Annotated in this window: 198 protein-coding genes, 1 tRNA gene and 10 pseudogenes (2 of these 209 running past the window's edge); 96 read left to right on the forward strand and 113 right to left on the reverse strand. The window is 68.4% G+C overall.

What is annotated here, in order from left to right; genetic code table 11:
* Positions 1-32, forward strand: the 3' end of a protein-coding gene (locus AC1RRV_RS20410) for a GFA family protein (protein ID WP_492861486.1). The gene continues 388 nt to the left of window position 1, outside the view; 32 of the gene's 420 nt are visible here — the last part of the coding sequence; the start codon falls outside the window, past its left edge; it ends in the stop codon at positions 30-32.
* A gap of 237 nt (positions 33-269) precedes the next feature.
* On the opposite strand, the gene AC1RRV_RS20415 is transcribed toward AC1RRV_RS20410, so the two are convergent.
* The 3 genes from AC1RRV_RS20415 to AC1RRV_RS20425 form a co-directional block, all read right to left on the reverse strand.
* Entirely contained in the window at positions 270-1343 is a 1074-nt protein-coding gene (locus AC1RRV_RS20415) for a lipase family protein (RefSeq protein WP_492861487.1), read from the reverse strand.
* A gap of 205 nt (positions 1344-1548) precedes the next feature.
* Entirely contained in the window at positions 1549-4128 is a 2580-nt protein-coding gene (gene clpB / locus AC1RRV_RS20420) for an ATP-dependent chaperone ClpB (RefSeq protein WP_492861488.1), read from the reverse strand.
* Between the two features lie 105 nt (positions 4129-4233).
* Entirely contained in the window at positions 4234-4992 is a 759-nt protein-coding gene (locus AC1RRV_RS20425) for a M48 family metallopeptidase (protein WP_492861489.1), read from the reverse strand.
* A 226-nt stretch (positions 4993-5218) separates the two neighbouring features.
* Here AC1RRV_RS20425 and AC1RRV_RS20430 point away from each other — a divergent pair, with 226 nt between their 5' ends.
* Positions 5219-5746: a hypothetical protein gene (locus tag AC1RRV_RS20430; protein WP_492861490.1), complete on the forward strand. Its 528-nt coding sequence runs from the start codon at positions 5219-5221 to the stop codon at positions 5744-5746.
* 4 nt (positions 5747-5750) lie between these two features.
* Here the strand turns inward: AC1RRV_RS20430 and AC1RRV_RS20435 are convergent, their stop codons facing one another.
* From AC1RRV_RS20435 to prmC, 6 genes and pseudogenes are all read right to left on the reverse strand, one after another.
* Positions 5751-6089 (reverse strand): response regulator, encoded by a 339-nt coding sequence (locus tag AC1RRV_RS20435; protein WP_492861675.1) that lies wholly within the window; start codon positions 6087-6089, stop codon positions 5751-5753.
* Positions 6090-6102: 13 nt separating this feature from the next.
* Positions 6103-7164, reverse strand: a complete 1062-nt coding sequence (locus AC1RRV_RS20440; protein ID WP_492861491.1) for a sensor histidine kinase — start codon at positions 7162-7164, stop codon at positions 6103-6105.
* A gap of 113 nt (positions 7165-7277) precedes the next feature.
* Positions 7278-8096 carry a sialate O-acetylesterase gene (locus AC1RRV_RS20445; RefSeq protein WP_492861492.1) on the reverse strand — a complete coding sequence of 273 codons (819 nt, stop codon included), beginning with the start codon at positions 8094-8096 and terminating at the stop codon, positions 7278-7280.
* A 123-nt stretch (positions 8097-8219) separates the two neighbouring features.
* Positions 8220-9392, reverse strand: a complete 1173-nt coding sequence (locus AC1RRV_RS20450) for a DUF4167 domain-containing protein (RefSeq protein WP_492861493.1) — start codon at positions 9390-9392, stop codon at positions 8220-8222.
* Positions 9389-9559 (reverse strand): annotated as a pseudogene (locus AC1RRV_RS20455) (hypothetical protein); the annotation flags it as partial. The gene AC1RRV_RS20450 and the pseudogene AC1RRV_RS20455, both read right to left, overlap by 4 nt.
* 74 nt (positions 9560-9633) lie before the next feature.
* Positions 9634-10503: a peptide chain release factor N(5)-glutamine methyltransferase gene (prmC, locus tag AC1RRV_RS20460; RefSeq protein ID WP_492861494.1), complete on the reverse strand. Its 870-nt coding sequence runs from the start codon at positions 10501-10503 to the stop codon at positions 9634-9636.
* A 73-nt stretch (positions 10504-10576) separates the two neighbouring features.
* Between prmC and AC1RRV_RS20465 the strand changes: the two genes are divergently transcribed.
* Positions 10577-10843 (forward strand): type II toxin-antitoxin system ParD family antitoxin, encoded by a 267-nt coding sequence (locus AC1RRV_RS20465; RefSeq protein ID WP_492861495.1) that lies wholly within the window; start codon positions 10577-10579, stop codon positions 10841-10843.
* Positions 10840-11130 (forward strand): type II toxin-antitoxin system RelE/ParE family toxin, encoded by a 291-nt coding sequence (locus tag AC1RRV_RS20470; protein ID WP_492861496.1) that lies wholly within the window; start codon positions 10840-10842, stop codon positions 11128-11130. Before AC1RRV_RS20465 ends, AC1RRV_RS20470 begins: the two co-directional genes overlap by 4 nt.
* A 4-nt stretch (positions 11131-11134) precedes the next feature.
* Here AC1RRV_RS20470 and AC1RRV_RS20475 read toward each other — a convergent pair whose 3' ends face one another.
* Positions 11135-11896 (reverse strand): MOSC domain-containing protein, encoded by a 762-nt coding sequence (locus AC1RRV_RS20475; RefSeq protein WP_492861497.1) that lies wholly within the window; start codon positions 11894-11896, stop codon positions 11135-11137.
* A 92-nt stretch (positions 11897-11988) separates the two neighbouring features.
* On the opposite strand from AC1RRV_RS20475, the gene AC1RRV_RS20480 reads away from it, so the two are divergent.
* From AC1RRV_RS20480 to AC1RRV_RS20495, 4 genes are all read left to right on the forward strand, one after another.
* Complete coding sequence (locus AC1RRV_RS20480; RefSeq protein ID WP_492861498.1) at positions 11989-13209, forward strand: YihY/virulence factor BrkB family protein; 1221 nt, start codon at positions 11989-11991, stop codon at positions 13207-13209.
* Positions 13210-13295: 86 nt separating this feature from the next.
* Entirely contained in the window at positions 13296-13838 is a 543-nt protein-coding gene (locus AC1RRV_RS20485; protein WP_492861499.1) for a GNAT family N-acetyltransferase, read from the forward strand.
* A gap of 44 nt (positions 13839-13882) precedes the next feature.
* Complete coding sequence (locus tag AC1RRV_RS20490; protein WP_492861500.1) at positions 13883-14431, forward strand: AAA family ATPase; 549 nt, start codon at positions 13883-13885, stop codon at positions 14429-14431.
* Positions 14432-14665: 234 nt separating this feature from the next.
* Complete coding sequence (locus AC1RRV_RS20495; RefSeq protein WP_492861501.1) at positions 14666-15433, forward strand: DUF3108 domain-containing protein; 768 nt, start codon at positions 14666-14668, stop codon at positions 15431-15433.
* 4 nt (positions 15434-15437) lie between these two features.
* On the opposite strand, the gene AC1RRV_RS20500 is transcribed toward AC1RRV_RS20495, so the two are convergent.
* Positions 15438-16820: an aminotransferase-like domain-containing protein gene (locus AC1RRV_RS20500; protein ID WP_492861502.1), complete on the reverse strand. Its 1383-nt coding sequence runs from the start codon at positions 16818-16820 to the stop codon at positions 15438-15440.
* A 107-nt stretch (positions 16821-16927) separates the two neighbouring features.
* Between AC1RRV_RS20500 and AC1RRV_RS20505 the strand changes: the two genes are divergently transcribed.
* The 3 genes and pseudogenes from AC1RRV_RS20505 (at position 16928) to AC1RRV_RS20515 (ending at position 18258) form a co-directional block, all read left to right on the forward strand.
* A complete protein-coding gene (locus tag AC1RRV_RS20505; protein WP_492861503.1) occupies positions 16928-17599 on the forward strand; it encodes a LysE family translocator in 672 nt (223 codons plus the stop codon).
* Between the two features lie 15 nt (positions 17600-17614).
* Positions 17615-17707, forward strand: a pseudogene (locus tag AC1RRV_RS20510) (hypothetical protein); the annotation flags it as partial.
* A 77-nt stretch (positions 17708-17784) separates the two neighbouring features.
* A complete protein-coding gene (locus AC1RRV_RS20515) occupies positions 17785-18258 on the forward strand; it encodes a molybdopterin-dependent oxidoreductase (protein ID WP_492861504.1) in 474 nt (157 codons plus the stop codon).
* A 9-nt stretch (positions 18259-18267) separates the two neighbouring features.
* Here AC1RRV_RS20515 and AC1RRV_RS20520 read toward each other — a convergent pair whose 3' ends face one another.
* Complete coding sequence (locus AC1RRV_RS20520; protein ID WP_492861505.1) at positions 18268-18801, reverse strand: DUF1993 domain-containing protein; 534 nt, start codon at positions 18799-18801, stop codon at positions 18268-18270.
* A 96-nt stretch (positions 18802-18897) separates the two neighbouring features.
* Positions 18898-21105 (reverse strand): putative bifunctional diguanylate cyclase/phosphodiesterase, encoded by a 2208-nt coding sequence (locus tag AC1RRV_RS20525; RefSeq protein ID WP_492861506.1) that lies wholly within the window; start codon positions 21103-21105, stop codon positions 18898-18900.
* Between the two features lie 180 nt (positions 21106-21285).
* Here AC1RRV_RS20525 and prfA point away from each other — a divergent pair, with 180 nt between their 5' ends.
* Positions 21286-22356, forward strand: a complete 1071-nt coding sequence (prfA, locus tag AC1RRV_RS20530) for a peptide chain release factor 1 (protein WP_492861507.1) — start codon at positions 21286-21288, stop codon at positions 22354-22356.
* Positions 22356-23120: a pseudouridine synthase gene (locus tag AC1RRV_RS20535; protein WP_492861508.1), complete on the forward strand. Its 765-nt coding sequence runs from the start codon at positions 22356-22358 to the stop codon at positions 23118-23120. Before prfA ends, AC1RRV_RS20535 begins: the two co-directional genes overlap by 1 nt.
* Here the strand turns inward: AC1RRV_RS20535 and AC1RRV_RS20540 are convergent.
* Positions 23117-26647 (reverse strand): DUF2339 domain-containing protein, encoded by a 3531-nt coding sequence (locus AC1RRV_RS20540; RefSeq protein WP_492861509.1) that lies wholly within the window; start codon positions 26645-26647, stop codon positions 23117-23119. The genes AC1RRV_RS20535 and AC1RRV_RS20540 overlap by 4 nt on opposite strands.
* A gap of 187 nt (positions 26648-26834) precedes the next feature.
* Between AC1RRV_RS20540 and AC1RRV_RS20545 the strand changes: the two genes are divergently transcribed.
* Positions 26835-27989, forward strand: a complete 1155-nt coding sequence (locus tag AC1RRV_RS20545; protein WP_492861510.1) for an alpha/beta hydrolase — start codon at positions 26835-26837, stop codon at positions 27987-27989.
* Here AC1RRV_RS20545 and AC1RRV_RS20550 read toward each other — a convergent pair.
* The 7 genes from AC1RRV_RS20550 to AC1RRV_RS20580 form a co-directional block, all read right to left on the reverse strand.
* The gene (locus AC1RRV_RS20550) at positions 27986-28675 is read right to left on the reverse strand and encodes a LamG-like jellyroll fold domain-containing protein (protein ID WP_492861511.1); all 690 of its coding nucleotides are present in this window, start codon (positions 28673-28675) and stop codon (positions 27986-27988) included. The genes AC1RRV_RS20545 and AC1RRV_RS20550 overlap by 4 nt on opposite strands.
* A 2-nt stretch (positions 28676-28677) precedes the next feature.
* Positions 28678-29838: a YncE family protein gene (locus AC1RRV_RS20555; protein WP_492861512.1), complete on the reverse strand. Its 1161-nt coding sequence runs from the start codon at positions 29836-29838 to the stop codon at positions 28678-28680.
* Between the two features lie 120 nt (positions 29839-29958).
* Positions 29959-32778, reverse strand: a complete 2820-nt coding sequence (locus AC1RRV_RS20560) for a TonB-dependent receptor (protein ID WP_492861513.1) — start codon at positions 32776-32778, stop codon at positions 29959-29961.
* A 192-nt stretch (positions 32779-32970) separates the two neighbouring features.
* A complete protein-coding gene (locus tag AC1RRV_RS20565; RefSeq protein ID WP_492861514.1) occupies positions 32971-33177 on the reverse strand; it encodes a hypothetical protein in 207 nt (68 codons plus the stop codon).
* 32 nt (positions 33178-33209) lie between these two features.
* A complete protein-coding gene (locus AC1RRV_RS20570) occupies positions 33210-36956 on the reverse strand; it encodes a LamG-like jellyroll fold domain-containing protein (protein WP_492861515.1) in 3747 nt (1248 codons plus the stop codon).
* A gap of 43 nt (positions 36957-36999) precedes the next feature.
* Entirely contained in the window at positions 37000-38271 is a 1272-nt protein-coding gene (gene dctA / locus AC1RRV_RS20575; protein ID WP_492861676.1) for a C4-dicarboxylate transporter DctA, read from the reverse strand.
* A 60-nt stretch (positions 38272-38331) separates the two neighbouring features.
* The gene (locus AC1RRV_RS20580; RefSeq protein ID WP_492861516.1) at positions 38332-39519 is read right to left on the reverse strand and encodes a mandelate racemase/muconate lactonizing enzyme family protein; all 1188 of its coding nucleotides are present in this window, start codon (positions 39517-39519) and stop codon (positions 38332-38334) included.
* 94 nt (positions 39520-39613) lie between these two features.
* On the opposite strand from AC1RRV_RS20580, the gene AC1RRV_RS20585 reads away from it, so the two are divergent.
* Positions 39614-40561, forward strand: a complete 948-nt coding sequence (locus tag AC1RRV_RS20585; protein WP_492861517.1) for a LysR family transcriptional regulator — start codon at positions 39614-39616, stop codon at positions 40559-40561.
* 64 nt (positions 40562-40625) lie between these two features.
* On the opposite strand, the gene AC1RRV_RS20590 is transcribed toward AC1RRV_RS20585, so the two are convergent.
* The 9 genes from AC1RRV_RS20590 to AC1RRV_RS20630 form a co-directional block, all read right to left on the reverse strand.
* Complete coding sequence (locus AC1RRV_RS20590; protein WP_492861518.1) at positions 40626-41996, reverse strand: glycoside hydrolase family 28 protein; 1371 nt, start codon at positions 41994-41996, stop codon at positions 40626-40628.
* Between the two features lie 118 nt (positions 41997-42114).
* Positions 42115-42561: a MaoC family dehydratase gene (locus AC1RRV_RS20595; protein ID WP_492861519.1), complete on the reverse strand. Its 447-nt coding sequence runs from the start codon at positions 42559-42561 to the stop codon at positions 42115-42117.
* Between the two features lie 67 nt (positions 42562-42628).
* On the reverse strand, positions 42629-43768 hold the full coding sequence (ispG, locus tag AC1RRV_RS20600) for a flavodoxin-dependent (E)-4-hydroxy-3-methylbut-2-enyl-diphosphate synthase (RefSeq protein ID WP_492861520.1): 1140 nt from the start codon (positions 43766-43768) through the stop codon (positions 42629-42631).
* A gap of 78 nt (positions 43769-43846) precedes the next feature.
* A complete protein-coding gene (locus tag AC1RRV_RS20605) occupies positions 43847-44932 on the reverse strand; it encodes a helix-turn-helix domain-containing protein (RefSeq protein ID WP_492861521.1) in 1086 nt (361 codons plus the stop codon).
* A gap of 158 nt (positions 44933-45090) precedes the next feature.
* On the reverse strand, positions 45091-47355 hold the full coding sequence (gene ptsP, locus AC1RRV_RS20610) for a phosphoenolpyruvate--protein phosphotransferase (protein WP_492861522.1): 2265 nt from the start codon (positions 47353-47355) through the stop codon (positions 45091-45093).
* 257 nt (positions 47356-47612) lie between these two features.
* Positions 47613-48056 carry a YMGG-like glycine zipper-containing protein gene (locus AC1RRV_RS20615; RefSeq protein ID WP_492861523.1) on the reverse strand — a complete coding sequence of 148 codons (444 nt, stop codon included), beginning with the start codon at positions 48054-48056 and terminating at the stop codon, positions 47613-47615.
* Positions 48057-48197: 141 nt separating this feature from the next.
* Positions 48198-49145: a DMT family transporter gene (locus AC1RRV_RS20620; RefSeq protein WP_492861524.1), complete on the reverse strand. Its 948-nt coding sequence runs from the start codon at positions 49143-49145 to the stop codon at positions 48198-48200.
* 90 nt (positions 49146-49235) lie between these two features.
* A complete protein-coding gene (locus AC1RRV_RS20625) occupies positions 49236-49700 on the reverse strand; it encodes a hypothetical protein (protein WP_492861525.1) in 465 nt (154 codons plus the stop codon).
* 84 nt (positions 49701-49784) lie between these two features.
* Positions 49785-51032, reverse strand: a complete 1248-nt coding sequence (locus tag AC1RRV_RS20630; RefSeq protein ID WP_492861526.1) for an aspartate kinase — start codon at positions 51030-51032, stop codon at positions 49785-49787.
* 167 nt (positions 51033-51199) lie between these two features.
* On the opposite strand from AC1RRV_RS20630, the gene ubiG reads away from it, so the two are divergent.
* From ubiG to AC1RRV_RS20650, 4 genes are all read left to right on the forward strand, one after another.
* Positions 51200-51952 (forward strand): bifunctional 2-polyprenyl-6-hydroxyphenol methylase/3-demethylubiquinol 3-O-methyltransferase UbiG, encoded by a 753-nt coding sequence (gene ubiG, locus AC1RRV_RS20635; protein WP_492861527.1) that lies wholly within the window; start codon positions 51200-51202, stop codon positions 51950-51952.
* Between the two features lie 37 nt (positions 51953-51989).
* Complete coding sequence (locus tag AC1RRV_RS20640; protein ID WP_492861528.1) at positions 51990-52376, forward strand: hypothetical protein; 387 nt, start codon at positions 51990-51992, stop codon at positions 52374-52376.
* A gap of 116 nt (positions 52377-52492) precedes the next feature.
* The gene (locus AC1RRV_RS20645) at positions 52493-53500 is read left to right on the forward strand and encodes a YMGG-like glycine zipper-containing protein (protein WP_492861529.1); all 1008 of its coding nucleotides are present in this window, start codon (positions 52493-52495) and stop codon (positions 53498-53500) included.
* A gap of 116 nt (positions 53501-53616) precedes the next feature.
* Positions 53617-53916: a glycine zipper 2TM domain-containing protein gene (locus AC1RRV_RS20650; RefSeq protein WP_492861530.1), complete on the forward strand. Its 300-nt coding sequence runs from the start codon at positions 53617-53619 to the stop codon at positions 53914-53916.
* Positions 53917-53981: 65 nt separating this feature from the next.
* On the opposite strand, the gene AC1RRV_RS20655 is transcribed toward AC1RRV_RS20650, so the two are convergent.
* The 6 genes from AC1RRV_RS20655 to AC1RRV_RS20680 all read right to left on the reverse strand — a co-directional run bounded on the left by AC1RRV_RS20655 (position 53982) and on the right by AC1RRV_RS20680 (position 57407).
* Complete coding sequence (locus tag AC1RRV_RS20655; protein WP_492861531.1) at positions 53982-54473, reverse strand: SRPBCC family protein; 492 nt, start codon at positions 54471-54473, stop codon at positions 53982-53984.
* A complete protein-coding gene (locus tag AC1RRV_RS20660) occupies positions 54454-54816 on the reverse strand; it encodes an ArsR/SmtB family transcription factor (protein WP_492861532.1) in 363 nt (120 codons plus the stop codon). Before AC1RRV_RS20660 ends, AC1RRV_RS20655 begins: the two co-directional genes overlap by 20 nt.
* Before the next feature lie 229 nt (positions 54817-55045).
* On the reverse strand, positions 55046-55480 hold the full coding sequence (locus tag AC1RRV_RS20665) for a DUF1178 family protein (RefSeq protein WP_492861533.1): 435 nt from the start codon (positions 55478-55480) through the stop codon (positions 55046-55048).
* 19 nt (positions 55481-55499) lie between these two features.
* The gene (locus tag AC1RRV_RS20670) at positions 55500-56333 is read right to left on the reverse strand and encodes a carbon-nitrogen hydrolase family protein (RefSeq protein ID WP_492861534.1); all 834 of its coding nucleotides are present in this window, start codon (positions 56331-56333) and stop codon (positions 55500-55502) included.
* Positions 56330-56584, reverse strand: coding sequence for a glutaredoxin 3 (gene grxC, locus AC1RRV_RS20675; RefSeq protein WP_492861535.1), 255 nt, complete (start codon positions 56582-56584; stop codon positions 56330-56332). Before grxC ends, AC1RRV_RS20670 begins: the two co-directional genes overlap by 4 nt.
* Before the next feature lie 25 nt (positions 56585-56609).
* Positions 56610-57407 carry a ComF family protein gene (locus AC1RRV_RS20680; protein ID WP_492861536.1) on the reverse strand — a complete coding sequence of 266 codons (798 nt, stop codon included), beginning with the start codon at positions 57405-57407 and terminating at the stop codon, positions 56610-56612.
* On the opposite strand from AC1RRV_RS20680, the gene AC1RRV_RS20685 reads away from it, so the two are divergent.
* The gene (locus tag AC1RRV_RS20685; protein ID WP_492861537.1) at positions 57406-58317 is read left to right on the forward strand and encodes a methyltransferase domain-containing protein; all 912 of its coding nucleotides are present in this window, start codon (positions 57406-57408) and stop codon (positions 58315-58317) included. The genes AC1RRV_RS20680 and AC1RRV_RS20685 overlap by 2 nt on opposite strands.
* Positions 58318-58319: 2 nt before the next feature.
* Here AC1RRV_RS20685 and AC1RRV_RS20690 read toward each other — a convergent pair whose 3' ends face one another.
* Both AC1RRV_RS20690 and mutT read right to left on the reverse strand, forming a co-directional pair.
* Complete coding sequence (locus AC1RRV_RS20690) at positions 58320-58493, reverse strand: Flp family type IVb pilin (RefSeq protein WP_492861538.1); 174 nt, start codon at positions 58491-58493, stop codon at positions 58320-58322.
* Complete coding sequence (gene mutT / locus AC1RRV_RS20695) at positions 58472-58876, reverse strand: 8-oxo-dGTP diphosphatase MutT (RefSeq protein ID WP_492861539.1); 405 nt, start codon at positions 58874-58876, stop codon at positions 58472-58474. Before mutT ends, AC1RRV_RS20690 begins: the two co-directional genes overlap by 22 nt.
* A gap of 100 nt (positions 58877-58976) precedes the next feature.
* Between mutT and AC1RRV_RS20700 the strand changes: the two genes are divergently transcribed.
* Positions 58977-59420 carry a nuclear transport factor 2 family protein gene (locus AC1RRV_RS20700; RefSeq protein ID WP_492861540.1) on the forward strand — a complete coding sequence of 148 codons (444 nt, stop codon included), beginning with the start codon at positions 58977-58979 and terminating at the stop codon, positions 59418-59420.
* Between the two features lie 9 nt (positions 59421-59429).
* Here the strand turns inward: AC1RRV_RS20700 and AC1RRV_RS20705 are convergent.
* Positions 59430-59542, reverse strand: a pseudogene (locus tag AC1RRV_RS20705) (hypothetical protein); the annotation flags it as partial.
* Between the two features lie 245 nt (positions 59543-59787).
* Here AC1RRV_RS20705 and AC1RRV_RS20710 point away from each other — a divergent pair.
* Together AC1RRV_RS20710 and AC1RRV_RS20715 are read left to right on the forward strand one after the other, a co-directional pair.
* The gene (locus AC1RRV_RS20710) at positions 59788-61206 is read left to right on the forward strand and encodes a DEAD/DEAH box helicase (RefSeq protein WP_492861541.1); all 1419 of its coding nucleotides are present in this window, start codon (positions 59788-59790) and stop codon (positions 61204-61206) included.
* A gap of 212 nt (positions 61207-61418) precedes the next feature.
* Positions 61419-63626, forward strand: a complete 2208-nt coding sequence (locus AC1RRV_RS20715; protein ID WP_492861542.1) for a PAS domain-containing protein — start codon at positions 61419-61421, stop codon at positions 63624-63626.
* 6 nt (positions 63627-63632) lie between these two features.
* On the opposite strand, the gene AC1RRV_RS20720 is transcribed toward AC1RRV_RS20715, so the two are convergent.
* Positions 63633-65195, reverse strand: coding sequence for a hypothetical protein (locus AC1RRV_RS20720; RefSeq protein WP_492861543.1), 1563 nt, complete (start codon positions 65193-65195; stop codon positions 63633-63635).
* Complete coding sequence (locus tag AC1RRV_RS20725; RefSeq protein ID WP_492861677.1) at positions 65195-65974, reverse strand: ABC transporter ATP-binding protein; 780 nt, start codon at positions 65972-65974, stop codon at positions 65195-65197. The genes AC1RRV_RS20720 and AC1RRV_RS20725 overlap by 1 nt, the downstream gene beginning before the upstream one ends.
* Positions 65975-66099: 125 nt before the next feature.
* Here AC1RRV_RS20725 and AC1RRV_RS20730 point away from each other — a divergent pair, with 125 nt between their 5' ends.
* Positions 66100-66534: a DUF6491 family protein gene (locus AC1RRV_RS20730; protein WP_492861544.1), complete on the forward strand. Its 435-nt coding sequence runs from the start codon at positions 66100-66102 to the stop codon at positions 66532-66534.
* Positions 66535-66545: 11 nt separating this feature from the next.
* Here the strand turns inward: AC1RRV_RS20730 and AC1RRV_RS20735 are convergent, their stop codons facing one another.
* From AC1RRV_RS20735 to AC1RRV_RS20760, 6 genes and pseudogenes are all read right to left on the reverse strand, one after another.
* Positions 66546-67334 carry a transglutaminase-like domain-containing protein gene (locus AC1RRV_RS20735; protein ID WP_492861545.1) on the reverse strand — a complete coding sequence of 263 codons (789 nt, stop codon included), beginning with the start codon at positions 67332-67334 and terminating at the stop codon, positions 66546-66548.
* A 97-nt stretch (positions 67335-67431) separates the two neighbouring features.
* Positions 67432-67956, reverse strand: a complete 525-nt coding sequence (locus tag AC1RRV_RS20740) for a hypothetical protein (RefSeq protein ID WP_492861546.1) — start codon at positions 67954-67956, stop codon at positions 67432-67434.
* Positions 67957-68040: 84 nt separating this feature from the next.
* Positions 68041-68523 (reverse strand): hypothetical protein, encoded by a 483-nt coding sequence (locus AC1RRV_RS20745; protein ID WP_492861547.1) that lies wholly within the window; start codon positions 68521-68523, stop codon positions 68041-68043.
* A gap of 93 nt (positions 68524-68616) precedes the next feature.
* Positions 68617-68691: pseudogene (locus tag AC1RRV_RS20750) on the reverse strand (hypothetical protein); the annotation flags it as partial.
* Positions 68692-68720: 29 nt separating this feature from the next.
* Positions 68721-69932 (reverse strand): bifunctional glutamate N-acetyltransferase/amino-acid acetyltransferase ArgJ, encoded by a 1212-nt coding sequence (gene argJ / locus AC1RRV_RS20755; protein ID WP_492861678.1) that lies wholly within the window; start codon positions 69930-69932, stop codon positions 68721-68723.
* A gap of 261 nt (positions 69933-70193) precedes the next feature.
* Positions 70194-71189, reverse strand: a complete 996-nt coding sequence (locus tag AC1RRV_RS20760) for a peptidylprolyl isomerase (protein ID WP_492861548.1) — start codon at positions 71187-71189, stop codon at positions 70194-70196.
* A gap of 201 nt (positions 71190-71390) precedes the next feature.
* Between AC1RRV_RS20760 and secA the strand changes: the two genes are divergently transcribed.
* The 3 genes from secA to AC1RRV_RS20775 all read left to right on the forward strand — a co-directional run bounded on the left by secA (position 71391) and on the right by AC1RRV_RS20775 (position 75566).
* Complete coding sequence (gene secA / locus AC1RRV_RS20765) at positions 71391-74156, forward strand: preprotein translocase subunit SecA (protein ID WP_492861549.1); 2766 nt, start codon at positions 71391-71393, stop codon at positions 74154-74156.
* Positions 74157-74234: 78 nt separating this feature from the next.
* Positions 74235-75050, forward strand: coding sequence for a DUF6597 domain-containing transcriptional factor (locus AC1RRV_RS20770; RefSeq protein WP_492861550.1), 816 nt, complete (start codon positions 74235-74237; stop codon positions 75048-75050).
* A gap of 75 nt (positions 75051-75125) precedes the next feature.
* The gene (locus AC1RRV_RS20775) at positions 75126-75566 is read left to right on the forward strand and encodes a DUF6265 family protein (RefSeq protein ID WP_492861551.1); all 441 of its coding nucleotides are present in this window, start codon (positions 75126-75128) and stop codon (positions 75564-75566) included.
* Here the strand turns inward: AC1RRV_RS20775 and AC1RRV_RS20780 are convergent.
* Complete coding sequence (locus tag AC1RRV_RS20780) at positions 75556-76911, reverse strand: MFS transporter (protein WP_492861679.1); 1356 nt, start codon at positions 76909-76911, stop codon at positions 75556-75558. The two genes, AC1RRV_RS20775 and AC1RRV_RS20780, sit on opposite strands and share 11 nt — an antisense overlap.
* Before the next feature lie 85 nt (positions 76912-76996).
* On the opposite strand from AC1RRV_RS20780, the gene AC1RRV_RS20785 reads away from it, so the two are divergent.
* Entirely contained in the window at positions 76997-77701 is a 705-nt protein-coding gene (locus tag AC1RRV_RS20785) for an ArsR/SmtB family transcription factor (RefSeq protein WP_492861552.1), read from the forward strand.
* A 75-nt stretch (positions 77702-77776) separates the two neighbouring features.
* On the opposite strand, the gene AC1RRV_RS20790 is transcribed toward AC1RRV_RS20785, so the two are convergent.
* Positions 77777-78832 (reverse strand): DUF2855 family protein, encoded by a 1056-nt coding sequence (locus AC1RRV_RS20790; RefSeq protein ID WP_492861553.1) that lies wholly within the window; start codon positions 78830-78832, stop codon positions 77777-77779.
* Positions 78833-78974: 142 nt separating this feature from the next.
* On the reverse strand, positions 78975-80360 hold the full coding sequence (locus AC1RRV_RS20795) for a carotenoid oxygenase family protein (protein ID WP_492861554.1): 1386 nt from the start codon (positions 80358-80360) through the stop codon (positions 78975-78977).
* A gap of 135 nt (positions 80361-80495) precedes the next feature.
* On the opposite strand from AC1RRV_RS20795, the gene AC1RRV_RS20800 reads away from it, so the two are divergent.
* The 5 genes from AC1RRV_RS20800 to AC1RRV_RS20820 all read left to right on the forward strand — a co-directional run bounded on the left by AC1RRV_RS20800 (position 80496) and on the right by AC1RRV_RS20820 (position 84984).
* The gene (locus AC1RRV_RS20800; RefSeq protein ID WP_492861555.1) at positions 80496-81101 is read left to right on the forward strand and encodes a TetR/AcrR family transcriptional regulator; all 606 of its coding nucleotides are present in this window, start codon (positions 80496-80498) and stop codon (positions 81099-81101) included.
* Positions 81102-81347: 246 nt separating this feature from the next.
* Complete coding sequence (locus tag AC1RRV_RS20805) at positions 81348-82244, forward strand: EamA family transporter (RefSeq protein ID WP_492861556.1); 897 nt, start codon at positions 81348-81350, stop codon at positions 82242-82244.
* A 134-nt stretch (positions 82245-82378) separates the two neighbouring features.
* The gene (locus tag AC1RRV_RS20810) at positions 82379-83518 is read left to right on the forward strand and encodes an epoxide hydrolase family protein (protein ID WP_492861557.1); all 1140 of its coding nucleotides are present in this window, start codon (positions 82379-82381) and stop codon (positions 83516-83518) included.
* A gap of 22 nt (positions 83519-83540) precedes the next feature.
* Positions 83541-83948, forward strand: a complete 408-nt coding sequence (locus AC1RRV_RS20815) for a GFA family protein (RefSeq protein WP_492861558.1) — start codon at positions 83541-83543, stop codon at positions 83946-83948.
* Positions 83949-83955: 7 nt separating this feature from the next.
* On the forward strand, positions 83956-84984 hold the full coding sequence (locus AC1RRV_RS20820) for a threonine aldolase family protein (RefSeq protein ID WP_492861559.1): 1029 nt from the start codon (positions 83956-83958) through the stop codon (positions 84982-84984).
* Here AC1RRV_RS20820 and AC1RRV_RS20825 read toward each other — a convergent pair.
* The 4 genes from AC1RRV_RS20825 to AC1RRV_RS20840 all read right to left on the reverse strand — a co-directional run bounded on the left by AC1RRV_RS20825 (position 84981) and on the right by AC1RRV_RS20840 (position 88607).
* Positions 84981-86855 (reverse strand): putative bifunctional diguanylate cyclase/phosphodiesterase, encoded by a 1875-nt coding sequence (locus AC1RRV_RS20825; protein WP_492861560.1) that lies wholly within the window; start codon positions 86853-86855, stop codon positions 84981-84983. The genes AC1RRV_RS20820 and AC1RRV_RS20825 overlap by 4 nt on opposite strands.
* Before the next feature lie 159 nt (positions 86856-87014).
* Complete coding sequence (locus tag AC1RRV_RS20830) at positions 87015-87650, reverse strand: carboxymuconolactone decarboxylase family protein (protein WP_492861561.1); 636 nt, start codon at positions 87648-87650, stop codon at positions 87015-87017.
* On the reverse strand, positions 87650-88174 hold the full coding sequence (locus tag AC1RRV_RS20835; protein WP_492861562.1) for a VOC family protein: 525 nt from the start codon (positions 88172-88174) through the stop codon (positions 87650-87652). Before AC1RRV_RS20835 ends, AC1RRV_RS20830 begins: the two co-directional genes overlap by 1 nt.
* A gap of 67 nt (positions 88175-88241) precedes the next feature.
* A complete protein-coding gene (locus tag AC1RRV_RS20840; protein ID WP_492861563.1) occupies positions 88242-88607 on the reverse strand; it encodes a phage holin family protein in 366 nt (121 codons plus the stop codon).
* Positions 88608-88715: 108 nt separating this feature from the next.
* Here AC1RRV_RS20840 and AC1RRV_RS20845 point away from each other — a divergent pair, with 108 nt between their 5' ends.
* The 4 genes from AC1RRV_RS20845 (at position 88716) to AC1RRV_RS20860 (ending at position 93110) form a co-directional block, all read left to right on the forward strand.
* On the forward strand, positions 88716-88820 hold the full coding sequence (locus tag AC1RRV_RS20845) for a hypothetical protein (RefSeq protein ID WP_492861564.1): 105 nt from the start codon (positions 88716-88718) through the stop codon (positions 88818-88820).
* 6 nt (positions 88821-88826) lie between these two features.
* Complete coding sequence (rpoH, locus tag AC1RRV_RS20850; protein WP_492861565.1) at positions 88827-89714, forward strand: RNA polymerase sigma factor RpoH; 888 nt, start codon at positions 88827-88829, stop codon at positions 89712-89714.
* Positions 89715-89955: 241 nt separating this feature from the next.
* Entirely contained in the window at positions 89956-90681 is a 726-nt protein-coding gene (locus AC1RRV_RS20855; protein ID WP_492861566.1) for an alpha/beta fold hydrolase, read from the forward strand.
* A gap of 128 nt (positions 90682-90809) precedes the next feature.
* Positions 90810-93110 carry a TonB-dependent receptor plug domain-containing protein gene (locus AC1RRV_RS20860; protein ID WP_492861567.1) on the forward strand — a complete coding sequence of 767 codons (2301 nt, stop codon included), beginning with the start codon at positions 90810-90812 and terminating at the stop codon, positions 93108-93110.
* An 86-nt stretch (positions 93111-93196) separates the two neighbouring features.
* Here the strand turns inward: AC1RRV_RS20860 and AC1RRV_RS20865 are convergent, their stop codons facing one another.
* Together AC1RRV_RS20865 and AC1RRV_RS20870 are read right to left on the reverse strand one after the other, a co-directional pair.
* Positions 93197-93997, reverse strand: a complete 801-nt coding sequence (locus AC1RRV_RS20865; RefSeq protein WP_492861568.1) for a response regulator — start codon at positions 93995-93997, stop codon at positions 93197-93199.
* Positions 93998-94096: 99 nt separating this feature from the next.
* Positions 94097-95188 (reverse strand): hypothetical protein, encoded by a 1092-nt coding sequence (locus tag AC1RRV_RS20870; protein ID WP_492861680.1) that lies wholly within the window; start codon positions 95186-95188, stop codon positions 94097-94099.
* A 250-nt stretch (positions 95189-95438) separates the two neighbouring features.
* Between AC1RRV_RS20870 and AC1RRV_RS20875 the strand changes: the two genes are divergently transcribed.
* Positions 95439-97157, forward strand: coding sequence for a S41 family peptidase (locus AC1RRV_RS20875; RefSeq protein ID WP_492861569.1), 1719 nt, complete (start codon positions 95439-95441; stop codon positions 97155-97157).
* On the opposite strand, the gene AC1RRV_RS20880 is transcribed toward AC1RRV_RS20875, so the two are convergent.
* The 3 genes from AC1RRV_RS20880 to AC1RRV_RS20890 all read right to left on the reverse strand — a co-directional run bounded on the left by AC1RRV_RS20880 (position 97154) and on the right by AC1RRV_RS20890 (position 101040).
* Complete coding sequence (locus AC1RRV_RS20880) at positions 97154-98872, reverse strand: ATP-binding protein (RefSeq protein ID WP_492861570.1); 1719 nt, start codon at positions 98870-98872, stop codon at positions 97154-97156. The genes AC1RRV_RS20875 and AC1RRV_RS20880 overlap by 4 nt on opposite strands.
* Before the next feature lie 149 nt (positions 98873-99021).
* A complete protein-coding gene (locus AC1RRV_RS20885) occupies positions 99022-100308 on the reverse strand; it encodes an adenylosuccinate synthase (RefSeq protein ID WP_492861571.1) in 1287 nt (428 codons plus the stop codon).
* A gap of 123 nt (positions 100309-100431) precedes the next feature.
* Entirely contained in the window at positions 100432-101040 is a 609-nt protein-coding gene (locus AC1RRV_RS20890; protein WP_492861572.1) for an acyloxyacyl hydrolase, read from the reverse strand.
* A gap of 146 nt (positions 101041-101186) precedes the next feature.
* On the opposite strand from AC1RRV_RS20890, the gene AC1RRV_RS20895 reads away from it, so the two are divergent.
* The 8 genes and pseudogenes from AC1RRV_RS20895 to AC1RRV_RS20930 all read left to right on the forward strand — a co-directional run bounded on the left by AC1RRV_RS20895 (position 101187) and on the right by AC1RRV_RS20930 (position 108158).
* On the forward strand, positions 101187-102164 hold the full coding sequence (locus tag AC1RRV_RS20895; RefSeq protein WP_492861573.1) for a threonine ammonia-lyase: 978 nt from the start codon (positions 101187-101189) through the stop codon (positions 102162-102164).
* An 18-nt stretch (positions 102165-102182) separates the two neighbouring features.
* Positions 102183-102261: pseudogene (locus AC1RRV_RS20900) on the forward strand (hypothetical protein); the annotation flags it as partial.
* A 12-nt stretch (positions 102262-102273) separates the two neighbouring features.
* A complete protein-coding gene (locus tag AC1RRV_RS20905) occupies positions 102274-103500 on the forward strand; it encodes an alanine racemase (protein WP_492861574.1) in 1227 nt (408 codons plus the stop codon).
* Between the two features lie 122 nt (positions 103501-103622).
* The gene (locus tag AC1RRV_RS20910) at positions 103623-105278 is read left to right on the forward strand and encodes a M28 family metallopeptidase (RefSeq protein ID WP_492861575.1); all 1656 of its coding nucleotides are present in this window, start codon (positions 103623-103625) and stop codon (positions 105276-105278) included.
* 89 nt (positions 105279-105367) lie between these two features.
* Entirely contained in the window at positions 105368-106756 is a 1389-nt protein-coding gene (locus AC1RRV_RS20915; protein WP_492861576.1) for an L-serine ammonia-lyase, read from the forward strand.
* A 1-nt stretch (position 106757) separates the two neighbouring features.
* Positions 106758-106946 (forward strand): hypothetical protein, encoded by a 189-nt coding sequence (locus AC1RRV_RS20920; protein ID WP_492861577.1) that lies wholly within the window; start codon positions 106758-106760, stop codon positions 106944-106946.
* Between the two features lie 27 nt (positions 106947-106973).
* Positions 106974-107339 carry a VOC family protein gene (locus AC1RRV_RS20925; RefSeq protein ID WP_492861578.1) on the forward strand — a complete coding sequence of 122 codons (366 nt, stop codon included), beginning with the start codon at positions 106974-106976 and terminating at the stop codon, positions 107337-107339.
* 60 nt (positions 107340-107399) lie between these two features.
* Positions 107400-108158 (forward strand): DUF72 domain-containing protein, encoded by a 759-nt coding sequence (locus AC1RRV_RS20930; RefSeq protein ID WP_492861579.1) that lies wholly within the window; start codon positions 107400-107402, stop codon positions 108156-108158.
* A 126-nt stretch (positions 108159-108284) separates the two neighbouring features.
* Here AC1RRV_RS20930 and AC1RRV_RS20935 read toward each other — a convergent pair whose 3' ends face one another.
* Together AC1RRV_RS20935 and AC1RRV_RS20940 are read right to left on the reverse strand one after the other, a co-directional pair.
* Positions 108285-109085: a DUF1295 domain-containing protein gene (locus tag AC1RRV_RS20935; protein WP_492861580.1), complete on the reverse strand. Its 801-nt coding sequence runs from the start codon at positions 109083-109085 to the stop codon at positions 108285-108287.
* A gap of 155 nt (positions 109086-109240) precedes the next feature.
* Positions 109241-110464, reverse strand: coding sequence for an acetyl-CoA acetyltransferase (locus AC1RRV_RS20940; protein WP_492861581.1), 1224 nt, complete (start codon positions 110462-110464; stop codon positions 109241-109243).
* A 109-nt stretch (positions 110465-110573) separates the two neighbouring features.
* Here AC1RRV_RS20940 and AC1RRV_RS20945 point away from each other — a divergent pair, with 109 nt between their 5' ends.
* Positions 110574-111524, forward strand: a complete 951-nt coding sequence (locus AC1RRV_RS20945; RefSeq protein WP_492861582.1) for a winged helix-turn-helix transcriptional regulator — start codon at positions 110574-110576, stop codon at positions 111522-111524.
* A gap of 114 nt (positions 111525-111638) precedes the next feature.
* Here AC1RRV_RS20945 and AC1RRV_RS20950 read toward each other — a convergent pair whose 3' ends face one another.
* Positions 111639-112640 carry a dipeptide epimerase gene (locus tag AC1RRV_RS20950; protein WP_492861583.1) on the reverse strand — a complete coding sequence of 334 codons (1002 nt, stop codon included), beginning with the start codon at positions 112638-112640 and terminating at the stop codon, positions 111639-111641.
* Positions 112641-112683: 43 nt separating this feature from the next.
* A complete protein-coding gene (gene didA / locus AC1RRV_RS20955; protein ID WP_492861584.1) occupies positions 112684-112905 on the reverse strand; it encodes a DNA damage-induced SOS-independent cell division inhibitor A in 222 nt (73 codons plus the stop codon).
* 130 nt (positions 112906-113035) lie between these two features.
* On the opposite strand from didA, the gene AC1RRV_RS20960 reads away from it, so the two are divergent.
* The gene (locus AC1RRV_RS20960) at positions 113036-113344 is read left to right on the forward strand and encodes a polyhydroxyalkanoic acid system family protein (protein ID WP_492861585.1); all 309 of its coding nucleotides are present in this window, start codon (positions 113036-113038) and stop codon (positions 113342-113344) included.
* A 1-nt stretch (position 113345) separates the two neighbouring features.
* Here the strand turns inward: AC1RRV_RS20960 and AC1RRV_RS20965 are convergent, their stop codons facing one another.
* Positions 113346-114206 (reverse strand): sigma-70 family RNA polymerase sigma factor, encoded by an 861-nt coding sequence (locus tag AC1RRV_RS20965; protein ID WP_492861586.1) that lies wholly within the window; start codon positions 114204-114206, stop codon positions 113346-113348.
* Between the two features lie 105 nt (positions 114207-114311).
* On the opposite strand from AC1RRV_RS20965, the gene AC1RRV_RS20970 reads away from it, so the two are divergent.
* Complete coding sequence (locus AC1RRV_RS20970) at positions 114312-114770, forward strand: carboxymuconolactone decarboxylase family protein (protein WP_492861587.1); 459 nt, start codon at positions 114312-114314, stop codon at positions 114768-114770.
* Positions 114771-114967: 197 nt separating this feature from the next.
* On the opposite strand, the gene AC1RRV_RS20975 is transcribed toward AC1RRV_RS20970, so the two are convergent.
* Positions 114968-115378, reverse strand: a complete 411-nt coding sequence (locus tag AC1RRV_RS20975; RefSeq protein ID WP_492861588.1) for a DUF983 domain-containing protein — start codon at positions 115376-115378, stop codon at positions 114968-114970.
* A gap of 50 nt (positions 115379-115428) precedes the next feature.
* Here AC1RRV_RS20975 and AC1RRV_RS20980 point away from each other — a divergent pair, with 50 nt between their 5' ends.
* The gene (locus tag AC1RRV_RS20980; RefSeq protein ID WP_492861589.1) at positions 115429-116793 is read left to right on the forward strand and encodes an aminotransferase-like domain-containing protein; all 1365 of its coding nucleotides are present in this window, start codon (positions 115429-115431) and stop codon (positions 116791-116793) included.
* Here AC1RRV_RS20980 and AC1RRV_RS20985 read toward each other — a convergent pair.
* Positions 116790-116993 (reverse strand): hypothetical protein, encoded by a 204-nt coding sequence (locus tag AC1RRV_RS20985; protein WP_492861590.1) that lies wholly within the window; start codon positions 116991-116993, stop codon positions 116790-116792. The genes AC1RRV_RS20980 and AC1RRV_RS20985 overlap by 4 nt on opposite strands.
* A 50-nt stretch (positions 116994-117043) precedes the next feature.
* The gene (locus AC1RRV_RS20990) at positions 117044-117676 is read right to left on the reverse strand and encodes a TetR/AcrR family transcriptional regulator (protein ID WP_492861681.1); all 633 of its coding nucleotides are present in this window, start codon (positions 117674-117676) and stop codon (positions 117044-117046) included.
* Positions 117677-117767: 91 nt separating this feature from the next.
* Between AC1RRV_RS20990 and AC1RRV_RS20995 the strand changes: the two genes are divergently transcribed.
* The 5 genes from AC1RRV_RS20995 to AC1RRV_RS21015 all read left to right on the forward strand — a co-directional run bounded on the left by AC1RRV_RS20995 (position 117768) and on the right by AC1RRV_RS21015 (position 125469).
* Positions 117768-118856: an efflux RND transporter periplasmic adaptor subunit gene (locus AC1RRV_RS20995; protein ID WP_492861591.1), complete on the forward strand. Its 1089-nt coding sequence runs from the start codon at positions 117768-117770 to the stop codon at positions 118854-118856.
* Positions 118857-118859: 3 nt separating this feature from the next.
* Entirely contained in the window at positions 118860-121928 is a 3069-nt protein-coding gene (locus AC1RRV_RS21000) for an efflux RND transporter permease subunit (RefSeq protein WP_492861592.1), read from the forward strand.
* Positions 121929-122114: 186 nt separating this feature from the next.
* Positions 122115-123746: a phytoene desaturase family protein gene (locus AC1RRV_RS21005; RefSeq protein ID WP_492861593.1), complete on the forward strand. Its 1632-nt coding sequence runs from the start codon at positions 122115-122117 to the stop codon at positions 123744-123746.
* Positions 123743-124882, forward strand: coding sequence for an aromatic ring-hydroxylating oxygenase subunit alpha (locus tag AC1RRV_RS21010; RefSeq protein ID WP_492861594.1), 1140 nt, complete (start codon positions 123743-123745; stop codon positions 124880-124882). Before AC1RRV_RS21005 ends, AC1RRV_RS21010 begins: the two co-directional genes overlap by 4 nt.
* Positions 124879-125469, forward strand: coding sequence for a TetR/AcrR family transcriptional regulator (locus AC1RRV_RS21015; protein WP_492861595.1), 591 nt, complete (start codon positions 124879-124881; stop codon positions 125467-125469). Before AC1RRV_RS21010 ends, AC1RRV_RS21015 begins: the two co-directional genes overlap by 4 nt.
* Before the next feature lie 199 nt (positions 125470-125668).
* On the opposite strand, the gene AC1RRV_RS21020 is transcribed toward AC1RRV_RS21015, so the two are convergent.
* From AC1RRV_RS21020 to AC1RRV_RS21040, 5 genes are all read right to left on the reverse strand, one after another.
* The gene (locus AC1RRV_RS21020; RefSeq protein WP_492861596.1) at positions 125669-126958 is read right to left on the reverse strand and encodes a Xaa-Pro dipeptidase; all 1290 of its coding nucleotides are present in this window, start codon (positions 126956-126958) and stop codon (positions 125669-125671) included.
* Complete coding sequence (locus tag AC1RRV_RS21025) at positions 126955-128277, reverse strand: amino acid permease (RefSeq protein ID WP_492861597.1); 1323 nt, start codon at positions 128275-128277, stop codon at positions 126955-126957. The genes AC1RRV_RS21020 and AC1RRV_RS21025 overlap by 4 nt, the downstream gene beginning before the upstream one ends.
* Before the next feature lie 67 nt (positions 128278-128344).
* Positions 128345-130714 carry a TonB-dependent receptor gene (locus tag AC1RRV_RS21030; protein ID WP_492861598.1) on the reverse strand — a complete coding sequence of 790 codons (2370 nt, stop codon included), beginning with the start codon at positions 130712-130714 and terminating at the stop codon, positions 128345-128347.
* 132 nt (positions 130715-130846) lie between these two features.
* Positions 130847-132868 carry a tetratricopeptide repeat-containing sulfotransferase family protein gene (locus AC1RRV_RS21035; protein WP_492861682.1) on the reverse strand — a complete coding sequence of 674 codons (2022 nt, stop codon included), beginning with the start codon at positions 132866-132868 and terminating at the stop codon, positions 130847-130849.
* Between the two features lie 188 nt (positions 132869-133056).
* Entirely contained in the window at positions 133057-133704 is a 648-nt protein-coding gene (locus AC1RRV_RS21040) for an SRPBCC family protein (RefSeq protein WP_492861599.1), read from the reverse strand.
* A 107-nt stretch (positions 133705-133811) separates the two neighbouring features.
* On the opposite strand from AC1RRV_RS21040, the gene AC1RRV_RS21045 reads away from it, so the two are divergent.
* The gene (locus AC1RRV_RS21045) at positions 133812-134417 is read left to right on the forward strand and encodes a TetR/AcrR family transcriptional regulator (RefSeq protein WP_492861600.1); all 606 of its coding nucleotides are present in this window, start codon (positions 133812-133814) and stop codon (positions 134415-134417) included.
* Between the two features lie 134 nt (positions 134418-134551).
* Here the strand turns inward: AC1RRV_RS21045 and AC1RRV_RS21050 are convergent, their stop codons facing one another.
* The 3 genes from AC1RRV_RS21050 to AC1RRV_RS21060 are packed head-to-tail and all read right to left on the reverse strand — an operon-like array spanning position 134552 to position 138613.
* A complete protein-coding gene (locus AC1RRV_RS21050) occupies positions 134552-135823 on the reverse strand; it encodes an NAD(P)/FAD-dependent oxidoreductase (RefSeq protein WP_492861601.1) in 1272 nt (423 codons plus the stop codon).
* Positions 135816-137213 carry a glutamine synthetase family protein gene (locus AC1RRV_RS21055; RefSeq protein ID WP_492861602.1) on the reverse strand — a complete coding sequence of 466 codons (1398 nt, stop codon included), beginning with the start codon at positions 137211-137213 and terminating at the stop codon, positions 135816-135818. The genes AC1RRV_RS21050 and AC1RRV_RS21055 overlap by 8 nt, the downstream gene beginning before the upstream one ends.
* Positions 137210-138613 (reverse strand): aspartate aminotransferase family protein, encoded by a 1404-nt coding sequence (locus AC1RRV_RS21060; RefSeq protein WP_492861603.1) that lies wholly within the window; start codon positions 138611-138613, stop codon positions 137210-137212. Before AC1RRV_RS21060 ends, AC1RRV_RS21055 begins: the two co-directional genes overlap by 4 nt.
* A gap of 90 nt (positions 138614-138703) precedes the next feature.
* Between AC1RRV_RS21060 and AC1RRV_RS21065 the strand changes: the two are divergent.
* Positions 138704-138815 (forward strand): annotated as a pseudogene (locus tag AC1RRV_RS21065) (hypothetical protein); the annotation flags it as partial.
* Positions 138816-138831: 16 nt separating this feature from the next.
* Here the strand turns inward: AC1RRV_RS21065 and AC1RRV_RS21070 are convergent.
* The 10 genes and pseudogenes from AC1RRV_RS21070 to AC1RRV_RS21115 form a co-directional block, all read right to left on the reverse strand.
* Complete coding sequence (locus AC1RRV_RS21070) at positions 138832-139950, reverse strand: ABC transporter ATP-binding protein (RefSeq protein ID WP_492861604.1); 1119 nt, start codon at positions 139948-139950, stop codon at positions 138832-138834.
* On the reverse strand, positions 139947-140819 hold the full coding sequence (locus AC1RRV_RS21075) for an ABC transporter permease (protein WP_492861605.1): 873 nt from the start codon (positions 140817-140819) through the stop codon (positions 139947-139949). Before AC1RRV_RS21075 ends, AC1RRV_RS21070 begins: the two co-directional genes overlap by 4 nt.
* Positions 140816-141736 carry an ABC transporter permease gene (locus AC1RRV_RS21080; protein WP_492861683.1) on the reverse strand — a complete coding sequence of 307 codons (921 nt, stop codon included), beginning with the start codon at positions 141734-141736 and terminating at the stop codon, positions 140816-140818. Before AC1RRV_RS21080 ends, AC1RRV_RS21075 begins: the two co-directional genes overlap by 4 nt.
* Positions 141724-141851: pseudogene (locus AC1RRV_RS21085) on the reverse strand (hypothetical protein); the annotation flags it as partial. The pseudogene AC1RRV_RS21085 and the gene AC1RRV_RS21080, both read right to left, overlap by 13 nt.
* A gap of 3 nt (positions 141852-141854) precedes the next feature.
* Positions 141855-142946, reverse strand: coding sequence for an ABC transporter substrate-binding protein (locus AC1RRV_RS21090; RefSeq protein WP_492861606.1), 1092 nt, complete (start codon positions 142944-142946; stop codon positions 141855-141857).
* A 46-nt stretch (positions 142947-142992) separates the two neighbouring features.
* Positions 142993-144372 carry a glutamine synthetase family protein gene (locus AC1RRV_RS21095; protein ID WP_492861607.1) on the reverse strand — a complete coding sequence of 460 codons (1380 nt, stop codon included), beginning with the start codon at positions 144370-144372 and terminating at the stop codon, positions 142993-142995.
* Positions 144369-145736, reverse strand: a complete 1368-nt coding sequence (locus AC1RRV_RS21100; RefSeq protein ID WP_492861608.1) for an aspartate aminotransferase family protein — start codon at positions 145734-145736, stop codon at positions 144369-144371. Before AC1RRV_RS21100 ends, AC1RRV_RS21095 begins: the two co-directional genes overlap by 4 nt.
* Positions 145733-147175: an NAD-dependent succinate-semialdehyde dehydrogenase gene (locus AC1RRV_RS21105; RefSeq protein ID WP_492861609.1), complete on the reverse strand. Its 1443-nt coding sequence runs from the start codon at positions 147173-147175 to the stop codon at positions 145733-145735. Before AC1RRV_RS21105 ends, AC1RRV_RS21100 begins: the two co-directional genes overlap by 4 nt.
* Before the next feature lie 7 nt (positions 147176-147182).
* Positions 147183-148682: an aldehyde dehydrogenase gene (locus AC1RRV_RS21110; RefSeq protein ID WP_492861684.1), complete on the reverse strand. Its 1500-nt coding sequence runs from the start codon at positions 148680-148682 to the stop codon at positions 147183-147185.
* Between the two features lie 55 nt (positions 148683-148737).
* Positions 148738-149421: a GntR family transcriptional regulator gene (locus AC1RRV_RS21115; RefSeq protein WP_492861610.1), complete on the reverse strand. Its 684-nt coding sequence runs from the start codon at positions 149419-149421 to the stop codon at positions 148738-148740.
* A gap of 66 nt (positions 149422-149487) precedes the next feature.
* On the opposite strand from AC1RRV_RS21115, the gene aptA reads away from it, so the two are divergent.
* Together aptA and AC1RRV_RS21125 are read left to right on the forward strand one after the other, a co-directional pair.
* Positions 149488-150816 carry an omega-aminotransferase AptA gene (aptA, locus tag AC1RRV_RS21120; RefSeq protein ID WP_492861611.1) on the forward strand — a complete coding sequence of 443 codons (1329 nt, stop codon included), beginning with the start codon at positions 149488-149490 and terminating at the stop codon, positions 150814-150816.
* Positions 150817-150934: 118 nt separating this feature from the next.
* Positions 150935-151288, forward strand: coding sequence for a PilZ domain-containing protein (locus AC1RRV_RS21125; RefSeq protein ID WP_492861612.1), 354 nt, complete (start codon positions 150935-150937; stop codon positions 151286-151288).
* A 28-nt stretch (positions 151289-151316) separates the two neighbouring features.
* Here AC1RRV_RS21125 and AC1RRV_RS21130 read toward each other — a convergent pair whose 3' ends face one another.
* The 3 genes from AC1RRV_RS21130 to AC1RRV_RS21140 all read right to left on the reverse strand — a co-directional run bounded on the left by AC1RRV_RS21130 (position 151317) and on the right by AC1RRV_RS21140 (position 154669).
* Positions 151317-152279: a glucokinase gene (locus tag AC1RRV_RS21130; RefSeq protein WP_492861613.1), complete on the reverse strand. Its 963-nt coding sequence runs from the start codon at positions 152277-152279 to the stop codon at positions 151317-151319.
* A gap of 93 nt (positions 152280-152372) precedes the next feature.
* Positions 152373-154325 (reverse strand): TOL_0244 family TonB-dependent receptor, encoded by a 1953-nt coding sequence (locus tag AC1RRV_RS21135; protein ID WP_492861614.1) that lies wholly within the window; start codon positions 154323-154325, stop codon positions 152373-152375.
* A 158-nt stretch (positions 154326-154483) separates the two neighbouring features.
* Positions 154484-154669, reverse strand: coding sequence for a coiled-coil domain-containing protein (locus AC1RRV_RS21140; protein ID WP_492861615.1), 186 nt, complete (start codon positions 154667-154669; stop codon positions 154484-154486).
* Between the two features lie 756 nt (positions 154670-155425).
* On the opposite strand from AC1RRV_RS21140, the gene AC1RRV_RS21145 reads away from it, so the two are divergent.
* The 3 genes and pseudogenes from AC1RRV_RS21145 (at position 155426) to AC1RRV_RS21155 (ending at position 157577) form a co-directional block, all read left to right on the forward strand.
* Positions 155426-155551: a hypothetical protein gene (locus AC1RRV_RS21145; protein ID WP_492861616.1), complete on the forward strand. Its 126-nt coding sequence runs from the start codon at positions 155426-155428 to the stop codon at positions 155549-155551.
* 29 nt (positions 155552-155580) lie between these two features.
* Positions 155581-156471 (forward strand): annotated as a pseudogene (locus AC1RRV_RS21150) (beta-1,6-N-acetylglucosaminyltransferase); the annotation flags it as partial.
* 2 nt (positions 156472-156473) lie between these two features.
* On the forward strand, positions 156474-157577 hold the full coding sequence (locus AC1RRV_RS21155; protein WP_492861617.1) for a sensor histidine kinase: 1104 nt from the start codon (positions 156474-156476) through the stop codon (positions 157575-157577).
* Between the two features lie 8 nt (positions 157578-157585).
* On the opposite strand, the gene AC1RRV_RS21160 is transcribed toward AC1RRV_RS21155, so the two are convergent.
* Together AC1RRV_RS21160 and AC1RRV_RS21165 are read right to left on the reverse strand one after the other, a co-directional pair.
* Positions 157586-158548: a bifunctional helix-turn-helix transcriptional regulator/GNAT family N-acetyltransferase gene (locus AC1RRV_RS21160; RefSeq protein WP_492861618.1), complete on the reverse strand. Its 963-nt coding sequence runs from the start codon at positions 158546-158548 to the stop codon at positions 157586-157588.
* Positions 158549-158624: 76 nt separating this feature from the next.
* Entirely contained in the window at positions 158625-159110 is a 486-nt protein-coding gene (locus tag AC1RRV_RS21165) for an FAD-dependent oxidoreductase (RefSeq protein WP_492861619.1), read from the reverse strand.
* A 138-nt stretch (positions 159111-159248) separates the two neighbouring features.
* Between AC1RRV_RS21165 and AC1RRV_RS21170 the strand changes: the two genes are divergently transcribed.
* The 7 genes from AC1RRV_RS21170 (at position 159249) to AC1RRV_RS21200 (ending at position 166480) form a co-directional block, all read left to right on the forward strand.
* Entirely contained in the window at positions 159249-159632 is a 384-nt protein-coding gene (locus AC1RRV_RS21170; protein WP_492861620.1) for a BlaI/MecI/CopY family transcriptional regulator, read from the forward strand.
* Complete coding sequence (locus AC1RRV_RS21175; RefSeq protein WP_492861621.1) at positions 159632-161347, forward strand: M56 family metallopeptidase; 1716 nt, start codon at positions 159632-159634, stop codon at positions 161345-161347. The genes AC1RRV_RS21170 and AC1RRV_RS21175 overlap by 1 nt, the downstream gene beginning before the upstream one ends.
* A gap of 22 nt (positions 161348-161369) precedes the next feature.
* The gene (locus AC1RRV_RS21180) at positions 161370-162710 is read left to right on the forward strand and encodes a M56 family metallopeptidase (protein ID WP_492861622.1); all 1341 of its coding nucleotides are present in this window, start codon (positions 161370-161372) and stop codon (positions 162708-162710) included.
* 112 nt (positions 162711-162822) lie between these two features.
* Positions 162823-164181 carry a pectate lyase gene (locus tag AC1RRV_RS21185; RefSeq protein ID WP_492861623.1) on the forward strand — a complete coding sequence of 453 codons (1359 nt, stop codon included), beginning with the start codon at positions 162823-162825 and terminating at the stop codon, positions 164179-164181.
* Between the two features lie 166 nt (positions 164182-164347).
* Positions 164348-165466, forward strand: coding sequence for a chorismate synthase (gene aroC, locus AC1RRV_RS21190; protein WP_492861624.1), 1119 nt, complete (start codon positions 164348-164350; stop codon positions 165464-165466).
* 180 nt (positions 165467-165646) lie between these two features.
* On the forward strand, positions 165647-166189 hold the full coding sequence (locus tag AC1RRV_RS21195; RefSeq protein WP_492861625.1) for a response regulator: 543 nt from the start codon (positions 165647-165649) through the stop codon (positions 166187-166189).
* Between the two features lie 48 nt (positions 166190-166237).
* A complete protein-coding gene (locus AC1RRV_RS21200; RefSeq protein WP_492861626.1) occupies positions 166238-166480 on the forward strand; it encodes a hypothetical protein in 243 nt (80 codons plus the stop codon).
* A 125-nt stretch (positions 166481-166605) separates the two neighbouring features.
* On the opposite strand, the gene AC1RRV_RS21205 is transcribed toward AC1RRV_RS21200, so the two are convergent.
* The 3 genes from AC1RRV_RS21205 to queC form a co-directional block, all read right to left on the reverse strand.
* On the reverse strand, positions 166606-166971 hold the full coding sequence (locus AC1RRV_RS21205) for a 6-pyruvoyl trahydropterin synthase family protein (RefSeq protein ID WP_477067525.1): 366 nt from the start codon (positions 166969-166971) through the stop codon (positions 166606-166608).
* Positions 166972-167044: 73 nt separating this feature from the next.
* A complete protein-coding gene (gene queE / locus AC1RRV_RS21210; RefSeq protein WP_492861627.1) occupies positions 167045-167677 on the reverse strand; it encodes a 7-carboxy-7-deazaguanine synthase in 633 nt (210 codons plus the stop codon).
* The gene (gene queC / locus AC1RRV_RS21215; RefSeq protein ID WP_492861628.1) at positions 167674-168405 is read right to left on the reverse strand and encodes a 7-cyano-7-deazaguanine synthase QueC; all 732 of its coding nucleotides are present in this window, start codon (positions 168403-168405) and stop codon (positions 167674-167676) included. Before queC ends, queE begins: the two co-directional genes overlap by 4 nt.
* Before the next feature lie 481 nt (positions 168406-168886).
* Here queC and AC1RRV_RS21220 point away from each other — a divergent pair, with 481 nt between their 5' ends.
* From AC1RRV_RS21220 to AC1RRV_RS21230, 3 genes are all read left to right on the forward strand, one after another.
* Positions 168887-171709: a TonB-dependent receptor gene (locus tag AC1RRV_RS21220; protein ID WP_492861629.1), complete on the forward strand. Its 2823-nt coding sequence runs from the start codon at positions 168887-168889 to the stop codon at positions 171707-171709.
* A 186-nt stretch (positions 171710-171895) separates the two neighbouring features.
* Entirely contained in the window at positions 171896-173428 is a 1533-nt protein-coding gene (locus AC1RRV_RS21225) for a response regulator (RefSeq protein WP_492861630.1), read from the forward strand.
* 343 nt (positions 173429-173771) lie between these two features.
* Positions 173772-174500 carry a helix-turn-helix transcriptional regulator gene (locus AC1RRV_RS21230; protein WP_492861631.1) on the forward strand — a complete coding sequence of 243 codons (729 nt, stop codon included), beginning with the start codon at positions 173772-173774 and terminating at the stop codon, positions 174498-174500.
* A gap of 3 nt (positions 174501-174503) precedes the next feature.
* Here AC1RRV_RS21230 and AC1RRV_RS21235 read toward each other — a convergent pair whose 3' ends face one another.
* Entirely contained in the window at positions 174504-174818 is a 315-nt protein-coding gene (locus AC1RRV_RS21235) for an Mpo1-like protein (RefSeq protein WP_492861632.1), read from the reverse strand.
* 159 nt (positions 174819-174977) lie between these two features.
* On the opposite strand from AC1RRV_RS21235, the gene AC1RRV_RS21240 reads away from it, so the two are divergent.
* Both AC1RRV_RS21240 and AC1RRV_RS21245 read left to right on the forward strand, forming a co-directional pair.
* Positions 174978-175808 (forward strand): acyl-homoserine-lactone synthase, encoded by an 831-nt coding sequence (locus AC1RRV_RS21240; protein WP_492861633.1) that lies wholly within the window; start codon positions 174978-174980, stop codon positions 175806-175808.
* Between the two features lie 254 nt (positions 175809-176062).
* A complete protein-coding gene (locus AC1RRV_RS21245) occupies positions 176063-176497 on the forward strand; it encodes a helix-turn-helix domain-containing protein (protein ID WP_492861634.1) in 435 nt (144 codons plus the stop codon).
* 177 nt (positions 176498-176674) lie between these two features.
* On the opposite strand, the gene AC1RRV_RS21250 is transcribed toward AC1RRV_RS21245, so the two are convergent.
* Positions 176675-177028 (reverse strand): PilZ domain-containing protein, encoded by a 354-nt coding sequence (locus AC1RRV_RS21250; protein ID WP_492861635.1) that lies wholly within the window; start codon positions 177026-177028, stop codon positions 176675-176677.
* A gap of 217 nt (positions 177029-177245) precedes the next feature.
* Between AC1RRV_RS21250 and AC1RRV_RS21255 the strand changes: the two genes are divergently transcribed.
* Complete coding sequence (locus AC1RRV_RS21255) at positions 177246-178223, forward strand: glucokinase (protein WP_492861636.1); 978 nt, start codon at positions 177246-177248, stop codon at positions 178221-178223.
* 150 nt (positions 178224-178373) lie between these two features.
* On the opposite strand, the gene AC1RRV_RS21260 is transcribed toward AC1RRV_RS21255, so the two are convergent.
* The gene (locus AC1RRV_RS21260) at positions 178374-179579 is read right to left on the reverse strand and encodes a methionine gamma-lyase (RefSeq protein WP_492861637.1); all 1206 of its coding nucleotides are present in this window, start codon (positions 179577-179579) and stop codon (positions 178374-178376) included.
* A 120-nt stretch (positions 179580-179699) separates the two neighbouring features.
* On the opposite strand from AC1RRV_RS21260, the gene AC1RRV_RS21265 reads away from it, so the two are divergent.
* The 4 genes from AC1RRV_RS21265 to AC1RRV_RS21280 all read left to right on the forward strand — a co-directional run bounded on the left by AC1RRV_RS21265 (position 179700) and on the right by AC1RRV_RS21280 (position 184521).
* On the forward strand, positions 179700-180158 hold the full coding sequence (locus AC1RRV_RS21265; protein ID WP_492861638.1) for an Lrp/AsnC family transcriptional regulator: 459 nt from the start codon (positions 179700-179702) through the stop codon (positions 180156-180158).
* A 69-nt stretch (positions 180159-180227) separates the two neighbouring features.
* Positions 180228-181649, forward strand: coding sequence for a sensor histidine kinase (locus AC1RRV_RS21270; RefSeq protein ID WP_492861639.1), 1422 nt, complete (start codon positions 180228-180230; stop codon positions 181647-181649).
* 174 nt (positions 181650-181823) lie between these two features.
* Entirely contained in the window at positions 181824-183224 is a 1401-nt protein-coding gene (locus AC1RRV_RS21275) for a glycoside hydrolase family 47 protein (RefSeq protein ID WP_492861640.1), read from the forward strand.
* 313 nt (positions 183225-183537) lie between these two features.
* Positions 183538-184521 carry a glycerophosphodiester phosphodiesterase family protein gene (locus tag AC1RRV_RS21280; protein ID WP_492861641.1) on the forward strand — a complete coding sequence of 328 codons (984 nt, stop codon included), beginning with the start codon at positions 183538-183540 and terminating at the stop codon, positions 184519-184521.
* Here the strand turns inward: AC1RRV_RS21280 and AC1RRV_RS21285 are convergent.
* The gene (locus tag AC1RRV_RS21285) at positions 184457-184915 is read right to left on the reverse strand and encodes a hypothetical protein (protein WP_492861642.1); all 459 of its coding nucleotides are present in this window, start codon (positions 184913-184915) and stop codon (positions 184457-184459) included. The genes AC1RRV_RS21280 and AC1RRV_RS21285 overlap by 65 nt on opposite strands.
* A gap of 154 nt (positions 184916-185069) precedes the next feature.
* Between AC1RRV_RS21285 and AC1RRV_RS21290 the strand changes: the two genes are divergently transcribed.
* Together AC1RRV_RS21290 and AC1RRV_RS21295 are read left to right on the forward strand one after the other, a co-directional pair.
* Positions 185070-185351, forward strand: a complete 282-nt coding sequence (locus tag AC1RRV_RS21290) for a BrnT family toxin (RefSeq protein WP_492861643.1) — start codon at positions 185070-185072, stop codon at positions 185349-185351.
* Positions 185302-185583, forward strand: coding sequence for a BrnA antitoxin family protein (locus AC1RRV_RS21295; protein WP_492861644.1), 282 nt, complete (start codon positions 185302-185304; stop codon positions 185581-185583). The genes AC1RRV_RS21290 and AC1RRV_RS21295 overlap by 50 nt, the downstream gene beginning before the upstream one ends.
* A gap of 40 nt (positions 185584-185623) precedes the next feature.
* On the opposite strand, the gene AC1RRV_RS21300 is transcribed toward AC1RRV_RS21295, so the two are convergent.
* The 5 genes from AC1RRV_RS21300 to AC1RRV_RS21320 form a co-directional block, all read right to left on the reverse strand.
* Positions 185624-185700 (reverse strand) — tRNA-Met (locus tag AC1RRV_RS21300).
* Positions 185701-185753: 53 nt separating this feature from the next.
* Complete coding sequence (locus AC1RRV_RS21305; protein WP_492861645.1) at positions 185754-186797, reverse strand: glycosyltransferase; 1044 nt, start codon at positions 186795-186797, stop codon at positions 185754-185756.
* 204 nt (positions 186798-187001) lie between these two features.
* Complete coding sequence (locus AC1RRV_RS21310) at positions 187002-190193, reverse strand: S41 family peptidase (protein WP_492861646.1); 3192 nt, start codon at positions 190191-190193, stop codon at positions 187002-187004.
* Positions 190194-190375: 182 nt separating this feature from the next.
* Positions 190376-191491, reverse strand: a complete 1116-nt coding sequence (locus tag AC1RRV_RS21315; protein WP_492861647.1) for an NAD(P)/FAD-dependent oxidoreductase — start codon at positions 191489-191491, stop codon at positions 190376-190378.
* A complete protein-coding gene (locus tag AC1RRV_RS21320) occupies positions 191488-191790 on the reverse strand; it encodes a hypothetical protein (RefSeq protein ID WP_492861648.1) in 303 nt (100 codons plus the stop codon). The genes AC1RRV_RS21315 and AC1RRV_RS21320 overlap by 4 nt, the downstream gene beginning before the upstream one ends.
* A gap of 134 nt (positions 191791-191924) precedes the next feature.
* Between AC1RRV_RS21320 and AC1RRV_RS21325 the strand changes: the two genes are divergently transcribed.
* The gene (locus AC1RRV_RS21325; protein ID WP_492861649.1) at positions 191925-193124 is read left to right on the forward strand and encodes a DUF418 domain-containing protein; all 1200 of its coding nucleotides are present in this window, start codon (positions 191925-191927) and stop codon (positions 193122-193124) included.
* Between the two features lie 153 nt (positions 193125-193277).
* Here the strand turns inward: AC1RRV_RS21325 and AC1RRV_RS21330 are convergent, their stop codons facing one another.
* Complete coding sequence (locus tag AC1RRV_RS21330; protein ID WP_492861650.1) at positions 193278-196721, reverse strand: indolepyruvate ferredoxin oxidoreductase family protein; 3444 nt, start codon at positions 196719-196721, stop codon at positions 193278-193280.
* Between the two features lie 142 nt (positions 196722-196863).
* Between AC1RRV_RS21330 and AC1RRV_RS21335 the strand changes: the two genes are divergently transcribed.
* Together AC1RRV_RS21335 and AC1RRV_RS21340 are read left to right on the forward strand one after the other, a co-directional pair.
* Complete coding sequence (locus AC1RRV_RS21335) at positions 196864-197361, forward strand: Lrp/AsnC family transcriptional regulator (RefSeq protein WP_062096149.1); 498 nt, start codon at positions 196864-196866, stop codon at positions 197359-197361.
* Positions 197362-197392: 31 nt separating this feature from the next.
* Positions 197393-198628 carry an SMP-30/gluconolactonase/LRE family protein gene (locus tag AC1RRV_RS21340; RefSeq protein WP_492861651.1) on the forward strand — a complete coding sequence of 412 codons (1236 nt, stop codon included), beginning with the start codon at positions 197393-197395 and terminating at the stop codon, positions 198626-198628.
* Here AC1RRV_RS21340 and AC1RRV_RS21345 read toward each other — a convergent pair.
* Positions 198618-199079: a hypothetical protein gene (locus AC1RRV_RS21345; RefSeq protein ID WP_492861652.1), complete on the reverse strand. Its 462-nt coding sequence runs from the start codon at positions 199077-199079 to the stop codon at positions 198618-198620. The genes AC1RRV_RS21340 and AC1RRV_RS21345 overlap by 11 nt on opposite strands.
* Positions 199080-199201: 122 nt before the next feature.
* On the opposite strand from AC1RRV_RS21345, the gene AC1RRV_RS21350 reads away from it, so the two are divergent.
* Together AC1RRV_RS21350 and AC1RRV_RS21355 are read left to right on the forward strand one after the other, a co-directional pair.
* On the forward strand, positions 199202-200098 hold the full coding sequence (locus AC1RRV_RS21350; protein WP_492861653.1) for a pirin family protein: 897 nt from the start codon (positions 199202-199204) through the stop codon (positions 200096-200098).
* 82 nt (positions 200099-200180) lie between these two features.
* On the forward strand, positions 200181-200480 hold the full coding sequence (locus tag AC1RRV_RS21355) for a hypothetical protein (protein ID WP_492861654.1): 300 nt from the start codon (positions 200181-200183) through the stop codon (positions 200478-200480).
* Between the two features lie 157 nt (positions 200481-200637).
* Here the strand turns inward: AC1RRV_RS21355 and AC1RRV_RS21360 are convergent, their stop codons facing one another.
* Positions 200638-201783: an acyl-CoA dehydrogenase family protein gene (locus tag AC1RRV_RS21360; RefSeq protein ID WP_492861655.1), complete on the reverse strand. Its 1146-nt coding sequence runs from the start codon at positions 201781-201783 to the stop codon at positions 200638-200640.
* 170 nt (positions 201784-201953) lie between these two features.
* Between AC1RRV_RS21360 and AC1RRV_RS21365 the strand changes: the two genes are divergently transcribed.
* Positions 201954-202658 (forward strand): winged helix-turn-helix transcriptional regulator, encoded by a 705-nt coding sequence (locus AC1RRV_RS21365; RefSeq protein ID WP_492861656.1) that lies wholly within the window; start codon positions 201954-201956, stop codon positions 202656-202658.
* 57 nt (positions 202659-202715) lie between these two features.
* Positions 202716-203738 carry an adenosine deaminase gene (locus AC1RRV_RS21370; RefSeq protein ID WP_492861657.1) on the forward strand — a complete coding sequence of 341 codons (1023 nt, stop codon included), beginning with the start codon at positions 202716-202718 and terminating at the stop codon, positions 203736-203738.
* Between the two features lie 17 nt (positions 203739-203755).
* On the opposite strand, the gene AC1RRV_RS21375 is transcribed toward AC1RRV_RS21370, so the two are convergent.
* The 3 genes from AC1RRV_RS21375 to AC1RRV_RS21385 form a co-directional block, all read right to left on the reverse strand.
* Complete coding sequence (locus AC1RRV_RS21375; RefSeq protein WP_492861658.1) at positions 203756-204256, reverse strand: DUF2199 domain-containing protein; 501 nt, start codon at positions 204254-204256, stop codon at positions 203756-203758.
* A 47-nt stretch (positions 204257-204303) separates the two neighbouring features.
* On the reverse strand, positions 204304-205308 hold the full coding sequence (locus AC1RRV_RS21380; RefSeq protein WP_492861659.1) for a DegT/DnrJ/EryC1/StrS family aminotransferase: 1005 nt from the start codon (positions 205306-205308) through the stop codon (positions 204304-204306).
* Positions 205309-205427: 119 nt separating this feature from the next.
* Entirely contained in the window at positions 205428-206981 is a 1554-nt protein-coding gene (locus AC1RRV_RS21385) for a class I adenylate-forming enzyme family protein (protein ID WP_492861660.1), read from the reverse strand.
* 8 nt (positions 206982-206989) lie between these two features.
* Here AC1RRV_RS21385 and AC1RRV_RS21390 point away from each other — a divergent pair.
* Positions 206990-207148, forward strand: a pseudogene (locus AC1RRV_RS21390) (hypothetical protein); the annotation flags it as partial.
* Here AC1RRV_RS21390 and AC1RRV_RS21395 read toward each other — a convergent pair.
* Together AC1RRV_RS21395 and AC1RRV_RS21400 are read right to left on the reverse strand one after the other, a co-directional pair.
* Positions 207145-209235, reverse strand: coding sequence for a 3-hydroxyacyl-CoA dehydrogenase NAD-binding domain-containing protein (locus AC1RRV_RS21395; protein ID WP_492861661.1), 2091 nt, complete (start codon positions 209233-209235; stop codon positions 207145-207147). The pseudogene AC1RRV_RS21390 and the gene AC1RRV_RS21395 sit on opposite strands and share 4 nt — an antisense overlap.
* Before the next feature lie 538 nt (positions 209236-209773).
* Positions 209774-211000, reverse strand: a complete 1227-nt coding sequence (locus AC1RRV_RS21400) for a serine hydrolase domain-containing protein (RefSeq protein ID WP_492861662.1) — start codon at positions 210998-211000, stop codon at positions 209774-209776.
* A 123-nt stretch (positions 211001-211123) separates the two neighbouring features.
* Here AC1RRV_RS21400 and AC1RRV_RS21405 point away from each other — a divergent pair, with 123 nt between their 5' ends.
* The gene (locus AC1RRV_RS21405) at positions 211124-213067 is read left to right on the forward strand and encodes a hybrid sensor histidine kinase/response regulator (protein WP_492861663.1); all 1944 of its coding nucleotides are present in this window, start codon (positions 211124-211126) and stop codon (positions 213065-213067) included.
* On the opposite strand, the gene AC1RRV_RS21410 is transcribed toward AC1RRV_RS21405, so the two are convergent.
* Positions 213064-214245: a Yip1 family protein gene (locus AC1RRV_RS21410; RefSeq protein ID WP_492861664.1), complete on the reverse strand. Its 1182-nt coding sequence runs from the start codon at positions 214243-214245 to the stop codon at positions 213064-213066. The genes AC1RRV_RS21405 and AC1RRV_RS21410 overlap by 4 nt on opposite strands.
* Before the next feature lie 291 nt (positions 214246-214536).
* On the opposite strand from AC1RRV_RS21410, the gene AC1RRV_RS21415 reads away from it, so the two are divergent.
* The 3 genes from AC1RRV_RS21415 to AC1RRV_RS21425 all read left to right on the forward strand — a co-directional run bounded on the left by AC1RRV_RS21415 (position 214537) and on the right by AC1RRV_RS21425 (position 217887).
* Entirely contained in the window at positions 214537-215763 is a 1227-nt protein-coding gene (locus AC1RRV_RS21415) for a TetR/AcrR family transcriptional regulator (protein ID WP_492861665.1), read from the forward strand.
* A gap of 90 nt (positions 215764-215853) precedes the next feature.
* Positions 215854-216969, forward strand: coding sequence for a hypothetical protein (locus tag AC1RRV_RS21420; protein ID WP_492861666.1), 1116 nt, complete (start codon positions 215854-215856; stop codon positions 216967-216969).
* A 144-nt stretch (positions 216970-217113) separates the two neighbouring features.
* Entirely contained in the window at positions 217114-217887 is a 774-nt protein-coding gene (locus AC1RRV_RS21425; protein ID WP_492861667.1) for an HAD-IIB family hydrolase, read from the forward strand.
* A gap of 104 nt (positions 217888-217991) precedes the next feature.
* Here the strand turns inward: AC1RRV_RS21425 and AC1RRV_RS21430 are convergent, their stop codons facing one another.
* Both AC1RRV_RS21430 and AC1RRV_RS21435 read right to left on the reverse strand, forming a co-directional pair.
* Positions 217992-218675: an FABP family protein gene (locus tag AC1RRV_RS21430; RefSeq protein ID WP_492861668.1), complete on the reverse strand. Its 684-nt coding sequence runs from the start codon at positions 218673-218675 to the stop codon at positions 217992-217994.
* A 136-nt stretch (positions 218676-218811) separates the two neighbouring features.
* Positions 218812-222213: pseudogene (locus tag AC1RRV_RS21435) on the reverse strand (TonB-dependent receptor).
* A 148-nt stretch (positions 222214-222361) separates the two neighbouring features.
* Here AC1RRV_RS21435 and AC1RRV_RS21440 point away from each other — a divergent pair.
* The 3 genes in view from AC1RRV_RS21440 to AC1RRV_RS21450 are tightly spaced (each overlapping or abutting the next) and all read left to right on the forward strand, a layout consistent with a single transcriptional unit that may run on beyond the window.
* The gene (locus tag AC1RRV_RS21440; RefSeq protein WP_492861669.1) at positions 222362-223873 is read left to right on the forward strand and encodes an efflux transporter outer membrane subunit; all 1512 of its coding nucleotides are present in this window, start codon (positions 222362-222364) and stop codon (positions 223871-223873) included.
* Positions 223870-224946, forward strand: a complete 1077-nt coding sequence (locus AC1RRV_RS21445; protein ID WP_492861670.1) for an efflux RND transporter periplasmic adaptor subunit — start codon at positions 223870-223872, stop codon at positions 224944-224946. Before AC1RRV_RS21440 ends, AC1RRV_RS21445 begins: the two co-directional genes overlap by 4 nt.
* On the forward strand, positions 224946-226484 hold the 5' portion of the coding sequence (locus AC1RRV_RS21450) for an efflux RND transporter permease subunit (protein ID WP_492861671.1). The gene runs 1593 nt beyond the window's last position; the window shows 1539 of its 3132 coding nt (coding positions 1-1539); it begins with the start codon at positions 224946-224948; the stop codon falls past the right edge of the window. Before AC1RRV_RS21445 ends, AC1RRV_RS21450 begins: the two co-directional genes overlap by 1 nt.

The raw sequence follows: 226484 nt of genomic DNA on the forward strand, positions 1-226484 counted from the left end.
GCGCGCGGCGGTTCGAGAGGATGCCGGGCTAGGCCAGATCGACATTCAGCCTACGAGCAGCCCAAACGCCTAATCCACAGCCTTCCTGGGCCTTGTGCCCAGGACCCATGCTTGCGGCCAATTCGGAACGTTCCGGACCGGCGCGACTGAAGGACCGTAAGCTCGGCCCAAAAGCAGCTGAACCTGAACGATGGGTCCTGGGCACAAGGCCCAGGAAGACGGGAGCTTTATTTCTGGCGCGAATGTCGATCCGCCCTAGGGCGGCGAGCCTAGGTCTTCCGCTTGGCCGGCGCCTTGCGCGCCTTGGGCTTGGCGGCGGTCTTCGGCGCGGCCGCCGCTGGAACCACGGGCTCGCACGGCGGCTCGGCGGCCGGCGGCGACAGCGGCGTGGTCGGGGGCTCGGGCGGCAGACCGCCAGCCTTCCAGCCGGGCGCGCGCAGGTTCGCGGCCTTGATCAGTTTCTCGCGATAACGGCCGATCATGTGGTCGTCGATCAGCGGGAACTTGCGGGTCAAGGCCCACCACAGCCCGAACACCAGGAACCGGAAGACCAACAAGGCCGGCATGCGCTCGTGGCGCTTCGGGCTGCCGCCCTTGCGGCCCAATACGCGCACGTCGCCGCCATGCGCGAAGCCCAGCCAGGGCGGCGGCACCGACGGCACGATGTCGCGAGCGTTGACCAGGCGATAGTGCGGGCATTTCACTTCGATATCGAACCGCTTCTGGCCCACGCGCGGCGAGCCGAAGGTGTAGCAGGCCGCCAGGATGTCCCGCTCGAAGGCGGCCGAGGCGATCTGGGCCAAGGCCCCGCCCAGCGAGTGACCCGTGATGTAGAGGCCCTTGTTCTGAGGAACCTTGGTGTCGAGATCCGCCCGGATCTCCGCCTCCACCTTCTGGAAGGCCTCCAGGAAGCCCTTGTGGACACAGACCGAGCCCGCCGCCTGGTGCAGGGGCGTGAGCTTGGAGCCGAGATTGACCGCCCAGTCCTTGCCGTCCTGGGTCCCGCGAAAGGCCAACACCGTCATCTGGTCGCTGGAGGCTAGGTAGGCCTGGGTGCCGATCGGCGTGTCGTAGACGTTGATCAGGGTGAAGGCGCCGCTGTGCAGGCGGGCGTCCATCAAGGCTCGCCCCGCGCCGGTCTGGTCCTCGAAATTGTCGTAGGCGATGCCGCACAGCGACGCCATCAGCGCGCAGGTTCGGTCGGAATAGGCGGCCCGCCAGGTCGGCGCGGCCGCGACCATCTCCGGCGTGATCGGACTGAGCAACTGCGCCAGTTCGCGGGCCCGCGCCTTGACGCTTTCGAACTCGGCTTCCAGCGCCGGCACCGTGGCATGAACGCTCATTTCAGCCCCCCGACTCCGCGAACGCGCGAAACATCTCATGGTTGTTTTTCACGCTAGCACCACTGCCTACCGAGTCAAATCCGGGTCCTTCTCAGCCTGGGTTCTGGCGCGTTGTCGGGGCCCCGGATGACGCGCGAGCAAACGAAAATCGCCGCGACAGGCAGTCGGGCCCATCGCGGCGATTCCGGTCTTCACGCGAGCGCTGTTACTGCAGCGTCGCCTTGCCGAACGACAGCTGACCGTCCTCGACGCCGACGGCGATGACGCCGCCGTCCTCGATCTCGCCGGCCAGCAGCTTGCGGGCGATCGGGTCGATCAGCTCCTTCTGGATCACGCGCTTCAAGGGGCGCGCGCCGTAGACCGGATCGTAGCCCTTGTCGGCGAGCCAGTGCAGGGCCTCGGCGTCGATCGACAGCGTCATGCGACGGTCGGTCAGCAGCTTTTCGACACGCTGCAGCTGGATGCGAACGATGTCGCCCATGTGCGCGCGCGACAGACGCTTGAACAGGATGATCTCGTCGATCCGGTTGAGGAACTCGGGGCGGAAGTGGCCGCGCACCATGTTCATCACCATCGGCCGGACGGCTTCCACGTCTTCACCTTCTTCCTGGTTGGCCAGGAATTCGGCGCCGAGATTGCTGGTCATGATGATCAGCGTGTTGCGGAAATCGACCGTGCGGCCCTGGCCGTCGGTCAGACGACCGTCGTCCAACACCTGCAGCAGCACATTGAAGACGTCGGGGTGGGCCTTCTCGATCTCGTCGAACAGCACGACCTGATAGGGCCGACGACGCACGGCTTCCGTCAGCGCCCCGCCCTCGTCGTAGCCGACATAGCCGGGAGGCGCGCCGATCAGGCGGCTGACCGAGTGCTTCTCCATGTACTCGGACATGTCCATCCGGGTGATGGCGTGCTCGTCGGCGAAAAGGAACTCGGCCAGGCTCTTGGTCAGCTCGGTCTTGCCCACGCCCGTCGGGCCCAGGAACAGGAACGAGCCGATCGGCTTGGACGGATCGTGCAGGCCCGCGCGGGCCCGGCGAACGGCGTCGGACACGGCTTCCAGCGCCTCGTCCTGGCCGACCACGCGACCGCGCAGCTGGTCTTCCATCTTGAGCAGCTTCTCGCGCTCGCCTTCCAGCATCTTCTCGACCGGCACCCCGGTCCAGCGGCTGACCACGGCGGCGATCTGCTCGGCGTCGACGACTTCCGGCGTCAGGGCGTCGCTTTCGCCTTCCTTGGCTTCCTCAAGGCGGCGCTCCAGGGCCGGGATCTCGCCATACTGGATCTGGCCGGCGCGAGCGAAGTCACCGGCGCGCTGGGCGTTGGCGAGATCGGCGCGCAGGCGGTCGAGGGCTTCACGGGCCTGAGCCGCGCCGCCGACCTTCTCCTTTTCGGCCTTCCAGCGAGCGGTCATCTCGTCGCTGCGGAACTGCAGATCGTCGATTTCCGTCTCGAGGTTTTCCAGGCGCTGCCTGGAGGCCGCGTCGGTCTCCTTCGAGAGAGCCTCGCGCTCGATCTTCAGCTGCACCAGACGGCGGTCGATCTCGTCCAGCTCTTCAGGCTTGGAGTCGATCGCCATGCGCACGCGGCTGGAGGCCTCGTCCATCAGGTCGATCGCCTTGTCCGGCAGGAAACGGTCGGCGATGTAGCGGTTGCTGAGGGTGGCGGCCGCGACCAGGGCCGAGTCCGAGATGCGCACCCCGTGGTGGACCTCGTACTTCTCCTTCAGGCCGCGCAGGATCGAGACGGTGTCCTCGACCGTGGGCTCGCCGACGAACACCGGCTGGAAGCGACGGGCCAGGGCCGCGTCCTTCTCGACGTGCTTGCGGTACTCGTCCAGCGTGGTGGCGCCGACGCAGTGCAGTTCACCGCGCGCCAGGGCGGGCTTGAGCAGGTTGGAGGCGTCCATCGCCCCGTCGGCCTTACCGGCGCCGACCAAGGTGTGCATCTCGTCGATAAACAGGATGATCGAGCCTTCGGCGGCGGTCACCTCGCCGAGCACGGCCTTCAGACGCTCCTCGAACTCGCCGCGATATTTCGCGCCGGCGATCAGGCTGCCCATGTCCAGTGACAGCAGCTTCTTGTCCTTCAGGCTCTCGGGCACGTCGCCGTTGACGATGCGCAGGGCCAGGCCCTCGACGATGGCGGTCTTGCCGACGCCGGGCTCGCCGATCAGCACGGGGTTATTCTTGGTGCGGCGCGACAGGACCTGGATCGTGCGGCGGATTTCCTCGTCGCGGCCGATCACCGGATCCAGCTTGCCGTCGCGGGCCGCCTGGGTCAGGTCGCGGGCATAGCGCTTGAGCGCCTCATAGCCTTCCTCGGCGTTGGCGCTATCGGCGGTGCGGCCTTTGCGGATGGCCTCGGCGGCCGTCTCCAGGGCTTTGGGGGTGACCCCGGCCTCCTTGAACAGCTTGGCCGCTTCCGCACCTTCCTTGGCGATGGCGATCAGCAGGCGCTCGGTCGTGACGAAGGCGTCGCCCGCCGCCTTGGCGGACTTCTCGGCCTCGGCGAACACGCGGGCCGTGTCGGGTTTCATGTAGAGCTGGCCGCCGGCACCCTCGACGCGCGGGGTCTTGGCCAACAGGGTCTCGACGCCGCCCTCCAGGGTGTCGGCGCGGCCGCCGGCGCTCTGGATCAGGGCGCGGCCAAGGCCGTCCTTCTCCTCGAGCAGGACCTTCAGGATGTGTTCGGGGGCGAACTGTTGGTGGCCCCGCGCGAGCGCCAGGCTCTGGGCCGACTGGACCGCCTGCTTGGCGCGGTCCGAATAGAGATCGATATTCATAGGTCTAAACTGTCCCCTTCCTAGGCGGATCTGGGTCGGCCGCCTCCGATGAGCACGACCGGTCCCGTTGGGGCATGTAGGTGTGGCGCGTTAGTCACACAAGTTTCACCAGCCCTTGGCGGTGAGATAACGCTCCAACTCCTGAATTCGCACCGCGTCCGACGGGTGGGTGGAGCCCATCTGACCGCCCGAACTGCCCCCCGCCTGGGTCTGCATGTTGCGCCACAGGGCCACGGCCTCGCGCGGCTGGTACCCGGCGCGCTGCATGAAGTCGACGCCCAGCTTGTCCGCCTCCAGCTCCTGCTTGCGCGAGAACGGCAGCAGCACCCCGAACTTGGCCGCGTCGTTGCCGTGATCCTTCAGCAGCTTGCCGAAATCGGTGCTTCCCGCCGCCGCGCCGGCAATGCCCAGAAGGATCTTCGAGGTCGTCTCCTGCGAGGCGCGCTCGGCCGCGTGGTGGGCCACCACGTGGCCGGCCTCGTGACCGATGACGGCGGCAAGCTGGTCGTCGTTCTCGACCAGGGTCAGCAGGCCCACGGTCACACCGACGTGGCCGCCGGGCAGCACGAAGGCGTTGGGCGCCTCGTCCAGGAACACCGCATAGTCCCAGGGCCGGCCCGACAGGCCGGCGGCGGTGATCACCCGCTGGCCGACCGCCTGGACCCGCGCATTCTTGCGCGGCTCCTTAGAGACGTAGGCCGTGCGCAGGGTGTCTGCCCAGGCCTTCTCGCCCTGGGCTGCCAGGTTGTCGTCATTGACGATCAGCAGCTGATCGCGGCCGAGGTCGGCATTGTAGGCGCAGCCGCCCAGCGCGGCGGCGGCGGCGAGCAAAAGCGGAAGCGTGAAGCGGCGCAGGGCGATCATGGGGCTCGGCGAACAGTGTTTCGAATTCGACATAGCCTTATCGGCGGCGGGCGAGGCCGACGCAACCTGTGGAGCTTGGCCTTACCCATTTGTCATCCGCTGCTCGCGGAGCGCTTGAAGCTATCGCCTCTTTGTCGCGCCATGAACGGCGTTCATCGCTTCGAACTGTCGTCGATCGATGCGCCGTGGCCAAGTTTGGTCGCGTAAGGCTTTCACCGAGGATCCGATGCTTCTGCTTTCCTTGACCATCGCGGCGGTGATCGCTGAAACGGCGCCGCCCACATCGACCGATCTACCGGCGGCGATAGCGGGCTACTTCGTCGGTGACTGGAACGGGCGCGGCGCCTTCGCGAGTGGCAAGCCGCTGGAGTCGCACTTCGCGTTCAAGCCCATTCTGGACGGCAAGGTGCTGGAGGTCCGACACGAGGAAGCGCCGCCGGCCACCTTCTCCTATGCCGGTCTAATGACGGTGGACGCCGCCACCGGACAAGTGGCGCTGCTGCTGACGCCGAACCGAGGCGGCGGCCGGCTGATGCGCGGCTCCGGCTGGCAGGGCGATCGCCTGGTGTTCGAAAGCGGTCCAGCGTTGCGCGCGGCCTTCGCCCTGGAACGGATCACCTTCGTTCGCCTGGAAGCCTGCCGGTTCGAGGCGACCTACGAGATGAGCAAGGACGGCTCGACCTGGCGGTTGGGCGACAAGCAGACCTTCGCCAAGCAGTCCGACGCCTGCGCGTCAGCGGCGGCGCCGAGCTAGGTCCCTAGCCGTCCACCAGCCGCTCGATGACCCGCGCCATCTGTCGAGGGTCGATAGGCTTGGAGAGGATCGGCACGTCGCGCAGGTCGGCGCGGACGCCCTGGTCGCCATAGCCCGTGACGAAGGCGAACGGCACGCCGCGCTCGCGCAGGATCTCGGCCGTCCGGAAGGAGGTTTCGCCGTCGCCGAGGTTCACGTCCAGAAGGGCGAAATCGAACACCTCTGCTTCGGCGGCCAACACCGCTTCGCGCGCCGAGGAGGCCGGCCCCACGACCGTGTGTCCCAGGTCGCTTAAAAGGTCCTCGACCAGCATGGCCACGAACAGCTCGTCCTCGACGACCAGGACCCGTAGCGGATCAGGCCGCGCCTCGGATGAAACGGTTCGACTCGCCGGTCTTGCCGAGCTCGGCGTCGATCTCGCAGACGACACCGGCCGGCGGATATTCGAGGCGGACCTCACCCCCGAGTTCGCGAGCGAGGCCGCCGGTGATGAGACGGGTGCCGAAGCCCTGGCGCGTCGGAGTCGAGACAGGTGGCCCATCGATTTCTTCCCACGTCATGCGCAGCCGCTCGCTGGCGTCCGCCTTGGTTCGTCGCCAGACCAGCCGCACCTGGCCTTCCTCGTTGGACAACGCCCCGTACTTGGCCGCGTTGGTCATCAGTTCGTGCAGGGCCATGGAGAGCGCCAGGGTCGCCTTCGGAGCCAGGCGCACGGGAGGGCCATCCAGGGTGAACCTCGCGGTCTCGCCATGGGCGGACACCACCGCGGAAACGATGTCGGCGAGTTCGGCCCCGTCCCAGCTCTCGCGGGTCAGGATGTCGTGGCCACGCGCCAGGGCCAGCAGGCGGGTCGTCAGGGACTCGCGGGCGTCGCCCAGGTCCACCGCGTTGCGCAGGGTCTGCCCCGCCACCGACTGCACCGTGGCCAGGGTGTTCTTCACCCGGTGATTCAGCTCGTTGATCATCAGCCGTTGCAGCTCTTCCGCCCGCTTGCGCTGGGTGACGTCGCGCATCACGCCGGTGAAGTAGCGGCGCCCGCCGTCGCGCCACTCGGCGATCGATAGCTCCAGTGGAAAGGTCGTCCCGTCCTGGCGCCGGCCGCTGACCTCGCGGCCGATGCCGATGATCCGCCGCTCGCCCGTGTCGCGATAGCGCCCGAGATAGCCATCGTGCTCGCCGTGGTACGGCTCGGGCATCAGCATGTGGATATTGTGGCCGACCACGTCGTCCGTGGCGTAACCGAACAGCCGCTCGGCGGCGGGGTTGAAGGCCTCGATCCGCCCCTGCTCGTCGATCACGACGATGGCGTCGACTGCGGTGTCGACGATGGCACGGTAGCGCGCTTCGACAACGGCGGCGTTGGCCGCCTCTTCCTTCTCCTGAGATAGGCCATCAGGAGGCTCACGCTCTCCAGTCATCGGCGACTCCCCCGTCGAGAACCCGACACTATCGCCGAAGTTGGTGCGTCGCTATAGCTTCACGCAAACAGTGTTCGCCGAGCCTAGATGCCGGCTGTTTCGCGAGCGAAGGTTCAGCGGCAGCCTTTCCCGCGCAGCCCTTCCATGGCTTGCGCCAAGCGGCTCCCGAGGGCCCGCTGGGCGGCGGTGGTCAGGTGGAGGTCGTCGGGCTTCTTCGGCAGGCCCCGGGCCGAAACCATCGCCACGCAATCCGGCAAAGGCCCGGCCTGGACCGCCTGGATAGCCGCCCACGAGGGATAGGTCTTGGGCGCGCTGATCTCGGGCGAAGGCATGTCGGCCAGTTGGACGATCACGATGGGCAGGCGCTTGGCGTGCAGGTCTTCGCGCCAACGCCCAACCAGGATCTCGAACGAAGCCTTCCAGCCCTCGGCGGAGCCTTCGCGGCCCGCGTCGGTCTCGCCCTGGTACCAGAGTATTCCCTTCACCCTCCCAGCCACCTTGGCGCGCGCCAGACACGAACCGTAGAGGGTGTCGCGCGCCCCACCAGGCTTCCACTGGCCGATCGACGAGCCGCCCTTGGCGCAGGGGACCAGGAGGATGGGCCTGTGGCGCTGCGCGCGCAGGGCGCGAGCGAAGAACAGGCCGGGGCCCACGGCGGCCAGGCCGGCGTCGCTCGACACCGGATCGACCTGTCCAGCCGCGTCGTCCAGGGGGTCCAGGGCTGGTCGGACCTTCTCGTCGTTACCGTAGAGCTGAATGGCGCGATCGGCGGCGCGTTCCTCGTCCTCAAGCTCCGACAGGAGCCCTCGTCCGGACATGTTTGACTGCCCGGCCAGCAGATATACGTCCGGTCTGGCGAGAGCGACTTGCCGCGCGTGGACAGGCGACGCCGTCGCCAGGATCACAAGCGCCGCCAAACCCGTCAGACGCACCGATGATCTCCCATCCGAAACCCTTCCGGCGAGCCTAGCCGTTCCAGCTTCAGCGAAGAAGGCGCAACGAAAAAGGGAGCCGCTTTCACGGCTCCCTTTCGGTGTTCGTCGCTGATCGAAGGATCAGGCCTCTTCGGATTCCGGGCTGGCCGGAGCGCCTTCACCAGCTTCGAAGCTGCGCGGCGCGCGGCGACGACGGGGCTTTTTCACGTCCTCGCCAGTCTCGGCTTCCGGAGCCGGTGTCACCGCGGCAGGCGCGGCTTCGACGGCGCGCGGGGTCTTGCGGCCCAGGAAGGCCGGGGCCTCACTGACGGCGCCGTCCTGGCCACGCAGCATCGGCGAGCTCTCAGCCGGGGCTTGGGCGGTCAGCGGCGAGGCTTCCGGCTCGATCACCGCCAGCGGATCGCGGTCGCCGCGCGGCTGCCAGTCACGGTCGCGATTGCGATCGCGATCACGGCCACGGCGGCGGCCTTCGCGGCCCTCGCCCTCGGCTTGCGGCTGGCTCTCGCCCTCGGCGGCGGCCGGCCGATCGTCACGGGGGCGATCGTCACGGGGACGCTCATCACGCGGGCGATCGTCGCGGTCGCGGAAGCGGTCTTCACGCGGACGGTCGTCCCGGGGGCGGTCGTCACGGGGCCGGTCATCACGGGGACGGTCGTCGCGCGGGCGATCATCCCGGGGCCGGTCATCACGGGGGCGGTCGTCACGCGGCCGGTCATCCCGGGGGCGATCATCGCGCCAGCGGTCGCGGCGGCCTTCGCCCTCACGGGGACGATCGTCGCGATTGCGGTCACGGTCGCGACCTTCGCGATTGTCGAAGTTGCGATCGCGGTCGCGGTTGCGATCCCGGTCACGGCTCTCGAAACGGTCACGGCGTTGCTCGCCGCCTTCACCGCCGTCGCCGCCGTCGCCCTGGCCTTCGCCCTGGGCCGGCGCCTCGGGAGCTTCGACCTCTTCGGGCGGCTCGGCCTCGAAGTCGATCTCGTAGGCGGCGTAGACGTCCTTGCCGAGGATGTCGGACACCGGACGATTCGGCTGGATGGCGCGCAGGACGCGGAAATAGTGCTCGGCGTGCTGCAGATAGTTCTCGGCCAACACGCGGTCGCCGGACGACGTCGCGTCGCGCGCCAGCTGCTGGTACTTTTCGTAGACGCTCTGGGCCGCGCCGCGGACCTTCACGCCCTCGGGGCCGTTCGAGTCGAACGCACGGTTAGCGTTGTGCTGCTGAGGCTTGCCGCCGCTGCCACCGCGATTGTTGCGGCCGCGCTGGCGCTTCATGCCTTTGAAATCTCTCATGTTCTCTTCTGAACCTGTCCGGAGGTCAGTCTGGCGCTGGCGCGTCCGGCCTTGCTGGTCTCTGAGCGGGTCGAACCCTTGGGTTTCAGAGACACTGGTTTCCGTAGAGCCCCCGCCCTGCTTTCGGGCGCGGCGACCGGCGGACCGGGCGCGCCTGCCAGGGGAGCATCGCCGACGTCATAAAACGCCTGCTTTTCCCGTCACCTGGCGATCTGGAAGGGGACATGACTCGTCTAACGGTTCACGCCCCGGTTTCCAAGGGATTTTTCACCCCGGTGACAACTCGGTCGTGGGTCGACAGGTCTTTGACTGTCCTGACCTGCTGGGCGCCCGCCTCGCGGAACAGCGCCTCGACGTCCTTGGACTGGTCGTAGCCGATCTCCACGGCGAACATGCCGGCCGGCTTCAGCACCCGGAGGATCTCCGGCGCCAGCATCCGATAGGCGTCCAGGCCGTCGGCGCCGCCGTCCAGGGCCAGGCGCGGTTCGTGATCGCGAACCTCGGGCTCCAGGGTGTCGATGACGGCGGTCGGGATGTAGGGAGGGTTCGACACGACGAGGTCGAAGCTCGCGTCGCCCAGGCCCGCCGTCCAGTCGCCGTGCAGGAAGGCGGCGCGATTGTTGAGGTCCAGGCTGGCGGCATTGTCGCGGGCCACGGCCAGGGCCTCGTCGGATGCGTCGACGCCCAGGCCCTTGGCCGCCGGACGCTCGGCCAGCACCGCCAGCAGGATCGTGCCCGAGCCGACGCCCAGGTCCAGCATCGAAAAGCCCATGCCCTCCGGGAAGGCCTTCAGCACCTCGTCGACGATGACCTCGGTCTCGGGACGCGGGGTCAGGACGTTCTTGTTCACCTGCAGCAGGATCTTCCAGAACCCCTTGCGGCCGATGATGTGGCTGACCGGCTCGCGGCGGGCGCGGCGGCTCAGATAGTCCTCGAGGGTGGCTTCCTGCTCGGCCGACAGTTCGCGGTACGGATCGGTGACGATCTCGGTGCGGGTGACATTGGCGGCCACCTCCAGCATCAGGCGCGCGTCGATGGCGGGCTGATCGATGCCGGCGTCCTTCAGACGCTCCTTGGCGGCGGTCCAGGCTTTGACGAGGGTCAGGGTCATGGGCGGGGGTTTAGCGCTTTGGATTGGGAGAGGCGAGATTGAAGATGGTACCAGTTTTTGGTATCGTGACGACATGGCTAGCAAGAACACTTCCGTCAGCCTGGGTGAGCATTTCCAGGCTTTCATCGATACGCAAGTCGCCGACGGCCGCTACGGCTCGGCGAGCGAAGTCGTGCGGGCGGGGCTCCGCCTTTTGGAAAGCCACGAGGCCAAGCTCACCGCCTTACGAGCAGCGCTAAAGGCGGGTGAAGAGAGCGGCTTCATCGAAGACTTCGACTTTGACGCGTTCATTGAAGAAAGGCTGCGCGAGTCCCAACCGCAAGGATTCCACGAGGAATGAAGGCTTACCGCCTCTCGTCTCTCGCCAGGCTCGATCTCATCGAAATCTGGAACTACTCGCGTGGCCAATGGGGCAACATCCGCGCCGAGGCCTACCTCCGAAGCATCCAATCCACTGTCGAAATGATCGCCGAGTGTCCTGACGTCGGCTGGACTGACGAAGCGATAGGCGAAGGCTACCGCCGTCGCGCCATCGGATCGCACGTCATTTTCTACCGCATGGATGAGGGCGTGGAGATCGTCCGCGTTCTCCATCAAAGCATGGACGCGAAATCTCGCCTGAGCTGACGGCTCAGCTCACCGACACCCCATCCCCCTCCCCGACCTCACCACCTTCGGTGACGTTCAGGTAGATGCCGCACAGCATGTGGCCGTAGTAGTCGAACAGCGCCTTCACCAGGTCGACGTCCCGCTCGGCGGTCGTCGGGTCGACGTGGGTGGCGGCGCAGCGGACGATGGGCTTGAGGACTTCGGCGGTCGCGCCGCCCACGGCCAGGGTCTTGCCGGTCATGTCGTTCTCGGCCCAGGCGGGCCAGCCCTCGACATAGAGATTGGCGCGGAAGCGCAGCGGATCCAGGGTCATGCCCAGGCGGTCGCCCAGGTCGCGCACGCTGGCCAGGTTGACGATCGAGACATAGCCCGAGCGGCTGTCCATGAACCGGTGGGCGCCCGGCCCCTCGATCACCTTCAGTGGGCCGGAGATCTCCTCGCCGAGCAGGTCGGCCAGCCAGGCCTCGAACCCCGCGCGGCCGGCGCCGGTCCGCAGGTCGCCGGCGAAGTCGGGGCGCCCCGCGGCGTTGGCGCTGAACACACCGGACACCTCGTCATAGGCCGTGCGGGCCTTGGCGACGGCCGGGATCTTGGCCAGCACCGTGAACTTCATCTTCGAGATATGGCCCGGCGCCTCAGGGTCGAAGCCGCTGGGTCCATCCTCGACGGCATAGAGCCGATCGCAGGGGAAGCACGCTCCCGCCTCCAGCGTGGCGGCGGTCAGCCGCTCGGGCGTGAAGCCCTTCACGGGGTGGCGGTAAATCGAAGTGATCCGGGCGTCCATGGCCCGGAAGATCGGGTCCGACTCGGGCTATGGCAAGGCTTCGAAGGAACACAGCGGGGCCGTCCGGGTTTTGGAGGGCTGGAGGGCGTACCATGGCCGACGCTTCGCCGCGTCCGATCCTGTCTTGGCTGAAGTCGCGTCCGTATCACCTGGCGCCCTGGATCGTGCTGCTGGCCATCGCGCCGCTGGCCTTTCCGAAGAAGCCCGAGACCCTCGCCGAGGAGCCCATCGCCGACCCGCCGGGCCTGTCGGAGGATCGGGCGATGCCGCCGGCCGACTTCGACCAGGCCGAGCCGCGCCGGGGCCGGGCCGCCCGCCATCCAGGCCACATCCCGCTGCTGGGCTGGCGCGACATCCTCTGGCGCACCTGGCGCGAGATCACCGTCGACCGCCTGCCGGCCGTGGCCGGCGGCGTGACCTTCTACACCCTGCTGGCCCTGATCCCGGCCATCGGCGCCTTCGTGTCGCTGTACGGCCTGTTCGCCGACGTACGCACCGTGGAGGCGCAACTTCGCGGCATGCAGGGGGTCTTTCCCGCCAGCGTCATCCAGATCGTCGGCGAGCAGATGCTGCGCCTGGCCACCCAGGGCGAGGGCAAGCTGGGCGTGGCCTTCGCCTTCAGCCTGCTGCTGTCGATCTGGAGCGCCAACGCCAGCATGCGGGCGCTCTTCGACGGACTGAACGTGGCCTATGACGAGGACGAGAAGCGCCACCTGGTGCCGCGCACCCTGCTCAGCTACCTCTTCACCTTCTGCGCCCTGCTTTACGCCGCCGTCGCGTCCGGCGTGCTGATCGCCACGCCTCTCCTCCTGGAGGCCGCGCGCCTGTCGGCGCTGGACGCGGTCCTGGCGCCGATCCGCTGGTTGCTCGTGCTGGCCATGACCGCCGTCGCCTTCGCCGTGCTCTACCGCTTCGCTCCCAGCCGATCCCAGGCGCGCTGGCGCTGGGTATGGATCGGGGCGGCCGCCGCCTCGGCCGGATGGCTGGTCGGGTCGCTGGGCTTCTCGGTCTACGTCAACCGCATCGCCCACTACGACGCCACCTATGGCCCGCTGGGCGCGGTGATCGCCTTCATGGTCTGGGTGTGGTTCTCGATCATGGCCATACTCGTCGGGGCCGAGCTGAACGCCGAGATCGAGCACCAGACCGCCGTCGACTCCACCACCGGTCCCGAACAGCCGATGGGCGCGCGCGGCGCGGCCATGGCCGACACGGTGGGCCTGGCCTTCCATCCCTGGGAAATGATCAAGCGCGAGGCCGGCGGCGTACGCCGGATGGCCGGCGGGGCCTGGAAGAAGGTGCGGCGACGCTAGACATTGTTCGGCTTGACGGCCGGAATCGGCTTGTTGCGGCCCCGGGCAGTTCCTAGCTTCCGCCTTCGCTTGCTCAAGGACCGCCGATGCCGCTGCTCACCCTCTACAAGGACCACGAACTGGCCGACATCGCCGAGCTGGTGAACTCGGCCTATCGCGGCGAGCTGGCGACCAAGGGCTGGACCAGCGAGAGCTACCTGCTGGGCGGCCAGCGCACCGACGAGGCGACCCTGCGCGCCGACCTCGAGGCCAAGCCGGGCTCGACCATCCTGACCTTTCGGGACGAGAACTGGGAAAAGCCCTATGTCTGCGCCTGGCTCGAGCCGGCCCCCTCCTCCCAACACGGGGACGACGCCTGGTACGTCGGCATGGTCACTGTCTCGCCCCTGCGCCAGGACGGCGGCCTGGGCCGCGCCATGCTCGAAACCTGCGAGAACTACGCCAAGGCGCGGGGCGGCAAGCGCATCCGGATGACCGTCATCTCGGTGCGGGACACCCTGATCGCCTGGTACGAACGCCGCGGCTACCGCCTGACCGGCGAGACCCAGCCCTTCCCCTATGGCGACGAACGCTTCGGCGAGCCGCAGCGGGACGACCTGCAGTTCGTGATCCTGGAAAAGGCGCTCTAGGGGCGCTACGCTTCGGGACACGCCGACTTCGGCGAGGATCCCCCATGCATCGCTACATCCTGACCGGCGCCCCGGGCGGGGGCAAAACCGTGCTGTTGCGCGCCCTGGAGCGCGCCGGCCACGCCGTGGTCGAGGAGGCCGCGACCGATGTCATCGCCTTGGCTCAAGCCGAGGGTGTGACCGAGCCGTGGACCGATCCAGCCTTCATCGACGCGATTGTCACCTTGCAGACGCAGCGCGAGGCGCGGGCCGCCGGCGAAGTCGTGTTCTTCGACCGTTCGCCGGTCTGCGCCCTGGCCTTGGCGCGATTCCTGGGTCACCCGGTGTCGGCGACGTTGCGGGCCGAGCTCGACCGGATCGCGGCGGAGCAGGTCTATCAGCGACGGGTGCTCCTGGTGCGAGGCTTGGGGTTTGTCACGCCGACAGCGGCGCGGCGGATCGGGTTGGAGGAGGCTTTTGCCTTCGAGCGCGTGCATGAGGCGGCGTATGCGGAACTGGGGTTCGAGCTGGTTTCGGTCGAGCCGGGAACGGTGAGTGAGCGGGTTCGCAAGGTGCTGGCGATGATCGAGCAAACCCAAATCACGCCTTCCTAGGCCTTGCGCCTAGGACCCATGCATCCGCTCGCTCGATGACGCCGGGCGAACGACCACGCTGGCGGAGCGCTTCGGCCACGTCGAGCCCAGCCGAAGCATGGGCCCTAGGCACAAGGCCTAGGGAGGCGGGGATTTTGCATGTGTTCGGCGAACGCCCCCGCATTACCGAAGCTTAAGTAGCTCCAGGCCGCGCTCTGTCCTCACATGCCGCCGTTCTCTGTTCAGGGGCTTTCCATGTCGCTTACCCTCCGCGCGACCGTCGGCGTCGCGCTCGCCTGCTCGGTCGCCACCACCGCCTGGGCGGCCGTCACGCCCGTGCCCGTCGGCCAGCCGCTGGCGCGGTTCGACAAGATCAAACCGGCCACCCATCGCTATCTTCGCTACAAGCAAGTCGGCGACACCCTCCAGCCGATGGACCTCTGGACCCGCGAGATCCGCATCGAGCCCGACAAGGCCGGGGTGAAGCGCCTGCACATCGTCCAGCACTGGGACGGGGCGACGCCGGGAGCGGTCAAGCAGCTGGACAGCTGGTTCGAGCTCGGCGCCTTCCGGCCCCTCACCCACATCCGCCGCACCACCAAGGACGGCCAGACCAAGGTCGAGGGCTTCGAGTTCAAGCCGGACCGGATCGTCGGCCTGAAGGACCTGCCGGACAACGCCCAGGCCGCCTACGACGTGGCCTCGCCGCAGCCGACCTTCAATTTCGAGACGGACATGGAGTTCCTCCAGGCCCTGCCGCTGGCCAACGGCTACGAGGCCCAGATCGTCTTCCATCACCCGGGCGGCGGCGCGCCCGCGCCCTATCTGTTCAAGGTGACAGGCAGCGAGGTCCTGACCAGCTCGGCCGGCGGCAAGGTCGACTGCTGGGTCGTGACCACCGACTACAATCACCCCGAATGGAAGCCGGCGACCTTCTGGCTGGCCAAGGACAGCCAGGTGGTGATCAAGGTGGTCTCGCCCGCGCCCGACGGGTCGGTGTGGGTCAAGACGCTGATCTGGTGACGGCCTAGATCACCGCCCGCGACCGTTCGCCGACCTCGTTGGACAGCGCCCCGGCCACGATCTCGAGGCCGCGCCGTAGCGCCGCCCGGTCGGTCGTGGCGCCAAGGCAGACGCGCACGCCGCTCTCATGCCCGGCCTCGACCACGGGAGCGGAGGGCGCGGTGACCTCGGCCCCGCCGCGCAGGGCCCGGCCGGCCAGGCGCTCGGCTTCCAGCTCGCTCATCGGCAGCCAGACGTGGGGCGCGATGTCGGAGTATGGCGTCTCGATCGACGGGCCGAGGATGTCCCGGGCCATGGTCAGGCGGAAGCGGGCTTCGTCGCGGGTCTCGGCCAGGATGGCGTCGGCCGAACCGTCCTCGATCCACTGGGTGGCGATCAGGCCGCCAAAGGCCGGCGGGGCGTAGGTGACCACACGCACCGCATCCAGCACGCGCTCGAAGGCCTCGGCCGCCGGGGCGACCAGGAAGCCGGCGCGCAGGCCCGGCGCCAGGGTCTTGGAGACGCCCGAGACGTGGAAGGTCCGCTCCGGGGCCAGCATGGCGAACGGCGGCGGCGCGTCCTGCGCATAGGCGCCGTAGATGTCGTCCTCGACGATGGTCAGGTCGTGCTTGCGGGCGATGGCGACAATGGCCTCGCGGCGCGCGCGGCTCATGATCCGGCCCGTGGGATTCTGCAGGGTCGGCAGCACCGCCAGCACCCGCGCGCCGGTGGTGATGATGGCCTCCTCCAGGGCGTCGGGGCGCAGGCCCTCGGCGTCCATCGGCAGGCCCCGGATCTTCCAGCCATTGTGCGGCGCCAGGGCCTTGAGGCCGTGATAGGCCAGGGCCTCGGTCAGCAGCACATCGCCCGGCCGCATGACCGTGCCCAGCGCGAGGGACAGCCCCTGCTGGGCGCCGGCGCAGCAGATCAGCCGGCGCCAGTCGACCGCCTCGTAGCTGCTGGTCCGCGCCAGCCAGGCCGCGCCCGCGCGCCGCTGGGCCTCGTGTCCGGCCACCGGAGAATAGGCCAGGTGCTCGGCCAGGTCCGCGCGCTTGCGCAGCCGGGCCAGGGCCTCGGCGATCCGCGAAGCGGCCGAGGCGGCCGGCGCGATGTTCTGGGCCAGGTTGATCGGTCCCTCGCGCTCGTAAGGACGGTGCTCGGCCGGCGCGTTGACGAAGCTGCCGCGACCGACATGGGCGCTGACCAGCCCCGCCTTCTCGGCCTCGACATAGGCCCGCGTCACCGTGCCCAGCCCCACGCCGAGGCGATAGGCCAGGTCCCGCTGCGGCGGCAGACGCACCCCGGCGGCCAGCGCGCCCGAGGCGATATCGGCGCGCAGCACGGCCACCAGCCGCTCGTACAGCGGCGCCTCACCCGTCGGAATGGTCGGGGTCCAGCCCGTGACCATCAAGTGTCTCCTTTATTGTCATCATAACAATATGCAATTTGACTCACGATACAATGGAAATCATCACGGTGACATTCCACCCCTGATGGGCTCTCAAGGAGGCCGTGATGACCCCCGAACTGCTGCTCGCCTTCGTCCTGTTCGCCTTCGCGACGGCCGGTACGCCCGGCCCAAACAACATGATGCTGCTCGCATCGGGCGCGAACTTCGGCTTCCGCCGCACGGTGATGCACATCCTGGGCATCAGCAGCGGCCTGGGCTTCATGGTGCTGGCGATGGGCCTGGGGCTGGGCGGCGTGTTCAAGGCCTATCCGGTGCTGCACGAGATCCTGCGCTGGGTCGGCGCGGCCTACATGCTGTGGCTGGCTTGGAAGATCGCCGGCTCCAGCTCGGTCAGCGACAAGGACCTGGGCAAGCCGATGACCTATCTGCAGGCCGCGGCCTTCCAGTGGGTCAATCCCAAGGCCTGGGCCATGGCCCTGGGCGCGGTGACCACCTACGCCCCCGAGGGCGGTTCCTGGCTGGTGATCCCGTTGCTGGCCGGGACCTTCATGCTGGTGGGCGCGCCGTGCAGCGCCGCCTGGGCGGGCTTCGGCCAGGGCCTGCGGCCGTTCCTGGACCGGCCGGCGGTGCTGCGGACGTTCAACGTCACCATGGCCGTGCTGCTGGTGGCGTCGCTGTACCCGTTGGTCTTCGAGCGCAAGCCGACCCCCGCCGACGCCTTGCTCGACGTGGCGGCCAACTCGCCGACCCTGCCTGCGTTCAAGTCGCGGGGGTGAGGCGAAACGACAACGCGCAAATCAGCTTGTCATCCCGGCCGTAGCGCAGCGGAGAGCCGGGACCCAGGGGCCGGCGCAGTGCGGTTGCCCCTGGGTCCCGGGTCGGCTTCGCCGCCCGGGATGACAAGGGGTTTGCGTGTTGAGGGTGGTTGCCTCAGGCTCGGGCGAACCTTCGAGGATCATTCATGCGCCTGCTGCTCGCCCTCGCCCTCACCTTCGCCGTCTGCACCGGCGCGGCGGCCCAGGACCTCAAGGTCACCGTGGCCGGCCGTGACACCGTGGTGCTGACGCCCAAGGACCTGGCCGCCCTGCCTCGCGCCAAGGCGACGATCACGGTGAAGGGCGCCAGCGTCGTCTACGAGGGCGTCCGGCTCGACGCGGTCCTGGCCCAGGCCGGGGTGGTGCATGGCGAGCGCCTGATGGGCCGCTATCTGAACCAGGTGGTCATCGCCCGCGCCGCCGACGGCTTCGCCAGCATCCTGTCCCTGGCCGAGACCGACCCGGTCTATCGCGCCAATCCTGTCGTGGTCGCCGACACCGTGGGCGGCCACAAGCTGGATGAGCGCGAGGGACCATATCGCCTGGTCATCGACGGCGACCTGCGCCCCTCGCGGTCGCCTCGACAGCTGGTGGCCATCGAGGTCAAGCCGGCGTTCTGACCTGGCGCCTTAAGCCGCCGCCTTCACCCGTTCCGGGCCGATGCCCAGGAAGTCGCGCTTGCCCACCGGCACGCCCTTGTGGCGCAGGATGTCGTAGGCCGTCACGACGTGGAACTGGAAGTTCGGGATCACGAACTCCAGCAGGTATTCCAGGCCGGTGAAGCCGAGTTTGATCTCCGGACCGGCGGGCACCACGATCTCGCGGGTCCCCGCGCCCTCAAACGCCGAGGCCGGGACGCTCTCGACATAGGCCAGGGTGCGGGCGACGCGGTCCTGCAGTTGCGCCAGGGTCGTCTCGTCGTCGGCCATGGCGGGCGCCTCGCCGCCGGTCAGGCGGGCGACCGCGCCCTTGGCGGTGTCAGAAGCGCGCTGGATCTGGCCGGCCAGCGGCAGCATGTCCTCGACCAGACGCGCCTGGACGAAAGCGTCCGGATCGGTCCCCGTGGCCTCGGCGTGGGCCTTGGCCTTGTCGAGCAGGGCCGACAGCGTCTTGAGGCCGCGCGTGACCGAGGTCACGGCGAGGTGCTGGATGGAGACGGACATGGGCGGATCCTTGCTGGGCCCGGCCCCTCCGGCCGCGCTGCATAACGAGTTAGACACGCCGATGAGCGTTTTCAATAACTACCTATGCGAAATACTTCAGGCGTCGACCGTCAGTCGCACCCGCCCGCCGCCGGCCACCAGGGCGTCGATCGCCTCGGGCGAGACCGGGGCGCTGAACAGGAAGCCTTGCGCCTGGGCGCAGCCGATCTCCTTCAGCTGCTCGCGCTGGGCGTTGGTCTCGACGCCCTCGGCGATCACCGACAGGTGCAGAGCCTTGGCCAGGCGGACGATAGCCGCGACCACCGCGCCGGCCTCCTTGTCCTCGCCCAGCGGGGTGATGAAGCTGCGGTCGATCTTGATCTTGTCGATCGGATAACGCCGCAGATAGCTCAGCGAGCTGTAGCCGGTGCCGAAGTCGTCGAGGGCCAGGGAGAAACCCATCTCGCGCAGGCGCTCGATGGCCCGGTGGGTGGTCTCGTCGTCGCCCAGCAGCGCGCCCTCGGTGATCTCCAGCTCGATGCGCTCGGCGTGGGCGCCGGTCTCGTGCAGCAAGACCGCGACCTGATCGGGGAAATCGGCCTGCTTCATCTGCAGGGCCGAGACGTTGACGGCGACCTTCAGATTCTTCCAGCGATGGCTGTCGGTGAAGGCGCGGCGCATGACCAGGCGGCCCAGCTCGTCGATCAGGCCGCAGTCCTCGGCCAGGGGCACGAAGGCGGCCGGCGAGATCGGGCCTTTGGTCGGATGGGTCCAGCGGGCCAGGGCCTCGACACCGACCACCTTGCCGACCGCATCGACCTGCGGCTGGTAGGCCAGATGCACGCCGCCGTCGGCCAGGGCGCCGCGGAGATCGGCCTCCAGACCGCGACGCGCCTTCAACGCCGCGTCCATCTCGGCCTCGAAGAAGCAATAGCGGCCCCGGCCCTCTTCCTTGGCGCGGTACATGGCCACGTCCGCGCGGCGGGCGGCCTCGACCGCGCCGACGTGAGCCTCGGCCTGATCGATCAGCGCGACGCCGATGGAGCCGCCGACGAACACCTTGCCGCACGACAGCTCGACCGGCGCGCCCAGGGCCGCGACCAGGCGCTCGGCCAGGGCCGCCGCGCCGTTCGGGTCGAGGTCGAGGGCCACCACGGCGAATTCGTCGCCGCCCAATCGCGCCACCGTCTCGCCGACCCGGCACAAGCCGGACAGGCGCGCGGCCATGGCCTGGATCAGCTCGTCCCCGGCCGCGTGGCCGTGGGTGTCGTTGACCGCCTTGAAGCGGTCGAGGTCGAGGGCCAGCACCGCCATCGCCCCTCGACGGCGCGACAGGCCGTCGATCGCCTGGCGTAGACGCTCCTCGAACAGCACCCGGTTTGGCAGGCCGGTCAGGGCGTCGTGCAGGGCCATGTGCTTGGCGCGCGCCTCGCTGGCGATCAGGCCCTCGGCGATCTTGCGGCTGCGGCCAGCGAAGACCACGACGGCGGCGGCCAGGGCGCCAACCACCAGCAGGATCGGCAGCACGGCCTTGCGCAACAGGCGCTGACCGGGATGGGGCGGCTCCCAGTCCAGGGTCGCGATCGTGCGCCCCTTCAGGTTCTTCAGCGCCACGTGGGCGTCGCCGGGCTGGCCGCTGGCGTCACCGCGATGCAGGTGCACGCCCGCCAGGAGGAAGCGGCTGGAGAAGGCCTCCAGGAACGGGGCGTCGATCTTCAAGGCGGTGATCACCACCGGCGCGCGGTCGTGACGGATGACCGCCTTGCCGAAATCAGGCTGCACCAGGCTGGCGGTGACCAGAAAGGCCTCGCCGTCCATCTCCTCGATCGTGCTCAGCTGCAGCGGCCGCGAGACGAGGCCCCCGTCGGCGCGCGGGCCGGTAATCGGAGACCGTTCGGCCTCGGCTGTCCGCAGCTTGGCCAGCAGCGCCGCGAAGACCGGCGCGTGGCGGTCATAGTAGGCGGTCGACATCGTCCGGCCGACCTGCTCGCTGAACACGGGGCGATCGGCGCGGTCGACGACGAAGATCAGGTCGAAACCGGCCTGGCCCAACAGATAGGCGCCGATGTTCTCGCGCGCCCAGTCAGGGTCGAAACGATTGTCCAGGTGCTCGACCGCGTCGTCCCAGCCGACCTGGGGCGAGACGATCCGTTCGATGTCGGCGGTCTTGGCCTGGACCCCGCGCTGGACCAGGGCCTGCTCGTGCAGCAGGGCGTCGCGATCGACCCGGGCGGCTGTCATGAACAGCACGGCCACGAGGACGCCGACGGTGAGCAGCGCCATGCCCGCCAGCGGCGCGGAGAGGCGGGTCTCGAGACGCTTCATGTTCGCGGAAAGGCCCAGTGTGGCTCGCAGGAGGCGGGCACCCTATGCGCGCAATGGCTAAGCCGTAGCTAACGGTGAAGGTTGACGAACCGCGAACACCGGTTTCGCCCTTTCCATTCCCTTCCCCCCCGAAAAGCACTAGAGAGACCGGCCCATCCTCTCAGCCTTGCGATCCCTCCCTTGCGACTGCCCCAGGCCCGCCTCGACCAGGTTCTCGACCGCTTCCGCGAAGTGGAGGCGCGCATGGGCGCGGCCACCGACGGGAGCGAGATCGTCAAGCTCTCCAAGGAGCACGCCGAGCTGCGCCCCGTTGCCGAGGCCGTAGAGCGCCTGGCCAAGCTGAGCGCCGAGCGCGTCGAGCTGGACGTCATGGCCGCCGATCCCGAGATGGCCGACATGGTCAAGGACGAGATCCAGGCCCTGGACGAGAAGCTGCCGGTCCTCGAGCACGACCTCGCCTTGATGCTGGCTCCCAAGGACAAGGACGAGAACGCCTCGGCCATCCTCGAAGTCCGCGCCGGCACCGGCGGCGACGAGGCGGCCCTGTTCGCCGGCGACCTCTTCCGCATGTACCAGCGCTACGCCACGCTGCAGGGCTGGCGCGTCGAGATCGACAGCATCTCGGAAGGCGAGATGGGCGGCTTCAAGGAAATCGTCGCCTCGATCACTGGCGACGGCGTGTTCGGCCGGCTGAAGTTCGAGAGCGGCGTGCACCGGGTGCAGCGCGTGCCGGCCACCGAAGCCCAAGGCCGCATCCACACCTCGGCCGCCACCGTCGCCGTCCTGCCCGAGGCCGAAGACGTCGAGATCGACATCAAGGAAAGCGACCTGCGGATCGACACCTACCGCTCGTCGGGCGCGGGCGGTCAGCACGTCAACAAGACCGACTCCGCCGTGCGCATCACCCACTTGCCGACCGGCGTGGTGGTGACCTCCTCGGAAAAGTCGCAGCACCAGAACCGCGCCCGGGCCATGAAGAATCTGAAGGCGCGCCTCTACGACATGCAGCGGGAGGCCCTGGACAGCGCCCGCTCCGAGGCCCGCAAGAGCCAGGTCGGCAGCGGCGACCGCTCGGAGCGCATCCGCACCTACAACTTCCCGCAGGGCCGGGTGACCGACCACCGGATCAACCTGACCCTCTACAATCTGTCGCGGATCATCGAGGGCGACAGCCTGGACGACGTGATCAATCCGCTGATCGCCGAGGATCAGGCCGAGCGCCTGGCCAGCCTCGAAGAAAGCTTCAACTAGTGGCTTGGACCCGGACCTACGACGAGGACGAGCCCCAGCGGGTCAACAAGTGGCTGGCCCAAAGCGGCGTCTGCTCGCGCCGCGAAGCCGAAGCCCTGATCTCCGAAGGTCTGGTCTCGATCGACGGCGAGGTCGTGGAAGACGTCGGGCGCAAGATCCTGCCGGGCCAGACCCTGGTGCTGGCCGACCGAGGGACCGCCCTGCTGGACGCGGCCTTCACCTACATGATCCACAAGCCGGTCGGCATCGTCTCGGCCCAGCCCGATCCCGGCCAGATCCCGGCCGCGCGCCTCCTGACCCGCCAGAACATCTGGGGCGGCGTCCCCGCGCCCATCCCGCAGTCGGGCGACCTGCTGCCGCCGATCGGGCGTCTCGACAAGGACTCGCGCGGCCTGCTGCTGCTGTCGCGCGACGGCGTCGTGGCCAAGGCCGTGATCGGCCCGCAGTCGGACCTCGAAAAGGAATACCGCGTCGCCGTGATGGGCGAGCTGACCGAGGAAAAGCTCGAACTCCTGCGCTTCGGCCTGGAGCTGGACGGCCGCGAGCTGCGCCCGGCCGAGGTCGAGGTCATCTCGGACCAGCGCCTGCGCATCGTCCTGCGCGAAGGCCGCAACCGCCAGATCCGCCGGATGTGCGAATTGGTCGAGCTGAAGGTCGTTGACCTGTTCCGCGTCCGCATCGGCCCGCTGACCCTGGGCGAGATGCCCGAGGGCCGCTGGCGCCCGCTGACCGGCGAAGAGCGCGCGGCGCTGATCGCCGGCTAGGCTTCCTCCTCCGGCGCCGGCTTGTGGCGGGCGTTCAGGCGTCGGGCCAGCAGGGCTCCGCCGAGGAACAGCGCGCCGACGGCCAGGAACGAGGCCGCCCGGGTCACGCCTTCCAGCCGGGCCAGGTCGAAGAACACCAGCTTGGCGGCCGTGAACAGCAGCGCCGCCAGGCCGCACCAGCGCAGGACGATGTCCTTGCGCGCCGCGCCCAGGCCCAGGACCACCAGGCCGAACACCGCCCACAGGGCCGAGAAGGTCCAGGTCTCCAGGCCCTCGCCGCGCGTGGCCATGCTCATCGCCCCGCCGTGGAAGGCGTAGCGGATCACCAGGGTCAGCAGGACGAACAGGGTCCCGACCGCCGCCGCCAGCGCCGCGCGGTCAAACCGGCTGTCGGCGCGCCGCAGGCTGACCATGGCCGCCGCGCCGCCGGCATAGAGGGCCAGCAGCAGGACCGCCGAGCCCACCGGCGCCAACGGTTGGGGGAAGGGTCCCCACCACGGGCTTGAGCGCACGCCGAACACCAGCGCGGCGACGATCAGCGCCAGCCAGCCGACCACCGGCGCGGCCCGGACCAACCAGCCGGCGCTGGGCCGGTCGACCAGGCGCGGCGACATCAGCTGGCGCGCGGCGACCAGGGCTAGGATGGCGTAGGCCGCGCCTTCGGCCCGACCGATCACGCCGATCGAGAGCGCGGGACCGTGGAAGGCCCAGCGGATCAGGTGCGCCGCCAGCGACAGGGCCAGGGCCACCGCCACGACCAGGGCCGCGCGGCCCACGGTGGCTTCCTTGCGGCTGACGCCCCAGGCCAGGGCGATCGCCACGGCCTGAAGGCCAAACAACATCGCGCCGCTCGCCAGGGTCAGGGGTTGGGCGAACGCGCCCCACCACGGACTGGCCAGCAGGCCGAAGAGCAGGGCCGCGACGCCCAGGGCGATCCAGCCGACCATCGGCGCCGTCGCCCGTAGTCGCGCCGCCTGGGGCGAGGCCATGCCCAGGCGGGGCTCGACCAGAGCGCGGGCGGTGAGCATCAGCAGCACCGCGTCGGCCGCCAATTCCAACTGCCCGAGCGACGCATGGGCCATGTCCGCACCATGCAGCAGGTGGCGCAAGGCCAGCAGCGCCCACAGCACGGCGAACACCGGCGCGGCCATGATCCAGCCCTGGGTCCAGCCGTCATCGGCCGGCTTGCGACGCCAGGCGATCGCGACCAGCAGACCGACCGGCGCCAGATACGAGAGGATCAAGGTGTTGAGCACCGGCGGTCCAACCGGCGGCTCGCCCATGCCCCACCAGGGGTTCCAGACCAGGCCCTGCAGCACCAGGCCGTGGACCACGCCCACGCTGACCACGATGATCGTGCGCCAGCGGGTGATCGGCCCGTCGTCCTCGCGCTGGCGCAGCACCAGCAGCAGGCCGGCGCTCAGCAGCAGCACGGTGCGCAGCGAGGCCTCGAACAGGCCGTCCTCGACCCGATGATCGCCACCGGCCAGCACCACGTGCAGCCCGACGAACAGGCCCAGCAAGGCGACCAGCAGCGCGGCCACGCGCTGAGCCTCGGCCTCGTTGCGGGTCGTCTCGCCACCGCCCTTCCAGATCAGCTGCGCGGCGGCGACCAGCAGGAGCGCCGTCGCGGCGCTGACGCCGGCCATGATCGGCAGGGACAGGCGCCCGTCCAGGGCCGCGCCGACGAACTCTGGGCGCAGCATGGCGGCGAAGGCCACCAGGCCGCCGGCGACGCTGGCTGGCGCCAGGCCGCGCCAGGTCAGGCGCGACGACGCGGCGCCCAGGGCCAGGGCGGCCAGGGCGAAGGCGGCGGGCTCGAAGCGCGGGTCGGTGGCGGCGTGAATCGACAGGAAGGCCAGTTCGGCGGCGGCGGCGAGCCACAGCGCCAGGCCCCGGTCGGTCGAGGCCTGCTCGACCTTGCGCGCGATCAGGGGCGCCAGGCCGAACATCGCGGCGGCCAGCACGGCGGCGGGGGCCCAGCCGAAGTCGACGTGCGCCGCCCTGAGCAGCGGCCAGGTCAAGGTCGCCAGGACGGCGACGCCGATCCCGCCGATGGCCAGCATCCGGGTCCGATCGACAGCCGGCAGGCGCAGGGCGGCCCACAGGGCGGCGGCGGGGATCATGCCGGTCAGGGCGTAGAGCCAGGGCAACTGCCCGGGGAAGGTCGACCACCGCGCCATCAGCGCCATGACCAGCAACTGGCAAGCGATCGCCATGCCCACGGGCGCGGCGAACAGCGGCGGCCGAACCATGTCGCGCGTCGCCATGACCGCGCCCAGGACCACCAGCAGGCCGGACAGGGCGGCCGCGTAGGGCAGATGGTCGGCCGTGCTGAATCCGGCGAACCACAGGCCGAACGAAGCCAGACAGGTGATGACCAGAGCCGAGGCGGGCAGGCCTTGGAAGTCTCGCCCCGCCGGATCGGCCGCGTCGTCGAGGCGGAACCGGCCTCGCCACAGCGTCGCGGCGAAGGGGCCGACGGCCGCGAGGGCCTGGATGATCATCGCCGAGAGGACATGGTGTTCGACCAGCGGCGCGGCGCTGAGCAGCAACAGGCCGACGGTCGTCGCCCCGCCCGCCCTGCCCCATCGGCGCGCGGCGGCGATCGAAAAGCCCGTCACGCCGATCAGCACGGTATAGGCCGTCAAGGCGACTGGCGACCAGTCGGCCAGGCCCGTGAAGCTGGGCGTGAGAACGGCTCCGACCAGAGCCACCAGGGCCAGGGGCTCGCCATGGCGCAATGAGAGTCCCAACAGCCCCAGGGAAATGGCGGCGGCCAGGACGGCGGCCACGCCCAGCGGGATCAGGTCATAGAGGCCATGGGCGGCGCAGACCGCGCCGTACAAGGTGACCGCGCCGGCCCCCGCCGAGACGGCCGCCGCCAGCAGGTGACGGCCCCCGGCGATCGACGGCTTCTGGCGCAGGATCCACTCGCTGGCCGCCACCATCAGCGCGCCGAGGATCACCGCCATGGCGATCCGGAATTCGGGAATGAACAGGCCGCGCTGGGCGGCGTAGCCCACCAGCAGCAAGCCGCCCAAGGCCAGCCCGCCGCCGCCGATCCAGGCCAGGCCGTTCTCGGACAGCCAGGTCGAGATCGACTCGCGGGTGATCGTCGGCGCGGGGCGCGGCGGCGGAGCGGGGCGCGGACGCGGCGCCTCGCGGGGCTCGGGAGCCGGGGCGAAGACGCGCTCGGGGTCCGGCGCGCGCGCGGCGGCCACGGGTTCCGCGGGCGGCGAAACGGGCCAGGCCGGGACGAAGGTTTTCGACGGTTTGACCGGCGGAGGCACGACGGGCGCCACGGGCGTGACGGGCGGCGGTTCAGGCGCGGGCGGCTTGGCCTGTATGGGCTGGGCGACAGGATCCGGGGTCGGCGCGGGATCCGGCCGGCGCGCCACGACGCCGAGGCCCCCGGTCAGCCGGTTCACGTCATCGGCGGCGTCCAGGCGACGCTCCAGGCTCTTGATCGTCCGACCTTGCCGGTAGACCCAGACGCCCAGCGCCAGGATGAACAGCCATTCCATGTCGCACGCCCCACTCGGCGGCTCGACGCCGCGTTCCTCCTCGTATCACCGCGCAGTCGTCTACGAAACCTTAAGGCGAGTAGCCCGGCGCAACGCAGGTGCTGGCCGCCACCCTAGTGCAGGGCGCGCATGGCGTGTGTCGAATTTGGCATTGGCCGACGGTGGTCCGGCGCGATCACATGGACGCATGAGGACCTTCCAGCATCTCCTGCTCGCGCTCTTCCTGGCCTTCGCGCCAGCCGCCATGGCGCGCGAGGGTTCTCCCCCGAAAAGTCAGGCGAGCGCCGACGTCGGAAGCTTCTTCGTCGGCGGGAAATATGTCCGCGACGGCCAGGCGATGAGCGGCCAGTCGCACGTGTTGTTTGTCCGCCCCCGCGAGCCGCGCCACGCCCTGCCGCTGATCTTCATTCCCGGCGCGGGCCAGACCGTGACCAATTTCCTGTCGACGCCGGACGGTCGCCCCGGATGGGCCTCGGTCTTCGCCGACGCCGGGTGGATGGTCTATCTGATGGATCAGCCTGGGCGCGGCGCCTCCGGCTATGATCGCGACACCTACGGCCCGGCGGCGCGGCAGACGCCGCTGTTCCTGCAGCAGCGTTTCACCGCCACCCAAGACTTCGCGCCCTCGCCGGGGCAGCCGCGTGGCTGGCCACAGGCGCGCCTGCACGACGGCTGGCCGGGCAGCGGCAAGCCTGGCGATCCGATCTTCGACCAGTTCTACGCCTCACAGGTCGAAAGCGCCGGCGGCGCGGTCTCGGCCGGTCTGGTCGCCGAGGCCGGTGCGGCCCTGCTGGACAGGATCGGTCCGGCGATCGTCGTCACCCATTCCCAGTCCGGCGCGTTCGGCTGGGCGATCGGCGAGGCGCGGCCGGCCCTGGTCAAGGCGATCGTCGCCGTCGAGCCCAGCGGACCGCCGTTCTTCGGCGCGCCGCCGCCTTGGGGCGACGCGGATCCGGACAAGCTGGCGCGGCCGTTCGGCCTGACCACGACGCCGCTGGCCTACGACCCGCCGCTGGCTTCGGCCGCCGAGCTGGAGAAACGGCAGGAGGCCGCGCCCGCCGGACCCGACCTCGTCCGGTGCTGGCTGCAGCCCGAACCGGCCCGCAAGCTGGTGAACCTCTCGCGCTTTCCGGTCCTGGTGCTGGTTTCCGAGGCCTCGTATCACGCCGGCTACGACCACTGCACCGTGCGCTACCTGCGCCAGGCGGGGGTCCAGACCGACTTCACCCGCCTGGAAGACGTGGGCCTGCGCGGCGGCGGTCACATGGTCATGCTCGAGAAGCATTCGACCGAAGTCGCCAGGCTGATCGCCCGCTGGCTGAAGACCCGAAAGCTAGACTAGCGCGCCGAGAGCATGGCCTCGGGCGCCAGCGCCGCGTGGGTGAAGCGCGCGGCGCGCACCGCGCCCTTGAAGTAATCGACGCGGTTCATCCGCGCCCCGACCGACGCCTTGCCCGGGCCCTGGGGCTTGAAGGCGATCTCGGCCTCGCCCTGCAGGACGCCGTCGACGTAGCAACGGTACATCTTGCCGTCATAGGTCTGGGCCACCGCATACCAACGCCCGACCGGGAAGACCTTCTCCGGAAAGATCAGGGTGTGCTTGTAGCCGGGACCGGTGACGAAGGCGTCCAGCCACCAGGTGTCATCCTTCACCCGCACCTCGAACAGGAAACGGGTGTTCAGCGGCGGGCCGTCCGTAGGGGCGAGCGGGTCCTCGGCCAGGTGGAACCAGCGCTGGGCGAAGGCGCCGCCGTCCGGGCGGAACAGGGCCTCGAAGGTGAACTGCTCGGCGCCGGCCAAGGGGTGCTGATCGATCTCGAGGCGGTCGTCGACGCCGTCGAACCGCACCGCCTTGCCGTAGGGGCTGTCGACCAGCGTCGGGTCGCCCTCGACGTGGGTCGAGACGCCGCCGATGTCGGTCAGGCGATCGAAGGTCCAGGTCGTCGACTTGGGCTTGGCGAGGGCGGGCGTCGCGACCAGCGCCGCGCTGGCGGCGATCACCGCGCGTCGGTTCCAGAGGTCGTTCATGATCAGGGCTCCGCGGTCCGGATCGCCGCCGGTCCGGCCGGCAGGGCGATCGAGGTCTTGAGTTTCAGCCTTCGCCCGTCGAAGGCGAAGACGTCGAGGCGCCGCTCGACCATGCACTGGACTAGCAGAGTCTTGCCGTCCTTGGACCAGGCGATCCCCTGCCCCCAGGCGCCCGTCCGGGCCTCGGTGACCTTGACCAGCTTGCCGGGCGCGTCGATCCGCCAGACCTGCACCAGGCCCTGCCTGGAATAGCGCGGCGACTTGGCGCCGGCGTTGGAGCCATCGTTGACATTGACCACCACCCAGCGGCCGTCGGGCGACATCTTCAGGCCCTCCGGCGTCAGGCCGACCGAGACGACGTCGACGACGCGCGGGAAATCCTCGGAGACCAGGTCGATCAGGCTGACCGTGTCGATGTCCTTGCCGCCACCGCCGATATTGCCGACCACCGCGAACCGGCGCGGGCCGACCGTATCGATCTGATAGGGCCGCAGGCCCGGCGCCAGGGTGCGGGGATCAACGGTCACCGTCGTTCCGTCGATGTGCAGCACCGAGATCCGATGGTCGCCGTCGCGGCTGACCAGGGCGCGGCGTCCGCCGTCGAAGAAGACCGGCTCGGCCGGGGCGGACTTCTCGTCGCCGATGCGGACCGTTCCGGCGGCCGTGACCGTCAGGCCCGCGATGGTGAAGACCGAGACCGTGCCCTCGGCGCGATTGGCGACAAGGGCCAGCTTGCCGTCGGGACTGATCGAGACGCCCGAGGCGCCCTGCCCGGCCCGCAGGGTGGCGATCACCCGAGGCGGGCCGCCCTTCAGCGCGATGACCGTAACCTGGTCGTCGGCGGTCTGGCCGCCGGGTCCGGTGGGCGAGAGCTTGCGGGCCGCCGTGACCAGGGCGATCGACTCGTCGGGCGCCACCGCCACGCTGGCCGGCGGGCCGATGACGCTGGTCGGGGCTTCGACCGAACCCAGCAGGCGGGGCGGCGAGGCCGAGAGATCGATCAGCGAAACCGTGTCGGCCAGGGGCTTGGCCGGAACCACCTGCGCCCCGTCGTCCAGCACCTGCTTGCCGTCATTGGCCGAGACGGCGATCTGCGCCCGGCTCAGGCCAGGCGAGATCAGCAGGGCGACGGCGACGACGGCGGTGAGAACTCGAGAACGCATCGTGGCGACTATTTCACAAAAGTGCGCCAGGCGCGCGGACGCCGGGAGGAGTGGTGGCGTCCGCGCGCCTGGCTACCGTTCGCCCCCGGGAGGACAGTGGCGACCGGCGTCATGCCCAGGCTAGAAGGTGTACCGCAGGCCCAGGATGAACTCGCGTCCGGTGTGGTGGTAGAACGAGGACCGGTCGGCGACGCTGTCGTTGAACTGGTCCTGGTACTCGTCGGTCAGGTTCACCCCTTCGAGCGACAGCTTGAACTGCTTGTTCAGGGTGTACTGGATCGAGGCGTCGACGTTCAGCGTCTCCTTGGTGCCGTCGGCGTTGGTGCCGGCTTCCGAACCCGGGATGCGGGTCAGGTAGTTGTCACGATAGGCCGCCGAGACGCGGGCGCTCCACTTGCTGTCTTCGTAATAGACCGTGGCGTTGTACGAGCTGCGCGACAGGCCGGTCAGGTCGCCGGTGGCGATCACCGCGCCGGCGCCGTTCAGGTACTGGATCTCGGACTTCACGCCCGTGTAGTTCAGCAGCACGCCGGTGTTCTTCAGCAGGCCCGGCAGGAAGTTGAACGGCTGCTGGTAGTTGACCTCGAAGCCCTTCAGCGTGCCGCCAGGGGTGTTGACGGGGGTGCTGAACTGCCATTGGGCCGAGGGGCTGCAGCCGTTGGTCGTGCCGCAGGCGGCCAGGGCCACGCTGTCGGGCAGGCCGAACGGATTGCCGGTGAAGGTGGTGTTGGTCTGCAGCGTCTGGACCAGGCTGTTGATGTCCTTCTGGAACAGCGCCAGCGACAGCAGGGCCGACTTCTTGAAATACCATTCGAACGACAGGTCGTAGGCCTTGGCGCGGAACGGGTCGAGGTTGGGGTTGCCGGCGTTGACCGAGCGGCCCGCGCCCGAGACGCTGATGGTCGCGCCGGGGGTCAGGCTGCCCAGGTCCGGACGCGCCATCACCTTGGCCGCGCCGAAGCGGATCAGGAAGTTCTCGCGCGGCTCCAGCACCATGTTCAGCGACGGCAGGGTGTCGTGGTACTTGCGCTCGGCCGAGATCGCCAGCGGCGCGCCCGAGACGTAGGTGTAGCCGGTCGACGACTGCTCGGTCTCGACGTAGCGGACCCCGACGTTGCCGCGGAACGGCCAGGCGCCGATCTCGGTGCTCCAGTCGGCCTGGACGTAGCCGCCGGTGTCCTTCTCGCGGACGCCGCGGTTGTTGCCGAGCGCCGGCTCCTTGCCCAGCTTGAACGTGCCGCCATTGGCGGTCTGGTCGTAGAGGCTGAGGACCGACTTGGCCTTGGAGACGTCCGGGATCAGGCTCTTGAAGCCGGCGAAATTGACCACCTGGCCGTAGGAACCGCGATCGAGCGCGGCCAACGCCGCCGGCACGGTCGGTTCCAGGTTGGTGCTGGTGCCGTTCGAGCGACGCAGCTCCGTGGTCTCGAAGTCATACTTCTTGAGCGACGCGCCGGCCGACAGCTTGAACATGCCGACGTTGTCCCACGAGCCGTCCAGCGAGACGACGTCGTAGGTGTTGACCGCCGACTGCGGGCGGATGCGGATCTGGGTCAGCACCCAGGCCGACGGGTCGGTCAGCTTGGCGCTGCCGTAGCCGATCACCGGCAGGCGGCCGCTGGTGTAGTCGTACGAATAGCCCTGGATGTTGAACTGGTCGAACTGGACCGTGGTCTGGACCGGGTTCTGGTGGTCCGACTTCGAATGTCCGACCAGGGCTTCAACCTGGATGTCGTCGGTGAACTGGTGTTTCCCCGAGAAGCCGATCTGGGTGAACTTGGTGTCCAGTTCGTCGAAGCGGTCCTCGACCCGCAGGTCGACATTGTTGAACACGCCCTTGGTCATGGTGTTCGTGCTGTCGATCGTCGCCGAGACCACCTGGGTCTGGGCGATGCCGCACGAGGTGGCGACATTGGCGGCCGTACAGGCGCCGCCGACGCTGAAGGACGGCGCCTCCAGATACTGCTCCTCGCGGGTGCCCTTGAAGTCGGCATAGAGGACATCGAGGCTCAGCTCGGTGCGGTCGGTCGGGGCGTATTGCAGCGACAGGGTGCCGCCCAGGCGCTTCTGGTCATCCTTGTAGATGTCGAAGCGCGGGAAGCGGGGGTGGAAGGCGGCGTTGTTGGTCGCCTGGGCCGGGTTGACCGTGGTCGGCAGGCCGGCGGCGTTGGGGATGGCGTCAAAGCCCGGCGCGAAGGCGTTGCCGGTCGCCCAGCGGACGGTCGAGGAGCCTTCGTCCAGCAGCTTGCGGCGCGAATAGGCCACCGACAGCAGGGCCCCGAACTTGCCGTCACCCCAGGTGTTGGAGACCATGAAGGCGCCGCGCGGGTTCTTGGATTCCGCCAGGTCGTTGTAGCCAAGCTGGACCGAGCCGGCCATCTTGAAGCCGCCGTAGTCGAAGGGCCGCGCCGTGCGCAGGTCGACCGTCGCGCCCAGCGAGCCTTCCTCGATGCCGGCCTCGGCGGTCTTGCGCACCGTGATCGCGTTGAAGAGGTCCGAGGCGAAGACGTTGAAGTCGAACGAGCGGCCGCGGTTGGTGCCGCCCGAGGCGTCGGCGCCGCCGGCCGTGGTCAGGGCTTCCATGCCGTTGATGCGCACGCGGGTGAACTGGGGACCCAGGCCGCGCACCGAGATCTGACGGCCTTCGCCGCCATCACGGGCCAGGGCGACGCCGGGAATGCGCTGGATGGATTCGGAGAGGTTCAGGTCGGGGAACTTGCCGATATCCTCGGCGAGGATGGAGTCGACGGCCGCCGCCTCCGTGCGCTTGACGTTCAGGGCCTTGTCCAGGCTGGACCGGAAGCCGGTGACGACCACTTCGGTCACCGAGTTGTCCTCTTGGGGCGCGGCCTGCTGAGCCGATGCGGCCCCCACGAGACCGAAGCTGACAGCCGCCGCCGAGACGCTGGCCAGCCACAGCTGGCGTTCCTTGGTACGCATATTCCCTCCCCTGTCGGGCCTGACCAAATTTGATCTTGTTCTTGTCGGACGCCGTTGACGCCCGGCGCCGAGCGGCGGCCGAGCGTGGCGTCTGGTCAGGAAGACTAGGGTCGGGTCGCCGACGCGGGCCAATGCCGTGTTGGAACGCGGTTATGCTGGTTCGGCATGAGCGTGTGGCGGTGGTGAAATACTCTAGGCCGCCACGCGCGAGACCAGTCGGTCGTAGCGCTCCAGGATGCGGTCCAACGTCGTGCGCTTGACCGGCCTGCCGTCGCGCAGCTTGTTCCAGGTGGTCTCGCTGATGGCGTAGCAGTTGAACAGCTGCTCGCGCGTCACGGCGGGCAGCCGCGCGCGCAGGCATTGGAAGATGTCTCGGGAAACGGTGACGGTCTCGGCCATGGATACTGCGGACGCCCCGAAGGGCGCCCCTCTTACGGTTGGGCGGTAACGCGGTTGTTGAGTTGGGTGATCTCAGGGCCGTCGGCCTTCAGCCGGACGCGGTAGCCGGCCTTCCACTCGCCCTTGAGGCGGACGGTCGCGGTCTTGGGCTTCAGGTCGAGCGGCGCGGCCAAGGCCGGAACGGCGACGCGGGCCAGCTCCCTGCCCTGCCCGTCCTCAAGGATCACCACGCTGGCCGGCGCGGGCTGGGCCCCGAGGCTGTGGACGGTGACGTCGATCCCGCCGCCCTTGCGCGGCTTGACGTCGTCGACGCCGACCCCGAGGTCGAACCGCTGCGACGGGGGCGCGGCGGCCGCCGCCAGGGTGAAGTCCCAGGTCGTGGTCTTACCCGGCGCGAAGGTCAGGTCGACACCGGTCGTGCGCTCCAGGGCGACCTCGGCCGCCGGATCGCCGACGCCATCGACGGCGCGGACGACCTTCCATTGTCCGGCCGAGATGTCCCAGCCGGTCATCACCGCGTGCAGCGGCTTGTCCGTCAGATTGAAGGCCGTGACCTTGAAGCTCTTCTCGCCGGTCCCGGTGACCAGGAGGCCGACATCCTCGGCCGCCGTCGGCGTGTCGAAGCGCCAGCTGACGAGATGGCCGGGGAACATCTGATTGCGGCGCAGGGCCATGCCGCCCAGGCGCGTGCGTTGCAGGGTGTCGCTGAACAGCTCGACCCGGTCCGACCACCAGTGGGCGTCGGTGACCATCCACATGCGCTGCTCGGCCGTGGCGATCTCGGCCGAATAGACCTTCTCGAGATACTTGGTGTCTCCGCTGGTCTTCCAGGCCTGGTAGAGCGTGTAGGGGTCGTCGACCCCGGCGTCCGCCTCGGCCTTGAGCTTGGCGCCCCAGCTGTCGCGCAGGCCCAGCTTGTCGACGACGTCGGTGTTCAGCTCGTCCAGGTCGGCCAGACGGCCGCGCGCCATCTCGCCCTTCAGCGGCAGCAGGTACTTGTCGTCGCCCGTCCAGCGCCAGGCGGCCCAGAACAGCTGGGCGGCGGCGACGTTGCCGCGCGCGCCGGCCGCCAGTTGGCCCCGCGACTCGCCGGTGGCCGCGTGGATGTCCTCCGGATAGCTCCAGGTCCCGTCGGGGTTCTGCTTGCCGTGCGCCATGTGGCCGTCGGCGAGATCGACGATCAGCTTGCGCATCGTCGGGTCGCCGTTGAAGTCGGCCAGCACCATGCCCGGATGCAGCAGCAGGTACGAATAGGGATGCGACCAGCCCCACGGCCCGTCGCGCGACACGTCGGTGGCCGAGAAGAACCGACTGATCACGTGCGTGTGGCCGTCCTCGGCCTTGCGCATGACGGTCGGATAGGCCCGGGCGGTTTCCATCAACCGCTCGACGACCTTGGGGTCGCCATAGCCGGTGTACATGGCCTCGGCCTTGGCGTTGATCCCCTCCTCGTACGAGTGCAACTCGTCGGTCTTGATCTTGCTCAGCCCGCCCGGAAGCATGTCGTTCTTGTAGGCGGCGTCGACGAGGGCGTTCAGCGAGGCGGTGACCTTGTCCGGGATCTCGCCCATCAGGGCCAGGGGCGGCCACTGTTGGGTCAGGTCGTCGTCGTCCGAAATGCCGCCGCCGAAGTCGCCATACGAGACCTGGCGCTTGTCGATCCACCATTCGATGAACTTGCGGACCCGCTTGAGGTCCTCGGTCTGCAGGAACGCCCAGGCCGGCACGCCGGCCGGTGGGGTCGGGACCGTGACCGGCGCGTTCGGCTGCTCGGGATTGAGCTCGGCCCACATCTCGCGGCCGTGCCGGTTCTTGGGATCGACGCGCAGCAGGTCCGACAGCTCGAGGTCCAGCCGCGCATAGCGGGACAGGCGCTTGGAGACGTCGTGCTCCTCGACCAGGAAGGCCAGGTTGTCGCGCGCCTGGGCCAAGCGGTCGGTGACGTGCTCGGCCTTGGCCGCGTCGGCGGGCTTGAACTTCAGGCGCACGGCCATGCCGTCCAGCTGGCGGGCGTCGAAATCGGCGCCGGCCCCGGCGATGGTCAGCAGCAGGCTCTTGCCCGGCATGATCAGCCGATCACGGGTGTCGAGGAACACCGTCCGCGCCTCACCCGGCTTGACCGAGACATTGACGTCCAGCAGGTCGCGGCCCGGCCACAGCGGGTCCTTGACCTTGATGTTCAGCGGGAAGAGGCCGCCGGCCAGCGGCTGGACCGTCAGAGCAGGAATATCGATGGCCACGCCGTCGAGGCCGGCGTCCATGCCCTGCCAGCCGTATTGGAACTTGCCGACCGGCCCGGCGGCGCGGGTCTGGCGGAAGTCGGCCGGGATCAGGATGTGGGCGATCGGCAGGGACGGACCGGTCTCGCTCTTCGGGCGCGGCCCGCTGGGCGCGCGAGCCGGCAGGGCCGCGACCATGGTCCGCTCACCGGCGGCGAAGCGGCCCTTCACGAAGGTGGTCAGCTCGTCCAGCGAGGGATAGGTCGCCACATCGGCGTCGACCTTGACCCGATAGCTCAGCGTCGTCTCGTCCGGCTCTGTCCCGGCCGCGACGTAGTAGGCGCCCAGCTCCTGGATCGGTGTTTCCTGGACCAGGTTCTCGAAGGTCAGTTGGCCGCCGGTGCGGGTCGCGAACTGATTGAGCGTGCGCAGCTCGCCTTGCGGGCGCTTGAGCGCCAGCTTGTCCGGCCCGGTCAGGGTCCCATAGGCCGCGCCCTGGACCTCCAGCCGGTTCCACGGCTCGCTGGGCAAGGTGAAAGTGATCGCCTTGCCGCCCTCGGCATAGACGTTCCAGTCGGGCAGCTCGAAATAGTCGTGACGGCCCGGCAGCTTGGAGCGGTTGTAGACGCCTGGCCAGGTGGTCTCGGCGATGCCGTCCGAGCCTGCGGTCATGAGCTGCTTGAGATCGAACTGCTCGGTGAACTCGACCTTGCGGATCTTCGTCGCGGCGTCGGCCAGGTAGGGCGGCGGATCGGCCGGGCGGTTCCAGCCGTAGCGATAGAGCCAGGCCTTCATGTCCGGCGCCGGCGCGGCGCTGACGGGGTCCTTGCCTGCGGCGAGGCCCGCGACATCGGCGTCGTTCAGGGCATGGTCGTAGATGCGGATGTCGTCGACATCGCCGCCGCGGATGAACTGGTAGGCGCTCTGCACCTGATGCGGCGAGACCACCCGGCTGTGCGGTCCGAACTGGTCGAGGCCGGCGTCCAGCGCCGCCGTCTGCGCCTTGGCGGCGACCGGCTTGCCGTCGATATAGAGCGCGATGCCCTTGGCTTCGTCCCAGGTGAAGCTCACCAGCACCCATTGGTCGGGCTTGGGCGCGGCCTGGGTGGTGGAGACCCGTACGCGGGCCAGGTTGTCGTCGGTGACGAAGGCGTCGAAGCCCTTGCCATTCCAGTCGATCCTCAGCCAGGCCATGTCCCAGCTGGTGTGGTCGGCGTAGCCTACCCGGAACAGCGGGAATGGCGTCGTCCCCACCGGCTCGCGCGCCCGCCAGTAGAAGCTCAGCGTGCCCCGCTGGGCGTAGATATTGCCCGGCGCCATCCAGCTCAGCACCTGCTCGCCCGAGGCCTCGATATAGGCGCCGTGGGCGGGGTCCGTCTTGATCTTGACCTTGTCGGCGAAGTTCGGGGTCGCCTCGCCGGCCGCGACGTCCGCCTTGAGGCCCTTGTCGCCGGTGAGGTGGAACAACAGGCCGTCGGCCTTGCCGATCGTCGGCGAGGCCCAGATCGCGGCGGACGCCAGCAGCACGGCCCGCAGGGCCTTCTCGGATCGACGAACCACGGCGCTGTTCCTTTTCACTGGGTAAGCTTGCACTGAGGAGGGGTCACGCGCTGGGCGCCCCCTTGGCCAGGGTCGCGCGGGCCTGGTCCATGTCCAGGGCCCCGTCCCACTTGGCGATCGCCACGGTGGCGACGCCGTTGCCGATCAGGTTGGTGACCGCCCGCGCCTCGTTGAGGAAACGGTCGACGCCGAGCAGCAGCACGAGACCGCTGACCGGCACGGCGTGCAGGGTCGATAGCGTCGCCGCCAGGGTGATGAACCCCGCGCCCGCGACACCCGCCGAACCCTTCGAGGTCAGCAGCAGCACGGCCAGGATCACCAGCTGATCGACGATCGACAGGTGGGTGTTGGTGGCCTGGGCCACGAACACCGTGGCCAGGGTCAGGTAGATGCAGGTGCCGTCGGCGTTGAAGGTGTAGCCCGACGGCAGGACGAGCCCGACGACCGGCTTGGCGCAGCCCAGGTCCTCCAGCTTCTTCATCATCCGAGGCAGCACCGCCTCGGTCGAGCAGGTGCCGAGAACGACGAAGATCTCCTCGCGGATGAAGCCCAGGAACCGCCAGAACGACAGGCCGGTCGAGCGCATGACCAGGCCTAGCACGATGATCACGAAGGCCGCCGAGGTGACGTACAGCGCCACCAGCAGCCGTCCCAGAGACCACAGGGTGTCGACCCCGTACTTGCCGATCGTGAAGGCGATCCCCGCCCCCGCGCCCAGCGGCGCCAGGCGCATGACCATGCCGACGATCTTGAAGATCGCCTCCATGAACAGGTCGATGAAGTCGACCAGCGGTTTGGCGCGCTCGCCCATCTGGCTGACCGCCGCCCCCATCAGCACCGCCAGCAGGATCACCTGCAGCATCGCGCCCTTGGCGAAGGCGTCGACGAAGGTGGTGGGGATGATGCCCAGCAGGAACGGGATGACGCCCTGCTCCTTGGCGGCCTCGGTGAAGCTGGCCAACGCCTTGCCGTCCAGGTTGGAGGCGTCGATGTTCAGCCCCGCCCCGGGCTTCATGACGTTGACGACGATCAGGCCGATGACCAGGGCGATGGTCGACAGCACCTCGAAATAGATCAGCGCCTTGACCCCGATCCGGCCGACCTCCTTGAGGTCGCCCATACGGGCCATGCCGACCACCACGGTCCCGAAGATGATCGGGGCCAGCAGCATCTTGATCAGCTTGATGAAGCCGTCGGCGACGGGCTTCAGGGCCTCGCCGACATGAGGCAGCAGCACGCCGATCGCGGCCCCGATGACGATGCCGATCAGGACCTGGACGTAGATCTGAGACAGCAGGCGCTTGAAACTGAAGATAGCCGTTCCCCCTCCGAGACGCCCGGCCGTAACCGCCGGGTCGCCTGGTAACAATGTTCGTCAGGCCGCCCGGTGGGCGACGTCTTCCGTTAGCGTCCGCATCAGGGCGTAGAGCTCCGACTTGGCCTCGAACCCGACGCCCGGAACGTCCGGCAGGCCGACATAGCTGTCCTCGACCCGGATACCATCGGCGAAACCGCCGAACGGCTTGAAGACGTCGGGGTAGGACTCGTTGCCGCCCAGGTGCAGGCCGGCGGCGATGTTCAGCGACATCTGGTGGCCGCCGTGCGGCACGATCCGGCGCGACGACCAGCCGTTCTGCTCCAGCGTCTCCAGCGTACGCAAGTACTCGACGAGGCCATACGACAGGGCGCAGTCGAACTGCAGGTAGTCGCGGTCCGGCCGCATGCCGCCGTGGCGCAGCAGGTTGCGGGCGTCCTGGTGCGAGAACAGGTTCTCGCCGGTCGCCATCGGCAGTTCGTAGTGCTTCGAGAGCTCGGCCTGCAGGGCGTAGTCCAGCGGATCGCCGACTTCTTCGTACCAGAACAGATTGTAGGGCTTCAGGGCCTCGGCATAGGCCAGGCCGGTCTCGAGATCGAAGCGGCCATTGGCGTCCACCGCTAGGTTCTGGCCATCGCCGACGATCTCCAGCACCGACTCGATGCGGCGCAGGTCGACGTCCAGCGGCGCGCCGCCGATCTTCATCTTCACGACCTTGTAGCCGCGATCGCGATAGCTGCGCATCTCGGCCTGCAGCTGGGCGTCGTCCTTGCCCGGATAGTAGTAGCCGCCGGCGGCGTAGACCCAGACGCGGTCATCGGCCTGGCCGCCCCGATAGCGGTCGGCGAGCAGGCGATAGAGAGGCTTCTCGGCGATCTTGGCGACGGCGTCCCAGATGGCCATGTCGATCGTACCGACCGCCACCGAGCGCTCGCCGTGACCGCCCGGTTTCTCGTTCGTCATCAGGGTGTTCCAGATGGCGAAGGGATCGAGGTTGTCGTTCTTCTCGTCGATCAGGCTCTCGGGCTTGGCCTCGGCCAGTCGCGGCAGGAACCGTTCCCGCATCAGCGCGCCCTGGCCATACCGGCCATTGGAATTGAAGCCGTAGCCGATGACCGGCTTGCCGTCGCGCACGACATCGGTAATGACGGCGACCACCGAACAGGTCATCTTCGAGAAGTCGATATAGGCGTTGGCGATCGGCGAGGCGATTGAGACGGTCTTCTCGCGGATGTCTAGAATTCGCACGGGGTTCTCCAGTTGGCGGACGAACCCTAGGCTGGCGGTCCCGCGACGGGCCAATGCCGTTCTCGAAGCTCGCTATGCGTAACAGGCATTATCGATGGAATTGATCTGGCTCGAAGACTTCGCGGCGCTCGCCGAGACCGGCAATTTCTCGCGCGCCGCCGAAAACCGCAACGTCACCCAGCCCGCCTTCAGCCGTCGCATCCGCGCGCTGGAGGACTGGATCGGCGCGCCGCTGTTCGACCGGACCGCCAGCGGCGTGGCCCTGACCGTCGCCGGCCAGCAGTTCCGTGGCGGGGCCGACGAGCTGATCCGGCGCATCATCCAGCTGCGCCGCGAAGCGCGCGAGGCCGGCGGCAAGGAGGCCGCGACCCTGCGCTTCGCCGCGACCCACGCCCTGTCCTACACCTTCTTTCCGCAGTGGATGCGGCTGCTGGAAGCCCGCGCGCCGCTGGGGCCGGTGCGGCTGATCTCCGACAGCATGCAGGCCTGCGAGGAGCTGATGCTGCATGGCCAGGCCCAGTTCCTGCTGTGCCACCACCATGCCGCCGCGCCGGGGCGCTTCGGCTCGCAGTTCCGCTCGGTCGTGGTGGGCCGGGACGCGCTCGTCCCGTTCTGCGCGCCCGACGAGGCCGGCGCCCCGCGCTGGATCCTGGCGGAGGCTGACGCCGACATCCCCTATCTGGGCTACAGCGCCGAGTCGGGCCTGGGCCGGATCCTGGAATCCCAGCGTTTCGTCGACCGCGCCTCCGGGTTGCGGGAGGTGTTCTCGGCCCGCCTGGCCGCCAGCCTGATGCCGATGGCCCGCGACGGGCGCGGCGTGGCCTGGCTGCCGGCGACCTTGGCCGAACTTGAGGTCGCCGAGGGTCGGCTGGTCCGCGCCGGCGGTCCCGAATGGGAGGTCTCGGTCGACATCCGCGTCTTCCGCCCCGCAGCGCGCCAGAGCCTGGCGGCCGAGGCGTTCTGGTCCGAGCTGGGCGTGTTCAAGGGCGCCGACGAGGGCCCCACGGGCGGCGCCAACGAAGATCACGCGGCGAACGCCTAGAGACGCTCATTTTTCTCGTCCCGGGTCGGCCTGCGGCCGCCCGGGATGACGAGGGATTTGTGCTTTAGCGCGCCGCCTTGATCACGCCGCCCGCCTCGGGGCGGATCGGCGTCTTGTCGGCGCTGTGGATCGTCACGCCCTGGGTCGAGACCTCGGCGTTGCGCACCAGCAGGCCGCGCTTGGCCTCGATCTTGATGTTCTTCAGCGTGATGCCGATCGCCTTTTCGGGCAGGCCGACGATGATGCCGGCCAGGTCCGCGCCTGTGGCGGTGACGCCGTCGACGACGATGCCCGACATGTCCGGCGTCTTGTCGTGTACGAACGGCTGGGCCGGATCGGTCGGGCCCGGCCAGATCTGGTTGCCCAGCAGGAAGCCGCCCGGCTGCAGCTGCTTCTCGGCCGACTTCAGGTCCAGCGGGCGATAGGCGTAGTAGCTGGTGAAGACCAGCGGGGTCTCGACGTCCTTCATGGTGTTGTTCTTGAACACCACGTCCCGGACCGTGCCGCCCTTGCCGCGCATCGACTTGATGCGCAGGCCGTACATCGAACCCTCGAAGGTGTTGTTCTCGACCCGCACGCGCTGGACGCCGCCGCTGGTGCCGCTGCCGATGCAGATGCCGCGCCCCTCCAGGATGGTGTTGTTGGCGATCAGGATGTCGGACGACACGCCGTCGGGATAGCGATCGTCGGGACCGTTCGACTTGATGGCAACGGTGTCGTCGCCGACGCTGATGATGTTGTTGGTGATGGCGATGTGGCGGCTGTTCATCGGATCGATCGCGTCGGTGTTCGGCGCGTGGGCCGGCGCGGTGATCCGCACGTGGTCGATCGTGATGTAGTCGCTGTTGTTGATCACCAGATGGAACGACGGCGAGTTCTCGAACCGCAGCCCCTCGAAGCGCACGTTCTTGCTCTTGTTGACCCAGACCAGGCGCGGACGGTCGTCCTTCTGCTGCTGGCGGGCCTGGCCGTCGGTGGCGAAGTCGGGGATCGAGCGCCAGATCGCCCGGATCCGCTCCCACCAGACCTGGCCCTGGCCGTCGACCAGCCCCTCGCCCACGATGGCGACGTTCTCGGCCCCGTCGACATTGATCACGCCGATGCGCTCGCCCTGCGGGAACAGGCTGGCGTCCGTGCCGGCCAGGACCTCGGCGCCTTTCTGGATCTCGAGGCGGATGTTCGACTTCAGCCAGATCGGGCCGATCAGATACTCGCCGCGCGTCACCCGCACCGTGCCGCCGCCGGCCTTGGCGCAATCGTCCACGGCGCTCTGGAAGGCCACGGTGTCGAACCAGATCCGCGTGCCGCCCGCGCCGTGATCGCGCACGTCGCAGATCTTGGCGGGGAAGCTGTTGGTCGACTGGGCGCTCGCGACGCCACTTGAAAGCGCCATCCCAACCAGGGCGGCGCCCGCCACCATCCAAACACGGTTCATTCCAGACCCTCTCCAAAACACGCGGGAGAGTAAGCCGGGCGGGCGGTCATCTCCCATGCCGATTTCGGGACGGGCAATGCCGATCGCGCATCGCGACGGTTGGAAGGTCGACCCTTGGCTAGACTTTCCGGCGACGCCGGGGCACGCGGACGACGGCCTCGCCGTCCATGATCAGGTCCTCGCCGACATAGCCTTCGCACTTCAGCGTCACCCGCGCGCTGACCTCGTCGATCGCCGCCACGGTGACGCGCGCCGTCACGACGTCGTCGATGCGGACGGGCCGGTGGAAGGCCAGGGTCTGGGACAGGTAGATCGCGCCCGCGCCCGGCAGGATGGTGCCGACCACCGCCGAGCCGAACGAAGCCGACAGCAGGCCATGGGCGATCCGGCCGCGATAGGCGGTCTTGGACGCGAAGGCCTCGTCCATGTGCACGGGGTTGAAGTCGTCCGAGGCTTCGGCGAACTGGCCGATGCGCGCTTCGGTGACGGTGACGTGCTTTTCGGCGACCATCCCGACGGAGAGTTCTTCGAGGATGTAGCCGCCCGAGGCGTGTGGTCCGATCATGACGCGGCGTTAGCGGTCACTGGGCCCGAAGGCCAGCGAAAACGTACGGGGACGGAGCTTGTCGCCCCTACTCCGCCGCCACCGGCGTGGCGTCCTTGGCGGCCTGGAGCTCGGCGGCCTTCTTCTCGACCAGCTCGACGATGTGGTCGATCATGCCGTCGTTGGACTGCTTGTGGTCGGGCTTTCCGGCCATATAGACCATGCCCGCCCCGGCCCCGCCGCCGGTGAAGCCGATATCGGTCATCAGGGCCTCGCCCGGGCCGTTGACCACGCAGCCGATGATCGACAGCGACATCGGGGTCGAGATGTGGGCCAGCCGCTCTTCCAGGGCCTCCACGGTCTTGATGACATTGAAGCCCTGCCGCGCGCACGACGGGCAGGCGATGATGTTGACGCCCCGGTGGCGCAGGCCCAGCGACTTGAGGATATCGAAGCCGACCTTGATCTCCTCGACCGGATCGGCCGCGAGCGAGACCCGGATGGTGTCGCCGATGCCGGCCCACAGCATCGAGCCCATGCCGATGGCCGACTTCACCGTACCGGTGCGCAGGGCCCCGGCCTCGGTGACGCCCAGATGCAGCGGGCAGTCGATGGCCTCGGCCAGCTGGTAGTAGGCGGCGACGGTCATGAACGGGTCGGACGCCTTCACCGAGATCTTGAACTCGTGGAAGTCGTGGTCCTGGAGGATGCGGGCGTGGTTCAGAGCGCTCTCGACCATCGCCTCGGGGCAGGGCTCGCCGTACTTCTCCAGCAGTTCGCGTTCCAACGAGCCGGCGTTGACGCCGATCCGCATCGAGCAGCCATGGTCGCGGGCGGCCTGGATCACGTCGCGGACGCGGTCGGCCGAGCCGATATTGCCCGGATTGATCCGCAGGCACGCGGCGCCAGCCTGGGCCGCCTCGATGCCACGCTTGTAGTGGAAATGGATGTCGGCCACGAGCGGCACCCGCGCCTCGCGGGCGATGGTCTTGAACGCGGCCGTGCTGTCGGTGTCGGGGCAGCTGACGCGGACGATGTCGGCGCCGGCCTCTTCCAGCTGACGGATCTGCTCCAGCGTCGCGGCGGCGTCGCTGGTCAGGGTGTTGGTCATCGACTGGACGGTGATCGGCGCATCGCCGCCCACCTCGACATTGCCGACGCGGATCTTGCGCGATTGCCGGCGCGTGATCATGCGCCAGGGACGGACGTGCGTGTGGTCTGCGGCCATGGGTCTAATTTAGAGGGTGTCGGGGGCGAACTGAAGGGCTTCGCCTGCCCCTACCCCGATTTCCCCAGGGAGATTGGGTTATTGTTGAGGCTTGGGAGCCGCGGGCTTCGACGCCGCCGGCGCGACGGCCGCCACCGGGGCCGCCACGGGGGCCGCGGGGACCAGCTTGCTCAGCGCGGTCTGATTGGCCTGCAGTCGTCCGGTCAACACGCCGTTGCCATAGACCTCGAACACCGCGGGGTCCGACACGTCGGCCGTCAGGCCGGGCGTGCGCGGGGCGCGGTAGGACTCGCCGGCCGCCAGGGCGCGGGCGAAATAGACTTGGCCGTCGGCGCCGCGCACCACCAGGGTCGCGGCCTTGCGGGCTTGCAGAATGACGCCCGAGCCTTCGGCGGGCGAAGCGCCCAGCACCGCGCCCTTGGGCTTGAACGATCCGCCCAATGTGAACTGCGTGCTGGGATCCACGACGCCGGCCCTGGCGTCGGCGTCGGCGCGGGCCTTGGCGGCGATCTTGGCCGCGTCGACCGAACCGCCATTGGCGGCGGCGTCGTCGAGACCGGGGGTCTTGTAGGGTTCGGGCGTGGTCGACTCGACCGGGGCCGGCAGCGGCGCGCCGAGGGCGACCTGGCTGTTGCCGACATGGGTGGCGACCTGGCTCGAGGTGGTGTTCTGCGCCACCTGCGGCGGCGGCTCGTCCTTGGCGATGGCGCGTTGGGCGACATTCCACAGTAGGATGGCGCCCACGACCAGGATGCCGCCGGCGAAGATCAGGGCCAGGCGCGGGTCGCGCTCGCGGCGCACCCCGATCGGCTCGCGCAGCTCGGCGCCATCGTCCGGCGCGTCATTCTTGAAACGGGCCACGGCCGCCTCGGCGTCCAGGCCCAGCAGGGCCGCATAGGCGCGGACATAGCCGATGGTGAACGGGCGCGAGGGCAGGTCCTCGATGCGCAGGTCCTCCAGCGCCTCGATATAGCCCTGACGGATGCGGGTGGCGTCGGCGACGTCCTGGGTGGTCAGGCCGCGAAACTCGCGCGCGGCCTTCAGGGCCACGCCGATATCGGCGCCCTCGTTCAGAGAGGGTTGGGCGACGGCGACCGGCGTATCATCCGTATCGGCGTCGGAGACGAGATGCAGACGTCTCACGTTGCCCGTATCCAGCGGCATGGTTGACTAAGAGCCCCGAAATTCGCGCCGCGCGCGAAGCGCGACACACTCCCCCGCTTCGTGCGACACGAAGCTTTTAACGTCTGTTGTGGATATCAAACTAAGTAGCCGGATTCAATGTACAAAACAGTGACGCTTGGCTAACGGCCAGGCTGTCGTCACACCGCCACATACAGCTTTCGGGCCAAGGTTTCGATTTCGCCGCGCAGGGAGCCGCTGGTCCCCTTCAGCAGGGCCTCGACATTTCGCCGGGCGGCCTCGCGATCGCACGACAGGACCATCTGCTTGACGGGTCCGATACCGGCCGGCGGCATGGACAAGGCCTCGAAACCCAAGGCCACAAGGGCGAAGGCCTCCAGCGGGCGGCCAGCCATCTCACCGCACACGGACACCGGGGTGCCGGTGTCGGCGCAAGCCTGCTGGATGGTCTTCAGCGCCCGCAAAGCGGCCGGCGACAAGGGGTCGTAACGGTCCGACACCTTCGGATTGCCCCGGTCGGCGGCGAACATGTACTGCATCAGGTCGTTGGTGCCGACCGAAACGAAGTCGGTCATCGGCAGCAGCGCGTCCAAATGCCACAGCAGCGACGGCGCCTCGATCATCGCGCCGACGTCCAGGCGGGCCGGCGCGGGCCGTCCGCGCTTCAGGGCCCACGCCACTTCCTGGTCCACGAACGAGCGGGCGGCGCGGAACTCGTCGACATTGGCGACCAGCGGGAACATCACCCGCAGCGGCCGGCCGGCGGCGGCCTTGATCAGGGCGCGGATCTGCATGCGCAGCAGGGCCGGACGGTCCAGGCCCATGCGCACGGCGCGCCAGCCCAGGGCCGGATTGTCCTCGCGCTCCAGCTCCATGTACGGCAGCAGCTTGTCGCCGCCGAGATCGAGGGTGCGGAAGGTCACCGGCATGCCGTTGGCGGCTTCCAGAACCTTCTCGTAGAGCGAGGTCTGGGCCTCCAGGCGCGGCAGCTCCTCGGCGACCATGAACTGGAACTCGGTGCGGAACAGGCCGATGCCCTCCGCCCCCGTCTCGGCCAGGATGTCGAGGTCGACGGCCAAGCCCGCGTTCATCAGCAGGGTGATCTTGGCGCCGTCCTTGGTGATCGGCGGCGTGTCGCGCAGGCGGGCGAACTCGGCCTTGCGCTGGGCGCGGACCTCCATCCGCGCCTTCAGCGCCTTCACGACGTCCGAGCGGGGACGCAGCCAGGCCTCCTGGGTCTCGGCGTCGACCACCACGGGGTCGCCCTCGCTGACCCGGTCGCGCAGGCCAGAAAGTCGGCCGACGCAGGGGATGTCGAGCGCCCGGGCCACGATGCCGGCGTGGCTGGCGGCCGAGCCCTCCTCCAGGAGGATGCCCTTCAGCTTGGTGCGGTCGTATTCCAGCAGGTCGGCCGGACCCAGGTTCCGGGCGATCAGGATGGCGTTGTCGGGCAGGACGCGCACGTGATGCACGTCGCCGGACAGGTGGCGCAGCAGCCGGTCGTTCAGGTCTTCCAGGTCGTGCAGGCGCTCGCGCAGATACGGGTCGCGGGCCTGGCCCAGGCGGGCGCGGTGCTCGGAGCGCACCCGCTCGACCGCGGCTTCCGCCGTAAGACCGGAGCGCACCGCCTCCTGCAGGCTGCGGTTCCAGCCCCGGTCGTGGGCGAACATGCGGTACGTCTCGAGCACCTCATAGCTGGCCCCGACCAGGCCGTGCTGGCCTTCCAGCATCTGGTCGATCTGGGTCTGCAGGGCCTCGATCGCGTAGGAGAGACGGGCCTCCTCGGCCAGGGCGTCGTCGGACAGCAGGGTCTCGGGGGCCACCGGCTGCTCGTGCAGCACGGCCACGCCATAGGCCAGGCCCTCGGCGAAGCGCGAGCCCTTGAGCCGTTCCGGCTTGTGCGGCGCCAGCTCGACGTCCTTGAGCTCGTCGGCGCCCAGCAGCTCGCTGGAGCTGACCATCTCGGCCAGCACCATGGCGATGATCTGGAGGTCCTCGACCTCCTCCTCGTCATAGTTCCGCTCGGTGCGATTCTGGACAACCAGCACGCCAATCGCGCGACCGCCGCGCAACAGCGGCACGGCCAGGAAGGCGTGGTAGGGATCTTCGCCCGTTTCCGGGCGGTACGAGAACTGCGGATGGCTGGCGGCGTCCGACAGGTTCAGCGGCCGGCCCAGGCGCATGGTCTCGCCGACCAGGCCTTCGCCCGGCTGCAGTCGCGTGACGTGGACGGCTTCGCGGGCCAGACCTTCAGTGGCGAACAGTTCGAGATCGCCTGAAGCGCGGCGCAGGTAGATCGAGCAGACTTCCGCCACCATCGAGATGGCGATGGTGCGCACCACCATGTCGAGCTTGGCCTGGGCGGGCCCGCCGCCGGCCATCGCCTCGCGAATCTGCCGAAGCAGGCTGCGTGGTCCTCGAACGGCCATGCCGGATGCCGCCATGTCGTCTGCGCGCGCTCCCTACCCGAAAGACGGTCTAGCCCAGCTTTGAGCGCCAGGGGTTAAGACCGCTCCCTCTACCTAGATGGGGGCTATAGCAGATTTCGCCCGCGTGAAAGTCGCCGCGGACAACCGAACGTCGATAAGGTGTGGGAGCACGAAAAAGCGTCGCCAATGTCCAGGCAGACCGGCGACGTGAAAAAGCGCCACCCGGCTTTGGCCGGGCGGCGCAGTCGGCACACTAGAGGGGGATCGGAACCCTAGCGGCGATAATCGGGGCGATAGCCGTAGGCGTAGCGGTCGTCCTCGCGGCGGTCGTAGCGGGCGTCGTGACGCTCGTGGCGGCGACCATCGCGGTCATAGGCGTAGCGGCCGTTGCTGGCGTAGCGGCTGTCGCTGTACCGGCTATCGCTGTAGCGGTTGTCGTAACCGTAGCGCGGAGCGGTCCGATACGACTGGCTGTAGCGACGGTCGTACTTGTCCTTGCCCGTCGTCGCGCCCAGGGCCGCGCCGGCGACCGCGCCGATGACGACCGCGTCGCGCTTGCCGTCGCCGATCGCGGCGCCGGCCAGACCACCGATCACGGCGCCCAGGATGGCGCGCTCGGTCTTGTCGGCGGCGAAGGCGGCCGAGGCGGGGGCCAACAGAGCGCCGGCGACAGTGACGGCGATCGCGGTCTTGGTGAACTTGCCGATGGTCTTCATGGCAGGACTCCTAACTTCCGGAGCGTCGCCCCCTTTTCTCGACATGAGATGGGCGGCGCTGTTGTCAGGAGTTGTAGGACCCCGCGCTTGAACCTGATCTGAACCGCGCTGTTCAGATTGGCGTCATGTTGCGAGAAGGCTTTAGCCCGCCGCCAAGGCTTCTTTCGCCGGCCGGTGCAGCCGCACCGACCACAGCACGCCGGCCAGCATCAGCACGATCGCCGCCGTCTCCAGCCCGCGCGGCCAGCGACCTTCGTGCAGGAAGCCGTACAGCAGGGCGAACAGGGTCTCGAACACGATCAACTGGCCCGACAGGCTGAGCGGCAGGAGACGGCTGGCGGCGTTCCAAAGGCCGTTGCCGATCACCGAGGCGCCGATGGCCACGGCGAAACTGACGATCCAGAACCAGCCCCAGGCCGCCGGCGCGTGGACCTTGCCACCCAGCAGGAAGGCCGGAACCACCAGGACCAGCGACAGCAGGCCGGTGGCCAGACCCGTGAGCAGCGACCACTCGTGGCTGTTGAACTTCGGGGTCGCGGCCAGCCGGCGGGCGTTCCAGACGGCGTAGGCGGTCCACATGGCCAGGGCCAGGGTCGCGCCCAGCACGCCGACGACCTGTCGGCCGATGCCGACACCCTGATTTTGCGTGAACACCGAGACGTTGATGCAGACCCCGCCCGCCGCCACCAGCGCCAGCGGCGCGACGAGGTGGCGAAGCGCGACGCCCTCCCCCCGCTTGGCGCCCACGAGGGTCACGGTGACGGGCAGCAGGCCGATGATCAGCGACGCCAGGGCCACGCCCGAGCTCTGCACCGCCACCGACAGGCCGACATAGTAGATCAGGTTGCCCAGCAGGCTGAGGGCGGCCAGATCGCGCCAGTCCCTGCCGGTCATCCTAGCCATCACCGGCCGCCAGACCGGCGCCAGCAGCAGGGCCGAGGCCAAGCCGTAGGCGATGTAGCGTCCGGCCGTCATCTGCAGCGGCGTGAAGGCGTCCAGCAGCTTCGGCGCCAGAAACACCCCGCCCCAGAAGGCGCCGGCGACCAGACCGCACAGCAGGCCCAGAAGGAGTTTGCGGGAGGTGTTCATACGGTCCGGATTAGCAGGCCGCTCGAACGATCGCACCCCCGCTCCGCGGGCGCGGTCAGGGCGTGACCCATGCCGCGCAATAGAACGAGATCAGCCGTGCCCCGGCAGGGCCAGGGGCTCGTCGGCGTCGGCGACCAGGCGGCGGGCCTGTTCGAGGGCGGCGTCGATGTCGCTCTCGATGAACTCGACCTCCAGGTCGGTCAGCGGGTGTGGCGCGGCGACGACATTGCGCAGATAGGCGCGCTTTTCCGGCTCGGTCATGGTCCACCAGCCGACGGTGTGGCCCTCCTCGATGACGGCGTCGCCCATGGCCAGGAGGTCGTCGGTGTCGAAGATCGGCTGGCCGGGCTTCTCGGGGAACCACTGGCCGTCGTCCGGCAGGGCCTTGTCCAGCTGGTTCAGCAGAGCCGCCAGCCACGGGCTGATCAGCAGCGGCTTCTCATAGCCGTCGCCGAACTTGGCGCGCAGCAGGAGGTCGTAGAGCAGCTCCAGGCCCGCGTCACCGTGGAAGGTGACGGCCTTGGCGTCGGGATCGAACTTGAAGACGTCAGACATGGGGGCTCCGCAGGCTCGCGCCCTCATAACGTCCGAACGCGACGTTTTGTAGAAGGGACCGCGAAGTCCCTTCCACTAAAGCGCTTAAAGCTGGTCCAGCCCGTAGGCCGCGTGCAGGGCGCGGACGGCCAGTTCGGTGTAGGCCGCGTCGATCAGCACGCTGATCTTGATCTCCGAGGTCGAGATGACCTGGATGTTGATGTTCTTCTCGGCCAGGGCCGCGAACATCGACTGGGCGACGCCCGCGTGGCTGCGCATGCCCACGCCGATCACCGACACCTTGGAGACGTCCTCGTCGACCGCGACGGCCTCGAAACCTATCTCGGCCTGGGCGGCCTTGACGATCTCGACGGCGCGGGCGGCGTCACGCTTGCCGACCGTGAATTCCATGTTGGCGGTGTCGGCGCTGCGGGCGCGCGACTGCACGATCATGTCGACGTTCACATTGGCGTCGGCGAGGCGGCCGAAGATCTGCGAGGACACGCCCGGATGATCGGGCAGGCCCAGCAGGGTGATCTTGGCTTCGTCGCGGCTGTAGGCGACGCCCGAGACGATGCGCTTTTCCATGATTTCTTCCTCGTCGCAGACGATCGTACCTTGTCCGGGCGCTTCCCCCGGTTCGACGAAACTCGACAGCACCCGGACGGGGACGCGATGGGCCATGGCCATCTCGACCGAGCGGGTCTGCAGCACCTTGGCCCCCAGCGAGGCCATTTCAAGCATCTCTTCGTAGCTGATCTTGGCCAGGCGCTTGGCCTTGCTCTCGATCCGCGGATCGGTCGTGTAGACCCCGTCCACGTCGGTATAGATGTCGCACGCCCCCTTCACCGCCGCGGCGATGGCCACGGCGCTGGTGTCGGAGCCGCCCCGGCCCAGGGTGGTGATGCGCTGCTTGCTGGTCACGCCCTGGAAGCCGGCGATGACGGCGATCTCGCCGTCGGCGAAACAGGCTTCGAGGTTCTCGGGCGGGATGTCCTCGATGCGCGCGCTGCCGTGCGCCTCGGTCGTGATGATCGGCACCTGCCAGCCCAGGAACGAGCGGGCCTTGTGGCCCATGTTGCGCAAGGTCATGGCCAGCAGGCCGGCCGTAACCTGTTCGCCCGAGGCGACGACGGCGTCGTACTCGTCGTCCGATTCCGGAAGACCTTGCGCGGCGCGGCCGGCGCCGTCGGTCCAGGCGACCAACTCGTTGGTCTTGCCCGACATGGCCGACACGACCACCGCCACTTGCTTGCCCGTCGCGACTTCCGCGGCGACCAGGCGCGCCACACGGCGGATGCGCTCCAGGTCGGCCACCGACGTGCCGCCGAACTTCATCACCAGACGTGACACGTCCTCAGTACCTCGACACTTGGTTATTTCTTGCGCCCGCGCGGCCGGATCACTCCCCCTCGCGCAAGCCCGCGCCTTCTAGCGGGGGGATCGCGCAACGGCAATGTCGCGGAGGTGTCTTTTTTCTCCGATCGTGGCGCGAAAAACTCCCCGTGGTAGAGGAAGGCATGACTCAAGCCGCCGCCCCCTCCTGGAGCATCGACCCCGCCGACGTGGCGCGGTTCTCGGCCATCGCCGCCGAATGGTGGGACCCGAAGGGCAAGTTCGCGCCGCTCCACGTGTTCAATCCCTGCCGCCTGGCCTTCATCCGCGAGCAGGCCCTGGCGCGGTTCGACCGCGACGCCTCGGCCCGCGCGCCGTTCGAGGGCCTCTCCCTGCTAGACATCGGCTGCGGCGGCGGCCTGTTGAGCGAGCCGATGGCGCGGCTGGGCTTCGCCGTCACGGCGGTCGACGCCTCCGAGAAGAACATCAAGACCGCCGCCGCCCACGCGGCCGAGCAGGGGCTCGAAATCGGCTATCGCCCCGCCACCGCCGAGCAGCTGCTGGCCGAGGGCGCGGGGCCATTCGACCTGGTGCTGACCATGGAGGTCATCGAGCACGTCGCCGACCCGGGCGAGTTCCTGCGCACCTGCTCGCGCCTGCTCAAGCCTGGCGGGCTGATGATCGTGGCCACCCTGAATCGCACCCTGAAGGCCCTGGCCCTGGCCAAGATCGGCGCCGAGTACATCCTGCGTTGGGTGCCGCCGGGCACCCACGAGTGGAAGCAGTTCCTCAAGCCCGAGGAGCTGCGCGCCTTCCTCGCCGGCGAGCCGGTCGAGATGCAGGGCCCGTTCGGCGTGGCCTATAATCCGTTGACTGGCCGCTGGAGCCGCTCCGGCGACGTCGACATCAACTACATGATGACCGTCACCAGAGATTGAGTCACAGTCGCCTGACGTTTGTCGCGTGAGGCTTCCGATGATTACGCTCCTGGCCCTGTTGCTCACGACCAGCCTGCCCGGCCCCATCTCGGGCGACTTCGACCACGATGGAAAGCGGGACACCGTCCAGATCGTCCGTGAAGGCCGCGACGTCTATTTTCTGGCGGTCAAACGCGGCGCGGACCCGGCGATGCCGGTTCGGGTGGCCCTGCACCTGGCGCCGCCCGACTACATGACGACCGCCGACGCCTCGCGTGTCACGGCCACCGCCTGCGGCAAGGGCTATGGCAAGAAAAGCGACCCCTGCCCTCGCCCGACCGTCGAGATCGTCAAGGGCGACCTGCTGCTGGGCCATGCCGAAGCGTCCGAGGCCGTGATGAAATGGGATGGTCGCGCCTTCCAGCTTGAGTGGCTGACGGACTGAAACGGGAACCTCGCCCTCGCCCAAGCTTTTGATCTCCGCAGGGACTTGAACCCGGATTGGCGCCCCGTGTCGGTGGCGGACGTCGATCCGTTCTAGAGGGAACGGAGAGAACCATCATGACTTCCAAGACACTGGCCGCATTGCTCGCGACCACGATGGCGTGCGGCGCGATCGCCCCCGCCTTCGCCCAGGACTCGGCCTACCAGCGGAGCCTGCAGAACTACGACAACCAGCGCGCCAACTATTATGAGCGCGTGGCCGAATATCAGTCGCGCCAGGAAGCCTATGAGCGCGACCGCGCCAACTATGTGCGCACCCGCGAAGACTATGATCGTCGCTACGGCCGCGGCGCCTATGACCGCCGCTATCCCAGCTACGCCGAGCGCTACCGGGTCGCCCAATACCGCGACAGCGCCGCCTACTACGCCGAACAGGCCGAGTTCGAACGCAGCCGCGCCACCTACGAGCGCGCCCGCTACGACTACGACCGCCGCAACGGCGAAGGCGCCTATGACCGCCGTCACCCGTCCGAGGCCGACCGCTTCCGCGTGAGCGGGACAAGCTATGTCAGCGGCTATGACGCCAACCGCGACCAGTGGGAGCGCGATCGTTCGCGCTATCTCGCCGCGCGGAGCGACTATGACCGTCGCCGGGGCGCGGGCGCCTATGACCGCCGCTATCCGGGCGAGGCCAGCCGCTATGCGGCGCCCTACGCCGGCGCCTACGGCATCGACACCAGCGCCAATGTCTCCTACCCGAGCGACTGTCGCCAAGACGCCAAGCGCAACGCCACGGTCGGCGGTGTGATCGGCGCCCTGGCCGGCGCGGCCCTGGGCTCGAACGTCGCCGCCCGTAACGCCAGGCCCGAGGGCACGGTGCTGGGCGCCCTGGTCGGCGCGGGGGTCGGCGCCGCCGTCGGCAACGCCTCGGCCAAGTGCGACACGCGCGGCAACTACTACAGCTACGACCAGACCCAGCCCTATCGCTACAGCGACGGCCGCTACGCCGAAGCCAGCGAACGCTGCCGCCTGGCCCCCGCCCCGACCGAGTACAACGGCCGGGTCGAGACCCGCTATGTGCGCGTCTGCCCCGACGCCGACGGCCGCTATCGCGTCGAAGGCTGACCTGAGAGCGTAAGAGCTTGGCTGATGGTCGGCTGTCCGACTTTCTGGCAACCGCCTGTCAGCCAAGGCGTTTACGACGCGAGGGATCTCAACAAGAACAATTTGGAGAGCTCGCCATGCGCGCCCGCCTGAAAGCTATCGTCCTGGCCACCGTTGTCGGTTTCACCGTCAGCTCCGTGGCCGTCACCGCCGCCGACGCTCAGCAGCGTCGCGAGCGCATCCTGGTCTGCAACAAGTCCAAGGCCAAGAACGGCGCCGTCATCGGCGGCCTCGGCGGCGCCCTGCTGGGCAACACCGTCGCCGCGCGCGGCAACAAGACCGAAGGCGCCCTGCTGGGCGGCGCGGTCGGCGCCGTGGCCGGTCACGAGATCGGCAAGAGCAAGAAGAAGTGCCACTACGAGTACCGCTATCGCTAAGGCCTAGCGGTCGTGGAGGCTAAAGGGGGCGCCGGATGCAGATCCGGCGCCCTTTCTCGTCATCGTCAGACGGTCGCGCCCAGGCTGGCGAGAAGCTCGTCCAGCTGCGCGAACTGCTCGGGCAGCGCCTCTTCCGCGCCGGCCGACTCGTCGAAGGCTTCCTTCGAAGGATAGTGCTCGTGAAGGACCAGCCGCGTCTTGCCGCCTTCTTCCTCCTCGAAGGTCACCGTGGTGACGCCGCCATTTTCGCCTTCGTCATTGGTCCAGACCAGCCGCGATAGCGGCGTCACTTCGAGATATTTGCCGTGGAAGGCCATGGCGTTTTCCGCGTCCTTTCCGAACACGATGCGATAGCCCCCGCCCGTGCGGACATCCATCTCGCAGGACAGCATGGGCACGCCGATCGACTTCGGCGCCCACCAAAGCTGGAACAGCTCGGCCTTGGTCCATGCGTCGAACACCAGACGGACCGGGCCGTCGAAGATCCGCGTCACGACCAGGTCGCGATCAGACGTCCGCTCGACCGTCGTGCGGCCGTCACTCACTCTTTCGCCCATCGGCTTTTTCCTTTCGTTTCAAGGCTTCGATGACTTGGTCCAGCGCGTCGAAACGCGAGCTCCAGATCCGGTGACGCTCTTCGATCCAGGCGATCTCTTCCTCGAACCCGCGCCCGCCGAGCTTGCAGGTCCGTACGCGCCCGACCTTCTCGGTCGTCACCAACCCGGCCTGTTCCAGGACGCTGACGTGCTTCTTCATGCCCGTGAGGGTCATGTGGAACTTGTCGGCAAGCTCCGTGATCGAGGCGTCCGAGCGTCCAAGCTGCTCCAGAACGCCGCGCCGGGTGGCGTCCGAGAGCGCGGCAAACGAGGCGTCGAGGCGGGCTGTCACATACTGAACCATTAAGTTCAGTGTTAGCGCGTGAGCTCCCGGCGCGCAAGGGGGTATGGAGCGTCGGCTATGGGTGGTGAGCGGGCATGTCCTGCGTCCTTCGAGGCCCGCTGTGCGGGCGCCTCAGGATGAGGAATTCATTGCACTGAACCTCATCCTGAGGTGCGCGCTCCTGAGCGCGCCTCGAAGGACGCACGGCGTCAAATGTCCGCAAAGGGTGGTTTGCCACCCCAGCGCGGCCTCAGTTCACGTCCGTCTTCTTCAACGCCGGCGGCGGCAGCGGGGCGACCTTCACCCCGTCCTCGACCAGGGCCTTGACCTCGGTCGGCGAGGCCTGGCCGTAGATGCCGCGCTCCTCGGACTTGCCCTCGTGGATGGCGCGAGCCTCCTTGGCGAAGGCGTCGCCGACATAGTCGAAATTGTCCTCGACGTGCCGGCGGACCTCGCCCATGGCCGTCATCATCATCTCGCGCATCTTCGGATCGACTTCGGGGACTGAGCGCCGCGCCTTCGTGCCCGCCACGGCCGGCGCCATGATCTGCTTGGACACCCCGCACGAGCCGCAGACGGGACAATCGACGAGGCCTCGAGCGGCCTGGTCGTCATAGTCCGCCGACGAGCCGAACCAGCCCTCGAACTCATGGGCCGCGTCGCACTGAAGCGCGTACTTGATCATCGACTATAGATGGTCGCTTTCAGGGCCCGACGAAAGGCCGGGCGTTCTTGAGGGCCGGGATCGCCGCCCGCGCCGAGAGGGCGGCCGACAGGTCGAGGTCGGCCAACAGCACGCCAGGCTCGTCGTGGTCAAGCTTGGCGATCACCTCGCCCCACGGCCCGACGACGATCGAGCGGCCCCAGGTGCCGCGCCCGTCTTCGTGGAAGCCGCCCTGGGCCGCGGCGATGACAAACGAGCCCGTCTCGATGGCTCGGGCCCGCAACAGCACGTCCCAGTGCGCCTCGCCGGTCGGACGGGTGAAGGCGGCCGGGACCGTCAGCACCGTCGCGCCCGCCAGGGCCAGGGCCCGGTGCAAGGCCGGAAAGCGCATGTCGTAGCAGATCGACAGGCCGAACCTGGCCAGCGGCGTGTCGACCACCACCGCTCGTTCGCCGGGCGTGTAGGTCGCCGACTCCCGCGCCGTCTCGCCGGTGGGGAGATCGACGTCGAACATGTGCAGCTTGTCGTAGGTGGCGACGATCGCCCCCGTCGGGTCGATGATGGCCTGGCGGTTGGCGGCTTTTCCGTCCTCGCGCAGCACCAGGGCCGAGCCGATGTCGATCCAGGTCCCCGTCTGCGCCGCGATCTCGCGCAGGCCCAGCACCACGGGATCCTCGTCCAGCGACGTCAAGGTCGGCAGCAGCTTGCTCCGGTCCTTCTGCACCACGTTGGTGCATTCCGGCGTCAGGACGAACTGGGCGCCCTCCGCGATCGCCTGGCGCACCAGCGGCGCGACATGGGCCAGCGCCGCCGCGTGGGTCGCGGGCGTGCGCGTCTGGATCAGACCGACCCTTAGGGACGCGGACGAGCTCATGCGGTGAGCAGGTCGTCCAGCTTGCCCTCGCGCTCCAGGGCCATCATGTCGTCGCAGCCGCCGATGTGCTGCTCGCCGACGAAGATCTGCGGGAAGGTCGTGCGTCCCGAACGCTGCATCATTTCCTGACGCAGATTGGGGTCCATGCCGGCCTCGACCTCGGTGAAGTCGGCGCCCTTTTCGCCCAGCAAGGCGACGGCGCGGGCGCAATAGCCGCAGAACGGGCGGGTGTAGATGGTGACGTGGGCCATGCTCAGACTCATAACTTGTACGTCCTCATATAGGACGCGCCTGCATTTCTGTAACGCGTGCGACGACAGATAGCGTCACGCACGCCGCTCCGGCGGCCAGCAGCGCCCGGGCGCAACCCTCGGCGGTGGCTCCTGTAGTCAACACGTCATCAACGAGGACGATCCGTCGACCGGCAACCTGTTTGCGCCTCGTTTCGGGGACGGCGAACGCCGAGGCCACGTTGCGCTTGCGGCCCGAGGCGGACTTGCCGCCCTGGCTGGCGGTGTCGCGCTTACGGACCAGGGCGTCGGGCAGGTAGGCCAGCCCCGCCATGCGGGCCAGCGGTCGAGCGATCTCGGCGGCCTGGTTGTAGCGACGGCTGAACAGACGCGCGCGGTGGACCGGCACGGGCACGATGGCGTCGGCCTCGTCCAGCAGGTCGCCGGCCGCCCGCGACAGCCAGCGCGCGAAAAGCTGGGCCAGTTCCGGGCGGTCGGCGTGCTTCAGCTTCAACACCAGATCGCGGGAATGCTCGTCATAGACACAGGCCGCGCGGGCCCGGGCGAAGGCCCTGGGCTTGGCCTGACAGACGGGACAGCGCTCCAGAGCAGCGCCGGCATAGGACATCGCCAGGCCACAGCCGTCGCAGACCGGGTCATCCAGAAAGGTGAGCTTGGCGAAGGCCGGTGCGGCCAGGCCGCCGCTCAGCGCCGCCTCCCCGTCCAGGCTGGACGGCGGCAACAGCAGATCGAGGAGCCCGCGCCCCCAATCCCGCCAAAGCGGCGCGATCAGGCGCGGGGCGACTTTCCATGTCGGTTCGAAATCGCCATGTTCCGCGCGCATGACCGCTTCCCCGCTTCTCTTCGACCGCGCCCTGCATCGTCAGCGCCTGGACCGCGCCGCGCCCGACTATGCGTCGGCCGACTTCCTGAAGGCCCGGACGGCCCAGGACGTGGTCATGCGGCTGGAGACGATCCTGCGACGCTTTCCGGCCGCCGTCGACCTCGGCGCGAGAAATGGCCATTTTTTCAAGGCCTTGAGCGAAAGCGACGCCCGCCAGAACATCGACACCCTGATCGAGGCCGACCTCTCCGGCCGGATGCTGGCCGGGCGGGACACGTTGCGCGTCGTCGCCGACGAAGAACGCCTGCCGTTCGGCGACGCGACCCTGGACCTGGTCGTCTCGACCCTGTCGCTTCACTGGACCAATGACCTGGTCGGCGCCCTGATCCAGATCCGCCGCGCGCTGCGGCCGGACGGCCTGTTTCTCGGCGCGATCTTCGGCGGCGCCACCCTGACCGAGTTGCGCCAATGCCTGCTGGCCGCCGAAGCCGAGCTGTCGGACGGCGCGTCGATGCGGGTCTCGCCGTTCGCCGACGCCATTGACGCCGCGGGCCTGCTGCAGCGCGCGGGCTTCGCGCTTCCGGTCGCCGACGTCGATCGCGTGAAGGTCCGCTACGCCCATCCGATCGCGCTGCTGCACGACCTGCGCCGCATGGGCGAGACCAGCGTGCTGCTGGATCGGTCGCGCAAGCCGCTGGGCCGCAAGGTGCTCCTGCGGGCGATGGAACTGTATGTCGAGCGCTTCGCCGAGGCGGACGGCCGCGTGCCCGCGACCTTCGAGATCGTCTCGGTCACCGGCTGGGCGCCGCATGACAGCCAGCAGAAGCCGCTTCGGCCGGGCTCGGCCAAGATGCGGCTGGCGGATGCGCTGGGAACTCAGGAACTGCCGGCCGGAGACAAGGCCGGCTAGGCTTAGGTGCCGATGGCGGTGGAGGTCTTGTTGAAGGCGGTCTTGATACCGTCGCCCAGCACGCTCAGAGCGCCGATCAGGGCGATGCTGATCAGCACCACCAGCACGCCCACCTCGACGGCGGTGGCGCCGGACTCGTCGGACCAGAAGCGTTTCAGAGTACGTCGCGCAGCCACGCCACCAGCGGTTCGTCCGCGGGGGGCATCGGATAGTCCGTGAGCTTGTCCGGTTTTACCCATGCCAGCGCCTCGTGCTCCTTACGCGTCACTTGGCCTTCCCACCGACGCAACAAGTAGAGTGGCATCAGGAGGTGAAAAGACTCGTAACCGTGGGACGCGAAAACGAACGGCGCGAGACAGGCTTCGGTGACCTTGATTCCGAGTTCTTCTTGCAGTTCGCGGATCAGACACTCTTCAGGGGTCTCGCCAAGCTCTACCTTACCGCCCGGAAACTCCCACAGGCCCGCCAACTGCTTGCCCTGGGGCCGCTGGCAGATCAGCACCCGCCCATCGACATCGATCAGGGCGGCGGCGGCGACGAGGACGATCGGCTTGGTCATGAGCCGGGTTTGGCGCGAGGCGGCGGAGCTGGCAAGAGGATCGCCCCACCTCCGCCGCAATTACGCCTGTAACCTTCCAAAACCACCTGGGAGGGACACCATGCACAAGACGTTCGCCACCCTGGCCGCCGGCGCGGCCCTGCTCGCCGCCGCCCCAGCGTTCGCCCAAGCCTCGAACCCCGAGGAGCCCGCCGTCCGCGCCGCCCTGGAGCACTATCTGGCCGGCCACGCCACCGGCGATGGCAAGGAGCACCGCCAGGCCTTCCACGACGACGCCCGTCTGATGTGGATCCGCGAGGGTGCGGTCGCCACGCGCTCGGACGACGAATACATCGCCGGGGCCAGCGGCAAGCCCGCGGCCGACGAGGCTCAGCGCAAGCGCTGGATCGAGTCGATCTCGATCACCGGCACGGCCGCCAGCGCCAAGATCGTGCTCGACTACCCCAACGCCGTCCTCACCGACTACATGCAGCTGCTGAAGACGCCGCAGGGCTGGAAAATCGTACACAAGATCTTCGACGTGGCCCCGAAGGCCAAGCCTTAGCGGATGCGAAATCCTCCCCCTCGCGGGGGAGGTGTCGACTCGAAGAGACGACGGCGGGGGAAGAAGCAGGCTCGGCAATACTTCCCCCCTCCGGCCTTCAGCCACCTCCCCCGTCGGGGAGGATTTAGCCGCGACATCCCCTTCCTTGACTTTTGCACCGCAACATAGGATATGAGCCTCGCGCCTCATCGGCGCTATCGGTGCTCCAGCCGCGTGACGGTCCGTTTCCGGACCAGCCTGTTGAGCGCCCTGAAGAGATTCTCATCAGATCGCCCGTGCACGCGGGGCGCTCCCCGACCGACTAGCCGAGGGGCCAGCCGTGCGAGGACGCATGCGCTCTGCCTCGGCGCATGAAAGACTGAATCACTTGACTCAATTTGCTGACCTTGGCCTGGCCAAGCCGCTGCTGAAGGCCCTTGCCGAGAAGGGCTACAAGGAGCCGACGCCGATCCAGGCCCAGGCCATCCCGGTCGTCCTGCAGGGCAAGGACCTGCTGGGCATTGCCCAGACGGGCACCGGCAAGACCGCCGCCTTCGCTCTCCCGATCCTGCAACGCCTGGCCGAGAACCGCATGCCGGCCCCGCGCCGCGGCTTCCGCTGCCTGGTGCTGTCGCCGACCCGCGAACTGGCCACCCAGATCGCCGATAACTTCAAGGCTTACGCCGTCCACATGGGCCTGACCGTCCACACCGTCTATGGCGGCGTGAAGTACGGCCCGCAGATGAAGGCCCTGGCCGCCGGCGTCGACGTGCTGGTCGCCACCCCCGGCCGTCTGATGGACCACATGGCCGAGAAGTCGGCCAGCGTCTCGGGCGTCGAGATCTTCGTCCTCGACGAAGCCGACCAGATGCTGGACCTGGGCTTCGTGGTGCCGATCCGCAAGATCGCCAGCCAGATGTCCAAGAACCGCCAGAACCTGTTCTTCTCGGCCACCATGCCCAGCGAGATCGGCAAGCTGGCCGGCGAGCTGCTGAAGGACCCGGTCCAGGTCTCGGTCGCCCCGCAAGCCACCACGGTCGAGCGCATCGACCAGCGCGTGCTGTACATCGAGGCGCAACGCAAGCGTCCGCTGCTGGCCGAGCTGTTCGCTGACCCGACCTTCAGCCGCACGATCGTCTTCACGCGCACCAAGCGCGGCGCCGACCGCGTGGCCAAATATCTGAACGCCGCCGGCATCGAGGCCGCCTCGATCCACGGCGACAAAACCCAGGGCCAGCGCGAGCGCGCCCTCGCCGCCTTCAAGGCCGGCGAGATGCGGGCCATGGTCGCCACCGACATCGCCGCGCGCGGCATCGACGTCAACGACGTCAGCCACGTCATCAACTACGAGCTGCCGAACGTGCCGGAGGCCTATGTCCACCGGATCGGCCGTACCGCCCGCAAGGGCAAGGACGGCATCGCCATCAGCTTCTGCGCCGATGACGAACGCAGCCTGCTGAAGGACATCCAGAAGGCCACCCGCCAGGTGATCCCGACCTTCGATCGCCGCAACGACAAGCAGCTGGCCGCTGCGGCCGCCGTCGCCGACAAGCTGGCTCCGCCGGAGAAGTACGTCGACCCGCGCCGCGCCGATCCGCGCAACGACGTGCCGTCCGAACTGCGCCGCAAGCGCGCCCGCAACCGCAATGGCGGCGGCGGCGGACGTTCCGAGGGCGGACAAAAGAGCGGTCAGGGTCGCGGCCCGGGTCAGGGTCAGGGCAAATCGGCCTCGTCTCCCCGGAACGAGTTTCGCGGTCCCAAGCGTCCGGCGGCTCCGCCCGAGAAGCGCTGGTCGCCCATCGACTAATGCCTAAATAAAACAAATGGTTGTATCCGGAGGGGTCAAATGACGCCTCCGGATACCTTTGTGCGTCCATTCGTTACAGCGACGCTTGAAACCAGCTCCGCTATGGGTTCACCTTAACCAGGGCCGGTCGCGAGACCGGATGGGGGACCAAGCGAATGGGCGAGGGAAAACCTCGGGCCACGCCTGCGCTGACCAGAATCGCCGGGGGCGAGATGGCCCAGCGCGTCGCTCTATTTGACTGGTCGAAGACGCCTGTCGGGCCTCTGGAGGCCTGGTCCCCTAGCCTGCGTCTGGTCGTGGACATGATCCTGGCCACCAATTTCCCGATGGCCGTGCGTTGGGGCCCCGAGCTGGTCCTGATCTACAACGACGCCTACGCGCCCGCGCTGCACCAGCAGCATCCGGAGGCGCTGGGAAGGCAGTTCAAGGACACGCCTCCCGAACTCCAGGCCTCGCTGGGCAAGGTGCACGAGGACATCCTGTCGGGCGAGAGCGGCGGTTTCGCCTTTGACAAGCTGCCCCTGAAGGTGACCCGGCACGGCGTTCAGGAACTTGGCTACTTCACGGTCAGCTACAGCCCGGTGCCGGACAAGACCGCGGCCAACGGCGTCGGCGGCGTCCTGACCACGGTGGTCGAGATCACCGACGCCATCCGCGCCGCCCGCGACCTGCGCACCACCAAGGAGCGCTACGAGATGGCGCGCCAGGTGGCCGGCGTGGTCGGGGCCTGGGAGTGGGATATCCGGGCCAACAAGGTCTATGCCGACGCCCGCTACGCCGAACTGCACAACGTCTCGCCCGAATACGCCGAGGCCGGCCTGCCGGCCCAGAGCTACACCCCGGCCGTCCATCCCGACGACCGCGACCGCGTCCGGGACAGCGCCCTGAAGGCCGCCTTCGAGGGCGGCCACTTCTCCGGGGAGTACCGCCTGGTCCAGGCCGACGGTTCGGTGCGTTGGGTCTATACGCGCGGCCGGGCCTATCTGGACGACGATGGCAAGCCGGCGCGCAATACCGGCGTGATCGTCGACATCACCGAGCGCAAGCAGGTCGAGGCCGAACTGGCCACCGCCCGCGCCGACCTGGACATAGCGGCCCAGGCCGCGGGTCTGGGCCGCTGGGACCACAACCCCGATCAGGGCTTGCGCTATTGGGACGACCGCGCCCGCGCCATCTTCGGCGTGACTTCGGAATCGCCGCCTGACTCGGAGGCCTTCCTCGAGCTGTTGCATCCCGACGACCGGGACCTCGTGAAAGCCGCCGTCGCCGCCGCCACCGATCCCGACGGACCGGCCACGATCAATATGGAATACCGGATCCGTCGCGGCGGCGACGGCGCCCTGCGCTGGATCGAGACCTTCGGGCGCGCCTTCTTCGAAGGCGACCGCTGCACCCGTTTCGTCGGCGTGGTGTCCGACGTCACCGAGCGCCGCGAGGCCGTCGACCACCTGCTACGGCAGGAAGAGACCCTGCGCCTGGCCATAGACGCGGCCGACGTCGGCACCTGGGACCTCAACATCGACACCGGCGATCTGGTCTGGTCGGACCGCTGCTACCACATGTTCGGCGTCACGCCGGGGGAGCCGGTCAGCGCCGAGATCTTCCATGCCCGCGTGCACCCCAGCGACCAGGCCAAGGTCCGCGACGCCATGCAGCAGGCGATGGATCCGACGATCCGCGCGGACTATTCGGTCGAATTCCGAGGCATCGGCCGCGACGACCACATCGAGCGCTGGCTGAGCGTGAAGGGCAAGGTAACCTTCGGCGACGACGGCAAGCCACACCGGTTCGTCGGCGCCGTGGTCAATGTCACCGACCGCAAGCGCGCCGAGCTGCACCTGCGCCTGCTGGTCAACGAGTTGAACCACCGGGTCAAGAACAGCCTGGCCACCATCCAGGCCATCGCCGCCCAGAGCTTCAACAGCCAACGTTCCCTGGACCAGGCCCAGGAGGCCTTCTCCAGCCGCATCGTCGCCCTGGCCGAGGCCCACGACCTGCTGACCCGCGAGAACTGGGAGGGGGCCGAGTTGCACGACGTCACCGCCCGTGTGGCTGAGCCGCATGGCGGCGCCGGTCGGTTCGAGCTGAGCGGCCCGGCGATCCGCCTGTCGCCCAAGACGGCGCTGTCGCTGTCAATGGCCCTGCACGAGCTGGCCACCAACGCGGTCAAGTACGGCGCCCTGTCGACGCCGGAAGGCCGGATCCGCATCGCCTGGGACCTCGCGCCAGAGCCCGGCGCCGAGCGACTGGACCTGACCTGGACCGAGTATGGCGGCCCCCTCGTCGCGCCGCCCACCAGCCGCGGCTTCGGCTCGCGCCTGATCGAGCGCGGCCTGGCGGCGGAGCTGTCGGGCTCGGCCACGATCGACTTCCAGCCGGACGGCGTTGTCTGTCGGATCCGGGCGTTGCTGGACGCCTGAGGCGCTCTAGTTCGAGGCGCCCACGGCCGCCGCCCGCAAGGTCGCGGCGATCTGCTCGTCGGTGCGCCGCATGGCCATCATCAGCGCGCCGGCCACGATCAGCGGGATCAGCGCCCAGACCAGCATTCCCGCCACCGCCAGGGCCGTCGCGCCGGCGATCAGGAAGGCGATGAACAGCTCGACCAGCGCCGCCAGCACCGAGCCGCCGCGCCGACGACGGAAGTCGGCGCGCTTGCCCGGCTTCTGGTGCCAGACATTGATCAGACCCGCCGACCAGGCCGTCAGCCCCGCGCCGATCGCGGTCCACAGCCCGGCTAGCGGCTGGAACCAGGCCAGGGCCGCGACCGGGACCAGCAGCAGCAGGGCGACCGGCATGAGGGCCGCCGCCAGCTTGGCGCGGCGCAGGACCGCCATCGGCGTCGGCGACACGGCCAGGAGATCGGGCGTATCCTCGGCTGACAGCGTGATCCAGGCGAGGCTCCCGGCGACCTGACCGGCCAGGAACGCCACGCCGGCCGCGCCGCCGGCCAGGGCCCAGGCGGGTTGGTGCGAGGCCGCGCGCGCCAGGGCGAAGGCCAGGGGCAGCATGTAGAGCACCCGCAGCAGCACCTGCGACAGCAGAGCGGCGTCGCGCCCCATCAGCCGCAACTCCTTGCGGACGGTGGCCCGGAAAGCCCCGGCGGCGAAGTCGCGGGTCGGCCCCGTGGCGCCCTTGCGGGTTTCCGCCCCCTGGGTGGCGGCGGCCGCGTCGGCGAAGCGACGGCCCAGGGTCTGGGCGGCCAGCAGGAAGATCCCGGCCCCGATCGCCACGAGAACCAGCAGCGGAAGCGGCTCGCCCAGCGCGGCGCGCAGCGGCAGGTCGGCGAACGGCGGCAGCTTGATGCGGCCATCCCTGGCGTCTGTGGCGATACGGGCGAAGAAACTGTCGCTGGACCGCTCCCCCATCAGGTTGCGGTATTGGCTGGCCAGGAAGAAGGCCGCGCCGATCAGGGCCGCCAGCACCTGGGCCACGGTCCGCGTGCGGCGCGGACCGATCAGGGCGAACAGGGCCATGGCCACCAGCAGCCCGACACCAGAGGCCCCGAGAGCGGCCGCGATCAGCACGACGAACGCGCCCAGCCAGCTCGGATGACCCAAAACGATCGACGGGGTCAGCAGAAGCACCGCCGGGATCAGGAACCAGAGCCCGGCCTGCACCGCCAGGCCCAGCGCCCGGACGAACAGCACCCGGCGCGGCGACAACGGCGAGGAGAACAGCAGATCCAGGTCCCCGCGCTCGTAGAGCGCGTCGGCCGAGGCCGCCAGGGTGGTCGACAGCATCAGGGTCAGGATCACGGCCAGAGCCAGGTCGGCGATCATGATCGACAGCGGCCCCACCGGCACCGCGTGACCTCGCGCGCCCAGCCCCAGGAACACACCGCCGACCAGGATCATGAAGCCCAGGATCGCGAAGACGATCACGGCGCCGGGACCCGAGGCCTTGCGGCCGGCCTTGATACCGCGCCAGGTCAGGCGCAGTTCGTGGGCGAGCAGCCAGGGCGTGCTCGCGGGCTTGAACGGCAGGCTCATCAGGCCGTCTCGGCCGTCAGCTGCAGGAAGACGTCTTCCAGAGTGCCGCCTCCCGCCTCGCCGGCCTTGCCGCGCAGGTCCTCCAGCGTGCCCTCGGCCAGCAGCCGGCCGCCGGCGATGATGCCGATCCGGTCGGCCATGCGCTCGGCCACTTCCAGGATATGAGTGGTCAGGATCACCGTGCCGCCCGCGTCGACGCGGGCCTGCAGCATGTCCTTGACCAGGCGCGCGGCGGCGGCGTCGAGGCCGGTCAGCGGCTCGTCGAGGATCAGCAGCTTGGGATCGTGGATCAGGGCCCCGGCCAGGGCGACCTTCTGCTTCATGCCGCGCGAGAAGCCCTCGCACCGGCGGCGCGCCTCGGACGCCAGGCCCAGGGTGGCCAGCAGTTCCTCGGCCTTGGCCTTGGCGGCCTTGGGCTCGATGTTCCAGAGACCCGCGACGAACTCCAGATATTCCAGGGGCGTGAGCTTGTCGTAGATCATCGCCTCGTCCGGCGCCCAGGCCAGCACGGCCTTGGCCGCCGCCGGATCCTTGCGGGCGTCGACGCCGAAGATCTCGATCTCGCCCTTGTCCGGCTGGGTCAGGCCCGCGACCATCCGCAGGGTGGTGGTCTTGCCGGCTCCGTTGGGCCCCAGCAGCGCATAGAGTTCGCCCGCGTGGACCGTCAGGTCGAGGTCGGACACCGCGGGCTTGGCGAACGTCTTGTTCAAGCCGCGAACGATCAAGGCTTCCGTCAAACCCGCCCCCGAAACACTGTTACGCGGCGATGTGAACGCGATTGCGGCGACAGAGGCAAGCGGGCGGGTGTCCTATTCCTCGGACTTGCCATCCGACCCGCTCCGTGCGCTCCTTATCGTAGAGGTTGTCGCCGGTCTGCCGCCCAGACCCAGCCGCGAGGAAGACCATGAAGAACGCTCTTTTCGCCCTCGGCGCTGTCCTGGCGCTCGGCGCCGCGCCCGCCGTGGCCCAGAACGGCCAGGTCTTCGACCACGCGGCCCAGCTGCGGGCCTATTCCAACGATCTGCCCCGCGACAGCGCCAAGCGCTGCTTCGACGGCCGGTTCATCGCCGGCGCGAACCGCGCGGGCGACAAGACCCTCTACGTCCAGGCCCCGACGGGCGGCATCTACCGCCTGCAGATGGCGGACGGTTGCGAGGGCCTGAACGCGGCCCAGAAGCTCAGCGTGCGAGCCAATGACGGCAGCGACCTGGTCTGCTCCGGCGACAATGCCGAGATGATCGCGCGGACGGCGGACGGCGCCCGGCACTGCCCGATCGCCAACGTGCGTCAACTGAATGCGCGCGAGGTCTCGGCGCTGGCGACCTCGACCAAGCGCTAGGCTCCTGGGCGCTAAACGGCCCCGCGCTCGACCCGGATAGACATGCCTTCGAACCGGGCGTCGCCGAACGTGGCGACGAACGGGACCTCTCCGGCGTCACGCCCGAAGGCGATCGGCACGATGCCCCCGATCGCCGCATGGCCGGTGGCGTCGAACATCCGCCAAGCCCCGTCGAGGAAGACCTCGAACACCGCGTGGAAGTCGGGCGGCGTCAGGTCCAGCGCATAGCAGGCGACGAAGCGGGCCGGCATGTCCAGCGCTCGCGCCAGCGCCACGCCCAGATGGGCGAAGTCCCGGCAGACGCCTTCCCGATCGATCAGGGTGTCCACGGCCGAGGACGAGCCGTGGGTCGATCCGGCGACATAGGCGATGTTGTCCCGGATCCAGTCGGCGATCGCCTGGGCCTGCTCCAGGCCGTGCGGCCCGTCGCCGAAGGTCTTGATGGCGAAGGCTGTCAGCCGGTCGGACTGGCAATAGCGGCTCGGATTCAGGTAGGGCATCACGTTCGACGGAAGGTCCTTGACCACCGAGCCGCCGATCCGCCGCCGATGGTCTACGCCCTGGTCGCGGCGGACCTTGGCCTCGTACTCGATCTCCAGCCGCCCCGGCTGGGCCAGGAAACGGACGAAGCGATTGCCCGCGAACGCGTCGACGAAGAAGTCGGCCTCAATGCCGTCGGGCAGCCCGATGCGCTCGCTGCGCAGCGTCTGGCCGGCGCCGTCGGCGACCTGGATCGCCAGGACAAAGGTCGTGGGCGCGCGCACGTCGTAGTGCAGGCGGCTGCCGATCTCTAGGTTCATCGGCGTCTTTCTCTGGAGGGCTGAAGGCCCCGCGCGACGGCGCGCAGGACCTCGTGAAAACCCTACCAGATGCGCGGCGGTTCCGCGCCCGTCGCCTTTAGAACTTCGTCTTGCAGCCCTGTTTCAGATGCACGCCGCGCAGGAAGCCGCGACGGGCCAGGCCCGCGTCGACCACGGCGTTCATGTGGCGATCGGCCGGGGCCGCGCCCGAGACCTCGCGGACCAGGCCGCGGAACGGGATGATGCTGTTGATGATCGCCTTGCCGCCCGCCTCGGCCAGCTTGCCCCTGCGGTTTTCCGTATATTCGTTGCCGACGACATAGTCGGGGCCGAGCACGGCGTTCAGATCCCTCACCTCGCCCGCGATCGCCGTGCAGGCCTTCAGCCCCTTCAGACTGTAAGGGTCGTTGAAGGCCTTCTCCAGGATCACCGGGATCTCGCGCTTGGAGATGCCGACGTCGCGGACCGGCTGGCTGCCGATCTCGGTGGCCTTCTTCTTGGCCTCGCCCCAGCGCCCGCCCGGCTCGTCGGGCGTGGCCGGCGGCTTGACCTGGGCGTGGACGGAGGGGGCGACGGCGGACAGCAACAGCGCGCCGACCAATACGCAAAGCTTCCGAGACATCGCTAACCCCTCCAAGTGAACACCGGTCAGGAACGGTGGCCTCACCGACCGGTTCCCCCTTGTTTCACAAGGGATTCGTCCAGCCTAGTTCGGCGGCGTCGCGGCTTCCAGATCGAAGGCCGCGTCGAAGGCCTCGTCGCTGGGCACGGTCCCTTCCAGGGCGGCCAGGAACAGGTCCTCCAGCGCCTCCCAGATGAAGCTTAGCTGCTCCAGAACGGCCGGAACGCGCGCGGAGTCGAAGCCCGGATAGAGGTCCTCGACCAGCCACAGGCCGGTCTCGGCGTCGTAGCCGAAACGGCAGCCGATCAGGCGGAACTGCGCGCGGGCCACGGTCTCGAACAGCGCCGTCAGGTCGCGGGCCTCGCCCAGGTCCTCGGGGTCCAGCACCAGGCAGCGCGCCTGCAGCCAGCCGTGGTCGAGCAGCAGATAGAAGGCGCCGTCGTCCTCGTCGGCGCCGGACACTTCCAGCCCACGGTCGATCGGCTCGACGAGATAGCCGGCGCTCTGGCAGGCGGCGGTCAGGTCGTTCAGAAGCGCGGCTTCCTGGTCGGGGGTGAGGTCGGACATGGGGAAGGCTACCTATTCGATGAAGCGCCGGAAGACTTCCACACCAGTAGAAGTCCCAATCCCCGTGTCATCCCGGAAGCCTCGCAGAGGCTATCCGGGACCCAGGGGCCGGCGCATTGCGGTTGCCCCTGGGTCCCGGCTCTACGCTACGCTTCGGCCGGGATGACAAGGGAAATGGGTTTCGAACTATAGGAGCCCTAGCTCCGATAATCCCCGTTGATGGCCACGTACTGTTTGGTGAGGTCGCAGGTCCAGACGGTGGCCGAGCCCTTGCCGACGCCGACGTCGACGCTGACTTCGAACTCCTGGTTCCTGACGTAGGCGCTCATCTTGGCCTCGTCGTAGTCGGGCGAGATCAGGCCGTCGCGGGCGGCGTAGAGCTCGCCGAACTTGACGCTGATCTTCTCGCGCGCGACCGGCTCGTCGGCGCGGCCGACGGCCATGACGATGCGGCCCCAGTTGGCGTCCTCGCCGGCGAAGGCGGTCTTGACCAGCGGACTCTCGGCGATGGTGCGGGCGATCTTGCGGGCCGAAGCCGGGCTTTCGGCGCCGTTGACGGTGATCTTGACGAACTTGGTCGCCCCCTCGCCGTCCTTGACCAGCTGCAAGGCCAGGTCCAGCAGCACGTGCTCCAGCTTGTCGCGGAAGTCGGCCAAGCGCTTGTCGCCGGCGCGGTGGATCTTGGGCGCGCCCGACTGGCCGGTGGCGAACAGCAGCAGGGTGTCGTTGGTCGACCGGTCGCCGTCCACCGTCACGCAGTTGAAGGTCGTGCGGGTGTAGAGGCTGACCAGGGTCTGCAGCGCCGCCGGGGCGATGGCCGCGTCGGTGGCCACGAAGGCCAGCATGGTGGCCATGTCGGGCGCGATCATGCCCGAGCCCTTGGCGATGCCCGCGATCTTCACTTCCACGCCGTCGATCAAGGCCGTGGCGTAAGATCCCTTGGGGAAGGTGTCGGTGGTCATGATCGCCCGGCCGGCTTCCGCCCAGGCGTCGGCCTTCAGGCGGGCCTCGACCTCGGGGAGGCGGGCGGTGATCTTGCTGTCGTCCAGGATGACGCCGATGACGCCGGTCGAGGCCATCATCACGTCGCGCTGGCGGCAATCCAGGCGCTTGCCCACGGCGGTGGCCACGCGGCGCACCGCGTCGGCGCCCGGCTTGCCGGTGAAGCTGTTGGCGCAGCCGGCGTTGACCACCAGGGCCCGGACGTCCGCCCCGCCGCTGGCGGCCAGGTGGCGCTTGCACCAGTCCACCGGAGCCGAACCGACGCCGTGGCGGGTGAAGACGCCCGCCGCCGAGGTGCCTTCGGCGAAGCGCATCAGCAGCAGGTCTTCGCGCTCGTGCTTGTAGAAGCCGGCGCGACCGGTGGCGATCTCGACGCCGGCGATCGGTGGGATGACCGGGAACGGCACGGCCATCGGCGAGATCGCCAGGCCGGGCTTGCCCGCGCCGGCGGGAGGCGCGGTTTCGCCGGCCGACTTCTCGGCGCGGCGCAGGCCGGCGCGCTTCAGGGCCGAGTTCAAGGGGTCGACCAGGGCGCGCTCGATGGCGGCGCCGGCGCGCTCGACCGGATTGGGCGCGCTTTCCGGCGCCTTCGCGGCGATTTTCTTGCCCGAGGCCTTGCCGGTTCCTTGGCCGGTCCCCTGAGGAGTCTTGGTCATGGCGGCCGCTTCTTACTTCTTGGCGGGTTGGGCGGGAGGCGGCGGAGCCGAGGCCGGCGCGCTGGCCGGGGCTTCCGGCGGGGCGGAGGCCGGCTCCTGGGCGGCGGCGCCCGGGACATCCTGGGCCTTGCTGACCAGCATCTCGACCTTGGCCGAACCGCGCAGCTTCTCGAGAATGTCGCGCACCTGGTCATAGGTCAGGAAGCGCACGATCTGCGGACGAGCCGCCTCCAGCGTGATCGGTTCCTCGGTGCGGCGATCCTCGACCCGGACGAGGACCCAGCCGCCCTCGGCCGCGAACGGACCGACCAGGGCGCCTTTCTGGGCGTCCTTCAGGGCCACGCCATAGGGCTCGGGCATCACGTCCAGGGTGAAGTAGTCGCCCATGTCGCCGCCGTTGAAGCGGGTGGCCTGGTCGGTCGAGCGCTCCATGGCCAGGGCGTCGAACGAGGCGCCGGAGGCCAGCAGCTTCTTGACGCTCTCGGCCTCGGCCTGGGTGCCGACCACGATCTGGCGGGCGCGGATCTCTTCCGAGCGCTTGGCCAGCTTCTGCTGTTCGGCATAGAGCTTGCGGATGGCGTCCTCGGTCACGGCCTTCTCGACCACGCCCTCCACCAGCATGTCGCCCAGGATGCGTTCGCGCGCGGCGGCCAGACGGCGCTGGGCGACGGGATCCTTGTCGAGCTTGCGCTTGCCGGCCTCGGCGGCCAGCAGCTTCTGGTCGATGACCTCGTCAAGGCGCTGGCGGAACACTTCGCTGGAAATATCCAGCGGCTCGCCTTCGCTGATGAGACCCTGGGCCACCGCTTCGCGTTTGACGTCCGAGGCCCAGATCACCTGGCCGTTGACCCGCGCCACGGCCGTATCGCCCGGTTCGGGCGGCTTGTCGGCGACCTTATTCTGGCCGCACGCCGCCAGCAGAAGCGCTACCGCGATCGCCAGACCGACGCCGCCGAGGGAGAAGAAACCGCCTTGCCCACCCGATGCCCGGCCCTGCGAACCCGCCATGCGCGCTACTCGTTCTGTGAAACCTAGGGGATTTAGAAAAACCCATCGCGTTGACAGGTCTTTGACCGGTGCTTAAGTCTCGCGCGCACGCAAGTCGAGCGGTTTTTCCGTCGATCCGCGCGCCCCGAAAAACACCGTAGTCAAGGCCGCCAAAGCCTTTGCGCCGGTCTCACAATATAGAACGCTTCGGATTCCCCCTGCATGCTTGGTCTCGCCAAAAAGCTCTTCGGCTCTTCCAACGAACGCAAGGTCAAAACCCTGACCGCGCGTGTTGCGAAGATCAACGCCTACGAGACCGAATACGCCGCCCTCTCCGACGAGGCCCTGAAGGGCAAGACGGCCGAGTTCAAGGCGCGGCTGGAGAAGGGCGAAAGCCTCGACGACATCCTGAACGAAGCCTTCGCCGTCGTGCGCGAGGCCTCCAAGCGCGTGCTGGGCATGCGGCACTTCGACGTCCAGATGGTCGGCGGCATGGTGCTGCACTTCTCGGGCATCTCGGAAATGCGCACGGGTGAAGGCAAGACCCTGGTCGCCACCCTGCCCACCTATCTGAACGCCCTGGAAGGCAAGGGCGTCCACGTCATCACGGTCAACGACTACCTCGCCCGCCGCGACGCCGATTGGATGGGTCAGGTCTATACCTTCCTGGGCCTCAGCTACGGGGTCATCGTCAACGGCCTGAGCCAGGGCGAGCGTCAGCGCGCGTACCGCAGCGACATCACCTACGGCACCAACAACGAATTCGGCTTCGACTACCTGCGCGACAACCTCGTCTACAGCGTCGAGGAGATGGTCCAGCGCGGCCACAACTTCGCGATCGTCGACGAAGTGGACTCGATCCTGATCGACGAGGCCCGCACGCCGCTGATCATCTCGGGCCCGACCGAGGACCGCAGCAGCTTCTACAAGACGATCGACGTGCTGATTAAGCAGTTGATCCTCGACAAGACGATGTACGACCACGACGAGAAGCAGCGTCAGGTCATTCTGACCGAGGAAGGTCAGGAGCGGATCGAAGAGATTCTGATGGAGGGCGGCCACCTGGCCGAGGACTCCGCCGGCCTCTACGACGCGGCCAACGTCTCGGTGGTGCACCACGTCAACCAGGCCCTGCGCGCCAACGTGCTGTACACGCGCGACAAGGACTACATCGTCAAGGGCGACGAAGTGGTCCTGATCGATGAGTTCACGGGCCGCATGATGACCGGCCGCCGCCTCTCGGAAGGCCTGCACCAGGCCATCGAGGCCAAGGAAGGCGCCGACATCCAACCCGAGAACCAGACCCTGGCCTCGGTGACGATCCAGAACTATTTCCGCCTCTACTCCAAGCTGTCGGGCATGACCGGCACGGCTTCGACCGAGGCCCAGGAATTCGACGACATCTACAAGATGAGCGTCTCGGAGATCCCGACCAACCGGCCCGTGCTGCGCATCGACGACGACGATGAGGTCTATCGCACCGAGCGCGAGAAGAACGAGGCCATCCTCAAGCAGATCGCCGACTGCCACGTGCGCGGCCAGCCGATCCTGGTCGGCACGGTCTCGATCGAGAAGTCGGAAGAGCTGTCCAAGCTGCTGGCCAGCTTCGCCTTCGAGAACAACGGCAAGAAGCAGAAGGGCATCCCGCACCAGGTGCTGAACGCCCGCTTCCACGAGCAGGAAGCCGTGATCGTGGCCGACGCCGGCGTCCCGGGCGCGGTCACCATCGCCACCAACATGGCCGGCCGCGGCACCGACATCCAGCTGGGCGGCAGCATCGACATGCGCCTGTTCAACTGGCGCCAGCAGCAGCGCGGCATGGGCCTGGAGATCTCGCACGAGGACGAGGTCGCCGAACGCAAGCGCCTTGAGACCGAGATCGCCGACGCCAAGGAGAAGGCCCTCGCCGCCGGCGGCCTGTTCGTGCTGGGCACCGAGCGCCACGAAAGCCGCCGCATCGACAACCAGCTGCGCGGCCGTACGGGCCGTCAGGGCGACCCGGGCCGTTCGAAGTTCTTCCTGTCGTGCGAGGACGATCTGCTGCGCATCTTCGCCGGCGAACGCCTGGACGCGATCATGCGCACCTTCGGCGTCCAGGAAGGCGAGGCGATCACCCACAAGTGGCTGAACAACGCCATCGCCACGGCCCAGAAGCGCGTCGAGCAGCGCAACTACGAGATCCGCAAGAACCTCCTGAAGTACGACGACGTCGTCAACGACCAGCGCAAGGCCGTGTTCGAGCAGCGCCAGGAGTTCATGGAGTCCAGCGACCTCTCGGAAATCATCGCCGAGATGCGCCACGACACGATCGACGACCTCGTCGCGCGCCACCTGCCGCCCAAGGCCTATGCCGAGCAGTGGGACATCGAGGGCCTGAAGGAACGTGTCCAGTCGATCCTGGGCCTGGACCTGCCGATCGAGACGTGGGCCGCCGAGGAAGGCATCGCCGACGAAGAGATCAAGGACCGCATCACCAAGGCCGGCGACGAGTACGCAGCCCAGCGCGAAGAGATCATCACGCCCGACCAGATGCGTTCGGTCGAGAAGAACTTCCTGCTGCAAATGATCGATCTGCAGTGGCGCGAGCACCTGATGCACCTGGACCACCTGCGCAACGTCATCGGCCTGCGCGGCTACGGCCAGCGTGATCCGCTGAACGAATACAAGACCGAAGCCTTCTCGCTGTTCGAGAAGCTGCTGGGCGATCTGCGCACCAACACCACCCGCTGGCTGATGACGGTCGAGATCGCCTATGCCGAGCCGGAAATGCCGCAGGCGCCGGAAGGCCTGGTCGAGGTACACCTGGATCCGCTGACCGGCGAGAACGCCGCCGTCGCCGGCGCCATCCCGGACGGCCTGTCGCCGCAGCAGCGCGAGGCCCTGCCGGTCTCGGCCCTGCCGGAAGACTGGGAACGCACCAGCCGCAACGGCCCCTGCCCCTGCGGTTCGGGCAAGAAGTTCAAGCAGTGCCACGGCTCGCTGGTCTAGGATCGTCCCTGGACCGCTGACATCCGATGCGCCCGCTCCGGTCCCTCCGAAGCGGGCGTTTTCGTATCGAGGAGATCGATGAGCCACTCGCCCTATGTCGAGCGCGCGCCCCGGCCCGAACTGGCGGACGCGGTGGCCTGCCTCTGGCGCTACGACCGCGAGGACGGACCCGAGGAGGTCCAGCGCATCGTCCCCGACGGCTGTCCCGAACTGATCGTCCATCTGGGCGCGCCGCACGCCGAGCTCGGCCCCGGCCAGACCTGGACCACCCAGCCCACGCCGCTGTTCGCCGGCCAGCTGACCCGGCCGCTGCACCTGCGGTCGCAAGGGGCCGGGCGGCTGGTGGCGGTGCGCTTTCACCCCGCTGGCGCGCGCGGCTTCGTGGGTCGCGCCATGCACGAACTGACCGACCGCCGTATCGCCCTGGCCGACCTCCACGGCGCCGAAGCCGCCTCCGAGCTATTGGCCCAGGTCGCGGGAGCCGACGACCCGCTGGCGGCGGTCGAGGCCTATGTCGCCAAGGTCCTGGCCGCCGCGCCCGTTCCGCCCGCCCAGGCCGCCGTCTCCCGGGCGGTCCAGCTCCTGGCGCGCGAGGACGGCCGGGTCGAGGCCGACCAACTGGCGCAAGCGTCAGGCCTGCCGCTCCGGCAATTGCAGCGCCAGTTCCTGGACCTGGTCGGGATCTCGCCTCGGCTGTTGCGCGGGGTGATGCGCGTGCGCCGGATCACCGCCGCTCTGCGCGAGGGCGCCGAGGACCTGGCCGAGGCGTCATTGGCGGCGGGCTATTTCGACCAGGCCCAGATGAGCCGCGAGTTCCGCCGTTTCGTCGGCATCTCGCCCGCCGCCTTCCTGTCGGGCGACGAGGGCCTGGCGCTCAGCATCGCCACGGCCTGAGCCGAGCTGTCGCAAACCTACAAGCGCGGCTGTCCAGCCTGCGACTAGGCTTTCCGGGTCCTCAAGGAGACCCCGATGATCGCCGTCCTCTCTATCGCCCTGCTCTCGACCGCCACGCCCGCGCCAGACCTCTCGTGGATGGCCGGAGACTGGCGGATGTGCGCCGGCAAGACCGTGGTCGAGGAGCACTGGCTAGGCCCGGCCAACGGCCTGATGGCCGGCGTCAATCTGACCCGCACCGCCAAGGGCGCGAGCTTCGAGCACCTGCGCGTGGCCAACACCCCGGACGGCTGGGCCTATCTGGCCAGTCCCGGCGGCGGCCCGGCCGTGACCTTCCCGATGAAGTCTGCCGGAACCGGCGAGGTCGTGTTCGAGAACCTCAAGCACGACTTCCCCAAGCGCATCACCTATCGCCGCGACGGCGAGGCCCTGGTCGCCCAGATCAGCGACGAGACCGGCAAGGGCCCCAGCTGGCGCTTCCTGCCGGCGGCCAAGGCGGTCTGCCCTAACCCTTAGCCCGTACGGGCATGAGCACAACCACCGCCGCCGCCAGCAACAGCGCCGCCACGCCGCTCCCTGACACCCGCAGACCCGTCACCACGTCCATCCCCGCCACCGCGCCGCAGATCGCCACCCCGGCCGCCCCAGCCGCCTGACGGCAGGCGTTCAAAGCCCCGGAGGCCGCGCCGGCGTCGTGGCGGTCAACGCTGGCCAGGAGGCCGCTGGTCAGGGCCGGAACGGCCAGGCCCATGCCGCCGGGGATCATGGCGAAGCCGGGCAGCATCTCGGCCATCTGGCTGCCCGCGCCCAGCCGCGCCGTCAGGGCATAGCCACTGGCGGCGATCAGCACGCCGGTCACCGTCACGGTCCTGGCCCCGAACCGCGCCACCAGGCCGCCGCTCAGCAGGTTCGAGACGATGAAGGTCGCCGTCAGCGGCAGGAAGGCGATCCCCGCCTTGGCCGGCGTCCAGTGCAGCACCCGCAGCATGTAGAGGCCGAGCACGAAGATCACGCCGTAGTAGGCGAAGTTCAGCGCCGAGCCGACCACCACCGCCGTCCACGCCGGGCGGCGCTTGAAGGCGTCCAGCGGCATGGCCGGATGCGGGGTCCGGCGCTCGAACAGCACGAAGGCGACCGCCAGCATCAGGCCCGCGACCAGGGCGGCCAGCGTCCCGGCGCTCCAGCTGCGATGCCCGCCCTCGATCAGCCCGCCAACGACCAGGGTGACGGCGGCGACGGCCAGCGCCTGGCCGGGGATGTCGAACGGGACCTTGGGCTTGGCCTGGGTCGGGGGAACCACCAGCAGGGTCAACAGCACGCCCAGCGCGCAGACGGGCAGGTTGACGAAGAACACCCAGCGCCAGCCCAGGGTCTCGACCAGCAGGCCGCCCAGAATCGGTCCGGCGGCGATCGACACCCCGCCGGCGGCGGTCCACCAGCCGACCGCCGAGGCGCGCTTGCGGTCATCTCCATGGGCGGCGTGGGCGATCAGGGCCAGAGACGGCGGGATCAGCAGCGCGCCCGCCGCGCCCTGCGCCGCCCGCGCCAGGATCAGGACCAGCGGGCTTCCCGCGAAGCCGCAGGCGGCGGACGTTAGGCCGAACAGCACCAGGCCCGCCACGAAGGCCCGGCGCGGTCCCACGCGGTCGCCGATCGCTCCCGCCGACAGCAGCATCGCCGCCAGGGCGAGGATGTAGGCGTCCACCACCCATTGCAGCTGGGCGGTCGGGGCGTCGAAGGCCTTGCCGATCGCGTCGAGGGCGACATTGACGATGGTCACGTCCAGCTGGGTGACAAAGAAACCGAAGCTGGCGGCGGCGGTGATCAGGGGCAGGCGTGAAGCGGGAGATGCGGTGCTCATGCTGTTGGACTTGCCCCGATCCGCCGTCGCGATGCTACACGCGCCGATGAACCATTCCGTCCGCGCCTGGACTAGGATGTGGAGCATGGACGCCAACATCGCCACCCCCGCCGCCCTGATCGGCGACCCGACCCGCGCGGCCATGCTGCAGGCCCTGCAGGACGGCCGCGCCCAGCCCGCCAGCGCCCTGGCCTGGGCGGCCGGGGTCACGGCCCAGGCGGCCAGCAACCACCTGGCCAAGCTGGTCGACGGCGGCCTGCTGGCCGTCGAGCGCGAGGGACGGCATCGCTACTACCGCCTGGCCTCGGCCGAGGTCGCCCACGCCATCGAGGCCCTGTCGGTGCTGGCGACGCCGGTGCGGTCGCTAGAGGTTCCGCGCTCGCCCAAGGCCCGCGCCCTACGCGACGCGCGCTGTTGCTATGGGCACCTGGCGGGGCGTTTGGGGGTTCGGGTGTGCGAGGCGCTGGTCGACCGCGACCTGCTCCGGCCGGCGGACGACAAGCTCTATGAGGTCACGCCGGAAGGGCGCGCCTGGTTCGAGGAGCTGGGTGTCGAGGTCGCCGCCCTGCGCTCGCCGCGCGGCGTCGCGCGCCAATGCCTGGACTGGACCGAGCGGCGGCATCACCTGGCCGGCCCACTGGGCGTGAAACTGCTGGAGGCCATGACCGGCAAAGGCTGGCTGGCGCTGGAGGCCAAGGGCCGGGCGGTGCGGCTGACGACCGACGGCGCCACGGCGCTGCGGGAGCGGCTGGGGGTCACGCTAGAAGACGAAGGCAGGGTGGCGGCGTAGGTTCGCTCCGCAAACAACAACGTGTCATCCCGGCCGCAGCGCAGAGGCTATCCGGGATGACACGGATTTTGTTGATCAGGGACTCAGCACCACGCCCACATCCGCCGGCGTCCCACCGCCAACCTGCGCCAGGTAGGCCGCCTGCATGGCCGCCTGCCCCTGCCCTTCCTCGACCTTCAGCCACCTTGGCGCGTCGGCCACGAAGGCGTCCCAAGCCGCGCCATAGCGCTGCTCGAATTCACCCGGCGCCCAGTCCCGCAGGCGCTTGGCGCGCCGGTCCGGCGCGAAGAAGAAGACCGGCTTCGGCCCAGGGAGTTCGCCCCCACCTCGCGGCGCTTCCCAGTGCGTGCCGCCGACCAGGATCGAGGCCTTGAGCTCGTCGCCGAACCGGTGGTGCACCGCGCCCAGCACCGCCGCGTCGCCCGCGAAGTCGACGAACGCCGCCGGCCCCTCGATCGGCGCCGTGGCCAGGTCGTCGTAGAGGATCACCTGGTCGTAGAACCCCAGTCCCTCGACGAAGGCCTTGTTGCGGGGCGAGGTCAGGCCGATCACCTTCAACGCGCCGCGCGCCTTCAGCTGGGCCGCCAGGGCGATGGCGGTCTTGGACGAGGCGCTGGAGAGGATCGCGCTCGCCGCGCCGTAGAAGCCGTTCTCGTCGAACTGGTCGTCGATCAGGAAGGCGGTGATGAACAGCGGCTGCAGCAGCGCCCGGTGCGCCTCCAGCCCGTCATCGGCGCCGACCGCCAGGTACTGGTTGTAGACCACCGCCAGATGCTGGCGATGCGGCGCGACATCAACGAAACCACTCCGACTCGGCTTGGCCTGCACGGTCAGGTGCGTCGACATCGGCCAATAGCCATAGAACCGCTGGCCGATCGCGATATCGGGATGGGCGCTGGCCTCGACGTGGGCGTGACCCCAGACCGGCACGCGCCCGAAGCCGTCCGGTCCCGGGAAGAAATCCCAGTAGCGCATCATCTCGCCGAACACGGCATAGGTGATGTTGTTGGCGGTCAGGGCGAAGCTCTCGATGGCCAGACGAACCTCGCCGTCGTTCGGCGGCGACGGCGCGGCGTCGCGGAATTCCGTGCGGCGCAGGTCGTCGCGGGCGACGAGGAAGTCCCAGGGCATGGCGATGTCTCCGGCTCGATTGCGGGGAAGTAGGCTGCCGAGCGAGCCCGAAGTCAAACATTTGTTTGAATTATAAGCTCTCGTCATCCCGGCCGTAGCGCAGCGGAGAGCCGGGATGACGAGGATGGTTGGGTGGGAAGGCCTACGCCGCCACCCACTGCCCGTGGAACCCGAACGGCACCCGGCGCGGAACCCTGGCGCCGGCGATCGGGCCTTGCTCGACCTTCTGCGCGTCGAACACCACGAACTCCGACACGTCCTCGGCCTGGCGGTAGATCACCGCCGTCAGCCACCCTTCGCCCTCGGCCGCATCGGGGCCGGCGTGGGTGAAGACAGCTTCGCCGATCGCATCGCCCGGCGGCACGGTCCAGGTCCTGCGCGTCCCGTCCACGAGATCGACGTGGGCGACGATGTTGGAGCGGAAGTCGCCGGGCTTAAGGCTTTGACCGACGAACCAGCCGTGGCGATAGGGCATGCTGGCGAAGCGCTCGTCGAAGCGCGGGAACTCGCCGGCGGTGTCGTCGAGCGGGACCTCGGTCACGGCGCCGGCCTCGAGATCGATCGTCCAGCGCGTCAGATAGGCGGCAGCGTTCTCGCCCTTGGTCCCGTCGGCCTTGGAGAACAACGGCGCGGACGCATAGCGCATGACGTCGGCGACGACCGCCCCGTCCTGCTCGAAGGCGTTCATCACGTGGAAGATGTAGCAGGCCGGTATCTCGATCCAGCGCAGGCCGGCGACGCCCTCGGCGCGCGGGATCACCGCCAGGTGGCCACTCAGCTCCGGCTCCCACGCGAAGACCGGCTTGCCGCCCATCGCCCGTTGCAGGCTGCCGGTCAGGGGCAAGACGGGAATGACGATGTAGTGCTCGGTGACGATGCAGTCGTGGATCATCGAGCAATAGGGCGCGTCGAAGGTTTCGCGCTTGAGCAGCTTGCCGTCCTTGTCGGCGAGGCCCCAGCTGATCTTGTTCGACAGCGGCATCGGGTCGTCGGCATAGGCGAAGAACACCAGCTCGCCGGTGATCGCGCAGGTCTTGGGATGGGCGGTGACCTTGCCGCCCAGATCGTAGGCGCCGAGCGTGTCGAGGTCCGGACCGCTCATCTCGAACGGGGCGTGGGCCTCCTCCAGCGCCAGCAGATGGCCGCCATGCTGGATGATGTTGGTGTTGGCCACGCCGTCGCTGACCACGCCCAGCACCGAGGGATCGGAGGTCATCGGGTTGCCCCAGCTGCCGAACAAGGCTTGGCCGGCGGTGTTCTCCAGCTCCCACTTGTTGGTGCGGACCCAGCGGTTGCGGTAGCGCACCTCGCCGTCCGCGACGGTAAAGGCGTGCAGCATGCCGTCGCCGACGAACCAGTGATAGTTGGCGTCGCGCGGGTCGAACTGCGGGTTGGGGCCGTTGCGGTAGAGCGTGCCCTTCAGGCCCGGCGGCAAGGTCCCGGTGACCGGCAGATCGAAGTCGTCCTCGCTGCGCACCGGCGCGAAATTGCCGCTGAGAAACGGATTGATCCGCACATCGCCGTCCATGACCGGTCTCCCATTCGACTTTTCGATGACGCGCGTTCCGATCGCCAAACCACTCACACTTTGGGGGAACGCGCTTGTTGTTTACAGTGTAAATTTATGTTGTAAGCGAATGGTCGAGTCAATCGGGATTCTTTTGTGCCGCGCGTCCTGTCGTCCGAAGACGTCGAAGAGTTCCGTCGCCGCCTGTGCGTCGCCGCCGAAGGTCTGTTCGCCGAGCGCGGCATCGAAGCGGTGACCATGCGCGAGCTGGCCCAGGCCCTCGGCGTCAGCCCGATGACTCCCTATCGCTACTTCAAGGACAAGGACGCCATCCTGGCGGCCGTGCGCGCGGCGGCCTTCGCCCGGTTCGCGGCCAAGCTCGAAACGGCGATGGCCGAGCCGATGGACCCGCTGCGCCGCTCGCGCCAGGCGGGCCAGGCCTATATCGCCTTCGCCCTGGCGGAGCCGCAGGCCTATCGCCTGATGTTCGACCTCAATCAGCCGACCGAGGGCGACTATCCCGAATTGCAGGCCGCCATCGTCCGCGCCCGCCGCACCATGACGGTCCACGTCGAGGCGCTGATCGAGGCTGGCCTGATCGAAGGCGACGCCGAGCTGATCGGCCATATGTTCTGGTCGGTGCTGCACGGCATGCTGATGCTGCAGATCACCGGCAAGCTGGCGCCCTCGATCGACCCGGCCAAGCTGCGGGCGCTGGTGTTCACGACCCTGGTCCAGGGCCTGGGAATCGCCGCGCTCTAGGCAATAGATCCAAAGATACGCGTCATCCCGGAAGCCTCGCAGAGGCTATCCGGGACCCAGGGGCCAAGCGCTGTGACGTTGCCCCTGGGTCCAGGCTCTCCGCTTCGCTGCGGCCGGGATGACGAGGGAAATTGCGTGGCTGATTGAGCCAGGCGCCGCATTGTCACCGAGACAATGTTTTCGTTGCGAGCCCCGGCCTGAAACCCCAAGTCCCCGAGACCAGTCGAGCTCGCGATCGGAACGCTCATGACCAACGCCCCCCTGCCCTTGCGCCACTTCCTGCTGGCCCTGGCCGTGGTGGCGGTGTGGGGCACCAATTTCGTGGTCATCCGCGTCGGCCTGGACCACCTGCCGCCGCTGCTGTTCGCCACCCTGCGCTTCTGCATGGTGCTGCTGCCGATGGCCTTCTTCGTGAAGAAGCCGGCGGTGTCGTGGGCCAATCTGGCGGCCTACGGCGTGCTGATCGGGGCGGGGCAGTTCGGCCTGCTGTTCGTGGCCATGAAGGGCCACATCTCGCCGGGCCTGGCCTCGCTGGTCGTACAGACCCAGGTGTTCTTCACCATCGGCATGGCCATGTGGATCAGCAAGGAGCGGGTCCAGGGCTTCCAGATCGCGGCCCTGCTTTTAGCGGCCTCGGGCATCGTGCTGATCGCCGCCCATGGTGGCGGCGCGGCGACTCCGCTGGGCGTGCTGCTGATCCTGCTGGCGGCGCTCAGCTGGTCGGGCGGCAACATCGTCGCGCGCCAGGCTGGGCCGGTGAACATGCTGGGCTATGTCGTCTGGGCCAGTCTGTTCTCGATCCCGCCGCTGTTTCTCATGTCGCTGTGGCTGGAAGGCTGGCCGGCCATCGTCAAGGGCGTGACCAGCGCCGACGCCCTGACCTGGGCCGCTGTCGCCTGGCAGGCGATAGGCAACACCATGTTCGGCTACGCCGCCTGGGGCTGGCTGCTGGCCCGCCACCCGGCCGCGACCGTGACCCCGATGGCACTGCTGGTCCCGGTGTTCGGCATGGGTGCCTCGGCCCTGCTGCTGGGCGAAGGTCTGCCGGCCTGGAAGCTGATCGCCGCGGCCCTGGTGCTGACGGGCCTGGCGGTGAACATGCTGTGGCCGAAGGTGCGGGCGCGGTTCCTCGCTCCCGCCTAAGGCCAATATTTTCGCGTCATCCCGGAAGCCTCGCAGAGGCTATCCGCTTCGCTGCGGTCGGGATGACGAGCTTTAGAGTTGACCGCCGCCACGTCACCCAACTGACGCTGCTCCCAACAAGAGGGAGCCCCGCCATGCCGACGCCGTTCGAGGTGAACTGGAGCCGTGAGGCGATCGACAAGGTCCTCGCCCAGGTCGGCGCCTACGAATTCCCGCCCGCGCCGGAGGGCGGCGGCTGGTCCTATGGCTGCGACGCGGACTTTCTGCGGGACATCTGCGCCTACTGGACCGACGGCTTCGACGTCGACGCCGCTCAGGCCAATCTCAACCGCTTCCCGCAGTTCACGGCGACGATCGAGGATCTCGACATCCATTTCGTCCACGTCGTCGGCGAAGCGAACGGCAAGCGCCCGCTGCTGCTCAGCCACGGCTGGCCGGGTAGCCATTTCGAGTTCTGGGATGCGATCGAGCCCCTCGCCTTCCCCTCCCGCCACGGCGGCGATCCGGCCGACGCCTTCGACCTGGTGATCCCGTCCCTGCCGGGCTTCGGCTTCTCGGGAAAGCCGAAGCGGCCGCTGGGCCAGCGGACCACCGCGCGGCTGTTCGATAAGCTGATGACGCAGGTCCTTGGCTATCCGACCTACCTCGCCCAAGGCGGCGACTGGGGCGGTCTGGTCACCTCGTGGCTGGGCCTGGACCATGCCGCGCACGTGAAGGCCATCCACCTCAACATGATCGGCCTGCGCCCGCACGGCCCGCCGACGACGCCGGAAGAGATCGCCTGGATCACCGGCTTCGGCGCGGCCATGGACGCCTATGGCGGCTATTTCCGCCTGCAAGCCAGCAAGCCGCAGTCGGTGGCGTGGCTGGGCGCCAACAACCCGGTCGGCCAAGCAGCCTGGATCCTGGAGCGTTTCCACGACTGGGCCGACCTGTCGGGCAAGCCGTTCGAGCAGGTGTTCACGCGCGACCAGTTGCTGACCAACCTGATGCTGTACGTGATGACCGGCAGCTTCACGACGGGCGCCTGGTACTACCGCGCCATGCTGGAGGAAGGCGGGCCGGTGCTGGCGGCGGGCCAGCGCTGCGAGACGCCGACGGCCTTCGCCAACTTCCCGGGCGAGAGCATCTACACCCCGCCGCCCCGCTCCTGGGCCGACCGGGCCTACAACATCGTCCGCTGGACCGACCAACCGCGCGGCGGTCACTTCGCGGCGATGGAGGAACCGGCGCTCTTCGTGCAGGATGTGCGGGCGTGGGCTCGCCAGACCTGAAGCCTGCCGGGAGAGGAAAGCCATGACCAAGCTCGAAGGCGGCTGCCAGTGCGGCGCCATCCGCTATGAGATCACCCAGGACCTGATGGGCTCGGGCGCCTGCCATTGCCGGGCGTGCCAGTACTCGACCGGCGGCGGTCCGAACTACGTCGCCCTGGCCCCGACGGGCGGCTTCACGGTCACCAAGGGCGAGCCCAAGCGCTATGTCCGTCCGGGCGGCAGCGGCGCGGACGTCTCGCGCGCCTTCTGCGGCGATTGCGGCACGCCCCTGTGGTCGGAGGCCGCCCTGCCCTTCCTGCCGGTCAAGGCCGGCAGTCTGGACGATCCTTCGTTCCTCGAACCGCAGATCCATCTCTGGACGAGCGCGGCGCAGCCGTGGCATCGGATCGAGCCTGGCCGTCCGGCCTTCCCCGAGAATCCGCCGCGCTGAGGACTTGATGGCCGCCCGTTACGACTTCGCTTCCGACAACGTAGCGGGCGCCATGCCCGAGGTGATGGAGGCCCTGATCGCCGCCAATGCGGGGACGGCCTCCGGCTATGGGACCGACCACGTCAGCAAGGCCGCCGCCGACCGCATCCGCGCCTTGCTGGACGCCGACGCCGAGGTGCGGTTCACCGCCTCGGGCACGGCGGCCAACGCCTTCGCCCTGACCCTGCTGGCCCAGCCTCACGAGGCGGTGCTGGCCCACGAGCACGCCCATATCTGCACCGATGAGACCGGCGCGCCGGGCTTCTTCGGCCAGGGCGTGGGCCTGATCGGCCTGCCGGGCGCTTCGGGAAAGATCGAGCTCTCGGCGCTGGAGGCGGCCCTGGCCCGGCCCGAGGTCTCGTACAATCAGCCCGCCAACGCTCTGTCGCTGACCACCGCCACCGAGTACGGCACGGTCTATTCACAAGCGCATCTGGCCAGCCTGATCGCGCCGGTGAAGGCCAAGGGCTACGGCGTCCACCTGGACGGCGCGCGCCTGGCCAACGCCGTCGCCGCCGGCTTCGACCTGAAGAGCGTCCGGACGATGGGCGTCGACATCCTGGTGATGGGCGGCACCAAGGCCGGCTCCACCCCGACCGAGGCCGTGGTGTTCCTGAATCCCGACCATGCCCGCCGCCTGGATGCGCGGCTGAAGCACGCCGGCCAGCTGATCTCCAAGGGCCGCTTCCTGGCCGCCCCGTGGCTGGGCCTGCTGGGCGAAGACGGATCGACCGGTCCGTGGGCGGCGCGCGCGGCCCACGCCAACGCCATGGCCCGGAAACTGGCCGCGCTGATGCCGTTACCGATCAAGCACGCGGTCGAGGCCAACGGGATCTTCGTCGAGATGGACGAACCCACCCTTGAACGCCTGCGCGGCGAGGGCTGGTTCGTCTACCGGTTCCTGGACGGCACGGTGCGCTTCATGTGCTCTTGGGCGACGACGCCGGAGATGGTCGAGGACCTCGGCGCGGCGCTCAAGCGGGTGGCGCAGAGCTAGATGCTCCCCCGTTGGGGGAGCTGTCGCAAAGCGACTGAGGGGGCCATCTCGGCATTCGCCGCGCTGCCCCCTCCGGCCCTCCGGGCCACCTCCCCCGAGAGGGGAGGATCAGCGGCGACGCTCCTCTGCGCGAAGTTGACAACCGGCGCGAGCGCTTCCGCCGCCGCCGACGTCTCGGTAATCCCCAGCAGCCGCGCGATCTCGCTGGCCGGGGCCGGGCGGCTGATGAAGTAGCCCTGGATCTCGGCGCAGCCCTGGCCGCGCAGGGCGTTCAGCTGCTCCAGGGTCTCGACGCCCTCGGCCGTGGTGACGATGCCCATGGACGAGCCCAGGTCGAGCACGGCCTTGATGATGGCCATGGCGTCGCTGTCTTCCAGAATGTCGCGGACGAAGGTCTGGTCGATCTTGATCTTGTCGAACGGGAAGCTGCGAAGGTAGCTCAGCGAGCTGTAGCCCGTGCCGAAATCGTCCATCGAGATGCGCACGCCCAGCGCCTTCAGGTCATGCAGCATGGTCATGTTGGCCTGGCTGTCCTGCAGCAGGACCGACTCGGTGATCTCCAGCTCCAGGCGCTGGGCCGGCAGGCCCGAGGCGGCCAGGGCCGAGACGACGGTGCGCACCAGGCCGCGGTCGCGGAACTGGGCCGGTGACAGGTTCACCGCCAGGCGCACATGGTCGGGCCATTGGGCGGCCTCGGCGCAGGCGGCGCGCAGCACCCACTCACCGAGCGGTATGATCAGGCCGATCTCCTCGGCCAGCGGAATGAAGTCGGCCGGCGAGACCATGCCGCGATCGGGATGGCGCCAGCGCAGCAAGGCCTCGCAGCCCGTGACCCGCTCGTCGCCGAGATTGTAGAGCGGCTGGTAGAACAGCTCGAACTCACCAGCCTGGAGCGCCCGGCGCAGGTCGAGTTCGAGCGCGCGGCGCGCCTGCAGTTGCTCGTCCATGGCCTGCTCGAAGAAGTGGAAGGCCCCACGACCGTCGGCCTTGGCGCGGTAGAGGGCCATGTCGGCCTTCTTCAGCAGTTCGTCTGCGTCCTCGCCATCCGAGGGCGCGGCGGCCACGCCGACGCTGGCCCCGATCACCACCTGGTGGCCCTGAAGGTCGAACGGTGCGGCCATGGCCTCGACGATACGGCCAGCCAGACGCGTGGCGCCGCCCATGTCGGAAAGACCGGTCTGGACCACGGCGAACTCGTCGCCACCCAGGCGGGCTACGGTGTCGCCCTCCCGGACGCAGCCCCGCAGGCGCTCGGCGGCCTCGCGCAGCAGGGCGTCGCCCAGCGGATGGCCCAGGGTGTCATTGACGGTCTTGAAGCGGTCGAGGTCGATGAAGTGCACCGCCAGCTGGTCGCCCTTGCGCGCCCGCCGGGCCAGGGCCTCGGACAGGTGCTGCTGGAACAGCACCCGGTTGGGCAGCTCGGTCAGCGGATCGAAGTGGGCCAGGCGCGCGATCTGGGCCACGCCCCGCCGGTTGGTCTCATTGCTCGCCTGCAGCAGGCCCAGCACCGTACCGACGCCCAGATAGCGCTCCTTCTCGGTGACGATGAAGCCGCGCAGCAGATCCGAGGCGCGATAGGACAGGCTGTCGGTGGTGAACTCGGCCAGCTCGGTATTGGCGTCAACGACCAGCGGCTCGCGGTCCATCAGGGTCGAGATCGGACGGTTGGCGTAGAGGGCGCGGCCGTACTCGGCGGCCATGCGCAGGAAGAAGGCGTTGCGCTCGACGATGCCGATCGGGCGTTCCTGATCGTCCAGCACGGGCACGATCAAGGTGTCGGGCTCCTCACGGAACCGCTCGTACAGAGCCTTGCCCAGATCGTCCTGACGCGCTGGCGTCAGGGAAGACACGGTATCCCGCAGGGTGAACATGATTACGCCTCCACTCGCGGAGGGAGGGACCATTTTCCCGACTAACGACGTGCTAATGGCTCCGCTTGCGACAGATCATTTCGCGAAAACTTCATGGCGCTGTCACAGTGTTTGCCGGGAGGTTTACTGTGCTTGTCTACTTTCAAGAGAAGCGAAAGCTCAGCGCCCGGTATCCAGGAAGTCCCGAGCCTTGAAGTGCTCGGGCGCGGCGACCTCGACGATCGCCTCGTCACGGTCGTCGAACTCGGTGCGCAGGGCCCGGCTCATCACCGCGTGCATCTCGTAGAGGCACGTGATGTAGGTCAGCTCAAGGATCTGCTCGTCGCTGAGGAAGGCTTTCAGCGCCGCGAACACCCCGTCGGCGATGCGGCCGCCGTCCAGCACCAGGCCGTCGGCATAGGCCAGCACCGCGCGTTCATTCGCGTCGAACACCTCCGAGACCTGCCAGTGCGGCACGGCGGCGATCTTGTCCTCGGCCACACCAAGGCCACGCAGCGACTTGCAGTGCTGGGAGAACACGAACTGGCTGCCCCGTGTCCAGCCGGCCCGGGTCTGGGCCAGTTCGCGTAGCACCGGGTCCAGCTTGCGGGCCGGGTCGCGATAAAGGGCAAAGCCCTGGGCGGCGTGGCGCAGGACGTCGGGACTGCCCGCGAACACCGTCCACCAGTCGCCGCGCGTGCCCGTATCCGTGCCGGGCTCGGCCACGGGATCGCGATCGCCAAACAGCAGGTCGTAGAGCTTCAGCGTCCGCTCGTCGGTCACCTCGGCCCGGGGGATCTCGCGCAGGCGGGGCATCAGGCGTCGACGGTCATGGCGGCCGGCGCGTGCCGCACGTCGTCGGGCCCGAAGTCACGGGTGAAGGCGGCTAGCTCCATCATGATGCCGTTGGGATCGGTGAAATAGACCGAGCGGACAAAGACGCCGGGATGCAGCTTGCGCGCGACGCCCATCTCGCTGTCGTCGTGATTGACCACCACCGGAAAGGCCGGCACGCCCGCCGCCTGCAACCGCTCCAGACACGCCTCGAGGTCCGCCTCGTCGACCGTGAAGGCCACGTGGTTCATCGAGCCGACGGCGGTCTTGGACTCGGCGGGAAACGCCTTCACCGAGGCGATCCCCGGCGCGGCCGGCGGGGTCTCCGGCCACCAGAAGAACGCCAGGCACGAGCCGCCGCCGCAGTCGAAGAAGAAGTGCTGGCCGCCGTCCGGCAGGGCCACGGTCTTCACCAGCGGCATCTCCAGGACCTCGGTATAGAACCTGACGGTCTCGGCCATGTCGCGGCAGACCAGGGCCAGGTGATTGACGCCGGTGATCTTCATCTCGGCTTCCTCCTGGAGACCGAGGTTATCGCAACGACGGAGGGCGTACAGCGTGCCGTTGGGGCGCCTAGTCGCGCTCCCTGGCCTTCCTGGCGTCGCCCAGCAGGATCTGGCCGAACCAGCTGACGATCCCCGTGACGATCGCGACCTGAATCCCGGCCCACAGACCCGGCACCTTCAGGCCGTCTAGGAACCAGTCCACGATCCCGATCATCGCCGCGTTCACCACCAACAGGAACAGACCCAAGGTCACGATCGTCAGCGGGAAGGTCAGGACCGTGACCACGGGTCGGACGACCGCGTTGACAATTCCCAACAGGAAGCCGGCCATGATCAGGGTCATCCAGCCATCGGCCGTGACGCCTGGAACGATGCGCGCGGCCAGCCACAGGCCGCCGGCGCCGATCAGGATACGAAGAATGAAACGGATCACGCGGCGCGACTCCCTTCTTGGTTTGAATGGAGACTGGCCCAATCGCGCGTCAGATCAAAGTGACGCCGCATTCGTACAATATCCCAGCAGGCAACTCGGACATTACAAATGCGTTACCGCCCTTCAAACCGCGATTTCGTGAACTATCTAGTCCTCCGTGTGGGGGATGATCGCGCGTGCTTGGCGAGCGGATCCGCACGCAAGGGGATATGAAGTAAGATGGCCGTGAATTCTCTATCGGTGATGTCGCCGGACGGCGGCTTGTCGCGTTATCTCACCGAGATCCGCAAGTTCCCGATGCTGCCCAAGGACGAGGAGTTCATGCTCGCCCAGCGTTGGAAAGAGCATCAGGACTCCGAAGCCGCCCACAAGATGGTGACGTCGCACCTGCGTCTCGTGGCCAAGATCGCCATGGGCTATCGCGGCTACGGCCTGCCGATCGGCGAGGTGATCTCCGAGGGCAATGTCGGCCTGATGCAGGCCGTCAAGAAGTTCGAGCCCGACAAGGGCTTCCGCCTGGCCACCTACGCCATGTGGTGGATCCGCGCCTCGATCCAGGAATACATCCTGCGCTCGTGGTCGCTGGTGAAGATGGGCACGACCGCCGCGCAGAAGAAGCTGTTCTTCAACCTGCGCAAGGCCAAGAGCCAGATCGCCGCCTTCCAGGACGGCGACCTGCGTCCCGAGCAGGTCAGCTACATCGCCACCAAGCTGGGCGTGCTGGATAGCGAGGTCATCTCGATGAACCGCCGCCTGTCGGGCCCTGACGCCTCGCTGAACGCGCCTCTGCGCGCCGACGGCGAGAGCGAGTGGCAGGACTGGCTGGCCGACGACGACCAGGTGTCGCAAGAGACCGTGGTCGCCGAGAATGAAGAGAAGTCCCTGCGGATGGGTCTTCTGGAAGAGGCCATGGTCGAGCTGACCGACCGCGAACGTCACATCCTGACCGAGCGCCGGCTGAAGGACGACCCGACCACCCTGGAAGAACTGGCCGCCCAGTACGGCGTCAGCCGCGAGCGCGTGCGCCAGATCGAGGTCCGGGCGTTCGAAAAGCTGCAGAAGACCATGCGCGAGGCGGCCATCGCCAAGAACATGGTGGATGCGTAGGGCTTGAGCTCACCTGCGTGAGATGGAGAGGGGCGCTTTCGAGCGCCCCTTTTTGTTTCGAGCGCCCACTCCTTTTCTCACCGTCATTCCCGCCCTTGTGGCGGGAACCCCTGGTTCAGTTGACCCGTGAGACGCAAGCGAACCGCCAGCGGTTCGCCCCTCCCGCACCTGCGGCGGATGGAGGGGTTCCCGCCACAAGGGCGGGAATGACGCAGCTTTTTATGGTGCTATGAGCTTCGTGATGACCGACGCCATGTCCCCCCTCCCCCAGCTGATCCTGCTGCCCGGCCTGCTCAACGACGCCGAGCTGTGGCGCGACCAGGTCAGCGGCCTGGCCGATGTCGCCCGCCCCTGGGTCCCCGACCTCACCCCCTACGCCACCCTGCGCGAGATGGCCGAAAGCGTCCTCGCCCAAGCCGAGCCGACCTTCGCCCTGGCCGGCTTTTCGATGGGCGGCTACGTGGCCCAGGAGATCGCCCGCATAGCGCCCGAGCGCATCGAGCGCCTGGCCCTGCTGGACACCTCGATCCGCGTCGACACCCCCGAGCGCGCCGCCCAGCGCAAGGCGCTGAACAAGGCCGCGGCCAAGGGCGGGACCTTCCTGGGGATCGGCCAGGCGATCATGAAGTCCTATGTCGACGCGTCCCGTCTCGCCGACACCGACCTGACCACCCGCATCGTCGACATGACCCAGCGCCTTGGCCGCGAGGTCTTCCTGCGCCAGAACAGCCTGGCGCGCGGGGACGGCGAGGCCGCGCTGCGGGCGCTGCGCGTGCCGCTGGTCATCATCGTCGGCGAGAACGACCAGATCACCCCCGCGCCCGGCCACCGCGCAATGGCCAAGGCGATCGGCTGTTCGCACCTGCTGGTGATCCCCGACACCGGCCACATGGCGCCGATGGAAGCGCCCGGCCCGGTCAACGGGGCCCTGCGGCATTGGCTGGGCAGACCGGCCGGCAAACGCTGAGCCGACGCGACGCGCCACAAAACTGAGACAAAACTGTCAGCGAAACATCGCTTCGCGAAACTATGCCGACCCCCGGGCTGACCAAGCGCGCCTGCTCAAAACGCGCGCGGCACAACAAGGGGATATCAATGAAGAAGACCATGCTCTTCGCGCTGGCGGCGCTCGCGCCGCTGGCTCTGGCCACGGCCGCCACCGCCGCGCCAGAAACCACGCCAGCTGACGCGCCGATCGCTACCAATGACGAACCGACCCTGGCGTCGGAAGTCGTGGTCCAGGCCAAGATCGCCTACCGCAACCGCACCGAGTCGGCCGCGCCGGTCCTCGACTACGGCCTCGACTATTTCCAGCGCTTCGAGCCGCTGACCGTCGGCGACGCGCTGAAGCGCGTGCCCAGCGTCTCGTTCCTGTCGGACGTGCTGGAATCCGACGGCGTGCGCCTGCGTGGCCTGGACCCCGCCTACACCCAGATCCTGATCAACGGCGAGAAGGTGCCCGGCTCGGGCTCCAGCTCGGGGTCGTTCGGCAACGGTGCCGACCAGGCCTTCTTCGTGGACCGCATCCCGGCCGAGCTGATCGACCACATCGAGATCGTCCGCAGCAACAGCGCCAACCGCAGCGGCGACGCCGTGGCCGGGGCCCTGAACATCGTGCTGCGCGACGCCCTGGCCCTGGACGGCGGCTATGTCCGCATCGGCGCCTTGCGCTTCGACGACAAGCGCGTGCGTGAAGTGATCGGCGCGGTCTGGGGCGGCCAGGTCGGCCCGGGCCGCCTGCTGGTCGGCGCCAACATCCAAGGCCGCCGCAACCCGAAGGAAAAGCTCAGCCTGCGCTATGACAAGCCGGGCGGCGCGCTGGCCAATAACGAGATCCAGACCGATGTCCGCAACGGCACGGACAGCTCGTTCAACATCGCCTACGACGTGCCGGTCGGCGACGGCCAGCTGTCGGTGAACGGCTTCTACGTCCACACCGACCGCTACCAGAACGAAGACTCGATCGAGTACAACAGGGGCATCGAGACCACGCCGAACCTGTCGACGATCAACGACAACGACGTCGACATCCAGCAGGACAGCTACTCGCTGAACGGCAAGTTCAAGTTCCCGATGGCCGGCGGCGTGACCAGCATCAAGCTGGGCTACGCGGCCTTCCAGGCCGACGAGTATGAGTTCGAGTACGAGACCGAATATCTGCGCGACACCACGCCGTTCCCGGACGGTGACCGCTTCACCGGCGACCGCGCCAAGACCCGCGTATCGGACGACGAGGCCACCGCCAAGCTGGAGCACAAGCGTGAGCTGGCCGGCGGGACCGACCTTGAGTTCGGCGTGCAGTACGAAACCAAGCGCCGCAACAACCGCGTCAGCGAGGTTCCACGCAACCGCTACAACCTGCCGTCGGCCAGTCCGCCCGCCTACAAGCCGTTCGACATCGTTGGCAAGGCGCGTCTGGAGCAGACCCGCATCGACCCGTACGTCATGCTTTCGGGCCGCTCGGACGGCCTGAAGTGGGAAGCGGGCCTGCGTTACGAGACCACCGACGTCACGGTTCAGGACGTCGTCCTGCGCTCGACCACCGACAAGGACTACGCCGTCCTGCTGCCCTCGGCCTCGCTGCGCTACAACGTCACCGGCGCCGACCAGGTCTACGCCTCGGTGGCCCGCACGGTGCGCCGCCCCAGCTTCCAGCACCTGTCGCCGGTGCTGCTGGAGGAAGAGCTGGGCTCCAACGACTTCGTGGGCAACCCGAACATCGATCCGGAAAAGGCCTGGGGCCTGGACGTCGGCTACGAGCACCGCATGGGTCGTGACGGCGTGTTCGGGGTCAATCTGTTCTACCGCGACATCAAGGACCTGATCGAGCTCTACAACACCAATGTCCGCGGCTCGGCCGATGATCCGCCGAACGACATCGCCTGGGTCTACTCGGCCCGCAACACCGGCGACGGCAAGGTCTATGGCGTCGAGTTCGACCTCTCCACGCCCCTGTCGTTCATCGGCATGGATAATACCGGCGTGTTCCTGAACTACTCGTACCTGGACTCCAAGGTCAGCGACGAGTTCGGCAAGCGCCGCTTCAACAGCCAGGCGGAGTCGGTGTTCAACATCGGCTTCATCCAGGACATCCCGACCGTCGCCGCCTCGTTCGGCGTCACCTACCGCAAGCAGGGCGAGGCCTACAGCCGCGTGGTCGGCGAGGAAGTCACCACCACCTATGGCGGCGACCTGGAAGCCTTCATCGAGAAGCGGATCGGCAAGAACACGGTGATCCGCCTGACCGGCTCGAACCTGCTGGACTCCGACAAGAAGGAGACCTTCGACAAGTTCACCACCATCGCCAACCAGCGCGCGCGTGACTTCGACGAGTATGAGCTGGAGCGGGAAAAGGCTGGCCCGGTGTTCCAGCTGATCGCCCGCATGGCGTTCTAGGGAAACTCGGGTTCGAAACGACGAAGGCGGCGCCCGCGAGGACGCCGCCTTTTTCGTGGATGCTCCCCCAGCGGGGGAGGATCAAATTAAGCCGCGCGTCCGGTTTCCTCGACCGCCATGAAGCCCAGCAGGGCGTCGATGCGCTTGACCAGTTCGGCGCGCCCGACCTGTCCGGCCAGATCGGCGCTCGTGCAGGTCGCCAGGGCTTCCGCGGCCTGGACCAGGCGGGCGTCCTTGACGGTCTCGCCCACGCGCTTCAGCTCCACGGCCTGGGCGGCCAGGGCGCGGCGGGCCTGGTTCGGATCGATGTCCAGGGCCTGGGCGGCGGATTTGACGATGCGCAGCGCCTGCGAGAGACGGGCGGCGGGCGTGCCGGTCGCGTCGGCCTTGCGCTTGCGCGGCCCCTTGTAGTCGGCCGAGTTGAAACGGCGGCGGTCGGGACCGACATAGGCCACGGCCTCGATCCAGTCGCGCGGCTTCAAGGTCACGGCCTCGAGGCGGCGCTCCAGGTCCTTGATGTTGAAGGGCTTGCGCATGAACTCGTGCACGCCGGCGTCACGCGCGCCGAAGATGGCCTCGGCGGTGGCTTCGGCGGTGCACATGATGATCGGCGCCTCGCGGCAGATCAGGTCGCTGCGGCGAATCTTGCGGGTGAAGGCCAGGCCGTCCACGCCATCGGTGGTGTGCTCGACGAAGATCAGCTGCGGATCCGTCGCGCGGGCCATCGCGTAGCCCTTCTCGCTGGAGGGCGCGGCGAAGAGCTGCGCGCCCAGCGGACGCATCTGGTCGGCCAGCAGCCGTGCGGTCGCGGGATTCGGGTCAATGACCAGAATCCGCTGCACCTTGGCGGCGACTCTCTGAATTGTGCGGACGTTCCCGTCGAACACGGACGCGTGGCTCCTAAAGACTAGTCGTTGATCACTAGGCCCAGATCGTAAAAATCCGCTTGATAAGGCGGAGGCATTAACCGCGTCAGTTTGTCAGGGTCAGTTGGTGAGAGGCATCGACAGGCCGGACTCGAAATCCTGCAGGATGTCGATGGCCTCCTCGACGTCGAGGGTCAGCTGAACGCCCGGCGGGAAGCGGTACCGCCAGTAGCTGGAAATGTGCGAGATGACCCCGACGCGCTCGCCCAGCGACAGAAACATCTCGGGCGCGCGCAGCAGGAAGTCGCGGAAGGCTTGGGGCCGTCCGTTGTCGATCAGGTCCTCGAACGCGTCGTCATAGACCTTGAGCGTCCGCATGATCGCCGAGCGCTCGAACAGCACCGCGCCCTGCAGGCGCCGGCGGGCCTCGTCGACATAGCGGGCGGTCTCGCCGTCGCGATTGCCGGTGACGGTCAACCGACCGATCTCCTGGCTCACCGTGGTCAGCTGCGGCCACTGCTTGGTCAGCATCCATTTGTAATAGAGGAAGCCCTTCCAGCTGAAGACGCCCTCCTTGAAGCTCTCGCCTTCCATGACCAGGGTCTGGCGCAGAGGCTCCAGCCGCTCGTCCACATCGGTCGACAGCAAAGCCTCGACCAGGCGCGCGGTGTGGGTGCGGCCGACGCCGCGCGAGCCTTGGTAGGCCAGCTCGATCAGCCGGGAGAGCTCCATGGTCACGAAACCCTGCATCGTCTCCAGATCGGCTGACGACAGGGCGAAATAGCAGTTGGCCACCATCTGGCCGTGGCGGCGCAGGTGCTCGCGCAGCAGGAAGGGGTCCAGCGACGGCAGGGCGTCGATCAGGCGAAGGGTGCCGATGTCGCGGGACATATCGCCCGAGGCGTTGCAGGCCTCGACGACCAGGTCGGCCCAGCCGCGCTGACCCACGAACACCGACTGGCCACCCAGGCCCAGGTCCCTACGATCGAACGGAATGATGATCTTGGTCGCGGTCGGCTTGGCCTCGTCGAACAGATAGATGTCGTCGTTGCGCAGCCGGTGCTTGAGGATGATGGCGGTGTTGAGCACGCGGTTCCGGAACAGCGGAGCCTCGGCATATTCAGGCCGATGGCCGCCCTCGGCCTCGATGGCCAGCAAGTTCAGGACGCGGCTGGTCGAGGCCGTGCGCTCCAGGGCGCGCAGGCTGCGCATCACGCGGTCGGCCTTGTTGACCGGCTTCGGCTGGCGGCGGCGCGCGAGTGCTGACACGGAATCCCCTGAGTACGGACCGGCGTTTTACGGCGCCGCCTGCTAAGCAATCGCTAACCGAACGGCGATCTTCGGGCCGGACGCAACCGAAAGTGGGTACGCAAAACTCTACCCAAGGGTGTCAAGCGTCACAATTCCGCCCGAACGCCGTTCTCCAAGTGAAGCTGGGGTCGGGGCGCGAGAGGAAACTCCCATGAATCGCCGTGAGATCATTACCGCCTTGCCGATCGCGGTGGCCGCGTCGGCCGCCGCCGCTGAGCCCGCCGTCGCACCGCGAGCCTTGTCGGACCGCGGCGTCGCCAACCTGGAGGCCTTCGCGCGCCTCGTCGCCTATGTCCGGTTCTTTCACCCCAGCGACGAGGCGGCGGCCACGGACTGGAACAGCTTCGTCATCGCCAATGTGGCTCCGATCGAAGCCGCCCATGATCCGGCCGAACTGGTGACCCGACTGGAGGCGGCGTTCCGATCAGTCGCCCCCACCATGACCGTCCACCTCGCGGGCAAGGCGCCGCGGGCCAATCCGCCCCTCCCGATTCCGGGCGGCGCGCTGGTGATGTGGACCCACCGCGGTGTCGGCCTCAACCCGAGCGCGCGAATCTACTCCAGCCAGCGAACGCCCCTCCCAGACGGCAAACCTGTCGTCCTGCGTCTTGACCTGGGTGGCGGGGTGGCCGCCGCGATGCCCACGACCACTTACAGCCTCGACCTGGACGCCAAGCCTCAGTCTCCCGCGCCGTTGAATGCGTTTTCGGGCGCCGACCGCAAGGTGCGTCTCGCTGACGTGATGATCGCCTGGGGTGTTCTGCGGCAATTCTACCCCTACTTCGACGTGGTCAACTGCGACTGGGACGCCGAGCTGGCCAAGAGTCTGCGCGCGGCCGCCGTCGACAAGGACGCGCGGGCCTTCCACGAGACCCTGGCGCGCATGGTGGCGGCGATCCATGACGGGCATGGCAACGTCTATCACCACACGCCCAAGGCCGCCCTGCCGATCAGCTGGGACATAATCGAGAACCGCCTGGTGGTCACCGCACTGCCTGAGAGCGGCGCGCCCGGCTTGGCGATTGGTTGCGTGATCTCCCGGATCGACGGTGTTGATGTGCGCCAGCGGATCGCCGAATTAAACGCTGGGATCTGTTCGGCCACACCGCAGTGGCTGCGGTTCAAGGCCCTGCAGCTACTGCAGGACCGCCCTGAGGGCGCCCCAGCCGTGCTGGAGGGCGAAGCCCCCGACGGACAAACATTCAAGGTCGAGTTGACTCCGGTCGCGCGCGCGGACGCGTTCAAACTGAACCCCAGGCTGGCTCGCGCCAACTTCTCCGAACCCGTACCGGGCGTCGTCTATGTGGATCTGGCCCGCGTCACCGATCAAGACATGACCGACCGAATGGACCAGTTGACGGCCGCCAAGGGGATCGTGCTGGACGACCGCGGCTACCCCTCGGGACCGGCTATCAAGCTCCTGTCCCATCTCAGCGAGCAGACGCTGCGTTCGGCCTTGTTCGAGCTTCCCGTCGTCACCGCGCCCGATCGTCGAAGCGTGATCCACGAGAATAAGGGCTGGGTGTTACCGCCCAAGACGCCGCGCCTTACCGGCCGCATGGTCCTACTGACGGGCGGCGGCTCGATAAGCTACGCCGAGAGTTGGGCCGGGGTGTTCGAAGGCGCGCGCTTGGGCCCGATCGTCGGCGGCCCCACGGCAGGCACCAACGGCAACATCAACGCGATCCTGCTACCCGGCGGCTATTCGGTAGTGTTCACGGGCATGCGCGTGCGCAAGCAGGACGGCTCGACGCACCATGGCGTGGGGATCATCCCTACCGTTCCGCTCGAACCGACCCTGGCCGGCGTCCGCGCCGGGCGTGACGAGGTCCTGGATCGCGGCGTCGCCCTGGCTCTGGGCGAAACCTAGCCGACAGCCCGCTTGCGTTCAGGCTGCGGCATGACCCGTCGCAGCCCCGCCACGGTGGCGAGCAGGCCGGCGGGCTGGATCGGCTTGGGGTGGGCGTCGTCGAAGCCCTGGGACAGCAGGCGCTCGGCGTCGCCGACCATGGCGTCGGCGGTCAGGGCCACGACCGGCAGGTCGACCCGGCCGCCCTCGCCGGCGCGGATGCGACGCACGGCCTCGACGCCGTCCATCCCCGGCATGTGGACGTCCATCAGCACCATGTCGAAGTCTTCGATCCGCAGGCGGGCCAGGGCCGTATGGCCGTCGCCCACCGTGGCCACCGATACGCCGGCGGCCTCGAGGATCGCGCGCGCCACCATCTGGTTGATCGCATTGTCGTCGACGACCAGCACCCGCACGCCGTTCAGGTCCAGGATCGGTCCCTCGACGGCGTAGGCGCTCGGCGCCGTGGCCGGGGTCATGGCCAGGCGCACGGCGAAGCTCGAGCCCTCACCGGGCAGGCTCTCGACCGACACCTCGCCGTCCATCATCTCGGCCAACTGACGGCAGATGGCCAGCCCCAGGCCCGTGCCGCCGAACCGCCGGGCGGTCGACCGGTCGCCCTGGGCGAACGGCATGAACAGGCGTCCGATCTGCTCCTGGCTCATGCCCACGCCAGAGTCCGTCACGGTCAGCACGACACCGTCCGCGTGCGGGCCGACGCGGATGACGACGCCGCCGCTCTCGGTGAACTTCAGGGCGTTGGACACCAGGTTCATCAGGATCTGGCGCACCCGCGCCGCGTCGCCGGACAGCCAGGCGGGCGTGGCGGGATCGACGTCCAGCGTCAGGCTCACGCCCTTCAGACGGGCGGTCTCGCTCCACACCAGGCGGATCTGGGCGGCCAGCTTGCGGATGTCGAACGGCGCGACCTCCAGCTCCAGCTTACCGGCCTCGATCTTCGACAGGTCCAGGATGTCGTTGAGAATGGTCATCAGGCCGTGGCCCGATTGCTCGATCATCTCCAGGTACTCGGCCTGGCGCGTGTCGAGGCGGGTGCCGCGCAGGGCGTGGGCCAGGCCCAGGACCCCGTTCATCGGCGTACGCAGCTCGTGGCTCATCATCGCCAGGAAGGCCGACTTGGCGCGGCTCGCCTCCTGGGCCTCGACCTGGGCCTTCTCCAGGGCGACGGCGTTGGAGCGCAGCAGACGCGCGGCGTCCAGCATGTAGAACAACAGGCCCGCCAGGGTGACCAAGGCCACCCCGAACTCCCAACCCTTGAAACCACCGGCGATCAGCGGCGCCAGCATCAGGGCGATGAACGGCGGCGGCGCCAGGGCCAGGAGGGCGGCGCGGCTGAGGGCGGCGTATTTCACGCTTTCGACGATCAGGCCGAACAACATCAACAGGGCGGCGAACTTCATCGCCGGCTCGCCGTAGGCCCAGCTCAGGCCCGCCATGATCGACCAGGTGACACTGAAGGCGGCCGCCGGCCCCAGGCGGAGGAAGAGCGAGGTGCGCCCCTCGGTCTTGGGCTGGAACCAGGCCTGCAAGTATAGCAGCCAGCCTTCCAGCACGATGTTGACGCCCAGCCAGATCAGGCTTGGCAGCCAGCCGAAATGGGCGATGATCAGGCCGCTGACGAGGCCCGTGACCGCCCAACGCGCCGAACGGCTGCGCCGGCTCATGGCCAGCGTCGCGCCCTCCAGCCCGTCATCCAGAAAGTCCCGGAGCCCCACTCGCCGCCCTTTCGCGGGTGAATTTGGGGCGGAGCTTCGCTGAACAAGGTTCACAAGCCATTTACCGTGCGACCGGTTGTCGCACCTTTTTTGGGCGCCGCGTCCCGGGAATGGGGTCGCGGCGCCGTCAGGTCGGCCTGGAAAAAGGATCAGCCCAGGAAGGGGTCGCGCATCAGGATGGTGTCGTCGCGCTCGGGGCTGGTCGACAACAGCGCCACCGGGGCGCCGATCAGTTCCTCGACGCGGCGCACGTACTTGATGGCCTGGGCGTTGAGGTCCTTGAACGAGCGAGCGCCGGCGGTGCTGTCCGTCCAGCCCTCGATTTCCTCGTAGATCGGCGTGGCGGCGGCCTGGTCGCGCAGGCCGGCCGGCAGGTAGTCGACGACCTTGTCGCCGATCTTGTAGCCGACGCAGATCTTCAGGGTCTTCAGGCCGTCCAGCACGTCCAGCTTGGTCAGGGCCACGCCGTGGATGCCGTTGATGGCCACCGACTGGCGCACCAGCACCGAGTCGAACCAGCCGCAGCGACGGGCGCGGCCGGTGTTGACGCCGACTTCACGGCCGACGGTCGACAAGTGCTTGCCCACGTCGTCGAACAGCTCGGCCGGGAACGGGCCCTCGCCCACGCGGGTGGTGTAGGCCTTGACGATGCCCAGCACGAAGCCGGTCGCCGAGGGGCCCATGCCCGAGCCGGCCGAGGCCTGGCCCGCCGCCGTATTGGAAGAGGTCACGAACGGATAGGTGCCGTGGTCGACGTCCAGCAGCGAGCCTTGCGCGCCTTCGAACAGGATGCGGCGGCCGGCCTTGTGGGCCTGGTCCAGCACCCGCCACGCCGGCTGGGCGTAAGGCAGGATGCGCGGCGCCAGTTCCATCAGGGCGTCGTACAGCTCCTGCGCGCTCGCTTCCGGCAGGTTCAGGCCGCGCCGCAGAGCGCCGTGGTGGCTCAGGAGTCGCTCGATCTTGGGCTTCAGGGCCTCCGGATCGGCGAGGTCGGCGACGCGGATGGCGCGACGGCCGACCTTGTCTTCATAGGCCGGGCCGATGCCGCGGCCAGTGGTGCCGATCTTCTGGGTCGAGGCGGCCTCGCGGGCCTGATCCAGGTCGCGGTGCAGCGGCAGGATCAGGCAGGCGTTATCGGCCAGGATCAGCAGCTCGGGCGTGATGGCCACGCCCTGGTCGGCGATCTTGTCGATCTCGCCCAGCAGGTGCCACGGATCGACGACGACGCCGTTGCCGATCACCGACAGCTTGCCCTGGACGACACCCGACGGCAGCAGGGCCAGCTTGTAGACCTTGCCGTCCACCACCAGCGTATGGCCGGCGTTGTGGCCGCCCTGGAAGCGCACGACGACATCGGCTCGGTTGCTGAGCCAGTCGACGATCTTGCCCTTGCCTTCATCGCCCCACTGGGCGCCGACGACGGTCACATTGGCCATGGTAGAGATATGCCTTGTCACCTGCCCGGTGACGTCACGCGGCCCTTCGACAGGACTCGGCTGCGGACGTTTAGTCAGTTGTGGGCGGCGACACGAGAACCGTCAAATCGGCTCATCGCGAAGTCAGAAGGCGTAAACCAGCCGGACCCCCGCGTCGTCAAGCCCTTGGTTCTTTCCCTGGTGGAAGATCTGGCCGTTCGACAGGTGGGTGTAGCTCAGTTCGACCGACACCCGATCGCTGACCTGATAGCCCAAGGCCAGCTCCGGCTCGAACAGCACCTTCGAGCCGAAATCGATGCGGTTGTAGTAGAGCCAGGTGCGGCGATCGCGTTCGGCCTGGGTCAGGCCGGGCGCGTTGGCGGGCGGCAGGCCGGCCTCGCCGTCGGTATAGGCCAGGCCCATGCCGGGGCGCAGGTAGAAGCCGCCCTCCCGGCCCAGGTCGATCTTCCAGTCGAAGCCGACCGCCACGAAGTTCGAGGTGTTCTTGCTGTTGATCGAGACCATGGTGTGGACCTGGGGCTTGCCCAGCCAGCGCAGGTTCTCGAGGCGCGCGGTGCGGTAGCCGAGGTGGACGTCGAAGCCGTCCTCGCGACCGGCAGCGCCCAGGCCGACGGCCTCGCCGATGAACGTCACGTCGTGCTTGTAGACGCCGACGAAGACCTCGCCGGCCATAGCGGGCGCGGCGAAACCCAGCGCGACAACAGCCGCGGCGGCGAGCATGGCGATTTTCATGAAGTCGTCCTGAACATGAGCCCTTGGCTTTTTATGGCTCGAACCGTGAGTGGCGCAAAGCGTTTCGCGCGCTCGCCCCCTGAACAGGGGGCGCCGCGTCGGATGTGATGCTTCAAAAGCCGCGCCGCACGCCCTAAATCTCCGCCATGACCATCTCCCTCCCCGATATCCAAGCCGCCGCCGGACGCCTGAAGGGCCTGGCCGTCGAGACGCCGCTGATCGAAAGCCCCGCGCTGAACGAGCGCCTGGGCGGGCGGATCTTCCTCAAGCCCGAGACCCTGCAACGGGCCGGGGCTTTCAAGTTCCGCGGCGCCTACAACCGCCTGAGCCAGCTGAGCGACGAAGAGAAGACGCGCGGCGTCGTGGCCTTCTCGTCCGGCAACCACGCCCAGGGCGTGGCCCTGGCCGCCAAGCTGCTGGGCATTCCGGCCCTGATCGTCATGCCGTCGGACTCGCCGGCCGTGAAGGTCGCGGGGACCAAGGGCTTCGGGGCCGAGATCCGCTTCTACGACCGCTTCACCGAGGATCGCGTCGCCATCGCCGACCAGATCGCCGCCGAGCGCGGCTGCGTGGTCGTGCCGTCCTATGACGACCCGCACATCATCGCCGGCCAGGGCACGCTGGGCCTTGAGATCGTCGAGCAGGCGCGTGCTCTGGGCGTCGAGTTGGACCGCGTGCTCTCGCCCGTCGGCGGCGGCGGCCTGATCGCCGGGACTTCGACGGCGGTGAAGGGCCTCTCCCCGTCCACCGAGGTCTGGGGCGCCGAGCCCGTCGGTTTCGACGAGACCCGCCGCTCGATGCTCTCCGGCGACCGCGAGACCATCGACAAGGATGCCCGCTCAATCTGCGACGCCCTGCTGACCCCGATCCCCGGCGAACTGACCTGGCCGATCAACAGCAAGACCCTCTCGGGCATCGTGGCCGTGACCGACGCCGAGGTGGCCGAGGCGATGCGCTACGCCTTTTCGACCCTGAAGCTGGTGGTCGAACCCGGCGGCTGCGTGGCGCTGACCGCGGCCCTGACCGGCAAGATCGATGTAGCGGGAAAAACGGTGGCGATTGTCCTCTCAGGAGGCAATGTCGATCCGGGATTGTTCGCGCAGGTGCTGCGGGGCGAGATCTGAGACTACCAAAATTCTCGTCATCCCGGCCGCAGCGAAGCGGAGAGCCGGGACCCAGGGGCAGCGGCGCTGCGCTTGGCCACTGGGTCCCGGGTCGGCTTCGCCGCCCGGGATGACGAATAGAAAAGTAAGGGGAAGACCTGACGTGAACCTGCCGCCCGCCGCCGCCCTCCCCCAAACGCCCCTCCTCGTCGTCGACCGCGTCGCGCTCGACCGCAACATCGCCAGGATGCAAGCGCTCTGCGACGCCGCCGGCGTCCGGCTGCGCGCCCACGGCAAGACCCACAAGTGCTCGACCCTGGGCCGGCTGATCGTCGAAAGCGGCGCGGTGGGCCTGTGCTGCCAGACCGTCGGCGAGGCCGAGGCCTATGTGGCCGGCGGGATCACCGACGTCCTGGTCACCGCCCCTTCCCCGCCCTGGGGCGCCGCCCGCCTCGCCGCCCTGGCCGCGTCCGGCGCCAAGGTCGGCGCCGTCGCCGATGACGAGGGCCAGATCGATCGGCTGTCGGATGCGGCCGTCGCGGCCGGGACCGTGCTGGACCTGGTCGTCGACCTCGACCTCGGCACCCACCGCGCCGGCGCCTACCCCAAGGACGCCCTGAAGCTGGCCCGCGCCGCCGACGCCTCGCCGGGCCTGAGGTTCGCCGGGATCCAGGCCTATCTCGGCCACCTGCAGCATCTCGACGACGGGGACCTGCGCAAGAGCGCCGACGAGGCCGCCTTCGCCACCCTCAAGGCCCTGGTCGCCGAGCTGACCGCCGCCGGCTTGCCGCCCGGCGTCGTCACCGGCGGCGGCACCGGCACCCACGCTTTCGACCTGGCCTCGGGCGTGTTCACCGAGCTCCAGGCCGGCTCCTACGCGGTGATGGACGTCGAGTACGACGTGTGCGGAGCGCCCGGCGGCGGCGACTGGCCGTTCGAGCCATCGTTGTTCGTCGCCGCCACCGTGGTCTCGGCCAATCACAAGAGCCACGTCACCGTCGACGCCGGCTTCAAGGCCATGTCGATGGACGGCCCGCCGGCGCGCGTGATCGCCGGCGCCGCGCCCGGCTCGCTCTGGCGCCCCATGGGCGACGAGCACGGCATGATCGCCCACCCCGCCTTGATCGACGTGCTGAAGGCCGGCGGCCGCGATCCCCTCGGCTTCGACAAGGCCGTGGCCGCCGCCGACGCCGACCCGTCTCGCGACACCCCGGCCGACGCGCCCCGGAACGGCGACCTCGTCTGGCTGCAGCCGGGCCACTGCGACCCGACCATCAACCTCTATGACGCCCTGCACGTCTGGGACGGCGAGCGGCTGGAGCGATGGGCGGTGGATGGGCGGCGGGTCTCGACCTGACCTCCAGTTCGTCGCGGTATCGCTACCGTTCGCCGAAAGCCCGACGGACCACCTAGCCACGCCCGCAAAGCCCCACTAGGGTCCGCGCCAACGACAAGATTTGCTCCGAAAGAGGGCCAGAGATGAAACGCCTGCTGCTCGCTACCGCCCTTCTCGCCGCGCCCATGCTGGCCCAGGCCGCGGATGCGCCCAAGATCGACCCCGCCAAGCTGTCGGCCCATATCAAGGTCCTGTCCTCGGACGAATTCGAGGGCCGCGGTCCCGCCACCGAGGGCGAGAAGAAGGCCGTCGCCTATATCGTCGGCCAGATGAAGGCCATCGGCCTCTCGCCCGCCGGCGATGTCCAAAAGGACGGCAAGCGCGCCTGGACCCAGGACGTGCCGCTGGGCAAGTTCCAGATCGAGGGCCCGGTCAGCGCCCACGTCATGGTCGGCGGCGACCACATGACCCTGGCGCAAGGCGACCAGATCGCCGTCCGCGCGGCCATGACCAATGTCGACGCCGTCTCGATCAAGAACGCGCCCATCGTCTTCGTCGGCTACGGCGTCAAGGCTCCGGAGCGCAACTGGGACGACTTCAAGGGCCTGGACGTGAAGGGCAAGATCCTGGTCGTGCTGATCAACGATCCGGACTTCGAGACCGGCTCTGGTGACTTCGGCGGCAAGGCCATGACCTATTACGGCCGCTGGACCTACAAGTACGAAGAGGCCGCCCGCCTGGGCGCCGCCGGCGTGATGATCGTCCACGAGACGGCCCCGGCCTCGTACGGCTGGAACACGGTCAAGAACTCCAACACCAACGTGATGTTCGACATCGTCCGCAAGGAACCGGCCAAGCAGCATCCGGCGCTGGAATCCTGGATCCAGCGCGACGTCGCCGTCGAGCTGTTCAAGAAGGCCGGCCTCGACTTCGACGCCCTGAAGAAGCAGGCCCAGAGCCGCGACTTCAAGCCCGTGGTGCTGAACGGCGCGACCTTCTCGGCCGACTACAAGGTCAAGCACGAGACCATCGTCTCCAAGAACATCGCCGGCCGCATCGTCGGGACCAAGTTCCCGAACGAGACCGTGATCTACAGCGGCCACTGGGACCACCTGGGCGTCGGCGCGCCGGACGCCAAGGGCGACAAGATCTACAACGGCGCGGTCGACAACGCCGACGGCATCGCCGGCATCCTGGAGTTGGCCCGCGCGTTCAAGTCCAAGCCCGCCCCGCAGCGCTCGATCCTGTTCCTGGCCGTGACCGCCGAGGAAAAGGGCCTGCTGGGCTCGGAATACTACGGCGCCAACCCGCTGTTCCCGCTGGCCACCACCGTCGGCGACATCAATATCGACGCCCTGTCGGCCGCCGGTCCGGCCAAGGACATCGGCACCTCGGGCGACGGCAAGGTCGACCTGCAGGACATGCTGGTCGCCAAGGCCAAGCTGCACGGCCGCTACTTCACGCCCGATCCGGCTCCGCAGGCCGGTCACTTCTACCGCTCGGACCACTTCCCCTTCGCCAAGCGCGGCGTGCCGGCGATCTCGATCGGCTCGGGCAACGACCTCTACAAGGGCGGCAAGGAAGCCGGCGAGAAGGCCGAGGCCGACTATACCGACAAGCGCTACCACCAGCCGGCCGACGAATGGTCGGCGGACTGGGATCTCAGCGGCCAGGCCATGGACCTGGGCCTCGTCTACGAGATCGGCGCCGACCTCGCCAATTCGCGCGTCTGGCCGAAGTGGCAGGCGGGCTCGGAGTTCAAGGCCCTGCGCGACAAGACCGCCGCGCAGCGGAAGTAACAACCATCGCTCATCCCCGCGAAAGCGGGGACCCATTCTGGATCGCCGCTTGGGTCCCCGCTTTCGCGGGGATGAGCGGGAGTTTGTGCATGACCGCCTCCGTCTTCGACCTCTTCAAACTCGGCGTCGGCCCGTCGAGCAGCCACACCATGGGGCCGATGACGGCCGCGGGGCTGTTCATCCGGCGGCTGCGCGAGGCCGGCACGCTGGCCGCCGTCGCCCGGGTCGAGACCAAGCTCTACGCCTCTCTGGCCCTGACCGGCCGGGGCCACGCCACCGACCGCGCCGTGATCCTGGGCCTGATGGGCTTCGTGCCCGCCGACCTGGATCCCGACGCCGGCGAGGCGGCCCTGCTGGAGACCCAGGCCACCCAGTCGCTAAGCCTGGGCGGCGACCACCCGATCGTCTTCGACGAGGCCCGCGACATCGTCTGGCTGGGCCACGAGCGCCTGCCGCAGCATCCTAACGGCCTGACCTTCACCGCCTTCGACAAGGCCGGCGAGACCCTTGCTGAACGCACCTATTTCTCGATCGGCGGCGGCTTCGTCCGCGACGAGCGAGAGATGGGCAGCAACGCTCCGCCCGAGGACGGCCCCGCCATCCCCTTCCCGTTCGAGAGCGGCGACGATCTGCTGCGGCGCGCCGAAACGGCGGGCCTGACCATCGCCGAGATCATGGCCGCCAACGAGCTGGCGCGAATGACCGAAGGGGAGATGAACGCCGGCCTCGACCGCATCTTCGAAGCCATGGAGGCCTGCATCGATCGGGGCATGCGCCAGGACGGCGTCCTGCCCGGCGGTCTGGCCGTCAAGCGCCGCGCCCGCCAGATCCATCAGACCATCCTGGGCCGGATGGAGCGCCAGATGAGCGACCCGCTGGCGGCCATGGACTTCGTCAACCTGTGGGCCATGGCGGTCAACGAGGAGAACGCCGCCGGTGGTCGCGTCGTCACCGCCCCGACCAACGGCGCGGCGGGCCTGGTCCCGGCCGTGCTGCGGTTCTTCGTGCGCTTCCACAAGGGGACGCCCGCGCAGATCCGCGTCTTCCTGCTGACCGCCGCCGCCATCGGCGCGCTCTACAAGCGCAACGCCTCGATCTCCGGCGCGGAAGTCGGCTGCCAGGGCGAGGTGGGCGTGGCCTGCTCGATGGCCGCCGCCGGTCTCGCGGCGGCGCTGGGGGGGACCAACGCCCAGATCGAGAATGCCGCCGAGATCGGCATGGAGCACAATCTGGGCCTCACCTGCGATCCGATCGGCGGGCTGGTGCAGATCCCCTGCATCGAACGCAACGCCATGGGGGCCATCAAGGCCATCGACGCCGCGCGCCTGGCATTGCTGGGCGACGGCCAGCACAGCGTGTCCCTCGACAAGGTCATCGCCACGATGAAGCGCACCGGCGAGGACATGAACGAGATCTACAAGGAGACCTCGATGGGCGGCCTGGCGGTGGGCCTCTCGGTCAACCGGGTGGAGTGCTGAGGTGAAGCGGCCGCGCGTGATCTGGTTCGCGGTCGCCTTCGCCATCGCGGCGACCGTGGCCATCGTTCCTACCGTCCGTGACTGGTTCACCGTCGACTCCTGCCTTGACGGGGGCGGCGCGTGGATCAAGCAGATCCGCAAGTGCTCGCACGACCAAGCCGAGATCGACCGCTACCGATCCTCGCGCTAACCTCCCTCTCAACAGGGAGAGACGCCCATGCCCGGCTCCATCACCCCGATGATCCACGTGCCCGACGTGCGGACGACGGCCGACTGGTATCGCGACCTCGGCTTCACCCTGATCGGCTTCCACAAGTGCGACGAGGTCTGGGACTGGGCGCGGCTGGGCCTGGGCGACAGCACCGTGATGTTCAACGCCGGCGGGCGCGCTTCCGACGCCCACCGCCGCGAGGTCGACCTCTACCTGACCCTCGACGAGGGCCTCGACGCCCTGTTCGAGACGCTGAAGGACAAGGTCGACGTCTTCCAGGCGCCGCACGACACCGAGTACGGCATGCGCGAGTTCATCATCCGGGACTGCAACCGCTTCTGGCTCACCTTTGGCCAATCGATCGTCGCCTGAACCCTCTCGACGACGCCGCGAAGTTCCCCTAGGTTCGCCGTGAACAGGAAGGGAACAAACATGGGCAAGGGCGTGATCCGGACGGGCATCGGCGGCTGGACGTTCGAACCCTGGCGTGGCGGTCCCTTCTATCCCGATGATCTCAAGCAGAAGGACGAGCTGAAATACGCCTCGTCCAAGCTGACCAGCATCGAGATCAACGGCACCTACTACTCGACCTTCAAGCCCAACAGCTGGCAGAAGTGGCGCGACGAGACGCCGGACGACTTCGTGTTCGCGGTCAAGGCCAGCCGTTTCTGCACCAACCGCAAGGTGCTCTCCGAGAACAACGACTCGCTCCAGAAATTCCTGTCCCAGGGCATGGAAGAGCTGGGCCCCAAGCTTGGTCCCATCAACTGGCAGTTCATGGCGACCAAGAAGTTCGACGCGGCTGATTTCGAGGGTTTCCTTAAATTGCTGCCAAAGGAGCTGAAGGGCCTGCCGCTGCGCCACGCGCTAGAAGTCCGCAGCCCGACCTTCGCGTGCCAGGAGTTCTACGACCTGGCCGCCAAGTACGGCGCGGCCATCGTCTATGCCGTCGATGACGAGGAGCCCACCTGGCCCTGCATCGACCAGCCGACAGCCGACTTCACCTATGCCCGGCTGATGTCCAGCAAGCCCGACGAGCCGACCGGCATGACCTCGGAAGAACTGGACGGGATCGCCGCCCAGACCTGGAAATGGGCCGAGCGCGGCGACGTGTTCGCCTACTTCATCGCCGGCGCGAAGGTGCGCAATCCGTCGGCGGCGATGGCGCTGATCGAGAAGCTGGAGAAGTAAGCCATCTCCGCTCCATCCGTGTCATCCCGGCCGTAGCGAAACGCAGAGCCCAGACCCAGGGTGAAACACCGTGCGCGCCGCCCTGGGTCCCGGATAGCCTCTACGAGGCTTCCGGGATGACACTCTCTATTGCGACTGTTCGGCCTTCTTCGGAAACCACGGCACGAACCCGCTCGTTCGCGCCACATAGTCGGCATAGCCCGGCTTGCTTTTCCGCATCCGGCCCTCGGTGGTCGGCACGCCGCTCCACTTGGTCAGCAGGACGGTGATCAGCACCGGCGCCGGCAAGCTCCAGGCGCCCAGGCCGGTCTCGGCCGCGATCAGGTAGAGGCCCCACCAGACGCAGGCGTCGCCGAAATAGTTCGGGTGGCGGGTATAGCGCCACAGACCCCGGTCCATGACCTTGCCGGCGTTGCTCGGATCAGCCTTGAAGCGGGTCAGTTGCGCGTCGCCGATCGTCTCGAACAGGATGCCGACGCCGGCGAGGCCCGCGCCCGCCCAGGCCAGGGCGCCGAGCGGTCCGGCCGACTGGCCCAGTTGCACCGGCAGGGCGACCAGGAAGCCCAGGGCGTATTGCAGCGAAAACACCAGTAGCAGCGCCGTCTTGGCGAAGCTCCAGCCACGATGCTTCTCGGCATGGGCGATCATCGAGACATAGCGCCGATCGGCCCCGTGCCTGCGCCAGCGCCAGAACAGATACCCGCCCAGCCGCGCCGCCCACAGGGTGCAGAGGCCGGTCAGCAGCAGGCCGTGCGGGGTCGGCGGCGCCTGGAGGAAGGTGCTCCAGGCCAGCAGCGCCATGCTGGGTCCCCACCAGGCGTCGATGAAGCTGACGTCCTTGATCCGCAGGCTGACGGCCCACAGCGCCAGGAAGGCGATGGCCGAGACGGCGGCGTTGACGGCGAGGACGGTGAGGATGGGCGGCATGTGGGGCCTTGAACGTGGGTCGCGGGAATTGATGAAAATCCTCCCCCCAGCGGGGGAGGTGTCGCCACAGGCGACGGAGGGGGAAGTTCTTGAAGCCTTGCCACTTCCCCCTCCGGCCCTTCGGGCCGCCTCCCCCAGCGGGGGAGGATTGAGACCTACGTCCCCACGACGAAACTCACCGTGGTCGTGGTCGATCCGCCGATGTTCAGCGTCTGCACCGTCTTCGCCCCCTCGACCTGATAGTCCCCGGCCTTCCCCGAGGTCTGTTTCCAGGCGTCCAGCAGCATCCGCGCGCCGGTGGCCCCGACGGGATGCCCCGCCCCGATCAGCCCGCCGGACGGGTTGATCGGCAGCTTGCCGCCGATGGCGATGTCGCCGTTCTCGACCGCCTTCCAGCTTTCGCCGGGCGCGGTCAGGCCCAGGTGGTCGATGGCCATGTATTCGGTGGCGGTGAAGCAGTCGTGGGTCTCGACCGCGTCTATGCCGGAGACGTCCGGCGCGATCCCGGCCCGCGCCCGGGCGTCCAGAATGGCGCGGCGCACCTGCGGGAAGACGTAGTCGGCGTCGCGGCTGGCCTCGACCTTGCGGGCGTAGCTGATCGGCGCCGACCGATGGCCCCAGCCCTTGATACGCGGAATGGTCTCCAGCGCGATCCCGCGCTTGTCGGCATAGGCCCGCGCCCGCTTCTCGGACGCCAGGAACACCACGGCGGTCCCATCAGTGACCTGGCCGCAGTCCTGCTTGCGCGTGCGGCCCTCGACCACCGGATTGGCGACCTCGTCGGCCGTGAAGGCCTCGGGGCCGAAGTTCCAGCCGCGCGTCTGGGCGTTGGGATTGCGCTTGCCGTTGGCGAAATTGACCTCGGCTATGCCCATCAGATGCTCGTAGTTCAGCCCGTAGCGCCGGTCGTACTCGTCGGCGAGGTCCGAAAAGGCGCGCGGCCACAGGAAGCGGGCGTCCTGGAATTCGTGACCGGCCCAGGCGGCGCTGCCCAGGTTCTCGGCGGCCTTCTGGCCGGGGACATTGCGCATCTGCTCGATGCCGACGACGCAGGCCAGGTCGTAGCGCCCGGCCTCGATCTCGGCGGTGGCGGCGAGGATGGCGACGCTGCCCGAGGCGCAGGCGGCTTCATGGCGCGCGGTCGGCAGGCCGTCGAAGGCGGGGTGGACCAGACCGAACATGCCGCCCAGCAGGCCCTGGCCCGCGAACAGCTCGGCGGCGAAGTTGCCGACATGGCCGGTCTCGACATCCTCGGGATCCAGGTCGACGGCGGCCAGCCCCTCGCCCACGGCCTGAGCGAAAGCGTCGGCCAAGTCCCGGCCCTCGCGGCTCCAGTTGGCGGCGAAATCGCTCTGCCAACCGCCCAGCACATAGACCATGCGCGACCTCCCCGACGGGCGTGTAAGTTCTAGTTAGTTCGATTATACAAGCGACGTTCGTCGAGTCCACGGCGTTGACACTTTCAGGCGAAGCGCCCCACCAAGCCGCATGGTCCCGCAGAAGGCCCCTTCCGAGACAAAGGCGGCGCTGGTCCGCCGCAGTTCAGCCGCCCGCGCGCTGAACCTGATCGGCGACCGCTGGACCCTGCTGACCCTCTACGCCGCCTTCATGGGCGTGAAGCGCTTCGACGGCTTCGTGGCGATGACCGGCGTCGCCCGCTCGCTGCTGACCGATCGCCTCAAGCGCCTGGAGGCCGGCGGCATATTGGAGCGCCGGCTCTATCAGGACCGCCCGCCACGCCATGAGTACCGGCTGACGCCGATGGGCCGCGACCTCTATGACTCGGCGCTGATGCTGCTGGGCTGGGAGATGCGCTGGCGCTTCGATCCGGACTGTCCCTCGCACGGCATCGTCCACGAACCCTGCGGCCAGCCGCTGAAGCCGGTCCTGGCCTGCAAGGCCTGTGGCGAGGCGGTGAAGGTGCGCGATATCGTCCTGACGCCGGGTCCCGGCGCTGGCCTGGAACCCGCCCCCCGCGCTCGCCACTCACGCCGCGCCAGCCATGACGATGTCGGCGGCGAAAGCCTGCATCCGATGCTGGAGCGCTCGATCGAGGTGCTGGGCGACCGCTGGACCGCCCACATCGTCGCCGCGGCCTTCTACGGCCTGCGACGCTTCAAGGATTTCCAGGCCGAGCTGAAGGTGGCCAGCAACATCCTGACCGATCGGCTCACCCGGCTGGTCGAACGCGGCATGCTGGAGCGGGTGCGCTACCAGGAGCGGCCGGAACGCTGGGAGTATCGGCTCACCAAGGAGGGCCGGGACATCTTCCCGCTGATCGCGGCGCTGATGGCATGGGGCGATCGCTGGTTGGCGGGAAGCGAGGGAAGTCCGGAAATCCTGACACACAGCTGCGGAGCGCGATTGGAGCCGGTCGTGCGGTGCGGGGCGTGCGGCGGGGAGGTCGATGTGGGGAATACGGCGGTCCCTGGGACCTGAAATCCTCCACCTAGCGGGGGAGGTGTCGCCGCAGGCGACGGAGGGGGAAGTCCTGCTGCCCTGCCCATTCCCCCACCGGTCGCTTCGCGACCACCTCCCCCGCTGGGGGGAGGATTAGAGCCACAGCCCCTCGTCCTCTCGCGCATCCCCCCAGAACCCCGGCTTCGGCGGCGTGATCCGGCCGCGCTCGACGCGCAGGCCGCCCGGATGATCCACCGCCAGCCACCACGGCCCATCCAGATCGGCGAAGTCGCACGCCCCCGCCAGATGCAAGGCCGGGGCGACGCCCAGCGACGAAGCGACCATGCAGCCGGTCATGACGTGGAAGCCCAGCGCCTTGGCCCCGCGCAGCATGGCCACGGCCTCGGTCAGGCCGCCGGTCTTGTCGAGCTTGAGGTTCACCGCCTGGTAGCGGCCGCGCAGCGCCGCGAGGTCGCCGCCGACATGGACGGACTCATCGGCGCAGACCGTGAACGGCGGATCCCAGCCCTCCAGTTCATCATCGGCGTCGGCCGGCAACGGCTGTTCCACCAGGGCGATGGGCAGGTCAGCCAGCAGGGGCTTGAGGTCCTTGAGGATCGCGAAGGTCCAACCCTCGTTGGGGTCGACGATGAAGCGGGAATTCGGCGCGGCGGCCGCCACCGCGCGCAGGCGGCCCGCCGGGTCCTCGGCCGAGAGCTTGATCTTGATCAGCGGCGCGTCCGCGACAGCGCCGGCGGCCAGCGCCATGGCTTCAGGCGTGTCCAGGCTGACCGTGACGGCGGTGACCAGGGCGGGGGGAACAGGCAAGCCCGTGGCCTCTGCGACACCGACGCCCGTACGCTTGGCGCGCAGGTCCCAGAGCGCCAGATCGAGCGCGTTGCGCGCCGCGCCGGGCGGCAGGGCTCGACAAGCCACCTCCGGGTCGGGAGCGGTCAGGACCGGCGCCAGCTGCGCCAGCACGCTGTCGACCGTCTCACCATAGCGGCCATAGGGGACGCTCTCGCCGCGACCGACATGGCCGTCAGCCCCTGCGATCACCTCGACCACATCGGCAGCGGTCTTGACCCCGCGCGAGATGCGGAACGGGGCCTTCAGCGGATGCGAGACCCAGCGGGCGGAGACGGCGATCGACATGGCCAAGGCATGCCGCGTTTCGCGAAATCCGACTAGCCCCCGACTACCAGCCCCAGTGGCGGGGAATGGGCGAGTCGGCGCGGCGCTCGGCCATCACCTTCAGGGCCAGGGGACGGTCGACGACGAACAGGGCCAGCCAGACCAGCAGCACGCCGGCATAGTGGATCGCGCCCAACACCCCGCCCGGACGGCCGGGACGCACGAAGCGGCGAGCGGTGGAACGGCGCGGCGCGGCGAACGGCTGGGTCATGGCGAGATCGGTCATGTCGGGCCCTTGGGTGAAGGAGGCTCATCTGATGAAAGCGACCTTGGCCGTGCCATGCGCCAGAATCGGACGTATAGAACCGCATGACCCCCGGCCGCGTTTCGCCGGTGAGCTTCTCGAAGGATCGCCCATGGCCAAGACCGTCAGCATCAACATCCCCCACCAGCTGGGCGCGGCCGAGGCCAAGCGTCGCCTTGAAGGCGGCCTGTCGCAGATGGCCGGCCAGATCCCCGGGGGCGACGCCAGCCGTTTCTCGCAGAGCTGGGCCGGCGACGTGCTGAACTTCTCGGCCGTGGCCATGGGCTCGACCATCACCGGCGTCGTCCAGGTGCTGGAGGATCATGCCCGGCTCGACCTCAGCCTGCCCGGCCTGCTGGGCATGGCGGCGGGCAAGATCAAGGACGAGCTGACGCGTCGCGGCCAGACGCTGCTGAAGTAGGCTAGACCGCCGCCAGCTCCATCTTCGCCACCCGCTCGGGATCGCCGACGGCCGAGATCGCCACGATCCGGCCGTTCTCGACCTTGATGTCGATCACCAGCATCAGCTTGCCCAGCGGTGCCACCACCGCGCCGATGACCCCGTCGATGAGCGCGCTGCGGGCGGCCTTGGCGAGACCGTCGTAGTAGGCCGCCACCGCTTCGTTGCCGACCAGGTCCTTGGCTTGGCCGCGCCCGGCGACGGCGTCGGCGTGGAAGACGACGTTCGGGTCCAGGATCGCCATCAGCCCCGCCAGGTCCCCCGTGCGCGAGGCGGTCAGGAAGGCGTCGACCACGCTCTTCTGGGCGCTCTGGGCCGCGTCCAGCGGCGCCTCGCCACCGCGCACCCGGCGGCGGGCCCGGCTGGCCAGCTGGCGGGCGGCGTCGGGCGTGCGCTCGACGATCGGGGCGATCTGCTCGAACGGCATGTCGAAGAGGTCGTGCAGCACGAAGGCGATCCGCTCGGCCGGGCTCAGGGCCTGCAGCACGACCAGCAGGGCCAGGCCCACGGAGTCGGCCAGGATGGTCTCGCGCTCGATGGCGTCCTCGCCGCTGACCGAAGGTTCGGGACCGCCCTCCAGCAGGGCGTCCTCGCGGCGCGACTTCTTGGCCCGCAGCATATCCAGGCACACGCGCGAGGTTACGGTGGTCAGCCAGGCCGAGAGGTTGTCGACGCCGCTGGTGTCGGCCCGCGACAGCCGCAGCCAGGCCTCCTGCACCGCGTCCTCCGCCTCGGGCAACGAGCCCAGCATGCGATAGGCCACCCCGCGCAGCCGGCCCCGGTCGGCCTCGAAACGGTCGGCCAGAAAATTATTCTCGGACATCGGTCACATCGCTCCGTCGGGCTTCGTCACACCTTCGACGAACGCAAACCGCCGGATGTGACCGGCGACGGGCGTCGAGACGAAACAAACCTCAAGGAGCCTCCCATGCAAGCCCGCATGACCCAGCCCGCCTTCCTGATCCCCGACGCCATGAAGGCGCTGATCGCCCTGAGCAAGTCCGCCCATGTCGAGGGCGTGCCAGAGACCCTGCACGAGCTGCTGCACCTGCGCGTCAGCCAGATTAATGGCTGTGGCGTCTGCCTGGAGATGCACGCCCGCGCCGCCGCGAAGGCCGGCGAGAGTCCCGAGCGACTGGCCACCGTCGCCGGCTGGCGCGACACGCCCTACTTCACCGACGCCGAGCGCGCCGCCCTGGCGCTCGCCGAGGCCGTGACCCGCGTGGCTGACAAGGCCGACCCGGTGCCGGACGACGTCTGGAACGAGGCCGCTCGTCACTATGATGAGAAGGCCCTGGCCGGGCTGCTGCTGACGATCTCGGCGATCAATGTCTGGAACCGCCTGAACGCGGCGACGCGCCAGGTGGCGGCAAGCCTGGGGGTTTAGGGTTCGCTTGCGCCCAAACCAAACCCTGCCTCCCTAGGCCTTGTGCCTAGGGCCCAGGGCGCGGCTTGGTCGTGAGGTGGAATGGGGCGCGGACCATCTGGAGCGCGCCCCCCTAGACTCAGGAACACGGAACAATGGGTCCTAGGCACAAGGCCTAGGAAGGCGGGATTTGACGAACTGTAGGGCCTGCAGCGCCCCTACAGCCGCCTAGAGTCGTAATCGTGCCGCCCCAGGCTCTCGAAGCGGCCTTCCTCGGCCTTGTTGATGTACTGCGCGGCGACCAGCCAGCTCTTCACGGGCCGCAGCGTCGCCAGGCAGCCGAGGATCAGAGCCGGGAAGACGGTCACGAAATGCACCCAGATCGGCGGGTGAAAGGCGACCTCCACCCAGGCGAACACCGCCGTGATCAGGATGCCGATCCCGCTCATCACGAAGAACGCCGGGCCGTCGGCCGGGTCGGCGAAACCGAAGTCCAGGCCGCAGCGATCGCAAGACGGCGCCAAGGTCAGAAAGCCCCGGAAGAGCTTGCCCTCGCCGCATCGCGGGCAACAGCACTTCAGGCCCGCCTCGATGGGCGTCGGGGAGTCGTAGGTCTGTTGGTCGGTCATCGAAGACCCCTTCCTACAATCGCAGGATTGATCCATACATTGTGTCGATAATGTATGGATATCGCTCGATGCCCGCAACTAAGGGATCACCGAATCCGGCGGCCACCTGGCTGAAACGCCTGGAGGCCCTGGAGGGCCCCGCCTACCGCCGGATCGCCCAGGCCCTGGAGGCCGCGGTCGCCGAGGGCGAACTGCAGGCCGGCGACCAGATCCCGGCCCAGCGGGAGGTAGCGCGCCTGGTGGGCGTGGATTTCACCACCGTCACCCGCGCCTACGCCCTGGCCCGCGAGCGCGGCCTGATCGAGGGCGCGACGGGTCGCGGCACCTTCATCCGCTCACGGATGAACGAGGACGAAGCGGGCCTCGTCGACCTGTCGATGAACCTGCCGCCCCCGCCGGCGGGGCTGAACCTGGCCGCCCTGCTGCGCGAGACCACGGGCGCGATCCTGGCGCGCACCGATCCGGCGACTCTGATGGCCTACCATCCCGGGGCCGGCTCCCTGGCCCAGCGGACGGCGGGCGCGGCCTGGCTTGCCCCCGTGCTGGGCGAGATCGGGCCGGAGAGGATGATCGTGGCCAGCGGGGCCCAGACGGCGCTGTCGGCCCTGCTGGACCACTTGGCCGCGCCCGGTGACACGATCCTGGCCGAGACCTTCGCCTATCCCGGCCTGTTGGCGACAGCCGCGCGACGGGGCCTCAAGGTCATCGCCTGTCCACTGGACGATCAGGGGCTGGAGCCTGAGGCCCTGGGGCGGCTGATCGCCGAGCATCGCCCGCGCCTGCTGTGCTGCACCCCGACTTTCCAGAACCCGACGGCGGCGACGATGGGCCTCGCGCGGCGCGAGGCGATCGTCGGCGTCGCCCGCGCGGCCGAGGTCACCATCGTCGAGGACGACGCCTACGGCCTGCTGCCGGCCTCGCCCCTGCCCGCCCTGGCCAGCCTGTGGCCGGAGGGGGTGTTCCATATCGCCACCACCGCCAAGGCGCTCTCGCCCGGCCTGCGCCTGGCCTATGTCATCGCGCCGCCGGGACGCGCGGACGGCTTGGCGGCGACCCTGCACGCCATCGCCCAGATGCCGGCGCCGCTGATGGCGGCCGTGGTCACGAGCTGGATCCGAGACGGCGTCGCCGCGAAGGTTCTGGCGGGCGTGCGAGAGGAAGCCGTGGCGCGCCGGACCTTGGCGGCGGAGCTGTTGCCGGCGGCGGTGGGCGGAGCGGAGAGCCTGCACGTCTGGCTGCCGGGCGCCGTGGTCGGCGCGGCGGCGCGGGAGCGGGGCCTGGCGCTGGTCGGCGCCGAGGCGTTCCGGGCGCCGGGCGCGGTCGGAGAGGGCCTGCGGATATCGCTGGGCGCGGCGGGAAAGCGGGGGACGTTGGCGCGGGGGCTAAGGCAGCTGACCGCGCTCATCCCGGCCTAGAACTCCGCGTCGTCGTCCTCACCGGCGTCGTCTTCACCCTCGCCGCCCATGGCGTTCTCGAGGCTGTCGATGATGTCGTCCATCTGGTCGGCGGTGATCGAGACGTAGAGCGACTCGCCGCCGATGGCCGAGACCAGCAGGCGGTAGCCGTCCTCGGTCTCCTGCAGGCTGAACGATTGGAGCGGCAGGAGCTTGGCCATGGGGAGTCCTTCCCGGGAAATCGAGGCGCTCATCTAGAGGACCGTGGCCCCTATTTCAACGCGCCCCGGCGGAGCATGGCCACATGGGTGGCGATCAGGCGCTCGCGATCGATCCACGGGAACTCCGGCCGGGCGATCAGCAGCGAGACCAGGCCGTGCAGCCCGGCCCACAGCGACTGGGTCGCGGCCATGACGTCGCCCTCGACCGTCGTCCCCTGGGCGTGCAGCTCGCCGACCATCTCGACGAACACCGCGAAGACCTCCTTGCCGGCGATCATCGGCTTGTGGCCGGTCTTCTCCAGGAACGAGCCGTCGATGCTCTTCTCCAGCATGAAGGCCACGCGGTAGGCGTCGGGATGGTCGAGGCCGAAGTCGATATAGACCCGCAGGCAGCGCTCGAAGTTCTCCGGCGTCGGAGTGTAGCCGACACGCGCGGCCGCCATCCGCTGGCCCAGGATCGCGAAGGCCCGCACGCACAGCTCGGCGGCGATGTCGTCCTTGGTGGTGAAATAGGCGTAGAGGGCCGGCTGCGAGATGCCGGCGATCTCGGCGATCTGGCGGGTCGAGACCGCGTGGACGCCCTTCTGGCTGAACAGGGTCAGGGCGGCGTCGAGGATTTCCTCGCGACGCTCGGCCCCCTGCCCCTTGGGCTTGCGCGGCGAGCGGGTCTTGGGCGGCCGGATGGCGGGAGACTTCATCGAAACGTCCTTGGCGCCGCCTTGCCTGCTTGACAAGGCAGCATTATCAATCAGTGATAACTTATCACTGATTGATTTGGAACAGCGTATGTGGCGAACCCCGCTCCCTCCCCTGGCGGTGTTGCTCCTGGCGGCGAGCTTGAGCGCCTGTGGCGGAAAGCCCAAGGCCGATGAGCCGGTCCCGCCGACTCCGGTCGAGGCCGCGCGCGTCGCCGCCCCCGGCGCGTCCGGATCAGTGACCGGCGCCGGGACGCTGGAGCGCCGCCGCGAGATGGCGTTGTCGTTCCGGATTCCCGGCGTCCTGACCTCCATGCGGGTCGAGGCCGGCGACAGCATCCGCGCGGGCCAGGCCATCGCCTCGATCGATCCGGCCGGGGTCGACGCCCGCCAACAGCAAACCGCCGCCGACCTTGAGCGCGCCCGCCGCGACGTCGAGCGCGACAAGACCCTGTTCGACAAGGGCTATGTCAGCCGCCAACGCATCGACGATCGCCAGAGCGCGATGAAGGCCGCCCAGGCCGCCTATGACGCCGCCCGCTTCGACCGCCGCTGGGCCAGCCTGGTCTCGCCGGTCTCGGGCGTGGTGCTGGAGCGCCGCGCCCAGGCCGGCGAGGTCGTGGGGGCCGGCCAGGTGGTGGCCCGCGTGGCCGACCTTTCCAGTCCGCTGGTCCTGCGTCTGCCGCTGGCCGCGCGCGAGGCGTCGAAGGTTCGTGTCGGCGACGCCGCCCAGATCACAGTCGAGGATCTCGGAGGCCAGGCCCTGTCCGGCCAGGTCACCCGCGTCGGCGAGGCCGCCGACACCCGCACCGGCGCCATCGCCGTCGAGATCGAGCTCGCCAGTCCGCCCGCCGCCCTGCGCAGCGGCCAGGTCGCCCATGCCAGCCTTCAGGTTCGGGCCTCACAAGGCGGAACCACCGCCTATGCCCGCATCCCCGCCGAGGCGGTGCTGGAAGCCAATGGCCAGCGCGCCTTCGTCTTCCGGTTCGACGGCGGCAGGGCCAAGCGGACGGCCGTGGGCTTCGGCGGTTTCGATGGCGACGACGCCCTGGTCTCGGGCCTGCCCGACGGCGCCCAGGTGATCACGGCCGGGGCCGGCTTCGTCGCCGACGGCGAGGCCGTGCGGGTCATCGATCCCACCCGCCTCGACGCCTCCAAGGGTCGCTAGGCCGTGAAGTTCGATCTCGCGACCTTCGCCGTCCGCCGCTGGCAGTTCACCCTCGTCGCCTTCGGCCTGCTGATCATGCTGGGGATCAACGCCTTCACCGGCGTGCCGCGCTCGGAAGATCCGCACTTCCCGGTGCCGATCGTGGTGATCCACGCCGTCCTGCCGGGGGCCGAGCCCTCTGAGATGGAACAGCTGGTCGTCGACCCGATCGAGGACGCCGTCGACGGCCTCGACAATATCGACAAGGTCGAGTCGACCGCCTTGGACGGCGCGGCGGTGATCCGCGTCCACTTCACCTGGGACGTTGATCCCGAGCGCAAGTACGATCAGGTCGTCCGCGAGGTGAACGCCATTCGCGGCAACCTGCCCGCCGGCCTGGCGCGGCTCGAACTGGAGCGCGTGCGCACCACCGAGGTGGCGATCGTCCAAGTCGCCCTGACCTCCGACATCATGCCCATGCGCCGGCTGGAAAAGACCGCCGACCGCCTGCGGGAGCGCCTCGACCGCGTGCCCGGCGTACGCGAGGCCAAGTACTGGGGCGCGCCGGCCTCCGAGGTGCAGATCACCCTGGACCTGGCCCGCCTGTCGGCCTTGAAGCTGCCCGCCACGGCCGTCGCCGACGCCCTGCGCCAAGCCGGCGCCGAGGCCCCGATCGGCGCTGTCCAAGCCGGAGAGCGGCGCTTCAACGTCAAGTCCGGCGGGGCCTTCCGATCGCTGGAGACTATCGCCGACACGCCCGTCCGCTCGATCGGCGGCCAGGTCACCCGCGTCCGCGACGTCGCCACCGTGGCCTGGGCCCAGGCCGAGCCCACGCACCTGACGCGCTTCAACGGCAAGCGCGCCGTGTTCGTCACCGTCAACCAGAAGGACGGCCAGGACGTCGCCAAGATCACCCAGGGCGTCCAGAAGGTGCTGGACGACTATGAGAAGACCCTGCCGGCCGGGGTGAAGCTGGAGCGCGGCTTCGTCCAGGCGCAGAACGTCAAGCACCGGCTGAACAACCTGGTTCGCGACTTCGGCATCGCCCTGGCCCTCGTCTTGATCACCCTGCTGCCGCTGGGGACGCGCGCCGGTTTCGTGGTGATGGTCTCGATCCCGCTCAGCCTGCTGATCGGCCTGACCATGCTGCAGGCGTTCGGCTTCACCCTGAACCAGCTGTCGATCGCCGGCTTCGTGCTGGCCCTGGGCCTGCTGGTCGACGACAGCATCGTCATCACCGAGAACATCGCCCGCCGCGTGCGTGAGGGGGAGGACAGGGTCGAGGCGGCGATCAACGGCACGCGCCAGATCAGCCTGGCCGTGCTGGGCTGCACCGCGACCCTGATGCTGGCCTTCCTGCCGCTGATGGCCCTGCCGGCCGGCTCGGGCGCCTACATCAAGTCGCTGCCGGTGACGGTGCTGTGCACCATCGCGGCCTCGCTGCTGGTCTCGATGACCATCATCCCGTTCCTGGCCAGCCGTCTGCTGGACAAGCATTCCGACCCCGAGGGCAACGCCCTGCTGCGGGCGGTCAATGACGGTATCCACCGCTTCTACCGGCCGGTGCTGCACCGGGCCCTGGCGCGGCCGTGGCTGACCCTGGCGATCCTGCTGGCCATCTGCCTGACCACCCTCCCGCTGGTGAAGCTGATCGGCTCGAGCCTGTTCCCGCAGGCCGAGACCCCGCAGTTCCTGATCCGCATCGAGACCCCCGACGGTTCGTCCCTGGCCCGCACCGACCGGGCGCTGCGCTATGTCGAGCAAAGGGTGAAGGCCGAGCCGGACGTGGTCTGGGAAGCCGCCAATCTGGGCCGCGGCAATCCGCAGATCTTCTACAACCGCTCGCAACGTGAGAGCTCCACGACCTTCGCCGAGGTGTTCGTCAGCCTGAAACGCTGGGAGCCGGGCAAGAGCGATGCGGTGCTGGACGGGCTGCGGCGCGACTTCGCCAGGTTCCCCGGCGCGCGGATCAGCGTCGTCACCTTCGAGAACGGCCCGCCGATCGACGCGCCCGTCGCCGTCCGTCTGACCGGCCAGAACCTCGAGGTCCTCAAGGCCCTGGCCGCCCGGGCAGAGGCGATCCTCAAGGCCACGCCCGGCACGCGCGACGTCACCAATCCGATCCGCCTGGACCGCACCGATCTCGACCTCGGCGTCGACGAGGCCAAGGCCGCCGCTCTGGGTGTTCCTGCGGGAGCGCCTCGCCGCATCGCCCGCCTGGCGCTGTCGGGCGAGGAGACCGCCCGCTTCCGCGACCCGGACGGCGACGACTACGCGGTCAAGGTGCGGCTGCCGACGGCCCAGGTCGACGGGGCGGCGCGCAATCCGCTCTCGGCCCTCAAGGGCGTCTATGTCCCGACCGCCGACGGCCTGGCCGCGCCGCTCGACGCCATCGCCACACCCAGGCTGAAGTCCAGCCCCTCGCGCATCGATCGCTTCGACCGCGAGCGGACGGTGACGATCAGCGCCTATGTCACGACGGGCTTCCTGGCCTCGGGCGTGACCCGGGACCTGGTGGCGCGGCTGGACAAGGAGCTGCCGCTACCTCCCGGCTATCGCCTGTCGCTGGGCGGCGAGGCCGAGGCGGCGTCGGAGAGCTTCGCGGGGCTGGGCGCGGCGGTGCTGGTGGCGGTGTTCGGGATCCTGGCGGTGCTGGTGCTGGAGTTCCAGAAGTTCAAGACCGCCCTGGTCGTCGCCGGCATCATCCCGTTCGGGGTGTTCGGCGCCGTGCTGGCTCTGGCCCTGACCGGCTACTCGCTGTCGTTCACGGCGACGATCGGGGTGATCGCGCTGATCGGCATCGAGATCAAGAACTCGATCCTGCTGGTGGACTTCACCGAGCAGTTGCGCCGCGAAGGCATGAACCTGCACGACGCCATCGAGAAGGCCGGCGAGGTGCGGTTCCTGCCGGTGCTGCTGACCTCCGTCACCGCGATCGGCGGCCTGTTGCCGTTGGCCGTCGAGCGCTCGGGCCTCTACTCGCCGCTGGCCATCGCCATCATCGGCGGGCTGATCACCAGCACCCTGCTGAGCCGGGTGGCGACGCCGGTGATGTACTGGCTGACGGCGCGGGGGAAGGCGGAGGTCGCTTAGGCTGACGAAGATCCTCCCCTTTCGGGGGAGGTGGCCCAGAGGGCCGGAGGGGGCAGCGCGGCACAGGCCGAGTTAGCCCCCTCAGTCGCTCCGCGACAGCTCCCCCAACGGGGGAGCATCTAACGCCCCCTTGCCTATTATACGATCGTACAGCAACCTCCTCCCCTCACTCCGGGGGAGAGAACCATGGCCACGACCCAGACCCGCGACGCGGTCATCATCGGCGGGGGGCATAACGGCCTCGTCTGCGCCTTCTACCTGGCCAAGGCCGGGCTGAAGGTCACGGTCTGCGAGGCGCGCGGCGTGGTCGGCGGCGCGGCCGTCACCGAGGAATTCCACCCCGGTTTCCGCAACTCGGTGGCCAGCTATACGGTCAGCCTGCTCAATCCCAAGGTCATCGCCGACATGGGGCTGCGCGACTACGGCCTGACCTTCCTGGAACGCCCGATCTCGAACTTCCTGCCGCTGTCGGACGACAAGTACATCAAGCTGGGCGGCGGGCTGGAGCGGACCCAGGAGTCGTTCCGAAAGTTCAGCCGCCGCGACGCCGAGGTCCTGCCGGCCTACTACGCCATGCTGGACGACATCGGCGACGTGCTGCGCGACCTGGCGCAAGAGACCCCGCCGAACCTGGGCGACGGCCTGCCGGGCCTGCTGCGGGCCCTGCGCCAGGGCGGGCGCCTGGCCATGCTGTCCCGCGAGCGCAAGCGCGACTTGCTGGACCTGTTCACCAAGAGCGCCCGCGACGTACTGGACGGCTGGTTCGAGAGCGACCCGGTCAAGGCCGCCTTCGGCTTCGACGCCGTGGTCGGCAACTTCGCCAGCCCCGACACGCCCGGCTCGGCCTATGTCCTGCTGCACCACACGTTCGGTGAGGTGAACGGCAAGAAGGGCGCCTGGGGCCACGCGGTCGGCGGCATGGGCGCGATCACCCAGGCCATGGCCAAGGCGTGCGAGGCGGCCGGGGTCGAGATCCTGCTGAACGCGCCGATCGAGGGCGTCCATATCGACGGCGGAAAAGCCGTGGGCGTGCAGATCGCCGACGGCCGCCAGGTCATGGCCCCCATCGTCAGCGCCAACGTCAATCCCGCCCTGCTCTACAAGAAGCTGGTGCCACCCTCGGCCCTGACCGCCGATTTCCGCAAGGCCGTCGACGGCTACAAGAACGGCTCGGGCACCTTCCGGATGAACGTCGCCCTGTCGGAGCTGCCGGACTTCACCTGCCTACCCGGCAAGGACGTGGCCGAGCACCACCAGTCGGGGATCGTGCTCGCGCCCAGCCTGGACTACATGGACGCCGCCTATCGCGACGCCAAGGCCGGCGGCATCAGCAGCGCGCCGATCGTCGAGATCCTGATCCCCTCGACCATCGACACCTCGCTCGCTCCGCCCGGCCAGCACGTGGCCAGCCTGTTCTGCCAGCAGTTCGCGCCCACCCTGCCCAACGGCGCCTCATGGGACGACGCGCGCGAAGCCGCCGCCGACCTGATCATCGCCACGGTCGACAAGTGGGCCCCCAACTTCAAGGCCTCGGTGCTGGGCCGCACGATCCTGTCGCCGCTGGACCTGGAGCGGAAGTTCGGCCTGATCGGCGGCGACATCATGCACGGCCACATGTCGCTGGATCAGCTATGGGCCGCCCGGCCGTTCCTCGGCAACGCCAGCCACCGCGCGCCGATCAAGGGCCTCTACATGTGCGGCGCCGGCACGCACCCCGGCGGCGGGGTGTCGGGCAATCCGGGACGCAACGCGGCGCGCGAGATCCTGCGCGACAAGGACTTCGCCACGGCGGTGAAGCTGTCGGTGGTGGGGCGGTGACCGCCATCTCCAACGAAGACCCCCAGGCCGATTGGGGTCTGCCGGGCTGGATCTACGGCTCCGAGCGCTTCTTCAAGGAAGAGCAGGACAAGATCTTCCGGCCGTCGTGGCAGATCGTCTGCCATCTGAACGACATCCCCAAACCCGGGGACTTCCACACCTTCGACTTCGTCGGCGAGAGCCTGGTCGTCATGCGCGGCAAGGACGGCGGGGCGCGGGCCTTCGCCAATGTCTGCCGTCACCGGGGCGCGCGGCTGCTGGACGGGCCGGTGGGTCACTGCGGCCGGATCGTCTGCCCCTACCACGCCTGGACCTACGACCTGGAAGGCCGGCTGATCGGCGTGCCGATGCGCGACGACTATCCCGCCCTGCAGATGCACGAACAGGGCCTGGCCAAGGTCGAGACCGAGATCTGGCGCGGCTTCGTCTTCGTGCGGATCGAGGGTGAGGGCCCGTCGGTGGCGACCATGATGGCCCCTTACGAGGACGAGGTCGCCCACTACCGCTTCGAGGACCTGCAACCGTTCGGTCGCGTCACCCTGCGGCCGCGCGAGGTCAACTGGAAGAACATCAGCGACAACTATTCGGACGGCCTGCACATCCCGATCGCCCACCCGGGCCTGACCCGGCTGTTCGGCAAGGGCTATGGCGTCGAGGCCAAGACCTTTGTCGACAAGATGTGGGGCCAACTGATCGACGAGCCGTCGCGCAACCCGTCCGAGCGGCTCTATCAGGACCTGCTGCCCGACGTCCCGCACCTGCCGGACGACCGCAAGCGGTTGTGGACCTATTTCAAGCTCTGGCCGAACTTCGCTTTCGACATCTATCCCGACCAGGTGGACTTCATGCAGTTCATCCCGGTCTCGGCGACCAAGACGATGATCCGCGAGATCGCCTACGCCCTGCCGGACGAGCGGCGCGAGATGAAGGCGGCGCGCTATCTCAACTGGCGCATCAACCGCCAGGTCAATGCCGAGGACACCGAGCTGGTGGCCCGCGTGCAGCAAGGCATGGCTTCGCGCACCTTCACGGCGGGACCGCTGGCGACGAGCGAGGTGTCGCTCCGCAGCTTCGGTCGCAAGATGCGGGCGCTGGTCCCTGAAAGCCGGCTGGAGCGGCCGCCGGAGGGGTGGTGAGCACCCGCGCCGCCTTCACCCGCGAGACCGCGGACGTCCGCCGTCAAGCGCTCGTCGCCGCCGCCGAGGCTGTTCTGGCCCGTGAAGGCGTGGGCGGGACCTCGGTCCGTACGATCTGCGCCGAGGCCGGGGTCTCGCCGGGCTTGCTGCGGCACTATTTCGAAGGCGTCGACGACCTGATCGCGGCGGCCTACGAGGCCGTTTCCCAGAGGATCGACGCGGCTCTGGAAGCCGCCGTCGAGGCCGCCGGCCCGGCGCCCCGCGAAAGGCTGCTGGCCTATCTCGCCGCCAGCTTCGCGCCGCCGGTGCTGGACCCACGCCTGCTGGCCGCCTGGATTGGCTTCTGGTCACTGGTGAAGACCAAGCCGCGCATGGCCGCCATCCACGCCGCCTCCTATGCCGATTTCCGCGCCCGGCTAGAGAGCCTGCTGGCCGAAGCCGGCGCGCGCGACACCCGCTTGGCCGCCATCGCCCTGACCGCGAGCGTCGACGGGCTGTGGCTGGAGCTGTGCTTGGACCCGACGACGTTTCGACCGGATGAGGCTCGGGCGATCGTCGAGCGGACCCTGGCGGGCTGGCTGGGGTAAGAGGTCTCCCGTCCAAAACGCCCGCCTTCCTCGCCCTTGTGGCGAGGACCCATGGTTCGGCTGGGCTGGGCGACAGCCTATGGGCGCCGCCGACGATGGCGCGCTCTGTCCGGCGCCGGGCGAGCGGAACGATGGGCCCTAGGCACAAGGCCTAGGGAGGCGGGGAAATTCAGAAGCGAAGTACGGTTGGAAAGGAGCTTTAGTCGTCCTTCACCACCGTCCCGCCCTTCATGACCTTGGCGACCTTGGTCAGGACCCCGACGTCGGCCAGCGGGTCGCCCGCCACCGCGACCAGGTCGGCGAGGCAGCCCGGCGCGTCGCAGCCGACCTGGCCGGTCTTGGCCATCAGTTCGGCCGCCACGGTCGTCGCCGACTGGATCGCCTGCATCGGCGTCATGCCGTACTTGACCATGTAGGGCATCTGCCGCGCGTTCCAGCCATGCGGATAGACGCCGGCGTCGGTGCCGTAGGCGATCTTGACCCCCGCCTTCACCGCCTTGCGGAAGCCCTCGCGCTGGGCGTCGGTGGTCTCGCGGTTCTTGCGGATCATGCCGTCGGGCCAGTGATGCTCGCGGCCGTAGGTGTCGATGAAGTCGCCGTTGTAGATGTCGGCGACCAGGAAGGCGCCCTTGGCCTTCATCAGGGCGATCCCCTCGTCGTCGATCAGCGAGCCGTGCTCGATCGAGCGCACGCCGGCGCGAACGGCGACCTTGATCCCCTCTGCCCCGTGGGCGTGGGCGGTGGCGTAGGTCCCGCGCTTGGCGGCCTCCTCGACGGCTGCCCGGATCTCGGCCTCGGAGAGCTCCATCTGACCGGGCTCGGTGCCCTCGGTCAGCACCGCCCCGGTGGCGATCAGCTTGATGAAGTCGGCGCCGTGGACCAGCAGGTCGCGGACCTTGCGATGCACGTCGGCGGTGTCCTCGACCACGCCGCGCCGCATGTCGGCCGGGATGGTCACGTCGGCGGCCAGGCCGGTGATCTCCCCGCCCCCGCCGGGCGCGGTGATGTAGGCGCCGGCCACCGACATGCGCGGACCGGGCACATAGCCCAGGTCGATCGCATCGCGCAGGGCCGCGTCGCCCAGGGCCCGCCAGGTTCCGACGTCGCGGACGCTGGTGAAGCCGGCCATCAGGGTCGAGCGGGCATGGGCCGCGCCGATATAGGCCTGCTCGGCGGCGCTCCGCAGCAGGGGCTGGGTGATGTTCTCGCTCTGCTCCTCGTCGACCAGGTGGGTGTGCATGTCGATCAGGCCAGGCAGAACGGTCAGGCCGGACCAGTCGGTCACGGCCCCGTCCTTGGGCGTCCCCTGCCAGGGCGTGACCGCGACGATCTTGCCGCCCTCGATGCGGATCATCTGGTCGGTCAGCACCTTGCCGGCCTGGGGATCGACCAGCTTGCCGGCGCGGACATAGGCGACCTTGGCGGCGACCTGGGCGCTGGCGACGGCGGGCGCGAGCGCGGCCAGCAGGACGAGCGGTGCGAGCTTCACGAAGCGATCTCCGAAACGGGGCGCGCCATGCGGGCGGTCAGGAAACGGACGGGCAGACCGAGCAGCAGCAGGACCAGACCCCACAGCGTGGCCTTGGTCCCGGCGCCGTACAGGGTCCAGATCGAATAGAGCGCCGCCAGGATCGCCAGCACGGTCAGCGGCGCCGTCGCGGTCATCCGCTTCAGCTGCTGCAGGCGCAGGACCGCCAGGGCGCTGAACAGATAGGCGAACAGGTTGGCCGTGGTCGCCAGCAGGGCGATGAAGGTGAAAAGGTCGGCCATCGACTTGGCGTAGTTCATCAGCACCAGGATGGTCAGCAGGGTGCTGGACAGGATGTGGGCCCGCACCGGCGTTCCACGCTTCGACGCCTTGCCCAGCCAGGCCGGAAACACGCCGTCACGGGCCATGGCGTAGGGCATCTCGCCCTGCAGCAGCACCCAGCCGTTCAGGGCCCCGAAGGCGCTGATCGCGGCGAAGGCGGCCAAGACCAGGCCCAGGTCGCCGCCGCCGTGAAAGCCGACGAAATCGGCGAACGGGGCGTTGGAGTTCTTCAGCATCCCGACCGGCGACAGCAACACCACCGCCGAGCAGACCACCAGATAGATCAGCCCCGTGAACGCCGTGCCGTACAGGGTGGCGCGCGGGATGGTGCGGGTCGGGTCGCGAACCTTGTCGGCGGGCACGGTGGCCGACTCCAGGCCCAGCAGGGCCCACAGGGTCAGGGTGGCGGCGGCGGTGATGGCGCCGCCCGACAGCTGCGAAGGCTCGAACGGCGTGACGGCCGCCGCCCCCTTGCGCGCGAGAACAACGACGGCCAGGCCGGCGACGGCGATCAACGGCAAGAGCTTCAGGAGGGTGGCGACGATCTGCAGCCGCCCGGCCGAGCGCGAGCCCCAGCAGTTCACCGCCGTCAGCCCCCAGACCAGCGCGATGGTCAGGCCCGCGTGGAGGCCGGGAACCTTGGCGATGGCCGGGGCGAACACCGACAGATAGCTGACGCAGCCGGTCGCGATGGCCGCGTTGCCGACCCACATCGAGATCCAGTAGGCCCAGGCGACCATGAAGCCCGCGGTCGGCCCGAACGCTTCCTGCGTATAGGCCAGCGGGCCGCCAGCGCGCGGAAAGGCCTCGGCCAGCTTGGCGAAGACGAAGGCCAGGCACAGCGCTCCGCCGATCGTCACCATCCAGGCGATCACGGCGTTCCAGCCGTAGGGGGCCAGCGAGGCCGGCAGCATGAAGACGCCCGAGCCGATCATGTTGCCCACGACCAGGGCCGTGCACATCCAAACGCCCAGCGGCCTGCTCTTGGACCCGCTCATCTTTCCCCCGACGCGAAACAAAAAGGGGCGGCCCGATCGGACCGCCCCTCTACTCTTGAACTGAAGGCTAGAACTTCTTTCCGAGCCGGATCCCCAGGGTCCGGGGTTGGTTCGGAACGATGTAGTACTGGGTTCCGCAGACGCTTTCGGCGCACTCGGCGTAGCGGTTCAGGCTGGCCCGCTTGTCGAAGACGTTCTTCATGTAGAACGACAGCGACAGGCCATCCTTGTCGAACCCGGTCGAGATGTCGGTGGTCTGGTAGCCCTTCTGCTTGCCGATGATGTTGCGCTCGACGATCCGCAGGTCGGTCCAGTTGCTGGTCTGGCCCACCGTGGACGCCTGGACGTAGGCGTCCCAGTCGTCCCAGGTGAAGTCGTAGCGCACCGTCACATTGGCCTTGAACTTCGGCGTCACCGGCAGCTGGGTCCCATCAGGCGCCTGCGGCGTCGCGCAGTTGGTGATCGGATTGCCCTGGGCGTCGGTGAAGCCGCAGTAGTTGGCGCTGAGCTTGGCGTCGGTATAGGCCGCCGCCGCGTTGATCGTCAGACCGTGGACCGGAACCCAGGTCACGTCGCTTTCCACGCCCTTGATGCGGGCCTGGTTGGCGTTCTTGATCTCGGTCAGGCCGTTGGCGCCAAGGATCGAGAACTGGAAGTTGCTCCAGTCCTCCATGAACACCGCGCCGTTCCAGCGGAAGCTGTTGTCGAGCCAGGTGGTCTTCCAGCCCGCCTCGTAGTTCTTCAGGTAGTCGGCATGGTACGGCGGCAGGGTGCTGCGCCGGTTGATGCCGCCCGGCCGGAAGCCCTTCGAATAGGTGGCGTAGATCAGCCGGTCGTCGTCGACCTTGTAGGTCAGCGTCACCTTCGGCGAATTGCCGCTTTCCTTGACGCTCTTGTCCAGGTTCGTACAGGGCGAACCCGCGACCACGGCCGGCTTGAAGCAGGCCTTTTCGCCGGTCGAGCCGTAACCCGCGCCATAGCCGTAGAAGCCGACCAGGGTGTTGTGCGCCTTGAAGAACCGGATGCCGGCGGTCAGCATCAGCTTGTCGGTGATGTCGTACTCGGCCTGGCCGAACACGGCCTTGTCGCGGTCGACCCGCTGCTGCTTGGTCAGCCAGATCGTGCCCGTATAGCCCGGCACCGACAGGGTGCTGCCCAGGCCGTCGATCTTGTAGTTCTGGAAGATGCCGTGCTTCTGCTTCTGGTAGAAGCCGCCGGCCACGATGCGCAGCTTCTTGTCCTGCGGCGAAGCGATGCGGATTTCGTGGCTTTCCTTGCGGTACTTGTCCTTGCCTTGGATGTACTGCGAGGGATTGACCAGATTGCCGGCGTTGTCGGTCCAGTAGAAGCCGTAGCCGACCTGATCGTAGAAGTACGAGTAGTCGGTGTAGTCCTGGTTCGTGACGTCGTTCCGCTTCAGGTACGAACCGGAATAGGTGACGTCGAGATTGGCCACCTGGCCCTCGATCGTCATGGCCGCCTGGACCCACTTGTCCTTCGAGCTCTCGGGATAGAAGTGCGTGACCTGCAGGTCGCCGACCTGCGGATCGAAGGCGAACAGCCCGCCGACCTTCTGGACCTGGCCCATCAGCTGGGGCGTGATCACCCAGTTGTCGTCCAGCTCGATGCGCAGGGCCGCGCGGCCGCCCTGGGTGTAGACCGAGTTGTAGTCGTCGCGGACCCGGGCCTTGTTGTTGATCGTGTAGTCGTTGGTCGGATCGGTGTCGCCGCGCCGGTAGGTGCGCGTCCCCATCACATTGTCGATATAGCCGGCGTCGCGGACATCCCAGCCGACCACGCGCACGGCCATCTTGTCGGACAGCGGGATGTTGACGAAGCCCTCCAGCGAGTGGCCCGTGCCCCCGTGGTCGACCTGGTTCAGCTCCAGGTCCGCGCCGGCCGAGAAGCCGGCCGTCGAGGGCTTGTTGGTGATGATCCGCAGCGTGCCGGCCTGGGAGCTGGCGCCGTACAGCGTGCCTTGCGGACCGGCCAGGGCCTCGACCCGGGCGATGTCGTAGACGTGGATGTCCAGGGCGCCCTGGATGGTGGTGACGGGCTGCTCGTCCAGATAGACGCCGACGCTGGGCAGCGAGCCCGAGTGGTTGCCGTCGCCGCCGCTGGCCACGCCGCGCATGTAGACCTGGCCGAAGCCCGGACCGCTGGTCGTGAACGAGACGCTGGGCAGGTATTTCACATAGTCGACGAACGCGCCGACCTGCAGCTGTTCCAGCTTCTCTCCGCCGAGAGCCTGGATGCTGACCGGCACGTCCTGCAGGTTTTCACTACGCTTCTGGGCCGTGACCACCACTTCTTCCAGGGCGGTCGGCGACTGCGCCGCCTGGGCCTGGGCGTGAGCAACGCCCGTGAGCATGGATGACGCCAATAGGGCTGCGGAGTAGACCCCCGCCTTCTTCAATCGAACCGATCCCAACGACATACGTCGCTCCCCTTACGGCTTCTGGTGGAACGGATGTTCGACCCGCCCGTAAGCGTCCGGCAAGATTGGAAATTCCGGTCTGTCGCCAATTCCTGTGAGTGTTGCAGAAATGGCGAGGTTTGGAGCAGTTGGCTAAATAACGGGCGCGTTCGGATAGGCATCCAGAACAGGGCCCAATGCCTGCTTGAGCGGGTCCAGGTGCGATTCGAATTTTTGCCAGTGCTCGACCGCATCCTTGAAGATGGGACGTCGGACTTGCTCAGAACTGGCGGTGCGCACGGCGCGGTCGTTCTCGTGCGGCGACAGGCAGGCCGCTTCGAACGGCAGGCCACAGTGCTCCAGCAGGGCGCGGATCTCGGCTTCCGGATCGGCGATCATCGCCTCGTAGATCACCCGATGGACCCGGCCCGGCAGCACGGTATCGAAGTGGGCCATCAGCTCCACATAGTCGGCGTAGTAGCGGCCGATGTCGCTCAGGTCGTAGCTGAACGCCTGCCCCCGGGCGAAGTGCTGCTTGAACCCCGAGAAGCAGCAGCCCAGCGGATGGCGGCGCGCATCGATGATCTTCGCATTGGGCAGGATCAGGTGGATCAGCCCGGCATGCGCGAAGTTGTTGGGCATCTTGTCGATGAAGAATGGCCTGTCGGTTTTCCGCTGGATGCGCGTGCGCTCCAGGAACTCCTCGCCCAGCGCCTTCAGATCGTCGGCTGACAGGTCGGCCAGGGATTCCGGATAGCTGGACTCGGCGCGGGTGGCGGTCTTGCCGCCCAAGCGTCGGGCCATGACGATCAGGTCGGGCAGCTCCATCGTGCCCTCGACCATCGAGTGGCTGGCCAGGATCTGCTCGACCAGGGTCGAACCCGAGCGCGGCAGGCCGACGATGAAGATCGGGTCCGGCGCTTGCGACCCCCGCCCCGCCCGTTCAGCGAGGAAGGCCGGGGTGAACACGGCCTTGGTGCGGGCGGTGTCTGCGGCGTTTTCCTCGGGGTCGTATTCCAGCTGCGCCCGGCGGATCGCCGCGCCGGCGGCGTAGTGCTCGAACGACGCGTCCCAGAGTTCGGCGTCCTCGTGCGCCTTGCCCAGGGCGTAGCGCAGGTGCAGGCGGTCGTCGTCGGAGAGGCCTTCGGCGTCCAGCGCGGCGGTCATGGCCGCGAGGTCGGCCGGCGAGAACTTGACGGTCTTGAGGTTGGCCAGGCTCCACCAGACCTCGCCCAGGGTCGGGGCCTGGTCCAGGGCCTTGCGATAAGCCGCGACGCAGTCAGCCTGGCGGCCCACGGTCTTCAGCGCATGGCCATAGCTCATCCAGCCCTTCGGCTGGTTGGGATAATTGGCCAGCACGCGGTCATAGACGGCGATGGCGCGGTCGTATTCGCCCAACCGCGCCAGGATCGCGGCATAGAGATTGGCGTAGCCGGGATGGCGACCATCCTTGGTCGTCAGCTTCTCGATCTCGGCCAGGGCCTCGAGGTTCTTGTTCTGGCGATACAGCATGGTCGCCAGGTTGTGGCGGGCGGCGGCGAAGTTGGGGGCCAGCTCGACGCAGCGGGTCAGCAGGTTCTCGGCGTCGGCGTAGCGGCCCAGGCGCGCGCCGGTCTCGGCCAGCATCCGGATGGCGGCGACATCGCCGGCGTCGGCCTTCAACCGCTCGCGCAGCAGCCGCTCGGCCTCGCCCAGGCGATTCTCGGAGAGGGCGGTCGCCGCCTCGATCAGGATCGGGTCGCGGGTCGAGGCGCGCAGCTGGCGGGCCAGGGCCTTCTCGGCGCCGGCGCTGTCGCCCAGCAGGTCGAGGTTTTCGGAGAGGCCGCGCCAGGCTTCCGACAGGCGCGGCTCCAGGGCGCTGGCGTGGTCGAAGGCGCGAACGGCCTCGGCGGTGCGGCCCAGCTGCTCAAGGCTGAGCGCCAGCTCCAGCTGGGCTAGCGGCAGGTTCGGCAGGGCCTGGGCCAGCGGCGCGACGGTGTCGAGCGCGGCTTGCGGATCACCGGACAGGCGCAGGCCGGCGGCCAGGACGCGGGTGGTGTCGGCGTGGCGGGGCACGACTTCCAGGATCGCCCGCGCCTGTTCGGCGGCCAGCCTTGGCTGCGTCTCCAGAAGCCGCTCGGCATGTTCGAGCGCCGCGGCGAGGCTGACGGCGGGCTGGGCGGTCGTGGAGTCCATGCGGCGAGGAGAGCGGGTCACCAGCACAGGTGTCAATCGGCTGTGCGGTGCGAAATCCTCCCCCTGGCGGGGGAGGTGTCGAGCCGAAGGCGCGACGGAGGGGGAAGAGGCAGGATCAGCAAGCACTTCCCCCTCCGGTCGCTTCGCGACCACCTCCCCCGCCAGGGGGAGGATTTGGGCGCCGACGCCTACTTCCCGGTCACCGCCTTGTCGGCCTCCGCGTTCCGCTTGGCCGCCTCGCCCTGGGTGCGATCAATCGGCCCCTTCTCGAACCGCTTCTTCAGCTCCGCCAGGGTGTAGGCATTCCCCCACTCGAAGTGGCCGAACACCTTCTGGGCCTCCGGATTGTCGCCATAGCCGGTATTGGTCAGGCGCACCCGGGTCCTGGTCCCGCCGTCGATGGGCGAGAACTCGATCACGGTCACCGTCTTCTGGAACTCGCCCTTGCCCGCGAAACCCTCGGGGGCCTGGATGTTGCGGATCACCAGCAGGTGGTCGGGGATGAAGGTGACGATCTGGTTCTTGATGTTGTTCGGGTCACCGACCTTGGCCTTGGGGTCATAGCTGGCCTCGATCTGGCCGCCCGTGCGCAGGTCGACATGGGCCACGGCCACGGCCCAGCTCTTGAAACCATCCGAGGTGGCGAAGGCGTCGAACACCTGGTGCGGCGTGGCCGGAACGTCCATCGACAGCTGCAGCGCCTTCTGGCCGGCGGCGTCGACATAGGAGGTGTTCGACACGCCCGGGAAATCCTTCCAGCTGCGCGCCTGCTGCGCCTGGGCGGTCCCGGCCAGCGCAAGCAGCGCGGCGGTGGCGATCAGTGTCGATCTGAACATGGTCTATCCCTCCGGAACCCTTGAATGACCATTCAAGCCAAGCATGACTTGATCGATCGCTCAAGCAAAAAGTTGACTGATCATTCAAGCGTGCTACCCAAGGGATCATGGCCCCTTCGACCGCCCTCGACACCCGGCGACGCATCCTGCTGACGGCGATGGAGCTGTTCGCCGCCAAAGGCTACGGCTCGACCTCGGTGTCGGACATCCTCTCGCGCTCGCAGGCCAACAGCGGCAGCCTCTACCACTTCTTCCCGGGCAAGCAGGACGTGCTGGTCGGAGTGCTGGAGATGTACCGCGACGGCATCCAGCAGATGCTGCTGGACCCCGCCTGGCAGGGCGTTGAGGACCCCATCGACCGAATCTTCGCCCTGCTGGCCGCCTATCGTGGGGCCCTGCTGGAAAGCGACTGCCTGTACGGGTGTCCGATCGGCTCCCTGGCCCTGGAGCTGCACGAGCCCGACCCGCCGGTTCGCGAACTGCTGGCCGAGAACTTCAGGAATTGGACCACCGCCATCGAGGGCTGCCTGAAGGCCGCGGGCGATCGCCTGCCGCCGGGCGCGGACCTGCGCGGCTTGTCGGAGTTCATCCTGACGACGATGGAAGGCGCGGTCATGCAGGCCCGGACCCATCGCGAGATCGGCTATTTCGACCGCAGCATCGAGCAGTTGAGACAGCACATGGCGCTGCTGACCCAGCGCGTAATGGCCTAGCAAAAAACCTCGTCATCCCGGGCGGCGTAGCCGACCCGGGACCCAGGGGCAGCCGCACTGCCTTGGCCCCTGGGTCCCGGCTCTCCGCTTCGCCGCGGCCGGGATGACGAACGGGTTTTGGCTTCGGAAAAGAACTAAAGCCGATCTCTCAAAGCGTACCAACTCAGCCCCGCCACCGTCAGCGGCCAGCGCAGCAAGCGCCCGCCCGGAAACGGCGGGGTCGGCAAGCGCGAAAGCAACTCCACGCCCCCCGTTTCGCCCAGCGCGGCCTCGCCCAGCAGCCTGCCGACATAGGGCGCCAGCATCACCCCCTGCCCCGAATAGCCGGACGCCACGCGGACGCCCGGCGCGATCTCGCCGACGAAGGGTATGCGGCTCATGGTGATCCCCAGGGTTCCGCCCCAGGCATGGGTGATCGGCACGTCGGCCAGCTGGGGATAGACCTTCGAGAGGTTCTTGCGCACCAGCCCGGCGATGTCGCGCGGGAAGCCCGGCCGGTAGTTCTCGCCGCCGCCGAACAGCAACCGGCCGTCGGCGGTCTTGCGGAAATAGTTCACGACGAAGCGGCTGTCCGACACCGCCGCGTTCGAGCGAAGGATCGCGTCCGCGAGGTCGCCCAGCGGTTCGGTGACGGCGATGAAGTTGTTGATCGGCATCACCCGCGACCGCGCCGCGCCGGCCATGGCGTTGAGCGAGCCGTCGCCGGAGAGGATCAACTGATCGCAGGTGACCTGGCCGCTCCCGGTCTCGACGACGATCTTGCCGCCCTCGCGCCGCCAGGTCCGGGCGCGGGTGTTCTCGTGGATCACCGCGCCCGCCGCCAGCGCCGCTCGCGCCATGCCCAGCGCCAGGTTCAGCGGGTGGACATGGCCGCCGCCGCGATCGACCAGGCCGCCGTGATAGGCGTCGGTCCCCAGCTCGGCGGCGAGCTCGGCCTCGCCGATCAGCGCCAGCTGGTCATAGCCGTAGCGGCCCGCCATCAACTCGACATAGGCCGCGTCCTCGGCCTCGCCGCCGCGCTTGTGGCGGGCGTGGATCATGCCTGGCCGCCAGTCGCAGGGGATGGTGTCGGTCAGGGTCGTGAAGTGGGCGCGAGCGTCCTCGGCCAAGCGCCACAGGGCCAAGGCGTCGTCGTGGCCGACGGCCTTCTCCAGCCAGGCCTGGTCGCGCCGCTGGCCCGTATGGACCTGCCCGCCGTTGCGGCCGGTGGCGGCGGATCCGACGCGGCCGGCTTCCAGGACGACGACCTTGGCGCGGGATGCGAGGGCCAGAGCCGCGCCGAGGCCGGTGAAGCCCGCGCCGACGATGCAGACATCGGTCGCGGCGTCGCCGTCGAGCGGGGGCGGGTCGGGGAGGTGATGGGCCGTGGCAGCGTACCAATTCCCCTTCCCGTAAACCTCAAACATTCAGCAGCAGGAACTCCCGCTCCCACGGGCTGATGGTGCGCATGAAGGTCTCGTATTCGGCCTGTTTCACGCGGTCGTAAGCCTGGCAGAAGATCGGCCCCAGGATCTCGACCAAAGGCTCGCACGCGGCGAACAGCACCAGGGATTCCGACAGGCTGCGCGGCAGCTGGATGCCGGCGACGCTGGCGTCCGTATCGACCGGCGCGCTCGGCTTCAGTTCCTGGGTCATGCCCAGATAGCCCGCCGCCAAGGAAGCGGCGATCGCCAGGTACGGATTGGCGTCGGACGAGGGGATGCGGTTCTCCAGACGCCGGTTGGCCGGGTCCGAAGGCGGCACCCGCAGGCCGCAGGTGCGGTTGTCATAGCCCCACTGGGTGTTGACCGGCGCGCCCGAGTCCCTGGCGATGCGGCGATAGGAATTCACGTACGGCGCCAGGATGGCCATGATCGCCGGCAGATAGGTCTGCTGGCCCGCGATGAAGCCATGGAACAGCGCGGTTTCCCCGCCCTTCTTGTTCGAGAACAGGTTGGAGCCGTCCTTGTCGACGATCGACTGGTGGATATGCATGGCGCTGCCGGGCTCGGACGCCATCGGCTTGGCCATGAAGGTCGCGTAGATCTCGTGCTCCAGCGCCACCTCGCGGATGGTGCGCTTGAACATGAACACCTGGTCGGCCAGCTCCAGCGGATTGCCGTGGCGGAGGTTGATCTCCATCTGGGCCACGCCGCTTTCGTGGATCAGGGTGTCGATCTCCAGGCCCTGCCGCTCGGAGTACTCGTACATGTCCTCGAACAGCGCATCGAACTCGTTGACCGCGCTGATCGAATAGCCCTGCCGCCCGGTCTCGGGCCGACCCGACCGGCCGATCGGCGGCTTCAGCGGGTAGTCGGGGTCGGTGTTCTTGTCGACGAGGTAGAACTCGATCTCCGGCGCCACGACCGGCGCCCAGCCCTTCTCGGCATAGAGCGCCAGCACCCGCCGCAACACCTGGCGCGGCGCCTCCTCGACGGGACGGCCATCGGGGTGGAAGGCGTCGTGGATCACCTGGGCGGTCGGATCCTGGGCCCACGGCACGGCGGCCAGGGTGGCGAAGTCAGGGGTCAGGAAGATATCCGTATCGGCCTGCACCGAATTGACCGCGCCCACGAACTCCGGGAAGTCGCCGGTGATGGTCTGGTAGAACACCGCCAGGGGCAGGTTCATCGACGGCGTGCCAAGGAACTTGCGCACCGGCATGATCTTGCCGCGCGCCACCCCGGCCAGATCGGGCACCACGCACTCGATCTCCTCGATGCTTTGCCGCGCGAACCAGGCCTGAGCCTCTTCCAGCGACGAGACCCCGCGATTCAGCGTCGTCTCGCGCTTGGCCTTGTTGTGCTTGGGCTTCATGACACCACCTCCGGCTTGAGGGCGCGGAGCACGGGCTCGGCCTCGGTCAGAGACTGGCGGATGATCGCGACAAGCTTGTCGATCTCGGCGTGGGTGATGATCAGCGGCGGGCAGCAGACGATGCTGTCGCGAATGGCTCGGACCATCAGACCGTTCTGGATGCAGAGATCCCGCACGATCGGACCGGCCTCGCCCTCCTTGTCGAGGAAGCGATGATTGGTCCCCTTCTCCCGGACGATCTCGACCGCGCCGATCAGGCCCAGCGAGCGGGTCTCGCCGACCAGCGGGTGATCGTTCAGCGTCGCCAGCGCCTTGGCCAGATAGGGCCCGGTGTCGTCACGCGTGCGCTCGACCAGGCCCTCGCGCTCGATGATCTCGATGTTCTTCAGCGCCACGGCCGCCGCCGTCGGATGGCCCGAATAGGTGAAGCCGTGGATGAAATCCCCGCCCTTTTCGCGCAGCTCGGCGACGATGTGGTCGGCCACGCCGACGGCCGAGATCGGCAGGTAGCCGGACGACAGGCCCTTGGCCATGGCGATCAGGTCCGGCTTGATCCCGTAGTGCTGGTGGCCGAACCACTGGCCCAGCCGCCCGAAGCCGCAGATCACCTCGTCGCAGACCAGCAGGATTCCGTACTCGCGGCACAGGGCCTCGACCGCCGGCCAGTAGCCGTCCGGCGGGATGATCACCCCGCCCGCCCCCTGCACCGGCTCGCCGATGAAGGCCGCGACGTTCGCGGGCCCGACCTCCAGGATCTTGTCCTCGATCGCCTGGACCGCCCTCTTGCAGAAGGCGGCCGGGTCCTCGCCGAAGCCGTCGCCGAACGGATAGGGCTGCATGACGTGCTCGACCCCGGGGATCGGCAGGTCGCCCTGCACATGCATGTGCTTCATGCCGCCCAACGAGACGCCGGCCACGGTCGAGCCGTGATAGGCGTTCCAGCGGCTGATGAAGATCGTCCGCTGGGGTTGGTCCTTGAGCTTCCAGTAGTGGCGGACCAGGCGGAAGACCGTGTCGTTCGCTTCCGATCCCGACGAGTTGAAGAACACGTGGGTCAGGTGGCCACCCATCTTCTCGGCGATCTTGGCCGCCAGGGTCACGGTGGGCGGCGTCGCGGTCTTGAAGAAGGTGTTGTAGTAAGGCAGCTCCAGCATCTGCTCATAGGCGGCTTCGGCCAGCTCTGTGCGGCCGTAGCCGACATTGACGCACCACAGGCCGGCCATGCCGTCGAGGATCTGGTGGCCTTCGCCGTCATGGATGTAGACGCCGTCGGCGCGGGTGATGATCCGGCTGCCGCCCAGTTCGGCGATGACCTTGTGATCGGCCTGGGCCGGCAGATGGTGCGCCAGGTCCAGGCGCTTGAGCTCGGCGATGTCGTGGTTGCGGATCGGGACGGTCATGACGCTTTCCCTGCTTTCACTTTTTATTCCGCTCATCCCCGTGAAAGCGGGGACCAAGCGGTGTTTGGTTTATCAGCCAAATTTCTTCGTCATCCCGGCCGCAGCGCAGCGGAGAGCCGGGACCCAGGGGCGGCCGCACTGCGCTTGGCCCCTGGGTCCCGGATCGGTCCTGCGGACCGTCCGGGATGACGAGCTGAGGTGGGTTGAACTGACGTCGGTCACGACAACAACACCGCCGGCGAGCAGGCGTGCCAGCACAGCCACACCGTCTCGCCCAGCTTGAAATCCTCCTGGTCCCAGCGGGTCAGGTTCGAGCGCTGGACCTTGATCCGGCGTCCCCCGGCGATCTCGACCTCGTAGGTCGACTGACCGCCCAGATAGGCCTCGTGCTTGATCACCCCGGCGATGGCGTTGGTCCCCTTCGGACAGTCGCCGAGGTTGGGCGGCTCCTCGCCTTCCTTCTTGTGCAGCTCGATCTTCTCGGGCCGGATCGCCGCCCAGACCGCGCCGCCGCGCGGGCCGGTGACGCCGTGGTCGAGGAAGATGTCGACCGGCAGGTCCGGCGACTTGATCACCGCATGGCTGGGCTCGTCGACGGCCAGAACGCCCTCGAACAGGTTCACGCTGCCGATGAAGTCGGCCACGAAGCGGCTGTTGGGAAACTCGTAGAGGTCGCTGGGCGTGGCCACCTGCTGCAGCACGCCCCGGTTCATCACGGCGCAGCGGGTCGCCAGGGCCAGGGCTTCGTCCTGGTCATGGGTGACCATGATGAAGGTGATGCCGACCTTCTCCTGCAGGGTGCAGAGCTCGGTGCGCATCTGCTCGCGCAGCTTGGCGTCCAGGGCCGACAGCGGCTCATCCAGCAGCAGCACGCGCGGACGCTTCACCAGCGCCCGGGCCAAGGCCACCCGCTGGCGCTGGCCGCCCGACAGCTGGTCCGGCTTGCGGCCGCCCAGCCCGCCCAGCTGCACCAGGTCCAGCGCTTCCTCGACGCGGCGGTCGCGATCGGCCTTGGCCACCTTGTCGACCACCAGACCATAAGCGACGTTCTCAGCCACGGTCATGTGCGGGAACACGGCGTAGGACTGGAACACCATGTTCACCGGCCGCTTGTTGGGCGGCACGTTGGAGATGTCCTGGCCGTCGATCAGGATCTGGCCCTCGGTCGGTGTCTCGAAGCCGGCCAGCATCCGCAGCAGGGTGGTCTTGCCGCAGCCCGACGGGCCCAGCAGGGCGAAGAACTCACCCTCATTGACGGTCAGGGAGACGTCGTCCACCGCCGCCAGCTTGCCGAAGCGCTTGGTGACGTTCTCGAAGGTGATGATCGGTTTGCTCATTTCGGGTCCCCCGCCCCGTGGCCGCCCGCCCCATGACTGGCCGTCACGGCTGGGTCGCCCTGCAGTTTCAGCGCCGCCGCGGTCAGCAGCACGGTCAGCACGATCAGCACCGTCGAGGCCGCGTTGACCTCCGGCGTCACCGAGAAGCGGACCATCGAATAGACCTTCACCGGGAAGGTCACGGTGTCGGGCCCAGCGGTGAAGAAGGTGATGACGAAGTCGTCCAGGCTCAGCGTGAAGGCCAGCAGCGCGCCAGCCACCAGCGACGGGGCCATGTGCGGCAGGATCACGTCCTTGATGGTGCGGAACTCGCCGGCGCCCAGGTCGCGGGCGGCCTCCTCCATCTCGCGGTTGAAGCTGGCCATGCGCGCGCGGACCACCACCGCCACGAATGGGAACGAGAACGACACGTGGGCGATGATGATCGCCCCCAGGTTCAACGGCCACGGCAGGTCCTGCGGCCAGGGCATGACCCGCGCGAAGAACACCAGCATGGCCACGCCCATGCAGATCTCGGGCACCACGATCGGCAGGGCCAGGGCGCCGTCCAAGGCGGTCTTGCCGGGAAAGCGAAAACGCCACAGCAGCAGGGCCGCCGAGGCGCCCAGGATCAGGCTGATCACCGTCGAGACCGCCGCGATCGTCAGGCTGTTGCCGAACGCTTCCAGCAGGGCGGAGTCATGGAACAGCTTGTCGTAATATTTGAGCGTGAAGCCCTTCCAGACGATGTTGCGCTTGCTGTCGTTGAAGCTGAACACCATCAGGGCGATCAGCGGCGCGTAGAGGAACACCCCCACCATCGCCAGCCACGCCCGCATGGGCCAGCGGCGGAGATATTCGAGAGGACCGGGGGGAGATTTATGGCTCATCCCTTGGCCTCCGGCGTCCGCTTGGCCAGCACCGCCTGGATCGCGATGGCGATGAATGTCAGGTACATCAGCAGGAAGGACATGGCCGCGCCGAAGGGCCAGTCGTTGGCGCGCTTGAACTGGCGCTCGATGACATTGGCGATCATCTGGCTGTCGGGACCGCCCAGCAGGTCGGGCGTCAGATAGGCGCCCAAGGCCGGGATGAAGGTGATCAGGACTCCCGAGGCGATACCCGGCAGGGCCAGGGGCACGACCACCTTGAACAGGGTCCGCATATGGCCGGCGCCGAGGTCGAGGCTGGCCTCCAGCAGCGACCTGTCCAGGCGGTCCAGGGCCGAATAGAGCGGCAGCACCGTGAAGGGCAGGTGGACGTAGACCAGGCCCAGGATCACCGCGAAATTGTTGTGCAGCAGGCCCAGCGGCTGGAAGTCGCCCAACGGCTGCAGGCCGACCAGGGCCGCCAGCCCGCCCGCGCCGTTCCACAGCCATTCCAGGCTCTGGTTGACGTAGCCCTCGGTGCGCAGCACGGCGATCAGGGCGTAGGTGCGGATCAACAGGTTCGTCCAGAACGGCAGCATGATCAGCAGCAGGAGCCAGGTCTTGGCCTTGTCGGACGCGAAGGTGATGGCCAGGGCCACCGGGAAGCCCAGCACCAGGCACAGACCGGTGGTCAGGGCCGCCACCCAGGCCGACTTCAGGAAGATCTTCAGGTACAGCGGCTCGATCGCCCGAGCGTAGTTCGAGAAGGTGCCGCTGATCTCGATCTCGGTCAGGCCGGCGTTGTGGCCGAAGCTGTAGGCCCAGACGATCGCCATCGGCGCCAGGAAGAACAGCACCAGCCACACCAGCGGCGGTCCCAGCGCCGCGGCGAACACGGCTTTGGCCTGTTTCCAGGATTGTTCCATGGAGCTCTCCAGATCCTCCCCCTGGCGGGGGAGGTGTCGCCGCAGGCGACGGAGGGGGAGGAAGCCGGATCACCCGCTCTTCCCCCTCCGGCCTTCGGCCGCCTCCCCCGCTAGGGGGAGGATTTTCTCGCTACGCCGCCCGCACCCGGGTGATGACTTCTTCGTAGAGGCTGGCCTTTTCGGCTCCCTCGAAGGCGCCGTACTCGCACTTGGCCATCACCTCGGCGGGCGGGAAGATCACCGGATTGCCGCGGTAGTCCTCGGGCATCAGCGCCTTCGCCGCCGCATTGGGGGTCGGATAGAGGATCGTCTTGGTGATCTCGGCCCCGGCCTGGGCGTCCAGCAGGTAGTTGATGAACGCATGGGCGTTGTTCGGCCGCGGGGCGCCCTTGGGGATGCACAGGGTGTCGGAGTTGATCAGGCTGCCTTCCTTGGGCACCACGAAGCCGATGTCCGGGTCGTCCTTCATCACCTGGGCGATGTCGCCGTTGTACTCCAGGACCAGATCGACCTCCTTGGAGAGCAGCAGGTCCTGACCGTTGTCGTCATGGAAGGCCTTCACGAACGGCTTCTGCTTGATCAGCATCTGCTCGATCTTCGGGATCATATCGGCCGGGATGTCATTGACCGAATGGCCCAGATACTTGGCGCACAGGCGCACCAGGTCGGCGCTTTCCGACAGCAGGGCGATGCGGTCCTTGTACTTGTCGCTGTCGAACAGCCACTTCCAGCTGTCGGGAACGCCGTCGACCTTGCTCTTGCGATAGCCGATGCCCAGCAGCAGCCAGGTGTAGGGCATCGAGTACTTGCGGCCCGGGTCGTAGTCCGGATTGAGGAACGACGGGTCGACGTTCTTCAGGTTCGGGATCTTGGCGTGGTCCAGCGGCTCGAGCAGGCCGGCCTGGCTCATCCGGGTCACGAACTCGTTCGACGGCACGATGACGTCGAAGCCCGGATTGCCCGCCTTGAGCTTGGCGAACAGCTCGTCGTTGGTCGCGAACAGGCTCATGTTCACGTCGACGCCGGACGCCTTCTTGTAGTCGCCCAGGGTGGTCTCACCGATGTAGGTGTCCCAGTTGTAGAAGTTCAGCTTAGGCTCTTCCTGCCCCGGCGCCGTCTTCGGCTTTTCGCCGCAGGCGGTGAACGACAGGCCGATGGCCGCCGCGCCGAACGCGGTCAGCAGCGAGCGCCTCGAAGCGCCTCCGCGATAGTGACTGCTCATCCGAAACTCCCTCATGTTCGGTTGAAGTTCACGTTCCACTCCGCCGTCAGGCGTTGCGGAGATACCAATCGAAATCCAGTTCGGTGACGACCTCGAAGAAGCGCGCCTGTTCGGTGCGCTTGACCGAGACGAACATGTCCACGAAGCGGTCGCCGAGATACTCGCGCAGCACGGCCGACTTCTCGAACAGGTCGACCGCCGCGAACCAGTTGTTGGGCAGCCGGATGTTCTCCTTGGCCGCCGCCGCATAGCCGTCGCCGACCACGGCCGGGCCGGGATCGAGCTTGTTGGCGAGGCCGTGATGGGCGCTGGCCAGCAGCACCGCCATCACCAGGTACGGATTGGCGTCGGCCCCGGCGACGCGGTGCTCGACATGGCGCGTGGGCGGTGGACCGGCCGGGACGCGCAAGCTGACCGTGCGGTTGTTGACCCCCCAGGTCGGGGCCACCGGCGCATAGCTGTTGGCCTTGAACCGGCGATAGCTGTTGGCGTTCGGCGCCAGGATCGCCATGCCCTCGCCCAACAGCGCCTTCATGCCGCCGATGGCGTGCTTCAGCAGCGGCGAGCCTTCGAGGTCCTCGGCGGCGCACAGGTTGTTCCCGGCCGCGTCGTTGACGCTGAGATGGACGTGGAAGCCATTGCCGGCCCGGTCGCTCCACGGCTTGGCCATGAAGGTCGCCTCGCAGCCGTGACGCAGGGCCACGCCCTTGGCGGCGCGCTTGTAGAGCACCGCGTCGTCGGCCGCGCGCAGGGCGTCGGGCTTGTGCTTCAGGGTCAGCTCGACCTGGCCCGGCGCGAATTCGGAGATGGCGCCTTCCAGCGGCACGCCCAGCACGTCGGCCGTGTCCCACAGCTCGCGCAGGAACGGGGCGTGGGCCTCCAGTTCGGGCAGGCCGTAGACCTGGATGCCGCTAGGGTGCTGACCGGTCTGCATCGACCGGGCGGGCATCAGCTCGCCGCGTGGGCCGCGCTGGGTGTCGACCAGATAGTATTCCAGCTCGCAGGCCGCGACCGGCGTCAGGCCGTCGGCGGCGTAGCGATCCAGCACCCGCTGCAGCACGTGGCGCGGATCCAGGTCGTTGGGCGTCCCGTCCAGCTCGTACATCGACAGCATGACCTGGGCGACGTCGGGGCCCAGCCACGGGGCCAAGGTCAGGGTCCCGGGCGCGGGCCGCGCACGGCGGTCGGCGTCGCCGTCCTCCCAGACCAGCCCCGTGTCCTCGCAGTCGGCCCCGTTGGTGTCGACCACCAGCACCGAGCCCGGCAGGAAGCGGCCGTACTCGTAGATGGCTTCCAGTTCGTGCACCCGCAGCCGCTTGCCGCGCGGCACGCCGGTCATGCTGGTGAAGAACACCTCGACGAACTTCACCTGCGGGTTGGCGGCGAGGAAGTCGCGGCACTCCTGGATGTCGGCTACAGCGCTCATGCGTCCCCCATCGTGGTCGCGAAGCCGTCCACGGCCGCGACCAGCCGGTCGATCGCCGCGTCGTCAGTGACGGGCGAGACCAGCATCATGTTGTGGAAGGGCGCGATCAGCACCCCTCGGTTGATCAGCCACAGATGCAGCGCTTCCACCAGGTCGTGGTCCAGCGCCTTGCGCATCCCGGCGGCGTCTTTCGGCGGCGGATCGGCGAAGACCAGCTCGACCCGCGCGCCCACATGGACCACGGACCAGGGCAGTCCCCGCTCCGCGATCACGGCCTTCAGGCCCGCGACCAGGCGCTCTGCGCCGGCCAGCATCCTGGCATAGGCCGCGTCGGTCATGACCTCGGACAGCATGGCCCGCATGGCGGCCATGGCCAGGGCGTTGCCCGACAGCGTGGTGCCGATGCCAGACTGACCCGGCCCGATCCGCGCCTGAGCCTCGTCCATCCGCGCCGAGAGCTCGGCGGTTACGCCCCAGACGGCGGCCGGGATACCGCCGGCGATCGCCTTGCCCAGAACGAAGACGTCGGGCTCCAGGCCGTACTCACGAGCGTAGCCGCCGGGGCCGGTCGAGATCGTGTGGGTCTCGTCGATGATCAGCAGGGTCCCGGCCTCGCGGGTCAGCTTGCGCAGCGCGTCGTGGAAGCCGGGTTCGGGCAGGATCATCCCGCAGTTGGTCATCACCGGCTCGGTCAGCACGGCGGCGACGTCGCCCGGGGCGAGCGCGGCTTCCAACGCTTCAAGATCGTTGAACGGGACCACGCGGGTCGTCGCCGTCAGGTCCTGGACCTGGCCCAGCAGCCCCGGCTTCATCGTCGCGGCGCCGTCCTTCAGCACCACAAGGGCGTCGTCGACCATGCCGTGGTAGCAGCCGTCGAACACCAGGATCACAGGCCGCTGCGTCACCGCGCGCGCCCAGCGGATCGCCGCGCGGTTGGCGTCGCTGGCCGTGGTCGCCGTCTGCCACAGCGGCAGGCCGAAGCGCTCGGCCAGCAGCTTGCCGACGATCACCGCCGAGGCGGTCGGCAGCATGAACCCCGCGCCGCGTTTGATCTGATCCGCGACCGCCGCCGCCACCGAAGCGTCGCCGTGGCCGAACATGGCCGGGGTGTCGCCGAGGCAGAAGTCGTTATAGAGCTTGCCGTCGACGTCGGTGATCTGGGCTCCGACGCCTTGCGCCGCGAAGATCGGCGAGGGGCTGGCCCAGTCGTTCATCCAGTGCATCGGCGCGCCGCCGCGCCAGACGCCGACCGCCGCCTTGGCCATCGCCACCGAACGCGGATGCTCGGCGACGAAGCGCGCGGCCTCGGCCTCCATCAGCAGGTCGATGGCGCGGGGCCCAACGCTGGCGACGGCGGGGATCATGCGATCCCGCCGAAGCAGAGGTACTTGGTCTCGAAATACTCATCGAGGCCCTCGGAGGCGCCCTCGCGGCCCAGGCCCGATTCCTTGACCCCGCCGAACGGCGCGACCTCGGTGGAGATGATGCCCTCGTTGATCCCGACCATGCCGGCCTCGATCGCCTCGGCCACCCGCCAGCAACGGCCGACATCGCGGCTGTAGAAATAGGCGGCGAGGCCGAAGGGCGTGGCGTTGGCCAGCTCGATCGCCTGCTCCTCGGTGTGGAACTTCACGATCGGCGCGACAGGGCCGAAGATCTCCTCGTTGAACAGGCGCATGTCTGGCGTGGCGTCGGTCAGGACGGTGGGCTGGTAGAACAGGCCGCCCAGGTCGTGGCGCTGGCCGCCGACCACCACCTTGGCCCCGCTCGCGACCGCCTCGCGGACCAGGGCCTCGACCTTGACGATGGCCTTATCGTTGATCAGCGGGCCGATGACGACACCCTCGCCCGTCCCCGGACCGACCTTCATCGCCGCGACCTTCTCGGCCAGGCGCGCGACGAAGGCGTCGTGGATCCCGGCCTGGACGAGCAGGCGGTTGGCGCAGACGCAGGTCTGGCCGGTGTTGCGGTACTTGCTCGCGATGGCGCCGTCGACGGCGGCTTCCAGGTCGGCGTCGTCGAACACGATGAAGGGCGCGTTGCCACCCAGCTCCAGGCTCAGCTTCTTCATGGTGCCGGCGCACTGGGCGTAGAGGATCTTGCCCACGGGCGTGGAGCCGGTGAACGACAGCTTCCGCACCCGGCTGTCCTCGCACAGGGCCTTGCCGATGCCGCTGGAGTCCTTGCCGGTGACGACGTTCAGCACGCCCGCCGGCACGCCCGCCTCAACCGCCAGCCGGGCGATGGCCAGGGCGCACAGCGGCGTCTCGGCGGCCGGCTTGACCACCACCGTGCAGCCGGCCGCCAGCGCCGGGCCGACCTTGCGGGTGATCATGGCGATCGGGAAATTCCACGGCGCGATGGCGGCGCAGACCCCCACCGGCTGCTTGATCGAGGCCAGGCGCTTCCTGGGGTCCGGTGTCGGAATGGTGTGGCCGTAGGCGCGCTTGGCCTCCTCGGCGAACCAGTCGATGAACGACGCGCCGTAGACTACCTCGCCCTTGGCTTCCGCGAGCGGCTTGCCCTGCTCGGCGGTCATCAGTTTCGCCAGGTCGTCGGCGTGGGCGAGCATCAGGTCGCTCCACTTGCGCAGGATCGCGCCGCGTTCCTTGGCGGTCTTGGCGGCCCAGGTCGGGAAGGCGCGGTGCGCGGCCTCGATCGCCACGCGCGTCTCGCCGGGGCCGAGGTCCGCCACCGCCGCGATCACCGTCCCGTCGGCGGGGTTGAGCACCTCGAACGTATTGTCGCCCTCGATCCACAGGCCGTCGATGAAGGCTTCGGTCTCGACAAGGTTCAAGGGCATGATGGGTCTACCTCAGCGTCACGGACACCGACTTCAGGTCGGCGTACTTGTGCAACGCATGAAGGCTGCGGTCACGGCCGAAACCGGACTGCTTGAAGCCGCCGAACGGCATGGTGATGTCGCAGGCGTCCCAGCCGTTGACCCAGACCAGACCCGCCTTCAGCCGCCGCGCCCCGCGCAGGGCCCGGTTGATGTCGGAGGTCCACAGACCGGCGGCCAGGCCGTAGACGGTGTCGTTGGCCAGGCCGATGGCCTCGTCCTCGGAACCGAAGGTCATCACCCCCAGCACCGGGCCGAACACCTCCTCACGGGCCAGGGTGTGGTCAGGCTCCAGGCGGTCGAAGATGGTCGGCTCGACATAGAAGCCGCCGGTCTCCTGGCGGATGCGCCGACCGCCCAGCACCCGCCGCGCGCCCTGGCTGTCGGCGGTGGCGATATAGTCGAGGGCGGTGTTCATCTGCCGCTCGCTGACCATGGCGCCGAACTGGGCGGTCGGGTCCAAAGGGTCGCCGACTCTGATGCCCCTGGCGACCGCGACCACCCGCTCCAGGAACGAGTCCTTGATCGAAGCCTCGACCAGCAGGCGCGAGGCGGCGGTGCAAACCTCGCCCTGGTTATAGAACACGCCCCAGGCCGCAGCCTGGGCGGCGGCGTCCAGGTCGGGGCAGTCGGCGAAGACGATCTGGGGCGACTTGCCGCCCAGCTCCAGGCTGATCCGCTTCAGGTTCGAGCGGGCGGAATATTCCATCAGCTTGCGGCCCACGGGGCCTGAGCCCGTGAAGGCGATCATGTCGACGTCCATCGACAGCGCCAAGGCCTCGCCCGCGACGCCGCCCAGGCCGGGGACGACGTTCAGGACCCCCGCCGGGAGCCCGGCCTCAAGGGCCAGTTCGCCGATCTTGAGCGCGGTCATCGGCGACTGCTCGGCGGGCTTCAGGACGACCGAATTGCCCATGGCCAGGGCCGGCGCGATCTTCCACATCGCCATGTGCAGCGGGAAGTTCCAAGGCACGATCGCGCCGATCACACCGAGCGGCTCGTGGACGGCGTAGCTCAGGCGGTCGACCGGCGACGCGCCGACCTCGCCATAGACCTTGTCCAGCGCCTCGGCGTACCAGCGGCACGTGCCGATCGCGAGCGGGACGTCGACATTGCGGGCGTCCGAGATCGGCTTGCCGACGTCCAGGCTTTCCAGCAGGGCCAGGTCTTCGGCGTCGCGCTCCATCAGCTCGGCCAGGCGGAACAGGATCTTCTTCTTCTGGCGAGGACCCAGGTCACGCCAGCGACCGTCCTCGAAGGCGGCGCGGGCGCTGACGACGGCGCGCTCGACGTCCTCGCCCTGGCAGGCGGCCACCAGGTTCAGCACCTGGCCGTCACGCGGCGACACATTGTGGAAGGTCGCCCCCGACGCGGCCTCGACCCGCGCGCCCCCGATGATCGCCTGGCTGGGCAGTTCAAGACGCGAGAGACGCTCGGTGATGTCGGCTGGCAGGGTCACGCGGGTAATCCGTAAAAACTGTGATCACAGTTTGCATCACGACCGGAAGTGTCAAGCACTCGACTTACGCATTCGCCCCGGGAGCGGCCTCCACGGCGGCGCGCATCTTGTCCATGCCTTCGGAAAGGTCGGCGGCGATGGCGCGGCGGGCGCCGTCGGCGTCCTTGACCTTCAGCGCTTCTATGGCCTCGGCGTGGCGGTCGGCGACCAGGACGTCGGCTCCGACGCGGCCGAACACCACCCGCATGAACGGTCCAATCTGCAGCCACAGGCCCCCGGCCATCGAGAGCAGCACGTCCGCGTCCGCCCGCTCGTAGAGCGCGAAGTGGAAGGCGTGGTTGGCCGCCATGTAGCGATCGACATCACCCAGCCGCAGGGCTTCATCGAGATCGGCGTCGATGACCTGCAGTTGCCGGACCAGACTGGCGTCGGCATTGGCCGCGGCGCGGGCGGCCAGCTCCGGCTCGACCCACAGGCGCGCCAGCGAAAGCTGCTCCAGGCGATCGGCGGTCAAGGACGGCACCGACAGGCGCTTGTTGGCCGGATTGATCGCCAGCGCGCGCTCGGCCACCAGGCGGCGGACGGCGTCGCGGATAGGCATCGGACTGACGCCAAGCTCGGCCGCGAGGCTGCGCAGGGACACGCCCTTGCCCGGCGCGACGCGTCCGGTGATCAGGGCCTGGCGGATCGCCTCGTACACCTGGTCGTGGACGGCTGTTGAATCGGCGAGCGGCCTGCGGGTCTTCATCCGTCTTGTTCCGTGAGGGCTTGCCAGTTGGCGCGCAGTTGCGATCACAATGCAAGCATCTGAAGGATGCCCGCCATGCCCGATTTCGGCGCCAACGACCTCGACGCCTTCTGGATGCCGTTCACGCCGAACCGGCGATTCAAGAGCCAGCCGCGCATGCTCTCGTCGGCCAGCGGCATGCTCTACAAGACGCCCGAAGGCCGCGAGGTGCTGGACGCCACGTCAGGCCTCTGGTGCGTCAACGCCGGCCACGATCGCCCCCGCATTCGCGAGGCGATCCAGAAGCAGGCGGCCGAACTGGACTACGCTCCCTGCTTCAACATGGGCCACCCGCTGGCCTTCCAATTCGCCTCGCGGCTGGCCCAGGTGACGCCGAACGGCCTGGACCGGATCTTCTTCGCCAACAGCGGTTCGGAAGCGGTCGACACCGCCCTGAAGATCGCGCTCGCCTACCACCGCACCCGGGGCAAGGGGACCAAGACCCGGCTGATCGGGCGCGAGCGCGGCTACCACGGTGTCGGCTTCGGCGGCATCTCGGTGGGCGGCATCCCGAAGAACCGGATGTACTTCGGCTCGCTGCTCACCGGTGTCGACCACCTGCCCCACACCCATGGCGTGGCCGGTAACCTGTTCGCCAAGGGCCAGCCCGAGCACGGCGCCCATCTGGCCGACGACCTGGAGCGGATCGTGGCCCTGCACGACGCCTCCAACATCGCCGCGGTGATCGTCGAACCGGTCGCCGGCTCGACCGGCGTGCTGGTTCCGCCGAAGGGTTATCTTGAACGCCTGCGGGCCATCTGCGACAGGCACGACATCCTGCTGATCTTCGACGAGGTGATCACCGGCTTCGGACGGCTTTCAGCCCCGTTCGCCGCCGACCGCTTCGGGGTGACGCCCGACATGATCTGCATGGCCAAGGGCCTGACCAACGCCACCGTCCCGTGCGGCGCCGTGGCGGTGTCGACCAGGATCTACGACGCCATGCTCGAGGGCGCCGACGCCCCGATCGAGCTCTTCCACGGCTACACCTATTCCGCCCACCCGCTGGCCTGCGCCGCCGGCATCGCGACCCTGGAGACCTACCAGGAGGACGATCTCTTCGGTCGCGCGGCGTCGCTGGAGGGCTATTGGCAGGAGGCCATGCACAGCCTCGCCGACGCCCGCCACGTGATCGACATCCGCAACCTCGGCCTCGTCGCCGGGATCGAGCTGGCGCCCCGCGACGGCGCCCCGACCTCGCGGGCCATGGAAGTGTTCGAGACCTGTTTCGACCAAGGCCTGCTGATCCGCGTCACCAGCGACATAATCGCCCTATCGCCGCCGCTGATCCTGGAAAAGGCGCACATCGATCGGATGGTCGAGACCCTGAGATCCGTGCTGGCGAAGGTGTCCTAGGGGTCAAAGCCAAGCCCCGCCTAAGCGCCTGTTATGGCTACGCTTCCCCCGCGTGGGGCAACAGGTCGCAACCTGGGCGATAAGGCCGATTAAGACTCCGCGCCTAGCCTTCGAGGCTATGACGTCCATCATCGATCCACACGCGGATGGCTCCGAGCGTCGAAGCCATCCTCGCTACCGCGACGACAGTCCGGTCTATGTCTGCGACGGCGCCGTCGCGCGCAAAGGCGTCCTTCTGGACATCTCGGAAGGCGGCGCGCGCATCCGCCTCGCCGGCGCGCCGCCGCCCTGGCGGGTCGTGCTGGTCGATCCCCGGACCGGCCAAAGCCGCCTCGCGGACGTGGTCTGGCGCGGCGAAACCGAGTTCGGCGTCCGCTTCGTGCAAGAAGGCGTCCGCTATCGCGTCCTCAGGTCGGCCAACGATCTCGCCTGGAACGTGGCCGCCGACGCGCCGCGGCGCCGGGCGTCCTGACGCACGGAAGACGGCCTCTCGCGAGGCCTCAGCCGAACAGGGTGGTCAGGCCCAAGAGGCCACAGTTCGGATCGTTGACCAGGTAGAGCGGCACGTCGTGCAGGTAGGTGGCCATTCGCCCCTTGGCCTCGAAGCGGTCGCGCACGATGGCGCGGTCCAGCATCTCGGACCAGGAGACCACCGTGGCGCTGATGATGTAGATCCCGCTGCGGGCGCCCGCGGTCAGGACCACGTTGCCGCACACCGCACCCAGCCATCCCGACACCAGGGCGAAGACCTCGCGCGCGACGGGGTCGCCCTGCCTTGCCGAGGCCAGCATCGCCTCCAGGGAGGCCGGGCGCGCCGGGGCGCCCGCGAGGGTCGAGACCGCCAGGGCGACGTCCAGCATGCCCTGGCCCGCTAGAACGTGCTCGGCCGAGACGTGGCCGTGCATGCCGCGCAGGATGCGGATCACGTCGGCCTCGCGGTCGTTGGCGGCCGCCAGGTCCACGTGCCCGCCCTCGGCGGCGGCGGCCGTCCAGCCGACGAAGCCGTCAGGATTGAGGAGCGACATGCCCACGCCGTCATTGGACGGTCCGATGGCCCCGGCGGGCGTGTCGCGATGGGGGACACCGCCCCCGATCTGTTCGAGGGCCGCGCCCTCCAGCAAAGGCACCGCCAAGGCCCGGGCGGTGAAGTTGTTGACCAGGTGCATCCGAGGCGCGCCCAGGCGCTCGGCGATCACCTCGGCTTCGAGCCGCATGGGCGAATGGGTCAGCTTGATGACGCCGTTCAGGTTCGGGCCAGGCGCGGCGATGGCGGCGCCGAAGAGGGAGCCGTCGAACCCGGCGCGAACCTTGGCCATCAGGTCGAGGAGTTCGTCCTGGCTCGTGCAATCGACCGTCGTCACCGAGATGGGCGGCATACCGCGTTCGGCGAGGGCGATGCGCGCGTGACGCCCGGTCACGTCCGCCAACAGGACGCACGGCATCGGGTCAGGGATCACGTTCATTCGACGATCTCCTTTGGGCGCGAGACGAAATTGCCTCGCGGCCCATCTTCGTCCAATGCGCGACAGCGTCGCAGCCGCCCACCTGGACGCCCACTAGAAGGCCCATCGAGCGTCCAGAAACAGGCTGCGCGGCGTCTCCGCGCCCACCGCGCCGAGCTGCACGTTGGCCGAGGTCGAACCGAATTCCGGATGGTGAGCGTGCAGGAGATTGGCCCCGTTGAGCACCATCTCGAACCGCTCGGTGACACGCCAGCGCAGACGCGCGCCCAGCTCCGTATAGGCCGGCGAAGCGGGGCTCGGCAGCGCGCCGACGCGCCGGACGTCGACGTCCAGGCTGACCGCCTCGCTCAGTCGCGCCCGCGAGCGCAACGAAACCTGATAGTCCGGGTCGTTGCCGGCGCTCTCCACGCCCACGATCCGCGACGAGCCGGGCCTCAGCTTAAGGTCCTTGTCGAGCCAGTTCGCCGCGGCGCTGATCCGCCAGTTTTCCCGCAGCTGATAGGCGCCCCACAGCTCCAGACCGTGCGTCTGGCCCACCATCTCGTTGGCGAAGACGATGGGCAGGCCGCCGTTGGTGAGTTCGAAGCTGCGCAGGTCGTCATATCGATTGAGGAACGCCGAGATCGAGATCGTCGCCCGGGGCGACGGCTGGACGCGCCACCCGGCCTCGTAGGCCACGAGCTTCTCGGCCCGAAACGACGCGCCGGTCAGGTAGACAGCGGAGCCCAGGAACTGGGTGAAGTCCCGATCCAGGCGCGAAGGCGTGCGCACCGCCCGCGAGACCGCCGCCCAGACCATGGCGCGATCCGAGACCGTCCAGGCCAGCCGGGCGCTCGGCAACAGCTCGGCGGAGACGTAGGGGTCGTCCTCGACCTTCAGGCCAAGGGTCAGCTGGACCGCCGAACCCAGCGCGATGGTGTCCTGGGCAAACAGGTTGGCGAAGGTCAGACCGCGGCCCACCGGCGTGAACACCTGGGTGTTCGGCGGATTGGGAACGATGGGGAAATGATCCTTGATCACCCGATAGCCGCCGCCCCAGACGACCTGGTGCGCGCCGCGCCGGAAGGCGTGCTGCATGTCGAGATCGTAGGTGCGCTGACGATAGCTGAAGCGACCGCGCACCGACCGCTGCAGATCGTCGTAATAGCTCTGCACCTGCAGGCTGCCGCCGCCCAGCGACCCGCGCCAGCGTCCGAGCAGGTTGTAGCCGAGCAGATATTGATCGGCGGTCGGGCTCAACGACTGGTCTTCCCGGCCCCGATAGCCGTCGCCCTGCAGCGTCAGCTCGCCCGAGCGCAGGGTTCCATCGAGGCGAAAGCCGCCCTGCCATTTGCGCCAGCCGTCCAGCGCGTCCTGGCTCGACGCCATCCGGCTGGACTCGTAGCCCACGCCGGAGAGGTGGACCCGATAGGACCAGGCGTCGCTCAGCGGCCCGCCAAACTGCAAGGTCGCGCGGCGGCTCTCATCGCCGGCGCCGATCGTGACGCTGCCCTGCGCAACGGCGGACGCCCGCCGGGTCACGACATTGATCACGCCGTTGACCGCGTTGGCGCCCCATAGGCTGGCGCCGGGACCGCTGATCACCTCGATCCGCTCGATCAGTTCCGCCGGCGGATCCTGGGCGTCCCAGAAGACCCCATGCGAAAACGGCGTGTAGACGCTGCGCCCGTCGATCAGAACCAGCAGCTTGTCCGCCGCCGTGCCGTTGAAGCCCCGCGCCGAGATCGCGTAGCTGGAGGCGGTCACCCGCGCCACGTGGAGATTGGGCGCCAGCCGCAGAATCTCGGCCAGGCTGGTCGCCCCGGCGCGAACCGCGTCGTCGTGGGTGATGACGTAGATGGCCGCCGGGGCGTCGCTCAAGGGCTGAGGCGCCTTCGACACCGACGAGACCTCGATCTGGGCCAGTTCCTCGAGCGACAGCTGGCTGAGGTCGCGCGGCGGCGGCGTGGGCGCGTCGGCCAAGGCGAAGCCGTTCACGACCAGACCGATCACGATCCCGCAGGTCGTTGCGCTCCAGAAGCGCTGAACACGGAGCACGGCCGGCACGTTGCCTCCCAGCCAATCGCCTTGGCGGCTATAGGCGAGGCGCGCTCGCCTAGAAGGCGAGACGATCCCACCCGACCGGGCGCGTCAAGCGTGGAATTCGCGGGAACCTCTTGCGAGGTCGGGCCTGGGGTCTTGGCTCGACCGGCAAAGCGCCGATGTCAGAATTGCCCGCCCGACAGCGGATCCGGCATTTGACCCAAGCGACGGCCGCCAAGACGCTCCAGCTCCTGCTGCATCCGCAGAACCTGGCCGCCAAGACTGGTGACGTCGCTTTGCAATTGAGCGTTTCGACGCTTGAGGTAGTCGTTCTCGCGACGCATCGCCTGGGCGTCCTCATCGGTCATGATCGTGGCCCCTCGGCGTCAAGCCTGGGCGCCATGCGAATGACCGCGCGCAGCAGAGCCGCGCGGTCTGGATCAAGATCGGGCTCTCGAAGCTCCTTTCGCGCGCCCTCCACGATCTCTCCCTTGTGGCGGTTGCCGAGGAAGAAGGCCTCCGCCCGAACCTCACGCATTGAAACCTGGCGAGCGCCGAAGGGCGCCAGCAAGGCGCTCCAGAACGTCATCGGCGGGGCCGGCGCGCGAGAGGGCGGGTCTGAATGGCAAGGGCGGACATGACGTCCTTTCGGGCCGACGATCCCGCATGGCGCGGGGCGATCCGTGGCTCGGCCATGATAGCGCGGTCAGGGAGTGATGGCTCCCCCACGGCGCAATCATTTCCCCGCCGGCCGGCTGCTCATGCTAATGTTCCCTTGAGGCGCGCAGTCACGCCACCGGATCGATCCGCCCCGCGGAAGGTCCCAGGTCCCGAAGCCGGGACGCTCACGCGCCCCGTTCACGCCCTGAATTTCCGCTGATCCGACCGCTGGGCGTTAGCCCGCCTCGTTTCGTCGCGACCGCCATCAGCGTCCTCGAAAGGAACCTCCCTTGTCCAAAGGCAATCGTGAAGTCCGTAAACCCAAGACCGCCAAGCCCAAGGTGATCGCCGCCGCCGCTTCCGTGACGCTGTCGCAGACGCTGGCGCCGCGAAAGAAATAACGCCCGCGCTGTCGAGAAGACCGAGCGCCGCGGCCCCGTCGCCTCCTACGAAAGACCAGCCTCATGAAGACCTATCCGGGAACCCGCCCGTCGGGACCCAAGGGTTTCAACGACCCTCGGTCGACTGGCGGCCAGCCGTCCAAACCGCGCCCGATCGATCCCGACGCCCTGCGAGGCACAAAGTCTTGATCCAGGCCCCGCGCCAAGCGGCGCCGACCGTCGCCTACCTCATTCTGGTTCATCGCTATCCCGAGCAGTTCAAGCGACTGTTCAAGGCGATCCACGATCCGGCCAACCACTATCTGATCCACGTCGACAAGAACTCCGGCGCGCACCTGGAGGACGACATTCGCGGGTTCCTCGCGTCGTATCCCAACGCGGCCTTGCTGGAGAGCAAGCGCGCGCTCTGGGGCGGCTACAGCCTGGTCGACGCCGAGTTGCGCGGCATGGAGCGGCTGCTCGAGATGGGCGCCGACTGGGAGTTCTTCATCAATCTCAGCGGCCAGGACTTTCCCCTGGCCACGCAAGGGCGCATCCGAGCCTTTCTCGACGCCAATCGCGGCCGGGAGTTCATCCGGGTGCTGGACCAGGCCAAGAGCCGTCCCGACACCATGGGCCGGGTTCTCGAGCATGTGGTCGAGCACGCCGACCGGATCATCAACAGCCTGGTGACGCGGCTCTTCCTGGCCGGGGCCAAGCCCTATATCGGCAATCAATGGAAGATCGTCAGCCGGGCGTTCTGCCAGTTCGTCTGCCACGACCCGTCGGTCGATCGCTACAAGGCCTTCTACCGCAACACCTTCATCGCCGATGAGGGCTTCTTCCAGACCGTGATGATGAACACCGCCGCGCATGGCGAGGTCGTCAACGACGACAAGCGGATGATCGACTGGGTGCCCGATGGCGACATCAAGCTTCGTCCCCGCACGTTCACCGTCGCCGACGCCGACGTGCTGACCAGCAGCGCGGATCTCTTCGCGCGCAAGTTCGACGCCGAGGAGGACGCCGAGATCCTCGACATCCTGGAGGCTCACCTGCGGGCCCAGGACGTCGCGAACGAGCCCTCGCCGACCATGGTCGACGACGCGCTCCCGATGTTGGTGGCCTAGGGATGAGCGGCGCCCAATCTTCAGGATCGGGCGCCGCCGACGGGGCGATCGCCACACGTATCCTGATCCCGTTCGTCCAGGTCGAGGACGCCCAGACCCTGGCCCAGGCGATCGTCAATACGCTGCACGAGCCGTTCCTGGTTCTGGACGCCGACCTCAGGGTTCTGGTGGCCAGCCCCTCGTTCTATGGCGCGTTCAAGGTCAAGCCGAACCAGACCATCGGCCGGTTGCTTTACGACCTCGGCGACGGACAATGGGACATTCCGGCGCTGCGCCTGCTGTTGGACACGATCATCCCCGAGCGGACGGCCATGGACGCCTTCGAGGTCGCCCACGACTTCCCTGGCCTGGGTCAGCGCATCATGCTGCTCAACGCCCGCAAGGTCCTCTACGAGACCAGCGCGGCCACCACGATCCTGCTGGCCTTCACCGACGTCACGGCGCGGCGCGCGATCGAGCTCGAGAAGGACCAGCTTCTCACCCGGACGGAGGATCTCCTGCGGCAGACCGAGATGCTGATGCACGAGATGGGGCATCGGGTCGCCAACAGCCTGCAGATCATCGCCAGCGTGCTGATGCTGAAGGCCAGGAGCATCGCGTCGGAGGAGACGCGGGAACATCTGCGCGACGCGCACCAGCGCGTCATGTCGGTGGCCACCCTGCAGCGCCACCTTCACGCCACCGAGGGGGTCGAGACCATAGAGCTCGGCGCCTATCTGACCACGCTTTGCGCCAGCCTCGTGGAGACCATGGTCGATGAGCGCCAGCCGATCTCGATGACGGTCACCACCGACGGGGGCCCGGCGCCATCGGCCCAAGCCCTGAGCCTGGGCTTGATCGTCACCGAACTGGTGCTCAACGCGATCAAGTACGCCTTTCCGGTCCCCCGCGAGGACGCCGCGATCCAGGTCACCTACGACCGCGACGCCAGCGGCTGGCGGCTGGTCGTTTCCGACAACGGCGTCGGCAAGGCGTCGGACGCGCCAGCGAAATCCGGCGGCATGGGAACGGTCATCGTCCAGGCGCTCGTCGGACAGCTGGGCGCGAAAATCGATGTGCGAAGCACCGAGACGGGCCGGACGGTCTCGATCGTGGGCGTCGGCTAGCGCCGCCCCTAGCCTCTCGGCCGGAACGACATCGCCACGTCGCAGCGCTCATAGCGGGCCGCGAACTTCTGCATGATCTCGTCGTCGTGGACGAAGCCCAGCTTCTCGTAGAGATGAATGGCCGCCGCGCACTTCCTGTTGGTCAACAGATAGACCTTGTCGAAGCCCAGGCTGGAGGCCCGCTCCAGGGTCTTGGCCAGCAGGAATTCGCCGGCCTTCAGGCCCCGCGCGCTCTTCAGAACGCCCATCTTGGTCAGCTCGACCCAGCCGTCCTTGGACACCATCAAGGCGCAGGTCCCGACCACGCCCAGCTCGGCGGTTTCCGCGAACAGCACCGCGCCGCCCTTGTCGAGGATCAACTCGCGCGGCTTGGACAGCAGGGCGATGTCGTTCTCCTCGAGGACGAACATGTCCTCGATCCACTCCGCGTTGATCCGATAGAAGGCTTCGGCCAGGTCGTCGGAGAAGTCGCGGGCCCACAGGGTCGGGGAGCCGGCCGCGTCGACGCGGGCCTTCAGCGGCGCGTCGTCCAGGCGGGCCTCCAGCTTGGCGATCCCCTGCATGAAGTCGCCCGGCAGACCCTCGCACAGGGCCGAAGCGGCCTCCTCGACGCGCGGCATCAGCACCGTCTGGATGCGGACCATCAGGGCCTCGCCGGCCGCGGTCAGGGCCAGGCGCTTGGTGCGCTGATCCTCGGGCGAGCGCCGGGCCTCGACCAGCCCTTCCTTCTCCAGCGCCAGGACGGCGCGGGTGACGGTGGGCTGGCTGATGCGCAGTTGCTCGGCCAGCTCGCCGATGGTCGGCGGGCCGTGCAGGCGGATGGCCAGCAGCATCGACAGCTGACCGGGCTGGATCGGCATGTCGAGACTCTTCAGCACCTCAGCCGCGTCCGCCTGCAGACGCTCGGCCAGCCGCTTGAGCCGGCTGCCCAGGAACCCTACGCCCAACCCTGCCAGAACATCCGCTTCCATGGCCGCACCTCGATACATAGCACGCTATATAGCTTGCTATGAGATGGGCGGGCGCGCAAGCGTTTCTCGCTCGTGCCTACATGTCGAAGCTGGAGGTCACCGCACAACGGATCTGGCCATTGACGACCTCGACCGCCGCCGCCCGGCCCATGGTCAGGTCGTAGAACCGCTGCTGCCCCTTGGTCGTCACCGCCAGATAGTCGGGCGAATTGAACTTGCAGACCGCATAGCGCACCGGCGCGCCGTCGATCTCCTCGGTGCGGTGGGTGCAGGTCATCGCCCCGCCGTGGCGCTCAAAGACCGCGCCGTCATAGGGCGTGACGGACGGCCCGCGCTGGACATCGCGGAACCGGGCCGCGCTAAGTGGCGCGCAGGCCGGCCCCTCGGCGCGCCAGAACGACGCCCTGGCGCTGGCCCGCGCGTGCTGATCGTGCGCCAGGACCAGAAAGCCCGGCGCGCTGACCAGGATCGTCAGGGCGACCAAGGCCGCCGTTCGCCGCCACCGCTCACGCGAGGGCGCTTCCAGGGGCAGTTTGACGATCTGGATATCCTCGGACGCCATCAGGACCTCTCGCTACGCCAGATAGATGTACAGATGTAATTCTAAATCGCAACCTTGTCACCCAAGAACGTTGATCGCCACGCTTGACGTCATGTCGCTACATTTGTAACGTACTCGCGACATCGCAGAGATCCCGTCATGACCGAACCCTCCGATCTCGAACTCGAAGTGCTGAAGGCCTTCTGGCGTGGCGGCGCGATGAGCGCCCGCGAGGCGCAGGTCCTGATCGAGCCCGAACTGGGCTGGAGCGCCTCGACCACCCGCACCGTGCTGGAGCGCATGGTGGCCAAGGGCCTGCTGATCCGGCGTTCGGTGCACGGCCTGGCGGTCTACGAGGCGCACAAGGCCAAGGTCGACGTGATCGGCGGCGTGCTGAACCGCCTGCGCGGCCTGCTCGAGATCGACGGCCGCCTGCCCGCCTCGGCCTTCGCCGGCAGCCAGATCCTGTCGGAGACCGAGATCGCCGAGCTGGAAACCCTGCTGAACACCGCCCAGGTTCGTGGCGCCAAGGAGGTCAAGTGATGCATCCGCTACTCGCCTCCACCGCCCTGGGCCTGGTCGCCGCCTGGCCCGTCGGGGCCCTGGGCTTTGGCCTCGGCCGCCTGGTCGAGCGCCTGACCGACGATCCGCGTCCGCGCGCCGCCGCCTGGAGCCTGGCCTACGCCCTGCCCGCCGGTGCCCTCGTCGCGACCGTGGCCCTGACCTTCTCGCCCGCGCCGGAAGCTCCCGTGGTCGCCCCGCCCCTCGTGGTTGAAGCGCCGATCGTCGCTGCGCCCCGCGCGGTGGAAGCGCCCGTCATCGCGACCGCGCCCGGCTGGACCCCGGAGGGCGAACTGGCGACCAACCTGGCCTGGAGCCTGGCCGGACTGTCCGTCGCCGGCCTGCTGGCCCGTGGCTGGCGCTGGAACCGGGGACGCCGCCGCCTGGCCGCGATCCGCAAGGCTTCGGAGCCCTGCGACAACCCGATCCTGATCGAAGCCGTCCGCCTGCGCGCCGCGCGCCTGGGCGTGAAGCCTCCGCCGGTACGGGTCAGCGCCGACATCGCCGAGCCGCTGCTGGCCGGCCTGCGTCGCCCCGTGATCCTGCTGCCCAAGGCCCTGACAGAGGTCACCGACACCCAGCGCCTGGCGCTGGTCTGCGGACACGAACTGGCCCATCTGCGCCGGGGCGACAACTGGCGGATCCCGGCCGAGGAAGCCCTGGCCGGCCTGTTCTGGCTGACGCCGCCGATCGCCGCCTTGCGCGGCCGGATGCTGGCCGCTCGCGAAGCCGTCTGTGACCTGACCGCCCTGGACGGCGCCGCGCCGGAGGCTCGCCGCGACTACGCCCGCGTCCTGGTCGAGGCGCTCAAGGCCAATGCCCAGCCCTCTCCCCAATCGGCCTTCACCGGCCGCGACCGGAACCTGGTCAGCCTGCGCCTGTCGGCCATCCTGCAGCCGCGCGGGAGCGCCTCGGCCGGTCGCATCGGCCTGGCCTTCGCGCTCGGCGGGGTCCTGACCGTCGTCACCGGCGCCGGCTCATTGGCCCTGGCCGACCAGGCGCGTCGCCTCGCCCCGCCGGAACATCACGCCCACGAAGCCCAGGCCGTGGCCGAGGCGGCGCAAGCCGCCGAAGCCGCCCGGGCCGCCGCCGCCCCCGAGGCCGTCGAGGCTGAAGCCGCGCGCGCCGTGGCGACCACCGCGACCGAGGCCGCCGAGGTTGCTCGCGCCGCGGTCACCGCCCAGGCCGTGGCCGACGTGCGGGCCGAAGCCATGGCCCGGGTCGAGGCGACCGCCCACGCCGAGGCCGCGGCTCGCGCCGAAGTCGCCGCGCGGGCGGCGCATGCTCAGACCGCCCAGGTCGCGGCCCGGGCGCAGGCCGCCGCGCGCGCCGCGACCGCCTGGGCGGCCGACCCTCGCCCCAGCCCGGACCCTCGTCCCGATCCTGATCCGCGCCCGAACCCGCATCCGGAGCCGTTGCCAAATCCCAGTCCGACCGGCGCGCTCGAGATCATGGCCGACATGCAGAAGAACAACCCCGCCCGACGCGAGGTCGTCTTCCTCGGCGACGTAGCCGTGAAGGGAAAGCTGGACCCCGTGCGGGTCGATCTTAAGGTCAACGGCCAGCCTGCTGTGCGCTGGTTCCAGCCCAGCGACCTCCCGGCCGGCGCTATCCAGCGGCTCGAAGTGAGCAACCAGCGCACCGCCATCACCGGCAAGGTCGTCGTCAACGTCGTGACGAACGCCAAGGTTCAGTAGCGTCCAAGCGCGGAGTAGCTCCATGAACGCGTTTTTCGCCTCCGCCGCCCTCGGCCTGATCGCCGCCTGGCCCGCCAGCGGCCTGGGCTGGCTGCTGGGCAAGGCGGCTGACACCCTGACCGACGATCCCGCCCTGCGCGCCGACGCCTGGAACAGGGCGGTGACGCTGCCCCCCACCATGCTGGGCCTGATGCTGGGCGCTTCGCTATTGCCCGAGGAGACCACCACGCCGGTCTACCAGGCCGTGGTCAGCGCCAAGGCCGTCGCCTCCGCCGGCGCGGTCATGCATGAAGCGACCCTGCGCGCCTTTCCCGCCCTCGACGCCGGCGAGACCGCCGGAGCCGTGCTGATCCTGGGCGCGGCCGCCGGCCTGGCCGTCGCGGCGGTGCGGCAGGCCATCGGACGGGTGAAGCTGGAGCGCATTGTGCGCGAGTCGCGTCCAGCCGCGTCCGAACTGGCCCTGGCCGTGCGCGCCGCCGCCCGACGCATGGACACCGGCCGTCCCGAGGTCAGGATCAGCGACCAGATCGACCAGCCGCTGCTGGCGGGCCTGTCGACGCCGGTCATCCTGCTGCCGGCCGAACTGGTCGAGCGCCTGAACATCGACCGCCTGGTCCCGATCTGCGCCCACGAGCTGGCGCATCTGAAGCGCGGCGACAACTGGCGGCTGATGGCCGAGCACCTGCTGGGCGGCCTCCTCTGGATGGTCCCGCCGGTAGGCCTCCTGCGCGGCCGCGCCGCCGCCGCCCGCGAGGAGCTGTGCGACGCCCTGGCCCTGGACGGCGCGGCGCCCGAGATCCGACGCCGCTACGCCGAGAGCCTGATCGAGGTGCTGCGCGGCCGCGCCGCCCCCACCCTTCACCCCGCCTTCACCGGCAAAGGACGGAAGCCGACCCTCATGCGCCTGAAAGCCATCACCGATCCCCGCCGCCCCGCCGGCCTCGCGCGCAAGGTCGCGCTGACCTTGGCCAGCGCCGTGGCGATCACAGCCGCCGGCGCGACGTCGATCGCCCTGGCCCAGCACGCCCAAAGCCAGGGCAGCCGCACGATCATCAGCGAAGACAAGAGCGGCCAGTATGTCGACATCCGCTCCGACTTCGTCCGGGTCACCAACGCCGAGATCGTCAAGGGCAGGCTGAAGGTCCCCGACGGCCAGGTCTCGACCTATCATGGCCACGTCAAGATCCGTGGTCGCCTGCGCGCGCCGGAGACCACGGTGCTGCTGAACGGCGAGACCCCGCCGGTCGGCTTCGACCCCACCACCCTGCCCGACGACGTGATCGAGCGGCTGGAGGTCATCAATCACCCGATCCCGGCGGGCTCGCGGGTGACGCTGAACATCTTCCTGAAGCCGGGCGCCTAGGCCTCTCACCGAGTTTATGACACCGGTGGACAAGGCCGGACTCGACCGTCATTTTCACCCTGACCCATAGGGGCGGCGCCGAGAACGCCGCCCCGCCTTGTCGGGATGGAACATGCAAAGCCGCCACCTTCGCCACGCCGCCGGCGCCCTCGCCCTGATGCTGATGGTCGGGGCGGCCGTCCCGGCCTTCGCCGCCGATGTTCTGGCCTTCCCTGGCGCCGAGGGCGCGGGCCGGTTCAGCGTGGGCGGACGCGGCGGCGCCGTGCTGCGCGTCACCAACCTGAACGATTCCGGCGCCGGCTCCCTGCGCGCCGCCGTCGAGGCCAAGGGCCCGCGCACCGTCATCTTCGACGTCGCCGGCACGATCCAGCTGAAGAGCCCGCTGAAGATCAGCAACGGCCAGATCACCATCGCCGGCCAGACCGCGCCGGGCGGCGGGATCACCGTGCGCGACCAGACCCTGATCGTCGGCGCCGACGACGTGGTCATCCGCTTCCTCCGCTCGCGCCTGGGCGCCGAGAGCAAGGTCGAGGGCGACGCGATCTGGATCTCGGGCGGCCGCCGGATCATCCTCGATCACGTCTCGGCCAGCTGGTCGGTGGACGAGACCCTGTCGGCCTCGGCGCGCTACGACCAACCGGGCCAGGGGTTCTATGACCTGACCGTCCAGTGGTCGATCATCGCCGAGAGCCTGGCCCACTCGATCCACGTCAAGGGCGACCACGGCTACGGCAGCCTGATCCGGGGCGGCAACGGTTCGAAGATCAGCTTCCACCACAATCTGTGGGCCAACCACATGGCCCGCATGCCGCGCCCCGGGAACTACGCGCCCGCCGACAAGGACCCCGTCGGGGCGTTCTTCGATTTCCGCTCCAACGTCTTCTACAATTGGGGCAAGAGCTATGCCGGCTACGACGCCGACAAGGCGGCCCTGGCGGCTTACAACTTCGTCGACAACGCCTATGTGCCCGGCCCGAATTCCGGGAAGAACGTGGCCTTCCAGGAGACCAACAGCCTGGCCAAGGCCTATTTCGCCGGCAACAGCATGGCCGGCGCGGTTCCGGCCGATCCCTGGAGCCTGGTGACCTTCACCATCCCCGAGCCCGCCGGCTATCGCCTGGCCGCGCCGCTGGACGTCGGCGTGGTGGCGCCCGAGCCGGCCGACAGGGCCTATGAGCGCATCCTGGCCGACGCCGGCGCCTCGGTCTGGCGCGATCCGGTCGACAAGCGGATCATCCAGGGTGTGAAGACGCGAACCGGCAAGGTGATCAACACCCACGAGGACGTCGGCGGCTGGCCGGTTCTTCCGACCGGCAAGCCGGCCAAGGACACGGACGGCGACGGCATGCCCGACGCCTGGGAAAAAGCGCACGGCCTGGATCCGAAGAAGGCCGATGGCGCAGCGGCGACCAAGGACGGGTGGACGAACCTGGAGCTCTACCTGGCGGACGCGGCCAAGGTGCGGGGGTAGGCATCAATCCTCCCCCTAGCGGGGGAGGTGTCGCCGCAGGCGACGGAGGGGGAAGTTCTGCCGAGCTTGCCCCTTCCCCCACCGGCGCTTCGCGCCACCTCCCCCGCTAGGGGGAGGATCTTTGCGGCTTTTGCGACGCGGCCCCGTTTCAGCTAGAAGCCGCCCCATGTCGCACAACACCTTCGGTCACCTGTTCCGCGTCACCACCTGGGGCGAAAGCCACGGCCCGGCCTTGGGCTGCGTCGTCGACGGCGTTCCGCCGGGCATCGCCCTGACGGCCGAGATGATCCAGGGGTTCCTCGACAAGCGCCGCCCGGGCAACGGCAAGTTCGTCACCCAGCGCCAGGAGCCGGACGCGGTTCGCATCCTGTCGGGCGTGTTCGAGGACGAGCGCACGAACGGCCAACGGACCACCGGCACGCCGATCAGCCTGATGATCGAGAACACCGACCAGCGCAGCAAGGACTATGGCGAAATCGCCCAGGCCTTCCGCCCGGGCCATGCCGACTATCCCTATTTCGCCAAGTACGGCGTGCGCGACTATCGCGGCGGCGGCCGCAGCTCGGCGCGCGAGACCGCCGCGCGGGTGGCGGCGGGCGCGGTGGCGCGGCTGATCATCCCCGGCGTCACGATCCGCGCCGCCCTGGTCCAGATCGGTCCGCACGCGATCAACCGCGATAACTGGGACTGGGCCCAGACCGAACAGAACCCCTACTGGTCGCCGGACGCCGCCATCATCCCGGTCTGGGAAGAACACCTGGAGACCATTCGCAAGGCCGGCTCCTCGACCGGCGCCGTCGTCGAGGTCGAAGCCGTCGGCGTGCCGGCGGGCTGGGGCGCGCCGCTCTATGGCAAGCTGGACGCCGAACTGGCCGCCGCCCTGATGTCGATCAACGCCGCCAAGGGCGTGGAGATCGGCGAGGGCTTCGCCAGCGCCGCCCTGACCGGCGAGGACAACGCCGACGCCATGCGCCTGGGGCCGGACGGCGAACCGGTGTTCCTGTCCAACCACGCCGGCGGCGTGCTGGGCGGCATCTCGACCGGCCAGCCGGTGGTGGCCCGCGTGGCCTTCAAGCCGACCTCGTCGATCCTGATCCCCCGCCAGACCCTCAACGAGGCCGGCGAGGAGATCGACCTGCGCACCAAGGGCCGCCACGATCCGTGCGTCGGCATCCGCGGCGTGCCGGTGGTCGAGGCCATGACGGCTTGCGTGTTGGCCGACGCCTTCCTGCGCCACCGTGGCCAAACTGGCGGCCAGACGTTCTCGCCAGGCGCGAGTCGCTAACGCGCCGATAGAGGTCAATGAACTTCGGTCGAATTGGTCTTACCACTGATTTAACTTGGCTTTCCGGTTGACCGGACTGTGATCACGCCTGTAAGGCTCGGACAGGCGCTTAACCCGAGACGCGAGCAAAACGCGCATAGGTTGCGGCCAAAATAACGCGATGACTGAGGGGTTCAGCGCGTGCGGTTCGACCTGTTGAAGATCCTGCTGGTCGACGACAACCAGCACATGCGCATCTTGTTGATCGAGATCCTGCGCGCCATCGGCGTGCGTCAGGTCTACGAGGCCATGGACGGCGCCGAGGCGCTGTCGATCATGCGCCAGGTCCCGATCGACGTGGTGTTCACCGACCTGTCGATGAGCGGCCTGGACGGCATCGACTTCGTCAATCTGCTGCGCAAGTCGCCCGACAGCCCCAATCCGTTCGCACCGATCGTGATGATCACTGGCCACTCGACCCAGCGCCGCGTGTGCGAGGCGCGCGACGCCGGCGTGAACGAAATCCTGACCAAGCCGATCACGGCCCGCGGCGTGGTCCACCGCCTGACCCTGTTGATCGAGAACCCGCGCCAATACGTGCGGACCGAGGACTATTTCGGCCCCGACCGCCGCCGTCGTGACGATCCGCGCCACCAGGGCCCCTGGCGGCGGTCCGAGGACGAGAACACGACCTATCTGGATTTCCCCGAAGTCGGACGCGGCCATCCGACACGGAGAATTTAAACCTTTTGCCCGCTAGAACGTGGTGAACAGCGTTTTATGAGCTTCACCATGACCTTCCGCCGCCTCGCTCCCCTCGCCGCCGTCCTCGCGATGGTCGCCCTCTCGCAGACGGGCTGCCTGGCCGCCGCCGCGGTCGGCACCGTGGCCGGCACCGCCATCGGCGTCACCGGCGCGGTCGTCGGCGGCGCCGCCAAGATGGGCGGCAAGGCCGTTGTGGCCACCGGCAAGGCGGTCATCCCCGGCGACAGCAGCAAGAACGACCTGGGCGATCGCCGGGAAGAGGAAGAGTAGCTCTTGTGAAAGATGCTCCCCCGCTGGGGGAGCTGTCGGCGAAGCCGACTGAGGGGGCTAATGCGGCCTAGGCCGAGCTGCCCCCTCCGGCCCTCTGGGCCACCTCCCCCAGCGGGGGAGGATCTTCAAAGCGTCAGCGCGCAGCTCTCGCCGATCGTCGGGCGCGAGATCACCACGCGTGACAGGCCCGGGAACGCCGGCGTCAGGCGCTCGGCGAAATAGAGGCAGAGACGCTCCAGGGTCGGGCTTTCCAGACCGGGGCGATCGTTCAGCAGACCATGGTCCAGCTCGGTGGCGACTGCCTTCAGCGCGGCGTCCAGGCCGTCCAGGTCGGCGACCCAGCCGGCGTCCTGCATCTGCCCCTTCACGCTGGCCTCGACCTTGAACGAGTGGCCGTGCAGCTTGCGGTAGCGATGGTCGGCGGGACCTTGCTCGATGTAATGAGCCGCGTCGAAATGCGCGGCCTTCGTGATCTCGAAGACGGGCTTCATCAGGTACTTCTTTTGACAAGGCCTGGGAGGCTCTAGCGCAACGACCCTGTCACCAAGTCGCGCGCCTTATCCGTCAGGGCAGGCCGAGATATTTGTGCGTTTGGACGCTTAAACGCCATTGGGGGTGGGAAAGGCAATAGGCGACGGCCAATTGCGTGTTCCTGTCGCGGTCCGGCCCGTCCATCGGCTGCAGGTAGAAGCGCTCGAAATCCAGGTCCGCGAACCGCTCCGGCATGGCCTTGTCCTGCGGGTAGACCAGCTTCAGCTCCTGGCCCGAGGTCTGGACTACCGGCGCGTCGGCCTTGGGGCTGATGCAGATCCAGTCGACGCCGGCCGGAGCTTCCAGCGTGCCGTTGCTCTCGACGGCGATCTGGAAACCGCGCGCGTGCAGGGCTTTGATCGCCGCCTCGTCCAGTTGCAGGAAGGGCTCGCCGCCGGTGCAGACCACCAGGCGGTCGTCCGGCCCGCCGGTCCACTGGGCCTCAACGGCGGCCGCCAGATCGTCGGCCGTGGCGAACTTGCCGCCGTTCTCGCCGTCGGTCCCGACGAAGTCGGTGTCGCAGAAGGTGCAGACCGCCTTGGCCCGATCCTGCTCGCGGCCGGTCCACAGGTTGCAGCCGGAGAAGCGGCAGAACACCGCCGCCTTGCCCGCCTGGCCGCCCTCGCCTTGGAGGGTCAGGAAGATCTCTTTGACGGAATAGGTCACGCGCCCACCGGATCCTGGGCGAGCGCCTCGCGCCCCGCCGCGTCCCACTCGACATAGCCCTTCTCGCGCAGCTCGCACGCCGGGCAGGTCCCGCAACCATGGCCCCAGGCGTGCAACTGGCCACGTTCGCCCTGGTAGCAGGTGTGGCTTTCCTCGACGATCAGCTGGACCAGGTCCTCGCCGCCCAGCGCCTTGGACAGCGCCCAGGTCTGGGCCTTGGTCAGCCACATCAGCGGGGTCTCGACCCGGAAGCCGCGATCCATCCCTAGGTTCAGGGCGTTCTGCATGGCGTCCAGCGTGTCGCGCCGGCAGTCGGGATAGCCCGAGAAGTCGGTCTCGCACATGCCGCCGACCAGGGCGTCGACGCCGCGCCGGTCCGCCAACGCGGCGGCGTAGATCAGGAACACCAGGTTGCGGCCGGGCACGAAGGTCGAGGGCAGGCCGCGCTCGGTCATCTCGATGGCGCGGTCGGCGGTCAGGGCCGACTGGGCCACCTGGCCGAAGCTGCGGATATCCAGCACGTGGTCCTCGCCCAGGCGGTCGGCCCATTGCGGGAAGCGCGCGGCGATCTCGCGGCGCACGGCCTGGCGGGCCTCCATCTCGACCAGATGGCGCTGGCCATAGTCGAAGCCGACCGTCTCGACGCGCGCATAGCGCTCGAGGGCCCAGGCCAGGCAGACACTGCTGTCCTGACCACCGGAAAACAGAACCAGGGCCGCGTCACTCATGCGGGGCGCTCGATCTTCGAAAGGGGGAACATGGCCCCTCCTCTACACGAGCCGAGGCCGCCCCGGAACCATCGCGCCATCGCCATGCCGCCGAGCCCCCGACTCGGGCGATACTCCGACAACGAACGAAGTCGAAGTCTTTCGCCCACGAACTATAGCATCCCCCCGTTGTTGCAGGGACGTATTGGGAATGCGCGGGCCCGCGTTCCGCTACGGCAGCCGCAAACCCAACCTTCTAATTCGCCGGAAACTTACCCGCGCCAGGAGAACACCACCTCTCGGAAAGTGAAAAGGTGTAACCTATCGCTGTTCACTTACGTTTGAGCCAGTTGACAGCTTTCAAACGCAAGTATGCAATCTCCCAATGCTGCGAAGGGCTCGCCGTACGCCCGCGTGGTGAAAAACGGTACGGCGCCGAGGAAACACCGACGCTTGCAGGCGCCATCCATAAGGCGCCGCTTGTGTCCAGGGAGGGAATTCAATGTCGCAAACTCTGCGTATGCGGAGCCTTTTGGTCATGGGCGCTTCGGCGATCGCGATCTCTGGCTTCGCCGTCCCCGCTTTCGCCCAGCAGCAATCCGGCCCCGGGACCGTCATCGAAGAGCTGGTGGTCACCGCTCAGAAGAAGGAAGAAGCGCTTCAGGACGTGCCGATCGCGGTGTCGGCCTTCAGCCAGGATTCGCTGGAAGCGCAGAAGATCGACGGCGGCCCGAACCTGCAGCTGGCCATTCCGAACGTCACCTTCGCCAAGAGCAACTTCACCAACAGCTTCAACTTCCAGATCCGCGGCATCGGGGCCAAGGCCGTCGGGGCCTCGGCCGACCAGGGCGTCGGCGTCCACGTGAACAACGCCCCGCAGCAGTCGGGCAATCTGTTCGAAGCCGAGTTCTACGACGTGGAGCGCGTCGAAGTGCTGCGCGGCCCCCAGGGCACGCTGTACGGCCGTAACGCCACCGGCGGCGTGGTCAACGTGATCACCGCCAAGCCCGTCGACCAGTTCGAAGCCAATGTCCGCGCCGAGTACGGCAACTACGGCTCGACCAAGTTCCGCGGCATGCTCAACGTGCCGATCTTCGGCGAGAAGCTGGCCGTCCGCCTGGCCGGCACGACGCTGAAGCGCGACGGCTTCGTCACCAACACCTTCAACCAGCACAAGGTCGACGACCGGGATCTCTACGCGACCCGCGTCCAGGTGATGTTCAACCCGACCGAGAAGCTGCGCACCAACTTCATGTGGGAACGCTTCCACGAGAACGACAACCGCGCCCGCACCGGCAAGCAGCTCTGCACCAAGGACAACGGCCCGGCCACGGTCGGCGGCGTCCCGACCGGCGCCTCGCGCGTCTTCCTCAGCCAGGGCTGTCTGCCCGGCTCGCTGTACGCGCCCGCCGCTTATGGCACGGTCAATTCGGCCGGCTCGCTGACCGGCCTGCTGGGCAACATCTTCGGCTTCACCTCGGGTGACGTGAACGCCGGCGACACCACCTCGACGAACCTGCGCGAGATCGAGACCACGCTGGATCCGATCTACCAGTCGGGTTCGAACACCTACCAGCTGACCCTGAACTACGACATCTCCGACGAACTGACCGTCACGGCGATGACCTCGTACGGCAAGGGCAGCGTCTGGACGAAGCAGGACTACAACCGCAACATCTCGACGGTGCCGTTCAACAGCACGCCCTTCACGCCGGGCGGCTTCTTCAACGACCCGCAGGTCGGCAACACCAACAAGTTCACGACCATCGACGTCTCGTCGGGCCGCTCCGAGCAGTTCAGCCAGGAACTGCGCCTGCAGTCGGCCTTCGACGGCCCGCTGAACTTCAACGTCGGCGGCATCCACTTCACCTACCGGACGCTGACCGACTACTTCGTGATCGGCAACTCGCTGACCCTGTCGTCGATGGCCCTGAACTTCCAGAAGACGGGCAATCCGAACTGCAACCCGGCGACCACCGCCAACTGCATCGGCATCGACACGGCGGCCACCCCGACCGGCGACGGCCACAACTACTATGACAACCGCACGCCCTACACCCTGGTGTCGGACGCCCTGTTCGGCGAGGTCTACTATCAGGTCAACGAAGACCTGAAGTTCACCCTGGGCCTGCGTCAGACGCGCGACAAGAAGGCGGTCAAGAACTACTCGACCGTGCTGCTGGCCCCCGGCTACGGCCTGACCCGCAACCCGACCAACCCCGACCAGCGCGCCCGCTTCACCGAGACGACCGGCCGCTTCGGCGTCGACTACAAGGCCAAGCTGGGCTTCACCGACGACACCCTGCTCTACGCCTTCTATTCCAAGGGCTATAAGGGCGGCGGCATCAATCCGGGCGTCCCGGCGGGCGCGGTCGGCATCAAGCAGACCTTCGCGCCGGAGTTCGTCAACGCCATCGAAATCGGCACCAAGAACACGATGGCCGGCGGCAGCGTGCTCTTCAACGTCACGGGCTTCTCGTACGACTACAAGGGCTACCAGATCTCGAAGATCGTGAACCGGACCTCGGTGAACGAGAACGTCGACGCCAAGGTCTACGGCTTCGAAATAGAGTCGATCTGGTCGCCGGTGCGGAACCTGAAGCTGAACGCCAACATCGGCTATCTGCACACCAAGATCGGCGACGGCGTCACCTCGATCGACACGATGAACCGGACCCAGTCCAACCCGGCCTATACGGTCGTGAAGGTCGGTCCGAACGCTTCGTCGGTCGGCGCCAACTGCGTGCTGACCACGGCCGGCGTCGCCACCGTGATCGGCGCGGGCGCGGGCGCCACTCTGCCCTTCGCCTGCACCGGCGCGGCGGCCTATCAAGGCTTCCTCGCCACCCCGGCCGCCGCCGGCGGCGCGGGTCTGCCGGCCGCCACGGCGGCGTTCCTGGCCAACTCGACGGGTCTCTACAACTACGGCGCCGGCTACTCGATCGAAGGCACCGTGGCCAACCTGTCAGGCAACGAACTGCCGAACTCGCCGCACTGGACCACCTCGGTCGGCGCTCAGTACACCTTCGAACTGTCGGGTGGCTGGTCCGCCACCCTGCGCGGCGACTACTACCGCCAGACCAAGCAGTTCACCCGGGTGTACAACACCACGTACGACACCCTGCGGTCGTGGGACAACGGCAACATGACCCTGAAGGTCGAGAAGCCCGAGTGGGGCGTGTCGATCGACGCCTATGTGAAGAACATCGGCAACAAGACCCCGATCGTCGACGCCTACACGACGGACGACAGCTCTGGCCTGTTCACCAACGTGATCACCCAGGAGCCGCGCCTGTACGGCATCGCGATCACCAAGTCCTGGTAAGTCTTCCTCGCGAGGACGAACCGAGGGGCGGCGGGCAACCGCCGCCCCTTTTCGTTCGCGTCGAGGTCGCCGAGTGACCGAAATGAACGGTTTCCGCGACCTGCGCCTTGAGAACGCTTCCAACTTAACGACTCCGCAAGGCGGGCGAGGGCAAGGTGCCTGTCCAAAGTCCCAGCGAAGCGCCGTATGGAAACGCTGAACCGCCTGATCGACATCCGTCCTCCGATCGCGCCCACCACGCCCTGCGGTCAGGTCGTGGCGATGTTCGACGCCGATCCGACCATGCCGGCCGTTGCGGTCGTCGAGAACGGCGCGCCCGTCGGCCTGGTCTATCGCGACGTCCTCGTGGGCATGATGCAGGTCGCCGGCGAGCAGCTGGCCGACAAGCCGATTTCCGAGGTGATGGACCGCGCGCCGCGTATCGTCGCCGTCGACACCGACTCCAACCTCTTCGTCAACGGTCTGGCCGACAGCCCGACCCCCGTCTTCCGCACGGCCTATATCGGCGTGGACGCCGCCGGCTATTACGTCGGCGTAGGCGGCCTCGGCTCTCTCCTGAACTCGCACCGCCGTCGCCAGCGCGAAGTGCGCGACGCCCAGGCCATGGTCGAGCGCATGGCCGTCGACATCGGCGCGCACCTCAACGGCGTCCTGGCCATCACCGAGCGCCTCGAGCAGCAACGCCTGACGCCCGACGCCGCCGCCTTCGTCCGCGCCATCGGCGACACCAGCCGCGACATGGGCGCGACGGTCAGCCGGGCCATCGACCTGCAACGCTCGGCCAACGGCCAGCTGACCTTCAACACGACGCCGACGCGCCTGCGCGACCTGGCCGACGCCGTCGAGGCGCGCTGGGCCAGCCGCGCCCACGAGGGCGGCTCCACCCTGCTGGTCTCCTACGACGGCGAACCCGAGTGCGGGGTCGAGGTCGACGGCGAGCGCCTGCTGCAACTGTTCGACATCCTGATCGAGAACGCCCTGGCTTCCGGCCGCGGCATGATCGAGGCCCGCCTGACCGCGCGCGCCGACGGCGACCGCATCCGGCTGGAAGGCCAGGTGCGTGACAACACCGGCGGCCGGGCCGAAGACCGCCTGGCTCGCGTCAATGAACCCCTGGGCGCCGCCAGCCAGCAGGACAGCAGCGAGATGGCGCTCAGCGTCGGTCTGGCCCTGGCCCATCGCGTCGCCCGCGCCCTGGGCGGCCCGCTGCTGGCCGAGGCCAATCGCGGCTCCGGCCTGACCCTCGGCTTCGCCCTGTCCGCCGCCCCGGCCATCGCCGCCGCCGAGCATCACGACAACGAGCCCTCCGTGCACGGCCGCGCCGCGCACATCCTCATCGTCGACGACAACGCCACCAACCGCATGGTCGCCGAGGCGCTGTGCGACATGTTCGAGTGCACCTCGGAACAGGCCGTCGACGGCGTCGAGGCCGTCGAAATGGCCAAGGCCGGTCGCTTCGACCTGATCCTGATGGACATCAAGATGCCGCGCATGGACGGCATCGCCGCCACCCGCGCCATCCGCGAAATGGGCGGCGGCGTCGGCTCGGTGCCGATCGTGGCCCTGACCGCCAACGCCGATCCGGCCGACGTCCAGACCTACATCGCCGCCGGCATGCAGGACGTGGTCGAAAAGCCGATCAAGCCCGAGCGCCTGGCCATCGTGCTTAGCGCCCTGCTGGGCGGCGAAGACGAAGACGGCGCCGAAGTCGCGGCCTAGGAGCCGAAGCTTCCGGGCGGCTTTTCACCACCGAAGTCGCGAACTTCACTCATCCAAAAACCACCGCCTTCCCAGGCCTTGTGCCTGGGACCCATGCCATGGCTGGGCTGGACGATCGTCGGTAGAACCCGCCGGCGTGAACGCACCCCGTCTAAAGCAGCGTGGGCTGAACCCTGGGCCCTAGGCATAAAGCCTAGGGAGGCAGGCCTTTTGGGAATGGGGACGTCATACGACACGACGGACGACCCATGTACGCGAACACCACTCCACTTGGGATAGTAGGCGCTTGGCGCCGGGCTGTGTCCGCGCCTAGCCTAACCATAGCGTGAGTACGGAGCTGCGTGTGCTAACCACGGCGGAACAACAGGCCTGGGCGTTTCTCAGCAAGGCCCCTCACCTGGGCTCGGCGGATGAGGTGGAAAGCCACTTCGCCCGCGCGATCGCCGCCTTCGGCTATGACAGGTTCTGCGCCACCCTGATCAACGCCGAGCACTACGGCAAGGAACCGCCCACCCTCAGCCGCCGCGACTTCGACGTGTGGGACGGGCGCTATTGGAGCGAGCGCTACGTGGTGCACGACCCGTGCATCAAGCTGCTGCTGAAGTCGCCGCGCTCGTTCGCCTGGACCGACGCCAAGCCGCTGGGCGACGGCCGCGCCCAAACCATGTGGGGCGAGGCCTCGGACCTCGGGATGAACGACGGCTATGTGGTCCGGGTGTTCGGTCCGGCGGGCCAGGAGGTGCTGATCCGCATGGCCACCGAGGCTCCGGACACCGACCCCACCTCCCGGGCCGTGGTCGAGAGCCTGGCCACCGTGTTCGGCTCCACCATGCTCAAGCACTGGGAGCTGCAGGACGACAATCCCGACTACGGGGTGATCTCCGAGCGCCAGGCCCAGTGCCTCTATTGGGCCAGCCGGGGCAAGACCGACTGGGAGATCGGTGCGATCCTCCAGCTCTCGCCGCGCACGGTCCATCACCATGTCGAGGCGGCCAAGAAACGTCTGGGCGTGGTCAAGCGCCAGGAGGCCGTGATGAAGGCCGGCGAGCTGGGGCTGTTCTCGAAGCTTTGAGCGCTACCAGCGCCGCCGCCCCGTCACCACCTCGAACCACAGCCGGAAGTCGCCCATCAGGCTGAAGAGCGGATACTTGAAGGTCGCGGGCCGGTTCTTCTCGAACACGAAATGGCCGACCCAGGCGAAGCCGTAGCCGACCAGCGGCGCGGCCACGAAGAAGCGCCAGTCGCGCAGCAAGCCCAGAACCAGGCAAACGATCACGAGGCTCGTGCCCACCACGTGCAGTCGTCGGCTGACCGGATTGACGTGTTCGGTCAGGTAGAATGGGTAGAAGGCCGCGAAGGTCCGGTAGCGCTCGTCTGTGGCGGTGCTCATGACGCCGATGCTGTGCCCTGCCCGTCGTCCTGGCAAGCGTTACGCGCGGTTTCAAAAGACGCCATAGGCCGTTTGGCCTATCGCGCTTTGCCTGGATCATGTCCCCTATTCAGGCCGTCCAACAGCCAGTTTTGGCGACAGCCAGCTTGGGGGCCGGCCATGATCCACATCATCACATCCGAGAACCGTCACCTGTACGGCCCGCAGCTGTGGGCCATGCACGAGGAGCGCCGACGACAGTGCGTCGACAAGAACGGCTGGGTCGATCTGGTCGTGCTCGACGGCGGTGAGCTCGACGACTACGACGACCACCGCGCCATCTATCTGCTCGGCTTCGACGACGACATGGAGAAGCTCGAGGTCGGCCTGCGGCTGCGGCCCACCGACGACCGCTGCATGCTGGCCGACAAGTTTCCGCACCTGATCGCGCCCGACGAAACGCCGAAGAAGGCCGTCGATGTCTGGGAGGCGACCCGACTCTTCACGACCGAGGCCTATCGCCGGCGCAAGGGCCCAGGGCGCGGCGAGCGGGTCTTCGAGTGCTGGGCGGCCGCCTTCGAGCTGGCCCTGCGCCACGGCGTGACCCGCTTCGTCGGCATGATCGACATGCAGCTCTATCCGGGCATTCTGAACTCGCCGATCGACACGCGCCTGGTCGGGATCCCACGCCCTTACGCCTACGGCGTGGTGGCCGGATCCGAGATCGCGGTCTCGCGGGCGCTCCTCGATCGGGTGCTGGAGTCGATCGGCCGGGAGTCGCCGGTGGGCTACGAAATCGACACGCTCGACATCATGGCGTTCGGCGACCTGCCCGCGGTGCAGCGCCAGGTAACCCGCGCCATGACGCCGCAACTCAACGCGGGCGTCGAGCGCGACGAGACCTTCGCGGCCGAAACCCTGTTCCGTCTGCACGACAACACGGGCCACGCGCGACGCATCTGGGGCGGACGGCTGCGAGATGGCGAGGGAGCCTGGCGCCTTAACGCATAAGGCTTTGCGGCGTTCGGCCCGTCCTGTTAAGCGCGGGTCGGACGGCTCGTCGACGACGCCCTTCCCGTTGTTCGCGCAACTGGAAAGCCGGTCACCCTCCAGTTGGCGGCGAATCGCTCCGTACGCGAATAGCCTCCCCGAATCGGGGAGGGAAGCTAAACCATCGCGACGTAACGCCGCGCTTGGATCGGTTTGCTTCCACCGACGTCACGGTCGTGTCATTTTCTCTGGACAACCGTTGGAGGCGGAATCACATGAGCGAAGAAACTGAAGGCCGACGCCCCAACCCCGTCGACTTGCATGTCGGCGGCCGCGTTCGGATGCGTCGCAAACTGCTGGGCGTCAGCCAGGAACAACTGGCGGATTCCCTCGGGCTGACCTTCCAGCAGGTCCAAAAGTACGAGCGGGGCGCCAACCGCGTCAGCGCCAGCAAGCTGTATGAAATCGCCAAGACCCTGCAGGTCCCGGTGTCGTTCTTCTTCGACGGCCTGGCCGACCCGATGAGCGGCGCCGAACTGGATGACGCCACCCAGCACGCCGAAAAGGTGGTGCAGGAGTTCCTGACCACGCCGGAAGGCCTGGAACTGGCCGAGGTGTTCCCGAAGATCGGCCGTGGCCGCGTTCGCCGTCAGGTCCTGGACCTGGTGCGTGCGATGGCCGACGAAGCCGCTCGCGGCGACGCCGCTTAGAGCATGGCGACCGCCACGCTCTAAGGAGTTGATTTAGAGCCCTTTTAGACGCCTCACATGATGCAAGGCTAAAGGGCTCTAGGCGACACACGGCATACCGGCGCGCGGGGAAACGCGCCGGATTTCGAACGAGACCTCGGTTGGCGGACCGGGGTCTTTGTCGTTTTGGGAATGGGCTCAGCCGGTCGAGGCGGCGGACTGCGACGCCAGCCAGATCCGCTTGGCCGTCTGCGCGGCGGACGGGGCGAGACCCCGCAGATCATAGGTCCGGACCAGCCGCATGCCGACCTCGCGGTCGCGCTGCCAGGCGATAGCGACGTCGTGGGCGAGGCCCGCGGCCAGGTCGACCAGTTGCACCTGCGCGGGCGGGACGGTGCTGGACAGCATCTGCACCCGGGCGCCGCTGCTCGACAGGTCCCGGATCACGCAATCCCACGCGAAAGCGCCGCAAAGGACCTTGCCGGACCTCTGCGTTTGGATGCGGACAGCCGACCGCCGGTCATGTTCATCGCCTGACGGGTATTTCGCCATACAGGGATAAACGCACGGCGCGGTTAATCGCCCGTGCAGACGTAAGAATTTTGTAGTGAAGCTTAACAGGTTTCGACCCCGGCCCGGGTTTCGGCCGCAAGTTTGACAACCTTGTCAAAACACTCTCCGGCGGTGCTAGGCTTGAAGCACCGAACGATGTTACCGGTACAAGGATAACCGTCTGAAGCCGGATCAAACCGGCGCGAGAGGAAACGACATGGCGAAGGGATCGGTCCTGTTGGCCGATGTGAACGGGCGTGACCTGGCCGTGGCCGTCGTGCGGCCCGGCGATCCGCCCCGCGTTCATCGCGAGTTCTCATGCGCCTCGCTGCGCGAGCTGGAGCAGCAGCTGAACCAGGCCCTGGCCGACAGCCAGAGCAGCGAACTGGTCGGCGCGGCCGTTTGCGGCGCCGGACCCGAGATCGATGGCGCCATCGCTCTGACGGCCGGCGACTTCACCGTCACCCAATCCTGGCTGCGGGCGGTGCTGAAGACCCCTCGCGTCGCCCTGCTCAACGACTTCGCCGCCTGCGCCCTCGGCGCGCCGCGCCTAGCCCCCACGGCCATGACCCTGATCCATGACGGCAAGCCGGCCAAGAGCGCGCCGATCGCCGTGATCGGCCCCAATCTCGGCCTCGGCGTCGCGGGCCTGTCGCCGCATCGGATCGACGGCTGGGTCCCGGTGGTCAGCGAGGGCGGCCACATCGACTTCACTCCCGGCGAAGCGCGCGAGATCCCGATCTTCGAGGCGCTGCAGGCCAAGTATGGCCGGGTCTCGGCCGAGCATTTCCTGTCGCAGGCCGGGCTGATCGACATCCACGCGGCCCTCGGCGGCGGCGAGAACGACAGCGACGACCTGATCCTCTCGCGCGTCCGTGACGGCGATCCCCGGGCCCGCGAGGCCCTGTCGATCTTCAGCGCCCTGCTCGGCGCCTTCGCCGGCGACGCGGCCCTGATGTTCGCCGCCCGTGGCGGGGTCTATATCAACAGCCCGCTGATGGAGCGCGTCGACGGCCTGCTGGACCACGCCGCCTTCGTCCGCCGTTTCGCCGACAAGGGTCGGATGAGCGCCTATCTGCAGGACATCCCGGTCTATCTGGCCAACGGCCGCTGCACCCTGCTGGGCCTCTCGGGCCTCTTCAGCGCCAGCGACATGAAATACACGGCCGAAGAGGTGAAGTTCCTGGACTGCTGAGAGAGGCAAGCCAAGCAATCGAAATCCTCCCCCCAGCGGGGGAGGTGTCGGCTCGAAGAGACGACGGAGGGGGAAGAGGCCAGGCTTCAAGCGCTTCCCCCTCCGGTCCTTCGGACCACCTCCCCCGCTAGGGGGAGGATCTGGCGCACCCTAGATCAGCGCCGCGATCTTCTCCGGCTCGAGCGCCATCTCCAGGTCGCCCAGGATATCGGCGACGTCCTCCAGCCCCACCGACAGACGCACCAGGCCCTCGGCGATGCCCGCCGCCGCGCGTTCCTCGGGGGTATAGGGCGAATGGGTCATGCTGGCCGGGTGCTGGATCAGGGTCTCGGCGTCGCCCAGCGACACGGCCCGCCGGATCAGGGTCAGGCGGTTCATCATCGAGACCCCCGCCGCGTGGCCGCCCTTCAGTTCGAAGGCCATCATGCCGCCGCCGCTGGCCATCTGGCGCGCGGCCAGGTCGCGCTGCGGGAAGCTCTGCAGGCCCGGATAGAACACCCGCTCGACGGCCGGATGATCCTCAAGCCAACGCGCGACCGTCTGGGCGCTCTGGCTGTGGCGGCCCATGCGCAGCGCCAGGGTCTTGAGGCCGCGCATCACCAGGAAGGCCGTGAACGGCGACATCACCGCGCCGGTCATGTCCTTGACCCCGACGAGGCGCACCCTGGCCATGTCCTCGACGCCGCCGGCGGCGATGCCCCCGACCAGATCGCCGTGGCCGCCCAGATACTTGGTCGCCGAGTGGACGACGATGTCCGCGCCCAGGCCCAGCGGCCGGGTCAGACAGGGCGTGGCGTAGGTGTTGTCGACCACCACCTTGGCCCCCGCCCCGCGCGCGATCCGGCTGATCGCGGCGATATCGACGAGGCGCATGTTCGGATTGGCGGGGGTCTCGAAATAGACGATCCGGGTCTTGTCCGAGATCGCTTCGGCCAGGGCCTCGGGCCGGGTCATGTCGACCTGGCGCACCGTGACGCCGAACCGGGTCAGGCCGTCGCGCAGGAAGGCGAACGTGCAGCCGTACAAGGTCTGGTCGGTGATGACCTCGTCGCCGGACCGCAGGAAGCTCCACAGCACGGCGGTGATCGCGCCCATGCCCGAGGCCGTGGCTACGGCGGCCTCGGCGCCTTCCAGGCTGGCCAGGCGGCGCTCCAGCAGGTCGGTCGTCGGGTTGGAGATCCGTGAATAGAAGTGGCCCTCGCGCGTCCCGGCGAACATCTCGCCACCGGCCTCGGCGCTCTCGAAGGCGAAGGTCGAGGTCAGATGAACCGGCGGCGTCAGGGCCCCGTGCTCGTCGGCGGGATCATAGCCCGCATGGATCGCCCGGGTGGAAAAGCCGCCGTTCTCGCTACGCATAGGTCACTCCGTGTTGGAGCGAATGTGGCGTGGAGTCAGGCGCAAGAGATTGCAAAGTCTGCCACGATGGGCTTCTGTTTTGGCAGATTCTGCTCATGAGGCCGCCAGTGGATACCCCCAATGGATACTAAGGACCGCCAGATCATCCGGGAGCTGCAGAAGGACGGCCGGTTGACCAACCAGGAGCTGGCCGAGCGGGTGAACCTGTCGCCCTCGCCCTGCCTGCGCCGGGTGCGAAACCTGGAGGCCCAGGGGGTGATCACCGGCTACACCGCCCTGGTCGACCAGAAGGCCTATGGCCTGCCGATCACCGTCTTCGTCCGCGTTCGCCTGGACCGCCACGGCCAGGACCTGATCAAGGGGTTCGAGGAGCAGGTGGCGCGGATCGACCAGATCCTGGACTGCTTCCTGCTGGCCGGCGGCGACGACTATCTGCTGCGGGTGATCGTCGACAGCCTGGAGGCCTATGAGGACTTCATGCGCCGCAAGCTGCACGCCATCCCCGGCATCGCCTCGATCGACACCAGCTTCGCCTATGGCGTGGTCAAGCAGACGCGGGTTTTCCCGGTCGCGGGCTGATCCCCGGTCACGCGAACGTCAGAGAAACCGCCTTCCGAAGCCATGCCTTACCGGTACGATGCCCTTGCGATGATCGACGAAGCGCCCGCCCTGTCTGCGTCCCCAAGCGTCACTACGGCCCTGAAACACGCGCCGCTGGGCATCGCGATTTTCGATAGCCAGATGCGCTATCTGGCCGCCTCGCGGCAGTACCTGACCGACCAGAACCTGCCCGCCGACCTGCCGCTGATTGGCCGCCGACACTACGACGTCTTTCCCGAAGTCCCACAGAAGTGGCGCGACCTGCACGCCCAGGTCATCGCCCACGGCGTCGAGCTGCGCCACGAGGGCGACCCCTATGTCGACCGCGAAGGCCGCACCGAATGGATCCGCTGGTCCATGGCCCCCTGGCGGCGCGACGACGGCGAGATCGGCGGCCTGATCCTCTATACCGAGGTCGTCACCGCCGGCGTCCAGGCCAGGCTACAGCTGGAGGCCGCCGAAGCCCGGTATCGCGCCATCTTCGACCAGACGGCCATGGGCGTGGCGCGGCTGGCCCAGGACGGCGAGATCCTGGAAGCCAATGACAGCTTCTGCGCCATCCTGCGCCGTGACCGCGAGGCCTTGCTGGGTCGACGCCTGGTCTCGATGGTCCACGAGACGGACATGGCCCAGGCCCTGGCCGACGGCGCGGCCCTGTGGTCCGGCGATCTGGAGACCTATTCGGCCGACCGCCGTTTCGACGGACCGGCCGACGGTCCCGATCCCGGCGATATCCTCTGGCTGCACCTGACCGTCTCGCTGGTCCGTCCCGCCGACCAGCCGCCGCACATGCTGATCATCCTCTCCGACATCGGCGTGCGCAAACAGGCCGAGAGCGCCCGAGAGCGCCACCAGACCCAGCAGCGCCTGCTGGTCAACGAGCTGAACCACCGCGTGAAGAACACCTTGGCCACCGTGCAGTCGATGGCCGCCCAGACCCTGCGCAACGAGCCCGACCCGCTGGCCGCCTTCGAGAAGCTCGAGGCGCGGCTGCTGGGCCTGTCGCGCGTGCACGACATCCTGACCCGCGAGAGCTGGCACGGCGCCGACCTGCGCGACGTGGCCGAGCGCGCCCTGCGCCCGTTCGACGAGGCGGGCGCCCGGGTCAGCCTTGACGGTCCGTCGGTCCGGCTGCAACCGGGCGGGGCCCTGACCATGGCCCTGATCTTTCATGAGCTGGCCACCAACGCCCTGAAGTACGGAGCGCTCTCCAACGCCGACGGCCGCGTCACCCTGACCTGGACCTTTGATCCCCAGACTCGGGCCCTGGAAGGGGCCTGGACAGAGGCGGACGGGCCGCCCGTGGTCCGACCGACGCGAAAGGGCTTCGGCTCCCGGCTCATCGAACGCAGCCTGCGCGGCGAGCTGAAGGGCGCGGCGACCATGGACTACCATCCCGAGGGCCTGCGTTGCGCGCTGAGCGCCCGCCTGCCCGAAACGCCCGAGGCGCCGCCCCTGGCGCCGGACTGAGGCGATCGAAGCCCGACTCATGGCGGGTCGCCGCTTCCCGCGACGTCCTTACTGCAACTATCCCTTTCCGACGCATCCCACACGTCGGACGCCTTCGCCGGCCGGGGCTCCTGAGCTCCGGCCGGACGCTTTCCCCCTCTCGTGCGAACCCGCGACCGCCGGTAGGCTTGCGTCATGACGCTCGCCCGACTCACGCGCCGCTCCGCCCTTGGTTCGTTCATCGCCGCCGGCCTGGCGCCGGGCCTGGCCGCCGCCGCGCCGCCAAAAGCCGTCAAGGAAGACTGGAAGGCGCTGGCCGCCGATGTCCGCGACGAGTTCCAGTGGGCCTGGCGGGGCTATGTCGCCAAGGCCTGGGGGAAGGACGAGATCAACCCGGTCAGCGGCACGTCGCAGTCGTTCTTCGTCGAAGGCCATGACCTGGGCCTCTCGCTCGTCGAGGCCTTGGACACTTTGTGGATCATGGGCCTGGACGCCGAGTTCCAGGCTGGAGTGGACTGGGTGAAGTCCAGCCTGTCGTTCGATGTGAACGGCGAGGCCCAGGTCTTCGAGACCAATATCCGCCTGGTCGGGGGCCTGATCTCGGCCCACCTGGCCTGCGGCGATCCGGTGCTGCTGGCCAAGGCCAAGGACCTGGCCGACCGGCTATTGAAGGCCTTCGAGGCCTCGCCCGATGGTCTGCCCTGGCGCTATGTGAACCTGAAGACCGGCGCGGTCCGCGATCCCGCGACCAACCTCGCCGAGATCGGCACCTACATCACCGAGTTCGGGGTGCTGAGCCAGCTGACCGGCGACGACCGCTACTTCAAGATCGCCAAGCGGGCCATGAAGCACGCCCTGGATCGTCGCTCCAAGATCGGCCTGATGGCCGCCAATATCGACGCCCGCACCGGCGAATTCATCAGCCGCTCGGCCAGCATCGACGTCTATGCCGACAGCTTCTACGAATATCTGTGGGACGCCTGGGAGCTGTTCGGCGACGAGGATTGCAAGCGTTGGGCGCAGGAGTGCGTGGCCGCCCAGCTGGCCCACCAGGCCAAGCGCTACGACGGCCGCCTGTGGTTCCCGATGGTCGACTTCGAGACCGGCGCGGTGCTGAACACCGCCCAGAGCGAACTGGCGGGCTACTATGCCGGCCTCCTGGGCCAGGTCGGTCGCAAGAAAGAAGGCGACGACTACCTCGCCTCGTTCACCGAGATGCAGGCGACGTTCGGGATCATTCCGGAATCGATCGACGTCGCCACGCGTCAGCCGCGCCGCAAGCACACCGGCCTGCGCCCGGAATATCCCGACGCCTGCCTGAACCTGTGGCTGATCGACCGCGACGAGCGCTATCGCCAGCTGGCCGCGATCCACTATCGCCAGATGAAGGCCACCAGCCGCGCGGCCTTCGGCTACACCGCGCTGAAGGACATCACGACCAAGCCGATGACCCAGGGCGACAACTGCCCCGGCTACTGGTGGTCCGAGCAGATGAAATACTACTATCTGCTGTTCGCGGACACGCCGCGCATCGACTACGCCAAGCTGCAGCTCAGCACCGAGGCGAACGTGCTGCGAGGGTTCCGGAAGGCCTGAGCCTCCCACGCAATCAATAGTCCCCGCCTCCCTAGGCCTTGTGCCTAGGGCCCATCGTTCAGCGGCCATGACGCCACTGTATGCACGCCATCCGCTGCGGCGCGCGCTGATCAATGCAGAGCCTAGCGGGACCATGGGTCCTCGCCACAAGGGCGAGGAAGGCGGTGTTTGGAAGCGCGCACCCAAGACAGAATGTCGCACCCCCTCCACGGCGGCCAAGCTCCACCGGCGACGTCATCCTTATGAGCCCGAACTGCCGCACGCCTGTCGCGTGAATCGGTCATGCAGCCGGGAAGGCTCGGGGGCTGAGACCATGCGACTTCCCGTGTTTGCGTTCGCTCTGGCCGTTGCGGCCGTGGCGGGATCGGCCTGCGCCGCCGATCCGCGCGAGCGCCTCTACGATCCGGCCGACGGCGTCCTGGTGGTCGCCCACCGCGCCTGCCACCAGCCCGCGCCGAGCCGCGGCTACGAGCATCCCGTCCCCGAAAACTCCATCGCCGCCCTCGAACGCTGCATGGCCCTGGGCGTCGACCTTGTCGAGATCGACGTGCGCCGCACGCGCGACGGCCATCTGGTGATCATGCACGACGCCAAGGTCGACCGGACCACGGACGGCAAGGGTCGCGTCTCCGATCTGACCCTGGTCCAGCTCCAGGCCCTGAGCCTCAACGGTGGAAGCGAGGCGCCGCCAACGCTCGAAGCCGCCCTGACGGCCGCGCGCGGACGCATCCTGGTCAATCTCGACCTCAAGGGTCCGCACGCCGCGCAGGCCGCGGAGGTCGCGCGCCGGGTCGGGGCCAGCGACTGGGTGCTGTTCAAGGCCAAGGCCGGCCCGGGCGCGCCGCCGATGGCCGATCAGCCGCTGTACCGGGATCTGGCCTTCATGCCGATGGTGGCCGGCAAGGCGCCCGCCGGTCTTCGTCTCATCACCGCCCGGCAGGCCTCGGGCCTGCGCCACATCCCCGCCGTCGAGCTGGTCTCGCTGAGGCGCGACGGCTTCGTCGCCGTTCGCGACGCCGCCCGCGCCGCGCGGATCCGGGTCTGGAGCAACACCCTGGCCGACAAGGGCTGGAAGGCGATGCTGGACCGGTCCGGCGACCGCCACGCGCTGCGCGATCCGCACAAGGCCTGGGGCCGGCTGATCGACCAGGGCGTCAGCATCGTGCAGACCGACCACCCCGCCGTCCTGCTCGACTATCTGGAGAGCCGAGGTCTGCGCGGCCGTGTCCCGATCACGGTCGCAGCCGCCGGATCGCCGCTTCCAGCTTCGTTCGTCGCGTCGTCCAGGAGTCGGTAAGAGCCACCGCCTCGGCCTCCAGCGCGCGCCGGCGGCGTTCCAGGTCGGCTTCGGCGTCGCGTTGCTCGACCTCCGCAGCCTCCAGGGCGGCTTCGGCTTCGGCGAGCGCCTGCTTCCGCCTGGCCTCGGCGGCGACATCAACCTTCTTGACCTTGGGCTTCGGCAGCCTCTCGATCGCGGACTTCAACCCGCCCTCGGCCCGCCGGATCACCGCGCCGGGCGCGGCCAGAGCCGCCGTCGCGTCGGGCGCATCAGGCGCCTCTTGGGCCACGCCTTCCTTGAAGAGATCGCGATCGGTCTCCCAGGCCGCCAGGGCCTTGGCGCGCGACGTCGCCGCCACGGTGTAGCGGTGAAAGCCGTCCGACCAGGTGAAGATCTTGGGAGCGCGCGCCATGACGCGACAACGGGCGGCGCGGCGGCCGCGTTGCTCAGCGTCGCCGATTGGACTATTAATGTAACTACAAAAATCCAGCTAGCACACCCATGGCGCGATAAGTTGAAATTTATGCAACCCATGCGATATTTGCGTCGAGAAGGATACTTCCGACATGGATATCGAGTTCGACGAGGAGAAACGTCGCCAAACGCTGAAGCATCGCGGCCTGGATTTCGCCGATGCGGCGTCCCTTTTCGACGGACCGGAATTCACAGCCCTCGATGATCGCGAGGACTATGGAGAAGAACGGTTTCAGACGGTCGGCCTGCTGGGCGCGCGCCTAGTTATGGTCATTTGGACGCCACGCGGAAAAGCACGGCGCATCATCTCCATGAGGAAATGCAATGCCAGAGAACAAAGAAGATTCGGAGAGTTCGTGGATCGATCCGGATGACGCTCCCGAATGGACCGATGATCAATTCGATCGAGCCCAGTTCAGTATTGGCGGCAAGGTCATCAGGCCCGCCAATGGCACGCTGACGCGCCCAGGACGTCCGAAATCCGAGCGTCCCAAACAACAGGTCACTCTAAGGCTCGACCAAGAGGTCCTCGAAAAGCTGCGCGCATCCGGCCCTGGGTGGCAGAGTCGAGCGAACGAAATTCTCAAGAAGGCGGTCTGCGCCTGACCTGCAAGATTCTGGAATGTAAGGGAATTTGCCGTCCCGGTGGTGGCGGGGGGCGGGATCGAACCGCCGACCTGTGGGTTATGAATCCACCGCTCTAACCATCTGAGCTACCCAGCCATCGCCGGGACGGACGGGGGTCATACGCCCAAGCGCGCTTCGCATCAACCCCGTCAGAGCATTCCGTCCAAGGCCGCTTCCAAGCGTCGCGCCAGTTGGTCCGGACCGTACTGGTCCAGCACCAGCGCGCGAGCGGCCGCGCCCAGACGGCGCGCGGTGTCGCGGTCGCTGATCAGTTCGCCCAGGGCCTCGCCCAGGCGGTCGGGATCGTCGTCGGGCGCCAGGCGGCCGTTGACGCCGTCCTTGAGGATCTCGATCGGCCCGTCGATTTCGGAGGCGACCACGGGCAAGCCCACGGCCATGGCCTCCAGCAGGGTCAGCGGGAAACCCTCCTGATGCGACGGGAAGGCGAAAAGGTCGCCGGTCGCCAGGAAGCCCGAGACGTCGCTGGTCCAGCCGATCAGCTTCACGCAGTCTTCGAGATCCAATTCCTTGATCAAGGCTTGCAAGTCGTCGCGCTCGTCGCCCTCGCCGGCGATCTCGCAGGTGACGTCGTAGTCCCAGGCGCGCAGCCGGCCGACGGCGCGGATCAGGACGTCGAAACCCTTCTTGGTGTGCAGGCGGCCGGCGGCGACGATCTTGATCGACTGGCTCTCGTCACCTGTGAAGGGGTAAGCCTCGGCGGTCGGCGGCTTCACCGCGTTGGGAATGAAGTGGACGTGGTCGGCCGGCGCGCCGCGTTCGAGCGCCAGATTGGCCAGATGCTGGCCCACGCACAGATAGTGCGTCCCGGGTGTCACGTCGAAGACCGGCTTGTGGACGCAGACCGCCTGAACCACGCCGGCCGGCGCGGCCTTGGCGAAGATCCGGGCCGGACGCTGGCCGTGGCTGAGAATCAAGCGCGGCCCATTGGACTTGACCAGGGCGCGGGCGGCGCCCTGCGTGATCGGGTCCCAGTCGGTGAAGGCCGGCATGGTCGCCAGCGGCGGGGTCCGCGCGGCCTGGGCCGCCGCCATCTTGCCGCCCTTGCGCACCACCCCGACACAGCGGCCGCCGCGCTTTTCGGCCCAGGCCTCGAGGATCGGCTGATAGTCGAGGAACACCTGCTCGAGACCGCCCAGGCCCTTGCCCAGCATGGCGTGCAGGATGTTGGTCAAGGCGGGCTCCGGGCGAAGCGTTACGGGCGGCGACCATCGTGGGGCGCGGTCACGCTGTCAACGCGGGAGCGGGGCGGTTAGATGCTCCCCTGCGGTGCGGGGGAGCTGTCGCGGAGCGACTGAGGGGGCTAGCCGGAGGTCGGCCGAGCTGGCCCCCTCCGCCCCTCTGGGCCACCTCCCCCGCATCGGGGGCGAGGATCCTGCCTACTTCCCCAGCAGCGTCTTCACCGCCGCGTCCAGTTGCGCATCCGTACCGCTCAGCGTCTCGCCCAGCGGCCGCTCGACGTCCACATCCACCGGACGTGGGTTCAGCTCCATGTTCTGGCCGCGCAGGTCCTCGATGCGGATGAACGGCAGGCGCACGGTCGAGCCGTCGATCAGCTGGCGGCCGCCGGTGAAGATGATCCAGCCGGAGGTCGGCTTGCCGACCACCTTGCCCAGGCCCAGCGAGCGGTAGCCCTCGGTGAAGTCCTCGGCGTCCGACAACGACGACTCGTTGGTCACCAGTACGGTCGGCAGGCCCAGGGCGCGCTGGCCGAGGTTCTGGCGGGACGGCACCGGGAAGCGGTCGCGCGCGGTCATCATCAGGTAGTTGCGGCGCGCGAAGACGTCGATCACGTGGCCGTTCACATAGCCGCCGTTGTTGTTGCGCACGTCGATGACCACGCCCTGCTTGCCCTGGTTCTGGGCGTCGAGGTCGATATAGAGCTGGGCCAGCGAGCCGTCCGACATGTCGGCGATGTGGACATAGCCCAGCTTGCCGCCGCTGACCCTGTCGACATAGGCGCGTCGGTCGTTGACCCACTGGCGATAGAGCAGGCCCGTGGCCGTGGTCGTCGGAACCGGCCGCACCACCGCCTCACGGGTCTTGCCGGCCGTGTCGGCGATGGTCAGGACCGTCCGCTTGTTGGCCAGGCCGCGCAGCAGGCGGTCGAGGTTCACGCCGGGGGAGATCTGCTCGCCATTGACCGCCGCCAGGGTCTCGCCCGGCTTGATCGAGCCTTCCAGCGCCGCCGGCCCCAGGGCCACGACCTCGCGGATCACCAAGCCCTTGCCGGCCTCGTAGGCGTCGCGGTCGAAACGCAGGCCAAGATTGGCCGCCCGCACGATCTGCACGGCGGGATCGACCGGCTTGCCGATGCCCGAGTGCGAGGCGTTCAGCTCCCCGATCATCAGGTTGATGTTGCGGCGTAGCTCGTCGCCGGTCCGCGCGCCGGCGATGTAGGGCGTCCACTGCTGGCGCAGCGCCTCCCAGTTCGCGCCGTGGAACTTGGGATCGTAGAAGCCCCGGTTGAGCACGCCCCAGGCCTGCTCGAACACCACGCTCTTCTCGGCGTCGAAGTCGATGTCCAGCTCGGCGGTGACGGCCACGGGTCGCGGCTTGGGCTGGTCGACCGGGGTGGTGACGATCGAGCCGCCTTCCAGGAACCAGACCTCCTTGCTGTCGGGCGAGAAGGCGATGTCGCCCTTGGGCTTGCGGGTCGAGGTCAACTGGACCGGCACCGCCGGCTCGCGGGCCAGTTCGTCCAGATTGTAGGTGTAGAAGTTGCTCTGGCCGGCCTGGCGGGCGCGGAAGACCAGGACCTTGCCGTCGGGGCTGATCAGCGGATTGGCGACGTCCATGCCCAGCGGCAGGTAGGACGCGCGCTCGCGGATGCCCTCAAACACGATGCGGACCGGCTCGACCCTTTTCTTCGGCGCGGCCGGCTTGGCGTCCGTGACCGGCTTGGGCGGCGCATCGGTCTTGGCCGGCTCGGCCTTGGAGTCCGGACCTGGCGTCGGCTTGTCAGGCGTGTCGACCGACTTGAAGAGATCGCGGAACGCGTCTTCGCGATACTTCGGGACATTGGGCAGCAGGTCGACGCGCAGGATCTTGGCGTCCTCGCTGCGCTGACCCATGTCGACCAGCATGTACTTGCCGTCCGGCGACCAGGCGACCTTGCCGACATTGCCGTTGGCCAGGAACGTCACTGGCCGCGCCGCGCCGCCGTCCAGCGAGACGACGTTGACGTTGTCGAACGCCTTGCGGTCGCTGACCGTGAAGGCCAGCCAGCGGCTGTCCGGCGACCAGGTCAGCGGCGACTCGTCGAAGCCCCCGAGCGGGCCCTGGAACAGCACCCGATCCGTCGCGACCTTGCCGGCCGGGTCGAAGGTCATCACCCGGACCTCCTTGCCGTCGCGGACATAGGCCAGGACCTTGCCGTCCGGCGACCAGACCGGAACCGTGCTACGGGCCGCACCCGTCGTCAGGGCTGTCTCCTGGTTCGTCGCGAAGTCGTAGGCGTAGAGATTGGCCGCCCGGTCGCGCTCGGAAACGTAGATCAGGCGCTTGCTGTCAGGCGACCAGACCGGGTCGCGCTCGAGGATCGGGGTGCGGCTGACACGCTGGGCCGCGCCGCCGTCCTTGGTCGAGGCCGCGAACAGCTCGCCGTGGGCGACGATCGCCAGCTTCTTGCCGTCGGGCGACAGGGCCAGGCTGTCGAAGCTGGTCTCGTTCTTGTGGGTCTCGCCCTCGGCGGCCGGCGCGCCGTGCAAGGCGATCGGAACCTTGGTCGTCTTGCCGGTGGCGGTATCCATCGACCAGACGGCGAAGTCGCGCTCGAAGACGATGGTCTTGCCGTCATAGCCGATGGTCGGCCACAGCACGCGGCCGTCGCTGAAGCGGGTGACCTGCTGCGGCTGGCCGCCCAGCGGCAGGCGCCACAGGTTCTCGGTTCCGCCCCGGTCGCTCATGTACCAGAGCGCCTTGCCGTCCGGGCTCCACATCGGCCAGGCCTGCTTGGCCCCTGACGGCAGCAGCTTCTGATAGCCCACCCCGTCGCCATTGCCTTGGAGCGGCTTCAGCCACAGCTCGGTCTCGTCGATGTGCGAGTGGCCGTTGCGCCACCACTGGGTGTTCGACAGGCCCCGGGCCATCAGGGCGATCGACCTGCCGTCCGGCGAGGGCGCGCTCTCGAATTCGTTCAGGAAGCGCTCGCGGCTGACCTCCAAGGGCGTGCCGCCGCTGGCGGCGACGCGGAAGATGTCGCCCTGGCGCGCGACGTCGTTCACGCCCGAGGTGAAGTAGACCCACTTCCCGTCCCGCGACCAGCCGTCCAGGCTCTCGGCGCTGTCGCCATAGGTCAGGCGGCGCACCTCACCGGTGGCCAGGGTCAGCAGGTAGAGATTGGCCACGCCCGAGCGGGTCGAGACGAAGGCCAGCGACTTGCCGTCGGGCGAATAGAGCGGCCGCGACTCCGTGGCCTCGTCGGTGACCAGCAGGCGCGCCTGACCGCCGGCGGCGGGCACGGTCCACAGGTCGCCGCCCGAGGCGAAGGCGATCTCACCGCCGTCCGGCGACAGGGCCGGCTCGGCGAAGGACGGCCGCGCATCGGCGGCCAGCGCGGTGGAAGACATGGACGCGCTCAACGCGACCGCCGACACGGCGCACAGCAGCGCCTTGAACCCCAGACCCATGAACGCCCCTCGTCCCAGAAACTCCGCAGGCGGAATTGCTAACACGACGTTCGGCGACCTCGAACGTGAACAATGGGTCATGGTCGCCCATTTTTCGCGTCACCCCGAAGGGCGCGCGGGGCCTATCCCAGCAGCCGCTCGGCCACGTCCTCGCCGATGGCCAGCGAGCTGGTCAGGCCGGGGCTCTCTATGCCGAACAGGGCCACCAGGCCGGTGAGGCCGTGATCGTCAGCGCCGCGCAGCTGGAAGTCGGGCTGCGGCTCGTCCGGACCATGCAGCTTCGGCCGCACCCCGGCATAGTCGGGCGTCAGCGCGCCATCCGGCAGGGCGGGCCAGAACTTGCGGATATAGGCGGCGAAGGCCTCGGCCCGGCCTGGATCGACCGAGTAGTCCGGCGTGGGCACGTACTCGAGGTCCGGCCCGAACACCGCCTGGCCGCCCAGATCGTTGCGATAGTGGGTGCCCAGCGCCCCATGAATCGGCGGCGGATAGATCAGGCGCTGGAACGGCGCCTTGCCGGTCAGGCGGAAATAGACCCCCTTGCCGTAGTGGGCCTTGGGGATGCGGTCGGCCGGATAGCCTTCGATGCGCCCGGCCACGTCCTGCGCCGACAGGCCCGGCGCGGTGACCAGCAGGCGACAGGTGAGACTGGTCGGGTCCGCGCCCCCCGCCCGCACCTTGAAGCCGCCGCCGGCGAAGGGCTCGGCGCCCTCGAAGGGCGTGGACAGCACCACCGCCCCGCCGGCCGTCTCGATCTCGCCCTGCAGGGCCAGCATGTAGTCGTGGCTGGCGAAGACGCCGCTCTCGGGCGACAGCAGGGCCGCATGGGCGTTGAGGCCGGGCTCCATCGCCCGGGCCTGTTCGCCGGTCAGCCGCTCCATGCCCTCGACGTCATTGGCCAGGGCCTGGTCCCAGATGGCGTCGAGGCGCGCGATCTCGTCGTCGCTGGTGGCCACAACCAGCTTGCCGCACTTCTTGTAGTCGACGCCGTGCAGGTCGAGGAATTCGTAGAGCCGCCGCCGCCCCAGCACGCACAGCTTGGCCTTCAGCGACCCGGTCGGATAGTAGAGCCCGCCGTGGATCACCTCGGAATTGCGCGAGGAGACGCCCTGGCCGATGTGGCCCTGCTCCTCCAGCACGGCGACAACCAGGCCGCGCTTGGCCAGGGCGTAGCCGCAGGCCAGACCGACCGCGCCCGCGCCGACGACAACGGCGTCGAAGTCGAAATCCTGGCTCACTCGTCGGCGGCCTTGGCCTGCGCCTTCAGGTTCGTCAGCATCTCGGACAGCGAGATGTTGCCGGCGACCTTTTCGTCCGGATCGACCAGATCGAAGTCCAGCTCATCCAACAGCGCTTCCAGCGCCTCGGCGCCCCCGACGATTTCGGCGGCCCGCCGATAGTTGAGTTCGGCCAACTCCGCCGCGACGCCCTCGTCGAGCGAGGCGAACTCACCGCGCTCGACCCGCGCCATCAGGTCGGCCGCGTCCTCCGCGGAAAGCTGCACCGTGACTTGATTGGCTTTGGCTGGCTTGCTCATGCCCCGAGCCTATCACGAAGCTCTCGCCACGCCAGATCGCCCAGACCGGTTGACAAGCGTCGCCGCGCCGGCAAGGTCAGACCAATGACAGCGCTAGACAGGCCAATCTGGCGCGCCATGGGGGGATCTCGACCATGACCGACGCCGTGCCGGCCGCGTCCGCGCGCAATGTGCTGCCCGATCGAAACGCTCTGATCGACACGCTGCGAGCCTTCGCCCTGATCGGCGTGTTCATGGTCCACATGTTCGAGCAGTTCGAGATCTATTGGGTCTCGCCCGGGGACAACCTGACCCACACGCTGGTCACCACCCTGATGATGGGCAAGGCGTTCTCGCTGCTGGCCCTGTGCTTCGGGCTCAGCTTTTTCATCCTGATGGACCGGGCCAACCGGCGCGGCGAGGACTTCTCAGGGCGCTTCGTCTGGCGCATGGCGTTGCTGGGCCTGATCGGCGTGCTGCACGGCCTGGTCTATCGCGGCGACATCCTGGTGGTGCTGGCCTTGATGGGCATCCCGCTGATCCCGTTCCATCGGGCGTCGACCAAGGTCTTGATCGGCGCGGCGGCGCTGTTCCTGCTGCAGCCCTGGATGTGGGTGCAGATCGCTCTCGCCGCCTCGGGCGCGGCCTTCGCCAACCAGCCGCCCAACCATTGGACCGACCCGGCCCTGGCCCTCTACCAGAGCGCCGACCTCCTCACCGTGCTGAAGACCAACCTGTTCGAAAGCCAGCTGACCAAGTGGTGGTTCTTCATCGAGACCGGGCGGCTCAGCCTGGTGCTGGGGCTGTTCCTGGTCGGACTGATCCTGGGACGCGCCGGTTTCTTCGAGACGCCCGAACGCTTCGCCAAGTCGCGCCGCATCGCCCTGGCCGTGCTCGCCGCGACGGCCCTGGCGATCTATCTGGCCAAGCCGCACCTGACCGCCCTGCTGCCCGAAACGCCCAAGCCCGGCATGGCGCGCGTCGTCGCCGGCAACCTGCTGGGCGGCTGGTTCGACCTGACCGTGATGGGGACCTATGTGCTGTTGATCGTCGAGGCCTATCTGGGCTTCGCCGGCAAGGCGCTGCGCCTGCTGGCGCCGATGGGCCGCATGACCCTGACCTTCTATGTCGCCCAGTCGCTGATCTGGGTCCCGGTGTTCTACGGGTTCGGCCTCGGCGCCTGGAAGACCCTGCCGCAAGCGACGGCGCTGTGGCTGGGGGTGGGCTTCCTGCTGCTCCAGGCGGTAGTGGCGCAGCTGTGGTTCAAGCGCTTCGCCTACGGCCCGCTGGAGTGGGCTTGGAGGGCGGCGACGTATCGGACGACGAAGGTGCCGTTCTTGAGGCGGGCGGGTTAGGTTTTCAGCGTTTCAAAACCCCCGTCATCCCGGAAGCCTCGCAGAGGCTGTCCGGGACCCAGGGGTCGGCGCACTGCGGTTGCCCCTGGGTCCCGGCTCTAAGCTACGCTTCGGCCGGGATGACGAGAAGAAAGGCGGGGGAAGCTGAGGAGATCAGCTCGCGCACCACTGCTCCCACAGCTTCGCTTCCGCCGCCTTGGCCGTCACGACCGAGGCGTCCTTCACGTGGCCGTAGCCGCGGATCTGCTGCGGGATCTCGGCGATCTTCACGGCCAGCGGCAGGCTCTCCTTGGAGAGGCCCGCGGCCAGGCGGTCGAGGGTCACCTCGTACGAGGTCATCAGGCCGCGCTCCATCTTGCGCTCCTCGGTGTGGCCGAAGATGTCCAGGGCGCCGCCGCGCAGGCCCTTCATCTTCGCCATCATCGGGAAGGCCAGGTCGAGCATCCAGCCGCCGAAGGCGATCTTCTTGGGCTTGCCGTCAGGGCCCTTGGGAGCCAGCAGCGGCGGCGACAGCCAGACCTTGGCCTTGCCGCCCTTGAAGGTCCCGGCCAGCTCGGCCGCGAAGCGACCGTCCGTGTACAGACGAGCGACCTCATACTCGTCCTTGTAGGCCATCAGCTTGTAGAGGTTGGTCGCCGCCGCGCGGGTCAGCGGCAGGGCCGAGTCGGCGCCGCTGACGGCGATTTCCGCGCTGCGCACCTTGGCGACCTTGTCCGCATAGCGCTGGGCGTAAGCGGCGTTCTGGTAGCCGGTCAGCTCAGCGGTGCGGTGGGCGATCAGCGCGTCCAGCGGCATGGTCTCGGGCGTGGCGACCTTGTCTTCCTTGACCTCGACCGAGGCCGGGTCATGGGCGACGCGGCGACCCAGCTCGAAGGCCTGCAGATTGGCCTCGGCGTCGACGCCGTTCAGCTTGATGGCGCGATAGAGGGCGCGGCTGGACAGCGGGATCACGCCGCGCTGCCAGGCGAAGCCGACCATGATCATGTTGGCGTAGATCGCGTCGCCGAAGGCGGTCTCGGCCAGGCGCTGGGCCGGGCAGGCGTCGAAGGTCTTGGTCGCGCCCTTGACCCGGCGAGCCATGGCGCCGCTGTCGAACTTCACGTCGCGGCTGGTGACGAAGTCGGCGGTGGGGGCGAAATCGTTGTTGCCGAAGGCCCGCGTGCGGTCCTTGGCGTACAGCGATAGACCTTCCGGTGAGGCTGCAACGAGAAGGTCACAAGCGATCAGCACATCGGCGCTGGCGGCCGGCACGCGGCCGCCGACGATGGTCTCCTCGGTCTCGCCGATCTTGACGTGGCTGAACACCGAGCCGCCCTTCTGGGCCAGGCCGGTCATGTCCACCACGCTGCCGGCGCGGCCGTCGATATGGGCGGCCATGGCCAGGATCGAGGCCACGGTCGTGACGCCGGTGCCGCCGACGCCCGTGAACAGGATCTTGCGCACGCCGACCAGCGGCTCGAACTCGGGCAGCGGCGTCGAGTCGGCGGTCAGGGCCGGCGGGGCCTTCTTGGACTGGGCGCTCTCGGCCCCTTCCAGGGTGATGAACGAGGGGCAGTAGCCCTCGACGCAGGTGTAGTCCTGGTTACAGCTGGACTGGTTGATCCGGCGCTTGCGGCCGAACTCGGTAGCCAGGGGCTCGACCGAGACACAGTTGGACTTCACCGAGCAGTCGCCGCAGCCTTCGCAGACCAGCGGGTTGATGAAGACGCGCTGGGTCGCCTTGGGCATCGAGCCGCGCTTGCGGCGGCGGCGCTTTTCGGTCGCGCAGGTCTGATCATAGAGCAGCACCGTCACGCCGGGCGTCTCGCGCAGCATTTCCTGCACGCGCATCAGGTCCGAGCGCGGGAAGAGCTCGACCCCGGGGGCGAGGTCGCTGACGCCCTCGTAGCGCTTCAGGTCGTCGACGACGATGACGGTCTTGGTGACGCCCTCGGCCGCCAGTTGGCGGGTGATCTGGGCGGGGGTGAAGCCGCTCTCGGCCCGCTGGCCGCCGGTCATGGCGACGGCGTCGTTGAACAGCAGCTTGTAGGTGATGTTGGCCTTGGCCGCGATCGCGCCCCGGATCGCCAGCGAGCCGGAGTGGTTGTAGGTGCCGTCGCCCAGGTTCTGGAAGACGTGCTTCTCGGCCGTGAACGGCGCCGCGCCGACCCAGGTCAGGCCCTCGCCGCCCATGTGGGTGTTGAGGTCGGTCGACGGGTCGTTGAAGCCGGCCATGTAGTGGCAGCCGATGCCGGCCAGGGCGCGCGAGCCCTCGGGCAGCTTGGTCGAGGTGTTGTGCGGGCAGCCCGAGCAGAAGAACGGCTTGCGGGCCTGGTCGGCGGCCAGGCTGACGGCGGCGACGCCGGCGGCCGAGACGCGGTTCAGATAGGCGCGGGCGCGCTCCATGTGCGGGCCGTCGGGCAGGCGGTCATAGATGGCCAGGGCGATTTCGGCGACGGACAGCGAGCCCAGCTCCGACAGCAGCGGCCCACCCTTCTCGTCGGTCTTGCCGATCACGCGCGGGCGCGCCTGGGCGGGAAGGTCATAGAGGGCGGCCCGGGCCTGGGGCTCGATCAGGGCGCGCTTGTGCTCGATGACCATCAGGGTCTCGAGACCGGCGGCGAAGGCGCGCAGGCCCAGGGGCTCCAGCGGCCAGGGCATGCCGACCTTATAGATGGAGACGCCCAGGTCGGCGGCTTCCTGCAGGGTCATGCCCATGGCCGTGAAGGCTTCCAGCACATCCTTGTAGGCCTGGCCCTGGCAGACGATGCCGAGACGGGCTTTACCCACGCGCACGTGCGAGGCGCCCAGCACCACGCGGTCGATCTGGTTGGCGCGGGCGAAGGCCAGGGCGGCTGGGAGCTTGTGGAGCCGCATGCGCCGCTCCTTCTCCATCGGCTGGTCCTTCAGCCGGATGCCCAGACCACCGGGGGGCATCGGGAAGTCGGGCAGGACCAGCTTGTGGCGGTCCAGCGAGACGTCGATCGTCACGCCCGAGTCCATGGTGTCGGCCAGGGCGATCATGCCCGTCCACAGGCCGGTGAAGCGCGACATGGCGATCCCGAGGATCCCGTAGTCCAGCACCTCCTGGACGTCGGCCGGCGACAGCACCGGCATCTCGAAGTCCTGGAAGGCGAATTCCGATTGCGACGGGAGGGTCGAGCTCTTGCAGCCGTGGTCGTCGCCGGCCACCGCCAGGACGCCGCCGGTGGGGAAGACACCGGCGAAGTTGGCGTGCTTGAAGACGTCGCCGGTGCGGTCCACGCCCGGGGCCTTGCCGTACCACATGCCGAAGACACCGTCGTACAGCGCGTTCGGGAACAGGTTGGCCTGCTGGCTGCCCCACACGGCGGTGGCGGCGAGGTCCTCGTTGAGGCCTTCCTGGAAGACCACGTCGTGCGCGGTCAGCAGTTTCTTGATGCGCGCGGCCTGCTGGTCGAGGCCGCCCAGCGGCGAGCCGCGATAGCCCGACAAATAGCCGCCAGTGTTCAACCCAGCCTTGCGGTCGAGGCGCTTGCGATCCAGCAGGACCCGAAGCAGCGCCTGCACCCCAGTGATGAATGCACGACCATCTTCGAGCACATATTTGTCGTCTAGCGTGACTTCCGAGTGCCGCATGGCAAAAATTTTCCTCCTGGGTCTTCCCGCCCGCAGCGCAATATCTTATAGAAGCGCGGAAATTGTTTGCCCAAGGCGTGCCCGACTCGTGGCCGTTTTGCGCAAAATTGGAGCGTCAACGCCCACTTGGGGGAGGAATTTCTTGTCCGAACAACTCGACGCCGTGGATGCCAAGATCCTGGATCTCATCCAACACGACGCCGGACTGTCCGTCGCCGAGATCGCCGAGCGCGTGGGCCTGTCGTCCAGCCCGTGCTGGCGCCGGATCAAGCGACTGGAGGACGCGGGCGTCATTCAACGCCGCGTGACCATTCTCGACCGCGAAAAGCTGGGCCTCGGGTTCGAGGTCTACTGCACCGTCAAGCTGTCGCTGCCGACCAAGGAAAACCTGGACACGTTCGAACAGGCGGTCGGCAAGTGGGCCGAAGTCGTCCAGTGCGCCACCGTGACCGGCGCGGCCGACTACGAGATGCGCATCGTCACCCGTGACATGCGCGCCTTCGACGAATTCCTGCGCGACAAGCTGCTGTCGCTGGGCCTGGTCTCGAACATCGAGAGCCGCATCGTCATCCGCGGCGTCAAGAACTCGACCGCCGTCCCCCTGGGCCTGATCAGCCCGTATGTCAGCCCGCTTAGCTAGCCGTCTCGCCCTGGGAGGCCTTGTCCTCCTGATGGCCGCGCCCTCCTTCGCGGAGGGGCGGCTGCCGGCGTTCTACCGCCTTCGCCGAGAGGCCAGCGCCGCCGTCCGCGCTGGCGACGCCGCCTTGGGCCTCACGCGCATGGCCGAGGCTTCAGCCCTGATGCCGGCCCATCCCGGCGTACTACTGAACCTGGCCCGCCTGACCGCGCCCCAGGACCCCGCCCGGGCCGTGGCGCTGCTCGACCGCTACGCCCGCCTTGACCTCCTTCACGATGTCGCCGCCGACAAGGCGCTCTCGACTCTGACCGCCCGGGCCGACTACGCGCCGGTCGCCGCGCGGCTGGAGGCCAATCGCAAGCCGATCGGCGCACTCGCCCCCGTCGCCACCCTGACCGGCGCGCTGCTCGCCGAGAGCGTGGCCTATGATCCCAAGCGCAAGCGGCTGCTGCTCAGCCAGGTCCACGGGCGCCGCATCGTGGCGATCGGAGCCGATGGGAAAGTCACCGACTTCACGCCGCCAGCCGACGATCTCTGGTCCGTGTTCGGCATCGTCGCCGACGCCCCGCGCCGCACGCTCTGGGCCCTGACCGCCGCCACCGACCAGACCCGCGACCTCACGCCCGAGGCCCGAGGTCCCACGGCCCTGCTGAGGATCGACCTCGACACCGGCAAGATCCTGGCTCGCCACACCGCGCCCGTCGACGGAACCAAGCGGCAGCTGGGCGACCTGACCGTCGGGCCGGACGGGACCGTCTATGCGTCCAACAGCCTGGGCGGCGAGATCTGGCGCCTGAAGCCAGGGGCGGCCGCCCTGGATCTCCTGGTCCGCTCCGAGGAGATAGGCTCGGCCCAGGGCCTGGCCTTGTCGCCGGACGGCAAGGCCCTGCTGGTCGCCGACTATCCCAGCGGCCTGCATCGCGTCGACCTTACCAGCTTGGACGTCGTCGCCGTTCAGACGCCGGACGACCTCTCGCTGATCGGCGCCGACGGGGTGCTGCGCGATGGGCGGTCGCTGATCGTCGTGCAGAACGGCGTCGCGCCCCAGCGCGTGCTGCGGCTCTGGCCGTCGGCGGACGGCCGGAAGATCGAGCGCGCCGAGACCCTGGCCGCCAACCTGCCCGAGCTGGACGAGCCCACCGGCGGCGTCATGCGCGGTCGCGACTTCGTCTTCGTCGCCCGCAGCCAATGGAGCGACTTCGGCCAGGACGGCAAGCCGCGCGGCGGGCTAGCCCCGGCGCGGATCATGGCGCTGCCAATCAAGCCCTAGGACTTAGCCGCCCGGCCGCCTTGATCGCTGCTTCTCGGAAATCGACTTGATCACCAGCAGCCCCTCCGGGTCGAGCGACTCCATGTCGCTCCAGCACCTGATCGAGAAGCGCGACGATCTCTGGCCGCTCCAGGTCCCCGGCCTCGTCCAGCACCACATGCCGGACCCGTGCGCCCTCCCCCTTCAGCAGGCCGTCCGGATCGTCCAACCCCTTGCCGTACAGGAAGAACAGCGTGACCCAGCGCGGATAGAAGGCGATCGAGACGAAGGCGTCCTTGGCCCGGTCACCATGGGCGAAGCCGACCGCCAGGGCATTGTAATTGTCGTAGACCAGCCGATGCGCGCCGGGCATCCGCGCCCGCAGACGCTCGATCGCCTCCAGCCCGCGCGCGGCGATGGCGGGCTCGTAGCGGGCGGCCATGGCGGCCAACTGCTCTTCCGGCGGGTCCATGCCCTCTCCAGTACATCTGGCTCCAGCAAAGCCCGGCCAGCAGACGCCCGGCGGGCGATTTCGACAAGACGCCTCACGCCACTCCCCGCTAAGCTCCGCGTCGCTGTTCGCCGGAGCCTCCCATGATCGACCTCGTCTTCGAAGCCCGCCGCAAGGATCTCGGAAACTTCGAGGTCGGCCGGGTGCTGCCGTTCCATGCCCATCGGATGGTCGGGCCGTTCACCTTCCTCGACCACATGGGTCCGGCCAACTTCCTGCCGGGCTTCGCCAAGAGCGCCGACGTGCGCCCGCACCCGCACATCGGCCTGTCCACCCTGAGCTACCTGTTCGAGGGCGAGATCACCCACCGCGACAGCGTCGGCTCGCTGGCGGTGATCAAGCCGCACGAGGTCAACTGGATGACCGCCGGCAGCGGCATCACCCACTCCGAGCGCTTCGAGGGCCTGCGCGAGCACGGCGGCCGCATGGACGGCATGCAGGCCTGGGTGGCCCTGCCCAAGGAGTTCGAGGAGATCGACCCCAGCTTCACGCACCACGAAGGGCCGGCCGAGCTGCCCTATTATGAGAGCGGCGGACTGAAGGCTCGGCTGATCGCCGGCGAGGCCTTCGGCGCCAAGGCCAGCGTTCCGGTCTATTCGCCGCTCTTCTATGTGCACTGGGAGCTGGAGCCGGGTACGACGGCCGCCCTGCCCGCCGAATATGCCGAGCGCGCCGCCTATATCGCCGCCGGCCGGGTCGAGGTCGACGGACGCGAGCTGGTCGAGACCCAGATGGCCGTCTTCGCCCCCGGCGACACCATCGTCTTCAAGGCCATCGAGCGCTCGACCGTCATGCTGATGGGCGGCGAGCCGATCGGCCCGCGCTTCATCGAGTGGAACTTCGTCTCTTCGTCCAAGGATCGCATCGAGCAGGCGAAATCCGACTGGAAGGCCGGCCGCATGAAGCTGCCCGACCTGGACCACGACGAGTTCATCCCCCTGCCCGAGGGTCCGCCCCCGCCAGCGCCGCCGATGTCGTAGCGCGCGCCCGCGCAACCGAAACTCTGCCTTCGAATTATCTCCTCCACACCGGCGACGAGGCCGGGTTTGGGAGGAGATGTTCATGCGTATCGTGACAATCGCGGCCGTGGCCGCTCTGGGCCTGACGGTGATGGCCTGCGAGAACAAGGCGCAGAAGGCTCAGGAAGCGACGGCCGAAAGCAACGCCGCCGCCGTCGAAAGCCAGAAGGCCGCTGACGCCGCGGCTCAAGCGGCCAACGCCTCGGCGGACGCGGCCACGGCCGGGACCGAGGCGGCCAAGGAAGCCGCGGGCGACGCGGCCGAGAAGGCCGGCGACGCCGCCGAGAAGGCTGGCGACAAGGCCAAGGATGCGGCCCACGACGCCAAGGAAGCCGCGCACTAGTTCTCGTAGGAACTCAAAAACTCGTCATCCCGGAAGCCTCGCAGAGGCTATCCGGGACCCAGGGGCCCAACGCATTGCGGCGGCCCCTGAGTCCCGGCTCTCCGCTTCGCTACGGCCGGGATGACGAGGTGTTGGCGGACTTCCGGAGCCCGGGAACCTAGCCGTCGATGTCCCAGCCCAGCGCCACCCGGCCCGTCAGCACCGCCTGCGGCTTTTCCTGCAGCGGATGGTAGCGGGCGCCCTGGACGTCACGGAAGGCGCGTTCGAGGCCGGCGTCGCGATAGAAGGCCTGGCCGCCGGCCGCCTCCATGGCCCGCTCGACCGTCTGGATCGCCGAGCGGCCGACCAGCGTGCGATAGGTCATGGCCCGGCTGGTGCTGTCGGGGCCCGGCGCTCCGGTCTCGGCCAGAGCGATCATCCGCGCCATGGCCATGTCCGCTACCTCGAAAACGTTCTCCATCTCGCCGACCAGGCTGGCGGTCAGGAGGTCGGGCGTCTTGCGCTTGATCATCGTCAGGGCCCGGGCTCGCGCGCCCTCGGCCACCCCGACATAGGCCGAATAGATGATCGGGAAGGCGATCATGCTGATGATGTGGAACAGCATGTGCCACGGCCCGGCCGGTCGCCGGCCAGAGATCGCCGCGTCGGGCACGAAAACCTCGGTCAGCTCCAGGTCGTTGGAGCCGGTGCCGCGCATGCCCAGCGTCCGCCAGGTGTCGCGGATGCTCACCCCCGGCGCCTTCAGCGACACGCCGAAGTGCAGGACGGTCGGGCCGGCGTCGGGATCATTGTAGACGGCGCTGGTCATCAACAGGTCGCCCGCTGGAGACCCGCTGGAAAACGCCTTGCGGGCGGTGATCTTGAAGCCGCCCTCGACCTTGACCGCCGTGCCGCCGCTGGCCAGCCAGTCGGAGCCGCCGCTGGACACCAGGATCAGGTCCTCGGCCACGAGGCGCTTGAGCAGGCCCTCGGTCGGCGCACCCTGGTGGCGCCAGCGCCAGGCGGCGACCGCCACCAGGTGGCTGTGCATGGCGAAGGCCAGGGCCGTGGAGCCGCAGGACGCACCCAGCCGTCGGATGACTTGGCAGATATCGGTGACGCTGGCCCCGCCGCCGCCGAACTCGACAGGGACCAGCGCCTTGAACAGGCCCTCGGCCTTCAAGAGGGCGTAGGCCTCCGTGACAAAACTGTCCTCGGCGTCGTGCTCGGCCGCGTGTTTGGCGATCTCGACGGCGATCCGATCGGCGCGCGCCAGCCAGTCGGCGGCTTCGGGCGCGGTGGTGATTTCCGGTGCGAGCAACATGTCGTAGCCTCCTGTGGGCGGACGATCAGTCGGGTCCGCGCGATACGAACCTTGTCGCGAGTGCGCACGTCCTGCCTAGTTCAGCAACTGAACCGCCCCCGGTACAGGAACTGAACTAGCGGGCGGCTGGTCTCCACTCTACACGCCGACAGGTTTGCCAAGGAGGGCGAATGGCGCAAGGCAGCTACAGGCAGTTCTGTCCGGTCGCGATGGCGGCCGAGATTCTGAGCACGCGGTGGACCGTGGTGCTGTTGCGCGAGCTGGTCGCCGGCTCGACGCGGTTCAACGACCTGCGACGCGGCGTGCCGCGCATGTCGCCCGCCCTGCTGTCCCAGCGCCTGAAAGACCTGGAGAGCGCCGGCATCGTGCGCCGCGAGGCCCTGGCCGGCGACCCCAACGTCTTCGAATACCGGCTGACCAAGGCCGGCCAAGACCTGGAAGGCCTGGTCGACGCGTTCGGACAGTGGGGCCAGCGCTGGGTCAGCACGGAGCTGTCGCTGCAGCAGTTGGACGCCTCGCTGCTGATGTGGGACATGCGCCGAGGCCTGGATCCGCGCCCGATGTCGCGCGCCAAGAGCGTGATCCATTTCCGCTATCCCGAGCAGGCGCCGGTCAACCGGTGCTGGTGGCTGGTGGTCGAGCCCGAGGACAAGGTCGATCTGTGCTCGGTCGATCCCGGCTTCGACGTCGACCTCTATGTCTCGACCGACCTGCGGACCATGACCGCCATCTGGATGGGCCACGACACCGTGCGCCAGGCGCTGGACCAGGAGCGCATGCTGCTGACCGGCGACCGCGTGCTGGCCTCCGACATGCAGGCCTGGCTGGGCCTCAGCCCCTTCGCCAAGACGGCGAGCATGGTGGGGGCGGGTTAGGCGCTTCTCGCCATCCCGCCCTTGACCTGCGCCCGGCCCGGTCCGATCACTCCTCTCATGACCGACACCACCGCCTTCGCCCAATTCGTTCGCGGCCTGCCCAAGGCCGAGCTGCACATGCACATCGAGGGCAGCCTCGAGCCCGAGCTGATGTTCGCGCTGGCCAAGCGCAACGGGATCACCCTGCCCTACGGCTCGGTCGACGAGATCCGGGCGGCCTATGACTTCTCGAACCTGCAGGACTTCCTGGACATCTATTACCAGGGCGCGGGGGTGCTGATCACCGAGGAGGACTTCAAGGACCTGGCGCTGGCCTATTTCACGCGCCTGGCCGCCGATGGCGGGACCCACGCCGAGATCTTCTTCGATCCCCAGACCCATACCGATCGCGGGATCGCCTTCGACACGGTGATGAAGGGCCTGCTGGCCGGCATGGGCGAGGCGGAGAAGACCCTGGGCGTGACGTCCAAGCTGATCCTCTGCTTCCTGCGCCACCTGGACGAGGAGAGCGCCTTCGCCACCCTGGAGCAGGCCAAGCCCTGGCTGGGTTCGCTGGCTGGCGTCGGTCTCGACAGCTCGGAAGTCGGCCACCCGCCGGCCAAGTTCGCCCGCGTCATGCAGGCGGCCCGCGACCTCGGACTCAAGGTCGTGGCCCACGCCGGTGAAGAAGGCCCGCCGGCCTATGTCTGGGAAGCCATCGATCTGGTGAAGGTCGACCGCATCGACCACGGCAACCGGGCGCTGGAGGACGAGGCCCTGACGGCGCGCCTGGTCAAGGACGGCACGACCCTGACGGTCTGCCCGCTGTCGAACCTGAAGCTGTGCGGCGTGCCCAGCCTGGACGTCCATCCGCTGAAGAAGATGCTGCAGCTGGGCCTGAAGGCGACGGTGAACTCCGACGACCCGGCCTATTTCGGCGGCTATCTGCTGGAGAACTATATGGCGACGGCCGGTGCGGTCGGGCTGACCCGCGAGGATATCGTGACCCTGGCCAAGAACAGCTTCACCGGCTCGTTCCTGAGTGAAGCCGAAAAAGCCGAGCGGGTGGCGGGGGTCGAGGCCTACGCGGCGGTGAACTGAACCTGGGAGCGGGAGCCTTAAGCCCCGCAGACTTCCAGGATCTCGTGATGCCGCGCGGCGTCGACGCCATCGCGTTGCTCCTGCGCCAGCCGGCTCTTGTCGCCTTCCGACAGGCTCAGGGTCGGCCGCTCGTCCGGGGTCTGGAACTGGATCAGCATGCGAGTGCCCAGCGTCGTTCCGGGATAGGGCGCGAGCCGATTGGCCAGTTTCGCCGGGTGCGGAGGCTCGTCGCGCCCGTCCGCGTCATAGAGTTCGAGATAGCGCTCGAACACATCGGCCCCGACCTCGGCCCAGGCGCCCCAACCAAAGTAATCGTCCGTCCCCTTCAGCGGCACGGGCAAGATGCAGCGGATGAAGAAGCGGTCGCCCCACTGGCAAAGATCGTCGTCGTAGCGGGCCTGAGCGTCGCGCTCTTCCTCGGGGATCGCCCAGACCTCGTCGGGCAGGGCGAAGCCCCAGTCGATGGACAGGTCTTCGTGCTCCTGGCCGCAGGTCGCGCAGTGAAACTTCTCGGCCATCGTCACCCTCGGAACGCTTGGCCGAATGACTAGGCCATCACGAGGCCTTAGGCCACCGCGTCCCGCAAGGCGTCACACAGCCGGTCCAGCCCTTCGATATCCAGGTTCGGATCCAGAGTGACCACCACGGTCGAGGCCGCCAGGTGGTCGGCGATCGGAGTGTCGTCGGTCGCCAGCGCATGGTCGCGGACCGCGCAGCTGGCCGCAACGCCCGCCGCTTGAAGCTTCCAGGCCACGGCCCCGGCGTCGTCGGTCGGCAGGCTGAGGGCGCAGGTCGGCGAGATCCAGCTCATGCCCCAGCCCGGCTGGAAGCCGACGCCGCTGTCCAGCAGCAGGACGCGCAATTGCTGGGCCGTGCCGCACAGGCGCTGGCGCAGGCCCGGCCAGGTGGAAAGGCCGTCCTCGCCCGCGAACGGCGCGGCTTGAATGGCGTCGATGGTCGCGGTGTCCTCGCAGGCGACGAACACGCCCGCCCCGGCGGGAAGGCCCACCAAGACAGGAACAGGCGCCTCGATCACCACGTCGAAGGCGCCGGCGGCGTCGACCAGGATCGGCAGGCCGGTCTCGGCGCGGAAGGCGGCCCAGGCCCGCATGTCGGGTGCGCGGCCATGGGCGGCGGCGGGAACGATGGCTTCCAGCACACCGGGCGCTTCGGGCAGGCGCTCGCGCAGGTGGTCGGTGTCGAACATGGCGCTGAACGGGTCGACATCGACCAGCCAGGCCTTCAGACCCGCGGCGGCGACGCCGGCCAGGGTCTCGGGATCGGCCAGGGCCGAGACGACGCAGACGCCGCCGGCGCGCACGCCGAGGGCGATGAGGGCGGCGGCCGTGGCCTCGACGCGATCAGCGAAGGCGCGGGCCGCGACCGGGCGGGCGAAGCGAGCGGCCAGGCGCTGTTCGAGATCGGAAGCATGACCGGCCGCGCCCAGCGCCTTGGCCACGGCGTCGAAATCGATCGGAACGCCATTGGTCTTGGAACCCCCGACTTGGGAACGGAGTCGGACCTGGGCCTCGGGGGCGGTCATCGGAGCGGCGACGGGCTTCGTACGCATGCTTGTAAAACACTATCCACGGCGAACCGGGCGACCCACGGGCCGCACCATATGGTTAAGCGACCGTATCCAGCGATTCCGCCTCGCCTAATGTGGCGCGCGGTCGCGGCAAAAAACGTCTAGCGGCTAGGCGAATTCTGCCAGGAGTCCCTCAGTTCGCGCTTCAGGACCTTGCCGATATGGCTGCGCGGCAGGCTGTCGACGACACGAACATCCGCCAGCCGCTGGGTCTTGCCGACCTGGCCGTTGACGAAGGTCTTGATCGCTTCCGGATCGGCGCTCTGCCCCGGCTTCAGGGCGATGAAGGCCACCGGCGTCTCGCCCCAGGCGTCGGAGGGCACGCCCACCACCGCCGCCTCGAGTACGGCCGGATGGGTGACCAGCACCGCTTCCAGGTCGGACGGATAGATGTTGAAGCCGCCGCTGATGATCATGTCCTTCTTGCGATCCATCAGCGTCAGGAACCCCTCCTCGTCGAAGCGGCCCACATCACCGGTGCGGATGAAGCTCCAGCCCTCGGGCGAGATCCAGGTCGCCTCGGCGGTCTTGTCGGGGCGGCCGTGATAGCCGTTCATCATCCCGCCCGAGCGGCCCACGATCTCGCCGACCACGCCGGGACCGACCTGGACGCCGTCCTCGTCGATCAGCCGGATGTCGTGGCCGGGGGCCGGACGGCCGACCGTGTGCAGCTTGTCAGGATGCTCGTGGGCCATGAGGATGCAGGTGCCGCCACCCTCGGTCATGCCGAAATATTCGACCAGGCCGCCGGGCCAGCGCTTCAGCACGTCGGCCTTCAGCTCGGCCGCGAACGGGGCGCTGGTGCAGAACTTCATGTGGGTGCTCGACAGGTCGAAGCTGTCGAAGTCAGGCCGCTCCATCAGGCGGCGGTACTGCACCGGCACCAGCATGGTGTGGGTCATGCGGTGCTTCTGGGCCAGCTCCAGATAGCGGCCGGCGTCGAACTTCCTCATCAGCACGACGGTCCCGCCGCCGGCCAGGGTGGGGAAGAAGACGACCAGGGTGGTGTTGGAATAGAGCGGAGTCGACAGCACGGTCACGGCCGTGGGCCCATAGCCCACCGCATCGCCCCGGAAGACATGCTTCCAGCGCATGCCATGCGACTGAACGATGCCCTTGGGCGTGCCGGTCGTGCCGCTGGAATAGATGATGTTGAAGGGCGCCTCGGGACCGATCTCGACCGGCGCGGGCTGGGCGCCTTCGGGCGCCAGCCAGGCGTCGAAGGCTTCGCCAGCCGAAGAACCGTCCAGGGCGATCTGGCGCACCGGAACCGGCGCGGGCGCCTGGGCCTCGGCCACCCCCGCGTCGAGGAAGAACAGCTTGGCGCCGCAGTCGGCGACCATGCCGTCGATCGAATCCGGCGTGGAGGACGGCGCGATCGGGGCCACGGCGACGCCGGCTCGCAGGCCGCCCAGGAACACCGCCGCATAGGGGATCGACGACAGGGCGCAGACGGCGACGGCCTCGCCGGGGTTCACGCCATCGCGCTGCAAGGCGGCGGCGACGCGGTCGACCAGGACGTCGAACTGTTCGTAGGTGACGGCCTCGCCGGTCTCCATGATCACGGCCGGATGGCTGGGAGCCTCCCGCGCGCGCTCGCGAAGGATGTCGCCCATCACGCCGTAGTCGGCGGACATCATGGCGGCGATGCTCATGTCATAAATTCCTACGCAAAAATCCGTGTCATCCCGGCCGAAGCGGAGCGTAGAGCCGGGACCCAGGAGTGGCGCGCACGGCGCTTTGTCACTTCCTGGGTCCCGGATCGACCCTGCGGGCCGTCCGGGATGACACGCCTATTAGAAACCTAGAGGGATCGCCCTAAGCGTCCTTGAACCCCTTGCCCTCGGCCACCAGGCGCTCCAGCAACGCCGACGGCTTGAAGTCGTCGCCGTGGGCGGCGTGGAACTCCTTCATCTTGGCCAGGATCTTGTCGAGGCCGACGAGCTCGCCCCAGAACATCGGGCCGCCGCGATAGACCGGCCAGCCGTAGCCGTTGATCCAGACGATATCGATGTCGGACGCCCGGATGGCCTTGCCCTCTTCCAGGATCTTCGCGCCCTCGTTGACCATTGGATAGAGGCAGCGCTCCAGGATCTCCTGGTCGCTGATCTCGCGGCGCTGGATCTGGCGCTTCTCGGCGAAGTCGCGGATCACGCCCTCGACCTCGGCCGACGGCCTGGCGTTGCGGTTCTCGTCGTAGTCGTAGAAGCCCTTGCCGTTCTTCTGGCCGCGACGGTCCATCTCGCAGAGCACTTCGCGCACGGTCGAGGACGAGGTCTTGGCCGGGTCCCAGCCGATATCGAGGCCGGCCAGGTCGCTCATCGCGAACGGACCCATGGGCAGGCCGAAATCGTAGAGCACGCGGTCGACGTCCCAGGGCATGGCGCCTTCCAGGATCAGCTTCTGGGCCTCGCGCTGGCGCTGGGCCAGCATGCGGTTGCCGACGAAGCCGTGGCAGTTGCCGACCAGCACCGCGACCTTGCCGATCTTCTTGCCGATCTGCATCGAGGTGGCGATCACCGACTTATCGGTCTTGGCGCCGCGCACGATCTCCAAGAGGCGCATGACATTGGCCGGCGAGAAGAAGTGCAGGCCGATCACGCTCTCCGGCCGCGAGGTCGAGGCGGCGATCACGTCGATGTCCAGGTACGAGGTGTTCGAGGCCAGGATCGCGCCGGGCTTGGCGATCTTGTCCAGCTTGCCGAACACTTCCTTCTTGATCTCCATCAGCTCGAACACGGCCTCGATGATCAGGTCGCAGTCGGCCAGGTCCTCGAGGTTCATCGAGGGGGTCAAAAGGCCCATGCGCTTTTCGACGTCGTCCTGGGTCAGGCGGCCCTTCTTGGCGGTGTTCTCGTAGTTCTTGCGGATGACGCCGACGCCGCGCTCCAGGTTCTCGGGCTTGGCCTCGATGATCGTCACCGGGATGCCGGCGTTGAGGAAGTTCATCGAGATGCCGCCGCCCATGGTGCCGGCCCCGATGACGCCGACCTTCTTGACGGGGATCGTGGGGGTGTCGTCCGGCACGTCCGGGATCTTGGCGGCCTGGCGCTCGGCGAAGAACACATAGCGCTGGGCAGCCGACTGCGTGCCGGTCATCAGTTCCATGAACAGGCGGCGCTCTTCCTTCAGCCCCTCCTCGAAGGGCAGGTTCACCGCCGCCTCGATGCACTTGATGTTGTTCTCCGGGGCCATGAAGCCGCGGAACTTCTTGGCGTTGGCCTTGCGGAAGTCGGCGAAGATTTCGGGCTTGCCGCGCGCGGCCTCGACCTTGTCGTTCAACTCGCGGACCTTATTCAGCGGTCGGTCCTCGGCCAGCACCACGCGGGCGAAGGCGATGGCTCCGTCGCGCAAGGCGCCCTCCTCGACGATCGAGTCAAACAGACCCATCGCAAGAGCCGCTTTCGCCGGCACATGCTGGCCGCTGGTCACCATCTCCAGCGCCTTCTCGACGCCGACGATGCGCGGCAGGCGCTGGGTGCCGCCGGCGCCGGGCAGAAGGCCAATGTTCACTTCGGGCAGGCCCGCCTTCGCGGAGGGCACGGCCACGCGGTAGTGGGCGACCAGGGCCACTTCCAGGCCGCCGCCCAGCACGGTGCCGTGGATCGCCGCGATCACCGGCTTGGGCGAATTCTCGATGACGTTCTGGACGTCCTGCAGCGACGGGCCGGTCATGGCCTTGCCGAACTCGGTGATGTCGGCGCCGGCGATGAAGGTCTTGCCCTCGCAGATCAGCACGATCGCCTGGACGATCGGATCTGCGATGGCCGCGTCGAACGCGCCCTTCAGCCCCTCTCGGACGGCGGCCGACAGCGCGTTGACTGGCGGCGAGTTCAGCGTGACGACGCCGATGTCGCCTTCGACGGAAAGATCGGTGACGGCGTTGATCGCGGCCATGGCGGTTTCCACCCTGTTTTTGGTTTTGAGTTCTGGTTTGAACGGTTGTTTGAAGCCTGCACGCTCCGGCGAAGATGTCCAGACCTCCGTGACGGCGCCCCATTCGCGGGCGGTCCCCCGTTGACGACCCCTGGTGCATACTCCAAATTCGAAAACACAAGTTCGGCCGAGATCATCCTGGGGCGGATGTGGCGTTGGGGGGCTGACCGACGCCGCATTCGTCTGAAATCCAGAGAGAATGATCCACGCCGGGGAGGACGCTCGTGGGGAGTCATAGGCTTTGGACGCGACTTGCACGCGTCCTGACGTTTCGAAGTCGGTGAGTTTCGCGAGCGTGGCGTATTGCTCGCAATGCGTCGGACTTAGGTAAAGCGCAACTCGGCGCGGGAGCGATTCCCGCGCCGTTTCTTTTGTGCGGACGCCAGATCCTCCCCCTAGCGGGGGAGGTGTCGGCCGAAGGTCGACGGAGGGGGAAGAGGCGGGCTCGGCAGCACTTCCCCCTCCGGCGCTTCGCGCCACCTCCCCCGCTAGGGGGAGGATTGTGGCTCCCCTACCCCGCCGCTTCCGTCAGGCTCGAATAGACCAGGGTCCGCAGCTCGCGCCGGATCGGGTACGAGGTCGACGGCATCAGCTGGGTCATGAACACCACCGCCAGGTCCTCGACCGGGTCGATCCAGAAGGCCGTCGAGGCCATGCCGCCCCAGAAATATTCGCCCAGCGAGCCAAGGTTCTTGGTCCGGGCCTGGTTAATGGTCATGGCGAAGCCGAGACCGAAACCCAGGCCCTCGAACACGGCTTCGCTGAACAGCGACCGCGAGGCCTGCACCAGCTCCTGGCCGCCGGGCAGGTGGTTGATGGTCATCAGCTTGATGGTCTTGGGGCTGAGCAGGCGCGCGCCGTCCAGCTCGCCGCCGTTCAGCAGCATCCGGCAGAAGCGCATATAGTCGTCGGCGGTCGAGACTAGGCCGCCGCCGCCGGACTTCACCGACGGATCGGCGAGGAAGCGGCTCTTCTCGGGATCGTCCTGCAGCACCACCTTGCCCGACGGCGTCAGGGCGTAGCAGGCGGTGAACCGGGCGCGCTGGTCCTCGGGTACGAAGAAGCCGGTGTCGGCCATCTTCAGCGGGTCGAAGATCCGTGTCTTCAGGAAGACGTCGAACGGCATGCCCGAGATGGCCTCGACCAGATAACCCAGCACGTCGGTCGAGACGGAGTAGTTCCACGCCTCGCCCGGCGAGAACTCCAGCGGCACCGTGCCCAGGCTGTCGACGAAAGCCCGCAGCCCGCCCTCGCTGTCGACGCCGTCCAGCTTCAGCTTGCGATAGGCCGCGTCGACATTGGTCCGTTGCTGGAAGCCGTAGGTGAGGCCGGAGGTATGGCGCAGCAGGTCGATCATCCGCATCGGCTCGGCCGTGCGCTTGCTCTGGAACGCCCCGGCGACGCCCGCCTGGAAGACGCCCAGGTCGCGCCAGGCCGGGATGAATCGGTGAACCGGATCGTCGAGCGCGACCAGCCCGTCCTCGACCAGCATCATGAAGGCCACGCTGGTGACCGGCTTGGTCATCGAATAGATGCGGAACAGGCTATCGGCCTTCAGCGGCTTGCTTCGTTCAACATCCGCGCTGCCCAGGACAGACGTGTAGGCCAGCTGGCCGCGACGCCAGACCTGGGTCAAGGCGCAGGGCAGCTTCCCGGTATCGATATACTTGCCCTTGATGAAGCTATCGATGCGCTTCAGTCGGTCAGACGACATGCCTACGGCTTCCGGCGTACTCAAATTCCTGCTCTCCCCTTGCGGTTGTCTTTCGTTGGTCGGGATCAGGACACGCCCGCGAGACGTTATGCCGCAACGTAAACTTTACCCGATCCTGCTCATATCAATTGAAACGAGGGAAACGGGATGGGCAAGCACTTGGATTCCGAGGCTGCCTCCAGGATTGAAGCCGCGGCGGCCGACTGGTTTTTCCAGAGCAGCCTCGACATGTTCGTCATCCTGAAGGATGACGCGATCATCCGCGTCAATCCCGCCTGGACCAACCTGACCGGCTGGACCGCCGAAGACACCCTGGGCCGCCCGATCCGGGACTTCTTCCACCTGCACGACACCGAGGTGATCTACGCGATCGCCGACTCCCTGCGCAGCGTCGGCCACGCCCGCTCGCAGCATCGCCTGGCCCGCAAGGGCGGCGGCTGGCTGTGGGTGCGCTCGCAGTCCAAGACGCTCGAAGGCAACGGCCTGCTGATCGTCTTCCAGGACTTCAGCGAAGACCGCGCCCGCGAGATCTCGCGCCAGCAGGTGGAGCGCTCGAACGAACTGCTGCGCAGCGCGGCCGGCGTCTATGTCTGGCGCTTCAATCCCCGCAAGGGCGTCTACGTCTTCGACCAGGACATCCCCACGCCCAGCGCCCCGCAGGGCGGGGTGCGGACCATGACGGTGTCCGAGATGACCATGTCGATCCACGCCGAGGATCGCGAGCGGGTCTGGGAAGGGTTCGCCAAGACCCTGCGGTCGGGCGAGCACGTCGAGATCGACTATCGCTACATGGACCCGGCCACCGACGAGTGGGCCCACATGCACTGCGCCTGGCGCGGCGTGCGTGGCTCCAGCCCCGACGCCTGGGACGTGATCGGCATCAGCCAGAACGTCACCGAGCTGGTCGCCGCCCGCGATGCGGCCCTCAGCGCCGCCGAGGCCAAGAGCCAGTTCCTGGCCAATATGAGCCACGAGATCCGCACGCCGATGAACGGCGTGCTGGGCGTGCTGCACCTGCTGAAGACCGAGAAGCTGACCGACGACGGACGCCGCCTGCTGAACGAGGCCCTGAGCTGCGGTGAGATGCTGTCGGAGCTGCTGAACGACATCATCGACTTCTCGAAGATCGAGGCCGGCAAGCTGGAGCTGTCGGCCGAGCCCGTCGATCCGGCCGAGCTGGTGCGCGGCGTGGTCGACATGCTGCGCCCACAGGCCGAGGCCAAGGGCCTCTATCTGCGCGTCGAGGCTCCGCCCAAGGGGGGAGACGGCGACCTCGGTTGGGCGGCCACGGACCCGCTGCGCCTGCGCCAGGCCCTGTTCAACCTGCTGGGCAACGCGGTCAAGTTCACGCTGGAAGGCGGCGTCGTCGCGCGCCTCTCCGGCAAGCGGATCGAAGACCCCGCTGGCGACCGCCTGCGGCTGCGGTTCGAGATTGACGACACTGGCGTCGGCATCGGCGAGGAGGCCGGCAAGCAGCTGTTCGAACGCTTCCGGCAGGGCGACGGCTCGACCACCCGCCGGTTCGGCGGCTCGGGCCTGGGCCTGGCCATCTGCCGCCGGCTGGCCGACCTGATGGGCGGCGAGGTCGGGTTCGAGAGCGAGCTGGGCAAGGGCTCGACCTTCTGGCTGGAAGTCGAGGCCGAGGCCTGCGCCGAGCCCGTCCACCAGGACCATGAGGCCGACACCTCGCTGTTCGCCGGCCTGCGCGTGCTGCTGGTCGAGGACAACGCCACCAATCGCCTGATCGCCACCCGCATGCTCGAGGCCCTCGGCGCGCGGGTGACCACCGCCGATGACGGGATCCAGGGCGTGGCCGCGGCCCGCGAGGGCTTCGACCTGATCCTGATGGACATCCAGATGCCCGGCATGGACGGGGTGGAGGCCACCCACCGCATCCGCGCCTTCAAGGGCCCGGCCGGGGCCGCGCCGATCCTGGCCATGACCGCCAACGCCCTGGCCCACCAGCAGGCCAGCTACCTGGCCGCCGGCATGGACGGGGCGATCGCCAAGCCCTTGTCGCCCACGGTCCTGGCGCACACCATCGCCGAGGTCCTGATCGCCGACAGGGCCGGCGCGCGCAAGGCGTCCTAGCGGGCCAGCGCTTCGAGCCGGGCGGCGTCAACCGCCCGAACCGCCTGTTTGAGGTCGTCGATGCTGGCGACCGTTCCTTCCGCCTGGATCGAGAAGCGGTCGGCGATGACGACGCCGTACTTCCCCGACTTGGACGGGCGGTTCCATTCCTCGGTGGTCAGGCGACCGTCGACGGTGGCGACCCGCTCATAGCCGTCGGCGGTGTCCTTGCTGGCGTGGGCCCCCATGCCGGACGCCAGGGCCGCCATCGCGCCCATCGCGCCGAGGTCGGTGACCTCCAGCTGGAACGAGTCATCGCCCTTCTGGTACTCGCCCTTGGCCACGACGATCGAGACATCGCCCGAGCCGCTGGAGCTGCTCTCGACGCTGGCCCGCGAATAGCCGGCGACGCCGTCCGGCAACAGCGCCTGCAGCGCTTCCGGCGAGGCCGCCTTGCCCGGGTTCTTCGACAGCGCCTCGGCCCGCTTGCCGGCCGCTTCCAGCCGACCCAGGTCGACCTTGTGGCCGTTGACCTCCATCGTGCCGCCCAGCTTGTCGCCATGCGCCGCAGCGCCCAGACCGCCCAGACCGCCCAGACCGGTCACGCGGATGACCGCCGTCGTGGCGACGCCGATGACGATGGAGACCAGGATGGCGACCAGGATCGTCACGATCGCGTAGCCAGGCGCCTTGTCGGTCGGGGCCTTCATCACCCGCGGCAGGCCCAGATAGAGCAGCCAGCAACCGTAGAGGCTGGCCAGGATCACGATGATCCCCAGCGCCGGAATCAGGTTCAGGACCCCGACCACCCAGCCGGCCGTGCCGGAATAGGCGGCGACCTTGAAGGCCTGCACGCGGTTCTTCTCCGCCCCGAAGCTGGGCGCCAGGGCGTCGATGACCGTCCCCAGGATGAAAGTCATGAGCAGGGCGCTGAGATAGCCCAGCACCGCGACCGTGATCGCCATGGGCAGGCTGGGCTTGATCGAGATCCCGAACGCGCCGTGACCGAACAACTGCCCGCCGATCAGGCCGGCCACCGCCGGGATCGCCGCCAGAATGCAGACATAGCCCGTGAACAGCCCGCCGATGGTGGCCGGCTCCCGCTCGATCTTTTCCCACTCGACGGAGGGCGAGAGCAGAATGCCCTTCACCCGCGCCACCAGACCGGCCCCCGCCGATCCATCATCCACAACCGACATTTGCGAACGCTCCCTCTCCGTTAGGATCCGCGCCCGCCCCGACGTCGCTATGTACGCACGGTTCGCGTCCAGGTCGAAACACCGTTTTCCGACAGTCCCGACGCCCGAAAACAGGCGATTTGCAACAATCCTGACAAACCGTGGCTGTAGGGGCGGGTTATTGTTCCGTGGCGGCAGGGCCTGGCCTTTAAGCCGACCCTCCGGGCGCCTAAATTGGACCCGACAGTCCAGACGGCGGCGCAACCGCCACGCGTGACGCCAACGGTATCGGCGTATCAGGGGTTTGCTTGGATGGATGACGGTCGGATCGCGGGGGCCGCGACAGCGCGCTACGCCCGCAAGAAGGAGACGATCCTGGCGGCCGCCACGGCGATCCTGAATCGCCAGGGCGTGCGCGGCATGACGCTCGCCGACGTCGCCGCCAAGGTCGGCCTCAACACCACCAGCGTCACCTACTATTACCGCAAGAAGGATGACCTGGCCGCCGCCTGCTTCATGCGCGGCCTCGAGCGCTTCGAGGCCATGGTCGAGGAGGCCGCCGCCGAGACCGGCCCCGCCGCCCGGATTCTGAAGTTCCTGGACCTCTATCTCGACCTGAACCGCCGCGTCCGCCTGGGCGAAGCCACGCCGCTGACCAGCTTCACCGAGATCAAGGCCCTCAAGGAGCCCCTGCGCGGTTCGGTGGTCGGCGCGTTCAACGACCTGTTCCGCCGGGTGCGCGGCTTCTTCGACGACCCGTCCCTGGCCCACCTGGACAAGCGCCAGCGCAACGCCCGCACCCACCTCCTGATGGAGCAGGTGTTCTGGTCGGGCCGGTGGCTGCGCCGCTACGACATCGAGGACTATGGCCGGGTGCGCGACCGGATGGGCGACATCCTGCTGAACGGCCTGCCCGCCGCGGGCCGGACCTGGGCGCCGCGACCGCTGCCCGACCCGACCCCGCTGTCGCCCGAGGGGCTGGAATGGCGAGAGACCTTCCTGGTCGCCGCCACCCGCCTGATCAACCAGCGTGGCTATCGCGGGGCCTCGGTCGAGGACATCTCGGCCGCCCTGAACGTGACCAAGGGCTCGTTCTACCACCACCACGAGGACAAGGACGCCCTGGTGTCCGAGTGCTTCGAGCGCACTTTCACGGTCACCCGCCGCTCGCAATTGGACGCACGCGCCCTGGAGGCCGACAGCTGGACGCAGCTGGTCTCCACCGCCGCCGGCCTCACCACCTACCAGCTCTCCGAGCACGGGCCGCTGCTGCGCGCCTCGTCGCTGGGCGCCCTGCCCGAGCCCCTGCGGAGCGACATGGCCGACGGCTATATGCGCGGCTGGCAGCGGTTCGCCTCGATCATCTCGGACGGGATCGCCGATGGTTCGATCCGCGCGATCGACCCCAGCATCGCCGCTCACATGATCAATTCGATGCTGAACGCCGCCGCCTCTCTGGGCGCGTGGGCGCCGGGCCTGGAGCGCGAGGAGGCCGCCGACCTGTTCGCCAAGCCGCTGCTGACGGGCGTCCTGGCCTAAAGGTTGCGACCTATTAACCATGGGGTGGCCCCGCCCCAGGGACGGCTGGTATCGTCAAGCGTCTGATTCGCTTCGAGTTCCCGCCGCGCCATGACGACGATCAACCCGTACTCGTCGACCTACGCCCCCGGCCTCACCGCCGGACAGACCGCGACACAGCGCGCCAACCAGGCGACGGGCTTTGGCCAGCCCCGCGATCAGAGCCCGACGATCAACACCCCGGCGGTGAACGTCACCCTCTCGCCGGCCGCCCAGGCCGCCCTGAAGGCGCAGACGGACTCCCGCACCATCGAGACCGTCGTCGCCGACGCCAGGACCCAGATCGCCGCGCGCCTGAAGGCGGCCGGCACCGCCAGCGCGCTGAAGGACGGCAATTCCACGATCGATCTCTCCGACCTGGATCGCCGCACGCTCCACGCCGTGGCCAGCAACAAGGGCGGCCAGTTTCCGATGGACCAGCAGGTGGTCGCGGCGCTGGGCCTGAAGACCCAGCACGACACCGCCCTGGCCGGCTCGGCCGCCCAGGCGCGGCTGGCCGGCGACTATGCCAGCCTCTACCAGGCCGCTCTCGACCAGATGGACGCCGCCGGTCCGGAGGAGAAGGCCTCGGCCGCCTGGACCGAGGAGCGCGCCGCCCTGGTCGAAGGCCGTCGGCAAGCCATCGCCCGTCCGGGTCTCGCGCCCGCCGGCATCGAGCACGACAGCGTCGCGGCCTATATGAAGGAGACCGGCAGCGCCGTCGCCGGGGCCAAGACCCGCGAGTTCGGCAAGGTCGCCACCGACGTCCGTACGGCGCTGGACAAGCAGTATGCCCTGGCCTTCCAGGCGGGCGCGGCTCGAAACCCCGACAGCGGCGTGATCGACTTCGCCCGCTTCGACGACCGCTCGCTGTCGGCCATCGCCCTGAACAAGGACGAGCAGTTCTCGGCCCACGAGATCCACGAGGCGCAGGCCGAGATCCGCGCCCGCGACAGCCTCGCCATCAAGGCCAGCTACCAGTCGACCGGCGAGGACGAGGGCGGCTTCGGCAAGGCGATGATCACCCGCTACGCCGCCATGACCGCCGAGGAACGCGAAGCCGGCGGCTGGACGCCCGCTGTCTACGGCAAGATGGTCGAGCTGCAGGCCTCGCGCGAGAAGCTGGCGGGGATGTTCAACGCCGACGGAACCCTGGCGGGACCGCCGAGCCTGATGGACTTCATCTAGGCGACTGAGGCGGGGCGTTTTGGAGGGCTCCGCCAAGCGCGGGCAATGGGTGCGAAGCCGACCTTTCGACCCAGGCAACAAAGCTAAATGCATCGTGAGATCACTTGGCTTTGCCATGCGCCTTGCTTGGCCATGAATGGACGCATGGAACCTCTGGCGAGCGCCGCGCGTCGTGATCTGGCGCAGATTCGGTTTGTCCTGACGGATATGGACGAAACCCTTACCTATCGCGGTCGGCTCGCGGCGGCGACGTACGGCGCACTGGAGCGACTGCAGGCTGCCGGCGTCATCGTTGTGCCTGTTACAGCCGCGCCGGCGGGTTGGTGTGATCAGATGGCTCGGATGTGGCCAGTAGACGCCGTAATCGCGGAAAATGGAGGGCTGCTGCTCCAGCGGCGGGGAGAAGGCGTAAGCCGTGTCTTCTGGAGCCCGGACGCCGACGCCGAGCGCGCTCGACTTGAAGCGCTCGCCGCCACGATCAGGCGTAAGGCGCCGGCCGCCGTACTGGCTGACGACCAGCCGTTTCGCCTGACGACTCTAGCCTTCCAGGCGATGGACGATGTCGTGCTTCGCGCCGAACTGTTGGAGGCGTTACGGGCGGGCGGCGCTCTTACGACCGAGAACAACCTTTGGCTACTGGGGTGGCTGGGCGGTTTCGACAAACTCGCGATGGCGCGTCGCGCTCTGGCGGAACTCTACCAGGTCGATATCGACGAGGATGGTGACCAGGTCCTCTATGTCGGCGATTCTTTGAACGACGCGCCGATGTTCCAGTTCTTCCGACGCACCGTCGGCGTGAGCACGGTCAGCCGTTATCTCGACGAAATCCCTGTTCCGCCGACGTGGGTCACCAAAGGCCCGGGCGGCGCCGGGTTCGTCGAAGCCGCCGAGGCCGTCCTGGCAACTCGGCGGAGCTAACGGTGCTCCAGCGTGATCGCGGGTCGCATGAGTATCGGTTGTCTCCACCCTACGCGGCGGTGGTCAGCCAAAGTTTGCGCCTCTCTACGAGAGAGGAGCCTCCTCTACCCCATCGACACGAACCCATGCGCCTGCGCCAACGGCGCCTCGCCGGCCGCGATGCGGGCCGAGGGGTTGGGGCGGGGTTCGGCGACCTTGGTCAGGGTGTTGCGGTCGACGTGGCGGAAGGGCTCCTCGCGGCCGCGAACCTGGAGCATGGTCGTCGAGATGTACGACCAGCCCCCGTCGGCCTCGAAGCGTACGTCCAGTTCGTAGCTGTCCGTCCGGAACGCCCATTCCAGGAAGTCGGTCGAGCAGACGCCATAGCCAGGACCGCCCCGCTCGGCCCGGACGATCAGGCCCGAGCCGTCCGGCGCGGCGCGGCCGCTGGCCAGGGCCACCTGGCCGCGCGGGATCGCCAGGGTCTGCATGATCAGCCCGGTGGCCGGTTCCCAGAGCCAATAGCCGACCTGGTCGTGGAAGGTGGTGTCCTCGTCCGAGGCGACGATATGGACGTGATAGCGCAGCCCGTAGAGCAGCTGGGGCCCGTTCGCCTGGGGATCGATGGGCTGAAGCTCGATGCGCTCGAGAAACTCGCGCCGCTCGGGGCCGTCGGCCTTGGGATTGACGTCGACGCCCTTGCGGCCTTCCCAGACGCCGGCCAGCCGCCGCAGCGGTCCCAGATTGGCCAGGGTGTCGGGATCGACGTCTTCCGGCTCGCTGAAGATGTCCTCGGGGAAGTTGATCATCGCGCCGCGCTCCAGCCAAGCCTGGCGCTGCGTCTACCGTGTCACGCCCGCCCGTCAAGCGACGGCGTCCTTACAAGAAGGCGGCGCGCCCCTTGGGGGAGGGACACGCCGCTAGGTCTCGTACGCTCGGAGGGAACTAGAACTTCTTGCGGAGGCCGAACTTGTAGGTGCGGCCCAGCGGGTCGCCCGTGAACGGGTCGTAGTTCAGGTCGAGGCGAGCGAAGGACGGATCCTTGTCGAAGAGATTGGTGATCGCCAGGGTCGCCGTCGTGTCCCAAGGCAGGAAGACGCGATAGGCCAGGTTCGTCAGGACCTGCTTCTCGATCTTCTTGCCGCCGCTGATCGTCTGGGCCGCGCCAGTGCTGTCCCTGTAGGTGCCCGCCGCGAAGGGCGCGGTACGCTGGTCGGTATAGCCGCCGATATAGTGCATCGACAGGCGCAGGTTATGCGGCCCCATGTTCCACTCGGCGAAGACATCGCCCTTCCACTTGGGGATCGGCACGACGGTGGTCTGGTAGTTCAGCAGGCCCACGGCGTCGAAGGCCTTCTCGACGGTGACGCCCTCCACCACGGTGGAGCCGACCTCGTACTTCTGGATGTAGGTCGCGCTGCCGCCGATCTGGATGTCGCCGCCGGCCACGTCCTTGAAGCGGTAGTTGGCCGAGAAGTCGAAGCCCGAGTTCTTCACCGGCGCGCCATTGATGTAGTTGGTCCGCAGGCGAGCGATGCTGGTCGTCGGCGTCCCGCAGGCGCCGTTGAAGGTGAAGCGCGCGACCAGGCCCGCATAGGCCGGATCGGCGCAGTTGTTGGCCCCGGCGGCCCCGTTCGGATAGAGCGAGGCGACCATGCCGGCCACCGGCTCGGCCACGATCGGGTTTTTGAAGTCGAAGACGAAGTAGTCGACGCTGGCCTTGAACTCGCCGGCGTTGAACAGCAGGCCAAAGTTGTAGGTCTTGGCCTTTTCGGGCTTCAGGTTCGGATTGCCGAAGATGTCGACGGCCCGGAACACGCCCAGGATGCCCTGCAGCGAGGTCACCGAGGTGGTGGTGGTCAGCGGGTCCGGCGGACCGCGGAAGGTCGAACCGGCCGAGGCGCGCACGGCCATCCACGGCATGGCCTGCCAGCGCAGCGAGGCCTTGGGATTGAAGGTCGAGCCGATGCCGCCGCCGTACTTTTCGTAGCGGGCCGCGAACTGCGCCTGGAAGTCGTCGGTGATCGGCACGGACAGTTCGCCGAAGCCGGCCATCACGTCGCTCTGGTTATCGGCCTCGTTGCCGACGCCCAGGAACATGAAGGGGCCGTTGCGCTGCGAGCCCGTGCAAGTGGTCACGCCGAAGTCGGGCGTGTTCACGCACGGATTGATCGCGGCGTTGCTGATGTCGTTGTAGTCGGCCTTGAAGTAGGTGCGGCGATACTGGACGCCGGCGGCCCAAGCGACGTCACCGCCCGAGAGGGTGATGTTGGTCTTGCCGTTCAGCACGGCCTCGCCGACGAACAGGCGCGAGGACTGCTTGGTCGACAGCTTCTTATAGAACCAGTCGATCAGGTCCTTGTTGTTGTTGGCCAGGGCCGAGTTGTAGGCCGGATTGGCCGCCCCGGTGATCGCGTTGCTGGGGATCGCGCTGGCGAAGGGGTTGTAATACATGCACTGGCCGACGCCCGGCGTGCCTTGGATGCCGGCCAGCGACGGGTTGCTGTCGCACAGCGGGCCGCCCAGGCCTTGCAGAGCCAGGGCGAAGCGATTGACCAGGGTGTCGTAGCCGGTGCGGATGCCGACTTCCTGCGAATAGGTCAGGGCCAGGTCCCAGCCGATGCCGTTCTCGAACTCACCCGACAGGTCGGCCGAGACGCGGAACGCGTCGAACGCACGCGCGCCGATGGCGGGGCCGTAGCCGGTCTTCGGATTGCCGCCGATGCCGAACGGCCGGTTCGCGGCGTTGATGGCCCCGAAGCCGAAGATCGAGCTGGGCGATGTGGTGACCGCGCCCGTGACCAGGTTGGTCAGTTGCACCGTCGGATTGGCCGCCATGAAGGCGATCAGGCCGGGGTTGGTGGATGGCACGATGTAGCGGCCGGCGACGGCGGAGGCTTCGGCCGTGGGCACCGCGAGGGCGGCGTAGGACGGCGAGGTGTTCCACTCGGGCACGTCGGTGTGGGCGTACAGCAACTCGGCGTGGAACTTGGTCTTGGCCGAGAGATCGGCATTGGCCTCCACGTACGCCTGCACGGCGTTGGACCTTTCGACCAGATTGTCGAACGGGGTGTAGTGCCATTGGCAGGTCGGCGTCAGACCGCTGAAGCCGGGATAGCCGCCCAGGCCCGCGCAACCCGGGTCGCGCATGCCGCTGGTCGTGCTGGCCAGAGGGATGAAGGTCGACGGATTGCCCGCGGCCGACCAGCCGCCTTCGGGATTGTCCAGATATGGCCGGTTGGCCCACTCGCGCTCGGCGACCGAGAGCTTGGAGCGATGCTGCCAGCCGACGCTGGCCAGGACGTTGCCGTTCTCCCAGATCTTGCCCCACGTCGCGCTGAGACCATAGTCGCCGTCCGAACCGTCGATGATCCGATAGTCGGCGGCCGCTTCCAGCCCCTCGAAGTTCTTCTTGGTGATGAAGTTGACGACGCCGGCGATGGCGTCCGAGCCGTAGGTCGCGGCCGCGCCGTCCTTCAGCACTTCCAGGCGGCCGATCGCGGCGGCGGGAATGACGTTGGTGTCGACGATGCCCGCGCCGGCCTGGCCGAACGGGTTGATCGCCAGACGGCGGCCGTTCAGCAGCACCAGGGTGCGCTGCGAGCCGAGGCCGCGCAGGTTGACCGAGCCCGAGCCTTCCGAGCCCTGGGCGCGGCTGTCGAACTGGTTGGTGTCGCCCAACACGCCGTTGGACACCGACAGGGCCTTCAGCAGTTCCACCGTCGAGGGCGAGCCGCGCTTTTGCAGTTCTTCGGCGCCGATCACCTCGACCGGCAGGGCCGCGTCTTCGGGGGTGCCTCGGATGAACGAGCCGGTGACGACGACTTCCTCGACCTCGGTCGAAACATCGGCGGGTTTCTGTTGCGCCTGGGCCTGGGCCGCGCTCGCGCCGCCCATCACTACGCCCGTGGTGGCTATGGCCAGCGCGAGGCGTGAGCCTCCGCGCAGGAAGCGGGTTCGTTTCATTGTCATTCCCTCCCTCGATTTGTTCTTGGACTGGCCGTTCGTCTTTTCGCGCGGCCTTTGGAGCGTTCAGCTGGGCAGCGGTCTCCCGAACACGACGCATTCCGATCGAGCGCGCGACAGCACGCGGGCGTGGGTACCGCCACGCCGCCTGGAGCGTTCGCTTTCGAAACTTGGTGATGCGCCTTCTAGAGCCGACAAGTCGTGGTTCCTCCAGAGCTGGACGCTTGAAAAGCCACGCATACTGTCCCGCTCCTGCGGGCGAGACGGGTGTCGACAACAGAGTCGAACACTTGTTTCGATGATGCGGTATGTTTTGCCGTCGCGTCAACCACTCCCCCGTCAAGGGCTCGCAGCCGCGTCATCCCGCCGCACTGCTGACAGGTATGGGCCCTTACGTCGCTAAGGACCGATGTGTTGCAACATTAGCTTCGCTAAAGCTGGGGTTGGGGGCTTTCCCATCGGCATAGCGATGCCTAAGTGGGAAAACATTGGTCGCCAGAACCACGCCTGCAGGCGGGAATAACCGGGTTTGAAATTCATGCGTCTTGCCAAGACCGGCGCCCTCAGGCGTCCAGGCCGGCCTTCTGGCTTGTCACACGCCCTGCTCGCGGGGACGGCCGTCCTCGTCGGCGCGGGCCTTTCGGCCTGCACCACGCCCGCGCGCCAAGTCGATGTGAAGCTGCCCGGCGCCTACGAGGCGCCGGCGGGCAAGGCCCTGCCCTCCCAGGCGCTGGACCAGTGGTGGACCAGTTTCGACGATCCGGTCTTGAACAGCCTGGTCGAGACCGCCCTGGCCCAGAGCCCCGACGCCCGCCTCGCGGCCGCCCGCCTGGAGGAGGCTCGCGCCGTTCGCCAGGGCCTGGTCCGCCAGATCTACATCCCGCAAACGCCGCTGGAGGGCGCGGCCAAGCGCACCGACACCCACATCATCGACCAGAGCGGCGCCGGTGGCTTCACCCAGGGCGGCGTCAGCAAGACCTATTCAGCCAATTTCGACGTCTCCTGGGAACTGGATCTGATCGGTCGCCGCGGCGCCGCCCGACGGGTGGTCGACAACGACCTGGCCGCCGCCCGCTTCGCCTATGAAGGCGCCCGCGCGGCCCTGGCCGCCAATGTCGCCCAATCCTACTTCGAGGCTCGCGGCCTGGCGGTACAGCTGGAAGACGCCCGCGAAAGCGCCCGCATCGCCAAGTCGCTCTATGACGTCTCGGCCGAAAAGGGCCGCCGGGGCCTGACCGCCACGTCCGAAGGCGAACGCGCCGCCGCCGATCTGGCCCAGACCGAAGCTCAGGTCGCCGCCCTCGAGGCCGAGCTCCAGGCCTCGCGCCGCGGCCTGCTGATCCTGGTCGGCAAGGGCGTCGACCCGCTGGCCAGTCTCCCGGTCGAACCCCTGCTGGCCAAGGCCCCGCCGGTCCCGGCCGCGGCTCCGGCCGAACTGCTGGCCCGCCGCCCCGACATCCGCGAGGCCGCCGCGCGCCTGGCCTCGGCCTCGGGCAATCTGAACATCAGCGAACTGGCCCTGTTTCCGACCCTGACCATCACGCCCGGCGTGGGGCTCTCCAAGTCGATCAACCCCAGCTTCCTGCAGGCTGGTTCGTCGGTCTCGACCACCAGCTCGGCCTGGTCGATCGGCGCCAACCTCTCGATCCCGGTGCTGAACATTCCCAAGCTGATGTCCGACATCAAGGCCGAGGGCGCGCGCGTCGAACAGGCCGCCATCACCTATGAGCAGACCGTGCAGAAGGCGTTTGGCGAAACCGAGAGCGCCCTCGTGCAACAGGAGGCCGACCAGCGCCGCGTCACGCTGCTGGCCGCCGGCGAACGCCGCGCCGCCGTGGCCTATGAGGCCAGCCGCAAAGGCTACGCCGCCGGCCTCACCGACCTGACCACGGCCCTGCAGGCCGAACAGTCCTGGCGCTCGGCCCGCACGGCCCTGACCGGGGCCCAGACCCAGGCGCTGCAGCGCGCCATCCAGACCTACAAGGCGCTTGGCGGCGGCTGGTCGCCCCAAGCCGTTCCCAATAAGCCCTCCGCGCAATGAGACCCCCGATGACGACCCGCTCCCTGATCGCCACCGCCCTGGTCTGCTCCGCCGTGGGCCTGACCGCCTGCGGCAAGAAGCCGGAGGCCGACAAGAAACCCACCGCCAGCGCCGCCTCGCAGGCGCGCACCGTCAGCATCGGCAGCGTCGAGACCCGGCCGCTCGGCGGCGGGATCGAGGCCTCCGGCCTGCTGGTCTCGCGCGAGGAGGCCGCCGTCGGCTCGGAGCTGACCGGCTATCGCGTCGCCCGGCTCTATGCCGACGAGGGTGACTGGGTCCGCGCCGGCCAGCCCCTGGCCCAGCTGGACAACACCTTGCTGCGCGCCCAGATCGATCAGCAGGCGGCCGTCACCGCCCAGTCGCAGGCCGAGGCGGCCCGTGTCTCCGGCCTCGACGGCCAGGGCGTCCTCAGCCAGGAGCAGATCGAGACCCGCCGCTACCAGGCCAAGGCCCAGGAAGCGGCGCTGAAGGAGCTGCGCACCCGCGCTTCGCGCATGACCATCACCTCGCCGGTCGGCGGCCGGGTCCTGCAACGCGGCGTGCAGCCCGGCCAGATCGCGGGCGGCGGAACCGCCCCGTGGTTCACCATCGCCCGTGACGGCCTGGTCGAGCTGGACGCCGAGGTCAATGAAGCCAACCTGCCCGGCATCCGCGCCGGCCAGGCCGTTCAGGTGTCCCTGCCCGGCGGCCAGTCGATCTCGGGCGTTGTGCGCCTGGTCAGTCCGCGCGTCGACAGCGCCAACCGCCTGGGCAAGGTGCGCGTGCGCCTGCCCGTGCGGCCCGACTTGCGCCCCGGCGGCTTCGGCCGCGCCAATTTCGGCGCCTCGGGCGCGCCGGTGACCGCCATTCCGGAATCGGCCATCCGCTACGAGGCCGACGGCCTTTCGGTGATGACGGTCGACAGCAACAACCGCGCCCACCAGGTCGCCGTGAAGGTCGGCCAGAAGGGCGGCGGCTGGGCTCAGCTGGTTCAGGGACCGCCGGCCGGCACGCGCATCGTCCTGGGCAGCGCGGCCTTCGTGACCGACGGCGACGTCGTGCGCCCGGCGCCCGCCCAACAGGCGGCCCGCTGATGACCGGCGAACAGAAGGCCGGGAAGACCGGCGAACTGAAGATCTCCGCCTGGGCGATCCGCAATCCGATCCCGGTCGCGGTGCTGTTCATCGCCCTGATGATCGCCGGCATCGGCTGCTATCTGAGCCTGCCGATCAAGCAGTTCCCCAATGTCGAGTTCCCCGCCGTGACCGTCACGGTCACCCAGAGCGGGGCCGCGCCGGGCGAGATGGAAACCCAGGTCACCCGCCCCATCGAGGACGCGGTGGCCAGCATCTCCAACGTCAAGACCATCCGCTCATCGGTGGTCCAGGGCGCCTCGACCACGACGATCGAGTTCAATCTCGGCGAGGACCTGCAGAAGGTCACCGACGAGGTGCGCTCCAAGGTCGACCAGACGCGGTCGGTCCTGCCCCGCGAGGTGGACGAGCCGATCGTCCAGCGGCTGGAGATCACCAGCGCCCCGATCATCACCTACGCCGTCTCGGCGCCGAACATGAGCGCGACCGAGCTGTCGTGGTTCATCGACGACACCGTCACCCGCGCCCTGCAGGGCGAGAAGGGCGTGGCCCAGGTGGCGCGCGTCGGCGGCGTCGACCGCGAGATCAACGTCATTCTCGACCCCGACCGCATGGCCTCGTTCGGCGTCACCGCCCCGCAGCTGAACCAGGCCCTGGCCAGCTTCAGCGTCGACGCCCCCGGCGGCCGCGCCAATGTCGGCGGCCGCGAACAGACCCTGCGCGTGCTGGGCGCGGCCACCACGGTCGAGCAGCTGCGCGACCTGACCATCCCGGTCGGCGGCGGCCGCTACGTCAAGCTGACCGACGTGGCGCAGGTCGGCCAGGGCGCCGAGGAGCAGCGCGGCTTCGCCCGTCTCGACAGCCGGCCCGTCGTCGCCTTCCAGGTGATGAAGACCCGCGACTCCAGCGACGTCGCCGTCGAGGACCGCGTGAAGGCCGCCGTCGACAAGCTCGCCGCGAAACAGGGCGGCGTCACCTTCGTGAAGATCTTCTCGACCGTCGACGAGACCCGCGCCAGCTTCACGGCCACCGAGCACACCCTGCTGGAAGGCATGCTGCTGGCCTCGCTGGTGGTGTTCCTGTTCCTGCGCGAGTGGCGCGCCACCCTGATCACCGCCATCGCCATGCCGGTGTCGCTGGTCCCCACCTTCGCCTTCATGGCGGTGATGGGCTTCTCGCTGAACGTCGTGACCCTGCTGGCCCTGACCCTGGTCATCGGCATCCTGGTCGACGACGCCGTGGTCGAGATCGAGAACATCGAAAAGCGCGTCGCCCGGGGGCAGAGACCCTACCTGGCGGCGATCGAGGGCGCGGACGCCATCGGCCTGGCCGTCGTGGCCACCACCTTCACCATCGTGGCGGTGTTCGTGCCGGTGTCCTACATGCCCGGCACGCCTGGCCAGTTCTTCAAGGAATTCGGCCTGACGGTGGCCATCGCCGTGCTGTTCTCGCTGGTCGTCGCGCGCCTGCTGACCCCGCTGCTGGCCGCCTACTTCCTGAAGCCGGCCAAGGAGCCGCACCCCCGGAAAGCGTTCAAG

The organism is Caulobacter sp. GW821-FHT11E10, assembly GCF_058808375.1.

Excerpts from the sequence above, each read along its gene's own strand:
- AC1RRV_RS20975 (WP_492861588.1), bottom strand. The coding sequence starts at position 115,378 with ATGACCGACCAACAGACCTACGACTCCCCGACGCCCATCGAGGCGGGC.
- rpoH (WP_492861565.1), top strand. The coding sequence starts at position 88,827 with ATGGCCGTGAATTCTCTATCGGTGATGTCGCCGGACGGCGGCTTGTCG.
- AC1RRV_RS21070 (WP_492861604.1), bottom strand. The coding sequence starts at position 139,950 with ATGAGCAAACCGATCATCACCTTCGAGAACGTCACCAAGCGCTTCGGC.
- AC1RRV_RS21250 (WP_492861635.1), bottom strand. The coding sequence starts at position 177,028 with ATGGCGAAATACCCGTCAGGCGATGAACATGACCGGCGGTCGGCTGTC.
- AC1RRV_RS21235 (WP_492861632.1), bottom strand. The coding sequence starts at position 174,818 with ATGAGCACCGCCACAGACGAGCGCTACCGGACCTTCGCGGCCTTCTAC.
- AC1RRV_RS21060 (WP_492861603.1), bottom strand. The coding sequence starts at position 138,613 with ATGACCGTCCCGATCCGCAACCACGACATCGCCGAGCTCAAGCGCCTG.
- AC1RRV_RS20700 (WP_492861540.1), top strand. The coding sequence starts at position 58,977 with ATGCACAAGACGTTCGCCACCCTGGCCGCCGGCGCGGCCCTGCTCGCC.
- AC1RRV_RS20965 (WP_492861586.1), bottom strand. The coding sequence starts at position 114,206 with ATGTCCGAGAATAATTTTCTGGCCGACCGTTTCGAGGCCGACCGGGGC.
- AC1RRV_RS20810 (WP_492861557.1), top strand. The coding sequence starts at position 82,379 with ATGCCGACGCCGTTCGAGGTGAACTGGAGCCGTGAGGCGATCGACAAG.
- AC1RRV_RS21175 (WP_492861621.1), top strand. The coding sequence starts at position 159,632 with ATGCATCCGCTACTCGCCTCCACCGCCCTGGGCCTGGTCGCCGCCTGG.
- AC1RRV_RS20775 (WP_492861551.1), top strand. The coding sequence starts at position 75,126 with ATGATCGCCGTCCTCTCTATCGCCCTGCTCTCGACCGCCACGCCCGCG.
- AC1RRV_RS20440 (WP_492861491.1), bottom strand. The coding sequence starts at position 7,164 with ATGACTGGAGAGCGTGAGCCTCCTGATGGCCTATCTCAGGAGAAGGAA.
- AC1RRV_RS20515 (WP_492861504.1), top strand. The coding sequence starts at position 17,785 with ATGCGCCTGCTGCTCGCCCTCGCCCTCACCTTCGCCGTCTGCACCGGC.
- AC1RRV_RS20685 (WP_492861537.1), top strand. The coding sequence starts at position 57,406 with ATGACCGCTTCCCCGCTTCTCTTCGACCGCGCCCTGCATCGTCAGCGC.
- AC1RRV_RS21260 (WP_492861637.1), bottom strand. The coding sequence starts at position 179,579 with ATGCGTAGCGAGAACGGCGGCTTTTCCACCCGGGCGATCCATGCGGGC.
- AC1RRV_RS21220 (WP_492861629.1), top strand. The coding sequence starts at position 168,887 with ATGTCGCAAACTCTGCGTATGCGGAGCCTTTTGGTCATGGGCGCTTCG.
- AC1RRV_RS21345 (WP_492861652.1), bottom strand. The coding sequence starts at position 199,079 with ATGGACCCGCCGGAAGAGCAGTTGGCCGCCATGGCCGCCCGCTACGAG.
- AC1RRV_RS21075 (WP_492861605.1), bottom strand. The coding sequence starts at position 140,819 with ATGAGCCATAAATCTCCCCCCGGTCCTCTCGAATATCTCCGCCGCTGG.
- AC1RRV_RS20500 (WP_492861502.1), bottom strand. The coding sequence starts at position 16,820 with ATGGTCACGGGCTGGACCCCGACCATTCCGACGGGTGAGGCGCCGCTG.
- AC1RRV_RS21170 (WP_492861620.1), top strand. The coding sequence starts at position 159,249 with ATGACCGAACCCTCCGATCTCGAACTCGAAGTGCTGAAGGCCTTCTGG.
- AC1RRV_RS21370 (WP_492861657.1), top strand. The coding sequence starts at position 202,716 with ATGACCGACACCACCGCCTTCGCCCAATTCGTTCGCGGCCTGCCCAAG.
- AC1RRV_RS21050 (WP_492861601.1), bottom strand. The coding sequence starts at position 135,823 with ATGTTTGAGGTTTACGGGAAGGGGAATTGGTACGCTGCCACGGCCCAT.
- AC1RRV_RS21105 (WP_492861609.1), bottom strand. The coding sequence starts at position 147,175 with ATGCCCTTGAACCTTGTCGAGACCGAAGCCTTCATCGACGGCCTGTGG.
- AC1RRV_RS21270 (WP_492861639.1), top strand. The coding sequence starts at position 180,228 with ATGATCGACGAAGCGCCCGCCCTGTCTGCGTCCCCAAGCGTCACTACG.
- aroC (WP_492861624.1), top strand. The coding sequence starts at position 164,348 with ATGTCGCACAACACCTTCGGTCACCTGTTCCGCGTCACCACCTGGGGC.
- AC1RRV_RS21425 (WP_492861667.1), top strand. The coding sequence starts at position 217,114 with ATGGAACCTCTGGCGAGCGCCGCGCGTCGTGATCTGGCGCAGATTCGG.
- AC1RRV_RS20670 (WP_492861534.1), bottom strand. The coding sequence starts at position 56,333 with ATGAGCTCGTCCGCGTCCCTAAGGGTCGGTCTGATCCAGACGCGCACG.
- AC1RRV_RS21040 (WP_492861599.1), bottom strand. The coding sequence starts at position 133,704 with ATGTTCAGATCGACACTGATCGCCACCGCCGCGCTGCTTGCGCTGGCC.
- AC1RRV_RS20925 (WP_492861578.1), top strand. The coding sequence starts at position 106,974 with ATGCCCGGCTCCATCACCCCGATGATCCACGTGCCCGACGTGCGGACG.
- AC1RRV_RS21355 (WP_492861654.1), top strand. The coding sequence starts at position 200,181 with ATGCGTATCGTGACAATCGCGGCCGTGGCCGCTCTGGGCCTGACGGTG.
- AC1RRV_RS20525 (WP_492861506.1), bottom strand. The coding sequence starts at position 21,105 with ATGAAGCGTCTCGAGACCCGCCTCTCCGCGCCGCTGGCGGGCATGGCG.
- AC1RRV_RS20815 (WP_492861558.1), top strand. The coding sequence starts at position 83,541 with ATGACCAAGCTCGAAGGCGGCTGCCAGTGCGGCGCCATCCGCTATGAG.
- secA (WP_492861549.1), top strand. The coding sequence starts at position 71,391 with ATGCTTGGTCTCGCCAAAAAGCTCTTCGGCTCTTCCAACGAACGCAAG.
- AC1RRV_RS20660 (WP_492861532.1), bottom strand. The coding sequence starts at position 54,816 with ATGGTTCAGTATGTGACAGCCCGCCTCGACGCCTCGTTTGCCGCGCTC.
- AC1RRV_RS21030 (WP_492861598.1), bottom strand. The coding sequence starts at position 130,714 with ATGTCGTTGGGATCGGTTCGATTGAAGAAGGCGGGGGTCTACTCCGCA.
- AC1RRV_RS20425 (WP_492861489.1), bottom strand. The coding sequence starts at position 4,992 with ATGATCGCCCTGCGCCGCTTCACGCTTCCGCTTTTGCTCGCCGCCGCC.
- AC1RRV_RS20785 (WP_492861552.1), top strand. The coding sequence starts at position 76,997 with ATGGACGCCAACATCGCCACCCCCGCCGCCCTGATCGGCGACCCGACC.
- AC1RRV_RS20665 (WP_492861533.1), bottom strand. The coding sequence starts at position 55,480 with ATGATCAAGTACGCGCTTCAGTGCGACGCGGCCCATGAGTTCGAGGGC.
- AC1RRV_RS20495 (WP_492861501.1), top strand. The coding sequence starts at position 14,666 with ATGTCGCTTACCCTCCGCGCGACCGTCGGCGTCGCGCTCGCCTGCTCG.
- AC1RRV_RS21410 (WP_492861664.1), bottom strand. The coding sequence starts at position 214,245 with ATGTCGGTTGTGGATGATGGATCGGCGGGGGCCGGTCTGGTGGCGCGG.
- AC1RRV_RS20615 (WP_492861523.1), bottom strand. The coding sequence starts at position 48,056 with ATGAAGACCATCGGCAAGTTCACCAAGACCGCGATCGCCGTCACTGTC.
- clpB (WP_492861488.1), bottom strand. The coding sequence starts at position 4,128 with ATGAATATCGATCTCTATTCGGACCGCGCCAAGCAGGCGGTCCAGTCG.
- AC1RRV_RS21140 (WP_492861615.1), bottom strand. The coding sequence starts at position 154,669 with ATGACCGATGAGGACGCCCAGGCGATGCGTCGCGAGAACGACTACCTC.
- AC1RRV_RS21265 (WP_492861638.1), top strand. The coding sequence starts at position 179,700 with ATGGATACTAAGGACCGCCAGATCATCCGGGAGCTGCAGAAGGACGGC.
- AC1RRV_RS20945 (WP_492861582.1), top strand. The coding sequence starts at position 110,574 with ATGGTCCCGCAGAAGGCCCCTTCCGAGACAAAGGCGGCGCTGGTCCGC.
- AC1RRV_RS20845 (WP_492861564.1), top strand. The coding sequence starts at position 88,716 with ATGCGTTACCGCCCTTCAAACCGCGATTTCGTGAACTATCTAGTCCTC.
- AC1RRV_RS21055 (WP_492861602.1), bottom strand. The coding sequence starts at position 137,213 with ATGAAGCCCAAGCACAACAAGGCCAAGCGCGAGACGACGCTGAATCGC.
- AC1RRV_RS20860 (WP_492861567.1), top strand. The coding sequence starts at position 90,810 with ATGAAGAAGACCATGCTCTTCGCGCTGGCGGCGCTCGCGCCGCTGGCT.
- AC1RRV_RS20825 (WP_492861560.1), bottom strand. The coding sequence starts at position 86,855 with ATGTTCACCCTGCGGGATACCGTGTCTTCCCTGACGCCAGCGCGTCAG.
- AC1RRV_RS21320 (WP_492861648.1), bottom strand. The coding sequence starts at position 191,790 with ATGAGCAAGCCAGCCAAAGCCAATCAAGTCACGGTGCAGCTTTCCGCG.
- AC1RRV_RS20760 (WP_492861548.1), bottom strand. The coding sequence starts at position 71,189 with ATGGCGGGTTCGCAGGGCCGGGCATCGGGTGGGCAAGGCGGTTTCTTC.
- AC1RRV_RS20470 (WP_492861496.1), top strand. The coding sequence starts at position 10,840 with ATGAAGGCTTACCGCCTCTCGTCTCTCGCCAGGCTCGATCTCATCGAA.
- AC1RRV_RS20985 (WP_492861590.1), bottom strand. The coding sequence starts at position 116,993 with ATGGCCAAGCTCCTGCCGCTCCAATCGTTCAGCCTGCAGGAGACCGAG.
- AC1RRV_RS20915 (WP_492861576.1), top strand. The coding sequence starts at position 105,368 with ATGACCGCCTCCGTCTTCGACCTCTTCAAACTCGGCGTCGGCCCGTCG.
- AC1RRV_RS20875 (WP_492861569.1), top strand. The coding sequence starts at position 95,439 with ATGAATCGCCGTGAGATCATTACCGCCTTGCCGATCGCGGTGGCCGCG.
- AC1RRV_RS21295 (WP_492861644.1), top strand. The coding sequence starts at position 185,302 with ATGCCAGAGAACAAAGAAGATTCGGAGAGTTCGTGGATCGATCCGGAT.
- AC1RRV_RS20650 (WP_492861530.1), top strand. The coding sequence starts at position 53,617 with ATGCGCGCCCGCCTGAAAGCTATCGTCCTGGCCACCGTTGTCGGTTTC.
- AC1RRV_RS20910 (WP_492861575.1), top strand. The coding sequence starts at position 103,623 with ATGAAACGCCTGCTGCTCGCTACCGCCCTTCTCGCCGCGCCCATGCTG.
- AC1RRV_RS21445 (WP_492861670.1), top strand. The coding sequence starts at position 223,870 with ATGAGACCCCCGATGACGACCCGCTCCCTGATCGCCACCGCCCTGGTC.
- AC1RRV_RS20780 (WP_492861679.1), bottom strand. The coding sequence starts at position 76,911 with ATGAGCACCGCATCTCCCGCTTCACGCCTGCCCCTGATCACCGCCGCC.
- AC1RRV_RS21200 (WP_492861626.1), top strand. The coding sequence starts at position 166,238 with ATGACCTTCCGCCGCCTCGCTCCCCTCGCCGCCGTCCTCGCGATGGTC.
- didA (WP_492861584.1), bottom strand. The coding sequence starts at position 112,905 with ATGACCGATCTCGCCATGACCCAGCCGTTCGCCGCGCCGCGCCGTTCC.
- AC1RRV_RS20655 (WP_492861531.1), bottom strand. The coding sequence starts at position 54,473 with ATGGGCGAAAGAGTGAGTGACGGCCGCACGACGGTCGAGCGGACGTCT.
- AC1RRV_RS20745 (WP_492861547.1), bottom strand. The coding sequence starts at position 68,523 with ATGTCCGACCTCACCCCCGACCAGGAAGCCGCGCTTCTGAACGACCTG.
- AC1RRV_RS21090 (WP_492861606.1), bottom strand. The coding sequence starts at position 142,946 with ATGAGCAGTCACTATCGCGGAGGCGCTTCGAGGCGCTCGCTGCTGACC.
- AC1RRV_RS20895 (WP_492861573.1), top strand. The coding sequence starts at position 101,187 with ATGACCATCTCCCTCCCCGATATCCAAGCCGCCGCCGGACGCCTGAAG.
- AC1RRV_RS21130 (WP_492861613.1), bottom strand. The coding sequence starts at position 152,279 with ATGAACGTGATCCCTGACCCGATGCCGTGCGTCCTGTTGGCGGACGTG.
- AC1RRV_RS21115 (WP_492861610.1), bottom strand. The coding sequence starts at position 149,421 with ATGAAGACCCGCAGGCCGCTCGCCGATTCAACAGCCGTCCACGACCAG.
- AC1RRV_RS20730 (WP_492861544.1), top strand. The coding sequence starts at position 66,100 with ATGAAGAACGCTCTTTTCGCCCTCGGCGCTGTCCTGGCGCTCGGCGCC.
- AC1RRV_RS20960 (WP_492861585.1), top strand. The coding sequence starts at position 113,036 with ATGGCCAAGACCGTCAGCATCAACATCCCCCACCAGCTGGGCGCGGCC.
- AC1RRV_RS21340 (WP_492861651.1), top strand. The coding sequence starts at position 197,393 with ATGGCCGCGCCCTCCTTCGCGGAGGGGCGGCTGCCGGCGTTCTACCGC.
- AC1RRV_RS21160 (WP_492861618.1), bottom strand. The coding sequence starts at position 158,548 with ATGGAAGCGGATGTTCTGGCAGGGTTGGGCGTAGGGTTCCTGGGCAGC.
- AC1RRV_RS21350 (WP_492861653.1), top strand. The coding sequence starts at position 199,202 with ATGATCGACCTCGTCTTCGAAGCCCGCCGCAAGGATCTCGGAAACTTC.
- AC1RRV_RS21275 (WP_492861640.1), top strand. The coding sequence starts at position 181,824 with ATGACGCTCGCCCGACTCACGCGCCGCTCCGCCCTTGGTTCGTTCATC.
- AC1RRV_RS20790 (WP_492861553.1), bottom strand. The coding sequence starts at position 78,832 with ATGCCCTGGGACTTCCTCGTCGCCCGCGACGACCTGCGCCGCACGGAA.
- AC1RRV_RS21245 (WP_492861634.1), top strand. The coding sequence starts at position 176,063 with ATGAGCGAAGAAACTGAAGGCCGACGCCCCAACCCCGTCGACTTGCAT.
- AC1RRV_RS20835 (WP_492861562.1), bottom strand. The coding sequence starts at position 88,174 with ATGAAGATCACCGGCGTCAATCACCTGGCCCTGGTCTGCCGCGACATG.
- AC1RRV_RS20905 (WP_492861574.1), top strand. The coding sequence starts at position 102,274 with ATGACGAATAGAAAAGTAAGGGGAAGACCTGACGTGAACCTGCCGCCC.
- AC1RRV_RS21285 (WP_492861642.1), bottom strand. The coding sequence starts at position 184,915 with ATGGCGCGCGCTCCCAAGATCTTCACCTGGTCGGACGGCTTTCACCGC.
- AC1RRV_RS20640 (WP_492861528.1), top strand. The coding sequence starts at position 51,990 with ATGATTACGCTCCTGGCCCTGTTGCTCACGACCAGCCTGCCCGGCCCC.
- AC1RRV_RS20980 (WP_492861589.1), top strand. The coding sequence starts at position 115,429 with ATGTATGGATATCGCTCGATGCCCGCAACTAAGGGATCACCGAATCCG.
- AC1RRV_RS20430 (WP_492861490.1), top strand. The coding sequence starts at position 5,219 with ATGCTTCTGCTTTCCTTGACCATCGCGGCGGTGATCGCTGAAACGGCG.
- grxC (WP_492861535.1), bottom strand. The coding sequence starts at position 56,584 with ATGGCCCACGTCACCATCTACACCCGCCCGTTCTGCGGCTATTGCGCC.
- AC1RRV_RS21360 (WP_492861655.1), bottom strand. The coding sequence starts at position 201,783 with ATGTTGCTCGCACCGGAAATCACCACCGCGCCCGAAGCCGCCGACTGG.
- AC1RRV_RS21185 (WP_492861623.1), top strand. The coding sequence starts at position 162,823 with ATGCAAAGCCGCCACCTTCGCCACGCCGCCGGCGCCCTCGCCCTGATG.
- AC1RRV_RS20475 (WP_492861497.1), bottom strand. The coding sequence starts at position 11,896 with ATGGACGCCCGGATCACTTCGATTTACCGCCACCCCGTGAAGGGCTTC.
- AC1RRV_RS21290 (WP_492861643.1), top strand. The coding sequence starts at position 185,070 with ATGGATATCGAGTTCGACGAGGAGAAACGTCGCCAAACGCTGAAGCAT.
- AC1RRV_RS20970 (WP_492861587.1), top strand. The coding sequence starts at position 114,312 with ATGCAAGCCCGCATGACCCAGCCCGCCTTCCTGATCCCCGACGCCATG.
- AC1RRV_RS20560 (WP_492861513.1), bottom strand. The coding sequence starts at position 32,778 with ATGCGTACCAAGGAACGCCAGCTGTGGCTGGCCAGCGTCTCGGCGGCG.
- AC1RRV_RS21045 (WP_492861600.1), top strand. The coding sequence starts at position 133,812 with ATGGCCCCTTCGACCGCCCTCGACACCCGGCGACGCATCCTGCTGACG.
- AC1RRV_RS21365 (WP_492861656.1), top strand. The coding sequence starts at position 201,954 with ATGGCGCAAGGCAGCTACAGGCAGTTCTGTCCGGTCGCGATGGCGGCC.
- AC1RRV_RS21225 (WP_492861630.1), top strand. The coding sequence starts at position 171,896 with ATGGAAACGCTGAACCGCCTGATCGACATCCGTCCTCCGATCGCGCCC.
- AC1RRV_RS20605 (WP_492861521.1), bottom strand. The coding sequence starts at position 44,932 with ATGCCGCTGGATACGGGCAACGTGAGACGTCTGCATCTCGTCTCCGAC.
- AC1RRV_RS20950 (WP_492861583.1), bottom strand. The coding sequence starts at position 112,640 with ATGTCGATCGCCGTCTCCGCCCGCTGGGTCTCGCATCCGCTGAAGGCC.
- AC1RRV_RS20590 (WP_492861518.1), bottom strand. The coding sequence starts at position 41,996 with ATGAACCGTGTTTGGATGGTGGCGGGCGCCGCCCTGGTTGGGATGGCG.
- AC1RRV_RS21375 (WP_492861658.1), bottom strand. The coding sequence starts at position 204,256 with ATGGCCGAGAAGTTTCACTGCGCGACCTGCGGCCAGGAGCACGAAGAC.
- AC1RRV_RS20740 (WP_492861546.1), bottom strand. The coding sequence starts at position 67,956 with ATGTCTCGGAAGCTTTGCGTATTGGTCGGCGCGCTGTTGCTGTCCGCC.
- AC1RRV_RS20940 (WP_492861581.1), bottom strand. The coding sequence starts at position 110,464 with ATGGTCTATGTGCTGGGCGGTTGGCAGAGCGATTTCGCCGCCAACTGG.
- AC1RRV_RS21205 (WP_477067525.1), bottom strand. The coding sequence starts at position 166,971 with ATGAAGCCCGTCTTCGAGATCACGAAGGCCGCGCATTTCGACGCGGCT.
- AC1RRV_RS20595 (WP_492861519.1), bottom strand. The coding sequence starts at position 42,561 with ATGATCGGACCACACGCCTCGGGCGGCTACATCCTCGAAGAACTCTCC.
- AC1RRV_RS20485 (WP_492861499.1), top strand. The coding sequence starts at position 13,296 with ATGCCGCTGCTCACCCTCTACAAGGACCACGAACTGGCCGACATCGCC.
- AC1RRV_RS20550 (WP_492861511.1), bottom strand. The coding sequence starts at position 28,675 with ATGAACGACCTCTGGAACCGACGCGCGGTGATCGCCGCCAGCGCGGCG.
- AC1RRV_RS21380 (WP_492861659.1), bottom strand. The coding sequence starts at position 205,308 with ATGCGTACGAAGCCCGTCGCCGCTCCGATGACCGCCCCCGAGGCCCAG.
- AC1RRV_RS20720 (WP_492861543.1), bottom strand. The coding sequence starts at position 65,195 with ATGAGCCTGCCGTTCAAGCCCGCGAGCACGCCCTGGCTGCTCGCCCAC.
- AC1RRV_RS21430 (WP_492861668.1), bottom strand. The coding sequence starts at position 218,675 with ATGATCAACTTCCCCGAGGACATCTTCAGCGAGCCGGAAGACGTCGAT.
- ptsP (WP_492861522.1), bottom strand. The coding sequence starts at position 47,355 with ATGGCGGCATCCGGCATGGCCGTTCGAGGACCACGCAGCCTGCTTCGG.
- AC1RRV_RS20935 (WP_492861580.1), bottom strand. The coding sequence starts at position 109,085 with ATGCCGCCCATCCTCACCGTCCTCGCCGTCAACGCCGCCGTCTCGGCC.
- AC1RRV_RS21125 (WP_492861612.1), top strand. The coding sequence starts at position 150,935 with ATGACGTCCATCATCGATCCACACGCGGATGGCTCCGAGCGTCGAAGC.
- AC1RRV_RS20855 (WP_492861566.1), top strand. The coding sequence starts at position 89,956 with ATGACCGACGCCATGTCCCCCCTCCCCCAGCTGATCCTGCTGCCCGGC.
- AC1RRV_RS20520 (WP_492861505.1), bottom strand. The coding sequence starts at position 18,801 with ATGTCCGTCTCCATCCAGCACCTCGCCGTGACCTCGGTCACGCGCGGC.
- AC1RRV_RS21180 (WP_492861622.1), top strand. The coding sequence starts at position 161,370 with ATGAACGCGTTTTTCGCCTCCGCCGCCCTCGGCCTGATCGCCGCCTGG.
- AC1RRV_RS20795 (WP_492861554.1), bottom strand. The coding sequence starts at position 80,360 with ATGGACGGCGATGTGCGGATCAATCCGTTTCTCAGCGGCAATTTCGCG.
- AC1RRV_RS21035 (WP_492861682.1), bottom strand. The coding sequence starts at position 132,868 with ATGGACTCCACGACCGCCCAGCCCGCCGTCAGCCTCGCCGCGGCGCTC.
- AC1RRV_RS20805 (WP_492861556.1), top strand. The coding sequence starts at position 81,348 with ATGACCAACGCCCCCCTGCCCTTGCGCCACTTCCTGCTGGCCCTGGCC.
- prmC (WP_492861494.1), bottom strand. The coding sequence starts at position 10,503 with ATGACCCTGACCCTCGTCAAAGCCTGGACCGCCGCCAAGGAGCGTCTG.
- AC1RRV_RS20565 (WP_492861514.1), bottom strand. The coding sequence starts at position 33,177 with ATGGCCGAGACCGTCACCGTTTCCCGAGACATCTTCCAATGCCTGCGC.
- AC1RRV_RS20885 (WP_492861571.1), bottom strand. The coding sequence starts at position 100,308 with ATGGCCAATGTGACCGTCGTCGGCGCCCAGTGGGGCGATGAAGGCAAG.
- AC1RRV_RS20870 (WP_492861680.1), bottom strand. The coding sequence starts at position 95,188 with ATGCGCAGCCTGCGCGCCCTGGAGCGCACGGCCTCGACCAGCCGCGTC.
- AC1RRV_RS20715 (WP_492861542.1), top strand. The coding sequence starts at position 61,419 with ATGGCCCAGCGCGTCGCTCTATTTGACTGGTCGAAGACGCCTGTCGGG.
- AC1RRV_RS20620 (WP_492861524.1), bottom strand. The coding sequence starts at position 49,145 with ATGAACACCTCCCGCAAACTCCTTCTGGGCCTGCTGTGCGGTCTGGTC.
- AC1RRV_RS20545 (WP_492861510.1), top strand. The coding sequence starts at position 26,835 with ATGAGGACCTTCCAGCATCTCCTGCTCGCGCTCTTCCTGGCCTTCGCG.
- AC1RRV_RS21005 (WP_492861593.1), top strand. The coding sequence starts at position 122,115 with ATGGCCACGACCCAGACCCGCGACGCGGTCATCATCGGCGGGGGGCAT.
- AC1RRV_RS21385 (WP_492861660.1), bottom strand. The coding sequence starts at position 206,981 with ATGAGCATCGCCGCCATGATGTCCGCCGACTACGGCGTGATGGGCGAC.
- ubiG (WP_492861527.1), top strand. The coding sequence starts at position 51,200 with ATGACTCAAGCCGCCGCCCCCTCCTGGAGCATCGACCCCGCCGACGTG.
- AC1RRV_RS20830 (WP_492861561.1), bottom strand. The coding sequence starts at position 87,650 with ATGCCCCGCCTGCGCGAGATCCCCCGGGCCGAGGTGACCGACGAGCGG.
- AC1RRV_RS21095 (WP_492861607.1), bottom strand. The coding sequence starts at position 144,372 with ATGAGCGCTGTAGCCGACATCCAGGAGTGCCGCGACTTCCTCGCCGCC.
- ispG (WP_492861520.1), bottom strand. The coding sequence starts at position 43,768 with ATGGCCGCAGACCACACGCACGTCCGTCCCTGGCGCATGATCACGCGC.
- AC1RRV_RS20465 (WP_492861495.1), top strand. The coding sequence starts at position 10,577 with ATGGCTAGCAAGAACACTTCCGTCAGCCTGGGTGAGCATTTCCAGGCT.
- AC1RRV_RS21155 (WP_492861617.1), top strand. The coding sequence starts at position 156,474 with ATGAGCGGCGCCCAATCTTCAGGATCGGGCGCCGCCGACGGGGCGATC.
- AC1RRV_RS21240 (WP_492861633.1), top strand. The coding sequence starts at position 174,978 with ATGATCCACATCATCACATCCGAGAACCGTCACCTGTACGGCCCGCAG.
- AC1RRV_RS20890 (WP_492861572.1), bottom strand. The coding sequence starts at position 101,040 with ATGAAAATCGCCATGCTCGCCGCCGCGGCTGTTGTCGCGCTGGGTTTC.
- AC1RRV_RS20930 (WP_492861579.1), top strand. The coding sequence starts at position 107,400 with ATGGGCAAGGGCGTGATCCGGACGGGCATCGGCGGCTGGACGTTCGAA.
- AC1RRV_RS21255 (WP_492861636.1), top strand. The coding sequence starts at position 177,246 with ATGGCGAAGGGATCGGTCCTGTTGGCCGATGTGAACGGGCGTGACCTG.
- AC1RRV_RS21420 (WP_492861666.1), top strand. The coding sequence starts at position 215,854 with ATGACGACGATCAACCCGTACTCGTCGACCTACGCCCCCGGCCTCACC.
- AC1RRV_RS21325 (WP_492861649.1), top strand. The coding sequence starts at position 191,925 with ATGACCGACGCCGTGCCGGCCGCGTCCGCGCGCAATGTGCTGCCCGAT.
- AC1RRV_RS20735 (WP_492861545.1), bottom strand. The coding sequence starts at position 67,334 with ATGAACCTAGAGATCGGCAGCCGCCTGCACTACGACGTGCGCGCGCCC.
- AC1RRV_RS21415 (WP_492861665.1), top strand. The coding sequence starts at position 214,537 with ATGGATGACGGTCGGATCGCGGGGGCCGCGACAGCGCGCTACGCCCGC.
- AC1RRV_RS21100 (WP_492861608.1), bottom strand. The coding sequence starts at position 145,736 with ATGATCCCCGCCGTCGCCAGCGTTGGGCCCCGCGCCATCGACCTGCTG.
- AC1RRV_RS20625 (WP_492861525.1), bottom strand. The coding sequence starts at position 49,700 with ATGTCTGACGTCTTCAAGTTCGATCCCGACGCCAAGGCCGTCACCTTC.
- AC1RRV_RS21330 (WP_492861650.1), bottom strand. The coding sequence starts at position 196,721 with ATGCGGCACTCGGAAGTCACGCTAGACGACAAATATGTGCTCGAAGAT.
- AC1RRV_RS20450 (WP_492861493.1), bottom strand. The coding sequence starts at position 9,392 with ATGAGAGATTTCAAAGGCATGAAGCGCCAGCGCGGCCGCAACAATCGC.
- AC1RRV_RS20680 (WP_492861536.1), bottom strand. The coding sequence starts at position 57,407 with ATGCGCGCGGAACATGGCGATTTCGAACCGACATGGAAAGTCGCCCCG.
- AC1RRV_RS20585 (WP_492861517.1), top strand. The coding sequence starts at position 39,614 with ATGGAATTGATCTGGCTCGAAGACTTCGCGGCGCTCGCCGAGACCGGC.
- AC1RRV_RS20415 (WP_492861487.1), bottom strand. The coding sequence starts at position 1,343 with ATGAGCGTTCATGCCACGGTGCCGGCGCTGGAAGCCGAGTTCGAAAGC.
- AC1RRV_RS20480 (WP_492861498.1), top strand. The coding sequence starts at position 11,989 with ATGGCCGACGCTTCGCCGCGTCCGATCCTGTCTTGGCTGAAGTCGCGT.
- AC1RRV_RS20820 (WP_492861559.1), top strand. The coding sequence starts at position 83,956 with ATGGCCGCCCGTTACGACTTCGCTTCCGACAACGTAGCGGGCGCCATG.
- AC1RRV_RS20490 (WP_492861500.1), top strand. The coding sequence starts at position 13,883 with ATGCATCGCTACATCCTGACCGGCGCCCCGGGCGGGGGCAAAACCGTG.
- AC1RRV_RS21165 (WP_492861619.1), bottom strand. The coding sequence starts at position 159,110 with ATGGCGTCCGAGGATATCCAGATCGTCAAACTGCCCCTGGAAGCGCCC.
- AC1RRV_RS20770 (WP_492861550.1), top strand. The coding sequence starts at position 74,235 with ATGAGCCACTCGCCCTATGTCGAGCGCGCGCCCCGGCCCGAACTGGCG.
- queC (WP_492861628.1), bottom strand. The coding sequence starts at position 168,405 with ATGAGTGACGCGGCCCTGGTTCTGTTTTCCGGTGGTCAGGACAGCAGT.
- AC1RRV_RS20505 (WP_492861503.1), top strand. The coding sequence starts at position 16,928 with ATGACCCCCGAACTGCTGCTCGCCTTCGTCCTGTTCGCCTTCGCGACG.
- mutT (WP_492861539.1), bottom strand. The coding sequence starts at position 58,876 with ATGACCAAGCCGATCGTCCTCGTCGCCGCCGCCGCCCTGATCGATGTC.
- AC1RRV_RS20645 (WP_492861529.1), top strand. The coding sequence starts at position 52,493 with ATGACTTCCAAGACACTGGCCGCATTGCTCGCGACCACGATGGCGTGC.
- aptA (WP_492861611.1), top strand. The coding sequence starts at position 149,488 with ATGCCCGCCATGCCCGATTTCGGCGCCAACGACCTCGACGCCTTCTGG.
- AC1RRV_RS21405 (WP_492861663.1), top strand. The coding sequence starts at position 211,124 with ATGGGCAAGCACTTGGATTCCGAGGCTGCCTCCAGGATTGAAGCCGCG.
- AC1RRV_RS20555 (WP_492861512.1), bottom strand. The coding sequence starts at position 29,838 with ATGCGTTCTCGAGTTCTCACCGCCGTCGTCGCCGTCGCCCTGCTGATC.
- AC1RRV_RS21310 (WP_492861646.1), bottom strand. The coding sequence starts at position 190,193 with ATGTCTTCCACCGCGCTGGCCGCCGATGCGCGGCCGTCCTTCGCCGAG.
- AC1RRV_RS21025 (WP_492861597.1), bottom strand. The coding sequence starts at position 128,277 with ATGAGCGGGTCCAAGAGCAGGCCGCTGGGCGTTTGGATGTGCACGGCC.
- AC1RRV_RS20540 (WP_492861509.1), bottom strand. The coding sequence starts at position 26,647 with ATGGAATGGCTGTTCATCCTGGCGCTGGGCGTCTGGGTCTACCGGCAA.
- AC1RRV_RS21280 (WP_492861641.1), top strand. The coding sequence starts at position 183,538 with ATGCGACTTCCCGTGTTTGCGTTCGCTCTGGCCGTTGCGGCCGTGGCG.
- AC1RRV_RS21145 (WP_492861616.1), top strand. The coding sequence starts at position 155,426 with ATGAAGACCTATCCGGGAACCCGCCCGTCGGGACCCAAGGGTTTCAAC.